This is a genomic window from Clostridium zeae (assembly GCF_017312485.1).
Taxonomy (GTDB): domain Bacteria; phylum Bacillota; class Clostridia; order Clostridiales; family Clostridiaceae; genus Clostridium_AR; species Clostridium_AR zeae.
This window is the reverse complement of record NZ_BMBA01000004.1, coordinates 57,672-288,357: the sequence shown is the minus strand read 5'-3', so window position 1 is coordinate 288,357 and position 230,686 is coordinate 57,672. Positions and strand designations below refer to the sequence as shown.

Below are 230,686 nucleotides of genomic sequence, written 5' to 3'. Positions count from 1 at the left end.
TTGGAAAAGAAAATATCAATATTGCAAATCTTCCTATATTAGCTGATTCTCTTGGTAGTTTTGGAAGTCCTACAAGTGACTCAGAGAGAGCTATGATAACGAATAATGTAAGTGAAATTTTAATGTGCATTTTTTCTTTTTCTGGTAAGAATGATGTTGAAGAATACTTAGAGTATGGTAAACAACTTTTAGAAAAATACGCTAAGGGAAAAGATATTGAAATTAAGATAATTAAATAGTATTTTTAATTAAGGCTGATGGTTTGATACGCCTTGTCTTCAGCATTGAAACCCACGATTTATTAATGTTAATCGTGGGTTTTATTTAACAGTTTTCATCCCGTTAATAATAAAGCTAAGTGTTTTTTCAATAATATATTCTTTATCATCTTTATTAGAATAACAATATTGAGCACAACTATATATTGAGGAGGTAATTAATTTAACTAGTATACTTATGTCTTTACAATCTAGCTCATCTCGACCTGACATACTTGTTAATATTTTTTCAATAAGATTGTCTATCTTATGTTTTAATAAATTATCTACACTTGATGCAATGGAGGTAGCATCAATCTTACAGATTTGATAAAAGTAAATATTGTATTCATAAAGGAACAGAATAAGTTCTTTTATAGTATCTTCATTTAAATCTACAGAGCTTGAAAGTTTTATTGGTAGCATTTCTTCAAAGCATTCCACAATGAGTTCTTCCAATAAAATATACTTATCAATATAGTGAGCGTAAAAGGTTGCTCTATTTATAGTTGCCTTTGTTGTAATATCTTTAATTGTAATGTATTTAAAGTCTTTTTCCTCAAGTAACTTAGCAAATGAGGCTTTAATCAAATTTTTGGTTCTCACTGCTCTTGGGTCTTTTTCATTCATAATTTATCATGAAGCTCCTTTTATAAAACAACAGATTTAATAAAATGTTGGTTATACAACATGACTGAAAATCTATTGGTTGTAGTTGTATGAATAATTCAATAGTATATTAACATACACTCGTATCTTATACAACACATGTTTGTTAGGGGGTAATAAAATGAAAATATTAATGATAGGTAGAGGGGTAATTTCAACACAATATGGCTGGGCTTTAGAGCAAGCAGGGAATGAGGTAACATTTTATGTTCGTCCCGGAAGAATTAAGCAGTATGGTGATGTAGTCAATATGAAAATATTAGATGGTAGGAAGAATAAGAAGGGGGATTTAGTAAATAAAGCTTGGAAGATTAAAATGATAGAAGTACTTTCATCTAATGATGATTTTGATTTAATTATGATTAGTGTAAATCATAATCAACTAAGTAACATAATAAGTTTGTTAGAACCACTTGTAAATAATTCAACTGTTTTAATATTTAATAATATTATTGATGAACCTTTAAATTCAATTGGGTCAATTCCAAAAGAACAAGTTGTTTGGGGTTTTCCTGGAGCTGGTGGAGCTTTTATAAATAAAAACACATTAGATGGTGGGTTTATGAAAAATATCTTTATGGGATCCATTGATAACAATACTAATAAGAATAGATATGATATGGTAACTCGCTTGTTTAAAAATTCAGGCTTCAGTATATCTGAGAAGAAAGATATGCGTAACTGGCTATGGTTTCACTTCATTACTAACACAAGCTTAATGGCTGCAGCCTCAAAAGTAGGTTCACTTAATGCTTTATTCGATTCTACAAGTGCCCTTAAGGACATGCCTTTAATATTAAGGAATCTAATTCCGTTGATGGAGGCTAAAGGCTCTAAGCTTAGTTCAATCACAAAAATTACAATAAATTTACTACCTGCTAGTCTTGTAGCTTTTGCAATGAAGCTAGCACTAGCTAAAGGGCAGCTACCTAGAGAAATAATGAGAAGTGCTAGTGGCAGTGAAAGTCTAAAAGCCGAGAGTAATACAATATTTGTACGAGATGCTCTTGCTGAAGCACGTAGGCTAGGGATATCTCTTCCTAGGCTTGAAGCTTTAGATTCATCTGTTTATAAGCAATTTAAGTGATTCTAAAATACAAATAACTAAATAATTCTTTATAGAGATTTTTTTAGCTACAATATTAAATTTTCAAAGCATATTGTTCATATCTTTTATTTGATCTGTTATGGGCCATTATTGTTGAATTACAATGCGAAAACACTGCAAAACTCAAATATAAATAATGCAGTGTTTTAATTAATTATTTGTTTTTTATTTATAAGAGCATCGCGAAACAGCCCATATATGTATTATCTTAATTTTTCTTTCTCTTTTTAATTGTAGAGAATCCTTGCACTATAATCCAACCAACAGTTGAACCAATAGCTAATGACCATATGGATGAATGTGAATTAATACCAAATTTCCTTGAAATAAAAAATATCAATAAAACAATTCCAAAATATGCAACTGTTTGAATTATAAAATTAACGGTTTTTTCCAATGTTACTTCCTCCATTCTTATATCATATAATATTTTTACTATTACACCATTCTAGAAAATTAGCAACTAATCCGAATAGCAATTCAATTATCCATTCAACCTTATGTTACATATATTCTCTTTGTCAAACTCTATTTCTAAAGCATGGTCCAAGTATATTCTATCACCACAATAACTTGTTGCACCATAGTCATATTCTATAATCCTAACTTAAATTACTTGTAATAATACCATATATAACCAACTTATTCCATGGGATATGCAGCTAATTGAAGGTTTTAATATTATTTTCTACGCTGAAATATTCAATTATCAAAGAAAATTATTTGCATTTTTAGTTTCATCAATTATGTCGTCTTATTTTCACATTCTAACTTAATTATTTACAATTATATAATTAACTCTATGCAAAATTAGGGGATAAAGAAATCAAGATTTGGATCTATTACTTTAATCCTTAAACTCCATTTAAAAAAATTCTAATAATTATCTTAAATATAACTCTTCAAACTCTCATATCTCATACATTTGGACTTGTACGTGTATATATTTTTATACTATTAGCTTATGTATTAAATAAATGTTGATATTTTACGGCTTGTCCTTTTATGTAGCAGTAACAACATTTATTTAATACATAATATAAGGCTTTTTTATAGCAATACCTATTACACATCTTCAACATAATTTCATACAATTTAACAATCAATACTAATTTACACAATATGTTATAATTTAAGGTATAAGTAATTTGTTGTTATAAGGAAAATTGAAATTTGTGGGGGTATAAAATGAATGATATAAAAATTTCAGATATGCTGAATATGCAGAAGGATTTATATGAATTACATAAAGATACCTGGTCGCCATTAGAAGCAAAGTACGGTAGAAATTTTATTCTATGGATGATGGAAGAAATAGGCGAATGTATTTCAATAATAAAGAAAAAAGGTGATTTGGCTATAATAGAGGATGAAAATGTTAGAAAAGCATTCTGTGAAGAGATGAGTGATGTATTAATGTATTTTAATGATACATTACTTAGGTATGGAATTACAGCAGATGAAATCTCTTCTTCATATATAGACAAACATAAAAAAAATATGAAACGTAATTATGTCAAAGAATATAAGAGCAAATATGAGGATAGATAAGTAGTAATTTATAGGAGATGCATAAGGTGAAAATAGGAGTAATAACCGATATACATAGTAATATTGATGCATTGAATGCGGTTTTAGATGAATTTGATTCGCTTGGTATAGAAAGAATTATATGCAGTGGAGATATCATTGGAATTGGACCAAAACCAGAAGAAACTGTAAAAAGGATAATGTTATTTAAAGATAACATAGAGTGCGTAAGAGGAAATCATGATAATTATCTTGTTAATGGAATACCTATTACATTTCCTAATGATGAAATGATGGATTATGGTGAAATGGAACATCATAAATGGGAGCACGGAAAACTCAGTGAGGAATCTATTGAGTTTATAAAGTCATTGCCATATACAAAAACGTTAAAAATTTGCGGAAAGACAATTTATACGGCTCACTATGCTATAGACCAAGATAATAAGTATGTAAAATTTACGTCAAATCCTTCATTGGATGATTTGAAAATGATGTTTAAGAATGTGGAAGCAGACATCATAGTATACGGTCATAAACATGCTCCTTCAATTAATCATGAATCGAATAAATGGTATATAAATAGTGGCTCTTTGGGATGCCCAGCAGATGACATAAATATTGCAAGAGCTGGTATTATTGTTGTTAATGAAGATTGTATTACATATGAAAAATTGAATGTACATTATGATGTTAAAAAGGTTATAGAAAATATTAAATATATAAAATATCCTGATTTTAAAAATATTTTGAAATATTTTTACGGAATATCATAATTACAAATCCCAATTTATAAGTTAGTAAACTGTAAAGAAAAAGGAGAATAACTATGCTTCAATCAATTGTACATATTGCTTTAGTTGTAAAAGATTATGATGAAGCAATTGAATTTTACACACAAAAGCTTAAATTTGAATTATTAGAAGATACATATCAATTAGAGCAAGATAAAAGGTGGGTAGTAGTATCTCCACCTGGTTCAAATGGAACAACAATATTACTTGCAAGAGCATCTAAGTCAGAGCAAGAAGATTTTATAGGAAATCAAACAGGTGGAAGAGTCTTTCTTTTTTTAGGAACTGATGATTTTTGGCGTGATTATAATGAAATGCTTGAAGTAGGAATAGAATTTATTAGAAAACCTAAAGAACAAGATTATGGAACGGTAGCAGTATTTAAAGATTTATACGGTAACTTATGGGATTTAATCGAGTTTAATAAAGAACATCCAATGTCTAAAAGAGTGAAGTAAATTAAGAATTTTAAATTATATGGGGGAACAGAAAATGTTTATAATCAATTTAACTTATATTAAGCCAATTGAGGAGGTTGAAAAGTATTTAAATGAGCATATTGCATTCTTAAATAAATATTATGATAACAAAAATTTTATTTGTTCTGGGCGAAAAAATCCTCGAACTGGTGGAGTTATTTTATGTAATGCGAAAGATATGAAAGAGGTTGAAGGAATCATTAATGAAGATCCTTTTAAGAAAAATACAATTGCAGCTTATGAAATAGTAGAATTTCAACCAACAAAGTATGCCGAAGACTTCAAGATATTTGTTGAATAAATTTCAATTTACAGTGGAGGAAGATATGCAAAAAAGTGTAATTCATATATATGGGGCATCAGGTTCAGGAACGTCTACATTAGGTAGATTTATATCGGAGAAGCTTGGATATATGTTTATGGATACAGATGATTACTTTTGGCTTCCAACAAATCCAAAGTACATAGAAAAAAGAGAAAAGGCTGAGCGGCTTCAAATGATGAAGAAAGATATTTTACGTTCAGATAAAGCTGTTATTTCAGGTTCACTTGTGGATTGGGGAGATGAGTTAATTCCATATTTCACCTTAGCAGTTCGTGTGGTAACAGATAAAAATGTTCGTATTGAGCGTCTAATGGAAAGAGAAAAGAAGAATTTTGGCTCACGTATTGAGATAGGTGGGGACATGTATAAAAATCATGTGAAATTTATTGAATGGGCGGCTGCTTATGATACAGGAGGCACTGATATGAGAAGTAAGGCAGAGCATGATCAGTGGCAAAGGTTGTTAAAGTGCAAACAAATTACTGTAAATGGTGAAGCTGATTTGAAATATAATTTAGAACTTATAAAAAATGCAATTATTTATGATGTGTGATAGCTTTTGTATAAAAAACAATATAGAAATGATCAGTACCTTTCATTCCATCCTTCAGAAGAATTAAAATTATAGATGAAGACACTTTATTTATAATTTAGGAGTTTAATAAACTGCCTATTTAGATTTGGAGGATACATGATGAAAAATATTATAAAAAGACCATATAGAAGACTTGCTGATTTTATAAAGGTGTATCAATTTATGATTGATAATTATTCAGTTGATTGGAAAAATGGTGCTCCTGCAACGTTTTTTGAATATGCACAAATGCTATATTGGACTGACAATTCGCAAAGTCATAGAAATGCCATTTGGGAGGATAACGGTGATATAGTTGGATTTTGCTTTTATGAATCTCAGATTGGTAAGGTATTTTTCAACTTGAAAGAAGGATACGAAAAGCTTATACCACAGATGCTAGAACATGCAGAACAGCGATTAAGCACAGAAGATGGAAGTTTAGAGCTTAGTATCTTTATGAGTCAAAAAAATGTGATAGAAGTTGCTAGAGGTATGGGATATGAAAAAACTAATGAATGGGAATATGGAATTTATGATTTTTCTAAAGGACCATTGAACTTTCAATTGCCAGAAGGTTTTTCCTTCGAAGAACCTGGAAAGTATGATATGAAGAAAATGATAGAGGCATTTTGGAGAGGTTTTGACCATGATACAGAACCAGAAGGTGGTGTAGAACGTGGATATAATTTAATGTCAGCTCCACATGCAACCCCTGAACTAGATGTTATTATTAAAAATGCTAAAGGTGAGTATGTTTGTTGTGCAGGGATGTGGATGGTTCCTGAAAATAATCTTGCATATTTGGAACCATTATCAACAGTTCCAGAATACAGAAAAATGGGACTTGCTTCTGCTGCATTATCAGAGCTATATAGAAGAACTGCTGCTTTAGGAGCAACACATATGACCGGTGGAGGAAATGGCTTTTATTTCGCAATTGGCTATGAACCTATGGTGAAATGGTCATCATGGAAGAAAAGCTAGGAGGTTTTACTTATGAGATTTGAAGAAATAGTAGACAATGATTTTAATGGTTGTATTTCTATAGTTAAAAACGGAAGTGACATATTTCAAAAGAGCTATGGTTATACAGATTTACCAAATAAAATTCCAAATAAAATTAATACAAAATTTGCCACAGCTTCAGCAGGCAAGGCATTTGTTGCAGTTGCCATTTTGCAATTAATAGAAGCTGGAAAGCTAAGCTTTGATGACAATATAGGAAGTTTACTTGGTTTTGATTTAAAGGACATTGATGAAAAAATAACAGTAAAACAGCTGTTATGTCATACTTCTGGAATCCCAGATTATTTTGATGAAAGTATAATGAGTGAATATGATGAGTTGTGGAAGGATTACCCTAATTATAAAATTAGGAAGTCATCTGATCTAATACCACTTTTCATTAACAAACCTATGATGTATCCACCAGAGGAAAGATTTCAATATAATAATACTGGATTTGTTGTACTTGGTATTATAATTGAGAAATTAACAGGCCAGTTATTTGATGAATACTTAAAAGAGAGTATTTTTGATCCCTGTAGTATGTATGATACAGGTTACTATGAATTAGATAGATTACCTGAAAATTGTGCTAATTCCTATATATATGATAAGAAGCGTGAAGAGTATTACACTAATATTTATAGTGTAGATGTGAAGGGAACTGGTGCAGGAGGAGTCTTTACTACAGTTTTAGATATAAATAAGTTTTGGTTAAATTTATTAAACGGCAATCTTATTTCTAAAGATATGTTGGAGCAGATGTTAAGTGTACAAAGTAGCAGTAATTCACAATACTATGGGTATGGCATTTGGCTTGATAAGGTAGAAGAGAGCACATATATCCCATATTTTCAAGGCTGTGACCCTGGAGTAAGTTTTATATCCAGTTATGATACTGCTCGTGATATTTGCATTACTTTAGTAAGTAATTTTGGCTGCAATGTGTGGAAACTAAGAAGGAATATAATTGAGATTCTTAAAGATGAACCACTTTGATCATAAATCTGTTTTCAAAACTCTTACCTGTTTAGGTGAGAGAATTTGGAGATGAAGATAATATTTATAATGTAAGACCAGTATAGCGATTTTATTCCTATACTGTTTTTTTTCTTATTGTAGAAGAAATTATAAAAATTTTAAGCTAGCTAAATTTAGATATTTCAATAGTTTTAGAATTTTTTTGTGGGTAAATAGTAAAAAATAAAACGTGTTCTCATGTGAAATTTCTAATATACGGTCGGAAAGGCAGATGGGCAAAAAATCACCGAAGAAAGTCGTTTCAGAGATTTTTTAATAAGATCAAATCTTCTTATTGAATAGCTATGAATCAAAACATACCAACAATAATTTATATAATCTGTACTTTTAAGATGAAAAAAGTAAGGATATTTATGGGATTTATGGTATCATAATACTTGTGATATCTATAAATAATTATATCAAAAAACATTGATTGAATTAACTAACTAATACCATTTAATTGAAGGAGCTTCACATGTTGAACAAGTTAAAATATAATTATAGTGAATATATTTTCATACTATTTTTCTTAATTCTTTATGTTATATCATCTACTATACCAGCAGACACATCTTCAAATATAAACATTGAAGTAATAGTATACAGTGTTTTATCTACGTTACTTCCATTGATATTCATTATGATATTTTTCAAAACAAATTCTGGCCATTATTCTAATTGCAAAGGTAAAAATAAGCTTATACTTTTTTTCATAAATGTAATACCGTTTCTAATCTTAATTGCGCTTCAAATAATTATTCAAGTTAATAGCGCTTTTACACGCATTACAGTTGTCTTAACATCATTATTGGCCATTGCTAGCTATTTAAGTAAATATAACAGCATAAAGCTACCACTAAAATGTGGTCTTAAAGGATTTATATTTGTTATTATTACATTCATTTTATATAAAATACCATTGATACTACTTTCTAAAACAATCATTACATATCACTATTCTGCTATAGAATTCATATTATCGATTCTAAACACATTTATATTTACAGCATTAAGAGAAGAATTAATTTTTAGGGATTTCTTTCTTTTCGGTCTAATTACTCATGGAGTATCTACTAAGTCAGCTAACATGATCCAAGCTGTAGTTTTTGGACTTATCCATATAGTTTCAAATGAGCAAACTTTTTTCAATTATTACTCTGGGTCAAATCTATTGGTTAAGTCTGTACTTACTTGTTCTTACCAAGTATTAATGGGATATTTATTTGGAAAGATTGTGATTAAATTTAAATCAATCGGATATTCTGTTATATTGCATACGCTTATTGATCTTATTGTATAAAAAGCTTTTTGAAGAATTAATTTATGAAATTATCGTATAATTTTCTACATACGATGTACTTGTATTTTAATGGTATAATTGTATGTGATGAGGCGATAGTCCGTTTTGATTAAAATAATGATAATACCATATTCTTAAGAGGAATATTATAAACTGGAGGTATTTATGGATAATAATTTATTTATAGAATTTTGTAAGGATAAATTTCACTATTTGGTAGATGAGTTTGGATTTAATGATGCAACTTTTGAAGATGATGGTATCAGACTACATATATTATATGAAAAGAAGGGGTATAAATTAGAAATTATTAATCATAGCATTGAGATGCCTGAATATCCAATCGCAGTATATTTTATAACAGTAAAGAAAAGTATCTTTAAAAAGACCAATACTTATGCTTTAGATGATTTACTAATATATAGAAAGTGCAATAGTCAGGTTTATGAATATCTAGATTATAATAATATAAACACTTTTTATGATAAGATACCAGAAGAAAAATTGGACTTTTATAAAGATAAATATTCAAGTGACGAAGAAATTAAACTTATTATAGATAAATATTCTCGTATATTGAAAGAATTTGGCGCTGATATCTTGAAGGAAAATATTGAGGTTTTACCTAATGTGAAGAAATTACGAGAAGAATATGATAGAAAATTTGGCTGTTCTACAATATATAACTAACAGTGGATCCGATAAGTGGTTTTAATTGTGAAATTACAAAAATATACTAGGAAAAGATAGATGCTTTATCTTGGAGGTTAGTTATGAAGAAAATAGATAGAATGAATGTAATTGCTGTTTTTGTACTAGGTATTGTTGCCCTAATTGGGGCGATAGCTCTAATGATCAGCCAGTCAAATAAGACCAAAGAAGATGTTGAAGTGAAGCTAACTGATAGCAAGGTTTTAATAGAAGGGCAGTTTGGTACAATAATTGATACTAAAGATATATCTGAAATAAAACTTCTTGATACCTTACCAAGTATTGGGACAAGAGTTAACGGTGCAGAAAGTGGAGCATACAAATGAGGAGACTTTGAAGTTCAAGAACTTGGCACTTGTAAGTTATTTATAAATTTAGAGAATGGTCCATATATCTATATTGCAGCTAATGGTAAATATATAATAAATTTTAGTGATAAAACAATAACTTTAGACTTTTATGATAAGTTAAAGAAAGCTATTAAGAAATAAGATTAGATAAAAAACTTGTTATATAAAATAGGTACAAAGGATGTTATAGTTTAGAAGTTTCAGTAACCTTAATTAATAGGTATTAGGATTATATAAGATTTTTAGGAGAAAGTTTATGGAATTTAATACATTAATACCAGAATTATCAGTAACAAACATTGAAAGTACAAAGCAATTTTATATATCTACTTTAGGCTTTAAATTGGAATATGAAAGAGCTAACGAAAAATTTATATTTTTATCTTATAATAAAAGTCAGTTTATGTTTGAAGAAATTCATTCAGAGGGATGGAATGTGGATGTTTTAGAATATCCATTAGGAAGAGGCGTAAATTTTTCTATTGCTTGTATGGATGTTGAACAGTTATACGAAGTTGTTAAAAATAGCAATATTAAAATTTATAGAGAATTAAAAGAAACAAGATATTTATGTGATGGAAAACAAAAAAAACAGAAGGAATTCCTTATACAAGATCCTGACGGATATCTGTTGAGATTTACAGATTAATAACAAATAAATTTTAAATGAGAATTTTATTAATTGAGAAGGATGTTTATATATGGACAAAGGAGTAAAGCTAATAATTCTAAGAGGTAATTCTTGAAGTGGCAAAACTACAACAGCCAAGGCGCTGCAAAGAAAATTCAGACAGGGTAATGTCTTTAGTGCAAGTTTTACAAAATGAATAAAAAATAAAAAAAAGCAAATATTATTTAGGAAAAGTATTTATAAAATTTAGCTACTAAAGAGGATATAAAAATGGAGATTAATAAAGGATTAAATGATGATAGAATTCTTGTAGCAGGAGCGATAGGTATTGTTTCTACAGTTGTGGGAGAAATATGTTCGTGGATTTTTGTTTATTTAGGAATTGGAACTTATAGCACATATCAAATAAACAGTCTTATTGTTACTTATAATAAGCCTTCAGTATTAGTAGGTTTGTTTTTAAATCTTATAATGGGTGGTATTATAGGGGCAGCTGTTTATCTTACACTTAAAAAGTGGGGACATGAACATATTATTATGGTCAGTCTTGTATACACTTTAGTTGCATGGATGTGTATTGAAATTATTGCAAATGCTGTAGTCGATAAAAATTTAATTGATACAAGAGTAATAGGTGGTTATTTTAATCAAATAATTAGTGCTGTAATACATGCAGTTGCCAAAGGATTAATGTTGAAGTGGTTTATATTTAATAAAAGTTAATCTCATATTTTACGCATTTTTTATAAAATGAACTGAAGAAGTCCAGTTAGGGCTTCTTTTTATATGGATATAATATCAACACCCTTCTTTAAAAAAGGCTAAAATATAAATTGAAGAAATCAAAATGACTTTCATTAAGATTATGTAATAATATAAACACTATTTTAAAATATAACCTTAGTAAAAATAAATATTATTTATTTTCGAATTGCTTTTTTATTAAAGATTACAGATAACACCAATCCAACAATTGCTGGTATACCATAGGTAACACTTTTAATCATTAAATTAACTGAAAATGGAGTTGAATATTCAGGATGTTGTAAGTAATTTTGATATTCAAGCAATGTGGTTGTTAGCATAGTAATTATCAATAAAATAGAGAAATAAATAAATAGAACTGATGCAGTTTTGTATTTATTTTTCATATAAACGACCTCCTTGAATTAGATAAACTACTTACTTGATTATACCAAAAAATGGCTGTGGATAAATAGGGTTTAAGAACTGGTCCCTAAGTTCTTAAACCCTATTATTATATGCTCTTAAAACTATATGCTATTAAGTACTTTCTTATAATGGAAAATAAGGGATGTACTTACCTAAGTAAAGTAGGTGCTTTACTTGCGGCCTTTATACAAAACTGGTATTGCAGCTGCTATAAGGATCATACCCATAAAAGCAGGTGCAGCATGTCCAAGTGATACATAGAGTTGACCTCCAATGATAGGGCCGATCATTCTTGCTAAAGCCTGAATAGATTGGCTACCTCCTTGAATCCTTCCTTGCTCGCTAGAATCCACCGACTTTGAAAGCATTCCATTGAAGGAAGGTCCAAAGATCGAATCGCCAAAACCAAATATAAACATTCCAACGATAAGGAAAGGATAGAAGGAGAACAAGGCCGATGCTGCAATAAGACTATAGCCTATAATCTCCGAAACCATACCAAGAATTGCTATCTGCTTATCACTTAGCTTTAACAAAAGTTTTGGCATTATGAAACCTTGTGAAATGATATCTTGGAAGCCCATAATTGAAAACATAAGTCCGATAAGTGCAGGCTTCCAACTGAAAGTATCCATAGTAAATTGTGAAAAAACTGCTTGTAAAGATCCGTTTGGTATCCAAAGTAAGAATGCTGACACAAGTAGTACTTTTAAATTTTTCATGGAAAGTATGCTTGCAAGCTGTGTAAATGGATTAAGTCTTACAAAGGTAATCTCTTTCAGTCTATTATTCTTGTCAAGGCTCTCAGACATAAAGAAGAATCCATAAACAACATTTAGTAAAGTAATTAGTGCTCCAAAAAACATTGGTACAGAATAGCCAAACTTGGCAAGTAATCCGCCTAGAGTTGGACCAATGATGGTGCCTGCACCTACAACCGCACTCATCCATCCAAAGTATTTAGTTCTCTGGGATGGAGGTATGATGTCTGCAAAATATGCAAAGATAGTGCTTATACTACCACCTGTTATACCTTCAATTATGCGCCCTAAAAATAATACCCATAGAGCTCCACCTATACCAAAAACTAAGTAACCTATTGCGGAACCTAGTAGGCATACCAAGAGTAATGGACGACGGCCATACTTGTCGCTCAAAGCTCCAAGTGCAGGTGCTGCGAAAAACACGCAGACTGCGTAAACAGAGGTCAGCATAGTAACGACTATAGCTTGTTCACCAGGACTACTTGTATAAGGTTGCACTAAGAATGGCACCACAGGTGCTATTATACTAAAGCCTATTCCGCAAAGAAATACAGATATAAGACCGAATATTAAAGCATGTTTATCTACTGCTTGTTCTGAGTTGTGTTCATTGTGTGTTATAAATTTGGACATTTAAATTCTCTCCTTTGAAATTATGATTTTGATTCCTTGGAAACAAATTTATCGTACCATTATTTTGTTTCCTTGTCAACAAAATAATAACAATAAAAAAATCACTGAAGTAAATTCTTCAATGATTCTTTTGCACATCTGCCTGTGGTTTCATTTTCATTATTCTAATTTATTCTGACTTAGTATCTACACCAAGCTTTTTAATTTCCGAATCCAAATGGTTACTATACTTTTCAACAAATCTAAGCATGCTGTCAAATTGCTCCTCGGTTACCGGCTCAAAAACGGCTTTATCACGTTCTTGAAACTCTTTGTGCAGTTCATCATGGACTTTATAGAGCTCTTGCCCTTGTTCAGTAAGCCTAAAATAGATTTCTTTCTTATTATCTGGTTTCTGATAGCTTTCAATGAGCCCCTTTTGTATTAGTTTTTTAGTTAATTTGCTTATAGCGCCTCTAGTCATATAAAAGGCTTCACCGAGTTTTGTCACATTGGAATCCCCATTTTTTCCAATGTATTCGATGCAGTGTACTTCAGAAGACTTATAATCCTTAAGAATATCTTCCATCTTAAGCTTATTAAGCCAAGCCATCTTGTTAAACACTTCTCTGATACCTGCCATGACCTGTTCTTGTTTGTTCATTATGTGTCCTCCCGCCCGTTGATACATTAACAATATTATATTTAAATTTTGTTTCTATTTCAACAATATTGAAATAATTATTTAAAACAGAATTGACTCTGATCCTCGATATATTCTCAATTATTAGAGATAAAAACCTATAGGTGTGAAATTAAATAAATATTTACGATAATCAACGGTGAACCATACCATAAGTGATGTGGATTTTTTGAAGTTATTAGCATATGTAGAATAAAGAGGAGTAGAAACGTGCTAAAGCGTAATATAATCTAAATACATATTAAAGGTAACATATTGAAATGATATTAATACATCAAATATATCAATATATATACATGCCTTTTATTTATTGGTTTTATGTCCTCTTATAGTTATGGATCATATCTAGCAAGAGATGTATTGCATTATTGCCAATTTCATTCATAAATGATAAATAATCATTTTTATCATTAGGTATCGTAACATTTAATGTAATACTTAATTTATTATTTATAGTAATAGCACCGATTATGAGGCCTCCGTCCTGAGTAGGTATAGATGAAGGTGCGAAGTAGATTTTTTCAATTTTTAAATTACCATAAATATCTGAATATTTTAATGCTCCAATATTGGTAATTAATAACCCGGGGTATTGTTTTAAGCCTTCGTTATATATACGTGCTGCTATATGTTTATTATCTGCAAGCTTCGATAATTTTTGATGATCATTGAAGTAAGATGGATTGTAATTCACATGTCTTGCGAAGGTTAATGCTTCCATAAATCTACAATTAATATCTGATATAGAAGTTAACGCTTGCAAATCTTTATAATTATCAAGTTCAGTTCTGAGACGTTTTTGATAAGAGCGTGCATTATTCCAGAAGCCTATTTTTTTATCGTACTCATATTTAAATTCTACATCACTTACGAAACATCCAAAACTATTTCCAACAGGCTTTTTTAATCTATTACGTATATTTACAGCAACCCCTTGAATTATATTATTATAATTCATTAGGTCTTTTCTAGCAGCTAAAAAAGCTATACTTATGGCTGAGTTAACCGTCACATTATTTTGCCTGCAGACCTCCCTTAATTTTAGTGTATCATCCTCTGCTAATTCAAAAGCTAGGATCTTATAGCTATATTTATCCATATATGCTTTGTGGATCTGCAAAAAATCATCGGTAATGAAATCAATCTTTGTCCTTTTCCATTTTCTATTTAAATAATTCATAATGATTTTCTTGGTAAGGCCGCCAAGTTTATTAGCTTTTCTAAATATAATATTTTCAGGGACTGGCAGACATATATCATGTTCAGCTGCATATTTATATTTTGAATCAGCCATCAAAGTTAATATTTCATGCACCAGGTTAGCTAGTGATAATCCATCACAAATAATGTGCTGACAGAATATTATTAAGTCTGAAATATGTGTAGATTTTAACAATATGAACCTAATGAGAGGACCTTTTTCAAAATCAAATGGGAAATCAAATTCTTTTTGAATAATTTTCTTCCATTGTTCATCAGATATTCTAGAAAATATTTTTAAATCTAATTTAATACACTCATTTGTTTCTAACCATATATCATCATTTTCATCCACCAACACTTGGGATTTAAGTAGAGGATGTAAGTCTAGCAATTTCATAAGAGCTTCTCTTAAATCTATTTCATTAACTTCACCAACTATTCTGGCAGAAATTGATACATTAGCTTCAGGTGCTCTATAAAAAATACTTTCTTCACCTGTTAATTTTCTTTTCATAAACATGTCATCCTTTCTTATAAAAATACAAATACCTGTAAAAAGACCATAATTAAATAAGCATTTGTATAATAACTTGGTTTTTATTATTCAAACAAATCCTTTAGACTACTTTCAAGTATAAATTCAAAAGCTTTAAAATAGTTATCCCCAATAACATCTCTATACTGAAGTGTAGTAAATATTGTCCAAAAAACTGCAGTTATTTCTTCAATACTTACCTTAGGTTTAAGGCCATATTTATTAATAAGTTTAAAGAAATCCGACATATCATTTTTAAAGCTTTTTTCAAAAAAATCTTTTGGTAGTTTTCGGAGGAGTAGTTCAAAATCATTTCTCAAGGAAAGAATCCAATCTACCTTAACAATCTCTTTTGCTACCAATTTTAAACTGTTTATAAAATCATATTTTGTTGGAGCACTTGGCATATTATTGTTCATTATATCAATAAGTCTTTCCAGAACTTTATCTGCTGTATCAATAAATAAAGCTTCTTTAGAATCATAAAACAGATAGAATGCTCCAGTTGATATACCTGACATTTCACACAGTTCTCTTATGCTAGTCTTTTTATAGCCATATCTACTCCAAGATTCTTCACAACTTTTTACAAGCTTTTGTTGTATTTGTAAATATTCATTTTCACTAAATGCTTTTCCCATAGTTATCACCTTTCAAGACGTATGAACATTATTGCGTTTTTGTTCACAGGTAATTTTAACACTATCCTATATAAATGTAAACAGATATTTAGGTCTTTTATATACATAATTGGAAGACAAAAAGCAATGTATATTTAAGCTTATATTTATAAATATAAGTCTAAGTTATACCTGTTGCGGAGAACCGTATCATAAGTAAGTGAGGTTTTTACTAAAATTGTTATAAAACTTTAACACAGTTATATTATTAAATAACATGATTGATAATATTTCTTTTAGATAATTAAAAGTAAACCTTTTCTATAGGTAAAGTTGTTAGAACTATGACAGTGAAAAGGCCGTATATTTTTGCCTCTGTTCATCTGTCAAAGAAGAGTTTTGAAGCTGTGTTGCAAAGCCTCGTTTAGAAACAATGGGTGTTCTTAACTCATGAGAAAAGACATTCATAAAGTTTTTGCGAAACATCTCTATGCCTCTAAGTTCATTTCCATATTATTATTTTCCAATTAATGATATGTATTATAACCTATATTTCAGTGTTGGAACGTACAAAAGAAATTGGATAGAAGTGCCGTTCTACAACTAATTAAAAAGTTAGTTGTAGAACGGCATCTTTTTATTTCAAGATTATGAACAGCAGGGGAGTGGCAAGTATCAGATACATCATGCCTATAGAAAACATTCCTAGTAGTATGCCTGCAAATCCTAGCACTTAAGCACTTCTATTCTTCAATTATCAGGACAAATCCAGCATTACCGTCAACTCTTATTTTCTGACCTGTCTTGATTTTCTTAGTAGCATCAGTAATTCCAACTACCGCTGGTATTCCATATTCTCTAGCAACTACAGTACCGTGAGTGAGTAAACCTCCAACCTCCATAACAAGACCAGCTGCATTTATAAATAATGGTGTCCATCCTGGGTCTGTAAAAGGAGCTACTAGAATTTCACCTTTATTTATAGAAGTCTTTGAGGGGTCAGTGATTACTCTTGCGATACCTTCGATAACTCCTGAGGAAACGGGCATCCCAGGTAGGGCACCTTCAGGAAGGTTATCTCTCTTATAGCCTGCTTTGATTTCTTCACCATCACTAGTTATAAGGCGGGGAGGGGTTAGCTTATTAAAGTGCTCATATTCCTCCTTTCTCAATTTTACAAGTTCCACAAGGCTGTTATTATTTTTTATTGCCTTATAAAGCTCCCAGAAGCCTACATAGAATACATCCTTTTCTTCTAAAAGATGGCCTTTTTCAACTAGCAGACTTGCTTCTTCTAAGAAGGCTTTCTTGTAAATCAGAATAAGCTTCATTATTAAATATTTAGGATGTTCTCTAATTGGCATATAGTTTCTTAATACCCTTACCATACGCCTTACTACTTTACCTTTAACCTTTCTGTGCTTTTCTTCTACTTCTTTAATTAGCTCTGCTGAAGCTTTCTTTGCTCTTTCAATAGTTTCCTTATATTCTTTTCTGTGGATGCCTTCCTCTGAGGTATTAACTATGGACATAATTGCCTTTGCTAGAGGTTCAGGGTTCTCTATCCACCTATCTTTTGCCATGTCTATTTCCCCAGCAGCTCTCATGTCGTAGATATCAATAAAGTTATTAAAGTTCTTTTTAAATTTCTCATTATCCTTTAATTTGTTTATTCTATCAATTAAAGTGTTATAATTCTCATTTGTAAATTCTCTTATTAAATCAGGTGATATTCTAACCATATCAGCCAAGTCCCCAACAAGAAGACCCATTTCTGTGGTTATATTGCCCTCTAGGCCTTTAACTATAATATCAACATGTTTGTGTTCTCCAAGCAGCTTTTCTTCTTGTGCTTCAAGAGCTTTAAAACTTAACATAGCAGGAGCCATTATTGGAAGCAACACCTGAAAGTCATCGGAAAAGTCTGCAGACTTATATATAGCTTCAAGTTTTTCTATGCCTTGCTTTGCATTATTAATAGCCTTAGCAGCTTCTTTTGTTCGCTTGTCTATATAGCTTTTTATAAATTCCACAGTACCCTCAGGTTTTCTGTAGGTAACATTTTTTACCGCTTTGAAAACTATAGGCTTAAAGAATTTTCTTAAGGCTTTCCCTGAGCTCTTGTTCTTTTTAATTTCTGCTTCAAAGTCAGGCCTGCTTATAAGCTCTTTTAAAGCCTGTGACATCAGGGCATCAGCATTTTTCAGAAATGAAGATACAACCTCTCTAGGTTTTTTATATTGAAGAATGTCGCTTAAATCAAGATATATTCGGCCTGCTGCTGACTTTATAACTCTATAATCCTCTGCACTTCTAGCTCCTTTGTCAAAAGGAAAAATCATTCTAAGCATGTCAATGCCAAGTGGTGAAATAGGGTTTGTCATTACTTGGAAGTGGTTAAAGGAAACATATGCATGAAGAGCCTCATCCTTTGGTATAGGCTCAGGCATAGGAAATAATGAGGTAATAGCACGGCTTTGAACTATATACAGCTTGTTATCTTCTAGACACCACTCAATGTCCTGTGGGCAGCCGTAGTGCTTCTCTATTGCCATGCCTAATTCAGCAAGACTTTTTATCTGTAGGTCCTGAAGGACCTGGCTTGTTGCTTTCTCAGCCGTTATCTCAATTTTTTTTGTGCCACCGCCTTCAATGGGCATTATAGCAAGTTTTTTCTCAGCAATTGTTTTGGTTTCTATCTCTGAATTGCTTTTATTATATCTATATATGTCAGGGGATACTAAACCAGAAACAAGAGCTTCTCCCAAACCGTAGCTTGCATCTATGGATATAAGCTTTCTGTGACCTGATATAGGATCCGCTGTAAACATAATTCCTGATACCTCAGGCAGTAACATCTTTTGAATAACTACGGACATATGAACCTTTTCATGTTCAATTTTATTTTGAATTCTATATAATATAGCTCTATCTGTAAACAGGGACGCCCAGCAGTTTCTTACTGAGTCTAATAGGGCTTTTTTTCCCATGATATTAAGGTAGGTGTCTTGCTGACCAGCAAAAGAGGCAAAAGCTAAGTCCTCTGCTGTGGCACTTGATCTAACTGCATAGTAGTTGTCTACTCCTAGCTTATTAAATGACTTTATTATTTCCTGTTCCACTTTTTCAGGTATAGCTGATTGCTGTATTTTCGCCCTTATTTGATCCCCAATTTCATTTATGTTATCAATGTTTGCAGCTTTAATTATTTGGGCTATAAATTCTGGCAGATTGTTAAGATGTAGGAAATCTTTATAGCTTTCTGTGGTCACACAAAATCCAGAAGGTACAGGGAAGCCTGCCAGTGTCATTTCACCTAAGTTTGCACCTTTACCTCCTACAAGAGGCAAATCATTTTTATCTGTTTCATCAAAAAATAAAATATACTTTTTTTCCATAATACTTCCACCTCCATGATATTATAGCTTTGCACCGTCTAAAAATAGCTCTATTAACTGATTCTTTAATGTATCCATTTCAAAGGGTTCTTTTGCTTCTATGTTTGAAATAAAATAGTTAACCGCTAAAAGCATAAAAGTCCTTGCCAGTATTATTGAAGGTATATCTGATCTGAGTTCATTATTTACTTGTGCATCTTTTATTATTTCCAGTACTACATTTTCCAGTCCGCTTCGGTTTGGATTGGAAAAGGGATCACTGTTAAAAAGTGTCTGCATTCTATATCGTAAGTAAATAGCTGTTAACTTCACATCACTTCCCATTAAACCTTTTTTAAAGTCCAACAGGCTATTAAGCTTGAACTTCAAATCTTGATTGCCTGTTAGAGCCTTTTTAATATCCTCGCCGTAACCAGCTGTAATAGATTGAAAGTATCCTACCAGTATGGACTCCTTATCTGGGAAGTAATTATACAAAGTGCCCTTTGATACGTCTGATTGTTCTGCGATTTCTTCCATAGAGGTTTCTTGAAAGCCCTTACTCTTAAAAAGCTCTAAAGCACAACCTATTATGGTGCTCCTAGTTTCCTCTTTTTTGCGCTCCCTTCTGCTCATAAATTCACACTCCTTAATTTTCATTAAATTTATTCTACGTAAAATATTATACTGTGTATAAATTTATACTAAGTCGATTTTTATGAAAAGTCAATACATCTATGGTACTGATACACAGAATAGTATAATAAGTAAATGCGGCTTTTGTTCTCTCATTTATTTCCTCTTTCATTCTTAGCGGGGCAGAATTTTATGTGGGATACCCATGTCATCGTGTGGTAAATCATGCTGGAAGGTTGGCACCAGGGCGGCAGGAACAACGATTTCTGCTATTAGAAGAAGGTGTAACCTTTAAAGATGAGAATCATGTAGATATGAAGGAAAATAAATGGGACTATTAGCATTGAGATTAAAGATGAATGAACAGAATTATTTAAATGAAGATTTGCTTTAAAACTCTAGAGATTCATTGTAATGAATAAAACTACAAGATTTTTTGTAGTAAAAATATTATATTGACAAAAATATATGAATATTATAAAATGAACACAGTTCATTTCATTATTGTAGGAGGAAATATATTGGCTAGAGTAATTGAAAATCCAAAACAACTTATACTAAAAAAAGCTAAAGAAATTCTATATAATGAAGGTTATTCTAAGCTAAGTATGAGGACTTTATCAAAAGCCTGCGATATAGCTTTAGGCACAATATATAATTACTATCCTACAAAAAAAGATTTAGTTATTGAAATGATGACTGACTATTGGCAAGAGTTTTTATATTCAGTTCAGAAAATATCTGATTTAAATTCTGATATTTATGTTAAATTTAATAAGATCTACAGTGAATTAAAAACTTTTATTGAAAGTTTTCGCCAGTATTGGTTGACCCCTGAACTTTATGGCAGTCCTGAATTTGTAGAAGGTGGGTTAAAGCAAGAGTATGTTTTCATCGAAAGACTTGTGATTATAGTTGAGAATATTCTAGTAAAAGAGTGTACTGAGAACAATATCCAAGTTAAGTTAGGGACACATGAAACAGCAAGTTTTATAATTATGAATTTAATAACAATAGTTCAAATGCCGATTTTTACCTATGAATCCTTTGAATTATTTCTTAAAGAACTACTTAAATAAATCATATCTATAAAGATATGATTTATAAAAAGAACTGAAATGAACATTGTTCATTTGCACTTGCTAAAGAAGGATTAAATTCATATCAAAACTGAAAGGTTTTGTGCTATTATATAACAATAAACAAAGATTACGATCATATGGGAGTTTAAATTTTTTTAATTTGAAATGAACACTGTTCATAAGGAGAGGTGAAATATGCTTGTTTATAACTTATAAAATTGCTTAGTTCTTAAAATATAATATTGTAGAAGCATTAAGGGAGGTGGAATGAGGCTTACTGCAGCAGCCGCAAAGTCGAGGATTTTCATTAATAATAAAGAGAAGTGCTCTTAGTATTGTAGATATATAAGTTACGGCATTTCTGTAGATATCAATAATTTTAAAACAAATATAAAATAAATATTTAAATTAGGAGGAACTTATTATGTTAATTTCTGCAATAATAACAATCACATTAGCTCTTGTAATGTATACAATTGGTGTATGGAGTGAAAAAATTCAAGGTGAACTTAAAAAATGGCATTTAGCTGTATTTTATGTAGGCCTAATATTTGATACTACAGGAACAACAATTATGAGCAAGATTGCTTCAGGTGGCTTTAAGCTTAATTTCCATGGCATCACAGGCTTACTTGCAATTATTTTAATGCTTTTTCATGCACTTTGGGCAACTGTAGTGTTAGTTAAGAATGATGAAAAAGCCAAAGCAAGCTTTCACAAATTAAGTATTGTTGTTTGGATTATATGGTTGATACCTTTTGTTTCTGGTGCAATATTTGGAATGACAAGATAATATAAATAAAAGCTAAAGTCTATTAATATAAAATATCCCTAAGAACATATATTTTGTATTAGGTATATTGGAGTAATTAGATAGGGATTTAATTAAGAGTGAAGCACTATTCTTTGTCGAATGGGTGCTTTTTCTCTTTGCTATGAATTTGAAAAAACTTGCTTATAGATGGTATTGTGAAGAGTATCATAAGTAAATATGAAAATAGACTTAGAGCATTGTGTATCAATACTTTAAGCCTATTTTGTTTAGATGATATTGTGATTATGATTTTTCTTTTAATTTATAGTAGATCACTTTCTTCTTGCAATCATTTCGATTTCAATCTGAGCACCTAGAGGTAAAGATGATACTCCAATAGTGGTACGAGCAGGATATGGTGAAGAAAACTGTTTAGAATAGATTTCGAGCATTGCTGTGAGATTGCTCATATCGGTTAAAAATACATTCACTTTTTCAACATCGTCAGTTTTCAAGCCTGCTACTTTCAATACATTAAAAAGATTCTTAAAGCATTGTTCTGTTTGGACTGCAATATCACCTTCTACAAGTTTTCCTGTTTCATAATCTACGGGAGTTTGTCCAGATAAAAATATCAAATCTCCTGATTCAACTGCATGTGAATGTGATCCAACTGCAACAGCTCCTGCTGCAGTAAAAGCTTTTCTTGACATAATAAAAATTCTCCTTTAGAGGCAATAATAAACTCTTTTTCATAGCATTATTATTAAGATATGTTTAAAGTACACATCATTGTATTACTGATTATTTATCAGTTAACAACTGACCTCCAACACCTATATTTTCTTTATCATTTTCCTTTACTAGAACAACAAATGCTTGTTCAGGTACATTCATGATTTTTGCAGCCGATGTTGTAAGATCTTTTACTAACTTACTTTTTTGCTCCTTATTTAGTTTAGTTCCTTCTACTGTTATTACTGGCATAAGCTTGATTCTCCTTTATTCTTTAATCACTATAGTAGCATTAGACAATTTCTATTAATCGCAGAAAATTTATTTAATATAACTTACTGTATTCTCTCTTTTTGTCGGTGCATTACTACGACTAGATTTTTTATATCCTATAGCTGTTGCATAATATGGTTGATGCGTAGCTGGTATTCCAAGTTGCTTTTTATAGTCTTCTCCTTTTTCGCTTCCTAATAAATATGAGATATACCCAACCCAGCAGGAGCCTAATCCTAAAGATTCTGCCGCAATATGCATATTCTGAGTTGCAGCTGCACAATCTACCTCAGGCATAAATCCATTTTTATCTCCTGAAATAATTACCACCGTAGGTGCATTGTAAAAAGCATGGAATTTTTCATTGTTTGCTAATTGTTGAATAAACGCATCATCAACATTTTTACCAACTTCCTTAGCAGCATTACTTAATTGATCAAGTATCTCTTTATTTTGAATCACTGCAAAATGCCAGGTCTGTTGATTATGAGCACTTGGTGCACTAAGTCCTGCATCAATGATAATTTGCAATTCCTCTTCTTTAATTTGCTCTGGTAAAAAAACTCTTGTACTTCTTCTGTTTTTGATACTGTTTATTGTTTCATTCATCCTAAAATCCTCCTTAAATTAAAAGCTATACTAGCATTTTATTTTACTTATATAGCTGTATGAGTTATACTTACATTATATATAATATTATTTAAAACAGAAGTACGCACTTTATTGGTATATACTATCTAAAAAGTTAGTGTAAATTATACTTGTTTAGAAAATGTCTATGCTATTGTTATTACGTTTTAATATAAATTACAAACTAATTGAGGTGATACTATGAATACTAGTCAAGAACAGTCTACTTACATGTGCCCATCAGGGTATACAATGGATGTTATAGGCGGAAAATGGAAACTCCTTATATTGTGGCACCTTCTCAATGATGGAATAAAAAGATATGGTGAAATAAAAAAAGTTCTTCCTGGAATAACACATAAAATGTTAAGTAGTCAATTAAAGGAGTTAGAAAACGATGGAATTGTTCACAGAGAGGAATATCAGCAGATTCCTCCAAAAGTGGAATATTCTTTAACAGAAAAAGGTATTACTCTGACACCTATATTAAAGGCAATAAGTGAATGGGGTAGCGCAAACATGACATAACAGTTTTATTTAGGATGAGATATAACTAATTTTATAGATAATAGACATCAGTAATGCAAGTGCTGGTGTCTTTTTTACTTTGCAGTGACTTTTGTAAGCATTCTAATAAAGTTAATTTTCAGAATTAAATAGATATGCTCGAAATCTATTCATAGTTGTTTATAAAATTGAATGTATGTAATAAAGAATGTTATAATTTTCTGGTAATATATTACTTGAGATTTTAAATATTATGGAAAGGTAGTTTATTATGAAGGTAGAAGTAATTTTAGCAACTAAAGAAAATGCAAAAATTATTAAAAATATATATCCTTTATATTTGCATGATTTATCTGAAATTTATGGAAATGTACCTAACGAATTTGGAATTTATGAAGAGGGGATAGAAACTATCAAAACTTTAGAAGAGCAATATGATATTCAAAATCCATGGTTTGAACACCCAGGCATTCTTTTCCCTTATATTACTATAGTTGATGGTAGACCTGCTGGGTTTTGCCTTGTTTCTACAAAGCAATTTGCACCTAAGAATGTTGATTATTATGTTATGGAGTATTTTTTACTAAGACCCTATCGTGGTAAGAATATTGCTAAAACTGCAGCTAAACAAATCTTTAATAAACATCAAGGTAAATGGGAAGTCTATACTAATCCTACATCAAAAAATTTTAAAGGTCAGAAGTTTTGGCATAAAACTATAAACAATTATACTTCTGGAAACTTTCAAGAGACTTTTGGCACAACTTTTGATGGAGATAAATTAATATTCAGATTCAATAACAGTAGCAAATAATATTTTTGTAAGAGCTTAAACAGGTCTTCGTTATATTAAAAAAAGCAAAATTATATATTAGTGCATTTTAAGATCAGGAGAAAAACCTTATGAAAGATTTATTTACAATTGGAGAAATGTCAAAGTTGTTTAATCTTAATATAAAAACGTTAAGATATTATGATGAAATAGATTTATTTAAACCTATATATATAGATAAGACTAATAACTATAGATATTATTCAACTGAGCAATTTGAGCAGTTAAATACAATAATTTATCTAAAAGCGCTTAGAATGTCTTTGAGTACAATAAGTTTTCATTTAAATGAGCGTAGCATCGATAACATAACTGAATTATTAAGACAACAAAAAGAAATTACAAGAAAGAAGATAAAAGAACTGCAGGATATAGAAAAGAAAATTGAAAATAGATTAAAACAAATTAACTATGCAAGACAATATGATAAATTAGATGTAATTCAGGAAATTGAATTTGACGAGAGAACTATTGTGTTATTAAAACAGAAAATAAAATCAGATATGGATTTAGAGTTATCCATTAGAAACTTAGAGAATAAGACTAAAAAAAATGCTTCTATTTTCAATGGGAAAGTAGGTGTATCGATTTCTAGAGATAATCTAGAAAATAGAAAATTCTATGAGTATGATTCAATTTTTTCATTTGCAGAAAACGAAAAATACAATAAAAAATTAGTGAAAGTGTTACCTAAGGGTGTTTATCTAACTATTCGTTTTAATGGAACTCATAAAGATTCTCCCAAATATTATGATGAGATTTTGAAATATATTAAGGAAAATGGATATACAATTGTCGATGATTCAATAGAGGTAACACTTATAGATTTCGGTTTAACTACTGAAAAATCAGAGTTTATAACTGAAATTCAGATATTAATAAATTGATATTGACACTCCAGTTACTGGACACTTTATAATTTCAAACATAGATAACTGGAGGTGTTAAAGTGATTGGAACAATAGTAAATTGTATTTCCATTATCAGTGGAAGTATTTTAGGAACAGCTTTTAAAAAAGGAATAAAAGATGAATATAAAGAGATAATGCTACAAGCAATGGGGTTATCAGCAACTGTTCTAGGTATTAGTTCAGCTGTAAATAGCATTTCTAAGAGTAATTATCATGTCTTATTTATTATAAGCATCGCCATAGGAGGACTTATTGGACAAAGCCTTGGCCTAACAAGAAAAGTTGATAGCATTGCAGGGAAGTTTTCTAAGAATAATTTAGTAGAAGGATTATCTACAGCGGTATTATTATTTTGTGCAGGGACCTTATCAATTTTAGGACCGCTTGAAAGTGCTTTAAAGGGAGATAATACATTGCTATTTACTAACTCTATACTAGACGGTATTACTTCAATTGTCTTAGCTTCAAATTTTGGAATTGGTATAGCAATTTCATCTTTTATACTATTTATATGGCAAGGTTTAATTTACTTATCGGCTAATATTGTATCAGCATATATGACTACTGACTTACTAAATGAGATATCAATAATTGGTGGCATTTTGATATTAAGCTCAGGATTAAACATATTGAAAATTAAGAAAATAGAAGTTTTAAACTTTTTACCATCTTTGCTTGTTCCAGTTTTATTTTTTGTTATTAAAGCTTTAGTATAAATAAGCTATAAAATGATATTTTGATATTTATATTATCTAGACTAATACATTAAAATTTACCATAAGTGACGTAGAATTTTTAGAATAGGATAGGGTAGATAAACTACCCTTATACTTAATAAACAAAATCTGTGGATGACACATTTTGTTGTTTAGTTAAAATCCCATTAACTTTTTAACATTGGTACAATTTTCTTTAGATGTAAGCATTTCTAAAAGGTTAAAAGCTACATCGAAAGCAGTGGAAGGATTATAGGAAGTAATTATATTTTTATCTACAACAATAGGCTCGTAACCAAGAACATTTGCACCAAATTCGGATAATTGTTTTTGTCTTATACCATCTCCTAAATTGTATGTTGTAGCATTTCTGCCAGACAGTACTCCGCTTTTTCCAATAGGAAGTGCACCAACACAAATAGAAGCTATTATTTTTCCTGCTCTGTCAAATTCTCTAATTAAGTTTAAAAAGTCTTCACTAAAAGCATCTTTATAAAATCCTGCTTCTTCAAATCCTCCTGGTATTGCAAGTGCATCAAATTCATCAATATCCACTTCACTTATGTGCATTTCAGGAATCACTGTGAAGTTAAAGGTGCATTTCAATTTTTTTCTTATTCCAACAGTTACTAAATCTGTAGTACCATCTCCTTCTAATTTATTCCAACCTATAACATCAGTAAATACACTAGCTTCTGCAGCTTCAAAACCATCAGCAAGAAGTAACAATACTTTTTTCATAATCAAACAACTCCTTTGATCATATATATTTGAGATTTGGTTTTCTTAATTATAACTCCATGGGAACCATCAGTAAAATTGAAATAAATGATGTTAATAATCGAAATATATGATAATATTGTTTTAAATATTTGAAGTATAAAGGAATGTGATTAATGGAAATAAGGCATCTACAAACATTTATAACTATAGTTGAACTTGAAGGATTTACAAAAGCAGGAGAGCATTTAGGGTATGCACAGTCTACTATAACATCACACATTCAAATTCTAGAAAATGAACTAGGAGAAGCCTTATTCGATCGGATAGGTAAAAAAATTGTTTTGACTAATGTTGGCAAGAAATTGGTTCCATATGCAAATCAAATATTACATACATATAGAAATATTAAGAGCATAACTTCAGATAAGGATGATGTATCCGGTGACTTAATTATTGGAGCTGGAGAATCTCTATCCATATATCGCTTAGGAAAAATCTTAAAGGAATACAAAAAGAGTTTTCCAAAAGTAAACATCATTTTAAAGAATTCTATTTGTAGTGATTTAAGGAGCAAATTGCACAGTGGAGAGTTAGATATTGTTTTTACCATCGAACCTGAAATTATGGATAGTGATTTAGTTGTTAAAAATTTGAAGGATGAATGTATGGTCATCGTTGGTGCTCCAGAAGCAGATTTAGAATTTTTATCAACAAATTTTGAAAGTAAAGAGGATGGGGAGAATATAATATTTACCGAAAAAGGGTGTAGTTTGAGAATAGCTTTTGAAAATTACTTAAAACAGAAAAAAATAAAATATGTTAATCCTTTAGAATTTTCAAGTATAGAAGCTATAAAAAAATGTATAATGAATGGTCTAGGAATTTCAATTTTGCCTTTATATATAATTAATAAAGAAATAGAGGATGGAAGTCTTAAGGTTCTAGAAGTAACGGAATCATTCGATAAGTTTAGAACTCAACTGGCGTACCATAAAGATAAAAGTATATCATTACCAATGAGTAAATTAATAGAAATTACATTGAAAAACTCTAGCGATTGGAGATGAAAATAGAGTAGATTCATAAATTAAGGTGAATTGAATTTTAATGAAAAAGGACTTGCTTTGATAAAGTAAGTCCTTTTATCAGCTAGTAATAGCCCAAAAGCAATAGTTGCTCCATATACATATCTCATTGCTTTTCTTGTTCCTAAATTATGGACTGTGGATAATATAACAATATTTGTAGGTCAGGTGTAAATGTAACAATAAAGCAGTATATTAAAAAAGATGTAATGTTCATAAAGCATACTCCTTTTAAGTATTTTTATAAATTATACTTCTTAAAATTTTTGGACTATAGTATATTATTGCGGAGTTATATGTTCCATAATATAAAAAAACGTACCTATAACAGATAGGCATGAAACATGTGAGAAATAAATGAACTTATAACTTGAACCATTGAAATAACTTTAACAAAATTATTTTTATAAGTGAAATACAGTTCCATAAGTGATACTATGTTTACATAATATGCTATAATTAAGAAGATAAGTAACTATTTAGTTCACTGTAAATAGTAATTTGTAAAGGAGATATCATATGTTTGGGCACTTAGGATTTTCATATGTAGGACTAATATATTTATTAATGTTATTTATTCCTAATATAATTTGGAGTAAGAATCAGCCGATAGATTATGATAATACCAAAGAAAACAAAATATTATTATTATTTGAACGTATAGGTCAAGCATGTTGTACATGCAGCATATTGATTTTTAGTGATTTTAATATTGCTCCATTTTCAATATGGAGTTTGTGGCTTATAGTATCATTTTTACTGATGTTATTTTATGAGGTTTGTTGGATTAAATATTTTATAAATGAACATACAGAAGAAAACTTTTATCGTAGTTTCTATGGGATTCCAGTGCCTCTTGCAAGTTTGCCTGTTATAGCTTTTATGTTATTAGGCATTTATGGGAAGGTCATTTGGCTGATTGCCTCTGCTATTATACTTGGTATAGGACATATAGGAATACATTTTCAGCATTTAAAGGCAATAAAATAAACACGAGAAATAGTAATTTATATATTACTAAGATACACGTTTTAAAAAGAAAAAATATAGAGGTTTATTTTTTTTGACTTTGATATTAATAATTTGTGGAGGGGTTCTATGGCAAAAGCTAGAGTCATTGTCTTTGACTTATTTGAGACATTGCTTCATGACATTAAATTTGATTTTAATTCGGGTTTGTCTTATCTACATGAAAATATCTTATCAAAGGATACTGATAAAGTTGGATTTCTAGATTATGCAGCTACATATTGGAAAGGACTTTATGATAAAAGAAACGAGGATAATTCAGAAGTAGCATTTGAAGATGAACTTTTAGATTTTAAAAATAAATATGGCTTTAAAGTGGAGTATCCGCTAGAAGAAATTTTATTTAATTGTGCGCTTGAAATAAATACTACTGAATTGTTTAATGACACTATTTCTACTTTAGAGCAACTTAAGTTATTGGAAATTCCAGTTTATTTATTAAGTAATTCCATATTTAAAAAGAATGTAATGAAAAAATTCATTAACAAGTATGATTTAGAAAAATATTTTGTTAATATACATTTTAGTGCGGATTACAAGATAAGGAAACCGCATAAAGATTTATTTAAAATTGTATTTGATGATATTAAAAAGTATGACGCTAGCATCGAAATGGAACAAGTTTATTTTATTGGAGATAACTTTGATGCTGATGTTCTAGGGGCTAAAAATTTTGGCTTTACACCGATTTTTATAAACCGTAAACATGATAATGATAGTAATAATAAAAGTTTTATTGTGATTAAATCGCTAAATGAATTATTAGAAGTAATAAGATAAATTCTAATTTATAGATGCCTACACGGTAGATAAGGAGAGTAAACTTAAAATGAATTTTGAGATAACTGATGAAATTAAAGAGCAAGACAAAGAAGAGATTATTAAGGGCTTACTGGAATATAATTTAGCAAGAATTGAAGACAAAAATCCAAAGGATTTAGGGATTTATCTACAAGATGGAATAGGTAAAAAACTTGCAGGACTTATTGGACACACACATGGCAATTGGTTGTTTGTAAAGTTTTTGTGGGTAAGGGAAGAACTACGAGGACAGAATATTGGTAGCCAAATTTTAATGCAAGCAGAAAAAACAGCAAAAGAACGAGGGTGTAAGTATGTATTTTTAGACACTTTCAGTTTTCAAGCACCTATTTTTTATAAAAAGCATGGATACAAGGAAGTGTTTGCATTAGAAGAATATCCTTTGACAGGAAAACGCTATTATTTTACCAAAACTATTTAAGGATGTACCAGGTAGAACCGAAATCTATTTTTAAAACTCTAACGGCTTTTGGTGATAGAATTTTAAAATATAAGTTTTAATATGAAGTGGTACATCCATATAAGCTTAAAGATGAATCTGTAATTTTCTGATTAATAAAAAGAGCAAAGTAAAATTATTAATATATGCTTAATGTTGCTGGAGGTATACTTGTGGAAAACGAATTTGAAAGACTATTAGGTGGTAATTCAACAAGTGTGTATAAGCAGAATGAAACAGTCTTTAGGGAACAAAAAGCTTGGAGCTCAACAATACACAGCGTATTACGGCATCTAGAAAAAGTCGGATATACTAATGGTCCGCGATTTATAGGGATCGATAATAGTGGAATGGAAGTGTTATCATTTGTTCCTGGAGAATGCAAAGATAATTATCCTTTTACTAATGATAAAAACGAGCAGTTATCAATTATAAAAAAAGTAGCTGTAATGATCCGTAGATTTCATGATGCAACACTATCATTTAAAGGAACAGATGAAGATAAGTGGATGTTTTCTTATAATGGACCTTTAGAAAAAGAAGTTATATGCCACAATGATATTGCACCATATAATATAACCTTTGTTGACGATATTCCATATGGAATGATTGATTTTGATACATGCTGTCCTGCTCCTAGGATATGGGATATCGTATATGCACTTTACAGGTTTGTTCCATTTAGTGAAAAAGTTTACGACGCTGAGAAACAGAAATATAGGAGCTATGATGTTGATATAGACAAGGAGTTTAGAAAGAATAGTATTGGTGCATTTTTTGATGCATATGGAATGAAATGTCCTTATGATTTATTTGAGCAAATGATTGCTAGACTACAGTCACTTGCTGATTTAATTTATAGTGAAGCTAAAAATGGAAATAGTGTTTTTCGCACAATGATGGAAGATGGACATAGGGATTTGTATTTAACAGAAATTGATTTTATTAGAGAACATGCAAAAGAATGGCTGTGATAAAGATAAAACACTTCAAGCCGAAATTTATTTTCAAAACCATCTGGGTTTTGAGAGAAGAATTTTATAATGTAAATTCTAATATGAAGTGGTTCATATTAAGAAAAGTGGTAAATTGTAATTTGAATTGGAGAGAAATATGGAGAATAAACTTATAATGGTAGAAGGTATACCAGGCGCAGGTAAGACTACTACATCAAGAAAAATAAAAGAAAAGCTAATAGCAGAGGGTAAAAAGGTAGTACTTTACGAAGAAGGAATGTCTCACCCAGCAGATATGTCATGGAACGCTTATCTAAGTGAAGAAGAATACAATAATTTCTTATCAAAGTGTTTAGAAATGTGGGAAACTTCAGAAAAGACTATTAGCAAAGAGGAACTTAAGCATAGAATTGAAATACAAACTCGAAGGGAAGAAGAGCATTTTATCTTAGCTTATACAAAGATAGACTTTCCAGAGGGATGTTATTGGGGACTCGTAGGCGAGGTTGCAGCAAAAGAAATATGTGATGGTAGACGTAGCTTAAAGGAATTTACAGAAATTCATCTAAGGCGTTGGGAGAACTTTGCTGAGAAAGCCCTATTAGATGATACTATTTATATATTTGAATGTGCTTTTCTTCAAAATCATATTTTTGAGTTATTAGGTGTATATGAAAAAAGCGATGAAGAAATTTTGACCTATCTTACTAATTTGTTAAGTAAAGTAAAATGCCTAAATCCATGTATTGTCTATATTGATCCTTCTGATGTTGAAAAAGTAATAATGAAAGCAGCAGATGAAAGAAAAGCACCAAATGAATCAAGAAAAGATTGGATTGATGAAATTGCTTATTGGGTTAGTAACACGAATTATGGAAAAAAACATGAACTAGCAGGAAGAGAAGGTGTATTTTCTTTTTGTAAAGAAAGATTAAGAATAGATAAGTTGATGATTAGAAATCTAGGTATTCCAGTAACTTTAATTAATAGAGATTAGAGAAAAAGCAGATTTAGTATTCTTATTTACGAATATTACTTCTGCTTTTTCTTTAAGGATTTAGTGATTATGACTGATTTATCATTAAAGCCGATTTTTATTAACTTTACTATAATACACTTAAATTGGAAGTATAGAGTAAAGTAACTCGAACATAATTTTGGTACTAATATATCATACAAAATGTATTTTAATGGTATAATAGTAAATATATAATTGATTTTAATAATGCTATAGCTTATAGTTGATGAAATAGTGTAAAAGTAAGTAAATCAGTAATTCCATAAATTAAGAAGGATATTAAAGGTGAACAAAGTGGTAAAGCTAATTATTCTGAGGGGCAATTCAGGAAGTGGTAAAACTACAACAGCTAAGGCGCTACAAAAGAAATTTGGACAAGGTACAATGCTAATCTCACAAGATGTGGTTAGAAGAGAAATGCTATTTGTAAAAGATGGACCTGATACAAAAGCAAGTGATTTGTTAAATGAGCTAGTGATATATGGAAAGAAACATTGTGATATTGTAATTTTAGAAGGAATTTTAAATTCAAAGTGGTATGAAGGGCTACTTAAAAGTTTACTTCATGAATTTGATAATCAAATCTTTGCTTACTACTTTGATATACCTTTCGAAGAAACCTTAAATCGGCATAAACAAAAACCAAATGCTCAGGATTTTGGAGAAAAAGATATGAGAAAATGGTGGAATGAAAGAGATTTGTTAGGCATTATTCCAGAGACATTTATAAGTAAAGAATTAAAATTAAATGAAGTAGTAGATATGATTTATGAGGAGGTTACAAGATAAGAAATAATATATTGATATGGTAGAAGATATTTAACGTACGATGATGTATTAAAGTATAAAGAATTTGTAAAAGAATTAGAAATTGTGGATTTTAATTATAGTGGACATATGATTTTAGATGAAGAACTAGGTAAGGCAGCTAAACATATTACACGCATACTTAATAAAATAGATTAATTTGACCGTAGTTTAGCACTACGGTTATTATTTTTACTGTAATGAAAGTTATATAACTTTTATTTTAAATTGGTAAATATAAGAAAAGTATAAACTGAAATTAATAGCACAGATTATCAAGAAAACCATTTACAAATATTGTACAATATTTGTAAATGGTTTTCAGGAGGTATAAGAAAGAAATGAACTATTATCATAGAATACAAAATTCAATTGAATTTATTGAAACGAATCTTGAACAAAATATTGATATTGTAGATATAGCATCAAAAGCTTACTTTTCAGCATTTCATTTTCAAAGGATATTTCAAGCAATTTCAGGCTTTTCAGTTCAGAGTTATATAAGAAAAAGAAGGATGACGGAAGCCGCTATATTGCTTAAAAGAACAGATAAAAATATATTAGAAATAGCAATTGCTTTTCAGTATGGATCTCAGGAAGCTTTTACACGTGCTTTTGAGGGTTGTTTTAATATAACTCCCTATAAGTATCGAAAGTCACAGGAAAGCAGAATAAATCTTATTCATAAAATCAACTTTATGGATTATGAGAAAAAAATACAGGGAGAGTTGGATATGGATAAACCTGAAATTATTGATCTTAGCAGAACTTATATAGTTGGATATGAATACAAAACAAATCTGATTGATGAGCAATATTTTAGTGAGATTCCAGGTTTTTATCATGATTTTGGTAGAAATGAATATTATATGAGAATTTCTGAGAGAATTGCACCAGCATTTTCCTATGGAATAAGTTGTAATTATCAAGATGATGGTCAGTTTTCATTTCTTGTAGGAGAAGCTGTAAAATGTCCAAGCGATGGATTAGAGTGTAATCTTGTTAATCTGGAAATACCTGAAGGAAAATATGCTATATTTAATATTTCTGGTTCGGTAGAAATAGCTCAAAACACCTGGAGATATATCTATAAAACATGGCTACCTAATTCTAATTATGAAAGGAGAGAGGGGCCGGATTTTGAGGTGACGGATGTATGTAATTCGATGTATCCTGACAGGATGAAAATGAAAATATACATACCAGTTAAATGAAACCTTCATAAAGAATAAACATAGAAAAGGAGAAAAGGGTGAAGATGAACATAGATATGATTTTTGGGGATTTTCCTGTTTTAGAATCTGCAAATATAATATTAAAAAAAATTGAAAAAACAGATGTTAAAGAAGTGTTTAAAATCTATAATAATGAGAAGGTATTTGAGTTTTGTGGTATTATTCCAAAGAATAATATTGATACCGTAGAAAAGATGATTGGTCATTTTGAGAGGGATTATAATAAGAGAAGCAGGATTAAGTGGGGAATATTTTCTAAAAATCATAGCAATAAATTGGTTGGAATTATTGAAGCAATGGATTTTAATCAAAAGGTTAATATGGTCACTGTAGGATATTTCCTTGCAGAAAAAAATTGGGGCAAAGGTATCGCATCAGAAGCTCTAAGCTTGTTGATTAAGTTTTTATTTGAAACGGCAAATATTAATCGTATTCAAGCAGAGGTTATGCCTAAAAACATGGCTTCAAAGCATGTACTTATAAAGAATGGCTTCATGAAGGAAGGCTTACTTAGACAAGCTAGTTTATGGTCTGGCAAGGGCGTGGTAGATTTAGAGATATACGGTTACCTAAAGGAAGACTACAACAAATAATATATATATACCAGAAGGTTGAATATTATTAATTTTTTAAAGTTATAAATTGACAATATATTTATATTAAGCTATAATTATTAAAAATTAATAGAGAAAATCGTTCGTATAACCTCAACAATATGGGTTGAGGGTCTCTACCAGGAACCGTAAAATCCTGATTACAAAGAAAATTGTTGACTCATTTTCTTCGTAATCAGGATTTTTTTATATTTTTTAGCCATATTAAAGTCTATTTTGAATTTAAAAATATAAATTTTATTACGAAGTAGTACATCCGTAAAGAGTAAAAAGAAGAACTTATCACCTGTCAAGATTCCTTCACATACGCTTAAAAAAAAGAAGATACGCAAAAAGAATCACAGATAAAAAGTACATAGTAATTTGGTAGTTTAGATAAAATTAATGATTTTAGTAAGGAGTGCATTATATGAAGAATGATATGAATATTTTAAAGAAGAGAATTAAGGTAGCAAGTAAGGAAATAAAAGCTGATTGCGTTGTTAAAAACGGAAAGATAGTGAATGTTTTTACTGGAGATATTACTGAAGGTGATATAGCCATGGTAGATGGATTTATAGCTGGTATTGGTCAGTATGAAGGGGAAGAGATTATAGATGCTGAGGGAAAGTTTATAGTTCCAGGGTTTATTGATGGTCATATGCACATAGAAAGCACAATGCTTACACCTCGTGAATTATCAAAGGTTCTTGTTCAGCATGGGGTTACTACAGTGATGGCAGATCCTCATGAGATTGCAAATGTCGCAGGTACAGAAGGGATTAACTTTATGTTAAACGCATCAGAAGAATTGCCTTTAGATGTATTTATTATGCTTCCTTCTTGTGTTCCAGCAACCTCCTTTGGAAGCAGTGGAGCAATACTAAATGGAGAAGACCTAAACCCATTTTACTCACATCCAAGGGTTTTGGGGCTTGCAGAAGTTATGGACTTCCCATCCATATTAAACTTAAATGAAGGAATGTTAAAGAAAATTACCGATGCACATTCAAATGGGAAAATTATAGATGGCCATGCAGCAGGATTAACAAAAGAAGAACTAAATGTATATGTAGCAGCAGGAATCTATGCAGATCATGAGTGTGTGGATGTTGAGGAAGCAAAGGATCGATTAGGATTAGGTATGTATTTAATGATTAGAGAAGGAACTGCAGCTAAAGAGCTGAAAAAGTTACTTCCAGTGATTACTCCAGTAAATTCAAGAAGATGTATTCTTGTGACAGATGATAAATTACCTGATGATTTGATAGCAGAAGGCAGCGTAGATTATAATGTAAGACTTGCTATAAAAGAAGGAATAGATCCAGTGACAGCCATCCAAATGGTAACTATTAATGCAGCTGAATTTTTTGGACTTCGTAGTTTTGGAGCGGTGGCACCTGGGTATCAGGCGGACTTATTAATACTAGATGACCTGAATAATATTACAATTGATAAGGTTGTAAAAAGAGGGAAATGTGTTGTAGATAGTGGAAAAGTAAATAAGGAAGTCATTAAAGCTGAAGATGTTAGTAAGATCTTAACCTTGAAATTGCCTAAGATAAATATGAAAGAACTAAAAGAAGATGCTTTAGAGATACCTTTATCTTCTGATTTATGCAATGTAATAGAGATAGTTCCTAATAGTTTAATTACACATCATAGAGTTGAAAAAGTGGATATAAATAAAGGAATGTTTAGTACTTCTATTTTTAAGGATCAATTAAAGATTGCCGTTATAGAAAGGCATCACTCAACAGGAAATATTGGCCTTGGAATTGTTAAAGGCTTTGGTATAAAAAAAGGAGCTATTGCAACTACCGTAGCTCATGATTCCCATAACATCGTTGTTGTTGGAACCTCTGATAAAGAAATGTTTTTAGCGGTTAATCGTCTTATAGAGATGGGGGGAGGAATAGTAGTTGCTTCAGGAAAAGAAGTTGTAGCATCCCTGCCACTAGCTATAGGTGGTTTAATGTCTGAAAATAGTTATTTAGAAGTTCAAGAGCAGCTACGCACTTTAAATGAATCACTAAGTGTAATAGAAGCTAACAAAGACTTTAATCCTTTTTTAACTTTATCCTTCTTAACTCTTCCAGTTATACCAGAAATCAAATTAACTGACGCTGGATTATTTGAATTTAAGAGATTTTCTAATATAAAGGTTCAAGCTTAAAAATAATGATTATATAGCGGTATTTATAGTTACAGTTATCCACGGCAAACTTGTCGTGGATTTCTTTTCATTAAGATTTATATTTCAAATTTATCGGTTGATAAGTATGCTTAGAAGGCTTAAATATAAATTCGACTGAAAGTATAAAAAAGAAGAAATATGTGTCTGCCAGAATTTCCTTACTTAGGTTTGGAAAAGTCAGATGCTCAAAATTCACTGAAGAAAATCACTTTATCGGATTTTTTATAGCTATTATAACTCATGAATTACAGACTTTAATCCTGCAGCCATAAAAGGAAGGACTTCTTTCACTAATGAAGAAGTGTCTTTCAAGTCACCTTTGCTATACCAACGTTTAGTGGAGCAATATATACCGCTGCTAATCATAACAGTAAGCAATTCTAATTTATCTTGTTCATTCTTTGAAAAAAGTTTAATGTTATTTAGCATCGTTAGTATGATATCTTGTAATTTAAGTTGGACTTTGATATCAATTAATACACTTGCGGATTTATATAATTTTGTATAGTTAGTCCCTATGTACATATGGAAGTCATACATTATAAGAATTAAATCTCGTAAAGTATCCTCAGTTAACTTTGTGTCAGAATGAATTTTTTCAGATACAAATTTCATTAATGTATCAGTTACAAAGGAACTTAATAAATCGAATTTATCTTCAAAATGAGAATAAAAGGTTGAACGATTTACTGGTGTTCTTTCAGAAATATCCTTAACAGTTATATCTTCAAAGGATTTTTCATTTGTCAATGAAAGAAATGTATCTTGAATTAAATTACGAGTATTAAATGCATGCTTACTATTTTCTGGAGATTTTGACATCACGTTTCTACCTTTCTTATATTAATGAGAATTTATTTTTAATAAAATCCAAATTATAATTATGTCTTTATTAAAGAACCAACAGTATAGCATTTTTGTTGGTTGAATAGCTAATTTTAGTGCATTATAATCATAACATGCATAAATCGGCTGAGCAACACGTGTTTAATAAGCATATGATTATGATAATATTTATAAATGATATGTATAAGGAGAAGTAAGATGAGTGGATTGAAACATAGAATTATTGAAACAAATGATATTAAAATGCATATAGCAGAACAAGGTGAAGGACCACTTGTAGTATTACTACACGGCTTTCCAGAAATGTGGTATTCATGGAGACATCAGATTCCAGTATTAGCTGAAGAAGGTTTTCATGTTGTAGCACCTGACTTGAGAGGCTTTGGAGATACAGAGCAGCCTAAAGATATTGATCAATATACGATTCTTCATTTAGTTGGAGATATAATTGGATTGTTAGATGCATTAAATGAAGAGACAGCAGTTATAGTAGGAAACGATTGGGGAGCAACAATTGCATGGAATGCAGCATTATTAAGACCAGATCGATTCCGAGGAATAGTAGCATTAACAGTACCAATGATGCCTCAACCTCCAATTCCTCCAACTACTGTTTTTCCTCAGAATGACAAGGAATTATTTTACACCTTATATTTCCAAACACCAGGTGTAGCAGAAAAAGAATTTGAGAAAAATTCATATTTTACAGTTCATAATTTGTTCTACTCAGCATCTGGAGATGCAGGTCCACGTAAGTGTAACGATGGAACTCCTAATCCGTTTAGCATGGTATCAAGAGAGAAGGGATTGCTTTCAGCATTACCAATGCCTAAAATAACTTCTTGGCTTAAAGAAAAAGACTTAGAGATATATGCTGAATCATTTGCTAAAACAGGTTTTCGAGGTGGATTAAATTATTATCGTAATTTAGATAGAAATAGAGAATTATTAAGTTGTTTTAATGGGATGAAAGTAACAATTCCAGCTCAATTCATAGTTGGGAGCAGAGATGTTGGTTTAAGTATGCCAGGAATGGATCAAATAATTTTAGATATGCATAAACTAGTTCCAAACCTTCGTAAGAATATCTTTCTTGAAGATTGTGGACATTGGGCTCAACAAGAGAAACCAGAGGATATCAGTGCAGCTATAATTTCATTTATTAAGAGTCTCTGATTAAATAATTGAAAAGTGTGGAAATGAAGAACATAATCCTAGCTCAAAAATAACTATATATTATTTTTGAGCTAGGAAAGTAGTGCGTTTGATTATAAAATAAGAGTATATTTCAGCAATACTAAACAAAGGAGGAAAATATATTTATGATACATTCTTTTTTAATGGTTGGTCAATCAAATATGGCTGGCCGTGGATTCTTAAAAGAGGTTCCTAAAATTTGCAATGAACGTATAAAAATGCTCCGTAATGGAAGATGGCAGATCATGACCGAGCCTATTAATTTTGATAGACCTTATTCAGGAGTCGGGCCTGCAGCTTCTTTTGCTGCTGCATGGTGTAAGAAGAACCAAAACGAAGAAATAGGATTAATACCTTGTGCTGAAGGCTCTACAAGTATAGATGATTGGTCAGAAGAGGGACCGCTATTTAAACACGCCATATTCCAAGCAAAGCTAGCAAAAGAAAGCAGCAAGCTTGATGGGATTCTATGGCATCAAGGTGAAAATGAATGTGCTCCAGGACGCTACAAACTTTATTATGATAAGTTTTTAAAAGTCATTGAAGCTTTTCGAAGGGAACTTGATGAGCCAAATATGCCTATTATTATGGGTGGAATAGGAGAGTATTTAGGAAATGGCTTCTTGGGAAGTTATTTTCCAGAACATCCTGAAGTAACCCAGGTAATAATGGAGTTTGCTAAGGCAAATAAGAATTGTTATTTCGTAACAGCGTCAGGACTAACACCAAATCCAGATGGTATTCATATTAACGCAGCTTCACAGAGGGTATTTGGACTTAGATACTTTGAAGCTTATGATAAACTTAAACATATAATAGAGCCTCTGGAAAATGAAGAAGAGGCTATACATATTGATAGTGAAAGACCTTTAACAAAGATTGAAAAACTTACAATACTAGAGGGTCAATTTGCTGGAGGACACATATCCTTAGAAGCATATCTAGAGGAGGTAGGAAAGATAAATTTATAGGCATAATGATAGTTAGTATGTTTTTAGTTTATGGAGATAAGTGGATCCTTTATATAAATTAATAGTTGAGCCAGGAATACTATAAAATAGCTAAAAAACAAAAAGGAAATGTGAGATAGAAGGCTGTGCCAAGGCATGGTCTTCTTTTATTAATTGGAAAATTATATTATAGGTAACTAGCCATATAATATGGAGAAATTGTATTGTAATGGTATAATATATGAATGGATATAGGTTTAATGATAGAAATAGTTTATCTATAAAAAAATAAATTAGAAAAGAGGGAAAAACTATGGAAAGTAAGCAAAAAGAAATAGCAAAAGCTTTTCTTCAAGGAGTTGTAACTGATAAAGTTCGTGAAGTCTATGATCTATATACACTACCTAAATTTAAACATCATAATGGATTTTTTAGTGGGGATAGGGAATCGCTTTTGCTAGGCATGATCCAAAGTAATAAAATGTTTCCAAATAAGAAGTTAACAATAAAGCTTGCAGTGTCTGAGCCTCCATATGTTACTTTGCTTTCACATGTTCAGATAACAGCGGGTAAAGAGGTAGCAGTGGTACATATGTATCGTTTTGAAGGAGAAAAGATAGCTGAGATGTGGGATATATCTCAAGAGGTGCCTCAGGATTCTCCTAATGAAAATGGTGTGTTTTAACAAGTAGTGTGGAATTTCTTTAGGATCATTAATGGTGAAAAGTATCACAAGTAACTGAGGTTTTTATATTGTTATTCGAAGTGGCTCGCCTCCACCAATTAAACCCACGAATACATAATGACCGTATTGGAGAAATCCAATACGGCTTTTTAATTTCATTTTAACATGAAATATTTTATAAATTATTTGGTATATCTAAAATGATATCTATTTCAATTAAACTGCTATCTTCTTCAGATATTATTAATTCATTATTGTTAATCTCTTTAATTTCTGTCTTTTTTAATTTATATATATTTTTTATGACAACTTCTATAGGCGTATTATAATTAAAATTATTGTTAAGTATATTTGTTGAAATTTTCAATACTTCACCTCCGAATATATAATTAGAATGGTATATTAAATTTATCAAAGAACCAATCATCATCATGTAAACGGCGCTTAAAATATTCCGTACGCTGATCATAAGTATCGCTTGCTGCTATTTTATTCAAAATAGTTTCAAAGTTAGAATAATCATGCAGGGGCTCCATTAATTTACGGATTCTATTTTCATTAAAATGGCTAAAGGCCATACGTAATTTATTATAATGAAATTCAGTTAAATCAACATTATATGGTTGTATTTTTCTGAATTTATGACCAATTTTAACATCAGGATGTACAAAAATTTTATATCCAAAAAGCCAAAGCTTTACTGATAGTTCTATATCTTCAAAGCCCCAACTATGGAAGCCATGATCAAATCCTCCTACTGCGTCAAAGACCTCTTTTCTTATAGCCATACATCCACCTGGAGCTAGTGGAACTTCTTTAATGTTCATCGATTTTTTCAACCAATATGTTTCAAATTTTTCATTCCAGGTTTGACCATAGCCTACAGGGCTATCTGGAGAAAAATGTCCAATACCTGGGCATACTACACTTACCTCTTTATTATTAAAAGCATTCAATAGTGTGTTAAGCCAGTTTGGTTGCATAGTAATGTGGGCATCGCAAAAGACTAATATTTTTGCAAGTGGTGCAAAACTTGCACCTAGATTTCTTGCTGCTGACGCTCCTATGCCCTTTGTTTTAACTAACGTTACATTTGGGTATTTGTTAAAAGGATTTTTTAAAAACTCACAGCAATTATCATTTGAGCCATCGTCAATAATAAATATATTTGATATATTTTTCGCTTCAGTTTTAAATAAAAACTCCAAGGTTTGTTTAATATAAATACCTTCATTTTTACATGGAATAACTATAGCTACTTCATATTTTTTTATATTGTCCATAGTAACCTACTCTTGAAAATTATAATCTTCAGGTTCACGTGTAGTTTTGACAGTTTCTGTTGAAGATTTTTTTATGAAACAATCGAGATATAATACCTTCAATACAAGCTTATCTCCAGGATATACAGGTCCTAAAAGAAATTGGCCGTTTTCATCTGCTATAGCGTGACCAATAGGTTCTAAATCAGGAGTTGTTTCAGGGTCAGCAGTAGCACGCTTTAATTTGAAAAGCTTAACTACAGAGCAAGGGGCAGGTTTTCCATCAGGAAAACGGACTGTTCCAAGTATTACTTTTCTATAGTCACATTGTAAGAAAAAGTCCATGTCTAATTGATCAACACTTGATTTTTCATCACCGTTTGGAACATCAATAACAAAGCGATTTATTTGGTAATCCATACACTACACTTCCTTTATACTTTTTATAATATAATTAACATCTTCGTTTGACATGCCAGGATAAAGTGGGATTGTGATTATATCCTCATATAACTTTTCTGCAATTGGACAAAGTCCTTTTGAATACCCTAGAGACTTATAATAGGGATGATAGTATACTGGAATATAATGAACATTTACTCCAACGTTTAAATCTGAAAGTTTATTAAATATCTCTTCTCTACTTTTTCCTATAGCCGAAAGATTAAATTTTAAAGTATATATATGATAGGAAGATTTCGTATGTGAAGCTTGATAAGGGATAGTAATTTTATTTTTAAAAGTGCTTTCTGAGAAGGCTTTATCATATAGAGCAGCTATTTCACGTCTTCTTTTAATAAAGCTATCCAGCTTATTTAGTTGAGAAATTCCTAAGGCAGCTTGCAAGTCACTTAAACGATAATTGTAGCCTAAGAGCTGCTGCTCATAATACCATTTGCCATGAAATTTATCCATAAGAAGTTCTGGAGAACGCGTAATACCGTGGGTTCTAAATAGAGTGAGCTTTTCATAGAGCTTAGGATCATTTGTACAAATCATTCCTCCTTCAGCTGTTGTAATGTGTTTTACAGGATGAAAGGAAAAGGTAGTCATGTGGGCTATGCTTCCAATCTTATGCCAGGTTCCCTTTAAATCCATTATCTCAGCACCAAGACTGTGGGCTGCATCTTCAATAAAAATTAAATTATGTCTTTGAGCTAAATCTTTAATCTTAAATAGTTCTGCTGGCTGACCTGTAAAATCCACTGCTATAATTGCTTTAGTCTTATTTGTAATCTTTTTTTCTATTTCTAAAGGATCTATATTATAGGTATGCGGATCAATATCAGCGAATACAGGTTTTCCTCCAAGGTAAATGATGCTATTAGAAGTAGCAGCAAAGGTCATAGGTGTAGTAATAACCTCGTCATCAGTACTAATATTAGCGGCATAACAGGCTGCATGCAGAGCAGCAGTTCCAGTTGCTATACAAACAGCATATTTGCATCCTACATAATCTGCTACCTTTTTTTCAAATTCATGAATTTTTGGTCCAGTGGTTAGATAATCACTTTTTAATACTTCTACTACTGCTTGAATATCTTCTTCATCAATATATTGACGTCCATAGGGTATATAGGGATGCTTCATTATCTTCACCTTCTTTAATAAAATTTATAATATTCTGTTAAATATCGGTAAGCTTCACCTGTTTTTATAATAGGTGGAGTAATAGATTTCTTAAGAACAATATTTTCAAAAGCATATATAACATCATTAAATCCAAATTGTGCTCTCATAAAGGCGGTACTAGAGTATCTGGGATTAATTTCAAAAATAAAGGGCTCAGAACCATTCTGTTTCCGTAGTTGAATATTAATGGAGCCAGTTATATTTAGTTTTTCTGCAACTCTTTTACAGAGTTCTTCTATTTCTTTATCAAAGATTACCTTTACTTCATAGCTCATTCCATCTTTTATAGTTCTTTCAAGGGTAATAATATATATTTCATTGCTAAAAGAATCTTTATACACTCCGTTAGTATACTCAGTTCCAGCAATATGCTCTTGAAGCATGAAGCTGTCGTCTAGATTAGTAATATCCTCAAAATCTTTACGGTTTTGAATTATGTGAAGATGTTTTGAGCCACAATCAGAAGCTTTTTTTAATACAAGAGGATATTTAAAATCTTTTAATAGTTCTTCTTCTGGTGTTGATTCATTATATAAGACTGAGTATGGGTAGGGGAAGTTGTTATTTTTTAAAAATTCAATTGTTTTATATTTATTGCGACAAATGTTGATTACCTGCAGTGGAGGAATGGCAATACGACAACGTATTTCATCATCAAGTTCATTAAAATGATCGCAGATATATAAAAGCTCTTGTTCACTACAAACATAAATCAGGTCAATTGAATTATGAATAGAAAACTCATTTATTAATTCTGTAAATGATAAGCTTTCAGCTTTAGGAATAATATGAAAACTATCACAAAATAGAGGGTGTAGCGCATAGTTTCTACAGTCTGTTCCCCAAATTTTTATATTATAGTTTGTATTTCGTAAGGCATTGCAAACTGCTTGACCTAAGTCACCTCCAATAGAGGTAACTAAAATGTTATACTGTGTCATAATAAATCCTTCCTTTATGATGTGTAAAAAAACCTAAAGGTAAGTTACACCCCAAATTAGCTACAAATAATACAACTGAAGCTATATTACTTCTATCAATATAGTATAGTACTTAATAAATTTAATGTGCATAGACTAATGTTATAACTTACTCAAAATTATTTTAAATCATATATTTTATTGTGTTATGTAGAATACAGGAGGAATTGTAATGGAAAAAATTTTAGTAATAGCAGCACATCCAGATGATGAAATTTTAGGATGCGGTGGGACAATCAGAAGGCTTATTAAAGAAGGAAATGAAGTGTATTCATTAATTTTATCTGATGGCACTACTTCAAGGCATGACAAGATGAGTACCGAAGTAATGGAAGAAATTAAGACAAGACTTCAAGATAGTTTATCAGCAAATAAACTTATAGGATATAAAGAAACTTTCTTTTGTCAGCTTATTGATAACAGCTTTGACAAAGAAGGTTTCTTGAATATTGTAAAATTAGTTGAAAAGTATGTTTCTCAAATTAAGCCGTCTATTATATTCACACATCATTATGGAGATTTGAATATTGACCACCGAATAACCTTTAAAGCGGTTCAAACAGCTACAAGACCTATGGCAGAGTGCCCAGTAAAAGAAATATACTGTTTTGAAACCTTGTCTGCTACAGAATGGAATTTTCTAAACGAAGATAAATTTACACCTAATTATTTCGTAAATATTGAAAATACACTAAAGGATAAACTCGAATCAATGAAATGTTATAAATCAGAGTTACGAGAATACCCGCATCCTCGTTCCTTAGAAGGATTGGAGGTGGCTGCTAAAAGATGGGGCACAGTTATTGGGTGCAGTTACGCAGAAGCTTTTGAATTAATAAGGAAGGTAGTTATCTAATAAATTACAGTATAATAATAAGAAAATTGCTGCTTTAAGATATTTTGAAACACGGAAGAATACAAGTATTAATTGATCTCTTCCGTGTTTTTACATATTTAGTATTGCATTTAGGGCTGATCTGTTAACTTTTATCCCTAAGTAGTTGAAAATCAAAACTTATATCAGAACTAGAATGGCTTGCTTGATGAATTTCTACAGCTATTACGTTATCTCCGTTTTTAAGAAAACTTGTATCAATTATAGTGCTTTCAAAAGAAATCTCATCAATCCCATTTAGAGCTTTGACGGCTAAAGTGTTGTATTTAATTATACCATAAGGCATATTAGTTCTATATACCTCCTTACCATTTAGATATACAACAGCTCCATCATCCCTTTGAATTTGAAGCACCAAACTTTTATATATTGATGTATTATCAACAGTAAAATGTTTTCTAAAATAAGTTGTTATATATTTTTTGTAAACATTAGGTCCATAACTCATAACTGTAGCTTCACCGCCATCTCCATAACCTAGTTCAGCAAGTCCAGAAGGCCATGAAGAATCGTCAAAATTAAGCTCTCTCCAGGAAGTTCCTAGGTCAGAACCCTCATCAAAATACATCCATGATGAACCCCTAGGAATTAATACATCTTCTATAGTATTAGAAGCAGGACCTTCAGTAGGCGAGTATATAGAGCAACTATCAATAAGGTTATTTTCTTTATCATATACTTTCAGGGAAACTCCACTATCATTTATGTCTAAAACACAATAATGATATATCGCAAGAGGACCAACGATAGCATTTTTTATATCAGTAATGTATGCATTTAATGAAGAACCTGCACCGCCGGTAGTTATTTGGTAAATGGAATTTTGTATTTGAAGACTATTGGTATCAAAAGATTTATCTATAAGACGGCGGCAGTAATGGTGTTCATGACCTACAAATACCGCTGTTACATTATAATAATCAAGAATAGACCATAAAGCATTACGATCTTCTTGACTCCCATCTAGGCTTTCTCCGTAGTGAGGTCCAACAGGAAAAGCAGGAACATGGAAAAACACAAAATTATATTTTTTATCACTGCCATCTAGTGTGCTTTTTAACCAGGCACGTTGTTTTGCGTCAATGGCATAGCTGCGATTTGAACCTCTTCGATTTGAGTTTAAAACGATAAAGCGAGCACTTTCATAATCAAAGTAGTATACAGTTCGTTTATAGCCTTGTAACTGTTCATTAGGAAGGTGAGAAAAGGCATTACTGAAAGCAGTTTCATTATTTTCATGACTTCCGAGTACTGGATAGAGCATAGTAATAGGATAGTAGTCCTCAATTAATTTCTTCCAATCTTCTAATTGCTCACTTACGTTAGCTCCACCATATACCATATCTCCTGTAAAAATTGTAAATTTCGGCTGCGGTGACAATCCCTTAATACGGTTGAGTAGGGTACGGAGCAATTGTGTATTTACTGCTACAGTAGGTTTACTGCTGTCTGCTAGTATTACAATACGAAAGGACTTCATATATGTCACCTCCAATCAGCATTGAGTTTTAAAAACTCTTCTGTTCGTGTTATACCTTCAATCAGAGATATTTTAGGTTTCCAACCAAGAAGCTTCTGACTATATCGTGCATCGCACAATAACTTCTGTATTTCACTTTGGGGGTGAATATGAGTTATATATTTAATATTTCCTGTTTCATCAGCGATTAGTTTTGCTAATTCCGTAATTGAGATATCAGTACCACCACCAGCGTTTAACACTTTACCATTTGTGTTTTCAGAGTAACCTGCCTCTACTACAAAATCAGCGCAATCAGTAACATATAAAAAGTCTCTTGTTTGGCTGCCATCACCATATATAGATAGTGTTTCATTCATAAGTTTTTTATTAATAAAGATTGAAATTACCCCACCTTCACTATTTTGTTTCTGATATGGTCCAAAGGTGTTAAAGGGTCGAAGAATAGCTACTGGAAGACCATAAGCATAGTAATAGGATAAGGCTAGCTGTTCCCCAGCCAATTTAGCAGCTGCATAAGGAGAAGCTGGACATGTAGGGTGACTTTCAGAAATGCCTTCTTTATTCAAAGCTTTACTGTATACCATGCAAGTACTCATATACACAAACTTTGTCTTATTTAGTTTGCATTGCTCAAGAACATTGAAGGTTCCTATTACATCATTTTCAAAGGTGTTTTTTGGGTCATCAATACTATCTTGAACATTAATTGAAGCTGCAAGGTGATAACATATATTAAATTTATTAGCGAAAAGGCTTTTAAGAAGATGGTTATCCGTAATGCTTCCAGCAATGAAGGTAATATCAGGATAAATAATTTGTAAATCTTTTAAATTATTCATTGAACTATTTGAAAGGTTATCTAGTATCCATATACTATGATTGTCCTCTGCAAGTCGTTTTACTACCCATCTTCCAATAAACCCTGAGCCACCTGTTACAAGTATATTCACAATATCACCCCCTTATATTAATTTATTCTTAATAAGAAAATCTAAAAGTTGTTCTTTTGTAAGATTAATGCTAGTGTTTGAAGATATTTCTCCGTATATTGCTTTGCCTTTTGCCAAATCAAAGATATTTTGTTTATCTGGGAAAATGGTAGGAAGTATAGAGTAATAGTCATCAAACTCAAAAGCCCTCTCGGCTTCATGAGTTGTAATAAGTTCCTCAAAGAGTTTTTCAGAAGCTAGTTTCTTTGTTATCTTTATTTCAATGTTTTTTGGATCTTTTGAATATATAGGAGCTAAATATTCGATTAACACTTCAGCAAGATCAACTATGCGAATACTTGGCATTTTTTTAATTAATATTTCTCCTCCAGTTGCTATTTCACTACTTTTTATTAAAAGGTCAACTGCATCATCAATTGTGCATATAAACCGGGTCATATCTGGATGAGTAACAGTTACGTAGTTTTGTTTTTTTATTTGATTTTTAAATAAATCGAGAACACAGCCTCTAGAACCAAAAACATTTCCGAAACGTACCGTTGTAAAAATTGTTGAATTTTCCGCAATGAAATTTGCTTGAGATATAAGCCTTTCACTGTAGAGTTTTCCAACACCCATTACAGTAGTAGGATTGGCAGCTTTATCACTGCTGGTAAATATGACTTTTTCTACATTATTTAAGGTGGCGCTCTTGATGATATTTTGAGTACCGATAACATTCGTAATAAAAGCCTCATGTGGATTATTTTCGCAAATACCAACAATTTTCATAGCAGCAGTATGAAAAACTATATCTATCCCTCTTAAAGCTGAGTTTATACTGTAATAATCTCTTATATCACCAATTATAAAACTAACCTTTGGATTTTGTTTAAAATAATAAAGTTCTGCTTCTTGTTTTTGTTCATCTCGGCTAAATATATAAATATGATTTATATCATAGTTTAATAGTTTATTTAATAATGCTTTTCCAATGGTACCAGTACCACCAGTAATTAAAATTTTTTTATTACTAAGATTCATTTCACATCCATCCTTCATAAGTTAGTAATATAGTATATGAAGTAAGAACTATTAGTGATAATGTTTTAAATTATCTTGTAAATATACACAATATATAAATGCATCCATATATTATCATTAGAAAGAGTTGTAGAAGGAGGAAGTTGAGATGACGCAATTATCAGATAGAAAGCCTGGACTTGTAAGTATTGTAATTGCTACTTATAATTATGGCCATTTTATAATAGATGCTCTTAATGGAATTGAAAAACAAACATATCCTCACATAGAGCTTATTATTATGGACGATGCTTCAGAGGATAATACAAAGGAACTTGTAAATTCATGGTATAAAAAGTGTAAATATAAATTTTCAAATTTTATTTATTTAAAACTTCCAAGAAATTGTGGAGCAGGTTGGGCTTACAATATTGGATTTCAGATTTCATCTGGAGAATATCTTGTAATACATGATGCAGATGATGTTAGCTATCCAGAAAAAATTAAGAAGCAGGTGGAATTATTAGAAGAACATCCAGATACTGCTATGGTAGGCACAGGATTTAGAACTTTTAAAGATAATATTCTTGAAAGCAAGGCTGGAAGTGGCTGGCTAAGCTTTAATTCAGATCATATAGAGAAAAATTATAAAAAGTATTTAAGACATTGCGTTGCTTATGGTACATTAATGTTTCGTGCTGCCATTCTGGAAGAGATTATAGGATGCTTTAAAGCCATTCCGGTTGGCAATGATATGTTTTTTGTGAATAATATAGTAAATCATGATTTTATCATTGAAAATATAAAAGAGGAATTGCATTATGTAAGAAAACATACAGGATCTATGAGTAGTCAAATACGTCATAAACAAGATATAAATGTGCTCAAGAAGAGAAAAGTTGTTGATGATCTTGTTAGTATAGTACTTCCAATTAAAAACAGTGGATCAACTATTTCCGATACATTAAAGAGTATTGGCGCACAGACCTATCCAAATATTGAAATTATCATAATTGATGATTGTTCCAATGACAACTCAAAAGAAGTAATTAATAATTGGTATAAAAGTTATAGAAATAACTCAAAGAATAAATGTATACAAGGTTTATTATATTTTAAACCTCCAAAAAAGGTCTGTTCTCCTTGGACATATAATATTGGAGCTTATCTATCCAGGGGGGAATATATAGCATTTCATCATGACAAAGGCTTAAGTCATCCAAAAAGAATACAAAAACAAGTAGAGTTTTTAAAGGATAACTTCATGTACAGTGCAGTAGGTACAAATTATGAGCCAGAAGGAACGATGATACGATATGATGATAAGATCGAAGACTCCTATATCACCGAATGTTTTAACTGCGTGAATATAAATACTCTAATGATAAGATACGAACAAATTCATAAAACAGCTGGTTTTAATAACTTAATGCAGGGTGCATGGGATTTTGAATTTATATATAGACTCTTAAATAATGGATATAAGGTACAAAATCTTAAAGATGTTTTGTACTTCCAATAAAGTGGGTGAGCTTATGAAACCATTAATTAGTATAGTAATGCCCGTATATAATTGTGAAGAATTCATGGAAGAAAGTATTAGAAGCATTTGTGAACAGACATATACAAATTGGGAATTAATAATTGTAAATGATGCTTCAGAAGATAGAACAGTAGAAAAAATATCTGAAATAAAAGATGAAAGGATTCATTTAATTAACTTAGAAGAGCACCAAGGAATTGGGTCGGCCTTTGCGAAAGGCTATAAATTTGCAAAAGGAGATTTTATTATAAGACATGATGGGGATGACATAAGTTTACCTACTCGTCTGGAAATTCAACAGAGTTATTTGAATGATAATCCGAAGATTGGGATGGTCTCATGCCTTATATCCTGTTTTACGAGAGATCCGTCCTTACGTAACGATTGTATTTTTATTGAGAGAATTCAAAATTATTATAAAGGTAATGAAGAAATTGAAAAATCAATTATAGCAGGTTTTTTACCGATAATATTTCCAACTTTAATGATTCGCAAAGAACTTATGGATAAAGTGAATTATGATAGTAAAAATTCTCTTTTTGATGATCAAACAGAATTATTATTAGAGTTGATTAAATTAAGTCCTGTAGAAAAGATAAATACTATTCTTTACTCCTATAGAAGACACAAAGATGCTTATCATTTTGTAAATCAAAAGGAATATACTAAATATACATGTAAACTACTTAAGGATCCTTCTATTAGGAATTCTTTTCAATTTAAGGACTTCTATAAGGATTTAAATTTTAATGTACAAAGGAAAATTAAACTGAATGAAAAGAGTAAACTAAGAGTATTAATGCTTATAGATGCATTGAATATTGGAGGAACAGAAACCCACGTTCTTAATATTACTAAAAGATTAATGGATATGGGAGTTTATGTGGTCATAGCAACTTCTGGTGGTCCTATGGAAGTAATAATGAAGTCCTATGGAATAAAAGTTATTAAAATTCCTATTGATGGTGATTATATATCGAACAAAAAAAAATTTGGTATGATAAAAATACTAAAAACTATTATTGATGAGGAAAAAATAAATGTCATCCACTGCCATTTATTTGCAAGCATGCAGCTTGCTAGCGAACTTTATAGGATGTATAAGATACCATATGTAGTTACTATTCATGGATTATTTTATCCTAATAATATTTTTTATTCTACATGTATTCAAGCCTCTAAGGTAATTGCAGTAAGTAAGCCTGTTAGAGAAATGCTGTATAATAAACTTGGAGACAAAATTAGAGATAAAATTGCTATAATTCCAAATGGAATTAGTAGGGATTTGGTTAATAATTCTCATACGGATATAGATATACGAGAAGAACTTAATATACCAAAAAGTGCAGAGATATTATGCTATTGCAGCAGGTTAGATTGGAACAAGACAAATGTAGCCCGTGTATTATTGTTTAGTTTCGCACAGCTATTAGAACACTATTCTAATATACACGTCATTGTTATAGGGGATGGCACTGGAAGAGAAAGCTTAGAAAAAGAAGCACAAGTAATCAATGAAATGGCGGAAAGAGAAGTTGTTCATATGATAGGTGCAAAAGTGAACGTAATACCATATTATCTTCAAAGTAGTATTATTATAGGAACAGGCAGAGTTGCATTAGAAGGTATGATGTGTGGAAAACCTGTAATTGCTATAGGTAATCAAGGATATACTGGAATTGTAACTGAAAGTACAAAAGACGTTCAATGGAATATGTATTTTGGTGATCATGATGCCCTTGAAAAGCCAAATGTTAAAAATTTATTAAAAGATATCAGGCATCTTTTAATTAGAAAGGAAAGGGCTATAACAATTGGTAGATGGGGAAAGAGTTGGTGTGAAAATATGTTTGATATCGATACTTGTGTAAAGGAAATTGCGAAAATTTATATAAATGCTTTAAATAATAAGGGAAGGTTATAAAATATCTAAGAAGTTATATTCTAGGAGGTTTAAAGAATTTAGGTGAAGAAGAAAGATTTAGTAAGTAGAATTTAGTGGATTTTGCCCACTCTGCTTTGCCGCCACCAATGAAACCCACGACAATAAAGAAATTTATTATCGTGGGTTTTTCCATTGTCATAGAGATTTAGAATAATTAAAGGTGAACTGTATCATATATGGAATAAGAATTTGAGTACAATCTAACTTCCCATATAATTTTTGAAATTACCATAAAACAAGTGTATAAAAATTAAAAAATAATTTAATAATAGAATATTCAAACTATTAAGAAAATAGTATAATTAGATAAAAGATATATAAAGGGGAGATGTTTTATGGAAAAATATAAAGACTATGAGATAATTGTTGTAAAGAATGATGAAAAGGATTACCCTTATAAATCAATTTGCAGAATAGGAGATAAAGAAATCAAACATAAAGGACAGAGTCAGACGCAAGCAATTGATTTTGTTAAGCAAAGTATTAGAAAGATGGAATTATTAAATGCGCTTTAGTGGTAATAGGGAAAGATATGATTATACAGGAGTTGAAAAATTTATCTTTTGATAATCAAAGGATATTGACAGGCTATAGGTGACATGATAATATAAAAAGTGTTAAGTAATCGATTACTGAAATTTAATAAGTACATTATTTTAGGATTGTAACTGGTAATGCAGGCAAGACCTAGATATTTCTAAAAGATAATTTTAAGAAATATTTAGGTCTTTTTTTATTAAATTTTTCTTTTCTTATTTAGTGCACATAGGTAAAGAAGATAATTTGAATAAAAAATAAGCAAATAAGAACAACAATAAAAAATAACTTTATAATAATTAGGCGTGAGGTGTAAATAATTATGAAAAAAGTATACAAAATATACTCATCATTATCTATGGTAGTAGTATTAGCACTTTCTATTGGTATGTTTACTGGATGTCAAAAAAGTAAAACTACAAAAGAGACGTCATCAAATGTAAAGCAAACACCTAAACAAGCAGAAAAAGCTCGTACTGTTATTACAACAGATGGTGAAGTAGATGATATGAATTCAGTAATTAGATTTCTTCTGTATTCAAATGAAGTTGATTTGTCTGGTATTGTTTTAACAAGTTCGATGTTTCATTATGCAGGAAATGAACAAACAGGAGATAAGCCATATAGATGGACTGGTACAGAATGGATTAATGAGCTAATTAATGGTTATGAGAAAATTTATCCGAATTTAAGTGTGCATGCTGATGGATATCCAAAACCAGAGTATTTAAAAGGTATAACTAAAGTTGGAAATATTAAAAATGCTGGAGAAATGGATGAAGTTACAGAAGGGTCTGAATTATTAAAGAAACTCTTCTTAGATGATGATAAAAGAAAACTTTATGTTCAAACATGGGGAGGTACAAATACTACTGCACGTGCGTTAAAATCTATTGAAGAACAGTACAGTAAGACGCCTGAATGGGAATCTATTCAAAAGAAAATAAATGATAAACTTGTACTTTATATTATTTTAAATCAAGATGATAGCTATAGTAACTATATTGCAAAAAAATGGCCTAATATACAAATAATTAATGATGCTAGTAATTTTTGGCGTTTTGCATATGCGTGGAAAATGAATCCGGAACAAGTAAATAATCGATTACAAGGCGATTGGTTATATAAAAATATTAAATCAGGCCATGGAGAATTGCTTTCTAAGTATGCCTTAATGGGAGATGGAAATTATATTAAAGGTGAACTTGAGGAAGAGCAAAGAGGTACTGACGCATATCTTCAAAAAAACCCTCAATACAAAAAGTATGACTTTATATCAGAAGGAGATTCACCATCTTTCTTATATTTAATTAATAATGGTTTAAGAAGTTTAGAAAATCCATCATATGGTGGTTGGGGTGGTAGATTTGAAGCTACTAGTGATAAGTTATCAAAAAATACAGCTTTAGATTATGATCCATATACAAAACAATACGAAGCAGAGTATTCTTTGATGCGTTGGTTTGATGATATTCAAAATGATTTTGCTGCAAGAGCCGATTGGGCTGTTGCGAAAACTTATAAGGAAGCAAATCATAATCCGACTTTGACTGTTAAGGAAGGTACTAATTTAAAAGCTTCACCAGGGGAAAAGATTGTCTTACATGCTGAGGGAAAAGATCCAGATGGAGATAAACTTTCTTACAAATGGTGGCATTATGCTGAAGCTGACACTTATGAAGAATCTAAAGTAGCAAAGAATAAAGTAGAAGAAACTAAAGTGCAAGGCTTCTTATTTAGTATTTCACGTAAATTAGCAACAGATGAAGTTGTAGATAACATTACTTTAGGTGGAAGCGATTCTGATACAGTTACATTTACAGTACCTAAAGATGCAAAATCAGGAGATACAATTCATATGATAGCTGAAGTACAAGATAGTGGTAAACATGCTTTAAAATATTATCAACGTGTGATTATAACAGTTAAATAGTTATTTTATTTAGATATTCCAGTCTAAAAATGCTTAGATTGGAATATCTTTTTTATGTCTGAGAAAGTGTGTAGAACTTGCAATTAAAGCAGCAAAAGATAGAAATATAAAGCATATAGTTGTTGCTACTAGCAGTAGGAGGAAGTGGAAAAGGTGCAGATACTTGTATAGTTGTGAGTCCATCTTTTGTAAATAGAATATTAGATACAAAGATACATGAGATAATATGTAAACCTAAGAGTTTTTAACTAAAATATATATAGGAGGGTGGATTTTAAAAATCACGCTTCGCCTCCACCAAAGAATTAAGTAAAGATAGGATATGTTCATTAGCACGTATCCCGTGCGCAAAAATACCGGATGTTTGCTATGTCCGGTATTTTGATTATTGCTTATTATTTATGTTTCATAGATTATAGTGTCTCAAAGCTTCCAGCCTTTTTGCTTTTTCAAACGCTTTCTGTAAAAATTCCTCTGCGGATAGATCTTTGTAATCCCAATTCATGGGTTCTAATGCAGTGCCACCTGAATAATTCGTTTCTGCAATTTTCTTCATGGCATTAGACCAATCAATCTTGCCGTCAAAAGGTAACTGGTGCTGAGCATAACTTCCACCATTATCATGTAGATGTATTGCCATAAGTCGTGAACCGTACATGGATAACAAATCGTAACCTGGATTGTAGTTGTGATGATGACAGCAGTCATAACAGAATCCAATACGCTGGGAAGCCACTTGCTCCAACACATAGATCAAATTTGAAAGGTTACGTACATTCTCTAGTGCAACATTTACGCCAAGCTTTTCAGCTTTCTCAGCGATTCTCTTAATTCTATCAAGCCCTAATAAGTTATATGGATTTTTTTCGTCAGGAAGATGAACCACCATTGTAGGAATCTCAAATTTGGAGCAATCTTCAACACATTTAAAATAGCAATCAGTTAAGGTATCTCCGTCTAAATTGTCAAGCCAGAGGTCGTTTTGGGTTTGGACTGGTGCGTGGATATTTTCAATAAAAAGGCCTGCTTCTCGTGCAATTTGTGGACCGTTACGGTAATCATTTTGGCCAAAGACGTCACGACCAAAGCCATTACTCCACCATAATAAGACACCATCAAACCCGGCTTCTTTTATTAGATGATAACGTTCCTTTATCGGCAATTCATAGCCAAACCAATCGTAAATAGTAATCATAAGCCAATTCCTTTCTTAGTTTAATAACTCAAAATTTAAATAAAAATCAAATCTATAAATGAATTAATAAAAGCTGTTGGATCATCTAATCTTTTTTCAGTCTCTAAGATTTAACTCTTATTTTTTCTATATTCTGAAGGAGTCATTCCTTTAAGCTTCTTAAACACTTTTGTAAAGTAGTTAAGATCATTAAAACCAACCATATAGGCTATGTCGGTAACTGATATGTTTTGATTTTCCATGATATATACTGCTTCGTTTATTCTTTGAGCATTAATATACTCTGTAATATTGTGTTTTGTTTCTTTCTTAAATTGCCTGGACAGCATAGTAGGACTAATATCTAGTGCACTTGAAATAGCTTCCAGGCTAAGATCACCGTCAAGATTAATTCTTATATACTCTATAGCCTTTTGGGTAAGATAATTAAAGTTTTTTAGTGACAGCTTCTTTACAGCTTTGCAATATTCTGAAGGCATCTTCACAATTAGTTCTGATAGCTGATTTGAGGTAGTAGTCTGCTCGATTTGCACTGCATATTTACCTGACATGCTGTGAATATCCATTGGGTGAAGCCCACCTTTTTCTGCAGCCTTTCTAAGAATAGTATTTAATACAAAAGCTAAATTCTTTCCTGTACGCAGTGGGTCATTAGGAACACGATCCTGCAAATCACGTGAGGTAATAGAAGATTTTTCGAATATTTCTTCAATTTTTTCAATATTACCTGTTTCAACAGCGTGAAGAAGCTCATTTTCATTTTTATAAATTTGTTCAATATAATCTATAGATTGTTCAGTGGTCTTTTTTAAAGTATCCTGTGAAATTGGGGTGACAGTTTGAAAACTATATTTTCTATCTCCTATACCAACACTATGGGACTCAATAAATTGAATATTAAGTGCGCTGTAGGAAAGAGATTCAGCGATAATCTTGGCTTTATAAGTACTGATCAGTGGAAGAGAGAGATAGTATTGCTTAATTGTGTTTTTCAGTGAGATTGAAAGCTTATTCTCAAAGATTATATTTTCAATCATTAATATATTAGGTTCTTCAATGAGATAAGGACCTACAATAATATTACCAAGATATTTGTTGTTACTGCATACTTTAACGGAGATAAAGTTGGTCATATAAGAGGTTGAATGTAATAAGGCATCCTCATCAGAATTATAATCATGCAGACTTAATATCTCATTCACATTTTTCCAATAAGGTCTTAGGATTTGGGGTACCTGAGTATGGCCATATTCAAAGAGAACGTTTGACGACGTATCAATAAAAGTAACATCCATATTAGTAAGGTTAAGTGTAAATTTGCAGATTTTTTCAATTGAAGATAGGTATTCAGGCATTTCAATACATCCTTTCGCTTTTGTAAATTATATATATTATAACCTATATCAAAGAGTGTAGAAAATATGTGAAGGTCGAAATTTTACTAAAAAAGGTGATATATTACGAGTGTGCAAAAGTGTTTTAATATATTATTGATTTAAAGAGTCTCTGATATAGATAAGTAACTCTATAATTAAGCTTATATTTTTAAAGTTATGCTATGAATCCAGCAAAGTTTTAAAAGTAGTTTTAGGTATAGAGTTATCTATCTTTATAGGAGGCTATAATATAGACCGGTGTTGGGAGTGAAAGGATAAAATATGAAAGTAGCAAATAAAAATATAGTAGTTACTGGTGGTGGAAACGGTGTAGGAAGAGAGTTAACTCTTAAACTATTATCGAAAGGTGCAAAGGTTATAGCAATTGATGTAAACCAGTTTGCGCTTCAAGAAACCTTTAGAATCTCTGGTAAAAACCCAAATTTATTAATTCGAGTTTTAGACATTACAGATAAAGAGTCTGTATTTAATTTTGCAGAGGAAATTGTTTCCTCATTGGGTCACATTGACGGTGTTATTAATAATGCAGGTATCATACAGCCTTTTATTGATTTAAAAGATTTAAAATTTGAGCAAATTGATAGAATTATGAACGTCAATTTTTTTGGGACCTTGTATATGACAAAGGCATTTCTAAATCATTTATTGACTAGACCTGAAGCTCATATAGTAAATGTTGCAAGTATGGGAGGATTTTTTCCGTTTCCAGGACAGAATTCATACGGCGCTTCAAAGGCGGCGGTAAAGCTAATGACTGAAGGTTTATACTCAGAATTATTAGGGACAAATGTACATGTATCTATTGTATTCCCAGGAGGGATAGCAACAGATATTATGAAAAATTCAGACATTACTGATAAGGCTGCCTCAGATTCAGAGAAAAACTCTAAATTACTATTATCACCAGCAGCAGCAGCTTCAAAAATCATAAGTGGAATGGAAAAGAACAAGTATAGGCTCTTTGTTGGTAAGGATTCTAAAATTATGAACTTTATGTATGGAATCAACGCAGGTTTTGCAACTAGATTAATCAAACGTGTCATGGGTTCAAAGATGAGTATGGAAGCTTAAGATAGATTGCAACAATTGGTATTTGAATATAAAGGTTAACAAGGAGTGTGGACTCTATGAGAAGAGTTATTAATATTAACGATAATTGGAAGTTTATAAAACAGCACAATGAGCAGTTAATGAATAAGGAATACAATGATGAAAACTGGGAACCTGTAAATTTGCCTCATACCTGGAATGCAATAGATGGTGCAAATGGATGTGATTTTTATAAGGGGACATGTTGGTATAGAAAAGAGTTTTCTGTTGACGCATTGTCTGAAGGAAATAAAGTTTTTATAGAGTTTGAAGGTTCTAACAGTATTACTGATGTTTATGTAAATGGTAAGCATTTAGGGCAACACAGAGGTGGATATTCTACCTTCAGATTTGATATAACTGACGCTGTGGAATACGGAGGTAGAAACATATTGGCTGTGAAGGTGGACAACACAGTAGTAGACGATGTATATCCTCAGATGGCGGATTTCACCTTCTATGGAGGAATTTATAGAGATGTAAATATCATAATTACAAATAACGTTCATTTCGATCTTATGGATTATGGTTCAAAAGGGATATATATTGTTCAACAAGACGTAACGAAAGAGAGAGCTTCACTCGTTATAAAGTCAAAGTTAGTAAATTCAAACGATGAAGAGAAGAAAGTAAGACTTTGGGTAGATATTTGTGATTCGGAAGGTAAAATCGTAACTTATGCAGCAAAAGAAGTTATAATACCTGCTGGTGAAACAAAGAAAGTTGACATGCCTGTTATAATAGAAAAGGCAATACTTTGGAATGGAAGAAAAAATCCTTATTTATATGAGGCCAAAGTTTCTATGACAAGTTATAATGACAGAGTTGACGAGGTATCAATTCCTTTTGGAGTGAGATACTTTAAGGTTGATGCTGAAAAAGGCTTCTTTTTAAATGGTGAACATCTTGCCTTAAAAGGGGTTTCAAGACATCAGGATAGAAAAGATATGGGCTGGGCAATAACAGAAGCGGATCAAATAGAAGATATGGAACTGATTAAGGAAATTGGAGCTACTTCAATAAGGCTTGCTCATTATCAACATAGCCAATTTTTCTACGACTTGTGTGATAGAGAAGGTATGGTAGTATGGGCAGAAATACCATTTATATCAACTATGTCAAAGGAAGAGCTAGAGGGTATAAACGCAAAACAGCAGATGATAGAATTGATTAGACAGAACTTCAATCATCCATCAATTATGTTTTGGGGAATACAGAATGAAATACAAATTGGTGGTGAAAGGCCAGAGGTAAGGAAGCTTGTAAAGGAACTTAATGAGCTTACTAAAAAAGAAGATCCAACAAGATTATCTACCATGGCCAATGTTGCCTTTGTTGGTGAAAATGATGAGTTTAACTATATTACTGATATATTAGGATATAATCAATATTTTGGATGGTATAGCGGTAAAGCAGAAGATTTTTCAGAGTGGATTGATAACTACCACAAGATTAATCCTAACGTAGCTTTATGCATATCTGAGTATGGTGCTGAAGGGATTGTGCAGTATCACAGCAGTAATCCTGAAGTAAAGGATTATACAGAAGAATACCATTCTTTACTGCATGAAAAGGTTTGGAGTATTTTTAAAGATAGACCTTTCCTTTGGGCAACCTATGTTTGGAATATGTTTGATTTTGGTGCAAATATAAGAGACGAAGGTGGAGTAAAGGGAAGAAACAATAAAGGTCTTGTAACCTACGACAGAAAGATTAAGAAGGATGCATTCTATATGTACAAGGCTCATTGGAGTGATGAGAAATTTGTTCATATAACAAGTAAAAGGTTTGTAGACAGAGCTGAAGATAAAATAAACCTTAAGGTTTATTCCAACTGTGATTCGTTAACCATTTATATAAACGGAAAAGAACAAGAAACAAAAACTAATTGTGATAAAGTCTTTATTTTTGAAAATGTTGCTCTAAATGATGGTATAAATTCTGTAAAAGTTGTAGGTGATTCTAGTGGTATTGTTTTAGAAGACTCTGCAATTTTTAACAAGGTAAATGAGAATAATAAAAGCTATGAAGCTCCAGTAGGGGACAAGGGAAAATCAGCAGAGAATTGGTTCCAGATGCCAGATCTTAGTGATGTGGAAATAGAAGCAATTGAGATTTCTGACGATGTGTACTCAACTAGCTGCACTTTTGGAGAACTTATTAAAAATGAAGAAGCTAAAGCTGTGCTTAGAAAGTATCTGGGAAAACTTGATGAACATCCTTCTTTTGCTATGACTATGGGAATGACAATCGATAAAATCTCTACCTTGGCAAAGGAAATTTATAATGAAAAAATGATGTATATACTTAATAGAGACTTAAGTAAAATTAAAAAATCCTAGATAGTTGAAAAGAGGCTCTAGAACTATGAAAGCCTCTTTTCTTCGAGATAAATAGTTTAAGGAAACCATCTGTATCTAGCACTTATAAGGGCTAGAATAGAAAAAATAATAGGTAATCCGTATTTTGCTATTCTAGGCAAGAAATTACGAGAAAAAGAAAACGATTTAATGTATTATTTGAACATAACATTTAACAAATAGAGGGGGAAAATATTATGAGTACAACATCAGTTGTAGATAGTGTAAACGTTGACGGAAATGATAAGAAACTTAAGTTTGGTGAGAAGGTGGCCGTTGTTATTCCTGGAACACTCGGTACTTTTCACTCACAGGTTATTCAAATGTTTCTTCTTTTCTTCTATACAGATATGATGGGGATCAGTGCAGCATATGCAGCAGGATTATTTTTGTTTATTCGTATTTTTGACGCCATTGCAGCGCCAGCATTCGGAATTTTTATAGATAAAATGGAAACACCTTGGGGTAAATATAAGCCTTGGTTTATAGGGGTTGCTATATTTGCTGCTGTTTTTGGCTGGCTTACCTTTACGGATTTTGGTTTAAGTGGCAATGCAAAGTTAATATATGCCACCATTACTTATTTTCTTTATAGCACATTTAAAACACTTGAGATTGCTCCACAAATGGCTATAGTACCTGTAGTTACAAAAAGAATTGATGACAGAATGTCAATGAATCAAATCAGCTATTTTTTAATGATGATAGCGGCTATGGTTGCAAGTGTTGCTGTACAGCCTCTATATAAAATATTAGGTGGAGGTAATGGTGCTAAAGGTTTCTCTATAATTATGGGAACAGTTGCAATCATTACTATATTAATCGGATTATTTCAGGCGTTTAAAATAAAAGAAAGATATACTGTACAATCTAAAAAAGATGAAAAGTCATTTTCTCTTAAAGAAATGCTTTCTGCTTTGCTTTCAAATAAAACCGCTCTTATAGTATACGGATATATACTTGGAATAAATTTATCCAATGGTTTTAAGTCAACTCTTTCTATTTATTATTATAAGTACTACTTTCATAACGAAGGTTTAGTAGCTATCATTGGACTTGTTAGTATGGTACCAACTTTGATTGGGGTAGCATTTAGTGGACCTGTTACTAAGCGTATTGGAATTAAAAACAACCTGGTTATGGGGTCTATTATCTCTGTAGTGACCACCTTTGCACTTATAGCAGTTCCACCAACTAAGGTTGGTTTGATAACATTCATAGTACTATATGTAGTTGCAGGATTATTTACTGGAATTTCAACTCCAGCCGCAGGTACAATGATGCCAGCTGCAATGGATTATACTGAATGGAAAACCGGTAAAAATATAAATGGATTTATGGGTTCTCTTCAGGGATTTTTGCAAACCTTTTCTACTGCTATCTCTGGATCAATAGCTGCTATAGCTCTTTCAGTTATTGGATATGTAAGTGGAGCAGCGCAGCAAAGCAGTTCAACAATTACTGGTATAAAGATATTAATGAGTATTGTACCTGCAATCATAATGTTATTAACTTTAGTGGTAATAAAGTTTGATCTTACAGAAGATAAGCAGGCTCAAATTACAAAGGAACTTGCAGAACGTAGAAAAATTGCTGAAGCAAATGTAGAAATCTAGAATGATTTAGTTATTTAAGCCGTAAAAACTTGTGAGTATCGTACATAGTGATAATAGCTGTGTATGATACTCTTTTTCTAACATTTCATGAGAAAGAGATAAAAAATTGATGTTATCTATAGTGAGAAAATTACGATTTAAGGCAAAAGAATACGAGAGCTTAAAAATGTTTTAGTGTACTATTAAAATGAAAGATTAATAACAAAATATACATTCACATCTAAATGATTGGTTTGATTATGAGAAAAATTAAAAATAAATGGAGGCAGTAAAATGTTAGATTTTAGTAGTGTAAATGGGAAAGTAGCAATTGTAACAGGAGCAAGTAAAGGCATTGGTGAAGCAATTGCCAGATGTTATGCAGAACATGGAATGAAAGTAGTTTGTGCAAATAGAGATCCTATCCGTGGAAATGAAGTAGTAGAATCCATAAGAAAAGATGGAGGCGAGGCAGTATTTTTCCGTACTGATTGTAGTAAACCAGAAGATATAAAGGCTCTTGTAGACTTTACTGTAGAGCATTATGGACGATTAGATGGTATTGTAAATGATGCCGGAATAGGAATGGGTGGCAATCCACTGCATGAATATTCTCTAGAAGATTGTGATAAGATATTTAACCTTAATTTAAAAGGTGTATTTGCAGGGGTAAAATACGCTTCAGAGGCAATCTTTAAAAGTAAGGCAGAAGGTGGATTTATTATAAATGTTGCATCTATTGCAGGAATTATGCCACAACGTGGACAGGCTTTATATACAGCAACTAAGTTTGGAGTTGTTGGACTTACTCAATCTGCTGCTCTTGATTATGCACCATACAATGTAACTGTAAATGCAATTTGTCCTGGCTATACTGAAACACCTATTTTCGATGGAGCACCAGAACAGGCAAAGCAGTACTTTATAAACGATTGTCCAAGTGGAAGAATGGGAAAGGCAGAAGAATGTGCATACTTGGCCTTGTTCCTTGCATCTGATATGGCTAGATATGTTAATGGAGCAGTAATTCCAGTAGATGGAGGGTTATCAGCAGGAGCTAAAAATGTAACCATGTGGAAGCATCCAGAAATATTAAATAAGTAGTGCATAAAATTGTTTTTAATAATTAAAAGAGGTGATGGATTGATGAAACAATACTTTTGTAATCCTTTAAATATAGATTATCGTTATCAGTTTAATAAGAGTATGCAGAGTTATGGAGTTATAGAGGTAGCTAGAGAGGCTGCTGACCCATCCATGATTTTCTATAAGGGAAAATATTATATTTTTGCTTCAATGACATTAGGAGTATGGGTGTCGGAAGATATGGTACATTGGGAAAATAGCAAGCTTCCAGATAATTTACCGCTCTATGATTATGCACCAGATGCTAGAGTTATAGGAGATTACGTATATTTCTGTGCTTCTAAAAGAGAGGAAAACTGTAATTTCTACCGCACAAAGGATATTCTGAATGGACCATATGAGGAAATCCCAGGAACTTTTAGCTTCTGGGATCCTAATATGTTTTTAGATGACGATGGAAGAGTTTACTTTTATTGGGGGTGTACAAATACAACACCTCTTTGGGGTGTGGAACTGGACCCAGTTAGCTTAAAACCTATTGGTGATAAAAAAGGTTTGATTTTCGGAGATGTTTATACAAAAGGCTATGAACGTATAGGAGAAGATAATACTATCATGCCGGTATGTGGAGAAGAATTAGAAATCCGTTTTCAAGGATTTTTAAAGTCCAAGGGAATTAATGAAGATACTCTTTCACCTGAACTGCTACCATTATTAAAAGGTTTCTTGAGCAATGCTCCATATATTGAAGGAGCTTGGATGGATAAATATCAAGGAAAGTACTATCTGCAGTATGCCTGCAACGGTGCGCAGTACAATGTCTATGCAGATGGAGTATATGTATCAGATAATCCACTTGGACCTTTTACCTTGGCAAAGAACAATCCTTATTCTTATAAGCCAGGTGGCTTTATACCTGGAGCTGGGCATGGTTCTACTATGAGAGATCGCTATGAGAATTTGTGGCATTCATCTACTATGCGAATAAGTGTGAATCATCAATTTGAACGTAGGGTAGGAATTTGGCCAGCTGGTTTTGACACTGATGGCGAACTGTTCTGTAATCAAAGATATGGTGATTGGCCTTTGAGTATGGAACATGGACAGATGGATCCTTGGAGAAATCCGGAGTGGTATCTGTTAAGCTATAACAAAGCAATGACAGCATCTTCTTATGAAGTAGGAAAAGAGCCAGAAAAGGCTGCAGATGAAAATGTTCAGACTTGGTGGAGAGCTGCTTGTACAAAAAAAGGACAATGGTTGCAGATGGATTTAGGGAAAGAGTATGATGTACGTGCTGTTCAGATTAACTTTGCAGATGATAAGATAGAGATTCCAGTTCCAGGTGAGATTCGTGGAACTACCCAAGCTAGATATATTGAGGAGGCAGATCAAGTAACTCGCTGGATTTTGGAAGGCTCCTTAGATGGAAAAGAGTATTTTGTATTAGAGGATAAGTCACAAGTTCATACAAATTTACCTCATGATTTGGTGGTGAAAGAGGACGGTAGAAAGCTGCGTTTTCTAAAACTTACAATCCTTGAGATTCCTTATGATCAGAAACCTTGTATTTCTGGGCTTAGAGTTTTTGGTATTGGTAGTAGTGATAAGCCTGCAGCACCTGAGTTTAGTGCAGTAAGAGTAAGTGATATTGATATGGATGTGACCATTAAGGATAGTGGTGCAGTAGGATACAATATTTTATGGGGACACGAACCTGAAAAGCTTTATCATAATTATATGACTTTTGGTACAGAAAAACGAGTAGGTGCCCTAGTAAAAGGACAAAAATATTATGTAAGAGTGGATGCCTTTAACGAATCAGGTATCACAGAAGGCTGGACAGTGCAGCTTTTGCCATAGAAAATTATAAAAATAGAATGGAGAGTCGGAAAGTATGACCATAAAGGCGATACAACAATTTCAGCTTCGTACAGTTTTAGGAACGGAGAAAAAAGCTCGTGAGACCCTGCAACTAGTAGAGAAAGCAGGATATAACGGTATAGAACTGAATGGCTTCATGATAAAGAAGATGCCAATGGTTGTCCGTATGCTTACTAGAATGGCAGGAATGCCTATGGGGCGAAGTGGAAATCTTCACTGGAAAAAGTTAATGGCAGAATCAAATTTAAAAGTTGTCAGTGTTCATGAGGACTTAGGAAGTATTTTAAACAGGACGCAGGAAATTATAGATGAAGCAAAAGCTTTTGGTACAGAGTATGTTGTAGTAACAGGAATGCATCATTTCGACTATTCAGATAAAAAAGCAGTTTTAGAACTCATAGATAAATTAAACCGTGCAGGGAAAATGCTTAAAGAAGGTGGAATACATTTTCTCTACCATAATCATAATTGTGAATTCCGTAAGATAGAACCGGGAAAAACTGCTTTTGAATTGATTATGGAAAATACAGATCCACAGTATGTGAACTTTGAGTTTGATTCTTACTGGGCTACCGAAGCAGGAGTAGATGCTCTGGGTTTAATGGAAACTCTTGGAGAGAGAATGAAACTTTATCACATTAATGATAGAGGAACTAGAGTAACTGGAAAGACAGGTTCCATTTTAAAGTCCGACAGTATGGAGCTAGGATATGGGAACATGAATCTTACGGCCATGATTGAAACGGCTAAGAAATGCGGTGTAAAAGCTATTATTCTTGAAAGCCACAAAAATTGGATAGATAAATCACCTGTAAAATCCTTTCAGGTTAGTGCGGATTTTTTAAATAAACATGTGTAGGATGTACAGAGGTGAATAGGACTTATGTGCAAAAAGAGAATACCAGGAGGTAAATATGAAGGAATTAAGAGGACATTTTATTTCATCCACAAAGGGATATAAAGAAGGTGCTGTCAGTGTTTTCAGACAGCTGATACATGGAGAAAATATAAAAAAAGCAACCTTACACATTACTGCACTTGGTATCTATGAGGCTCAGATAAATGGTAAAAAAGTAGGGGATCAGATATTTGCGCCTGGTTTTACCTATTACCACAGAGATTTGCAGTATCAGACGTATGATGTGACAGATTTGTTGGCACAAGGTGAAAATCAACTACGTGTATATTTAGGACAGGGTTGGTATTGTGGTAGGTTTACCTTTGATAATAAGGTACAGATTTATGGCGAACAAGCTGCAGTGTCATGGATACTTCAGATAGAGCTGGAGGATGGAAGTGTATCAATATATACCTCCAATGAAGAGCAAGTTGTTGAGGTAGAGTCTCCATATGAGTACGCAGGGTTTTATGATGGGGAAATTTATTATGGATCTAGAAATCTGAAGAGGATAGAAAAGGCAATTGGAGCTCCTATAAAATATGAAGGGAAAATCCCAGAGGTAATAGAAGAAACAATTCTTACTGTAAAAATTCAAGAAGAGATGCCTGTAAAGAAAGTAACTAAGCAAGGCGATGTGATAATTTTAGATTTTGGACAGAATTTTGCAGGTGTGGTGGAAATTGATCCATCAAAGATACAAGGAGATACTATAAAGTTACGTCATGGAGAAATATTAAATACAGATGGTAGACTGTATACAGAAAACTTAAGAAAAGCAAAAGCAGAGATAATTTATCATAAAGAAGCAGAAACAGAAAAATACCGTCCTAAATTTACTTATATGGGCTTCCGCTACATAGAGGTTTCTGGTACGGAATATGTAGACGGAATGATTACAGCATATGCTCTTTATAGTGATATGAAGCGTACTGGAGAATTTTCATGCACGAATGAAATGGTGCAGCAATTATACGAAAACCAAATTTGGGGACAGAAATCCAACTATATTGAAGTACCAACGGATTGCCCACAACGTGATGAACGTATGGGATATACTGGGGATGGCCATGTATTTGCTCTCACTGGAAGTTATAATTTTGACACCGAAAAATTTTGGAAGAAGTTCCTTAAAGATATACGTTATAGTCAGATGGATAACACTGAAGGTTATATAGGTTCCACAATTCCGGCAAATGGTCCGGGAGGAATTGGATTTCTTAATATGCTTGGTTGGGGAAATGCCGTAACTATACTGCCAGAAATGCTTTATTGGCAATATGGGGAAGAAAAATATCTCATAGACCAATATGAGAGCATGAAGCTTTTTGTAGAGGCAGAGATCAGAAAAATGGGTGATGCCAACTTATGGCTTGGTGCGAGCTTAGGTGACTGGCTCATGCTTGGAAAAGACGTAAAGTGGATGGCAATGCATAACAATCCAGTTTCTAATTCATTTATCGTACATGATTTAAAAGTGCTATCAGACACTGCAAAGCGTCTTGGAAAAATAGAAGATGAAGAAAGATATAGCATCCAGCTAGAAAAAACTCGAAATGCATATATTAAGGCCTTTATATTAGAAAATGGAAAGATGACTGACGATTATCAGGGAGCCTATATAATGGCCTTAAAGTTTGTACTTCAAGAGGGAGACTTGAGAAAAAAAGTTTTATCACAGTTGATAGAACACATTGGTATTAACGGAATGCAGACAGGTTTCTTTGGTACTGAACATATCCTGCCGTTATTAGCAGAAGCAGGAGAGAGTAGACTTGCTTATGACCTATTGCTTCAGGAAGGTTGTCCGGGCTGGATGTATCAAATCAAATGTGGGGCTACTACTACCTGGGAACGATGGGATGCTCTTATGCCAGATGGGAAAGTAAATGAAGAAAAAATGAGTTCTGATAATATGGTGTCCTTTAATCATTATGCCTTTGGAAGTGTAGGAGAATTTTATTATCAATACATTCTTGGTATAAAGCCATTACTTCCAGGATATAAAAAAGTGCTTATATGTCCAAAAGTGGATGAACGTTTAGGAAGTGTTTCTGGATCTTATGAATCTAGAGTGGGATTAATAAAGGTTTCTTGGGAATTTGATTCGCCTTCTTTTGAAAATAAGGAAGCGGAAAGTAAGGAAAGGACTGTGAGATTTACAGTAGAAACACCTGTGGAAGCAGAAATCATATTACCTGATGGATTTGTGCATGAAGTGATAGCAGGTACTTATTACTATGAGTGTACATTGCAAATAGATTAATATGAAAAGCTCGGATATTTTAATATAGAACTGGCTGCTGCACAATTTGAATAGATTGATAATTGCGCAGCAGTCTTATTTTTAAAGCTAAAATTTTTGGATTTTTCTCTTGCATATTAGAAAAAACAGATGCGCAAAAAATTTAGATGGTACAAGAATTACTATTTAGAGCAAAATAATACGAGAAGATGAAAAGGTTTTAGTGTAATATGTTAATATAGATGAATTCAAGGAATATAAAATATCTTAGTGAGTCCATAATTTCAAAAGTAAGCTTATATTAAGAACAAATAATAAATTATCGACAAAACATTTATGGAGGAATTGGTTATGAAAAAGTTTAATAGTAATTTTATGTTTGGGGCGGCTACTGCGGCTCATCAAGTAGAGGGAAATAATACAAATAGTGACTTCTGGGTACTTGAAAATATACCTGGATCACTATACAAGGAAAAATCTCTCGATGCCGTTGATCATTATAATAGATACAGAGAGGATATTAAGATTCTTGCAGATGCAGGCTTAAACGCATACAGATTTTCACTAGAATGGGCAAGAATCGAGCCATCAAAAGGTAATTTTGATAAGAATGAGATTGAACATTATAGAGATATGATAAATTTCTGTCATGAGAATGGAGTAACACCAATTGTAACTCTGCACCATTTTTCATCACCAAAATGGCTGATTACTGAAGGTGGATGGGAAAGTGAAACTACTGTTGAATACTTTGGGAAGTACTGTAAATATGTTATTTCAGAGCTAGGTGAGTTGATACAATATATTTGCACCATTAATGAAGCAAATATGGGAGTACAAATAGCAAGAATTATGAAAGAGTATCAAGCTAAGATGGAAAAGGCAGCTAAGGCCCAATCAGCAAACGCAGATGTTCAGGTCGGCATTAACGTTGATAGTAAAAGCTCAATGGAGAAATACTACAGAGCTGCTGGAGAGGCCTTTGGTATAGATCCAAGAAATTTACACACTTTTCATGATCCTAGAACTGAGCACGGTGATTTGATCATTATGAAGTGCCATGAGAAAGCAAGGGAAATCATAAAGGAAATAAATCCTGATATAAAGGTAGGCTTAACTATGTCACTTTATGACTATCAGGCACTACCTGGTGGAGAAGAGTATGTAGAAGCACTATGGAATGAGGATTTTCTTCATTATCTTCCATATATTGAAAAGGATGATTTCTTTGGAGTTCAAAATTACACTCGTAAGGTTTTTGGACCAAATGGTAAGATTGAACCAGATGAAAATACAAGATTAACAGAAGTGGGCAATGAATTTTATCCTTTATCCTTAGCAGGAGTGCTTAGATTTGTAGCAAAACATTGGAAAAAGTCCATTATTGTAACTGAACATGGAATAGCAACAAGCAATGATAAGGATAGAGTAGAACTAATAGAAGGAGCAATAGCAGGCATGTACGATTGTATTGAAGAAGGCATTGATGTTATAGGATATATGCACTGGTCGTTGCTTGATAACTTTGAATGGCAATTGGGCTATAAACCAAGGTTCGGTCTTATAGCTGTTGATAGAACAACTCAAACTCGATATCCTAAAGAAAGCCTTGCGGTTTTAGGAAATATTAATAAGTCTGGATTTTAAACTTGTTGGCTTCAAATACGAGGGGGAAGTACCAATGAAAAATAATAATATGCTAAACCATACTATTAAGGTCAATAAAGTAATTGTAACAATACTTTGGATTTTTTTAATAGGCTCTGCATATGGCGTTATGAGAGAAACGACAGCTATAGGTGTAATGAGACTTGTGATTAGTGTTATAGGAGTTTTTACATCCTCAATCTTCGTATATAAAAAGGTTTTTCCGAGCGCCACAGGGTTAATTATAATAATAAGTTATATTTTTCCAACATTATTTACTATTTCAAACCAATATATAGCAGGGATGCTATCAATGATAGGGCTTTGTGTATCGGCATTATACTTAAATAAAGCCTATCTACTGATTTGCGGTACCGTTTATAATGTAGTAATAGTAATTACTCAATTAATAAGTAAAAGTTTTGAGGAGTGGATTTTTATTGTTACTTTGGCTTGTATTGGGGTTGTTGCTATAATTCTGTTCTATTTATGCAAATGGGGAAAAGATTTAGTAGAGAATGCTACTGAAAAGGAAAATGAGGCTAAAGAACTTTTAAATTCATTGGACGATGCTGTAAAAGTAGTTCATGATAGTACCGTTTTATTAAATGAAGACATACTTAGTTGTAATGAGAGCGTAGGCATAGTAAAGAAGATAAGTGATTCTATGGCCGTTACGGTGAAGGAAATAACAAATGGCGTTGTGGAGCAATCCGAAAGCATTAATCATATTGGTCAAATAATCAATGAAGCTGATGAAAAGATGTCTGAAATTAATAATCTATCCAATTATCTTGCTGGAACTTCAGCTGAAACCATTAAAATAGTTTTTGAAGGTTCAAATAAAATAAATAATATGGATAAGCATATGGGAATTATAAACCTTGCAGTAGGCGAAGCCGTAAGAACTGTTCAGGAGCTACATAACAGCATGGATGATATAAATAATTTTCTTTCAAGTATTGTTGGCATTTCTGCACAGACCAATTTATTAGCCTTAAACGCAGCCATTGAAGCAGCAAGAGCAGGTGAATCTGGAAAAGGTTTTGCTGTTGTTGCAGGCGAAGTTAAAAAGCTTGCTGAACAAAGTTCAAGCACTGTTAAACAGATAGATAAGATTATCAATGAAATAAAGGGCAAAACCTTATTGGTACTTGAAAAAGTGAATAATGGAAGTATTGCGGTAAAAGAAGGACAAGCGTTAACAAATGATGTAAATGAAGGCTTTGAGAAAATAAAATTATCCTTCAAAAATATTGATGAATATATATCTGATGAATTAAAGATGACAGAGAATATAGGCTCAATACTTAAACAAATAAGACAACAATCAGAAAATATTGCAATGATATCTGAGGAACATTCTGCAGCAACGGAAGAAATGCTTGCTACTACAGAAGAGCAGAATTCAAATATAGAAGACATTTATGGAGTAGTTAAAAAAATTAGTAAATCCAGTACGAGATTGCAAGAGCTGATAGAGAAAGATAGGTAGGAGTATTAAATGAAAAAAGTATGTGTAATAACTGGTGGCGGAAGTGGAATGGGTCTTGCTGTCGCTAAAATATTAGGAAAAGATAATTACATTATTATTGTAGGAAGAACGGTTAAAAAACTTGAAAATGCATTAAAGGAATTAGAAGCTGAGGGAATTGAAGCAGAAGCATTTGCATGTGATATTTCAGACCGCACTTCTGTGGACAAATTGGCAGCACATGCTAAAGAGGTTGGGATTATTTCCTCTGTTATACATGCTGCTGGTATGTCACCTCATATGGGAGAAGCAAAAACAATTATGGAAGCTAATGCCCTAGGTACTATCAACATGAATGAGGCTTTTTATGAAGTAATGGAAGAGGGAGCATGTATCATAGATGTATCATCTATGTCAGCATACCTTACACCAAAATTTATTATGCCGATGAAGGGGTATAAGTATAGTAGAATTGATAAAGAGCTTTTTATGAAAAAAATGATGGCAAGGGTTAACCTTTTTCCGAAAAAACAAAGATCAGGAGTGGCATATAGTATTTCTAAAAACTTTGTAATTTGGTATGCAAAAACTGATGCTGCAAAGTTTGGGCAAAAGGGAGTTCGTGTGCTTTCTATAACCCCAGGATCTTTTAAGACACCAATGGCTGAGCTAGAAAAGGATGATACTGATGGTTTCATAGAACATTGTGCAATAAAGCGCTATGGGGATGTAGAAGAAATCGCCAATTTATTGGCTTTTTGTGCCAGTGATAAGGCCAGCTACTTAACTGGAACTGATATACTATGCGATGGTGGATGTGTAGCATCAGGAGTTAATCCGCTAAAGATGAAGTAATTAATATTTTGACTTAAAGCTCATGAATACTTATATAGAAAGTATTTATTGGTGATAAAATATAATTATATAATCTATATGACATACTTGTAGCTGCACATATTGTTAAAGGTGTGCGAATTATGATGGTAACACGAAGTTTAACTCTCGTTCCTAAAATTAATTTCTTAGGACGGGAGTTTTTGCATTCAAAATAATATTAAATAGGAGAAATAAATACTAAAGTATTGGTTAAGGTTTATATGGTAATATTTATTGGCAAGGAGATTGCAGAATTATATAATAATAAAATAGAAGTGTTGATTAAGTTATAAAGAAGACAAGTTAATAATTCAATAAAAATTCTTTAATTCTAATAGCCCGCTCATATATCATCTCCTTCATAACTAGTTAAATTCAACAATATTCTTAAACACATAGCCAAAAGAAAAAACATTAAGAGGATAGGTGAAATATTATGGATAGAAGAACTAAGCAGGTTATAGTAATGAGAAAAGATTTGCAGATGACAAAAGGAAAAATGATAGCTCAAGGAAGTCATGCATCTTTGGGAATGATACTTCAAATGATGGAAATATCCAATGTAATCAATGAGGAAGAGGATACCTCAAAAACTGGGGCATATTATTTAAACTTAATGGTTGAGGATAATACTGCAATTGATAATTGGTTTAAAGAAGGCTTTAAAAAGGTGTGTTTATATGTTAATTCTGAAGAGGAATTGATTGAGATATATAATAAAGCAGAGGAAAAAGGGCTGCCAGTGTTAATGATAGAAGATGCAGGTGTTACTATGTTTAAAGGGGTACCAACTAAGACATGCCTGGCTATAGGTCCAGCATGGGATAAGGATATAGATGAAGTAACAGGAGACTTGAAATTGCTATAAAGCTGAGAGCATAGAGAAATAGTTTAGAATAAAATTATTGCAAAGATAAATGGAATTTATATTAATAGAAGGATTTGATTAGAGTGAAGAAAGTAAGCGAATATTTAGAAGAAGGACTAGAAATCAAAATAGATGAATATACTGCAGGCATTATTAACGCTGAAGCTTCGTTTGTGGATTTCAATTTGAAGCAAATTGCTTTGCATGAAGGGACTAAATCTACAAGCCTATATTTTATAATCCGTGGTATAGTTAGAGGCTACTATATTGATGAAAACGGAAATGATATAACGAAGTGCTTTAGCTGTGAGAATGAATTCTTTTCTTCTGAAGGCTTACGTACAGGAGGTGCTTCATCCTTTACAATTGAATGTCTGGAGAACTGTGATTGTATAAAGCTTCCATATAAGTTGATAAATAAAATTATGAGAAAAGATGAAAACTTAAATAATTTATTTATCAAATACTATCTTCAGGAAGTAGGCAGGCTAGAGAATAGATCCAAAAACCTAGCTTTGTTGAAGGCAGAAGAGCGGTATATTGATTTTTGTATACAATATCCGCATATACATGAAAGAGTTGAACTAAAATACATTGCATCATACATAGGCATTAGGGCTGCATCCCTGAGTAGAATAAGAAAAGGTTTTAAAAATACTTCTCTCGATTAACATATGTGAATTACGATTAAGTCCCTTTCTATTATAATAAGTAAAAAGAAAGGGAGGTTTATATATGAAATATGCACTAATTACTGGGGGAACAAGCGGAATAGGGTTTGAGCTTGCTAAGAATTTTATAAAAGATGGCTATGATGTTATTATCACATCATCTAGTAGTGATAGATTGGAAAAGGCTAAACAAAGCTTAGAAAAAGAATTTAATGTAACTGTATTGACCTATGTGCAAGATTTGGGGAAAATAGGGGCGGCAAAACAATTGTACCATAGCATAAAAGAGGACAATAGAGATATTGAAATACTTGTAAATAATGCTGGAATAGGGCTTGTTGGTCCTACAGATGAAATTGATTTAGTACAGGATGAGAATATGATTGTATTGAATGTTATTAATCTTGTAGAACTTTGCAAGTTGTATATTGCTGATATGTATAAGAGGGGAAAAGGTAAAATTTTAAATGTAGCTTCTACTGGTGCTTTCCAACCTGGGCCATATACTAGCACTTATTTCGGCAGTAAAGCCTTTGTGCTAAGCTATGGCAGGGCAATCCGTTATGAAGGGAAGAATAAAGGAGTACAAGTTTGTACTCTGTGTCCTGGTGCAACAAAAACAGAGTTCTTTGATCGTGAAGGTGTAAAGGTTCCAAAAGGCGCCATGACCGCTGAAAAGGTTGCTAAATATGCGTATAAAAAGTTTATGGAAAATAAGGAAGTTATAATTCCAGGTATTTTAAATAAAATGTTAAAATTGATTCCAGTGAAACTAAGAATGATAACTATAGCAAAAATAAAAAAGTAAATTGCTGAAAATGGATGAATTGTATTGACAATACAATTATTAGTAGTATAATGTTTTTAAATGCAAGGAAGAGGAAAGTAGCTTTAAGAATACTTATACAGAGAGTTTCTATTGGTGAGAGGAAGCAAAGGATATTAAAGTGAAAATGGCCTCAGAGCGGTGCACCGAGATTTTTTATAATAAAAAATTAAGGCTGCAACGGGTTCACCCGTTATAGTGATAAAGTATAATCATATGATTTATGACGTACTTGATGAGGTACATTTTGTGAAAGATGTGCGAATTAGGATGGTAACGCGAAGTTTAACTCTCGTTCCTAAGATTTATTTCTTAGGACGGGAGTTTTTTTGTTTACAATTAATATAAAATAGGAGGAATAATGAAATGAATATTTTAATTGGAGGTGCATGGCCATATGCAAATGGTTCATTGCATATAGGACATATAGCAGCATTGCTGCCAGGAGATGTAATAGCAAGATATTATAGGGCAAAGGGAGATAAGGTGTTATATGTATCAGGCAGTGATTGTCACGGAACACCTATATCAATTAGAGCGAAAAAAGAAGGGGTATCACCAAAGGATATAGCTGATAAATACCATTCAGAATTTAAAGAGTGTTTTGAAAAATTAAACTTTTCATATGATTATTATGGTAGAACTGATGATGAATTTCATAAGAAGGAAGTACAAGAAGCTATAATTTTACTATACCATAAAGGATTAATTTACGAAAAAGAAGTAGAACAAATATACTGCGAGTATTGTAATCAATTTTTGCCAGATAGATATGTTGAAGGGGTGTGTCCAAAGTGTCATTCAATAGCAAGAGGAGATCAATGTGATAATTGTGGTACTTTACTTGAGCCCTTAGAGCTTTCAGAAAGAAGATGTAAGCTTTGCGATAATGAGCCGATAGTAAAAAATGCAAGTCAGCTATATTTCTCTTTATCTAAATTTCAACCAACTATAAAAGAAAATTTAGATAAAAATCAAAGTAATTGGAGAATTAATGCAGTAAATAATACAGAAAGATACTTAAATGAAGGATTACAGGATAGGGCTATATCAAGAGACTTATCCTTAGGAATAGATATACCTATAAAAGGGTTTAGTGATAAAAAGGTTTATGTATGGATCGATGCAGTGTTAGGATACCTAACGATGAGCAAAAAATGGGCCATTGAAAATAAAAAAAACTATGAAGAGTTTTGGGATGAAAATGCTATTTCATATTATGTACATGGTAAAGATAACATACCTTTTCACTCAATAATTTTACCAGCTTTAATAAAGGGAATCGGATATAATAAGTTGCCTGAAAGGATAATATCTAGTGAGTATTTAACCCTAGAGGGCAAGAAAATATCAACAAGTAATAACTGGGCTATATGGATACCAGATGTAATAGAACGGTATAGCTCCGATGCAATAAGATACTTCTTTTTAATAAATGCACCAGAAAAAAGAGATGCGGATTTTTCTTGGAGAGAATTTGTGAATAGTTACAATGGTGAATTATTAGGGGCATATGGAAATTTGGTTAATAGGACTTTAGTTTTTGCTAAAAAATATTTTAATAATAAGATTCCTATTGGAGAAATAGATATTAATATAAAAGGAGAAATAGACATTTTATATGATATTATAGGAAAATTTATTGAACAAGGTAATTTAAAAATTGCACTTGAGAAAATTTTTGAATTTGTAAGAAGAATGAATAAATACTTTGATGAAAACGCACCATGGATTACTATAAAAGATAATTTGCAGGTTTGTGGTAACACTATATATAATTGTATCTATTCCATAGAAAATTTATCAAACTTACTAGCACCATTTCTACCAGAGTCTTCAGCAAAAATAAAAGCATGGTTAGATGTTAAAAATGATAGATGGGAAATAATTAAGCCGGAGTATGGAGCTTCGATTGAGGAAATCACAATATTATTTGAAAGACTTGATAAGAAGTTAATAGAAGAGGAGAGAAATAGTCTGCTAAATAGTATAATATAGATATATATTATAAAAAGGATATTTAGAGGTTATAATTAATGAAATAACAGCCTCTTAGGATATCTTTATTTTAATAAGAGGCTGCTATATTTTGTGGTTTACAAGTTTTTTCAAGGGTCGGCTAGCATAATTCTTTCAAGTTAACACGATAAAGCGGTATACCATTTAGCTTTCCGTTTACTTCTTTACTGGCCATCAAGGTTATTGCTTTTACTGAAATATTAATTCTCTCAAATTGAATCAAATTATCCAAGTCTGTAGAATCATCTTGAAAGGCTACTCTTCGTCCTAAGGTTATATGGGGCATAAAAAGCTTATCATAAAATGGTAGCTTATATTCTTTTAATAGCGCGGAAAGTTTTTTATGAAGCTCGGAAAGGGCAATGCTTTCTTCTATTCCAGCCCATAAAATGTTTGTCTTTTTTCTTTTAAAAATTCCTAAGTTATTTACTAATAACTCAAAAGATCTTATATTTAAAACTGCTTTATCTATCACTTCTTTTATTTTAAAAATCTGAAGCTCATCAGCTTCTCCTATGAATCGAATTGTCATATGAAAGTTGCTTTTTTCTGTAAAACTACCTTCAATACAGTGATTTCTTATATGTGAAGTTATTTTATCAAAATAACTTTTAATGTTATCCTCAAAATCTATAGCAATATATACTCTCAAGTTTTCATCTTCCTTTCTTTCAAGGAGTACTGCTTCAATTTGAAAATATAAATTATAAAGTGAAGCAACACATCTACATAAGCTATTACAATTATAATTTATATTTGTAAAATAGAGTAGTTGATTTTATAAGCAACGCAATTGGTATATTTGGAGGGCAGTTTCGTTATTAACTATTGAAATTTTGCCTAACTAACCATTATAAATCATTTCTTGCCTTTTACTTATTGCTCTGTAATGTTTATAATATAATAGTCCACTAAAATTAACAGTTTGTGCTAGCTTAAGTGGCAATAATAAATATTACTGAGATTTGTTTAATGTTGCGATTGGTTATTTATTTTTAATCTCTAACAGGCAAGTACAATTTACTTAATTATTATTTAAATGTAATTTTGATTAACATATTTACAGTATCGCTTCTGCGAGTTCTGTACATTGCGTATTAAGAAAGGAATGATTTACGTATATGTCTGCATCACATGTCACAAAAAATGCGTTGGCTCTTTCTCTAAAACAATTGATGAAGCATACTCCAATAAATAGAATAACAGTAAAGCTGGTTACAGATACTTGTGGAGTTACAAGGCATACCTTTTACAATCATTTTCATGATGTTTATGATTTACTCAAGTGGATATTTGAAAACGAAGTTATTGAAGAACTTGATCAATGCTGCAGTTTATCTAACTGGAAGGATGGGCTCTTTCTTGTTCTACAATACACCTTTGATAATAAAACCATATGTATAAACACCACAAAATCTTTAGGACGTGAGCATCTTGAGATGTTCCTGTGTAAGACCTTTACTACAGTATTAGAAGGCGTTATGAAGGACATAACAAAAGATATGGATGTTGATGAGAAAATAAAGAAGGAAACAGCAGTGTTTTTTTCTTATGCTATAACCGGACAATTTCTGGAATGGATAAATACTGGTCTTAAAGAAAAAAAAGAAGACATTGCTGATAGAGTTGAAAGAATGCTGGGAGGTACCATACTGAGGATTATGAAAGTCAATGATAGAAAGGTAACTTCACATATATAACATGAGATATTTCTCTTATAATTTACACACTTTAAAGCATCTGTGAAATTTTTACACAGATGCTTTTTTTGTTATTTGAATAAGGTTTGTATTAAAAGTATTATAAGTATATCAAATGACATTAAATCATTCAGGGGTGCTTAAAAATTATAATTTGGTTATCCCTTAATATAGGAAAGGAAGGATCTCATATGAATAATTATCAAAGAATCAATCCAAATAAACCAAAGAACATAGAGACAAGAAATGCATATTTAATTGGTGGAGGTATAGGCTCATTATCTGCTGCTGCATTTTTAATAAGAGATGGACATATGCCAGGAAAGAACATTCATGTAATTGAACAACTTGAGATTTTCGGCGGCTCCATGGATGGTGCTGGAATGGCAGAAAAAGGCTATACTGCAAGAGGTGGAAGAGAGATTGAAGAGCATTTTGAATGCTTTATGGACCTTTACAGTTTTATCCCATCCTTAAAAGATAAAAATATAAGTGTATTAGATGAATTTCGTCAATTCAATATAGAAGAACCAATCGAATCTCACTGCAGATTAGTGCAAAATCAAGGAGAAAAGGCTGATTTCTCAAACCTTGGGTTATCAAAGAAGAACGCAATGGAACTTGCAAAGCTTCACATGCTAACTGAGGAAGCACTTGGCGCAACTACAATAGGAGAATATTTTGAGGACAGCTTCTTCGAAACAAACTTCTGGTACTTCTGGGCAACAATGTTTGCTTTTGAAAAGTGGCATAGTGTAGTTGAAGTTAAGCGTTATATGGAAAGATTCATGCATTTAATAGGTGGTATGAACAAATTACAAGGTATTCTTCATACAGAATACAATCAATATGATTCCTTAATACTTCCACTTATTACATGGCTTAAGGAAAAGGATGTATGCTTCGAAACTGGCTGCAAAGTTACAGATATAGACTTTGATTTTTCAAATAATGAAAAAGTAGCTACAGCAATCCACTATATTAAAGATGGTAAAGATGAAATCATTAATGTAAAGAGCGATGATATAGTGTTATTTACTAATGGTTCAATGACTGAAAATACTACAAAAGGTGATCTTGATCATCCAGCGATTTTAAATAGATCTGAAGATAAAGGCTGTTTCAGCGTATGGGAAAAATTAGCTAAAAAGTCATCAGACTTCGGCCGTCCAGAAAAATTCTGCAGTGACATTGATAAGACAAAATGGATGTCCTTTACTATAACTTTAAAGGATGATGATATTGTATTCCCATATATTCTAAAGCTTACAGGAGACAAGCCTGGTATGGGTGGACTTGTTACAATAAAAGATTCAAGCTGGTTTATGAGTTGGGTTGTTCCAAAGCATCCACACTTTATAGGTCAACCAGATAATGTAAAGGTACTTTGGGCATATGCATTGAATATGGATGTACCAGGAGACTACATTAAAAAGACGTTCTCAGAGTGTACAGGACGTGAAATGTTTGAAGAACTACTTTATCATATGGGCTTACAAGATAGAATTCCAGAAATTCTATCACATACAGTTAATGTAATCCCTAGCATGATGCCATACATTACTTCACAATTTATGCCTCGTGTTGCAGGGGACAGGCCTAATGTAATTCCAGCAGGAAGCAAGAACTTTGGCTTCTTAGGACAGTTTGCAGAAATCCCTGAAGACTGTGTATTTACAGTAGAGTACTCTGTAAGAAGTGCAGTGATGGCTGTATACGGATTACTAGATCTTGAAAAACAAGTAGATCCTGTATATCCAGCTCAATATGATATTCGTGTATTAATTAATGCTGCAAAGACATGTCTTGGCATTGATAATCTTCCATTAAAAAATATACCATTAGGTGAATTGATAAAGAATACTGAGCTTGGAAAATTATTATAAATCTAAACCAAGTGTATAATGAAGAAGGAGAATCCTCTGATGTGGGGTTCTTCTTTTTTTATTGTATTGATGAATACAACAGGTATCTTAACAACACCGCTGACTGAATTTAGAGCATTTTACAAAATAAATGTTATAAATAGATGTACTAAAAGTAATAAACTACAAAACTTTTTTAAAGATAGATTATATGTAAAAATATGCTATAATTTCTATATAGATGAAGTTTGACTATTTCAAATTTTAAAAGCATTTTAATATCGGAAGGAGAACGAATGAATTTAGAAATAATTGCGGTTTATGAGAATTTGGATGGTTATCTTTTGGAGATGGAAAAAGATAATGCAGATTATAAGGAGCTATGGGATAAATATGCTATAATGCCTTACTGGGAGAAGCTTAGTCAATGGGCACCTTTTGATATGTCTGACAGAAAGCCAAAGCCAATAAAAGATGTAAAAAAATTGAAACAGCAGATAAAACTATTGAGAGAAATAAATATCGATACGATTAAAAATGAGTTTTTACGTGCTTCAGAGGCACTGCCTAATTATGATGATGATACAATAGTAATTGCAATTTACCCTCTTGATGATGAAGAAACTACTATTAAGGAACAACAGAATGGTGTTCAAGGGGTTAGTGTATTCGGTAATATGTTAATACAGGTTAATCCATTTGCCGAAGACTATTCTAAGTGGATTTCATATGTATTTGCCCATGAGTATCACCATTCGGTATGGGGAAATTATTGGCATGTAGTTCATGGAGGGCGTACAGGAAGCTGTATTGAAGCTTTGTTGATAGATGGACAAGCAGATTCCTTTGCTAAAAGTCTTAATCCTACATTGAATCCAAAATGGATTTCTCAAATTTCTAAGGAGCAAGAAAAGGAATTGTGGAATAACCATTATTCAAAGGTATTAAGTGAAACTAATTTTGATTATGGAACTTATATGTTTGGAAATGAGGATTTAGGAATACCTTGGTGCGCTGGCTACTTCTTTGGACATAGAATTATTGATAGCTTTAGAAAAATCCATCCTGATATTACCCCAAAGGATATACTTGAAATGAATTCAGAGGAAATTTTCTCTATGAGTAAGTATAATTCATGATTTATAGCCAGCTTAAAATAAGATTAAATTATCTTATAAACAATAGAGATGACTTTCCTTTGAATGTGACTGTTTTTAATGATACAATAAGGAAAACCACATAAGCGAGGATATATCATGACAAAACATAATATATATAAAATGAGTGTAGCAAGTGTCTATCCACTTTACGTTAATAAGTCTGAGAGAAAAGGACGTACGAAAACAGAAGTCGATGAAATCTTACGTTGGTTGACTGGATATAGCCAGGAAGAGTTAGAAATAGAACTTGAAAAGCAGACAGATTTTGAGACCTTCTTTGCAAACGCTCCTCAAATGAATCCTTTACGTTCTTTGATTAAAGGTGTGGTCTGCGGTGTTCGAGTTGAAGACATCGAAGAACCAACTATGAAGGAAATTCGCTATTTGGATAAGCTGATTGACGAGTTAGCAAAAGGAAAAGCAATGGATAAGATCTTGAGGAAATAATAATTAAAAACGAAAAAACACTGATTTCATATATAAAAGAATCAGTGTTTTTTGTTGAAAATTTATTCTTAATCAATTAATATGAACGGTTTATGTAATTTTGCAATTAAAATAAAGATTTTACTGTAGTGATAACTTAAATATAAAAATGTGAACGCTAGATATGGAGAGAAGAATGAAAATATTATTTTTAGATATTGATGGAGTATTGAATTCAAATTTTTGGAATGATGCTAATGAAAGAGAAATCAGTGAAGGCAAGTTTATTGATACTGAAAAAGTTTTAATGTTATCTAAGCTTATAAATGAAACGGATGCTAAAATTGTCTTACATTCTGGATGGAGATTTTGGTTTGATGACAATATGAATCCACTTAGATATGAATCCATATACTTTACTGAAATATTGAAAGCTCATAATTTATTTATATACGATAAAACACCTGATCTTACAACTGAGGAAATTAGAAAAACTAAAAAATTCAGTTTGGTAAAAGCAAGAGAAATTTTATTGTGGTTAAATAAAAATGATAACATTGAAGAGTACTTGATTGTTGATGATTTAGATTTGAATAATCAGGAAATTGAAGTGCATCAAATAAAGACAGATGCAACTGTAGGATTGACAAATGAAAATGTAGTAGAGGCAATTAAATTGCTTAATGCAAAAACACACTGAAGATGATCATTTCAGCGTGTTTTTGCATTAAAAATCTATATTAATTTAATATCATATTGGCTAAGTAAATTCATTATAGCATCACTAGGATCTGTTTCAGTAATAATTCCATGAAAATCTGATATATTTGCAAAGTTATAGATCCCATCGAGGTTAAAGCGCTCATTTGGAGCAAGTAAAAATAATTCCTTCGAGATTTCCATAATTGCTTTTTTGGTACCAGCATCTTCGGACTCACAAGAACTTACACTTCCGTCACCAAGATCAATTCCACCACAGCCAATAAAGGCCTTATTACAGCGATAGAGTTTAATTTGCTCATTTGAGTGAGAACCTACATTTCCACCGATTATAGGATTATAGTCCCCACCTATAAAGATTGTATGTACGCGGCAATCTGTTCCAAGCATTGATGAGATTTCAACCATGTTTGTAATTAAGGTAATATTTCTATTATAATCCGTAATAAGTTTAGCAAGAAGGTATGATATACTTGAGGCATCCAAAAAAATGGTGTCGCCATCTTTTATTACTCCATAGGCTTTTTCAGCAATCACTTCTTTTAAATCTGTATCCTTTTCTACTCTCTTTGAGAAGCTTTCTCCATTTACGATAGTTCTCTTTATGTTAATTGCACCGCCATAGGTACGCTGCAGCAGATTATTTTTTTCTAAAACCTGAAGATCCTTTCGAATCATGCTTTCGCTTACACCAAACTGAATACTTAAATTCTTAACTAATACTTTGCCTTCGCTTTCTATTAAATCTAAAATCTGTTTATGTCGTTCCTCAATAAACATAGCTTCCTCCAAATTGTTCTCATTTGTTTCTATTTTATCAATTAATTTAAAAAAGTGCAATTGAAATATTGACAAATGGGAATAAACGAAATAAAATGATAATGAATGACAGCTAATGAAAAAGAATATAATTACAATTTGTTTAGGAGGATGAAAGTAGTATGAAAAAGGCGGTATTTTTTGATATTGATGGTACCTTAATTGATTGTTTAAATGGATTAACAGATATTACTCCTAGGGTTAAAAAAGCTATACGTGAATTGCAGGCAAAGGGAAATTATGTTTTCATTGCAACAGGAAGACCGTATGCCTTTCTAAATGAAGTAATACTTAATTTTGGATTTGATGGTTTCGTATTTACTAATGGTTCATATGTTAAGGTTGGAGATAAATGCATTCATAAGGAAGCTATGGAAAAAGAAGTTGTAAAGGAAATGGTTGACAAGTTTGAAGAACTTGGCGTTGAATATATTTTACAAGGGGAAGAATACTCATATATTAAGGATGATCATAAAGCTCTCCATTCTTATTATGATACCTACAGTATATCTAAGAAATATCTATTAGGTGACTTTGAACTTGAAGAGGTTGAGTCATATAAGATTGAAATGTTATGTAAGGATCAAAAAGGGATTGATTATTGTACATCTATAGAGAAGGATAGGTTTTCATGTCTTAACAATTCAGATGGATCTTTTGAACTATATTCTAAAACAAATTCCAAAGCATCAGGAATCTTAAAGGTTCTAGAGTTTTTAGATATACCTGTAGAAAATAGTTATGCCTTTGGTGATGGGCTAAATGATATAGAAATGTTGTCCACAGTTGGCTGCGGAATTGCCATGGGAAATGCTAATGACTTTGTTAAGAGCCATGCTAAAAAAGTTACAGATACGGTGCAAAATGATGGTGTAGCTTTGGAAATTGAAACATTTATTTTGTAAAAAAGAGGCCAGGCTATATTAAGAGTATATTGGTAAATGAGGTGGGGATATTGGTGAATAAATCCGATTATCTAGAGAAATATTTTGATGATAAGTTATTAGTTAATATAGATAAGAAATTTAAGATTGCACAAAAGGCAGTTGAAATGATACCTGAGAAAGGTGTTGTCATCTTAGATTCTGGAACTACTGTGTTGCAAATTGCTAAGCTATTAAATCTTAGAAGTAATCTAGTCATAGTCACTAGTTCCTTTATTGCCGCACAGATTTTAGAAAATACTAAAAACCAACTCATTGTAACCGGTGGTGAATTACGAAGAAAAAGTATGTCCTTCGTTGGTCATTTAGCAGGTAATACCATTGAAAACATACACGCTGATATAGCCTTTATGGGCTGCGATGGGTTTCATTCAAAAGGACCTTGTTCTAGATCTTATAGAGAATTAGAAGTTAAGCAGAAGATAATAGAAAACTCTAAAAAAGTCATCCTAACTGCGGACAGTTCCAAGTTTAGCATTGATGGATTATATAGATTTGCAGACTTCAATCAAATTGATCAGTTGATAACTGATTCTAGTATTAAGGAAGAACAGCTTAAGTTGCTTCCAACAAATATTAAGGTTAGCATTGCATAGCTAATGGTAATACTTTGTAGTAACCAAAAGTATTATAGAACAAAGAAGCTTTTTTATATCGTTATAAAAAAATTAATAGTCTGTAAAGATAAAAATTTGTGAAAACTAATTACTTTAGAAGTGATGGAGCGTACACTATAGAAATTTAGACAGTATATTGATGAACTTTGAATATTTTGCTATCATTAGGCTAAGAATCTAATTCAAAGATAGACTTAAGAGAAGAAGGGTGATTTTAATGGATGTTTTTAAAGAACTGTTTTTAATGCAGCAAGCATATGCAACATTATTTTCACTTACCAATAAGGTACAAATGGTAGGCGATAAATATCTTGAAGGGCTGACCTCAAGGCAGTATATGACTATAGTTGCAATGGCGCATCTAGATGAGGATGAAAGAACTATAAATAATATTGCAAGGAAGTTAGGAACTACAAAGCAAAGCGTAAAACAGCTTATAGATATAATGGAGAAAAAAGGCTATATAAAAACTGTACCTAGCACTAAGGACAAAAGAGCTATCAACGTTATGATTACTGAAGAAGGAACAAAGGTAATTGTAAAGTGCACTGAAAATGGAATTTATTTATTTGCAGACTTGTTTAAGGATTTCTCTTCAAGTGAAATAGAAACACTATGGAATCTATTAAAGAAGTTATATCAATTTGATGGTGAAGAACAGGATGGTTTTGAATCAGAAGGATTTTTAGACCTTGGCGTGGATCCAAGTGAATTTCAGGAGAAAGTATTAAATGAATTTGGAAGACGAAGAAACTTAAAAAAGGAGTTATAACTTTAGTTATAGTTCCTTTTTTGTTGTATAAAAAAATTATGAAAATATTTAGACAGTATATTGACTAAACATTGAGAAAGTATTATTATTACTTTAGACAATATATTGTCTAAAGTATGAAAAGAACATTGTAAAAAATGTAGTAATAATTTTATATTTGAAGAGCCTATGCTAAGAAAACGGCAAAGTTTTGTAAATGATTATAGATTTGAAATGTTGCATATTTAGGTAATAGAATGCAATTTTAAAAATATACAAATAGACAATATAATGTCTAGAAGGAGAGAGTATGGTTAAGGATATCATTACAGTAAAAAATCTTGAAAAAAATTATGGTTCAAAAAAAGCAGTTGCAGGTATCAATTTTTCATTGAAAGATGGAGAAATTTTAGGACTTCTTGGACCAAATGGTGCAGGAAAAAGCACAACTCTTAACATTTTATCTACCATATTGAAGTCTGATAAGGGAGAGATAGATGTTTTAGGGCACAATCTGAAGGAGGATGCAAAAACTATTAAGCAGTCAATAGGAATAGTTCCTCAAGATATAGCTATTTATGAAGAGATAAGTGCTGAAAAGAATATAAGCTTTTTCGCAAGTCTTTATGGATTAAAAGGAAATGAACTCAAGAAACAAGTTAGAGAAGCCTTAGAGTTAGTAGGACTTTATGATAAAAAGTCAGATAAACCAAAGACTTTCTCAGGAGGGATGAAAAGAAGACTAAATATAGCTTGTGCCATTGCTCATAAGCCAAAAATAATAATAATGGATGAACCTACTGTAGGTATTGATCCTCAATCAAGAAATCATATATTGGATTCCATTAAAACACTGAAGGCTAGAGGGGCAGCTGTGATTTATTCCACTCACTATATGGAGGAAGTAGAAGCTATTGCTGACAGAATAATCATAATGAATGAAGGTAAGATAATAGCTGAAGGAACAAATGAAGAACTGAAGCAAAGGGTTAATGATGAGATTTCTTATTCTTTTAATGTTAACAATTCAGAGAAGCTGATCGATGAAGAGCTTTATTTAATAGAAGGAATTAAAAAGGTTAAAATTCTTGAAAATGAAGTATACCTAACCTCATTAAAATCAAAGGATAATCTTAATGAAATAATAGCAGTCTTCCTAAAAAGAAACTGCACAATTAAAAGTATGAATAGCAAAGAAGCATCCTTGGAGAATACCTTTCTGGAGCTTACAGGGAGAAATTTGAGAGATTAGTAAAAGGGGGGGCATGATATGAATTTAATAAAAATAGTAAAATTCGATATTGTTAATATAATTAGAAATCCAACTTTAATAATTGCAAACACTATATTTCCATTGATACTTATTGGAGTTATTGGGTTTATTACAAAGGGAGGGTATGGCTCCTTAGGTATTAATTCTTATGATTATTATGGAGTCACCCTGATGATTTTTACAGCAATTATGCTGGCAATGACAGCAACAAATACCTTTATGGAAGAAAAGGTTAAGAAGGGTAATACCCGTATTATATATGCGCCAGTTTCCAAGGCAGAGATATATCTTTCCAAATTAATTGCCACATATATTGTAGGTATAGTTTGCTACAGTCTTATTATACTTTTTGCTCAATATATCCTGCATATGAACTTTGGAGGGAAAAATGTTTTATACGTGGTTATTCTTATAAATGTACTTTCCTTATTCGGCTGCTGTCTTGGTACAATGTTTTGCAGTATTTTTAAAAAAGAGCAACTTGCAAATTCCATAATGCAGATTCCTATATTAATATTTGTATTTTTGGGAGGAAGTTTCTTCCCTGTAGAAGGTCTTGGTAAGCTAATAACTAAAATATCTGTTATATCACCAATAAAATGGATCACAGAATGTGCTTTTAAAATCATTTATGATAATGACTTTAGTATGTATATATCTACACTTGGCGTAATTTCAGTTTTTTCTATAATCTGCATTATTATAACTCATATAACCTTTAAGCCAGAGGAGTATGTATAATGAATATATTAAATATTTTTAAAAATAATCTAAGAAGAACCTTAGCACAAAAAGCTACTATAGTTATTGCCTTTATTCTTATACCAGTTATGATTGGAGCTGCAGTGCTATTTTCAGAAAAAGCAGTTATAAAAGGGACTGTTGCTTTTGTATCAGCTACAAACCTTAATATTCCTAAGGATAATAGGGTGAATATTGATATTTTAAAAGAAAAGCCACCTATTTCTTCTCTGTTTATGGGAAAGTATGTCGCTATAGTAGAAAAACATAATAGCGATTATATAGTAACCACCTTGAAAAATGAAAAAGATAAAAAAGTCATAGAAGCATACTTTAAAACAGGCAAACTGCCAGATAATATTGAGGATACCTCAAAAAAAGGTGAGGGAACGAACATCTTAGGTTTTATTCTTATGATTCTATTAATGCAAGGGGTAGCACTGATAACACTGTATACTGAGGATAGAGATAAAAAAACTTTAAGAAGAATACTGATGTCTCCGGCAAATGAGAGAATATATCTTTTTACACAAGAGCTCTTCACATTTTCCTGCATTTTTATACCTTCTTATTTAGCCTTAGCAGCTACCAAACTTGTTTTTAAAGTAGATATGGGGTTTAGTTATGGAATGATGTTTATATTAGTTGCCATAATTTCTGCACTATCAACCTCATTAGCACTTTTTATAGCTTCAGTCTTAGGTTCAGAGTACTCTTTAGTCTCCACTGGAATTTATATGCTGACTAGTTTACTGTCAGGCTGCTATATATCTTTTACCGAAGGTAATAAGTTTTTGGATAAACTATGCAGTGCACTGCCTCAGAAAGCATATATGACGATGATACAAGGAATAGAAAAAGGAAAAAGCTTATCTCAATTCAGTAACCAGCTTATTTACTTATTTATTTGGATTGCAGCTGCTTATCTGCTAGGAAGTGCTATAAATAAAAGAAAAATTAAAGAAGGCATATATTAAAGGGACGGGCATACCGCCCTTTTTTGTGTAAATAGTTATATATTTAAATAGTTTAATAGTTATATATTTCCCAAGTTAAAATTTAAAATAGGAAACTAGGGAAAAAGTTTTATAGTTCATATAAAATAGTTTTATAAGTAAGACTTTAAATCTTTACTGCAAAGCTCAAAAAAATGTGAAAATATTAAAATAATAGCAAAACCCACGAAGTTTTAATAAATAGAACTTCGTGGGTTGTTTTATTTTCTTAAATTCTTTTATATGCTGTGTTTTGTTCTATCATTTCTATAAATTTTGAAAGGGAAGTAGTCATTAAGGAATCTTTTCTTCTTACAAAAAAAGTTCTTGTGGTGTTATATTGATCAGGTACAGGAAATGATTTTAGAAGACCTTTTTCCTCATATTCTTTAATAGTAGATTTAGGAACAAAAGATGCACCAAGATCAGCTATCACACCTTCAATAATAGAATTCAAATTATTAAATTCCATATATCGTATATTATAAACACCTTTAGATTTAAGCCAGTTTTCAAGTTGTGTTCTGTTAGGACAACCTGTTGAACTCATTAAGAAGGCCTTAGGATATAAATCCTCTACTTTAGTATATTTAGAATTAGAGATAAGTACTAAATTTTCTTCAAATGCAAGTTCGCTAACGATACTGTCATCAGTAATAGAAGAAGTTTTAATAAAAGCACCATCTAATTGAAAGTGTTTAACTTTATAAATAAGTTCGTCAGATTGACTGGTTATAAGCGATAAATCAACTTTAGGATAAGCTTTATGGTATTGTGACAAGATTTCAGGTAGTCGCATAGCTGATACTGTATGAACTGCGCCAATTGACAAACTACCAGAAGGATCACAAGAATCATTTAATGCTTTATCAGCTTCATCTAGTAAATAAATGATTTTTTCGGCATATGCTAATAATTTTTCACCAGCAGGGGTTAAGATCATGCCGCGCTGCCTATAAAATAATTGTGTTTTTAAGTCATATTCCAATTGCTGAATTCTAGCGGACACATTGGATTGAACATAGCCTAAGGCATGGGCAGCCTTTGTTATACTCCCTGTTTGTGCTACAGCTCTAAAAATTCTTAATTCATTACTTTCCATTTACATACCTCAATATATCACAAAATATGAATCTTAATATCTGATATAATCATTTTACATGATATATAATCTCAAGTAAACTATATTTAGAAAATAAAATTAAATGGCTTCGATGGGATAAACAATATAAAGCTTTATTTGTAATCGAAAATTTATTCCATTTATAGATAAGGAGATTATATGAAGAATTTTAAAACACACAAATGGAGTATTCTACTTGTTGTTACCTTAGTATCATTTATTACAAATTTGGATTCAACTATTGTGATAATAGGCCTGCCAAAGATGATGAAAGGACTAAATATTTCTGTAACAGCAGGGCTATGGATAATTACAGGCTACATTATTGCAAGTACAGTGCTAATATTACCTGCTGGAAAGTGGGCGGATATAGTAGGCGCAAAAAGAATTTTCATGATAGGACTTATAATTTTTGCTGTTGGTACAATACTCTGTGGAATTGCAGGCTCAGGATTAACTTTGAATATATATAGATTAATTCAAGGGGCCGGGGCTGCTTTGGCAATGGCCACTGCAACTCCAACCATAGTAAAGACTTTTCCTAGCAGTCAACTTGGATTAGCTTTAAGCATTAATGCTACTTCTTGGGTAATTGGAGCGATAGTTGGGCCTGTAGTTGGAGGTGCTTTAATTACTCACTTTGAATGGCGTTCAATATTTTTTATTACAGTACCTTTTGTACTAATTTGCATAATAGGTGCCGCTTTGGTGCTGGAGGATGTTAAGCCTAATATTAAACTAAAAAATGACTGGGTTGGGATATTTACCTTTAGCTTAGGTTTAATATTAACAATGATAGTACTTTCTGAGGGACAGTCCTTAGGATGGTTGTCATATAAAACCATTGGGTTAAGTATATTTGCAATTTTATTATGGGGTATATTTATAATTACGGAATTACGTGTGGAAAATCCATTATTCAATTTTAGTTTACTTTCATACAGAGAGTATTCAATTGGACTTGGAATTACATTATGTTACTGTATAGCTTATTTTTCATTACCATTGTTATTAAGCATATATTTGCAAAGTGCGCTACATCTAAATCCAACTTTATCAGGACTATTAATGGTTTCACTATCTGTTCCACAACTTATACTCGGACCTTTTGCAGGAAGATTTGTAGATCATATTGGAGCTTTAAAGACTCTAACCTTTGGAATAATTTTTCTTATTATAGGAATATTCATGCTTGGAAGGCTTGGGGCGGAATTATCTGTTTCAGCTGTGGTATTCCCACTAATACTATTATCCATAGCGAATAGCTTAGCATGGCCATCATTAGCGAAAACTGTATTATCAGCAGTACCTAAGGAGGACAGTGGAGCAGCTTCAGGAATATATTATACAATTCTTAATATAGGTAAGGCTTTAAGCCAAACTTTAGTAATATTAACGATTGAAGTGGTTATACCTGCAGATGTAGTTTCTAAAGCAATAGTAGGAATAGGGAGTTTAAGTAGTATAAATATGAATGGTAATTTAGTTAATTCAATAGATTCTAGCTTCAGATTTTTCACCATTTTCTTTGTAATTGCACTAATTTTAAGCTTCATTCTTTTATATTCAAAAAGGAGAGAGGATGCTAAGGGCCAGGCAGAGGTGGTTTAATTTATAATATAAGTGTTAATTACTTATATATAGTATGTGAACTTTAAAGTAACGCTTTATCTACACAAAAAAGGAGCTGTTTCAGAAATAGCGAATATCTAGGCATAGATCTTGAAGAAAAAGCAGTTGAGCCAACTCCTGTAGCAGAGCTTTACGTATTAGAGTTAATCAATAAAATTGTGTACCATGTGGATACATTCATGTTTGTATTACCTACCGTATGAATACATCGATTTGGGGAGATCGTGATTTTGATTATAGAGCAATAGAGCTTATAGATCTGCAGAATCAATATCGTGATATTGTGAGCGAGTGAGATTGGCATGCGGCTTTTCAGGAATGGGATGGGACTACGGGATTAGACTTACCGCTGGACGATCCTTGGGTAGAAGCAAAAACATTTTACGTACTAGATTTAAGTAGGAAATACGGTGGGATGAAGTAATTAGACGCGAGGGCGAAAGCTCTTGCTTTTTTTTCATATTTTTAATAAATTTACATTTTTTTATAAAATAAGTGTATTACACTGTAAAAAAGAGGTATAATTATACGTACATGTATCTGTTATTAAGCATATCAGTAAAGAGGGGTGAGTAGTTTGGAGTTCTATCTTCCAAGTGAAAAAATTAAACTGATGAGGAAAAAATTTAGAGTAAATCAAGCGGACCTAGAAGGGGAAAACATGACTAGGGCGTTTATTAGCATGATGGAAAGTGGAAAAAGATCTATAAGTAAAGCGAGTTCTAAGAAGCTAGTTGAGAAGTTTATAGATATAGCAAAGAGGATTCACGTAAACCTTGAGCTTGACGATGAGTATTTTTCTAGATTTCCTGAAGAAGACGCCAGGTATTACTGCGAAAATGAAATCAAAAATGGACAAGCTCTTAGCCACAAAGATTTAGAAGAGCTAATAGAGATTGAAAAGTCTTTCCATCTTGATGATCTACTAGCAGAAACATATAGGAAAAATGGCCTTCTCTACTTTAATGAAAAAGAGTACTTCCAGGCTTTTAGCAATCTACACAGCGCATTAGGGAAGTACAAAGAAATAAGATCTTATGTTCCGCAAATTGAGATACTCTGCTATCTAGGTAATTGTAAGTTAAGAAGTAATCAATTCGAAGACTCCATTTTCTTCTATAAACAAGCGGTAGCATACGCTGAGGAGTTTGGTGTACAAAATAATTATTTCATAGCAAGTCAGTCCTTAGCAACAGTATACGGGCAAATGAAAAAATACGATGAATGTTTGGCTGTGCTAGATAATAACATTATAAATCATAAAGTTAAGGCGGATCAGCTAGTCTTAGTTAACGCTAAATTAATGAAAGCTACAGTATTACTTTATACCAATAAAGACCACGAAGCTGGAAAAGCATTCTTTGAGATAATTCCTGAAGTGCGCACTTGCGATCCATCTTTATTAGGACTCATTTATAATAACATAGCGGAGTATTATTATAAGGTCGAGAATTATGAAAAGGCTCTATTATATATATCTGAAGCACAAAAACATAAACTTGCAACAAATAAAGAGTTTTTGTCTAGCACCTTGGCGTTAAAAGGTAAGATATTGCTTGCGCAAGGCATGCGTGAGGAGAGCATACTACTGCACGAGCTGGCTATAGACTTGGCAGATCAATATAGGCGTTTCGATATGCTAGTCGATAACTACAAAAATCTAGTAAAAATACTTGAGGAAAACAAAGAATTCAAACGAATTGAACAGAAGATGGAATATATGATTACAACCTTAGAAGAAAACAATGTTGAAGACGGGATTCAATACGCTCTCTACAAGCTCATGGAGATAGCTACAGTGCAGAATGACAGTGACAAAGCGCTGAAATTATTGCACCGATTAGAACACTTCCTGTAAAATTTTTATAATTTTATTTAGCAATACATGCGGTAAAATGATTACTTTTGTAATATAATAGTAACATAGACATAAAAAGGGGTGAATGGGATTGAAAAAGAGAGTGTCAAAAATAATAATCAGTGTTTTGCTTCTAGCTGTGGTTGCTGTTCCAGTGCTTGGGAATAAGACAAGCATCGGAAATCTAGGCGGTACTTATCAGGTTTGTGATTGGCCTAATCCAATTAATCCTCAATAATTTAATCTAGCACCTAAAGGCGTGAGCGGCTCTGTTTGCTTGCGCTTTTATTTTTTGACATGCATAAAACAAAAATAATATCTGATACTATAGGTTAGGTAAATAAGCGCCACGGTATCTGGCATGTTTTTTTATTGACATGCTTGGAGTACCAGGTCAGAATGGCAATAAATGACACAATATCGTGCCAATACGGCGAGGTTTTGAAAGGAAGTATTGTAATGGTAGAATTTAAACTAGCAGAACTCTTAGAAGAACAAGGAATTACTAACTAGACAGCTTTTGCTAAAGAAGTGAAAATGACTAGATGGTCATTCACTAAGCACGTGAGCCATTCTATTCAGCGTATCGAGTTAGTAGAAACCATCTAAAGTCTTTGCAGAGCCTCCAAATGATCTATTTAAGATTGCTAATGAGGACGGTACTGAATGGAAGCCAAGAGGATTGCGTGCTAAGAGGTCTAAGGGTGAAAAATAACAATTAGAAATCAAAGTGCCATAGATCGTATTAGAAGATTTGTGGCTTTTTTTCCACTGCCATTTCAGAGTAATTTAATACATGATATGAGAGTACAGCAATATCTGCATAATAAATTCGTTCTATTAAAAAGTATATCTCAAATGATGCACCTTGGGAATAAAGACATAATTTTACGAAATATACTAGGAAATATTATATTGCTTAGACCGCTAGGTTTCTTTACATCTTTACTATTTAAGAAATTTAGAAAGTTTGGGTATACATTGCTTATAGGCTTTATATTCTCAGTTGGAATTGAAGGTATGCAATTTTTAATATCAGCTATCTTAGGATTTACTTATAAGATTACTGATGTAGATGATATAATCTTAAATATATATGGAGCTGTAGTAGGTTTTATCATGTTTAAGTTATTCAGTATATTGATTGAATCAGATGGTATTACAGAAAATTAATACAAAGTTATCTATTTTGGCTACTGGTAGCTCGCTAGTAGCCTTTAATATTTAGTGATTCTGTAATTATTATAGACATGGAATGCGTAAGTTCTATAAGTATTGAGTCTATGTTTTTATGTGCTTCTTTAAATAAGGAAAAGCTATCCATAAAAGAATCTGCGGAGATTAGCTTTTATTATAAAATGTAATTATAAAAAAATATTATTTTTTGATAGAATTCGATTTACTATATTCGAAATAGTAAGTGTAAGGGCCCTTCAGAAAGGAGAATTCTACTATGGATGAAGAAATTTGCTCATTAATAAAAAATAGAAATGAAAAAGGTATGGAGCTACTTATTAATGAATACTCACCATTAATAAAAGCTATAGTAAAAAAGCATTTATATAATCTTTCTCAATATCATGAGGAGTGCATCAATGATGTATATCTTGGAATATGGAACAATATAGCTAGCTTTAATAAAGAGATGAATATATTAAAAAATTGGATTGCTGCAATAACTAAGTATAAGGCTATTGATTATAAAAGAAAATACTTAAAAGCACTTGAGTATATGGACATAGCTCAGATGGAATTAGAAAGTGATTTTAACATTGAAAAAGAGGCTTTGAAGGACGAACTAGAGCATGAAGTTGAGGAGATTCTTAAAAGCCTTAGCCCATTGGACAAACAACTTTTTATCAAACTTTTTGTAAAAGAAGAATCCATAAAGGAAATTAGTGAGGAATTTAATATAAAACCATCTGTAGTATACAATAGAATTTCAAGAGGAAAGACCAAACTAAGAAGTTTATTTTCCAGATCATGAGGAGGAATAATCTATGAAGAATGAGTATAGTTTGCTTAATAATGTAGATATAGATTTGTCACAATATATGATAGAAGAAGTGAGTGAACTTGAAAAGAAAAAAATGATGAAAAAATTTATGAACTCTAAAGGTAAAAGAGGATTTTGGAGTAAAAACAAGGTATTGGCAGCTGCAGTAGCTGTATTTTTGGTAGTTAACCTAGGGGTACATGGGGATAAGGTTTTTGCAGCTGCAACGAGCTTTAAACTTAATATCAATACTTGGGTAGGTCTAAATAATAAGTATGAAAAGTATTCGATGGAAGTTGGGAAAACCTTGCAGGGAAAGAACACTAAGCTTACTTTAAATGAGTTTTTTACTGATAGTTCGAGAGTCATTGTTAATTTTAATATTACTAGGGGAGTAAATGAAACATTTGATAATAGGGTTAAGCTAGTACCTGATGTATATATTGATGGGAAAAAAGTAGAAAGAAGTTCAGATTATATTGGAGCTGGGGTAACACAGGTTGAAGGGAAAACGGATGAAAGTAATGCAATTCTTGAGATTGAGGGAAAAGACCTTCAACTAAGAAATAAAGAACATGTAAAGTTAGTATTTGCTGCTTTAGCAAAAGAATGTGGGGTTAGTGATTCTGAGTTCACTTATAGTTTTGATTATGATGGAACCAGTTATAAAAATGCCTCCAAAGTTATCAAAGTAAATAAAGATATAATAATAGGTGAAAGTAAACTTTCCATAAGTGAGGTCACAGTTACTCCTGATAGAGTACTTATTTCAGGTACTTCAAAAGGTTTTAGTGGATGGGCGATAACTAAAGATGTAGATTATTATTATGATATAGTTGAAGAAAACAATAAATCACTTCCGATGAAAGAGCAAATAGGGAAAGGTGCATTTTACTATAGAACTGAAGAGTTTAAGGATGTAAATAAACTAAGAATTATTCCATATACATTTAATAAGATAGCAACTAATACTACTTCTGTTGATAGAGATGGTAGAACAAAATATATTCTTGAAGATAAGATTATTACAGTTGAATTAAAATAGTGAAGAGTATGTTTTTAAACAAAATATGGTACAAATAACTGAAGTTTATAGCCTTAGCCGTTGATATTAATTGGTTAGGGCTATTTTTGTAAGCAAAAATAATATATCTAAATCAGTAAGGTAGATGAAATGTTATATATAATATTAACCAATAAAAGGTATAATAAACAATAGATTAGATAGTATTAATCTATGCTTTTATAGATAGATTAATGAAAATTGCGGAGCAGTAGAAGTACTCTGCATTAACTTGGAGGATATAACATGAGAAATTTTGTAGAAAAAATATGTAATCACTATGCCACAGAACTAAATTTCAGTGGAGTGTGCATGATTAAAATTAAAGGAGAAACAGTATTTGAAAAGGCATATGGTTATGCAAACAGAGCATTTAAAATAAAGAATGAAGTTGATACAAGCTTTGATACAGCATCGGTGACTAAAGTTTTTACAGCAGTAGCAGTCCTGCAGCTTGTTGAACGAGGAAAATTGAGTTTAGATGATAAAATAGTAAATATAATTGATTTGAAGGGGACAAAGATTCCTGACGATGTTACAATAGAACAATTATTAAATCATACATCAGGTATTGCAGATGATGCTGATGAGGAAGCAGGGGAAGACTATGCAGCATTATTTATCCATAGTCCTAATTATGCAATACGTGAATGTAAAGATTTCTTGAAAAATTTTGCCTATAAGGATCCCAATTTTAAAGCAGGTACTAATGTTAGATATTGTAATTGCTCTTTTGTACTCCTTGGTCTTGCAATTGAAAAAATAACAGGAATGAAATATCAAGATTATGTAACTAAAAACATATTTGAAAAGGCAGGTATGACTGGGACAGGATTCTACTCTATGGATGGTATAAATGAGAATACTGCAGAGGGATATACAAATATTACAGATACAGATGGTAGTATTATTGGATATAAAAAGAATATCTATTCATATCCTCCAACAGGGACAGCTGATAGTGGGGCATATACTACTGCAGATGATTTAAATAGGTTTTTAATAGGTATTCAAAATGGTACACTTCTTAATGAACAATACTTTGATATATTAATGCATCCACACTGTAATTTTTATGAGTCAAAAGAAAATAATCAAATACCAGGATTATATAAAAGAAATGGATATGCCTTTGAGTTTTTTATGATAAATGATGAAAAAGAACCATTTTGCATATATAAAGATGGTTGCAATTATGGTGTATCTGCTATGTTTTCTTACTATCCAGAAAAGGATATAAGTCTTGTGCTATTATCTAATCAAGAATGCAATGTTTGGGCGATGAGAAGAGAGATTCAGTTAGAACTGTATAAAAAATATTATAATCAATAGCATACTTAGATATTGAAAAGTTACATGTAACTTTATTGGGGTGATAAATATGTGAGCTCAAGCAAGACCTTAGAAATGCTGTAAACATATTTGAAATTTAATTCGATAATAATACTATAGAGGTGAAAGGTTATGATTGATTATAGGGGAAAACAGTACGTATGCCTATTAGATTTAGGTTTTGAAGTAATTAGAGGTAAGTGGAAGTCTGTAATAATATGCCATCTTGGTGATGGCCCAAAGAGGTTTATGGAATTGCAAAGAATAATTTGTGGAGTAAGCCAAAAGGTGTTAAATGAACAGCTTAGAGAATTAGAGGAAGAAGGAATTATTCATAAAAAGATTTATCCAGAGGTTCCACCAAGAGTTGAATACTGTCTTACAGAAAAAGGCAGAGAATTATATCCAGCATTAAAACTGATTGAAGATTGGTCAATAAAACATTATAGGGAATATGAAAAGGATTCAGAAGAACATAGATAGAGGAATGATAAAAATCATTCCTTTTATTTTTTATTGAAAAACCCTTTGAATTGCACTTTTACAACCTCTAGGTAAGTAATTAACTTTAAAGTGCGTACTTTTTTATATTAAGATTTTGTATCATAATAAGTCCTATAAAAATTTAAAATGCTTTCTTTAAAATGGGCCCATTTAAAGAAGCCGTTTAAAAATATAAAAACTACTTATTATAGGAGGACCAACATTGGAAGAAAAATTATCATTAAACAAAGATTCAAATAAAAACGAATGTATTAATCATGGAAAACTTGCATTATTAGCTTTAGCTATAAGTGCTTTTGGAATAGGAACTACGGAATTTGTTATAGTAGGGCTTTTATCAACAGTAGCAAAAGATTTAAAAATAACAATTACTCTAGCAGGACTTCTTGTATCTGGATATGCTTTAGGGGTAGCCTTTGGGGCTCCTATTATTACCGCAGCAACCAGTAAAATGTCAAGGAAAACCTTACTTATTTCATTAATGGTTGTATTTATAGCTGGAAATACAATTGCTGCACTATCTCCAAGCTTTGGTTTATTACTCATTTCTCGTATCCTTACAGCTTTTTCTCACGGAGTATTTTTTTCTATAGGATCAACAATAGCAGCAGATTTAGTACCGGAGGATAAGCGAGCAAGTGCAATAGCTATTATGTTTACAGGTCTGACTGTTGCAACAATAACAGGAGTACCACTTGGAACTTATATTGGTCAGCTATTTGGTTGGAGAGCTACTTTCCTAGGAGTAGCGATTCTTGGGGTTATAGCTTTAATATGTACTTCTATTCTAGTACCCAATAAATTAAAAGAAGCAGCGCAAGTTTCAATAAGCGATCAAATAAAGCTTATAACTAACAAAAGACTTATTCTTGCATTTTCAATTACTGCACTAGGTTACGGAGGAACTTTTGTAACATTTACATTTCTAAGTCCAATATTAGAGAAATTGACAGGTTATTCACCAAATGGAGTAAGTGTAATATTACTACTATATGGCATAGCTATTGCAATAGGTAACACTATTGGTGGTAAAGCTGCCGATAAAAATCCTTTAAAGGCACTTTTTTGGATGTTTTTAATACAAGCAATAATATTATTTACTCTAACCTTCACTGCTCAGCTAAAGGTTTTGGGAACAATTACTGTTATCATAATGGGGTTGTTTGCTTTTATGAATGTACCTGGTCTTCAGGTGTATGTGGTTCAATTGTCTGAAAGATATGTACCCTCTGGAGTGAATGTAGCTTCAGCCATAAATATTGCAGCTTTTAACTTAGGTATAGCTATTGGTGCATTTGTAGGTGGTATAGTAGTTGATTCATTAGGACTAGCTAATACACCTTGGGTTGGAGCTATAATGGTTTTAGGGGCTGTTTTACTGACAGCTATAAGTCGTTATTTAGATAGTAAAGATAAACTATAAATAAAATTGAAATTAATTCTATCTAAAGATGTAGATATTATGCTAAATCTTACGTAGAGGTAAGTAATCTAACGAAAAAGTGCGTACTTGTCACTTGTAATGTTGAATCATATAATAAGCACATATTAGAAAATAGATTATATGGAGGTATATGAATGATAAATAATTTAAAAAACACTGTAACTTTAAATAATAGTGTAAAAATGCCATGGCTTGGGCTTGGCGTTTTTAGAGTGGAGGATAGCCAAGAATTAGTTGATGCAGTAAAAAGTGCAATAAAAAATGGTTATAGAAGCATAGATGGAGCAGCTATTTATGATAATGAAGTAAGTATGGGAAAAGGTATAGCTGAAGGAATAAAGATTACAGGTATTTCAAGGAAAGATTTATTTATAACATCTAAAGTTTGGAATGCTGATCTGGGATATGAAGCTACAATAAAGGCTTATGAAACAAGTTTAAAGAAACTTGGACTTGATTATTTAGATTTATATCTTATACATTGGCCTGTAGAAGGTAAGTATAAAGATGCTTGGAGAGCTTTGGAGTACTTATATAAACAAGGGCGTGTAAAAGCAATAGGATTAAGTAATTTTCAAGTTCATCATCTTGAAGATTTAATGAAGGATGCAGAGATTAAGCCAATGATAAACCAAATAGAATTTCATCCACGCTTAACACAGGAGAAGGTTAGAGAATTTTGTAAACAAAATGATATTCAAGTTGAAGCATGGTCACCACTGATGGTGGGTAAATTATTTGACAATGAAATATTAAAGGAAATAGCTAATAAGCATAATAAATCTATTGCTCAAATTATATTACGCTGGGATATACAAAATGGAGTGATCACTATTCCTAAGTCCACAAACGAAGGAAGAATAATAGAAAATTCACAGATATTTGATTTTGAATTAACTAATGAAGAAGTAGAAAAGATAAATTCTTTAAATCAAAATTTTAGGGTAGGACCTGATCCGGATAATTTCGATTTTTAATTTACTCTAGAAATCTATATGATTTTGGTTTGATTATAATATGAAACCACTGAGAAATGAATCTATATATTTTATTGAAATACTGAAAGCTCATAATTTATTCATATATGATGAAACATATAAATTCAAATTTATATAACAATTAAAACAAACCTCATTTATAGTAAGTATATTAATCAGAACTATAAATGAGGTTTGTTTTTTATATACGCTGATTTATTTATTTAAAAAGGAAGTTCATTTAGAATTTTGGCTAAATTTATGAAGGTGTTTTGAAGATATTTTTGATAAATAGGATTATCCTGCAATACTACTTGAATATGATCTACATCATTTATTTCGCCCATATAATTCCACAATCCTCTTTGAATTGTGGTGTTTTGGTTGTAGTTAACAACCTGATCTTTAGAGCCTTCATGAGGGGCTATAGCAGATCTAACACTAACAATGCCATCATTTCTCCACCAACTACTATCTACTTTAACTTTTCCTTCGGTATTATTTGTGTATTGCCCCATAAAAATAGAACTTTTTATAAGTAAAGGATTCATGTTTGGATTAGGAATTTGATGCTGAGTTAATAAATCCTTATGTGTATCAACACAAGAAATAGAAAAATAATAAATATCACTTTGCGCTTTAACCCAACTGTTTAATTCTTTTGCACCTTCTTGAGATAAATCCCATATACTTAAATCTTTAGTGTCTTTCCAGATATTACTGCTAAATACTCTATGAATATAACTATCGTAAGATTCATCCGGTAGTTTTTTTAATCCCCATTGGTCCATTCTAAAATCAAAGCATGGATTACTAGAATTAATTACTCCATTTCTGCTTGCGGCAGCAGCAAAGAATTGATGCATGATAGGTTCAAGATTATTTTGTTTTTCATCTTCTTGACTTCCATCGTGAGGAGTGGCAATAGTAGTAATGCTATCAATCCAGTGGTTGCCACCTTTAAATAATGGACTTATGTCAGTAGTATTATATTTTATTTCATCAGGATCGCCATTTTCTAATAATTGAGCAAATACTCTAATTGTTTCTCCGCCCATGCTGTGACCAATTAAATGTATTTTTTTCAACCCTTTTGCGTCTGAAGCTCCTAGTTCAGGATAAACTCCAGGATAAGTTCTTCCATAACGGGAATGCCCGTATTTTTTTGAGTGTTCTTCTCCATAGTCTACTGTACCACCTTTTAGATATGCATATAATTCACAGGCTCTATCCCAGTTACTTGATATAGAGCCAATAGTAGGCGTGAAAATTGTATATCCATTTTTGGTTAGCATTTCCTTTATACTGTTTTGACCACCCCAATAATTTATTCCAAAAAGTTCATCGTTTCCCCAACCAAATAAACCATGAACCATAACTATAGGGTAGTTATTGTTTAATTTTGGTAACGACAAGCTTGTACTAGAAGTTTTATTGGGGTTAGTTGCAGCAAAGGTGTTAACTGAAGGTGTAAGCACCAATACCATGAAGGATAGGACTAAGATTAGAATTTTTTTAATATATTTTTTCATAGAAGCCACCTCTTTTGATATTTTTTGTACTGACTAGTACAATATAGCACCAATCAATCAAAAAGTAAAAAAATGTAAGTAACCAAAAAACATCAATTAAGTTATTGTACTGAATAGTACAAATATAAAGCTCCAAATTTCTTTAAATTAATAAGGTACATCCATATATGTAAAAATAAATAGAAGAGGATTTTTAAGTGTGATAATTGAATTTTATAATAATTTATTTCATAAGTGTTGACCCTAACACCACGTCATAGTGTAATATATAAATAAACCGGTTCAAGATAATATATAATTTGACAATATATTGAATTGTACGGATTATATAATTATAGGCTCAACTTCAACATAATGCTAAGAAGAGCTAAGAATAAAAACTTAATTTATTAATAAAACATGCATCAATCTATAACTGAAAATCAGGTTGCAAAATGGTTGTTATTATTGATAGCGGTAAGATTAAACCTTGAGGTGTACAATGAGAACAGTAAAACAAGTTTCAGATCTGACAGGAATAAGTGTACGTTCACTACATTATTACGATGAAATAGGATTATTAAAACCAAGTGAAATTACAGAAGCTGGGTATAGGCTTTATGATGATGAAGCCCTTAAAGCGTTGCAGCAAATCTTGTTTTTTAAAGAACTTGATATCTCGTTAAAGGATGTTAAAGAGATAATGGGGAGTCCGTACTTTGATAAAATGGAGGCTTTAGAGAATCAAAAAAAGCTGCTTTTAGTGAAGCGTAAAAGACTGGATGACTTAATAGAGCTTATAAATAAAACCTTAAAAGGAGAAAGTGAAATGAGTTTTAAAGAATTTGATATGAGTGAATATTATAAGGTATTGGAAGATTTTAAAACAGAACATGAAGATAAAGTAATAAAAATGTACGGCAGTATAGAAAAATATAATGAGAGAATTGAAAAAATCAAAACTAAGGAAGAGGAAATAGCTAAAATGGCTATCAAGGAACATGGAAGTATTGAAAAGTTTGCTGAAGCTATTAAGAAGAATTTTGATAGTGATATGTTTACACTTTCAGAGCAGGTTGATAAATTTAAAAAGGATTGCTTAGAGGGTAGACATCCTAGGCTAAGGGAGTTATTTGGTAAAATCACTAAGGATTTAAGTAAAGATCCTACCTCTAAGGAGATTCAAGAAATAGCTGGAGAAATAACAACAACTGCTAAAATGGATTATGAAGTATTCAAAACTGCTATAGGAGATGATGTGTGGTACTCTAATGTACAACTCTATTTAGTATATCCAGAGTGGATAGAATCAATAAATGAAAAGTATGGAAGTGGAGCAGCTAAATTTATAGGAGAGGCCTTAAAGTTTTATTTGGAAGATAAGCTTCCGAAATCAGTGATTTTATATAAAAACCTTACAGCCGATTTAAGCAAAGATCCTTCTTCAAAAGAAATTCAACAGATCGTTGAAGAAATAGCAACTGAGACTAAAAAGAGCAGTGATTTTTTAAAAGTTGAAATGGGAGAAAATCATTGGGAATATACTGCAGAGCAATATCTTTCAAGCTCAATATATGAAAAAGTCATGGATAAGAAATATGGAAAAGGTGCAGCTAAGTTTATCGGAAAAGCTCTTAAATTTTATGCTGAAAATATGAAAAAATAAAATGAATTAGCCTGTTCGCTTTAAGCTGAACAGGCTTTATATATAATTTTTAAATATGGAATATATAAGAGATTGAATTAATGATAAGGTAAATACCTAAAATTCTAAGTGGAACTCTTGGAAGTGTGCCGTCCTTTTTAAAGATTATTTTTACAAACTTACCCATAAAAACATTGATTATAATTCCTACTATTAACATGATTATATATATAATTAAATTTGTATTCATTTTTGGATCCTCCCTATGCCCTTTCGGCTCTAATTTTTAAATTTAATAAAAGATAGGATATGGTTAAACCTGAAATTCCAACAAAAGTAAGTATGATTATTGAAGGGAATTCTGTATTAATAGACGTATTATTAAAAATTGCAGCATTAATAGATTTTATTGCCCATGCTTCTGGTGTAAATTTAGAAATAAGCTGCATAGCACTGGAGGTTATTTCATCTATAGAGAAGAAGCAACCACCAAGTATTCCAGTTAGTGCCATTAGTATTGCCCCAAGTATTGTAAAGCTCTGTTGCTTTTTTATGAAAGGAACAAATATCATCACAACCCCAGTTAAAGCTAATAAGTAGGCTCCAAATATAATACTTTCTACAGGAAGATTAGTTATAAGGTTGACCTTGAACAGGTATTTTCCTGCAATTAGAATAGTAACTATGACAATTAATCCAAAGATATAAGTTGCTGCTATTTTTGATATTAGGTATTTAGTGTAATTAGTTGGAGTTCCTAGTATTCGCTCAAAAGTATTGTTGTTTTTTTCTTCTATTAGTGTCCTGAAACCTTGGATTACAACAAACCAAAGGAACATTACTAAAAAGCCTATTAGTCTACTAATGGTTGAAGTATGATTACCGTGATCATCTTTTAGAGTTCTATCTGTAATAGATATATTTACATCATTTTTAACATTTTTAAATAATTCATTTGATACAGAATCATTAGATAGATTTAGAGTTTGTGAGATTATCTTAGAATCTAAAGTTACTTTTTTTAATGTATTTGCTTCACTCAATACGATTTGCTCTAATAAAGCTCCATCTCCGGTTTCATAGTTTTCAAGTGTTTTCATATTTAAGCTTTTACTAGAAGTTAAACTATCTCCAAAGTTCTTATTAATCACAAATCCAAATGAAATGCTGTTATTATCTAATTTTTTCTCTAGTTCACTTTCTGAGAGGTTAACTATGTTTATTTCGTTATGTTTTGATAGCATATTTATCAATTGCTTTGAGTAAACACTTTTATCTGAATCAGCTATATATAAATTTATTTTAGAGTTGCTTTCTGAAAATGAAAACAGATAAGTTAGTAATAAGGGTGCTGCTAAAATTGCAAAAATTGCAATTCTATTATTAAACAGCAGCTTTAATTGATTTTTTATTAACATTAAGATTTGCATTATTAATTCTCCTTCTTTCTCTATATAAAACTAAGGATATTAAAAGAAATATAATTCCAATTCCTATAAGTGCAATAAGATCTAGATAGATATCAGAAATACCTTGCCCTTCGCAAATTTTTAAATAGCAGTTTATAGCTTTTCCATTTGGTATTAACTTTTGAAGTGATTGAAAGTTAGATGGTAAAGAATCAGCACTTATAAAACTTCCACCTAAAAAGCTAAAACCATAAAGGATAACGGAAGCAAAGCTTGAGATAGACATTTGATCTTTTGCTGCAATGCCTGCACAAAAGACTATAGTTCCTATAGTAAAGCCATATGCAACAGTAATAAGTAATATATGAAGTGGATTTCCAAAGGTTACTCTAAATACAAAGTGGCTAATTAACATTACAATTGACATTTGAACCGTAACTGCTAAAACTATGCCTAAAATTTTTCCAAGCGCATACTGAATATCTTGAGTTGGTGTTGATTTTATTCTGAATTGAGTATTTTTTAGTTTATCGTCTACTATATTATGGGCAAGTTCAAAGGCTGTTAGAATTGAAAACATAACTACCATAGCAATTGATTCGTACTGCATTACATCAATCGGTTTAGTATTTTTGTTAGTTGAAATTTTAGTGATATCATCAGAATAACTGTCAGTACTTTGGATTTTACTGATTAAATTCTGTAGTTCCATTGGACTCATTTTACTTGTTGAAGGCAAGTTCTTTTCTACTTCGTTTTCTTCGATTCGAATTGTCTCTATATTTTGGTTGAATCTATCTAATATATTTTTTACAATTCCTTTATCTATTTGCTTGGTGTTATCTGCAAGCAAAATAATATCTGTTTTAGTATTATCCAAATATGCTTTTGTGAAGTTCTTTGGAACATATATGAAGGCTGCTGCCTTTTTGTTTTTAATTAGGTTTTCACCCTCAGAATAGCTTGTTACGGTCTTTAAACTAAATAATTCCTTCAAAGCCTTTGAATCTAGTACATCACTTTTAAGAGTTTCGCCAAGAGATAAAGCTATTGAATTTTGTGATACTGCCTCATCTTCACTGTAATATGCAACTTCAAAGGTTGAAAGCTTGGAGTTTGAATTACCAAACATATAACCTAGTATCAGTATTAAAACACAGGGAAATAATATTAATTTTAAATAAAATACTTTTGTCTTTGAAAGCAGTTTCAAATCTATAAATAGTAAATGTAATAACTTGTTCATAGTAATGCCTCCCTTACTCCCTTAGGGATTTTCCTGTGATTTGAAGGAATATACTTTCTAAATTAACTTCATCATATTTAAAGCTTGTAAGTTTAATTCCTAAATTTCTTAAGCTGTCCATAATGTTCATAACATTGCTTTCTTGAGGTATAACCAACATGCTTATCTGATTATTTTTTATAGTAACTTTTTCAATACCGTCTATATTTTTTATTGTTTCAAGTGCTTTTTCCGTTGCCTCGTTGAAAGTAACAGTTAAGGTATCACAGGCTTTTAGCTTTTCTTTAAGTTCTTCCTTTGTTCCCATAGCTATGAGCTTTCCGTGGTCAACAATAGCAACTCTTTTGCAGAGAAATTCAACCTCTTCCATGTAATGGCTGGTATAAATTACTGTCATTCCTTTTTCTTCATTAAGTTTTTTTACAGTTTCTAGTATGTGATTTCTTGATTGTGGGTCGATTCCAACAGTTGGTTCATCAAGTATTAATAGCTTAGGGTTATTCATAAGTGCAATACCAATGTTAACTCTTCTTTTCATACCACCTGAAAACTCGCTTACTGGTTGATCTTTTTTATCCATTAATTCAATTAGCTCTAGTACTTCGAGAGTTCTTTTTTTTAATTCCTTACGAGAAAGTCCATATAAACTTCCGAAAAATTCTAAATTGTCCTTTGCGCTTAAGGCTTCATATAAAGCTATATCCTGAGGTACTATTCCCATGATTTTTTTAGCTTCAATTGGGTTTTTATTAAGAGATTTATTATCAACTTTTATTTCTCCACTAGTCGGTGATTTAACAGTACTTATCATTGATACTGTTGTGGATTTTCCAGCACCATTTGGTCCAAGTAAGCCAAAAATCTCGCCGGCTTCTACTTTTAAAGTTATATTATCAACAGCAGTGTAATCGTCATATTTCTTTGTTAGATTAATTAGTTCTAGCATCTTAACGCCTCCTCGTAATTTATGACTTAAGTATACTTTCAATGAGGTCCTTTTCATATTCACTAAAGTACTCAATTTTAATAGTACTTTTGACATAGATTTATGTATTACTTTAGTCATATAGAGGAAATTAGGTTAAGATGATATAATTTGTAGAGTAATAATTCTAATTATTCCAATAAATAGATTGTTTTGAACCAAAGAGTTAAAGAAATTTATCTATAATTGGGACTTTTCATAAAAATAAGCTTTAATAAAAGGGTGAAATGTATGATAGATTTTTTAAGTGCAAAAGGTAGATTGTTAGTATTAAGAAGTATAAGATTTGTTGCCTTATTATCAATATTTTATAAGGTTGTTACTCTAAAAGAGGATTTATCTGCAGTATTGCTCTTAAGTGTTTTACTTATAATCGTTGCTTTTAATGATCTTGCAAGAGAAAAAATTCTTAAAGATCATAAAGCTATTTGGTATTCCTTATCTTATATTTTGAGCAATATTATAGCAGCATATTTTTCGTATAAAATCAAAGGTGATGGGACCTTTATGTACAATATTGTGCTTCAAATAGATATACTTATATTTAACGAGAAAATTCCAGTCTTTCTTTTAATCATTAATTTTATAGCTTTTTGTATTCCTTATAAAATTAATGCTGTTCCTTCAAACATCCTTAGTATTAGAGAGATTTTTATGAATTATTTAAATTCATTTATTGTAGTTTTTGTGGTTAGAAGTATGTTTATAGAAAAATTAAAAACAGATAAATTAAATAAGGACCTTATAAGTGCAAATTATAAACTTAAGGAGTATTCGGCAAAAATAGAAGAACTGACAGTTTCAAAGGAAAGAACAAGGATAGCACAAGAACTTCATGACTCTATTGGTCATTCCCTAATAGCATTAGGCATGAATTTGGATTATGCAGAAAATGTAGTAGAGTTGAAACAGGAAAAAGCAAAAGAAGTTATTAGCAAGGCACACACTATATCAAAGGATTGCATTGCTAAGCTTAGAGAAGTAGTAAGTGTCCTTAAAGAGGATACATCTATAATAAGTCTTAGAGAGGCAGTTAATAAGCTTTTTGAAAATTTTCATCATAATGAAAGATATGAATTTAACTTTGAAATGGATGATGTTATAGAGAAAGAATTGCAAGAGATAAAAAGTTGCCTTTACAAGACCATAATGGAAGGCATAACTAATGGAATTAAGCATGGAAATGCTGATGTATTTAATATTAAGCTAATTAAGACTCTAGATAATATTATATTTGAGATTAGAAATAATGGAGTAGGCTGTGGTGATATTAAAAAATCTAATGGACTAAATGGGATAGAAAAGAGAATAACTAACCTAGGTGGGACAGTTGAATTTTACTCTGATAAGATCAATGGATTTGCAATTAATGGGAAGATACCAGTAAGGGGAAAGAATTTATGATAAAGATAATAATAGTGGATGATCAAGAGATTGTAAGAGAAGGACTAAAGATGATACTTAGTTTAAATGAAGAACTTGAAATTATTGGAGAAGCTTCAAATGGACAAGAACTATTAAAATTAGTTGAAACTAAAAGGCCAGAGGTTGTTCTAATGGATATTAGAATGCCTGTAATGAATGGCATCGAAGCTACAAAGCTTATAAAAGAAAAATACCCTGACATAAAAATTATAATTCTTACAACCTTTAATGAGGATGAATACATATTTGAGGGGTTAAAAAATGGGGTAGATAGCTATATTCTTAAGGATTCAGGTTCGAAAGAAATAATCGCTGCAATAAAAAGTGTATTAGAGGGAGAGATGCTATTGAACCCAAAAGTAACTGTAAAAGTTATAAATGCTTTAAATTCTATGCAGATAAATAAAGAACTGCCAAAAGGTGATAAAGAAATTGAAAAACTTATAAGTACACTTACCCCAAGAGAACTGGAAGTTGCAAGACATGTTCTAGCGGGAAAAACCAATAAGGATATTGCAATGGATTTGTATGTAACTGAAGGAACTGTAAAGAATTATGTTTCCAAGGTATTAGAAAAACTTGAATTAAAGAGCAGGTCAGAACTTATTGTGGTACTTACTAATAATAGTTTAGATGATAAATTTTAATACCCAAACTTCATTTAATCATAAACGTAGTATTGAAAATGAGTCTACCAATATCAAAATTGATTAATAGCAGTAATACTATTGAATATTTAAATTACAATTAAAATTAAAATATTGTGATATAATAAAAAAAAGCTATGCCAAATTAATCTGAAAATGTAAGTTATGGTACAGCTATAGTATCAATTTAGAAGTATTTTAAATTTATTGAGAGGGATGATAATATGTTTAAAGAGTTTAAAGAGTTCGCAGTAAAGGGAAATGTAGTGGATTTGGCTGTGGGTGTTGTTATTGGTGGTGCTTTTGGCAAAATAGTTACATCTTTAGTAAATGATATTATTATGCCAATAATAGGTGCTTTAACCGGTGGAATTAACTTTACATATTTAAAATTTGTAATTAAGGGAGCTCAAGGAGATGAAAAAGCACTTACTCTTAATTATGGAAACTTTATTCAAAATATTATTGATTTTTTAATTGTTTCATTTTCTATTTTCTTATTTGTAAAATTAATAAATAAACTTAAGAGAGAAAAGAAAGTTGAAGCCGTTAAAGCTGAAGCTAAACCGTCTGAAGAGGTTTTATTACTTCAAGAAATTAGAGATTTATTAAAGAATAAGGAAGTTTAAATATCAACATATAGAGAAACTTAAGAGAGGTGTTCCTTAATGACAAATATTAATATGAATCCTAAGGTTGATGAATTTTTAAGTAAGGATCAAAAGTGGCAGGAAGAATTTGAAAAATTGAGAATGATTATTCTTGACTGTGAGCTAGACGAGGAATTAAAGTGGGGGAAACCTTGCTACACCTTTGAGGGTAAAAATATAGTTTTGATACATGGATTTAAAGAATACTGTGCGATTTTATTTATCAAAGGAGTCTTGTTAAAGGATCCAGAGGGTATTCTAATCCAACAAACAGAGAATGTGCAGGCAGGGCGCCAGATTAGATTCACAAGTGTTCAAGAAATAGTTGATATGGAAACCATATTGAAATCCTATATTTATGAGGCTATTGAAGTTGAAAAAGCTGGTTTGGAAGTTGAATTTAAAAAGAATGAAGAATGCATAATACCTGAAGAATTGCAAAATAAATTCAATGAAGTTCCAGAGTTGAAGACTGCATTTGAAGCATTGACCCCAGGACGACAAAGAGCATACATTTTTTATTTTTCTGATGCTAAACAACCAAAAACTCGAACTGCAAGGGTTGAAAAATATATGCAGCAAATACTAAGTGGTAAGGGCTTAAATGACTAGTATTACTGAAATTTAATTTTGATTTTTATATTTTTTGGATGTACCATTTCGTAAGAAAATTTTTATTTTCAAATTATCCCCTCAGAAACCAGGGGAGCTTTGAAAATAGATTTCGGATTGAAGTGGTACATCTTTGTATAAATTCGTCCGTGTTTCTTGAGAATATGGGCGAATTTTGTTTATTAATTTCATTTGGAAGTGGAGAGCTTAAACAATAATCACCAAGAAAATATATTCATCGTTATTGAAATGAGATTAAATAAAAGAACAAAAAATACGATAATAGGAATAATATAATATTTTTATTTTTAATAGGAGAATAGAGATGAAAAACGGAAGAATAAAACTGATATCGGGAATACTTGTTTTTATAAGTTTAATTGTAAGTTTTAATGTTATATCTTTTGCTGCAACTACAACAGGCACAGATGAAAATGGTTTTACTTGGCAGTCTGACGATGGAGTTACCTATTCAATAACTGGGTACAATGGTAGTGCTACAAATATTACAATACCAAGCTCCATAGATGGACACACAGTTACAAGTATAGGAAGTAATGCTTTTAAAAACAAATCGTTGACTAGCGTAATAATTCCAAATACGGTTACAAGTATAGGTGGTTTTGCATTTTATTATTGCTCATCACTAGTAAGTGTATCAATACCAAATAGTGTTACAAGCATAGGAGATAGTGCATTTGCATATTGCATATCGCTTCCTAATATAACACTTCCAACTAATCTTAGTAGCATAGGAAATTCTACCTTTCAAGATTGTAAAGCATTTGGAGAAATAACAATTCCAAATAGTGTTACAAGTATTGGAACTTATGCATTTTTGGAGTGTATTTCTCTTACTAGCATAACAATTCCTGATAGTGTAATACATATTGGTGAAGGTGCATTTAAGGACTGTAAGGCTCTTAAAACTGCTGTAATGCCTGATAGTGTAACAAGTGTAGGAAATTATTTGTTTTATAACTGTCAAGCTTTGTCAAGTGTAAGATTGTCAAATAATCTTACCAATACCGGTGACTTTATATTTTACAATTGTTTTGCTCTTGCAGGAGTTACACTTCCAAGTAGTCTAACAAATATTGGGAACAGCGCATTTGAAAATTGTTCAGCTCTTACTAATATAACAATACCAGATGGTGTGACAAGAATTGGATACCGCGCTTTCATTATGTGCAGAGTTCTCGCAAATATAACAATCCCAGATACTGTTAAAATAATAGATTTTAATGCATTTGCTCACTGTTATGCTTTTACAAATATAATAATTCCAGACAGTGTTACAAGTATTGGTGATTATGCATTTTACTATTGTACATCTTTAACAGAAGTAACAATCCCTAGAAGTGTTACTAATATTGGCTTTTTGACATTCAATAATTGTAATTTAGATTTTAAAATTAAAGGGTATGTAGGATCTTATGCACAGATTTATGCACTTAGTAACGCTATAATATTTCAAGAACTTCCCTCAATAAATCATACAGTAACATTTAACAGTGAAGGTGGAAGTGAAGTAGAAAGTGTGATAGCAGATTATAATACTACAATAAAAGAACCGGTGGAATCTATTAGAGCAGGGTATACTTTTGGTGGATGGTATAAAGAAGTAGGATGTATAAATCCATGGAACTTTGCAACAGATAAAGTAATATCAAACACAGTACTTTATGCTAAGTGGGTAGACGTATGTGATATAGATAAGGACGGAACGATAAGTGTGTTAGATGTGGCATTAGTTGCAAAGAACTACGGTATCGAAAATACAGATGTAAATTGGGATTCAAGATTTGATTTTAATAAGGATGGTATAGTTGATATTTTTGATTTAGTATTTATATCTAAAAAGTTATAAGATAATAGCTACAACAATTTGCTATTAATAATAGATTAAAATAATTTTATAAATGTAATGTACAATAAAAATAAGGAGCGGTGTTTGCATAAGAGGTAAGCATCACTCCTTATTTTTTTACTTTAAAGTAAATAATAGCTACTATATACTTTAAAATTTCATTCAGTATAATATGCGGTTTGCCACTACCAAGTTACACTGTGGATATCTCTAAATGTTCCTTTAAAGAATAAATAAAATATTTAGATAATATAATATTTATTAAGTAATAATTTAATTGGGATGGAGTTTATGGAAAACAGCATAGATGTATGTATCAGTTTTGATACTACTGGTTCGATGTATCCATGTTTAACACAGGTTAGAAGAACTATAAAGCAAATAGTTTCTAGATTATTTTCTGATATTCCTAGTTTAAGAATATCTATAATAGCTCACGGAGATTATTGTGATGCTGAAAAACCTTATGTGATAAAAATTAAGGATTTTTCAAGTGATGAAAAAGAATTAATTGAATTTATAACAAAAGTTGAACCAACCTATGGCGGAGATGCACCTGAATGTTATGAGTTAGTGTTGAATAAAGCAAGGACGAGCCTTTCCTGGAAATCAGGAACTTCAAAGGTATTAGTTATAATTGGTGATGATGTACCCCATGGACCTAATTATCCTGCAAATGTAAATAAAATAGATTGGAGAAATGAACTCGGACTACTTTTGGAGAGCGGAATAAATGTTTATGGAATTCATGCTATGCCAGGAGTAAGAAAGCATTCTAAACCTTTTTATGAGGAAATAGCTAATAAAACAGGCGGTTTTTATTTAACCTTAGATCAGTTTGCAAATATACCTGATTTAATAATGGCTATTTGTTATAAACAAGATGGGGAAGACAGCCTTATGTCTTTTGCTGAAGAGCTTAAATCAAAAGGGCGAATGAATTATAATATTAAAAGCTCAATACAAAAACTAAGTCATAAGGAAATAGATGACTATGTAAGTGAAGATGGGCTAAACCCTGTACCTGATGGACGTTTTCAGGTATTAAACGTTGATAACAATCAAAGTATAAAAGAATTTATCTTAGAGCAAGGAATATCCTTTAAGGTAGGCAGAGGGTTCTATGAGCTCACAAAAACTGAAAAGGTAGGCATTAATAAAGAAATATTGTTATATGAAAAAGAAACAGGAAAGATATTTAATGGTGCGCAGGTTAGGGATATGCTAAGACTAAGTCCACAGGAAAATGTAAAAGGAGTACTAGAAACCTTGAAACCAGTACTAATGGATAAGTACAAGGTATTTATTCAATCTACCTCTTATAATAGAAAGCTTATGGCTAATACTAGTTTGCTTTATGAAGTAGAAGATTGGGATAGGTAAAGCTTATTTAACCCATGGCATTTTTGCCATGGGTTTTGAAAATAGATTTTGGATTGAAGTGTTTTATCATTATAGCATAAAACCCTCGATAAAAAATCGAGGGTTTTTACAAAATAGAAACGAGGTTTAGAACATCTACTAAAATTTTTGAGGAAATTGTTTAACTATGCCATCAATAAGTATGTCAGAGAACATGATCATGTGATCTTCACCTTTATCAAATGCAGTAATATCTGCTTTCCAATCCTTATTTAATCTAGCTACAACTTGAGCTGTAACAAATTCTAAATGCTTATGCAGCATATTTTTTAGAGTTTGATTTGAATAGTTGGGGTTAGCGGAACTTAAAAAATCGGCTATTTTGTCTGCATTTTCATACCATAGTTTATTGTATTTGTCTAAATTGGCTTTATTGTTATTCTTTGCTGCAGCAGCAACTTGACCGGCAAGTTCTATATGTTCTCTCAATAGAGCAGAAAGCTTATTTCCAGCATTTTCTCCATAGTAAGGTTTTATTGAATTACCAATATCATCTTGATTTTTTAAAAGTCTTTCTAATACAGGGCCTTTATCTTCAAGTGAAGCTAAGTCACTTACAATAAAGCTTCTGGTCCATAAAACATGATCTATCCAAAGTCTTCTCTCAGCCATTCTTAGATCGCAGGTAGCTTTGCTAAAAGGTATATCTTTAAATACTGTATCTTCTAAAGCGCGAGCGGTAACTGGTTCTAAGATTAAAAATAATGAAAATAATGAAATTAATAGAGTTCTTAAAATTTTTTTCATTTGTAAATACTCCTTTAGCTAGTATATTTTGATTTTAATTTGTTCAAAGGAGCAAATATATATACATATGAAGAAAGCTAAAAGTATAAGGTAAATATATAAAAGAACCTAATTTAGTAATCAAATAAGAACCTTACAGAAACTATGCAAATAAATAGTAGAACTGAGTTAATATATAAGTAGATAATATTGTAAAAAAAAATATTGACATATGCAATTTAATTGTATACAATTAAATTGTCGATTAAACAACCAATCACAAATTGATCAATAGAAGTTTAAAATTATATTCATGAATTTTAATTTTTACAAAATTTAAATATTATAAGTTTATTGGAGGAGACAATAATTATGGAGATTAAAGCAGTTAGATTATATGAAGGTGGATTTATGACACAAGATTTTGCATTTGGAGGAAGTGGAGACAAGATTACACTTGATGCAAGTAAAACATACCCATCAAGCCTTCAAAACTTCGTTATAGATACAGGAAAGGAAGTTATTTTAGTCGATACAGGGGTTCCAGCAGAAACTCCAGATATGCCACCTAGAGAAGGGCAAAAGATTTATCAAGGACATAAGATAGAAGATTACTTAACAGCATTAAATTCTCTAGGATATATGCCTGAGCAAGTGTCAAAAATACTTTTAACTCATAAACATCCAGATCATTCAGGAGAGTTAAGAAGCTTCCCAAATGCTAAAATATATCTTTCTCCAGCAGAAGCAGATGCTTTAAAATTGAATGGTGAAAACATTGTGAGAGCTGAGTTTAAAGACGGAGCATATCACAATTTTGATAGTAGTGAAAAAATTGCAGAAGGGGTATATTTAATACCTGCTCCAGGGCATACTGCTGGAAACAGTATTGTAATAGTTGAAAAAGAAGGATTGTTTTATATGCTTCACGGAGATGTAACTTATACTGATGCTGCATTGGTAGAAAATCAGTTATCCGTAGTATTTGAAGATAAGGAAGCTGCAAAAATTACTCTTGAAAATGTAAGAGAATTCATTAGCAATAATCCTACTGTATATCTTTCTACTCATACTCCTGAAGCTCTTGTAAGCTTAGAAGAAAAGAAGATTATGAAACTATAAAAAGGAGTATATTATGATGCACAATATAATAGCAGTTTTGGTCTTTCTAGTAGCTGCAGAACACATTTTTATATTGATGCTTGAGATGTTTTATATAAAAACATCAGCGGCTAAAAGAGCCTTTGGGCTAGATAGTAAACTTCTTGAAATAAAAGAAGTACGTGTCTTGTTTGCAAATCAAGGATTATATAATGGCTTTTTGGCAGCAGGTCTATTTTGGAGCTTTTTTGTACCAGAAGCAATGGTAACACCATTAAGAGTTTTCTTTTTAGCATGCGTTATTATAGCAGCTTTATATGGCTCTATCACTGCTAATAAAAAGATAATAGTAAAGCAAGGTGGCTTGGCAATACTTGCTATGCTTGCAATACTTGTCAGCTTATAAACAATAATATTGTATTGTACAAAGGTATGTTGAATAAAAGCCATTAATGATGAGAAAACCATACTTTTTCTTCAATATAAAGCCTACAAAGATTTTGATTTAGAATTTTTGTAGGTTTTTGTAATTTGCAATTACTCTGAGAAGAATATAATAAAATCCAAAACAATATGTGAAAGAAAAAAATATAAATGTGTTAATCTTTATATAACTTTGTTAAGAAGAGAAAAAAATTGATGAAATTAAAACTGTCATATGCAAAAGTATACCAAGAAAAATTATAACATGCAGAAAAATATATAGTAAAGATGTACAGCTAAGTAGTAACTTTAGCTGTTTTTTTATATGTTTAAAAAATGTATTTTGATATAAGAAAAAAGCGATAATTTGTAACAAAAGTATACGTTGACTGTTTAATGGGATTAATTTACAATTATTTTGGGGTTAATTTTATAATGACGAGGAAAACAATTTTTATTAAAAAACTTTAGTACACTTCCTCTGTTTTAAAAGTATTTATCTATAAAAGGAGGATAATAGTTTGTCTAAAGATACTTTGCAGAATAATTGGAGTTTATTGAGAAGAGCATTTATATATGTTCATCCGGTTAGGAGAAAGTTTTTTGCTGCTTTTTTTTGTATCCTGGTAGGCATAGCTATAAGTATAGTGCAGCCATTAGTCTGGGCAAAACTTATCGTGACCTTTTACGAGAAGGATTTTTACCTTATTTTAAGATGTGTATTATATTTGATGATAATTTTTTTAGTACAAACTATATCAACATCTTTCCAAACTTATTTATTTTCTTTCCTTACTCAAAATATTGTTTACGATATCAAACGAGATATGTATAAAAAAATACTTGATTTACCGATTAAGGCTTTCGATGAAATGCGAACAGGAGATTTTATATCTAGACTAAATGGAGATGCAAATACTTTAGCAAATATCATAATTAACCAATTGCTTAATACTATAATTGATGTTATTAAGGTTGCGGTTATCGGTATTGTAGTATTTAGAGTAAATGTACTACTTTCATTAGTAGTTTTAGTTTCGTTTCCTATATCATTATCCATATTTGTGATATTTGGCGGAAGATTAAGAGATAAATCGCAAGAACTTGCAAAGTTAAATGATGATTATTACAGTGATATGCATGCATCAATTTTAGGCATTAGGGAAATAAAAAGTCTTGGTATAAAACAAAAAAGATTTGAATCCTTTATGAAATTGAGCAGTAAGCTAAAAGTAAAAACAATTTCTATTACAACTTTTAATACTTTTCTTCAAGCTTTGAGTCAGTGCATAGATAATTTTTCTCAATTCGTAGTTATTTTAGTGGGAGGATACCTTATATTTTCTGGTGCATTGACTGTAGAATATTTTATTGCATTTTCTTCATACTCTCAACAGTTCTCTAGCTCATTGATGAACATTACAAGGTTGAATTCAAATATCCAACAAGCGCTCACTTCTCTTGATAGAATTTTTAGCTTAATGGATAACTTAAATTATGATAAGGAAGAATTAGGTACTGATAAGATAGATACCATTAAAGGTGATATATACTTTAAGAATTTGAGTTTTTCTTATGAGAAGGATAAAGAATTACTAAAGGACGTTAGTTTTCATGTTACACCTAATACAAAGGTTGCTATAGTTGGACGGAGCGGGTCAGGTAAAAGTACTATATTTAACTTGATTTTAAGATTTTATGAATTACAACAAGGTAAGATTTTTATTGATAATATAGATATAAAAAACTTTGATGAGGATTCAATACGTAAACATGTCTCAATAGTTAGACAAGATCCATTTCTTTTTAACATGAGTATTAAAGATAATTTATCAATTGTCAATGAAGCTGCAACTGATGAAGAAATCATAAATAGCTGTAAGTTAGCATATATTCATGAATTTATTTCTAGTTTACCTAATGGTTACGACACAATAGTTGGGGATAACGGAGTGAATTTATCTGGTGGACAAAAGCAAAAAATAGCAATAGCTAGAGCTTTGATTAAAAAATCTAAGATAATACTATTTGATGAAGCGACATCTTCCTTGGATAATGACTCACAATACCATATAAAAGAAGCAATAGATAGGCTTTTAGTAGATCATACAGTAATAACAATTGCCCATAGATTGCTAACTGTGATTGAAGCAGATGAGATTGTAGTACTAGAAGGTGGACAAGTAGTTGGAGCTGGTACCCATCAATATTTATTTAAGAACAATAGTGTATATAAAAATCTGTATGAAACAGAATTTAGTATTTTAAATGAAAAAAAGGTGGTGAGTTAGTGCTTTGGCAAGTTTGATGGAAATTAGAAAGCCTACGGTAATTGCTATTATTGATAGTGGCATAAAACCTTATGTTTCTGAACTTAATAAAAACATTAAAAAGCTTACAGGCTTTAAGATCAATGATGAAGGGTTTATTGTTCAGGATGATGATATAAAGCCAAGGCATGATCATGGCACTGCAATAGCATTAATAATTAAATCCTTATGCGACAATGTTCAATTTATAGATATCAATATATTGAATGAAAAGCTTACAACTGACGGTAGAGTGTTAATAAGTGCTATGATAGAAGCTGTCTCCTTAAAACCTGATATCATACATTTGAGTTTGGGTACAACTAAGTGGAAATACAAGTACTACATTAATAAGATTGTAAACGATGCAATAAAAGATAATATTCTAGTAGTATCTGCTGCAGAAAATATGGGAAGAAAATCTTACCCTGCATATCATAAGAAAGTTGTAGGGGTAAAAGGTGAACAGTTTAATAATATTACTGATTTTAGATATTACAAAGATTTTTACTATGCCCCATATGGCATAGACAATATAGTGGATGCTGACAAAATAACAAGTAAAGATATATGTGGAAACAGTATGGCGGCAGCGTATATAAGTGGGCAAATTGCAAGAATAATACAAACAGAAGAAATAACAAATTATCAAGAAGTAATAAAAAGACTCAAATATAAAGGATTAACAAATTCTAAGATTTAGGAGGAGAAAATGGAATATAGAAAGATAAAAATGGGTGAAATGCCACAGCCCTGGGGAGAAGGTTTAGCTAAGACCATAACTTTTTGTGTAACAGAAAATTGTAATCTTGCTTGTAAATATTGTTACATGACTGGCAAAAACACGAAGAATAAAATGGATTTTGAAGTTGCGAAAAAAGCTGTTGACTATATATTGGAAAACAGAGAATTTTTCGATGATGAGGGGGTAATCTGGGATTTTATTGGTGGAGAGCCATTTTTAGAAATAGACCTAATTGATAAAATCAGTGACTACATTAAATATGAGATGTTTAAACTAGATCATCCATGGTTTAACAATTATAGGTTTAACTTCTCAACTAATGGAGTATTGTATCATACTCCAAAAGTACAACAATATATAAGAAAGAATAAAGGGCATCTATCAATTGGAATCAGTATTGATGGAAACAAGATTAAGCATGATCTTCAGAGAGTAAAAGTTGATGGAACCGGTTCTTATGATGATGTATTGAAAAATATTCCTCTATGGATGCAGCAATTTCCTAGTGCAACTACCAAAGCTACATTTTCTCATGGAGACCTTAAATATATTAAAGACAGCATTATAAGCTTATGGAATTTAGGTTTAAAGATCATACCTGCTAATGTAGTCTTCGAAGATGTATGGCATGAAGGTGATGATGAAATCTTTGAACAGCAGTTAAAAGAACTTGCTGATTACATTATTGAAAATAAGCTTTGGGAAGATCATTCAGTTCGTTTCTTTGGACCTAATATTGGACTTCCACTAGAAAAAAAGGAATTAGAAAAAAATTTCTGTGGTGCAGGAACTATGTTGGCAATAGATTGGAAAGGGAATTTCTTTCCATGCGTGAGATTTTGTGATATAAGCTTATCTCAAAAAAAAGGAAAAGTAATTGGTGATATTTATAATGGAATAAATGAAGATAAATTACGTCCATTTGCTGCACTATCAACCAAAATACAAAGTAAAGAGGAATGTTTAGAGTGTGAGGTTGCCAGTGGATGTGCATGGTGCAATGGATTTAACTACGATATAGCAGATACAGATACTATTTTCCAAAGAGCAACAAATATATGTAAGATGCATAAAGCAAATGTAAGAGCAAATGACTATTTTTGGGACAGACTATCCAAAGAACTAAATCAATTTACTATAAGAGATAGCTATAAACAGGAAAGAGGACTTAAAAATAAAAATTTACTTTTTATAACTTCTGATAATATAACTCCTCATTGTTCTTATAGAAATACTAAAAATACAAATAATGTTATGACTAATGATGTATTGAAAAAAGGTATGGAGTTTTGCAAAAACAATAATATCAAACCTGTATTTCTAGCTAAGGATAAAGTAAGCATTTGCGGTGAATACATTGGAAATTTAACTGTTTCAGATCAATCAATTTCAGATTTACCTGTGGATTCTGTGTCATTACTTGATAACAGTGTTTCAAGTAATGTTACTGATAATTGCATTCTTTTAATTAATGAAGAAAAGATATCGAAAATATATGAATTAGTAAGTGAACTGAAAAAATCAACAAGTAGAGTCAATTTAATTTTAGAAGATATAATGACTTGGCAAGAAGCAGATGTTAAAAACTATGAATTGCAGTTGGATTTATTATTGCCGTTAGTTGCAGATTCCTATAACAATAATGAACATTTATCAATTAATGTTCTTACTGATATTTTTGAAATAGATGATATGCATAATTGTGATGCAGGCGAAAGCACATTTGCACTAGCGCCGAATGGAAGAATCTATATATGTCCTGCATTTTATTTCAATGATCCGGAAGACTTTATCGGTACCTTAGAGGATGGGATTAATATAAAGAACAAGAAGTTTCTTAGCTTAGAGAATGCACCTATTTGTTTAAAGTGTGATGCGTATCAATGTAGAAGATGTAAATTTCAAAATAAAATAATGACAGATGAAATAAATATACCTTCTAAGATTCAGTGCATTATAAGCCATGTAGAAAGAAATAAGTCAAAAGAATTAAAAAAATTAATAGAAATAAAAGAGCTTGGTGGTATCAATAAAGATATCATAGATGTACCTTATTTAGATCCAATAAGTATTTTTAAGAATGAAAATAGGAGGCCTGAATATGTTTAAGGAGAAGGTTGGTTATGTAACCGATGAAGAAAAAAAAGAGATTTTAAGACTTTATGAGAGAAGAATAGCATTAAATGAACTACTACCAGCACTGACAAATATGTCCCTTCCTGAAGAAGAAGTTGAACATGTATATGAAAAAATTATACATGATGTAGTAAAGACTAAAGAGCAATTTGATAATTGGTGGGCAGATACCGCTAAAAAATATCAATGGAAGTCTGTAGAAAATGGCAATTGGACTATTAACTTTGACACAAATGAGATCATACTAAACTTTGCTTAAGCTTTTTTACGGTAATATATTAAGAAGTATTTTATATGTCTAATTTTAATACTGTGCTGAAATTAAAAAATTTAATTCTCGAAAGGAGGTGAGATAAATGAATCATATATTTTTAAATAAGAAGACTAAAAATGTTAAAGATGATGTAAGCGGTTATGGATGTCCATGGTGTGTATTTTCATGTTCTGTAGAATGCGGCGGTAGTTGCACAGGAACATGTACTATTGGATGCGCATATGCTGGTGCATGTAGTGGAATCTGCATTAGTAGCTGCGGAGTACAGATTACAGGATATACAAGCTAAAAGGTTAATTAGTATATTCAAAAGGGAAAACATATGCTATTGATAAAGAGGTCTGTTGAGACTTTTGTAAAAACTTGAAAATTTAATATTATGGCAGTAGATAATTTTTTGCAGAAAATTATCTACTGTTTTATCTTATATAGCATATTATAATAAATACTAAACAATTATTTTAAGTATATCCTGTTATTTTAAATATTAATCTTTGAAGACAAGATAGTCAAATCCAAAGAATAACTTTTAATTTATATATCTAATTTGTTTTTTCATGTTTTAAAAAGGTTTGATAATTTTCATTTTCCTCAATAGGAATAACTATACATTTCTTACCGTCAATTATCTGGGATTTTATTTGAGTTACTTTCTCAGGCTTTACCTGAAGTACAATATCATAGTCCTCAGCAGTGTTTTTATCTGATACTATTTCAGAGTCAGTATTTTGCTCTGAAGTAATTTCAGAATCTACTTCTAAATTAGTATCTGATGCTATTTCTAGATCAGACTTTGAATCTGTTTCTGATAGGGGATCAGTGTCTGTGTCCACAGCTATTTCTTTTTCTGAAACTAACTCAGCCACTTGTTTTGTTTGCTCAAGTCTTTCTTCTAGGATACGTACTTTCTTTTCAAGTCTTTCTTCCTTTTTTCTTTGTTCATTTGCAGCAAGTACTTTTTTATCTATTAAATGTTCTACTGCCGGAGGGGTATCACCGAATTCTTCTGTGTAGGATTTTTCGATTTTCTTAGTGATTTCTTCTGGAATGCCGTTTTCAATCAGAACATCTTGGATATTTTCCATAGTCAAAGTTATAGGCTCAGCATCCTTACCGTTAATGGCATTGTTATCTTCTACCATAGTATTAAGAGCATCTTGAATTTCCATGAAAATACGCTCTGATTTTTTATCATCGCTGCCAATTGCTTTTTGTATGATATTGTTGAAGGTTTCTTTCTGTTCTGTAGCAGTTTGCTTTGAACTACAGCCTAAGGCTTGTTCCACAAATTCTGGATGAGTATCCTTCGCATTTTTTGTATAGTACATAATAGAATGAATATCTGCACTACGGTCCGTAAAAGCCGGGAAAACGAATCCAAGTTCTGGAGCACCAACTATCCAGTCTCTGATACGGGCTCCTATTCGATTTTCATCTTCAAAGTATCCGAGGCCTGGTTCTGCAAGGGACACAGGACATATTGCACACAATATATATTCATACACTTCTTCTGACTCATCTAATTTTCCATTGTCAGTAGTTTTAATGATAACATCATAAGCATCATGGAAAATAAGTATTAAAAAATTACCAGCGTGGTCATAACTGTCAATAATTAAATCATAGAATTCATCAAGCAACATATCATTTTTTAAGGCGCTTCTTTTTAATTCCATTAAGGAAAGCTGTCTACTGCCTATATTATTTCCTTCTTCAATAGGAAAGTTAAGTTCTAGAATGTTATTTCCAACAGTACCAGATAGAGTTTTTTTTGCAATCTCTAAATATTTAAAGAATTCTTCCTCTCTTAGATTCAGAAAAGTTTCTCTAAATTTTAATACTATATTCTTTTCACCATTAACATAGCAGCCACACATTTTGGTAAAGGTACAATCATCTTTTTTTAAACGTCTTTTTAATTCTAATATATCTTTTTTATTCATAATAAATCCTTTCAGTTATTTAAAATGGAAAATATATGGTAAATACTATTTTATCTAATATATAGTATATTGGTCAATGGACAAGTCTGCAAGTAGTTAAATAATTGAAAAATATTTATATGAAGATTAGTATGAACGAAAAAGAATTAATTAATTTTAATATAAAACAAAGTAAAAATATAAAGGCCTACACCGCTTAGTATTGGCAAAATATATGTTGGTATATGATTTATTAATGCTCCTGCTAAAACTAGTGCGATAGGTAGGATTATTTTAGCTATGCTCATACCTATGCTGAGTACTCTGCCCCTGTATTCATCTGGGATAGCCTGCTGTAATATATAAAAAATTGGTATGTCAATAGCTGATATTGCTATACCTGCTAATATCATGACTAAAATGAAATATATTAGAAAAACATTCTCATTATTTATTTGTTGGTGTAGTATAACTGAAAAACCTATTGCTGACATACACGCAGATAATAGCATACTAGTTGATTTTATAATACTTTTGTATGAATATTTTTCTATAATTCTTTTAATCATAATAGCACCAAAAATCATGCCTATAGGGAAAGCCCCCTCTATTATTCCAAAGAATTTAGTATTCAATTTTAATACATTGTTTATTATATAGGGCATTGGAACGGTTATTGAAAGACCAATGAAAAAGTTCAACACAATAAAAATTGCAAACATATTTGAAATATTTTTTTTATCTCTTAGATAGGTAATACCTTCAAGTATATCCGCAAAAAAGTTAATCATCTCTTTTGGCTTACCATTACTAACATACGTTAGCTTAAAATCCATGAATAGCTGAAGAAATGCAGACACTACAAAAGAAAAGCTATTAATTATTATGAAAAATCTTATGTCTAACAATGCAAAGACCATTCCGCCAATGATTGGGCCTAAGATTGAAGAGATAGATTCTATCACTTTATTTATAGCATTTATAGAAATAAGTCTTTTCTCTGATACTAGATTTGGTCTTGCTGCTTCAATACTGATTCCATAAACTGTAGAAAATACATTTAATATAAAGGTGCTAACATAGATAATCGGTAGGTTTAAAGTAAAGCTAATAGATAACAGATAAAGGATTATCAATAAAATACCGTTTAGCATATCAGTGATAATTGCAAGAAGTTTCTTATCAAGCCTGTCTGCAAGTACACCTGCAAAAGGGTTAACAAGAACAGTGGATAAAATACCCATAATTAGAGTGGTTGCAAAGCTTAGTCCTGAACCTGTGAGTTTCAACACAAATAAACTGATGGCAAAGTTATATACCGAGGTTCCAAATAGAGATATAAAACTTGCTACTGAAAATAAAATTACATTTGATGACTCTTTATTTTTAAAAAGTTTCTTTAATGATAATATTGATACAAACATTTTAATATCACTTTCCTTTAAAAATTATTATATTTTTTTAATGCGCTAATTTATTTTAAATAATAGCCCTAGCACCATATCAATATATACATATAATAATTTCTAATGATAAAATAGATAAAAGGTAGGGTTGACCCTACCTTTTCCCAAGAATTAAATATGAAAATACTTTCTCACCATCTCTGAAGTAACTTTCGTATTTTCCACCCTTTTCAATGTAATTTGATATATTTTCTTCTAAGATGTCGTAGTTAAGTTTTGAAAGCTGTTCTCTAACATTATTTAGTATAAAGTTTTTTCTGTATTTATCTTCAATTAAGCTATGAGATGTAAAGTTTTTAAATAAGATGTATGAACCTATGATGTTTGAGCTATTCTTTACATAATTGTCAACTAGTTTTAATAGAAACTCTTCATTATCAAAACTATAATTACTTGTTCCTGACATATCTAGAAGCACATCCACGGATTTATCTTTAATTGGGATTTGTAGAAAGTCTGAACAAATGAATAATATATTTTTCTTACAATTTACAGTCTCCAGTATGTTTTTTAAGAATAAATGCTTGCTTATATCATGATCTACTGCAATGTATATGGAGTCGTCTGGTAGGTTTTCAAAAACGCTTCGTAAAAAGAAACCTATTCCTGATCCTAACTCAAGGATTACATTACCTTGCCAGTTAGTAAAATCTATTTTTTTATTTATCCAATCCATTCCATGATAAATATTTTCAAGATACTCTGTATCAGTAGAATTTATATAATCTATAATATGGTTAAGGTCAAGATCATTATCGTAATTCAGTTTTTCCTTGCCAACCTTCAATATTCCGTCTTCAACCAGATACTCTTCACCACAGCTACAAACTAAATTTCCATCTATTATTTGATTAGATATTATACTTCCTTGATGAAGTACTAGATCCTTTCCACATTTTAAGCATTTTAGAAGATTTAATACTTTAAAATCTATTCCTATCACAGATGTATTTTTGATTTTTACTTTGGAAAGATCAATTAATTTGGTTTTAAGCTGTTGCTTCATTTCATCAAGATCTTTTATTTGACTTTCTAGCTGCTTATATTTATTTATAAAAATCGTTCTAAAACATTCATCTTCCTGATATTGAGTGAGTTTAGCTAATCTTTTAAACATAAAAAGTGACTTGATTTCGCTTAAGGAAAATCCCATTTTTTTAAGATTCAGTACATCTTCTAAATCTTTTTGACATCTAGAATCAAAGTCGTATTGGCCGCCCTGCTTCTCTGGTATTATTAGTGACATATCCATGTAATGTCGTACAGTATCTATAGTTAAGTTATTAGCTTGAACAAATTTGCCGATTTTCATATTATCACCCCAATAAAAAAACATCCTTTAACAATAAATAATTATATCATAAGCAGTTAATTATTATTATGGAGACTTTTCTCATTCAGAACTCGATGTCATATTTAAATTTTAGATTTCTTTTTAGTTATACCTACTGAAATTATAAGAAACATAATGAAAAAATCTATTAAAAGCATAAAAATATTTATTAAAATAGTTTATATACTGGATATTTGATTACATGAAAGTAAATAATAAGCTTTATTAAGTACATTTGTAACAAATATTTTATAAAATAAACTTTTAGAGGTATATTATGCAAAATGTAGTATGGTTTATTGGTCTAGCAATCATTGGCATACTTAGTGCCATATATTCTGTATATAAGAAAAAACATATTTACAAAGTATCAACACTTTTGGTGTTTTATTTATTTGCAGCAAGTATTGCATGGTGTGGTGAATTTCTAGTTCTTGGGTTATTTAATTCCTACGCGTACAAAACTGGTGTGTTTCAAAATATATGGGCTCAAAACCTGTTAGGGCATTTGATCCTCAATACTACACTTTATCCAGCAGCTGCATTAGTTATGGTAGCATTTTCTTTAAAATATGGATGGATTTCCTTTGTTGCAATTTTTTTTACAGCAATAGAGTACTTATTTGTTAAGCTAAGATTATATGAGCAACATTGGTGGAGATACTATATGACGATTATTACAGTGGTGGGTATTTTACTATTTGATAATAAGTGGTTTCCTAAAATAAATAAAGATTGCCACGGATTAAATAGAGCTATAACCTTCTTTTTTGTGGCGATGATAACAGTACATATTCCAGCTCCAATTCTACTACTTATGGGAAAACAATATTATCATATAGGTTTTATAAATAATTTTTTTGGTGACTTATATTTATCAAGCATTATAATTGTATTTTTCTATCACTTAATTGAAGCTTTGCTTTTGGTTTTATTCACTTGTATATTAAAAAAATGGTATTGGAGTGTACTGCCATTTATAATTTCTATTATAGCTCAAAGTATATTTGTAAAAATGGGTATATTAGTTATGGAAAATGGATGGAATTTTGTCTACACGTTAATTCTTTATGAAATATTTATAGCGATATTTATTTTGATTGAAAAATATACTGTAAGACCAGAGAAAAATTAACTAAAAACTGCCATTAGATTTATTTGGTGAAAGAGTTGTATATAATTATCTATAAAGCTTGAAAAGCTTTTATAAAAATTAACATCATGCTACTTCTATAGAAACGATTATTCAATAAGGATAATCGTTTTTTTACTGTAAGGAAGGTATAAAATTTTTATACCTAATAAACCTATATATTTCAATGGCTTCAGTTATTTTTTATTTATAAATAAATTTTATTTATAAAAGTATATGTATGAATTTACTTGGTATCAGTTGAGATAAAGCTACATATTATGGAACTAGGGGGCTGTCTTTCTCTTTATAAAAGTGGGCTTTGCATAAATTCATAGAGAACTATACTTTATTGTCAAGTGAACAAGCAAAATACCATAAGGTAAAGAATGAAAAAGAAGAAGAGATTGGCTATAAGCTTCATAATATACACTGGAAAAAATTAAGGCGCAAAAAATAACTAATGAAAGTCAAATTAGCAATTTTTTATAGGAGTAGATAATTAAATGAATCTAAACAGTCAATCATTATTTTATCCTTCACAGCCTGATAATCCTAGTGATAAGATTAGATATAATCTAATTCAAAATGCACTGAAGAAAAACGGGAGACCTGAAGATTTTAACTCCGTAATAAGGATACTGTCTCCACCGCCACAAATCACAAACTATGCTAGGCCAGGTGAGTTTAAGAATGTTAAAGTTGCTATATTAGGTGGTGGGTTAGCAGGACTTTCTGCGGCTTTCGAACTAAGGAAAATTGGGTTTGATATTACAATTTATGAAGCCTTAGAGGATAGAATTGGCGGAAGAGTGTATACATACTATTTTGGTGGACAGGAGAATTTATATAATGAATTTGGGCCAATGAGGATACCTGTCGCTCATGAAACAGTATGGCATTATTTAAATTTATTCAATCTCCCAACAAGACCATTCATACAATACAATGAGAATAATTTTGCTTATTTTAGAAAAGCAAGAGCTAGAAACGATCGAAACGGCTTTAATGTTATGAAAAATATTTATCCAAAATACGACCTTACAGAAAGTGAACGTAATACAAATTGGCAGAGACTGCAACAACTTGCGTTAGATAGTCACCTTTATAATGCTCCGCCTGAAGTAAGAGCTGAAGCCATACAAGTGAAGCCCTTTTATAACGAAAGAACTCTCATATGGAGTGATAATTCCAATATGAGGATGATGGAGTCTACTGGATTAAGTCAAGAAGCTATAAGCTTAGTTTCAAACTTTTCTCCTGTACTTATTGGAAACTTATATAACAGTTATAGTGACTATATCGAAGAAAGCTACCCGGCAGATATGGAATACTTGTATGAGATACCTGGGGGAATGGTGAAATTTCCAAAGGCATTTATGAAATCACTTACTAATCCAAATCCAACTGATGAGTATCCTGATATAGCACCGATAAATATTGGTAAAGTAGAATATAAATCAGGATGTTGGGTGAAGGGGATAGGTTTAGATGGTTTTAATAAGAAGGTAATTATAAATTATGATGATATAAAGCTTAAGGATAATTTGAAAGGAGAATTTGACTATGTAGTATGTGCTATTCCTTTTTCATCCTTAAGAAATATTAATCTTGACCCTTTGTTTAACGGTCTAAAAATGAGAGCGATTAGAGAAGTGCATTATACTCAGTCTCAGAGGACACTACTTCTATGTAAGGAGAGATTCTGGGAAAAACAAGGTATTGTAGGAGGTGGATCATATACAGATTTACCTATTACATCAATTTGGTATCCTTCTAATCATGCTAAATATATTAATAATCCAAGTGATATAGGGAATCAAATTAATAATCTACCAACCGATGAACCAGGAGTACTTATAGGCTCATATAATTTTGGACAGGATACAACTCGTTTGAGTAATCTACCTGAAGAAAAATTATTTAACGAACTGAAAAGAGAGCTTGAAATGGTACATGGGCTATCTGTTGGCTATCTTGATAATGTAATTGAGGAGTATAAGATATTAGATTGGGATAAAGAACCTTCATTTAGAGGAGCTTTAACCTTTTTTGAATCGGAACAAAAGAGATTGTTTTCATATTCAATGACTCTTCCTGAGTATAACAATAGAATATTCTTTGCTGGAGAGCATATATCTGGAACTCATCGATGGATGCAGGGTGCTTTGCAAACTGGAATGAAGGCTGCCAATGATTTAACCATATCCTGCAAAATGCATGGTTGATGAATGAAATATTTCAATTTTTAAGCAATTAATACTATTTTAGTATCAATTGCTTATATTTTTTGTGCGATTTAAACTGAATAATTACTACAAATTATTATTAAAACCGTCTATTTTATATATGTTGATTTGAAATTTACATAATATTTTGTGTTAAAAATTTAATAATTGAAAAAGTAAATGAATAGTTTTTGCAATTGTCTTAAATTAATTAGTGAATTAATTCCTCCTTAAAAATTCATAAAGATACAACAATTTAGAAACCGTGTTATAATCATCTGGGGGCAAAATTAAAGGAGGCACATCTTATGGATAAAAAGTTATCAAAAGATGCATATGGTGGCGTAGCTGGTAAAGACTATGTTCCTTATGTTTCTACAGGATCAAAGTCTGGTGGAAACGTTGTAGTATTAACAATCGGTATTATATTAGCAGTTTTATTCGCAGCATCAACTGCCTATTCAGGCATGAAATCAGGTCTTACAGTTGCTGCAGGTATACCTGGATCTATAATAGGGTCTGGTTTTATAGCTGCATTTGCAAAGAAAAAAGGTATACTAGGTAAAAACTTAGTACAAGGTATGGCAAGTGGTGGAGAATCAGTTGCTAGTGGTGTAATTTTCGTGTTACCTGCAATTCTTTTAATAGGAGCTAAAGTTAGTTTTCTTGAAGGTTTTGCAGTGGGAGCAGCTGGAGTTTTATTCGGTATTGGAATAGCTTCACTTGTTTACAACTACTTAATTGTTGAAGAACACGGTAAGTTAATGTATCCAGAATCAATGGCTATATCTGAAACACTTGTTGCTTCAGAAGGTGCTGGAGATTCAATGAAATTCATGGGGATTGGTTTTGGAATCGGTGGAATTATAACTGTTATAACTAGTTCATTCTTAAATTTAGTTAATAACGTTGTAAGTTATGTAAATGAAACATTCTACAAGTGGAAGTTTGAAATTGAGGTTAATCCTCTATTATTAGGTATTGGATTCATAGTTGGTATGGAAGTTTCTGTAACAATGTTTGCAGGAGCATTATTATCTAACTTTGGTATCATGCCTTTAATAGGTTATTTTGCTGGTCTTGGAAAAGATGGTGTAAACGTATGGAATAATCCAAGTGTTGCTATAAATGCAATGCAAGTTAAGAATATAGCTGGTAGCTATGTAAAATACATAGGTGCAGGTATGATGCTTTCTGGTGGGTTAATAGGTGCTATAAAACTTATTCCTACTATAGTTTCTTCTATAAAAGAAACTCTTAACGCTAAAGGTTCAAAGGGTGGTAATGGTTCATCTATTGCTAATGTATTATTGCTTGGTGGTATAGTGTTAGGTTTCGTAGGGGGATTCCTAGCATCTGGTGGTAATGTAGCAATGGCACTACTTGGTGCTGTTTTATCATTATTCTTATCATTACTATTTATTATTGTTTCTGGTCGTTTAACTGGTACTATAGGAACTTCAAATCTTCCTGTATCAGGTATGACTATAGCTTCTATAGTTGTGGTAACATCTTTATTCGTTGCTATGGGATGGAAGAATGTTGAAAGCAATAAATCTTTACTTTTATTTGGTACATTTATAGTTACTGCTGTATCAGTAGCTGGTGGTTACTCACAATCACAAAAGGTTACTTATATAATAGGTGGAGACAAAAAGGAAATGGACAAGTACTTTGCTATAGCTGGAGTTCTTGGTGTTGCAGTAGTTGTTGGTACAATATTATTACTTTCAGGACAACTTTCAATGACTGGAGATAATGTTCAATTTGCATTACCACAAGCTAACTTAATGTCAACATTAACAGCTGGTATAATGTCAGGACAATTACCTTGGGTTATGATATTTGTTGGGGTTGTTATGGGATTATTCTTATTCCTTTTAAACCTTCCAATTATGGCGATAGCTATAGGATTCTATTTACCAATATCTACAACTACTATAATTTTAATAGGAGCATTAGTTAGATTATTTGTAGAAAAGACTTCTAAATCTGAAAAAGAAAAAGAAGCTAAGGTTTCTAACGGTATAAGTTTATCTTCAGGACTTGTTGCTGGAGGTTCTATACTAGGACTAGTAGGTATAATATTCCAAGTGTCAGGCCTTCTAAAAGGTACTGAACCAACTGGATTCTCTGCTACTAACGGAATGGCATTTATAATACTTATTATTCTAGTGATAGCAACTTTAATTCCTATAATGAAAAGTAAGGTAAAAGATGTTAAATAATAATGAAGACGTCTTAAATATAATATATAAAATATCTGACAGCATTGAATTTGAAGTAGATAATGAAAGTATTGTAACTATAATGATAAAACAAGATCATAAGGTGCAAAATTTCTTTAGAAAACTTAAATTCAGAATTCCAGAGCATAAAAAGCTTTCTTTAGATGAATATGGAAGTTGGATATTTTTACAGATAGATGGCAAGAAAAATGTGAAAGCTATTGGGGAAAGTCTAGAAGAAAAGTATGGTGACAAAGTTCACCCGCTTTATGAAAGATTATTGTTGTTCTTAAACCATATAGACACTAATTGTCACTATATAGAAAAAGTAAATCTATAATATATTTGGTGATGCTTAATATTAAGTGTCACCAAAGCATAAAAAAGTTCACTGGAGCGACGTTTTTCAGTGAACTTTTTTTGCTGTATAAGGAAAATATAAAATTTTATTATTTATGTGGAAAAATATGTAGTGAACATACATAAACAAAATTGAAGTTTATATAATATAGCATACGGTTTTATTAATAAGATTAATATTTTATGTGTAAATTAATATTAAGGAAGTGTGCGGTTTTGATTAAGAAAAAGTATGCCAATAAACCAGATTGGACAAGAGTCTTAAAAAGAAAATTTACCACCAGATATTTTAAAGATACTGATTTTGAAGGTTATGTTTCAGTAACATCTATAGAAAAAGTACGGGGACCATTAATGAAAAGTATGCTAGGAAGAGAATATTGTTTAGTTGATGATGGATATATATGGCTTGAGATAATGCCTTTCAAAGGTAATTATTGTATGACAACCATGTATGATAGCAATAGAGAAATAGTACAGTGGTATTTCGATATTACTAGAAACAAAGGTCTTACTGATGAGGGAATTCCATTTTTTGAAGATCTATTTTTAGATGTGGTTGTATTACCTGATTCAAATGTTCTTCTACTTGATGAAAATGAACTTAAGGATGCACTTGATAAAGGTGAGATTACACTGAAGGAGTTTGAGATGGCTTATACAGAAGCTAAGGAAATCATGAAAAATATTGCAGTAGATGTAAATAGGTTATCAGATTTTAGTAATAAGTATTTAAGTGAATTTTTTTAGTGGAATAAAAAACTAGCTGCAATTGATATACCTGCAGTTATAAAAAACAGTAAAAAATAAAACTAATTCGCTGAAGAAGTTATCTTCAGCGAATTTTTTATTTTAGAATCTTCTCACTATGTTTAAAAAGTGAGCTGTGAAAAAATGAATTGAAATTTTAATTAAATTAGGATATATTATTAGTTGAATTTTCAACCAATATTTAGCCTTTATGAAAAAATATAATGAAGTAAACTAGGTTGTAGTGCGTTACGATTTGTAGAAGATAAAAATGTTTCAATTCGGTAATAATTTCAAAGGCCATACAAAACCTTATTGTTATTGGCTATTTAAATAAAGAACAAAGGATAGTGGAGAAGTATGAAAAAGTTATTAGGTATGATATTAAGATTGACATTAGGATTTTTCTGCTGTGCAGCAGGAACTGTAATGGCTTTAAACTCAAAGCTGGGATTAAGTCCGTGGGATGTATTCCATCAAGGCTTAACAAACGTAATTAATATAACTATTGGACAGGCTAGTATTTTAGTTGGAATAGTTGTAGTAATAATAGCAAGTATACTAGGAATTAAGGTTGGACTCGGAACTATTGCTAATATGATAGTGATTGGATGCTTCATTGATTTAATAATATATACTAAAATTATTCCTGTTTGCAATAATTTAGTTGCAGGAACATTGATGATGATAGGTAGTTTGTTTTTAAGTGCCATAGGTAGCTATTTATACATAGGATGCGGAATGGGTTGTGGACCAAGGGATGGACTTATGATAGCATTAGTGAAACTTACTGGTAAACCAGTAAGTATTATAAGGTTTTTTATAGAAATGGGAGCTTTAATCATTGGTTGGACTTTAGGAGGTTTTGCTGGAGTTGGAACCTTTATAACTGCCTTTGCCGTAGGATATTGTGTTCAAATAGTTTATAAAATATTTAACTTTGATGTAAAATCACTAAGTCATAGAAATATTAAGCAAGGGGTAATATATATTAACCAGTGTCTATTAGGACAAAGCAGTTAAAGCTTAATTTCAACAGTGTTTTAAAACTTAGACAATTTATAGGATAAAAATAATGCTGTTAGGACTTACATTCAAAAGTAAGTCCTTTATACTTATGGTGGAATAGATTGTATCTAATACAAATCTATAACTTCTAATGCTTTTTGCTTAAGTTCAGCGATTGCTTCAATTGGTTCTATAATTTTAATATCTTTACCATATCCAAAGGCAAACTCTACCCCTTGCCTTATCGCTTCAAAATCTATCTTAAGATAAAGCTCATTGTCTCTATATAAAGTTTCGTTAATTGTTATGAAGGATCTTTCTTTTATCTGATTTAAGATATGTTCATTAACCTTAAAGGTAAAAGTATATTTTGGAATTGAATTTTTAAAATTACTTGTAGAATTTATCCAATAGCTTTTCAGATTAAAATATGGAGGTCTAGTAAAAGTACCACTAATTATTGAGGCTTCCTCAATAGAAGTTACCTTATAGGTTTTAATAATTTCATTGTTTACACCAACTAGATACCAGAACCCTCTTTTGCAAACTAAGCCAAGTGGGCTTAATATAACTTCTTTTGTTTCAATGGTTTTTCTATACAATAGCTTCAAGGATTTCGCGTTCCAGATAGCATTTTGTAATAATGAAAGTATATCTTTATTCATGATGATATTTGGCTTGTTCCAAGTGTACATATCAATGTAAATATAGTTTTGAAAGTTTTCAAATTCTTTTAACTCATCATAGGATGAATTTCCTAAAATTTTAAGTATAGTAGAGTCCTTAAGATCTGCAACACCTAAATCTTCAAAAATTTTATCGCCAGTTGGAATGAATAAAGAGATAAGCTCGTTTTTATTTATTCCTGTGAGAGAAGTTTTATAATCACCTAAAAGTTTTATCCCTCCATTTGTACCTTTCTCAGAAACGATTGGTACACCGATGCCGCTTAGGGCATCAATATCCCTATAAATAGTTCTTACAGAAACCTCTAGTTTTTTCGATAATTCGGAAGCAGTTAAGCTTTTATAAATTTGAAGTAACATTATTATAGAAATTAATCTATCAGCTCTCATTATTTTTCTCCTTCTATATGACATAGGATGTCAACTACTATAATTTATAATAATTATATAGAAAAGAATAATTATTATAAACCATATGAAAACTAAAATAAAATTTTCATTCAATTAGATAAGGGAGGAATTTTAATGAAAAGAAAAATAATTTTGAATCTGGCAATAAGTATAGATGGGTTTATTGCATCTGAAAATGGAGGATATGACTGGATAGTTGGAGATGGAGATGATAGCTTAAACACTAAAAATAAATTGAACTTTAATGAATTTCTAGAAGGTATAGATATAGTTGTGATGGGAAAAAAGTGCTATGACCAAAATATGCATGAGGATTTCAAAAATAAAAAGGTATATATAGCAACCTCACAAAAAAATGTGGATAAGGATAATGTTCATTTTATTAGCGGAGATATATGCAAAATACTTCAAGAGGAACAAGAAAAGGAAGGTAAGGACATATATCTATTTGGTGGTGGAATTCTTGTAGATAGCTTTATTAAGAATGACATTATAGACGAATATATAATTGGTATCATTCCTATAGTACTAGGAAAAGGAAGACCACTATTTCTGGAAAATAACCCCACAATAAAACTTCACCTTGATGAGTATAGCATAGAAAATGGCATTACTATTTTGAAATATTCAAAAAAAAATATTAAATAAGTATTTGTTTATATATTCAGTGGACATTTTTAATACCACAACAAATATCAAAAGAAAATATTGTAGCTATGTTACTATTTTATAGAAGGAGGAATGTTAAATGATAAATAGTGATATGAAAAAAATACTGATTTATGTTGAACAGAAGCTAGATGAAGATTTTTCTTTGAATGACTTGGCAAAGAACTGCAATTTTTCACCTTATTATTGTTCTGTTATTTTTCATAGATTTTTTGGTGAAACCATGAAAAGTTATGTACAAAAGCGCCGACTTGTTTGTGCAGCAAATGAGCTTAAAAATACAAATAAAAGAATTGTAGATATTGCAATAAAATATGGATATTCATCTCAGGAAGCTTTTTCAAGAGCATTTTCTTTGATGTTTGGAGTAGCACCTAAAAGATTTCGTGAAAATCCTAAGCCGCTTGCTGTTTATCAAAAAAATAGTCATCCTCCAATCAAAAATAAGGAGAATATAGTTATGAAAAATGAAGCTATTAAAAATGTACAAAGTCAAATAAGAAGCGATTATCCATTTAGAACCTTACATATTTTAAATGGACTCAGTATGCTTAATTTCTTTGAAAAAAATCACTTGATCAGTGAGAATGAAGTCTATGTTCCGTTTAATGAAGCTATGTGCTGGGGAGAAACCGCAGAAAAAATCTTCTCATTGGAATTTATAGAAAAAAGGGCTCGTTCTTTAAAATCTACCCCAGAAGAATATAAAAAGATTGTTATAGAGCCTTTAAAACCTCTGTTTGACGAAAAGTTTGATATTATTGTTTTATGGTTTGGTGATGATATGTTCTGCCAGATGAATTTAATTACTATACTTGCCTTTTTGGAACAAATTCATTTTGAAGGTGATGTACTTTTCTGCATGGTGGAAGAGCAAACTGATACAATGTTACCTGATGCCTTTGAAATTAATATAGAGAATTATTCAGAGATTTATAAAAACATACTGTATTATAGAAAAAAAAGTGATATAAAATTGCTTCCTGTTACTTATCAGGCTATGAATTTGTATCTTATCTATATAGAAAAAAATAGTGATATTAAAAGATATATCAAAAACAATTCAAATAAGGAAGATCTTATAAAGGATTTATTTACATTATTTCCTCAGTATGGGCTTGGAGATTTACAGTATAAATGGATGATTGAAGAGATAAGGAAGGAAAACTGTATGTGAAAAGTTGATAATTTTTGATTCGTTTGGTATAATTTGTGAAAAATGAATTTGTAGGAGGAATCATAAAATGATAGCTCAACTTTTAGAACGTAGTGAACTTAACCTTACTCTATGCAGAGCCTGTTAGTATGACATGTAGCTATAATTTGTATAGAGGAATAGTGTTAAAATTCAATTAATAAAAAGAATACTGTCCTTTAGTAATCCAAAGTTCATATTCGCAGGCTTTGTCTCTTAAATTTAAAATAAGTTTTAGGAGAAGAGCGTTTATGAAATGTGCAAAAATAGAAACAATTTTACCAGAAAGTTTAGTTAAAGAAATTCAAAAATATATCCAAGGAGAGTATATTTATATTCCAAATCAAATGAAGAAAAGAAAAAAATGGGGAGAAAATTCAGGGAGTCGAGCTGAATTACGAATTAGAAATGAGAAAATACAAAGTAGGTATAACAATGGATGCAAAATTGAACATTTAGCAGAAGAATTTTTCCTTTCCATAGAAAGTATAAAGAAAATTGTATATGTGAGAAATAAGTAAATATAAGCTATCACTCTTGTGAATATGAAGAGTGGTAGCTTTTTTAGTGTCTAGGGGATTATAAAATTTTTTGAAAGCTAAACTTAGCAATATCAAGGCTTTAGAACAGCTATTTTGGGTAAACAGTAAAAAACAAAATTTATGTCGCCTGCCAAATTTTCCTCATATTCATTCGGAAAGGCAGATGAGCAAAAAAAGCTCACTGAAGAAGGTCGCTTCAGCGATTTTTTTATGTAAAGAATGATATTAAAATGTTTTTTATCTTTAGATTTTTAAAGGTGTAAATTAAAATAGATTTTATCAAAACAACATAGAGGTGAAGGATTTTATTATGAAATGGATCAATTAAAGCATTGGTAATAAAGGAGAATAGTAATGAAATGTAAGATAAAAAATATTTCAATAAATTATGAGATAATTGGAGAAGGAAAACCGGTTGTTATGATACATGGCTATTACTCAGATTATAGAGTTATGGCTGGATGTATGGAACCTATATTTAGTGCTAGTGAGGGGTATAAAAGAATATATATTAATCTACCAGGCATGGGAAAATCTGATTGTGCAGAATGGATTAATAGTTCTGATAGTATGTTAGATATTGTAATTGAATTTATCGAAAAAATAATACCTAATGAAAACTTTATAATTGCAGGAAACTCATATGGGGCATTTATATCAAGAGGAGTTATTTATAAAATGGTTGACAGAATTGAAGGTGTTTTATTAATTTGTCCTCTAATAGTACCAGACTATAAAAAACGGAATCTCCCAGAGCATGTTGTCTTAGTAAAAGATGAAATACTATTATCAAAACTCAATCCAGAAGAGGCTGAAGATTTCAAATCTTCCTTTGTAGTTCAAAGTGAAAGAGTTTATGATAGATATAAAAATGAAGTGTTAAGCGGTGTTGAAGTTGCGGACTCTGAGTTTTTACAATGTATTATGAAGAATTGCTATGGATTTTGCTTCAATGTAGATGAGTTAAATAGAAAAGTAGACAAACCTACACTTATATTGTTAGGAAGGCAGGATAACTGCGTTGGTTATAAAGATGCACTAAATATATTAGAAAATTTTCCTAGAGCCACGGTATCAATATTGGATATGGCTGGGCATAACCTCCAAATAGAACAAGAGGAACTATTTAATTTGTTGGTAAAAGAATGGCTTTCAAGAGTAAATGTTGATATTTTTGTTTAGCTGATACTGAGGTAATAAATTATGAATATAAAGAGGTTTTTGAGATTTTTAATAATAATTAAAATGGGGAGAAATATAAAATACTTCTCCCCTCACTTTTATTATACCATATCTAAAAAATTAAATACAGACTGTTTCTTTTTACCCCATTTTGCTAAGATGTTATAGCGATAGTCTTTAAGTTATGATTTTGTTAAGGCTTAGTGCATCTATATTTGAGGCATTGGAGGGGTATTCATGAAAAGAAATGACTTAGAGTGGGAACTTGAAGATCAGTGGTTACAAGCGGTGCTTAAAGAGGCTCAAAAACAGTTCAATGAAAAGGTGGATTTTAAAGAAAAATTCAAAAAAGATGCAATTGAAACTCAAAGACAGTTATGGCAAGACTTAGGATCACTTTCTATAGCAAATGGAATGGAGCAAATTGTAGAGTTTATGGAATTTGTAGACACTATGAAAATCCAAAAGAGAAAACACGAGTTATCTAGAAGGTTCCAAGAAAAATATGAAAGAATAATTGAGTCTCCTTATTTCGGAAGAATCGATTTTCGAGAAAAGGGAGAGGAGAGAGAAGAAAAGTTTTATATTGGAATCTCAAATCTTATTAATGATAACTATGACTTTCTTATTTATGACTGGAGAGCTCCAGTTTCAAGCATGTTTTACGACTATGAGATTGGTGAAGCAATGTTTGAATGCCCTGAAGGTGTAGTAGAAGGAAAGCTTACCCTAAAAAGACAGTACAAAATTAATAACGGAAAAATTGACTTTATGTTTGATAGCAATCTTAAGATTGATGATGAAATACTTCAAGATATATTAAGCAAAAACACTGATAATAAGATGAAGACAATAATAACAACTATTCAAAGAGAGCAGAATAAAGTGATTCGTAATGAACAATATAAAAATTTAATTGTTCAAGGTCCTGCTGGAAGTGGAAAGACTTCGGTTGCTCTCCATAGAATTGCTTACCTTTTATATAAACATAGGGATAAAATAACACCTCAAAATATAGTAATATTTTCACCAAATGAAATTTTTAATGATTATATTTCAAATGTTTTGCCTGAGCTTGGGGAAGACAACATGAACCAAACAACCTTTAAGGAATATATGCATAATGCTTTAGGTGGTGGACTAAAAAAGGAAAACTACTGTGATATGATGGAATATATTTTGGCTTCAAAGAATGAACCTTGTTATGGAGAAAGAATAAATAATATTAAATATAAGGCTTCCATGGAGTTTATAGATATACTAAAGCGATATGTTGTTTATATTGAAAGCCTTGATAGGAATTTTAGCAATATTAGTTTAAAGGGAAAATTAATAATATCGTCTGAGGAAATAAAAAAATTATTTTTTAATGATTATTCTGATCTACCGTTAAAAAGAAGGTTTCAAAAGATAAGAGAGAGAATTCTTTTCCTCATAGAGCCTTATGAAAAACTTTGGATAGAAGAAGTAGCTCATGAACTAAAGGAGACGGGTTCATATATAGACAAAAATGAAATTACTGAGAAAAGTAAAGCTTTTGTAAGAGCAGAAATGAGGGGATTATACAATTCAATCAATAGGATGACAGAATTTAATTTATTGGATATTTATAAAAAGCTTTTTGAGAATTTAGAGGCTTTTGCTAAAAATTCAAATTCTGAATACAATGAGCAAATGATCTACGAGATTAAAAGATATACTTTAGAGAATTTAAGAGGTAGAGTATTAAATTATGAGGATCAATCACCTCTATTATATCTAAAAGGGGCTTTGGGAGATCTTCCTAAGACTTCATCAATTAAATATGTGATTATAGACGAAGCACAGGACTATACTCCTTTGCAGTATGAAATATTAAATCAACTGTTTAGTCATGCAGATATGACCATATTAGGTGATCTAAATCAATCAATAAACCCATTTATGAACGTAGGGGATTACAAAAATATAGCGAAGATATTCCCTGAAGATAATACTTGTATAATAAATTTAAATAAAAGTTATAGATCTACCATGGAAATTACAAGGTTCTCAAGAAGACTATTAAATAAAGAAGTTACTGATGGATGTGTTGAAAGAAGTGGAGAGGAACCTCTAGTACTTGGTTTTTCTGATGAGCAATCAATAAATGAAAGACTTCTAAGTGATATAAAAATATATAAAGAAAAAGGACACAAATCAATTGGGATAATAACGAGAACTAAGAAAGAAGCTCAAGAGGTATTTAACTTTTTAAAAGATAAGGTTACAGTAAAAGCTATAATGAAGGATGATGATGAATATGAAAGTGGTATTTTGGTGATTCCGGCATATCTGGCTAAGGGATTAGAATTTGATGTGGCACTTATATATAATGTAGGAAATGATAAATACCAAAGTGAAGAGGAAAGACTTTTACTTTACACAGCTTGTACAAGAGCGCTTCATGTTTTAAATGTATACTACTCAGGTAAGCTTACACCATTGCTTGATTTTTTGATATAATTAATAAAAATAAATAAACACACTTAAACAACTGAAAAAGGAGTGAATTCATTGAAGCAGGAATTTAAAGCGATTATAACCCAAGTTGAAAATAAAGATGCAGGTTTTGTTGAACCACCATTTGATGTTCAAGAAGTGTTTGGTTCAAAGCGCGTTAAAGTTAAGGCAACCTTTGATGGCGTAGAGTATAGAGGTTCTATTGTAAATATGGGTGGCTGCTATATGCTTGGATTAACAAAAGAAATTAGAAATAAAATTGGCAAAAGCTTTGGTGATGAAATATTTGTTACTGTAGAAAAAGATGAAGAAGAACGTGTAGTTGAGATCCCTGAAGATTTTCTGGCAGCAATTAATGGTAGTGAAGCTGCTGTAGCTACCTTCAAATCTCTTTCATATACAGGAAAGAAGGAATACGTAACTTGGATAACTTCAGCAAAACGCGAAGAAACTAGACTAGATCGTATCAATAAGTCAGTTGCCTTGCTTTCAGAAGGTAAGAAACTGAGAGGCTAATATAATATCAGTGACTGTAAGCTAAAAAAGTTATGTCTTGCAGCCTAAACTATTAATAAATTATAATTAGCATGCTTTAATGAATATATACTAACTTTGAAAAATATCATAGTAGTGAAAACTGTAATTAATCAGAATTAGTGAAGTAATTATTTGAAAAAATATTATTACCTCTTGTAAAATTCGACAAATTACACTATAATCTAATAGGAAATCATTTTCGCAAAATTAAATAGCTTCGATATATCGCCGACATATATGGGTTGGCAGTTTCTACCGGGTGACCGTTAATTACCCGACTATCGAAAAGTTGATGAAGAGTTTGGAATTTTTTAGTGCATAACTCGTAATTAAGTATTTTCGATAGGTTGAAACATTGTTTCAATCTATTTTTTTTACTCTATTTAACCATTAATAAAATTAATCTTTGGATAGTTTTGGAATTATATTAGCTTTAATAATTTTTGCCAATTAGAGTAAAAAAGAAAGATGAATCAGCTATTAGAATTTTCTAAAATACGTTTAGAAAAGATGTAGTTGGTAAAGATAACAATGAAAGTGATATTATCGAATTATTTAAACATTAGATTTTCTTACAAAAAATAATTTTTAGGAGTTAAAGAGATGGAAAAATTTTTCAAGCTTAAACAATATGGTACAAATGTACGTACTGAAATCATAGCTGGTCTTACAACATTCTTTACTATGGCGTACATCATTTTCGTAAATCCGAGTATTTTGCAATTAGCAGGAACTGCGGACAACCCATTTAATCCACAAGGTATATTTGTTGCAACAATTATATCTGCAGTGGTTGGTACACTTGTTATGGGTCTTTTTGCTAACGTGCCTTATGCATTAGCTCCTGGTATGGGATTAAATGCATTTTTCACATTCACAGTATGTGGAACTATGGGCTTTACATGGCAACAAGCTTTAGCAATGGTATTTATCTGTGGTGTTGTAAACATAATTATAACAGTTACAGGACTTCGTAAGATAATTATACGTTCTTTACCATCAGTTTTACAAAAGGCAATAGGCGGTGGTATTGGTCTATTTATAGCATATATAGGTATAAAAGATAGCGGTCTTTTAAAATTCACTGCTGATCCTGGGACATACCTGTTCTTAGGAAAAACTCCTGCTGATGCAACAGTTATAACAAATTCAGCTGCAGTTCCAGCACTTGTTAACTTCTCAAGTCCTTCTGTGCAATTAGCATTACTAGGAATTATTTTAATACTTGTACTTATGATTTTAAGAGTTAAAGCAGCTATCTTAATAGGTATTACTACAGTAACTGCTCTAACTTTCATTGAAATTGCATGTGGAGTTAATCCTGGCGTTTTCGGTTTCCATGCAAAGAACGCACAAGAATTTTTCTCTTCAGCAAATATATCACTTAGCGGTATAGGAACTTCTATAGGGGCAGTTAAATACACAGCTTTCAAAATGGACTTCGCTGGACTTTTTGCTGATGGTGGTAAGTTATTGCTTGCAATCACTGCTATGATAGCATTTATCCTTACAGATATTTTTGATGCACTTGGAACATTTATCGGTACTGGTCGTCGTGCAGGTATATTTGATGCTGAAGACGAAAAGCTTATGCTTGAAGGAAAGGGCGTTAAGTCACGTTTAGATAAAGCTTTATTCGCTGACTTAAGTGCCACTATTGTTGGAGCATTTTTCGGAACATCAAATACTACTACATATGTTGAAAGCTCTGCTGGTATTGCTGCTGGTGGTAGAACAGGTTTATCATCTGTTGTAACTTCAATTATGTTCTTAGTATGCTTGATTTTTGCTCCAGTAATCGGAATTATACCTTCAGTTGCTACAGCTCCTGCGCTTGTAGTTGTTGGTATCCTAATGATGTCTTCTATCGGAGAAATTGACTGGAAAGACTTAAGTGTAGCAGCAGTTGCATTCCTTACAATTGCACTTATGCCATTTGCATATAGCATCACAACTGGTATTGCATTTGGATTTATAAGCTACGTTATAATTGCTATTGTTAAGAAGGAAACAAAGGGAATACATCCAGTTATATATCTATTCACTGGATTGTTTATATTGAACTTCGTGTTATTAGCAGTCAGAAATCTTTAATTATAGTTTAAAAAGTGCCGTAAAACCTAGGTTTTACGGCACTTTTTTTATAGTGTATTTTTAGCAAATTAGGAACAGTTTTATTATATTAGCGATGTTATACTATAATTACCACGTGGGGAGAGGGTCGGTGAGAATTTGAATTATAAAGATGCAATGGCACTATGTATTGAGTTCATTGAGAAAAATATTAAAAATGAATTATCACCAGAAATAATAGCTAATGAGTGTGGTTATTCTACATTTCATTTTTCAAGAGTGTTTAATATTAATAAAGGTATGACCTTAATGGAGTATGTAAAAAGAAGAAGGCTTTCCTTGGCAGCAAAAGATTTGTTTAATGGTAACAAAATAATAGATATAGCTTTAGAATATGGGTTTCAAACTCATAATGGTTTTTCTAAAGCTTTCAAAAAAGAATTTGGGTTTAGTCCTACCCAGTATTTAAAGCGTATGGACAGCTATTTAGGAAAGAAATCGATACTAAAGTTTGGAGGGTATTATATGAATCCAATTATTATTGAAAAATCTGCATTTAAGGTTGCAGGCTACGGGATTAAAACAAATATAACTAATGGTAACTATACAAAAGATGTAGCTTCTTTTTGGATTAATTATGACGGTGAAAATTTAGAAAGCAAAATGTATAAAATTTTAAATCCACCAAAACACGGAGAAGTGGGATTATGTATTCCATCAAGCAAAGATAACGGAGAAGCAACTTATATGCTTGGAGTTATAGTCGATGATTTTAACGACGTTACTGATGATATGATTACAGTAGAGGTTCCAGAAGCAACTTATGCTGTATTTACAACTCCTCCAGCTAATACAGGTACTGAAGCTGAAGATAATGAGTTTGCAAATATGATTAAACAAACATGGAAATATATATTTGAAGAGTGGTTTCAAGAAAGTGGATATGCATTTGATGAAACAAAATTAGACTTTGAATATTATGATGAAAGATGCCATCCAACTATAGGCGCTGTAATGGATATTTATGTACCAGTATTAAAAAAGAGTGTATAAATTTTTATATGAAAAATAGATAAGAAATACAGAAAATAAAAAAGAAGAGTATTGGATTACTCTTCTTTTTTATAAACCTTTAATAAATTCTCAACCCGCTTTATAATCTCTAATCGAATATTCTCAGGTTCTAAGCATTCGCATTTATCGCCTAAACGAAGTATCATACTATACGAAAAATCATCTTCTATAAATGGAAAAGAAGCTATAAATTTATTATTTCCGAAAGGTTCAATATTCTCCATTCCGCAAAATTCTATCATCGTGTCTAGAAGTGATTCATCAATGAGAAGCTTAATTGGAACCTTCTTTTTCTCTATATCAGTTGATACCTCTAGAGTTTTATAATTAAATTCTCTAGAAATAAATGTTTCTTCTAGAAGTTCCAGTGATGAAATACGGGATAGTTTAAAGACACGAAAATCATCTCTTGTAGTGCAATAGCCCTGTAAATACCAGCTTGAATTTTTTAGTACTAATCTATAGGGCTCAATCTTTCTTTGACTCTTTATTCCATTTTGAGCATAATATTTAAAAGATATTAATTTATTTTCAGATAGAGCAATCTTAATTTCCTCAAGATTTATATTAAGATTTCTATTTCCGATCCAAGGAGTGTGATCAACGGTAATTTGTTTTGATTTTAATTCAATATTTTTAATATGATCAGCTGGAACCATACCTTTAACTTTAGCCATAGTATTAAGAACTTCTTCACTGGTCATGGTTGAATGTATGCTTCCAAGTCCAATTAATAGAGAAGTGATATCAGAAATAGTAAAAAGTTTTTTTTCAATCTTATACTCCTCCATAATGCTAATACCACCATTGACACCTGGATAAGCAACAATTGGAATACCGGACAAGCTTATTGTTTCTACATCTCTATATATTGTTCTAGGTGTAACTTCAAACATTTCCGCAAGTTTGGTAGCACTGATTTGTTTTCGTTCAAGCAGCAGCATAATAATGGATATTAGTCTATCAATTTTCAATTGTATCACCTGCATTTTTATTTTTATTATAACATATAACCATGACATATAGCTGTCAAGGTTATGGATATATAATAAAACTATATTGATCAATACACATAAGTAGTTAAATAAATTTACAGAGGAGAATGAAAATGGAATTTTTAAAAGAGTTTGAAAAGGTAATGGAAAATACAGCTACACTAGCGTTGGCAACTTCAGCGGATAATGGTCCAAACGTAAGGATTATAACTTTTTATCATGATGCTCAAAATAACGGTGTTGTTTATTTTCCAACATTTAAGCAATCACAAAAAACAGTAGAAATTTCACAAAATAATAGGGGAGCATTTACAACAATTCCTGATGGAACTGTTGGGATAGTGAGAGTTAAAAATGCTATAATTAAAAAAAGTAATCTAACAGTACATGATATAAAAGATGGAATTGTTAAAAAATATCCAAATTTCGTAGCTACTGTTGAAAATGCAGGTCCAATGATGGAAGTTTACGAAATACATTTTAAAGAAGCCGAAGTTACTATAGGATATGGTAATGTGGGGAAAGTAGTTTTATAATATAATCAAAATTGAAAAATTTTAATTATATGGTTACATATTAAATAAGTTTGCACCATTGATAAGGGGGAGGATAATATCTTCCCTTATTTATTTTTAATAAAAATCTATTGGGTAGTATCCTAAATATTAAATACAATTTGTCACATATTTACCAGCTCGATATGCTATAATTGTATATATTATACAAAAAAATGTTTTGAAAATAAAAAGAGAAAACAAGTAAGTAAATGTGACATTGGTTAGAAACTTAATGGCGCATTTTTATTTGTGAATTAAACTTGTGGTTGCTGTAATAAAAAGCAAAGTACTAATATGAAGAGGCCAAGGAAATATTGGGTAATAATTAAGTAACTAAGGTTTATTATTATTGAAGGGTATTAAGAATGATTTTTAGAAGGAGATGACAATTGAAATATACTTTTATTAAAGCTTATAAAGATAATGATAAAATGCGTAAAAGTCTTAATGAATTAACTGAAAAGACTTTTGGCTTTAATTTTGAAAACTGGTATTCAAATGGTTTTTGGGGAGATAAATTTATCCCACATTCTTTGGTAGATGGTGATAAGGTTATAGCTAATGTGTCTGTTAATTTGATGGATTTCGATCTGGATGGTATAGAGAAACATTATATTCAAATTGGTACAGTTATGACAGATAAGGATTATCGCGGTCAAGGGTTGAGTCGTTATCTTATACAGATGATTATTGATGAATATAAAGAAAATTCAGATGGGATATATTTATTTGGAAATGATAGCGTTATAAATTTTTACCCTAAGTTTGGATTTACAAGTAGTAAACAATATCAATATAGCAAAGATGTTTATTCAATAAATAATATAAAGAAAATACAACAGGTTAACATGTCTGACGAGATTAAATGGAAAGACTTCTTCAACACTGTAAGGAATAGTGTAAATAACGATAGGTTCACTATGGACAATCCAGGATTGATTGCATTTTGGACAAGATGGAGCAGCTCGGTATATTTTTTAGCTGAACAAGAGGCTTATATTATCGCAGATGTAAAAGGAGATAATCTTCTTATTAATCAAATAATAGCAAATCATAAAGTGAATCTAGAAACAGTAATCAGTTCTTTTGGCAGTGGTATTAAAAAGGTGACACTTGGATTTACGCCATATAATATAATTGGATATACCATTAATGAATATCACGAAGATGATTGTACATTATTTATTTTTGGGAAAGATTTAGATATCATTGAAAGCAAAAAACTAATGTTTCCAACGCTATCACATGCTTAAGTTGTGCTGTATCATATGTAAAAATGAAAATGAAATATTAAAGTTAACTATAAAAAATAAAACTTATTCGCCTGCCAAATTTTCCTCATATGCATTCGGAAAGGTAGATGCGCAAAAAAGATTACTGAAGAAGGTAACTTCAGTAATCTTTTTTTATCTATTATTTAAGGATTATTTAAGGATTATTTAATAATTGGTAATTTATAATAGATTCATAGTTATTGATGTACCTGAAACTTCTTGAGTTCACAGAGAAGAATTAGAATGAGGTGTAAGTCAGTACAAATGGTTTGCGGAGGGAATAAAAATGTTTTTTAGAATATTAAAAAAGGATTTCAAACGAAAGCGATCAATGAATATTATTCTTTTATTATTTATCATAATGGCAACAACATTTTTAGCTAGCAGTGTAAATAATCTAATAGCGGTATCAAGGTCAGTTGATTATTTCATGAATAAAGCTAAAACTCCTGATTATATTATTTCTACTTATGATAAGGGAGAAAATGAAGAATTATATAAATGGCTTAATTCTTCTAAGTATATAGAGTCGTATGATATTGATAAAAGCACTATACTTTCTAAAGATAATATTAAGATAAAAACAGGGGACACTCTTAAGGCGTTTGATCCTTATGGACAAATTCTATTTCAAGCACAGCCACACAAGTATGGAAAACTACTTGATGATAGTGGAGATGAAATTAATTTAAAAGCTGGAGAAATTGCTTTTTCATTGGATGATAAGAGAAAAAATAATTTGAAAATTGGGGATAAGGTTATTATTACCCTAGGTGATATAAAAAAAGAATTTTTAGTAAAGACCTTTATAAAAGATGCTATCTTTGGATCAAGCATGGTTGATATGAAGAGGATTCTCATAAGTAATGAGGATTATGAGGCTTTCAAAGGCTATAAAGAAGCTGGTGCTATAGATAACTATTACATTATTTCAAAGGATACAAATGCCCTAGAAAAAGAGTTTAAAAATATAGATTGTAATACGATAATTAGCTTTGATAAAGCGCTACTAAATAATACCTTTATTTTGGATATGATACCTTCTGGAGTTTTAATTATAGTAAGTCTTTGTCTTATTTTAATAGCATTTTTGATTTTAAGGTTTACAATAATTTTTACCTTGCAGGATGATTTAAAAGAGATAGGAGTTATGAAGGCCATAGGTCTTAGAAGCTTCGATATAAAGAAAATTTATCTAATAAAGTATTTTGCAATAACAATAATTGGGGTAGTAATTGGTTTTGCAGTAAGTTTCCCCTTTGGAAATATATTTCTAAATCAATTTAAAGGAAACATTTTAATGGAATCTTCATTGGGAAATATATTTGTTAACATTGGTTGTTCAATATTTATAGTTTTTATAGTTATTTTATTCTGTTACTCATGTACAAGAAGGCTGAACAAGTTTTCAGCAATAGATGCAATCAGAAATGGAAGTAATGGTGAAAGCTTTAAGGGTAAATCAAGACTAAAACTTAAGAATTTCAAAAAAGTCAAAGTTGCTATGTTTATTGCTTTAAACGATATTCTATGTAATCTTAAGAAATTTATAGTTTTGATTTTAACCTTCTGCATAGGAACAGTTTTGATCATTATCCCTTTAAACACAATAAATACTTTTAAAGATGACAATATTGTTAAGCTATTTGGGTGGAATCACAGTGATGTATTTATTCAAACTGATAAAATGGATAAGTATACTATGGGAGCAAGCAAAGAAGAGTATTTAAAAGATATGGAGAGCCTTACAGCATCCTTTAGAGATAACGGGATAGACATGAAACTTTATGGAGGGGTAATTTATAGATTTAAATTTTACGCTGAAGATAAAGATGATGCTATCTCATTAATGGCCTTTCAAACTATAAAAAATGATGAAAATAATGTTAATCTATTAAAAGGTAAGATGCCAGAATTAATAAACGAAGTGGCAGTAACTGAAACTGTGGCTAAAAAACTTAAGGTTTCAATCGGGGATACAATTTATGCTCAAATAGGTAAGGATAAAAAAGAATTAATTGTTACCGGATTTTATGAAAGTATGAATAACATGGGTGAGTCAGTAAAACTAAACCCTAAAATAGATATAGATTTCAAGTATTTAGCTGGAGTAAGTCCTTTTCAAGGAGATTTCATAGGAAAGGAAAAGCCAGAATTATTAATTGAGAAATTGAAAAATAAATATCCAAGCTACATCATCCAAAATTCTCAAGAATATGTTTCAAAATATGTAGGAGGATCTATGGCTCAGCTTGATACAATGAAAAATTTAATAGCATTAATAGTTGTATGTATAAATGCTTTAATTACAATTTTAATGATGAAAACATTCATAACTAAAGAAAAAGGCGAGATAGCAATGCTTAAGAGTATTGGATTTAGAAATAGTTCCATTAGATTTTGGCAGACAGCTAGAATAAGCATAGTGCTAATTGTTGCAATTGCTTTAGGTATTATACTGTCAAACTTTCTCGGGCCTTTAACAATAGGTCAGGTGTTTGCGGTACTTGGTGTTCATAACATTATATTAAAGGTAAATCCGTTAGAAGTGTATGTATTATATCCGATTATGCTTTTGGTGGTTACTACAGTTATTGCTTATTTAAGCGCTGGAGCTGTTAAAAAAGTTGATCTGAAAGAAATAAATAATATGGAATAAGGTAGGGATTGAGATGAGTTTATTAAAGGTTAGAGATTTATGTAAAACTTATATTATAAATAAAATACAGAATAATGTTTTAAGGAATATAAATTTTGAAATTAATGAAGGTGAAATGGTTGCTATTATGGGACCAAGTGGTTCTGGTAAATCAACTCTTCTTTATGTAGTCAGCGGTATGGATAATTTAACTGCAGGAAAGGTGGATTATTTCGGAAAAGAAATAAGTACTTTTAGTGCAAATGAAATTAGTGATTTACGACTGAATGAAATGGGATTTATTTTTCAACAAATGCATATGTTAAAAAATCTCTCTATATATGATAATATTATATTACCAGCATATCAGTCAAAGAATGGAAAAAGCAAAAAAGAAATCAATAACAGAGCAAGAGAGCTCATGAATAAGCTTGGAATAAGTGAGATTGCAGAAAATGATACTAATCAAGTTTCTGGTGGACAGCTTCAAAGAGCTTGTATTTGCAGAAGCTTAATCAACTCACCGAAGATGATTTTTGCAGATGAGCCTACAGGAGCTTTAAATCAGCAAAATTCAAGGGAAGTTATGAGAGAACTCAATAAAATTAATGAAGATGGTACGACCATTATGCTTGTTACCCATGATATGAAGGTTGCAGCTAAGTGTGACAGGATAATGTATATAGAAGATGGTGCAATAAAAGGTGAAATTAAGTTAGAGAAATTTTTTGAAGAAAATAAATTAAAAGATAGAGAAAGAAAGGTCAATGACTGGCTAATGGAGATGGGATGGTAATATGGTAGATTTGCTACTGGTAGAAGATAATTTAGAGCTTGCAGATTTAATCTGTGCTTTCTTAAAAAAAGATGGCTTCAGCATTACTAATGTGGATAGCGGAGAAAAGGCATTGGAGTTTTTACAGAAGGATGTTGCGAAAATAGTGCTTTTAGATATAATGTTGCCTGGCATAGATGGGTTTACAGTTTGCTCAGAAGTTAGAAAAAATCATAATGTCCCAATTATAATAATGAGTGCAAAGGTTGATAAAACTGATAAGATAAATGGTTTTACCCTTGGGGCAGATGATTATATAGAAAAGCCAGTGGATGTTGATATTTTAAGTGCAAAGATTTCAGCGTTAATGAAAAGAAACTATGAACTAAAAATGGAACGGACCATTATAAATTCAGGTGCTATTTCAATAAATAAAAATGCTACTGAGGTTTATCTTGATGGAAAGCTAATAAATATGACTTCTAAGGAGTTTGAATTATTATTACTACTGGTTGAGAATCCAAGGAAAACTTTAAATAAGGAATATCTTTTTAATAAAATATGGGGAGCAGAAAGCTTTAGTGAAAACCAAACTTTAACAGTTCACATAAAGATGCTTAGAGATAAAATAGAACAAGACCCTAAGAAACCAAAAAGGATTGTGACAATTTGGGGAGTAGGATACAAGTATGAAGAAATTTGATAGACTAATAGTTGTTTTTCTTGCAGTATATTTATTAATATCACTGGGGTTACCTGTACTATTTCAAAGTATTAATAGGAAAGAAAGCAGTGAATATAAAGTAGAGATAAACAGAATATATTTAGGCTTGGTAAAAGGTAGCCCCTTTACCGAGCCTGATTTAAGTTCTTGTGAATTTATAAAAAATGTAACCTTCTTACCTCAGTCTTTAAGTACAAGGAATGAAGAGCTTGATAAATTTTATAAAAGCAATAATGGAGTGGAATATGAAATAAAGCCTTGGTATGATGGAGACAAATTGCTAGGTTATTTGAGATTTAATTATATAAATAGCAAAGGTGACAATAGCTTTTTATTAAAAGTAGAACTTATATTATTTATGTTTGCTGTAAGTATAGTGTCAATTCTTTTATATATAAGAAATTCAATTCTCAAGCCATTTAATACTTTAAGTGAAATGCCTTATGAGTTATCAAAGGGAAACTTTAAAGGAGATATGAAAGAAAGTAAAGATAGATATTTTGGTAAGTTTCTTTGGGGGGTTAATCTGCTTAGAGAAAACTTAGATTATCATAAGATAAAAGAGTTTAAGCTCCAAAAAGAAAAGAAACTCTTATTGATTTCAATTTCTCATGATATACAAACTCCTCTAAACACCATAAAGCTTTATGCTAAGGCAATAGTAGAAGAAGTTTACGATACTAATGAAAAGAAGATGCTCGCAGCAAAGCAAATAGAAGAAAAATCTTTAGAAATAGAAAGCTTTGTAAGATATATAATAAAGACATCTAGTGAAGAGATACTTGAGATTGAAGTTGTAGATGGTGAATTTTATTTGAAAGATTTAATAGAGAAGGTAGTATTAACTTATAAAGAAAAGTGTAATTTAAAAATGATAGACTTTACTGTTGGAAACTATAATAATAAATTAGTTAAGGGGGATTTGGATAGAGCCTTTGAAGTGGTAGGCAATATATTAGAAAATGCATTTAAGTATGGTGATGGTAAGGAGATAAAAATATCTTTTTGCGAAGAAGATTACTGTCAACTTATTAATATCTTTAATACAGGAGAGATAATAAGCCAAAACGAATTTAATCATATTTTTGATAGCTTTTATAGGGCTAGTAATTCTGAAGGAAAGCAAGGAAATGGCTTGGGGCTATACATATGCAAGAGTATAATGAAAAAGATGGATGGAGAAGTTTTTGCAGAATGCGAAAAAGAAGGTATGAGTTTTACATTAGTATTTAGATAAAAGCTATACACTGAAAAAAATATTTAGGAGGCAATTATGATTCCAGATAACAAGCAAAACATTGTAAAAAAGGCTTTAAAAACAGCTTTTGGAGTAGATAGTTATGATGATATCAAAGAAATAACTATAGGTCTTTCAAATGCACTAACCTTTCGGATTGTTGTAAAAAATAAACCTTATTTAATGAAGCTTGCACGTACTGATGAATTGAGCACACCAGAAACTTATTACGAGTATATGAAAGCTGGGTCGGATGCAGGTATTGCTCCTCATGTATGGTATTTAAATTCTGAAGATAAAATTTCAATAACAGATTTTATAGAAGCTAAGCCTTTTCCAATAAAAAAGGCAAAAGAAATAATGCCTAAACTTCTTGATAAACTCCATAAGCTGCCTCCATTTCATAAGGAATTTAACTATTTTGATGCAATGGATGGGATTGTGCAAAGATTTTTTGGGGCGAAGTTTCTTCCTGATAATTTGAGTGAAGAAATAATGAAGAATTATGCCTATATTAAAGAGATATATCCTTGTCATTCCGAAGACTTAGTATCATGTCATAACGATTTAAAACCAGAAAATTATATATTTGATGGCGAAAAAGCTTGGTTTGTTGACTGGGAAGCTGCTTTTTTAAATGATCGTTATTTAGATTTGGCTGTAATAGGAAATTTCGTTGTTAATAACGATAAGGATGAGCTTGAGTATCTTGAAAATTATTTTGGTAAAGCTCCAAACGAGTATATTAGGGCACGATTTTTTCTTATGCAACAATTACTTCACATATTTTACATGTCAATTTTCATGCTACACGCATCTAGAACCATACCTATTAATATAGAAGGTGAACATGTAAGCTTTGAAGATTTACATAAACGTATGTGGCAAGGAGAAATTGATTTATCCAACGATGAAAGCAAACTTAAGTATGCCATAGTACACATGAATCAATTTTTATATAATATTAAAACTAAACGTTTTGAAGAAGCTTTGAATGTGATTTCTAAAAGCTAGAATCCATAAGCATAAGTAATATTTTATGAATTAAAAATGAATTGATAAAATAATTGGAAGATAATATAATGAATCTTCACTAAACATTTTAGGAGGAAGACACCTATGAGCATAAAAATGATACACCATATATGTATTCAAACAGAGAATTACGAGGAATCATTAGATTTTTACACAAGAATATTAGGATTTCAAATAGTTAATGAAACTCCAAATTTTCACGGAAGAGCTTTTAACACATGGATAAACCTTGGAGAGTTTATGATAGAACTCCAAACACCTAAAGAAGGTGATAAATTTAATGAGTGGAGCTCTTTAAATGCTGGACCAGTTCATATGGCATTTTTAGTAGATAACGTAGAACAAGAATATGAGAGAATTAAGTCCTTGGGGTATAACAAATTTAAACTAAAAAAAGGTCAAGTGGTTTATAAAGTGCTTGGAGAAAGTTTATTTAAAATAAAGGCTCCAGAGGGAACTGAAATTGAGATGAGAGATACTGATATTGTATAGATGGTTTAGTGCTTCAACCTAGTTTTGACGTTTATATTTAGTGTTGGAGTGGTGGGTTATATAGACTGTAGATTGATGAAGGATAAATGTACAATAATTGTATTTTAATGGTACAATAGTATGAGTAAGTTAAGCTTGAAATAAAGATTTAAAACTTTTGTGATTTATAGTGAGAGAATCAGAGCATAAAAGTTTTGTTATTAGATTGGGTATAATTGGAGGGAAAATGAGTAGATCAAGCGAAATAAATAGTTTTGAGAGCAGATTTGAAGATGAAGTATTTGAAATAGCAGCGGTTACAGGGGCTTCTGGTGTAGGTGCGGGTAAAGCGCCAAAAGAAGAATTATGGGGAGCATCGATTAATTTGATTGCATGGAAGAAGTTAAATTCTAATGAGGATGTAGTGAAAATAGTTACAAGGCTTATGTGGTTAGCAGATGATGATGAACTGAAAAAGTGGCATGATATATTAAAAGGAAATATGCTTGTTCGGTTACAAGTTCGGATGAAAAGAGACTATTCAATGATGCTTATTAAGGTGCTTGATTCAAAATACAAAGATGATGAGCTTCAAGATCTATTGACTGAAGCGATGAAACCAGTATTTTACGAAGATGAGGCACTTGGACAGTTCGAACTTGATAAGAGGTTTAATAGTTTTGAAAAAAATGTATCTTGGGCAGGTGAAGAAGGCAATTTGAGTTTTGATTTTGATGAAGAAGAAAATATGAAGTCTTCAGTGCAGACTGCTCAGGAGCTTTTCAAGAATCAAGACCAGTGGAGCCAAAGAATTAAAAATTATGCGGCTGACGAATTATTAGAACTTGCAAATGACTGGCTCAAGGATGATGACGAAGCTGAAATAGATGAGATTACAAGAGAATTGTTTGCTGAATGTATGGGACTAGATAGCATATGTGTGCATCCTGATGGTGAATTTGAGATATTTTACTTTGATGGAGACATGTTTTGGGGGCATTGTATTATAGTCAGTGGAAATATTAATGGAGAGTTTAGTTCTGCTGAGATTGCAGGGTAGATTTTATATATTAATGGGATTAGGGAGGAGATTTATAGATGAGAAACTTATTCTTAATTACCACAGCAAAACCATCATTCCATGCAATGTCTGTAAGATAACGCAGGGTGATGTTTTTATGGAATAATATAATCACCATGTTCATTCTAATAAGAAGAGAATTAAGTTATATGCAGATATTGCATCCTTAGATTAATATTTTAATTTTAAGGAGCGGATTAGAATGGATTATAAAAATGGTATAGAGGTGCTTCCACAGGAATTAATAGCTGAGATACAAAAATATATTAGTGGTAGCTTGATTTACATTCCACAGGTAGAAAATATGCGTAAAGAATGGGGAGAAGTATCTGGTGTAAAGGAAGAAATAAGACAAAGAAATTGTGAAATTAAAGAGAAGTTCTTAAAAGGACTTAAAATTGATCAATTGGCAGAAGAGTATTGTCTTGCTATTGAAACCATTAAAAAAATTGTATATAAAAAGTGATAGAAAGCTGTTCGGGAAAAGCAAAATTCCTTGAACAGCTTTTATGTATTAAATAATTATATATAAAACATACCTATAAAATCATCTAAACCTCAAGTAAAATTAGGTATATATTAGAAAGTTTATAGGGGGTGGGAAGAATGGCAGATGTGCCAATGAAACCACAAGTGAACAGTGATGAGGTGATAAAACTTCTAGAAGGGCTTTTTGAAGAACAAATTGAGAAGATAGAAGAAGCACCTACAGGCAAGATAAAGAAGGTTTATTTTTTTCAATACAAAGATAAGTGGTCTGTAATTCGTTTTTCACATAATGATATGGAATTTAAAGTTGAAAAATATATTCAGGAAGCTTTGAAAGTTGAAAAATTTCCTTTGCCTAAGTTTCTGCATAGTGGCATATACAATAACCTTTACTATGCAATTTCAGAAAAGGTGGAAGGAAAGCCGATTCATAAATTAAATGAAAAAGAATTAAAATATGCCATGCCAAGTGTTATGGAGTCACTTATCAAACTTCACTCAATAGACACAACACCCTGTGAGGGATATGGATGGTTGGATTATAACATGAGTGGCACTTTTAATACCTTCATTGAATTTTTGCAAAGCTTCTTTTCTAAAGATCAGGAGGGATTTTGGAAAGGGTGGTATGAGCTTTTTGAGAAAAGCTTTCTAGATTATAGTACTTTTAATGCATTATATGAAAAAATGATGGAACTAGCAAAATACTGTGAAGGACGAAAATATTTAACACATTCAGACTTTCATTATAATAACATCATTATTAATAATTCAGAAATTGTAGGAATAATTGACTGGGGAAAAGTAAGTTATTGCGATTACATTTTTGATATTGCAACTATTATCTTAGAATTTCCCAATTATAATCTTTTAGAAAAGTTTCATACTGTCTATAAAAAAAATAACTTTGATACATCTGATTTTATTGAAAGATTTCTATGTGCTGCCATTTGTAGCAGCCTTGATGGAATGAGGTTTTGGGCAAAGTTTGGAAGAATGGATGCATATAAGTCCATTCTAAATAATATTTTAATGATTTTAAATAAATATGATGTTGCAATTAAATGATTTTAAAGGAGGATTAATATGAAGGATATGATATTCACTGTCCATGAAGCCATAGAGTTTTCAAAGCAAGGTAGGATAGAAGAATGGGTGCATTTATTTTTAAATTCTGTAGGAGGTAATGTTCCTTTTTCAGAAGGACTAAAGCTTGAGAAGAGATATTGGACAGGTCCTTTTCTTATAAGTATTGATAAACTAAGAAGATGCTGCGGACCAGAGGCAAATATGGAGTATTTTAATGCGCCAGAAGAATGGGAGGTTGAAATAAATAAATTTAGGCAACTTATACGCGATCACTGGGAGATGCCGCCTTTGATAGCACAGCATGAAGGAAAAGACCTTAAAGTAAACGATGGGAATCATAGACTGGAAGCAATGAAGAGAGAAGGAATTGAGAAATGTTGGGTTATTATTTGGAATACTCATTATCAGGATAATATTAGTGATTTTAAATAACCTAAAGTTTCATATATTTTTTAAGCTATATCTAAGAACAGTGTTGATAATAGAGAATTTTTGAAGAGAACTTTTCTAAAGGATTATTATACCGAAACTTGAGTTAGAAATCCTTTAAGAGTTCTCTTATTTAAATTTAATTAATTAAAGTTCTATTTATTTGATAGTAATTTTTCCAATACTGTATTTAACTCGGAAATTGCTTTTTCATCATTTAAATTTTTTGATATATTAGTTAATTGAGGCTTTATAGTCTTTACATTGTCATTAATATATTCACTAGATTCCATTACAAAAAACATATCTAGATTTAATAGCATCAAAGAGAGTTGCTTATTATCTTTATATGATGACAAAGGAGCAATATTTCTCATTCCTGCAACAGCACTTACACTGTTTTTTATCGCACTTTCATTTGATAAAGGAGTTGCTTTACCATCATAATAATCTAAACCTGCAATAAACTCTTTAAAAGAATTTTCAACAGTAGCAGTGTAAAGGCATTCCTCAGTATTATATTTTCTAATTCTATTAAATTGAAAAATGTTAGTTACAATAGATAGGAAGCAAACCAAAAGTAGTATAATTAGTATTCTTTTTTTCATATAGCCACCACGCTGATATTGTTTTACAACAATCTTTTTATTAAATTATATATTATATAAATGTAGGATTGCAAATATTTTACAGAGGTAATAGGAAAATTGGTTCTCTCCTTATAAAATATCTTAATCTCATATGGTGGCGTATTTCTGCTTTTGAATAAGTTGGAGAAAATGGTCTGCATTAAATTATTTAAAGTAACTATTAGAATATATAAAAGAAAATTTTGTATGCAAAAAAACACAAAGAAAGAAGGAAAAGGTGAATATATATAGAATAATTATAGTATAATCATCTTGTATTATATTTTAAATAAACAACACCAAAATCTCAGCATTATATATTAAATGAATCACAACATTTCTATACCTACATACCCTTTGCTAAATTTTCAATTTAATTAAAAATTACTTCAGATAGAGTTTTTACTGTTTATTATTACGATAAAATATAAAAATTTAAATAAATTCCAAATTACACATCGAATAATGTCTAGACTTCTATACTTCTAATTTTATAATTCTTATTTTCTAATGTTCATAGTAACCATAATAAAAATTTCCTTAGTACAACAAGTTTAACTAAAATATTTATTTCAGAGTTTAAAAATCGTATATATTGGGGGTGAAAAAGTAATCTATAAAAATTCTCTAAAACTAATAAACATGGGCATTTAAGTCCTGAAACTTCATTTAAAACTTACATGAATTCTAGCGAAAGGGTTTAAGTTAGTTGTTTTATTACTGAGTGATTCAGCAACAAATCATTAAAAAGGAGAGGAAAGTTATGATTAAAAACAAGTTTTTTAAAAAATTAGTTTCAGTGATGGCTGTTGCAAGTGTAATGGTTACTGGTCTTACACTAAGCAATTCAAAAAATGTATCTGCTGTGACAAGCAGCAGTATTCCAAGTCATGTATTGGTAGGATACTGGCATAATTTCAATAATGGATCAGGAGATATTAAACTAAAGGATGTTTCATCAAACTTTGATGTGGTCAATCTTTCATTTGGAGAGCCAACCTCTGTAACTTCAGGAGATATAAGATTTACTCCTTATAATGCTACTGACACTGAATTTAAAAGTGACGTTCAATATCTTCAAAGCAAAGGAAAGAAGGTTTTGCTATCTATTGGAGGGCAAAATGGCGAGGTTCAGCTAACTACTAGTGCTTCTGTTACTACTTTTGTTAACTCTGTCAGTACTATTATTGATAAATATGGATTGGATGGATTAGATGTAGACTTTGAAGGACATTCTCTTTACTTAAATCAAGGAGATAAAGATTTTAAGAATCCAACAACTCCTGTTATAGTTAATACAATAAGTGCTTTAAAGCAGTTAAAAACTAAGTATGGAAGCAATTTTGTATTAACAATGGCACCAGAAACCTTTTTTGTTCAATTAGGACATACTTATTATGGTGGATTAAATTCATATGTTGATAGTAGAGCAGGATCATTTTTGCCAGTAATCTATGGACTTAGAGATCAACTAAATTGGCTTCAAGTTCAATATTACAATTCAGGTTCAATTAATGACATAAATGGCAAAGCTCAATCTATGGGAACTGGTGAGTTTTATGCTTCTTTAGCTGATATGCTTTTAACAGGTTTTACTGTAAATAATGATGCTAATTATTTCTTCCCAGCACTAAGACAGGATCAAGTGGTTATAGGGGTTCCAAGCTGCAATAACGCTGGAAATGGATATGTTTCAAATGCAGAAGTACAAAAGGCTTTAGATGGCTTAATCAATGGAGGAACCGTTGGAGGCTATACCGTTAAAAACAAATATCCAAATTTAAGAGGTTTAATGACTTGGTCAATAAACTGGGACAAATATTCAAACTATGATTGGTCAAATTATTTTAGAAACTATTTTAATAAATTAACTCCACCTGTAAATAAACTTACTGCGGCAGTGGTAAGTGCTTCAACAGTTACAAATGGAAACTATACGATATCTGCAGTTGTCCCAGCTTACAATACTGCGACTTCATATAAAATTTACGAAGGAACAACAGTAGTAGCTTCTGGAAGTTTAACAGCTGGACAACCAGATAAGACCGTTAATTATAATGTTACTTCAAAAGCAGCAGGGACATATACCTACAAAGCTGAATTAAGCGATGGCAGTGCAACAGTTACTTCAAATCAAGTATCAGTTACAGTTCCAAAGGCAGGAACTAACACCCTACAAGCAGCAACATTATCTGCTAGTTCTGTAAATAATGGAACTTACACTTTAACTGCTGTAGTGCCAGCGAATAACACTGCAACAGGTTATAAGATATATGAAGGAACAACAGTTGTTTCTACAGGAACTTTAACTCCAGGGGCAGCTCAAGTAAGCATTAATTACAATGTTACTAACAAAGCTAAGGGTAACTATGATTATACTGTGGTTTTAAATGATAGTGCAAGTTCAGTAACTTCAAACAAGATTACAGTTGTTGTACCAGATACTTCAACTAACAATGCATGGGTTCCAAATCATGCATATAGTGTTGGAGATATTGTAACTTACAATGGCGTAACTTATAAATGTATTCAGGCTCACACCTCATTAGTAGGTTGGGAACCAAGCGCTGTACCTGCATTATGGCAAGCACAATAGTAAATAAAATTAATTAGTAGTTTTATATAGAAAAGTAGCTAGAGAGTATCGCTTTAGCTACTTTTTTGGATTAGTGAATACAACAGGTTAGATAAGTATATATTTTATTTCGTATGAACAACAGTAAGTTTTCATCTTCTTGAGTGTCTACGTTATAATTGTTACGGTGAACAGTATTGCAAATAACTAAGACTCTAACGCTGGTCTTTCTTTTTCTTTATGAAAAGTTGAATTAAAAATAATTTAGCAAAAATTCAGAGTACTTATTAAAATATAACAAAAACAAATGCGTCATTAAGTTTTTAACTTATGGCGCATTTGTTTTATACTTTAGTTTTTTTACCGTATAAGTAAAATATAAAATTTTAAGATTAACTAAATATAGATATTTCAATTGGGTTAGAAATCTTTTATGTCTATACAGTAAAAAAATTAACTTATTAGCCTGCCAGATTTTCCTCATATGAATTCAGAAAGGCAGCTGTGAAAGAAATTTCCTGGAAAAGTTAAGAAAAGGCTTATAAGTGATACTATATGTAACATGTAAAACTATTTTGTGTAAAAGTAAGTAAATGGAAGAAAAACAGTAGTAACAGCTCATTAAAGCATTTATAGAAGCGTTAATGGATATATATAAATTTTGAAAAAATTGAGAGACAAGAGTATAACTATACTGACCGGTCAGTAAAATAAAAAGATTTGAGGGTACGCAAATATGGAGAAGTTTTATAAAGATTTAAAAATAAATTTAGTTGATCAGTATACTCGTTGTTCGGCATACAAACTATTATGTGATAGTCAAGGGTTTAATCCTTCTATAGATTTGAACACTGAAAAAGACGTGGAGAAGGTTCCGTTCATAACAACTACAGTGTTCAAAAAGTCAGCTGAAATATTTACTAATTTACTTAAAGTACCAGTAAACACAATTGATAAGTGGACAGTATCAAGTAGCACAAGTGGTGATCCAAGTATGGTAGGCAGAACTATAAGCGATATTATGCAGATAAAGGAATTTAACAAACTTTCAATTGGAACCTTGAGACCTGATACTGAACAGGAATGTGTTTTTTATCCTGACCCTGATACTATGAAGAACTATAAAAGTGAAGTGGTATACGGAAAAAGGACAGAGTCCTATATTGGAAATATTTTAGACATGTTTGATTTCAAAGAAAATACTATCTTTCTTATTAAGCCTGATGGAGATAACTTAGTTGTAGAAGTAGAAGAATTTATAAAGTTTTTAGAGAGCAATAATAAGTTAGATAAACATCTTTCAATAAGAGGTTCAGCACTTTTACTTTATAACACAATAAACTCACTAAAAGAAACAATGCCTCCATTTAATCTTGGAAAGAATGTATTAATTCAAACTGGAGGAGGAGGTTGGGATGGAAAGAAAGGAACTATGAGCAATGGAACAGCAATAAGAAAGCAGGAGTTTGTTGAAACTGTTGCAAACTTTCTTGGAGTACCAGAAGAAAACTTTATTGACTCTTATTCCTTCACAGAAAACACCTTTTTTATTATCGGACATTATTCAAAAGAATATAAAGATTATCTCTTTCATATACCAAAATGGGGAAAGGTTATAATTAGGGATGTTAAAACTTTAGAGCCACTATATAATCCTGGAGATAGAGGTTTTATGCAGATGTTAAATGCATATGGGACTTCTGCCTTTGCTGGAGCATCAATAATGGTAGATGATATTGGAGAAATAGTTTCAATAGATGAATGTCCTGATTGCAAAGAAAAACTTATGACAATAAGGATCGTTGGTAGAGTAAAAGGTGCGGAAGCAAAAGGCTGCGGAGCTACTCTCAATGTTAGGAGTGAAAAATAATGAAAATTGAATATACATGTGGAAATAATGTAGTGTCTAGAAATATTAATGATATTAATCTTGAACTAGTTTCTTCTGATATTGATCAGATTGTTAGTGTAATAGATAAACTTAATACAAATAAAAATAAAGTCCATGATATGTCTGTTAAGGATACAATAGAAATCTTAGATAAATGTGCAAAATTGTGGCTTAATAGAGATTATTCTAAAAAGCATATAGAATTATTAGTGCATATATTAAATCAAAGTGAAGAACTAATAACTTATGAACTTGAGAATTCTATGCATATGCTTTTGAGAGAAAATCTTGAGAAAACAATTCAAGAAGAACTTCAACATCTTGACGTATTAGATGATTGGATTGAGACAAGCTATGGGGAAGTTCATAGACAACCAAGAGGTGTTATATTCCATAATATCTCAGGAAATGCTTTTGTAGTCGTTACTATGAGCATTTCAATGGGGCTTTTATCAAAGAACTGTAATTTGGTTAAGGTGTCCGCTGATGAGCCATATTTTGCTCATGCCTTTTATGATAGCTTGTGCATGATTGATCCAGATATCAAGGAAAGACTTTCAATAGTATATTTTAATAGTGAATGCTCAGATATATATGAAACTATAGTAAAAAAGACAGATTGTGTTATACATTGGGGTGGAGAGTATTCAGGTAGAATAATGGGAGAACTTTGTGCTAAGTATAATAGACATTTAATAATGCATGGGGCTAAAATTAGTTTTGAAGTTATCGATGAAGCAGAAGATATTAATGAGATTTGCGAAGGTGTGGCAAAGGATGTTATTTGTTGGGAGCAAAAAGCCTGTTTATCACCTAGAATTATTTTTGTGAATAATGAAATAGATACTAATTTATTTGCTAAATGTGTTGCAGATCAAATGGAAAGACTCACCATGATGTTACCTAAAGCATATTTAAATCCTTGGAGTTCTATCAAGATGTTGCAAGATAGACAATACTGTATGTTTAAATATGGAGTTAAGGAAAAGCAAAATGTAGAAGTTCATTCGTCTTATAACGCCGATTATACTGTTATCTTAAATAATAGGATGCCTGACAAGCAGGACATAGACAGGTGTTTTAATAGATTCATATTTGTTTGCCCATATAGTGATAAAAATGAGGTGCTTGAATACGTTGAAAATAATCTTAAGCAATATCTGCAGACAATGGGGTATAGTGGATCAAATCAGGAGTTTATTGAAAAAATGTCCATGTTAGGTGTAAGCATTATAACTAGACCAGGGGAAATGCCTATGCATTATCCTGGCACCTCTCACGATGGTATTCACAATTTAAAAGAGATGACATTTATAGTTAGTAAGCAGTTGTAAGAATAAGGCTTTTTATTGATGGCTTTAATTAGTATGACGAAATTAAGTTGTAATCCTATTTAGAAAAATTACTTAAGGTTAATTGTTTACTGATATAGGACATACTGTATTAACAGCTTAATTTAAATAATAATTTAAAACAAAGTCTTTAATATAAATAGTAGTGAGGAGAAAATACTTATGGATTTAAATAAAAAGAAAATAGTACTAACAGGTGCATCCTCAGGTATAGGCAAAGAAATATTAAAGCAGCTTCAACAATATGATGTGAAAATAATTGCAGTTGGAAGAAATATTTCTAAAATACCTGAGGTAGAGGATAAGATAATTCCTTTTGCATGTGATGTATCTAAAAAAGAAGAGGTAGATAAGCTATTTGATTTTGCATTAGAGACATTGGGTGGAATAGATATTTTTATAGCAAATGCTGGTTTTGCATTTTGTGAAAGTATTGAAGAGGCTGATTGGGGCCACATAGAGCAGATATTTAGTACAAATGTTTTTTCTCCTATATATTCGGTTGAGAAAATGAGAGCTCTAAATAAAGCTAAAAAGTATTCAGTTATAATAACTTGCTCAGCAGTAAGCGAAATGCCATTACCGGGATATTCTCTTTACTGTTCTACGAAGTATGCTATCAATGGCTTTGGAAGAGTATATGAGCATGAAGCAAGAGATAATGAGATAATTTCATTAGTTTATCCTATAGCTACAAAAACTAACTTTTTCAAGAATGCAGCTGATAAAGCTCCAATACCATGGCCAATGCAAGAAGCTGATAAGGTTGCAAGTAGTGTAATTAAAGGGATAAAAAATGAAAAGAGATATATTTATCCATCAAAATACTTTGCAATCTCAAGAATTTTTACTAGAGTGTTTCCTTTTATTACTACAATATATGTGAAGATACAGAAAAATAAATTTGATAAGTGGCTACAATATAAGAAAAGTATATTGTAAAAAGTGTTCATATCTCAATATACAAAGGGTAGCTTAATTATCTTACTATAGATGTACCACTTCGATCCGAGATCTATTTTCAAAACTCCCCTGGGTTCTGAGAGGAGAATTTGAAAATATAAATTTTATTACGAAGTGGTACATCCATAATAAGTTTTCGTCAAATGAAAGAAAATTTTTATAAGATGGTAGAGAGTAATTAGAAGTTAGGATAAGTTACGGTGAACCCTGTCATAAATAAATGCGAAAAATAGCCTTAGGAAGTAATATAACTTGCCTAAGGTTATTTTTAATATAACGAAATTTTCAATTTGTACTTTGGAAAGATATAATAATTTTGTAGAATACATATGCAAGAAATTGCAATAACCATGTAAAAATTGACCACTTATAAGCAATAACTAACCACTTACTGTTATGATATTTACAATGTAAAAGCGGGTGAATATAATAAAAAATGTGGGGAGTGAAAATATGAGAATACGGATTGAAGTAGACAATAAAATTGAAGAGGATGAAGTGATTATTAGGTGTAGTGAACTAAGTGAAGAGATTAAAAATATCCAAGTTGTCTTAGATGATATTTTGTCGCAGAATAAAAAGATAACTTTTTATAGAGGTGATACTGAGTATTATCTTTCATTGGAAGAAATTTTATTTTTTGAAACAGAAGAAAGTTCGATTTGTGCACATACCATTGATAATATATACAATGTAAGATATAAGCTTTATGAACTTGAAGAATTGTTACCAGGCTATTTTATGAGAGTTTCAAAATCAACGATTCTAAATACAAATCATATTTACTCCATAACAAAAAGTATATCATCATCAAGTAAAGTTGAATTTCAAAATACACATAAACAGGTATATGTTTCGAGGTATTACTATAAACCATTAAAAATTAAATTATTAGAAAAGAGGAAATAAGGATGAGAAAAGAAAGGGTTTTTTGGGGCTTGGCATTTATATTGGGCGGAGTTTTCTTAGTTATAAGTAAGCTTGGATTGTTTCCTGATATAAATATATTTAGTTTATTATTAACAGTTTTCTTTGTGGTAGTAATTGTAAAAAGTTTATTTCATATGAATTTTCCAGGTGTTTTATTCCCAGTAGCATTTCTTTGCATAATATATGATAAACAACTTGGGATTACAAGTATTACTCCATGGACTGTGCTTATTGCAGCACTATTTGGCAGCATTGGTCTTTCTATGATTTTTCATAATCATAATCATAGCAAATGGATTCATACCATCAAGGGTAGTGATGAAGACTACAAGTTTGACAAAATTGATATAGAAGATGAAAGTCATATTATATTTAGAAATTCATTTAATGCTACTACAAAATATATAAATTCAGATGATTTTGAGCAAGCAGATTTTAATTGTTCTTTTGGAGCTCTGAAGGTGTATTTTGACAATGCAGTTATGCGTAATGATAATGCTATAGTTAGGATTAATGCTTCTTTTTCAGGAGTTGAATTATATGTCCCTAAAACGTGGAATGTAGTTGATAAAACTAATGGATTATTTGGAGCTGTTGATGAAAAAAATAAAAGTGATAAGGTGATAACAAATACTTTAACTTTAGTTGGTGACATTAGTTTTTCAGGAGTTGAAATAATTTATATATAGAGATGTACAAGTTTAGACTGAAAATACATTAGAGACATAAAAGGGCTTACTTTAGCGTAGTAAGTCCTTTTTTAATAAGAAAATATAAAATTTTCAAGGTGGCAAAACCTTGTTATTTCAAGGATTTAACATAGCTTTTTAGGCTGCCTTGGTTACTAGCTCATTTTTTTCTGTCGCTGTAATTTCATGGCAATAAACAAAACAGAACATAAAAATACCAAAAAGTATGTAATTCTTATCATCGTATGACAGTGAAAACTCCAGAATCCATCTCACATACAGTATCACAAAGTACATCTATATCTTGTGAGTTATGACTAGCAAGTATGATTGTTTTACCATCTGCTTTTAAGTCCAAGATTAGGGAGCGCATATCTGCAACACCTTGCTTATCTAAGCCATTGAAGGGTTCATCTAAGATTAATAAACGTGGATTTTCCATAATGGCTTGAGCTATTCCAAGTCTTTGGCGCATACCGAGAGAATATTTACTAACTGGTTTTTTCATATTAGGATTCAATCCAACCAACTCTAATATATCTGTTATGGTTTCGTCAGTTATTTTTTTTCTCAGTGATGCCAATATTTTTAGATTTTTTATTCCAGACAGTGTTGGCAAGAAACCTGGAGTTTCTATGATTAGCCCTAAATCCTCAGGAAAGTCAACCTCCTTTCCAACCTGTTTGCCGTGAACTAACACTTTCCCTTTATTTGGTAGCAGAAAACCGCATATGCATTTCATAAGAACTGTTTTACCACTACCATTATTTCCTACGATACCATGAATCTTCCCTTCTTCAAAATCATGGCATATATCATGAAGAATATGCTCCTCTCCAAAGTCCTTATATACGTTTTCAATATGAATTACTATGTTCATTTATTTATTCCTCCGTTCCAGTGAAATTAAAATTATATTTTTTGATAGCCAATAAGGTTAAGATATAGCAGACTACAATCAAAACAAAAAATATTGTAAAGCTTTGCCACAACCGTGGAAGCAGATCATATCCAAAATTATGCATGTGATAGGTCGCTTGGTTTAGTGGTGATAGCCAACCAACAGCGACGTTGGCCTTATACATTAGTTCATCAGGCAGGTTAAATAATGCTTTAATAAGCTGCGGGTTTAATAGAAAACCGTACAAGCTGAAAATGAATACGCCAGCAACACCGTAAAATTGTCCTTTAAGAATATTTAGCAATAACATTATAAATACCATAAGGAGCGAGTATAGAAGCATCAATAGAAATATAGTTATCATACATTTGTATGGAGTAGTCATCTCTAAGGTATTTACGAAAGCAGGGATGGCTATCGCTTTTCCAGCATCAGAATATCCGAGAATAGCAGCTGTTTCACTCCAGATATTTTTAATAAAGGAGTTATTCATACAAAGCACTATAGTGGCTAAAAGAATAAAAATTATATAACTGCTTGTTGCAAGTATTACATATAGAACTTGCCCGTTTAGCCAAGTTTTTCTATTAATGCGCATAAGGTAGAAGGGAACTCCTGGATCGAGAAAGGGCATATCTGCAAAAAGCAGCAGTAGGAGCAGTGATGAAAGTAAAATTGAATTACTGTCACCGAAGGTCCAAATAAAAGCTTCAACTAGCTGAGTAGTAGTTCCATATGTATGAGCAAACATTACAACTTTATTTGAAAGTAAAAAGCAGAGGATAAAGGATAGAGCAAAAGTAATAATAATACGAGGATTCTTATGCCATCCACGGAAATTATAAGTAGCAACCATCCAAAGCTCTCTTAATTTAATCATGCTTTAATCTCCTCCTTGCGATGATAATAAATATAAAACTAACTACTAAAATTAATGCACTCAAAAAAAGAATAAGTCCTAAACTACCGAATAACCAAGGATGAGATGGATTTAACCATTCTTTTGGGTATAGAAAATAAAGCTTATCAAAATATCTCTCATAAATTATTATAAGAAGATAGTAGATAATGAAGGATGATGAATAAGCTAGATATCGATTAAGGGCAGCGCTTGCCAAGGTAAAACCGATTAATGCCCATAAGGCACCTGAAAAAAAGAATATTCCTACTTTCTGAATGAAAATAATCAAAAGAGCTTCTGAAATATTGCCTATTTTAATTACTGGTTCCATAGGTAAGAATACAGCGATAGAAACAGTATAGGACAAAAGCATTCCGATGGATAACGTAAGTCCACCAGAAAGAAAGCATGCAATAAGCTTACTAAAAACATATGGGTTCATCCCACTGCGAGGGAGATATTGCTTTATAAAACCACTTTTAATATCATCAACAAATGCAGTAGTGAAGGAAAATGAACAAAGTATTGGTACAGCTAGTGTAACAGAATCTGAATTTAGGGCTGTCAAAATTATTTGTAAGTGATAGCCATCAGGTATACTACCACCATTAGACAATATTGTAACCGTATCTTTAACAGAAGAAAGAGCTATTACTAGTAATAATCCTAAGACGCCAACAAGGAAACCCTTTGAAAATACAGCACGGCGTATGTCTGAGCGAATTATATAAATCATTTATAAACCTCCTTTTCAAATCACATGTATTTATGTTATTTATCTGGTGATGCATTTTTGTATAGAAGTTGTATCAAAGTTGTATTTTTTCACGATTTATTTATATAGGTGCTTTTGTGAGTTTAAGGCTTGTGGTTGCAATCACTGAAAATGATCTGGAATTATTTAATATACAACTATGTTACATTTATGAGGTATTATTAATACAAAGGAGTTTATCTATAGAATAAATTGCATATTTAACGTTTTTGTAATCATAACTACTATATATAGAATCTTAGATCAAATTAAATGGCTATACTTAGTAATTTGAAAGAGATATTTTTAATTGTGCAATTTTCCTAGATATTAAATATAACAGGGGGAAAACTAATGAGAGTGTTGATTGCTGAAGATGATATAGCAATAAATGATTTAATAAGAATGAATTTAAGTTCTTTAGGATTTTCTTGTAGCTGTGTATATGATGGATTAGTTGCAGCTAACCTTTTAGAACAGGAAAATTTTGAACTTATACTTTTAGACATAATGTTACCTAATATAAATGGTTATGAGCTTTTAGAATATATAAAGCCCTTAGATATTCCAGTAATTTTTGTTACGGCTAAAGGTTCTGTAAATGATAAAGTGAAAGGGTTAAAGCTAGGGGCAGATGATTATATAGTAAAACCTTTTGCAATCAGTGAATTAACGGCAAGAATTGAGGCTGTAATGCGCAGATACAATATGGGACAAAAGTTGCTTTCTGTAGAGGATTTAGAAATTAATACTGAATCTAGGTTGGTGTTGAAAAATAGAAAACAAGTTGATTTAACCCTTAAAGAATACGAATTGCTAGTCATGCTTGTACAAAATAAGAATATAGCTCTTTTTAGAGAAACTTTATTTGAACGAATCTGGGGAACGAGCTTTATGGGTGAGACAAGAACTTTAGATCTTCATATTCAAAGGCTACGTAAAAAGCTTGGCTGGGAGGAAAAAATTAAAACAGTATATAAGGTTGGGTACAGATTGGAGGTATAATTAATGAGATTTTCACTTAAAATTTTTATCTGTACCTTGCTAGTGGTAGCAATTTCCTTTGCAGCAGGAGGTTATTTGCTTGTTTCCTCTAGTTTTCTTGCTGCAAAAGATCGAGAAATCAATAGGTCGCTTGATGAGTATACTTCATTACAATATATGCTGGAATCAGAACTTATTAATGAAGAATTAAATGGAAAAGAAATTACTAAAGAAGTCTTGAAAATGGCTGTTGAAAAAGTTTCTGGAAGCATTAAGCAAAGTAAACAAAGCGATAGAGATATTACTGTTTACGACAGTTCAGGTCAGCAAGTATATCCTGAAGAGGGGAGTAAAATACCTGAAAAGGACAGTACTGATAAAGATAAAAATTTAGTTTATCATATAGAGAAAAAGGATAATATATATAATTTGTATATAACTGGAATGTTTACATATAACTCAATTAGCGTCTATTTTAGATATTCCAGAGATATCAGTGAGGTATTTGTTCAAAAAAATGAGCAGATACGATTATTTATGGTATATGACAGTATAATTATAATGGTTAGTGCTATGGTGGTCTTTGGGTTATCCTGGTTACTAACTCGTCCAGTAAGAAAATTAACTCTAATTAGTAGCAGAATTGCATCAGGAGAATATAAGCAAAGAGTTGATATTAAGTCTTCAGATGAAATAGGTGAATTGGCGCAAAGCTTCAACAGAATGGCTGATTCTATAGAAGATAAAATTAATGAACTTGAAGTGGCAGCTAATGTAAAGGATGAGTTTATAGCTAATTTTACCCATGAGCTGAAGACACCAATGACGTCTATTATAGGATATGCTGATATGCTGAGGTCTAGATTAATGGATCCAGACACTACATTTAAAGCAGCTAATTATATCTACAATGAAGCAAATCGACTTGAAGCTCTATCACTTAAGATGCTTGACTTAGTTGTTATGGAACAGAATAAATTTTCTTTTACTCCAATTAATGCAGATGAACTCTTAGAATATGTGAAGCGAGTTGTTACTCCGTCTTTTAGTGAGGAGAATGTGAATCTAAAGCTTTCTATACAAAAAGGAGTAGTTTTTGTAGAACCTGATCTTATAAAAACTCTTTTAGTCAATATAGTTGATAATGCCAGAAAAGCCTCCTATGAAGACGGTGTTGTGGAATTATTGGGAATCAGTGCTGAGGAGGGATATATAATCACTGTAACAGATAAAGGAGAAGGTATACCCAAAAGTGAACTAGGCAAAATTACAGAAGCTTTTTATATGGTAGATAAATCTCGAGCTAGAGCAAAGAATGGCACAGGATTAGGGCTAGCTATAGCAAGCAGGATTGCAGCACTGCATGATTCTGAGCTACAGATTAATAGCGAAGTAGGGATTGGTACTAAGGTAAGTATAACTTTACCTTACTCATATAGCAAAGGAGGAGATAGAGATGAACAAAAAGGTAAAGTATAGCTTAATTACTTTATTGACAGGTCTTACAGTGGCTTTTACTGTGTTGTTCCCAGATAAACTGCTTAAAAAAGAAGAAAAAAGCTTACTTGGAAATTCTCACATAGTTGATAACAGTAAGCAAATGTCAAGTAATAATTTGTATACAGCTTCTGGGAGTACAAATCAACCTAATTCAACAAATGCAGCGCAAAATCGAACCACGGAATTTGATAGAGAAGTGGCTGAAAAAGTCAACACTTTAAAAAAATACTCAGCAAATAATAGCTTAGCAAGAGAAATATCTAGCGATAGTATGTCTATGAGAGAGGCCGTAGCACTTTGTATTAATAAGATATCAATGATTTTATCTAAAAATCCTACTTTGAATTTAAATGAATTTCCGGATGCTTATAGTGTAAATGGAGAATTAAGGACTATAGAAGGTAAAAACTTAAATAACGGTAAAGTTGAATTTCAATATTGGAATATTAATTTTAATGGAAAGACTGATAAGAATTCAACCAGACAAGGTATTGAAATGCTTTTAGATGCTAAAACAGGTGTGATTTTATCAATGAGTATTATTTTTGAAAATAAAGTAGATAACGTTGATTTAGAAAGAATACTTCAAAGTATCGGAGATGTTATGAATTTCAAAGGAGGAGTGCTTTCTTTTAATTCTCAGAAAGGTTCACAAACTGCGATTTGGGGAGGTAAGGATTCGCCAATAATTATTAAATTGATTTTTGGACAGGAAAAGGATTTGACTTTCCTAAAAATGAATTTGGATGTTAAAAGTGAAGTTACATCAGCGGCACCAATTGAAATAAGTAAATAATCTGTTTATTTATAATAATTGAATTTACAACTATGATACAAAATATGTACTTAAAGTATGCAAGAACCCTTTACACTTTGTGTGAAGGGTTTATTTTGTTTATTAATTATTATACAAGGAGGGTTTAAATGAAAGAAAAATTTGATAAGCGACGAACGAATGCAAATTTAATATTTAGAGCTAAAATGTCAATGAGATATTTATATATTCTAGGCATTTTGATGGTTAGTACAGGATTATTAATATCCTGCAAGAGTGCACCTAAGACACCTCCAGTTATAGGAAAAGAGCAGGGGTTGAATAAAAAAATATTAAATGATGGAGAAGGTACAAATACTAATGGAAAATTAGGTGAAACTGTAAAAGATACGATAGTTGCTGGAAAAATAACAGTCAATATTGACGCTAAATTGGAGTTGCCTAGTATATCGAGCATACCAACAGCAAAAGTTATTCCTCAAGGATTTGGACAGGATACAGTGGACAAAGTTTTGAAAATACTGATGAAGGGAAAGCAATTGTATGAACCTACTGGTGAGAAAACTAAAAAAGATATACAGAAAATGATGATTCTTTCGCAGGCGCTGAATAGACAAGGAATGTTAAATAATAAAGATAATCAAGTTGGTGTAAAAAGAGGTACTGAAGAACAGTGGAAAGAAGTTATTAATAGCGCTCCAGAAACAGTAACAAAGCAACCAGCAAAAAGTAAGCTAGAAGATGTAAATGAAAGTGACTTAACTGGGAATAATGGACAAGTTTATAAAGGCTTTCATGGTAAATCCTTATATGTGGTTTCAAATCTTGGAGCTGATTATGATGCAGATCTTTTTATTAATTCTTCAGCTTCCTTAAAAGATAGTATGATAAGATTCAACAATCACGATATAACTAGTGTATACACATATTCTAAATATACAGGGGCAGCTAGAGGAATGAATACTTCATTTGAGGCTGCAAAAGCACTAGCAAGTAAAACCTTGGAGGAACTAGGGGTATCTGATATGAAGCTCTCAGCAATTCAATTAGCTACTTCAATACCTCTTACAGAAAAAGATGATCCTAATAAAACCAATCAAGCTTATGCTTTGTATTTTACTAGAAATGTATACGGGATACAGACTACGATGGACTTTACTAATGAGAAACCTAAAGATGGAGAATATGAAGAAGCATATCCTTATGAACAAATATTTATGCTTATAGACGATTCAGGAATCCTTCAGTTTAATTGGAGATCTCCTATGAAGCTTTCAACTACTTTAGCAACTAATACAAAAATACTTCCTTTTGATCAAATACTGGATATTTTTAAGAAGCAGTTCTTTATTCATTATGCAAATAATGACAAAGCTTCAGAGAGTAATAGTTATAACATAGATCGAATAACTTTGGGATTAATGAGAGTTCAAGTAAAGGATAAAAAAGATGAATATATGATGATACCTGTGTGGGACTTCTTTGGCAATCCTTCGAAGAAAGACACTAACTTAGAACAAGATGCAATCTTACAACGGTGGGTGGATAGCAATGATCATAGCTTTAAAAGTTTTTTAACCATAAATGCAATTGATGGCTCAATAATAGATAGAAGGTTGGGATATTAATAAGCCTTTGCTAGCAAGGTATTGAAATTAGATGGTTGGTAATTGGAGGCTTTAATGAACATATTCATATAGATCCTCCTTTATAACCACTTCAATCCGAAAACTATTTCAAAATCTCCTCTTGGTTCAGAAAGGAGATTTTGAAAATATAAATTTTATTATGAAGAGGTACATCCATATATAGTCTTAAACATGGAAAAAGGTTAAAGTTTCAAAGCTATTTAGTAATTTGATAAAAAAATAGAGGTGTTTAACATGAGGAAGAAGAAAAGTAAAAAACGAAGAAGAATTATTAGAGTAATGAGAAGTATAGTATATCTTAGTATAATAATAACCGTAGGTTTACTTATTGCATATAAAAACATGCCAAAAGATGTTCCTAAGATAGAAAAGGTACAAGTAGGATCCAAGGTAAAAATGGACAATATAAATTCAAAGAAGCAACTAAGTGATGACTCAAATAAAAATACAAGCAATGAAATTAACAAAGTAGAATCTAGTAATAAAATAAATATAGGTAATGACGGTTTTGATGCCGGAAAAGTTCAAGATTTACTAGTGAAAAATACTAAAATACAGGATGGAAAAAAGATAGCATTTTTAACCTTTGATGATGGACCTTCAACAACTGTAACTCCTAAGATTCTTAAGATTTTAAAAGATAATAATGTAAAAGCCACCTTTTTTATTGTAGGTAAACAGTTAGAAGAAAGCTCTAAAGCAAAAAATATACTTTTAGATACCTATAATCAAGGACATGCTATAGCAAACCATACATATTCTCATAATTATTCCAAGCTTTATCCTCACGGCACTGCAGACATAACCACCTATATGGAAGAAGTAGAAAAGACTAATAATCTTTTAAAGAGTGTAATAGGAGAAAACTTTAGTACAAGAGTAATTCGATTTCCTGGTGGACATGCTTCCTGGAAAGGAACAGAAGGCTTAGATAAAATACTTGAGGAGAAAAGTTATAAATTTATAGATTGGAATGCATTAATAGGCGATGCTGAAGGAGGCAATAAAACAAAAGAGCAGCTTTTAGCGCGATATCATCAAACTTTTACGGTACAAGATAAAGTTGTGTTATTAATGCATGATACATATGGTAAGGAAAGTACTGCAGATGCGCTTCAAGACATAATTACAGATTTGAAGAATAAAGGGTATGAGTTTAAAACTTTAAAATGATTAGATTTCTATAATAAGATTAAGTTGATTATAATAAAATATACAAGAATAAAGTAATACTTAATATAAAGGGCTTACCCTATTGCGGTAAGCCCTTTGATACATCTTTAAAAAGAGTTTAATTAAAATATTGTTGGAAGAAGTATAGCCACAAGCTCTTACAAAATCTTCGAAGTTGCCCCATCCATTAAAATCCACGGTTTCCTCTTAGTATAATTACTTTAGTTTATAATATTCTTTGTAGATGATAAGTGCCACTTTTCCTAAGAAAATCATAGTAAAGATTATATTAGTAAGCTTATAAAAAATAATAAATAAATTGGAAAAGCACTTTTTGCATATTAAATGGAAATGTTCCATAGACAATTCTAATTTTTCTAAAATACATTACTTGGAAGCCAAGGTTTCAAGATATCATAAGGAATTTTTATACCTGTTATGCTTTCTCCAAGCTTAACATTAGGTTTCAGTGCTCCATGATAGTCACTTCCACCCGAGGAATATATATTGTTTTTTTCACAATAGTTAAGCAGAGCTTTTGTTTTTTCCATTGAATGAAGTGAATGATAGCACTCTATACCATCAAGAACATTTAACGACACTATCGAATTTAGAAAGGCCTCATGATCTTCTACAAAATACCCGTAAAGATGAGCGAGAAAAGATTTTCCACCAGCCTTTTTTATGAGAGCTGCAGCTTCTGGGACAGTGACGTAATCTTTCATTTGGTCTAGAAAAAATGGACTATCCGGATTGTTTACACAAGTTCTGTAAAATGAATTTAGACTTTCCCATACAGCTTTATCAACATGTTTTTCATTTTCAGCATATTTCTTTAGATCTGCGTGCATTATTTGAGTTGCAAAATATTTCCCTTTAATTGATAAATTATCTGTATATTTAAGGTTAAGATTTCGGCATACCTCCATCAATTTTTTTAGGTAAGTATTTTCCCTTTCGTAAAATTTATCGTCTGAGACAATTCCAATAGAATTTATTACATCTAAATCTATGCCATAGCCTAATATTTCTATTGGTTTCCCATTATGTACAGCGGAAAATTCACAGCCAGGGATAAGCACACCCTTATAGTAGTTATGTATATTAATATCTTTAAGTTTTTTATAAGCTCCTATTGAATCATGATCAGTAATAGATATGTATTTTAATCCTAATTGCTCGGCCTTGATAAGAATTTCTTTAGCTTCATCAGAGCCATCGGAAGTTGTAGTGTGTATATGTAGATCTATCATAGTTGTATCGCTCCTTATTTCCATTTAGATACTATATATTCTATCTAATTTTATATGCTTGAAGCAACAACTAAAGATTTTTTATTTCTAACTAAAAAAGTATAAGATTGTGTTTGGAACTCTCTGTAAAGAAAAATGTGAAAAAAGTATACGTAAATACTTTACAATAAGAAATACTATAAATGATATATAGTATTTTTAATAAAAAGAAGGATTGAAGAAATGATAGATAAATTGAGGGCATTTGTTGAAGAGTTAGCAAACACTGAAATTACACCCAATGTATATAATCAATATTCATATGATTTTAAAGAAAGCTCTATAAGGAGAGATAACCTATTAATATATTTGCAACAGATGAACAAAATAAAACCTGAAATAATACTTGTAGGAGAAGCAGTAGGGTACAGAGGTAGCCGTCTTACAGGAGTTCCTTTTACTAGTGAACATTTACTTATGAATAATATAAAGGGACTTGATTTATTTGGAAAGGAAAAAGGATATAGGTTAGTATCAGAAAAGGATAAATTACTTAAAGAAGCAACGGCAACAATAATATGGAGTACTCTTGCAAAAAATGATCTAACTATGTTAGCGTGGAATGCTTTTCCTTTCCATCCTTATAAAGAAGGTAATGAGGAAAGTAATAGAACTCCCATAAAAAAAGAATTGCAAATAGGTGAGAAGCCTCTTATCAAAATTATTGAAATGTTTAATATAGATAAAGTAGTTGCTATGGGTAACAAGGCAGAAGAAAGTCTCAATAAACTTGGGATTAGCTGTATCAAAGTAAGGCACCCTGCACAGGGAGGGAAAAATGAGTTTGAAGAAGGGGTAAAAGCGATAAAAGGAGTTGTTAAAGAGCACTATATGATATAACAAGGTTAAAATCCTATTCCATTAGTGAAGTTTTAAAAAGTAACACTAAGGACATAGGATTTTTATGTAAGCAAAAGGAGTTTTGAACTTAGTATCCAACTATTTATGAATATTATCTTGAAAGAGATAATATAAAATCATCTATCATCAAATCAAAGCTATCGTCTAGATTTGCATCGCCATGGAAGTATCCAAGAAAGACCATGGAAACAAAACCGTGCAAAATACTTCTTAGTTCTCTGCTTTTATGTACAACCTGTGTTTCGTCATTTGTATAAGCATGTAAAACTTGGCGAATGATGTTGTTTGTTTCTTTAGCCAAACTGTATGCCTCTTCATTAGCTATACTAGGAATAGTAATAAAAAGTTCATAAGCAGTTCTGTTCTCAAAAGCAAAATCCTTATATACAAAAGCAAACTCTCTAATAGCCACCTCAGAGCTTTTTCCAATTAATTTATTCATTAATTTAGAATTTAATTCACCAAAAAGGTATACTGTCATTTTGGATTTAAGATCATCCATATTATCAAAATGGTTATATAAAGATTGATATTTAATATCTAGCTTTTCGGCTATTTTTTGAAAAGTAACTTGGTTAAGACCTATTTCATCAGCCAATGAGAAAGCGACCTGAATTATTTTTTCTTTGGTTAAATTTCGTTTTTGCATTTGATATCACTCCTTATACATTCTAAAGATAGTTTATCATTATAAAATGTAGTTGTAAACTATAAAGAGAAGTTTATAAACTTTAAAGTGTAGTTTACAAACTTTAGTTTGTAGTTTATAATAATTGTATTGAAGTTAATACATAATGAGATGCATGTTATTACTTACATTTTTAAAATATAGGTTTTATTATGAAGTGGCATGTAGAAGAAAGTAATTAACTCATTAAAGGTTATTCTACTGCCAGAATTTCTTCACATACGTTCAGAAAAGGCAGATCGTTAAAAAAGCCCGCTGCAAGAGGTCACTTCAGCGACTTTTTTATAATTACAAAATTCTTCAAAGTGAGGTGTGCTTATGAAACTGTGGAAAAAGAATTTAATAGTTTGTTGGTTTGGTATGTTTGTAACAGGTATAGGAATGAGTCAAATAGCACCAGTGATGCCTATGTATATAAAGCATCTTGGAATTGCGGATGGTTCTTCAATTGCAAAGCTTTCAGGAATTGCATTTGGTATAACCTTTATAATTTCAGCTATTTTTTCACCTATTTGGGGGAATGCTGCAGACAAGTATGGAAGAAAGCCTATGCTTTTAAGGGCTAGTCTTGGAATGGCTGTGATAATATCTTTAATGGGATTTGCTCCAAATGTATATGTACTTATTGGGCTAAGATTGTTACAGGGAGCAATAACAGGGTATAGTACAGCTTGCACTACACTTATAGCTACTCAGACAGATAAGGAAAATGCGGGGTATGCTTTAGGAACGCTTTCCACTGCTAGTATAGCAGGATCACTTATCGGGCCAACCATAGGAGGTTTAATAGGGGATACCTTTGGATTACAGCCAGTTTTTTTTATAACAGGAGCTTTGATACTAATTGCATTTATAGCCACACTTTTATTTGTAAAAGAAGATTTTGTACGTAGTGATAAAAAGACACTAAGTGCAAAAGAAATATGGGATAGTGTGCCTGAGAAAAGTCTAACTTTTACTTTATCTGTGACTCTTTTTATTATAACTTTAGCATTATATACTATTGAACCAATTATAACAGTGTATGTTGCTCAATTAAGCAGTGATACTAGTCATGTTGCTTTAGTGGCAGGCTTAGCTTTTTCAGCCTCTGGATTAGCAAATGTAATTGCTGCTCCAAGATTAGGAAAGCTATCCGATAAGATAGGGGCTCATAAAGTTATATTATGGGCACTTTTAGTAGCAGGACTTATTTATGTGCCGCAAGCCTTTGTAAAAAATCCTTGGCAGCTAATGGGGTTACGTTTTTTATTAGGACTTACCTTTGGGGGATTAAATCCATCTGTGAATACATTAGTTAAAAAGATTACGCCTAATTCTATTACAGGTAGAATTTTTGGATTTACTATATCTGCTGGATATTTGGGCGTTTTTGGAGGATCAGTCTTAGGTGGACAAATAGCTGGAAAGTTTGGTATAAGTTATGTGTTTTTTATAACTAGTGGATTATTGCTACTTAATGCTATGTGGGTATATTTTAAAGTGTACAGAAAACTTAATATGAACTAATATAACCAGATATATTATATAAAGATGAAACACTTCAATCCGAAATCTATTTTTAAAACTCCTCTGGGTTCTGAGAGCAGAATTTGAAAATATAAATTTAATTATGAAGTGGTTCATCTATATAAATATGTACCCCTATGATTAGAAACTTTTATGATAAAAGCCAAGGTTAATACCTTGATTTTAAGTGAAATAAATATTAAAAGATTGGAGAATTATAATGAAAATTAAATGGTTTGGGCATTCATGCTTTATGATAACTTCTGAAAAAGGCACTAAAATATTAATGGATCCTTATGTAAACATGTTAGGATATAAGCTACCAGAGCTTGAAGCTGACATTGTGACTACTAGTCATGATCACAGGGATCATAATAATATAGATGCAGTTAAAGGGAATTTTGCACACATAAATGGATTAGGCGTTTTTTCAGAATGTGGAATAGATATAAAAGGTGTTGACACATTTCATGATAAGTTTTCAGGAACTAAAAAGGGAAGAAATACTATATACAATTTTAAAGTGGACGATATAAATGTTTGTCATTGTGGTGATCTCGGACATATACTTGATACAAAACAGGTAGAGGAAATAGGAAATGTAGATGTACTTCTTATTCCTGTAGGAGGAGGGTATACAATTGACTCTATAGGTGCTGTAGAAGTAGTAAAGCAGTTGAAACCTACAGTTATTATACCTATGCACTATAGAACCAAGGCGCTAGGACCAATGGGATTAGCTTTTGCCAAAGTGGATAAGTTTATAGATGATTCAGGACTTAAGTCACAAAACTATGCAGAACTGGAATTGAATAATGAAAATATTGAAAATTACATGGGGATCGCTGTCCTTGAATATAAATAGAAAGTATAATTAACAATCTAATAAGGTAATATGCTTATGTTGCTTTTACAAAAAGCTTGGATTATAATGAGAAAAACACTAGTTTCTTGATTTAATATAAACAGGAATTTGTAAAGTATAAAAGGAGAGCAATTATGATTGAATACAAATTTGATACACAGTTATTAATTGAGGGAGAAAATCTTTCAGAAGATGAAATAAATGAATATATAACACAAAACATTGAAGGCGATTGCTTACTTGCAGTTGGAGATGATGAACTTATAAAAATACATTTCCACACAAATACTCCATGGAAGGTTCTTGAGTATTGCGCTTCTTTAGGTGATATTCATGATGTTGTTATTGAAAATATGGAACGACAAGCAAATGGGTTAAAAGGGTAAAAAATATGAAATTTTAGTATGTAAGACAAATCTAATTCTTGATAATAGCTCAAGAAAGAGAAATGATATAAATTATTAAAATAAGCTATAACATGAATAATATAGATTTAGTGAAATAATGCATATTGTAAAAAAGGAAAATCCTCTATAATGGATTTTCCTTTTTTTGCTTTCCAGAAGCACTTAGCTTGAAAACAATGGCTTCAATTAATTCTGAAGAAATGAATTATTGGAAGTTTTCTATTGTTTAGCAAAAACTAAAATTTTTCGGGTGATTATCTTGTTTTTTTACATTAAATTTAAGGGAAGAGATATGTATTATTAAAAGTATAATTGTTATTAAAATAAATGTAACTAAAGTAACTTTAGTAAAAGAATCATTAATGTTTATAGCGTTTAGAAAACATGAATATAAGAATTTGTAGATACATATACAAATTTTATTAAAAACACGCCGCTAGACATTTACTAAAGTGAAAGATTAGTCTAGGAAACATTTTCAACACTTATGCAATTTGAAATAAAAAATAATAGTGAGGTGGAAAAATGAAAAATATAAACAGTAAAAAAATCAATTTTAGTAGTCTTAGAGTGAGATTGTTAATCATTCTACTATTAGTGAGTATTATTCCAGTTATGTTATTGGGCTTTATATCGTATAATAAGACATTTAAGATACTATCAGACAAATTTCAGATTACAACTGAGCAGAATCTTCAGCAAGTAAATCATGGGATAGATAATTACTTCATAGGTAAAAAAAATGTTCTTAATATGTTAGCTAATAATTATTATATTCAGCAGCTTTCATCAAACCAAGAGTTTGAACAGGCTGCGATTAATTTATTAAAGAATGGCAAGGAAGGGGATTCGGATATAAAATTATTTTATTTTGCAACTCCTTCAAAGATGATGTATTTATATCCAGAAACTAAGCTTCCAGATGGTTATGATCCAACTAGTAGACCTTGGTACCAAAAGGCTATTCAGAATAAGGATACAGCGGTATTTTCAGATCCTTATCAAGATAGTGCCACAGGTCAATTTATTATTTCTGTATCAAAGGCAGTTGAACTAAACGGACAAGTAGTGGGCGTTGTTTCAGCAGATATTAGTTTACAAACAATAGCCGAGCAACTTTCTTCGATTAAGATCGGCAAAAATGGGTATGTATCTATAACTGACGGCAATGGTATAATGATTGCTAATCCAGATAAATCATTAATTGGAACTGACAGTATAACTAAATTAGAGGTCTGGAATAAAGTTAAGTCAGAAAAACAAGGGTTTACTCAATATTCTTATAAAGAGCAAAATAAATATGCAAGCTTTTGTACTAATATATCAACAAATTGGAAACTAATATCTTCACTTGATGAATCTGAGTTACTAAATGATGCAAACATCATTAAAAATCTTACATTAATAGTTATAATAGCAATAGCATTAGTGGCGGTAGGTATTTCATTATTTGTAAGCAAATCAATACTGAGACACTTGATAAAGCTTAAAACATTATTTAAGAAAGTATCCGAAGGAGATTTATCAGCTAAGGCAGAAGTACTGACTAAAGATGAGTTTGGAGATTTAGGAAGTTGTTTTAATAATATGGTTGAAAGTGTATGTGAGCTTATAAAAAATATAAAAGAATCTGCTTATATAATAGCCAATACTTCAGAAACTATAAATAATATGTCTAATGATACTGCAAATGCTGTAAATGATGTTTCTGTAGCAATGGATCAAATTGCACAAGGTACTACTTCTCAGGCTCAAGATATTTCAGAGGGAACAGAAAAAATAAATGAAATAGCAGTTCAGATTGAAAATATTAGTCAACTAACTGATGACATGGATGCAATATCTGTAGAAACTAATCTACTGAGTGAAAATGGATTAAAGGTTATGGAGCTTCTTACTAGTAAAACTAAAGAAGCTAATAATTCTACTCATGAAGCCTCAAAGGTTATAAATGACATGAAAAATTCTACCGATAAAATAAGTGTAATTACAGATACTATAAATTCAGTTGCAGAACAAACTAATTTACTAGCATTAAATGCAGCTATAGAGGCAGCTAGAGCGGGTGATACAGGAAGGGGATTCTCTGTAGTAGCAGATGAAATAAGAAAACTGGCTGAACAATCTACTATGGCTACTGGAGAGATACAAAAATTAATAGAAGATATTAAAGATAAATCTAAGGATGCCGTTAAATCTATGAATTCAGCTAAAAAAGTAGTAGATGAACAAAGCGGTGCAGTTAATGACACTAAGGAAATATTTGAACAAATCTTAGATTCAATCAAAAATTTAATGAAGGAAATTAAAGATATTCAGATATCTATTAGAGAAACTACTAATAATAAAGATGAGATTGTTGGAAAAATGTATAATATTTCAGCATTTGCTGAGGAAAATTCAGCTAGTACTGAAGAAGTTTCAGCCTCCGCAGAGGAAGTCACTGCAGTTATGACTGAATTTAATAATTCAGCAAATAGGTTAAAAGAATTGGCTATAAAGCTTGAATCAGAGATCAATAAATTTAAGATATAATAAATAATTTTTTCTTATCCCATTTTAACTCATTTAGGATAAATTTTAATTTATTTTAAATGAATAGTGTGCAAGTTTATATAGCAAAATAGTAGGGAGTGTATATAGATTCAAATTTTCTAAATCTATATATGCTCTCTTCTTCATTTTTAACAAGAATAATCTTAAATTAGCAATACTAATGGGAATAATAAGAGGTGAGTTTTATGAAGAAAAGTATAAAACTTATACCAAGATTTTCGAAAGAACAACATTACAAAATCAATATCTCAATTATTTGTGGAATAATATGCTACTTAAGTTTTTTTTATATGTTTGGAGTTTCTTATAATAACACTAAATTCAATATTCAATGGAATTTTATTTTTCCTTTTTTGGTATCAATTTCTTGGGGAGGCTTATATGGATTAATTAGTGCTACCTTAGGAAGTGTTGGCTTTTATACTTTAATAATAAAATATGACAGTAATATAATTTATTATGTTAGTTTTTTTCAAACCTTTATGTGCATACTATTTCAAAGCATTGGCACTAGAGAAAGAGTAAAAAATAATAAGTTTTATTATAATATTTATTTTATTCAGTTTATGTTCATACTACTATGTAGTATTTTTTATTTAAGTATCTATCATAATATCAGTTCTGCAAAAAGCTATGATATATATATTATGATAATTAAAAGTATTATAAGTGAATTAACTATAATTTCTTTATGCGAAGCATTATTGCTGTTGCCAATTATAAGAAAGTTATTTTTACTTGAAGTAAAAAGTTACTCTAAAAATAATTACCATACAATCGGCTTAGCAATTGCTACGACTGTAGCATGCTTTGTTTTAGGAAATTATATTTATTACTCTAAAGTTTATATAAATTATACTTTAAGTGGGTTATTAAATATACAGCCAGGGTTAGAGGTTTTTCTATATCTATTTTTAATATTTAATTTAGTATCATCAACTACAATAGTAAAGTCGTTCGAGCAGAGTATTAAAAAGAATGAATTAATTGATAGAGCATATATAAAATATTACAATATATTCAATAATTTTTATGACATATACTTTGAAACTGATTTAGAAGGACAAATAAAAGTTGTGTCACCATCTGTAAAAGATATTCTTGGTTATAATATAGAAGAATTTATAAATAAAAATATAAAACAAATATATTTAGAACCTAGTAGAAGAGAAGCTTTTATTGAGGAGATAATTAAAAACAAAAAAGTAACAAATTTTGAAATTTTATCACCACATAAAGATGGAAGGGTTGTAAATATAGCTATTAATGCGAAAATCAGTATGGACGAGGATGGAAAACCGATTATTATAGGAGTTTCTAGAGATATTACTGAGGTAGTTGAAGCAAGGAAACTCCAAAGAGAAAATGAAAAAAAATACAAAGAACTTTTTAACAAAATGTTAAGTGGCTATTTTATCACTGAGCCTGTTTTTGATGAAGAGAAAAACTTAATAGACTTTACCTTCGTGGAGATAAATCCAAGTTTTGAAAAACACACAGTTATAAAATTGAAAGATGCTTTAGGTAAAAGGTGGATTGAAGTCTTTGGTCATAAAAATAAAAATCTTGGCATTTATAATAAAGTCTTAAGAACAGGCGAGTCAGAAGAATATGAAGTTTTTAATCCTCATACAAGGGAATATTATTTTGTTTATGCTTTTAAGATTGATGATAATCATGTAGGAGTGATTTTTAGAAATATAACAAAAGATAAAAATGCAATGGAAGAAATAAAAAGACTTAATGAAAGCTTAGAGCACCGTGTAGAAGTAAGAACAAATGAGCTTAAAAATGCAATGGAGGAGCTTGAGGCCTTTAATTATACAGTATCCCATGATTTAAAATCACCATTGAGAGCAATTGACGGCTATATTAGTATAATTGAAGAAGAGTATGGGGAAAATCTTGAAAATAGTCTTTATGAAATGTTAAGGTCAACCAGAAAAATATGTGATGATATGATAATACTAATTAATAAGCTACTTCATTATTCAACTACTTCAAAATTAGAAATATTTAAAGAACAAGTTTATATGAAGGATTTATTTATAGAAGTATTTAATGAATTAAAATCATTTAATTTAGAAATGAAGGATGCCCTTGAAATTGATACAGCGTTACCAATGGTTATGGCAGATAGAATATTGTTAAGGCAAGTTATATATAATATTTTATCTAATGCAATTAAATTTACACGAAATAAAACTAATGCACTTATTAACATTGGCTGCAGTGAAAGTAAAAATGAATATATTTTTTATGTTAAAGACAATGGAGTTGGATTTGATATGAAGTATGCAAATAAACTGTTTGGAATATTTCAAAGAATGCATTCACAAGAAGAATTCGAAGGCACAGGTATTGGCCTCGCTACGGTGAAAAAAATAATATCAAAGCATGGGGGTAGAACTTGGATAGAGGGAAAAGTTAATAGTGGCACAATAATTTACTTTACTTTGCCAGTTAAATAAGGAACGTAACTGTTTACATATCCAGAGGAGGACAAAATGTATAGTGTGATGATAGTTGATGATATGAAAATTATCAGAATGCAGATAAAAAGATTAAAAATATGGGGCGAGAAATCTGGATTTTCGATAATGAATGAGGCAGGAGATGGAGTAGAGGCAATTAAATCACTTGAAGCTAACGCTATTGATTTGGTTATTACGGACATAAAAATGCCTAAGATGGATGGAATTGAATTGTTAGAGGAGATAATTAAGAGAAATTTATGCTCTTGCGTTGTTTTATTGAGTGATTATACTGAATTTGATTATGCAAGAAAAGCTTTTACTATTGGAGCTTTCGATTATTTAGGAAAGCCTGTAGACGAGGCTGAATTCTTAAAGGTATTAGGCAAGGTCAACAACTATTTAGCAAAAAGAAAACAACAAGAAGAAAACTTAAAAAAACTTGAAGAAATAGCATCAGAAAAAATTAAGTTTTACTATTCAACTCACCAAATAGATGAAATTTCCGAATTAATTAATTCTGGAGATATGAAGGCTATTGAGTATGTTGAAAAGCTATTCCAAGGAATAGCAAATGAATTAGATTACAATTTAGCAAAACTGTCGGTTGTTCTGGAAAAGTTATTAGTGCAAATTGTAGACAAAGTCACTTTAGAGAATCATTGGCTTAAAAAAGTAAGAGATGTGAATCAATTTAAAAATATTCAACTTTTAAAATATGATGAGTTAAGTTTAATGGAACATATATTTATACAAAATTTTAGGCAGCTTATAGATGTTATTATTCAATTTACGCATAGTAATCAAAGTAACAATAATATAAAACTAGTATGCAAATATGTACTTGAAAATATAGATAATGAAATTAGTATAAAGTTAATTTCAGAAAAACTCTTTATTACGCGAACGTATTTAAGTGAGATTTTTAGTAAAAATTTAGGGATTTCAATCAAAAAATATTTAAATATGGTAAGAATGGAAAGAGCAAAAAATTTAATTAAAATGAACAATTTAAAAAGCTATGAGGTTGCAAATAAGCTAGGATTTAAAGATATTGAGTATTTTAGCAAGGTTTTTAAACAATATACAAGCATGACACCTACAGAATATAAGAATAATACCACGTTATAGCATTAGCATAGCGCCATTGTTATAGTTTAAGATAGAAACCGAAATTTTTCATAGATAAACTGTAGAAAAGTTCATTAACGAAATAAAAAAAATTATGTATATTATGTATACATAATTTTTTTTTATAGACTTAACGAGGAATTTCATATAGCAGAGCAAAAATTTTATATTTAATAAATTTTTATATAATTCAATGTGTTTATAGAATCATAATGGGGGAGTTAAGATGAAATTATCAAATAAGGTGTTTATGATAGTATGCTTGGGATTTATTTCTTTAATTGCTATACTATATATTTTTTCTAAAAATAATTTACTTGAGCAGTATAACGACATAGAAATCCTTAGGGTCGAAGATAATGTGAAAAAAGTAGTGAAATATATAAATAGAGATATAGAAAACATCAATTCAGTAGTATTAGATTACTCTTTATGGGATGATACCTATAACTTTATGAATGATCACAATGAAGAGTATATTGACTCTAATTTTAGAGACTTGACTATTTTTAATAGACTCAAAATTAGTTTTTTGATGTTTATAGATAAGAACGGCAAGATAATTTATAGTGAAAATGTAAATGAAGAAGACTCTTTTAATAATCTTCAAAAGGATGAGGCTGAGGAGCTAGCAGCACAAGTTAGTGTTTTGTCAAAGTTAAAGGATAAAAAGGAAGTTAAAGGAATAATTCAATTAAAAAATAAGACCTTAATTGTATCAGCTAATAATATAAGAAAAAGTGACGGTACTGGAGACTCAAGGGGAATCTATGTAAATGTAAGGTTTTTAGATAAAATCGAGTTGGATGAATTAAACACCAATCTAGGATTCAAGGTAGAATCACTACCATATAGTTATAGTGAAATATCTAGTTCAGATAGAAATGTAGACGACGTATATGTAAAAATACAAAATAGAGATGTTATTTCAGGTTATGGTGTCATAAAGGATTTGTTTGGCAAATCTGTTATACTACTAAAATTAGATAGTGACAGAGTTGGATTGAAGGAAGCTTTAAAAAATGTAAATTATTTTATTACAGTTCTTATTTTAACAGTATTTATTTTTTATGGAGCAGTTATACTTTTGATAAATCTTTTGGTGGTAAGGAGAATTATTGATATTAATAATACCATTAATAAGGTAGAAACTGAAGAGGATTTATCTGTAAACTTAAGCGTAGCTGGCTTTGATGAAATTGCAGAGCTATCTGTTAATTTTAATAAAATGTTCAAAAGGCTTAAAAAATCTAGAGATGAAATTATTGAAAGTGAAAGAAAATATCATTTATTATTTTCTAATATGGCAGAAAGCTTTGCATATAACAAAATAGTTACTGATAAAGATGGGAGGCCAATAGATTTTACAATACTTGAAGTGAATGATGTTTTCTTAAAGGTTGCTAATATAGAGCACGAAGCTATTATAAATAAGCAAATCACAGAGTTAATACCTAGTTTAAAAACTAAAAACAAGGAGGTAATTGATACCTTTGCTAGAATAGCTTTAAGTGGGACAAGTGAAAGGCTTGAGGAGGTTTTTATAGATGAATTTAATTCCTGGTATTCCATTATAGCATATGGCACTGAAAGCGGATATTTTGCATTTATATTAAGTGATATTACAGAGAAAAAGAAGGCTCAAGAGAAAATACTTAGGCTTGCATATAAGGATGATTTAACAGGTTTTCCTAACAGAAAAGGTATAATCGAAAGTATAAAAAGAGCAATGAAAGAAAAACAAAGAATATTTGCAATTTTGTTCATAGATTTAGATGATTTCAAAAGCATAAATGATAGTTTAGGACATATTGCAGGTGATTTTGTGTTGATGCAAGTTTCATCACGACTAAATACATTAAAAAATGAGAATATTACAATTGGAAGACTAGGAGGAGACGAATTTATAATACTGCAAGAAAATATTGAAACTATAGCTGAGGCTGAAAGCTTAGCAGAAAGTATAAAACATATATTTAGGCAAGGCTTTATGTATCGAGGAAATGAACTTCATGTTCAAGCAAGTATAGGAATAAGTATGTACCCTAATGATGGAACAAAAGTGGCAGCCCTTATGAAAAGTTCAGATATAGCAATGTATGCGGCTAAAAAGAATGGAGGACATGGATACAAAATTTACTCAAATAATATGAATGGTACTGCTCTAGAGGAACTAATGCTAGAAAATTATTTAAGAAAGGCTTTAGAACTTGAGCAATTCATTTTATATCTTCAACCAATAGGTGATATTCAAACTATGAAAATAACTAATGTAGAAGCACTAATTAGATGGAATCATCAAGGAAAGATTTTACCTCCAAGTACATTTCTATTACTTGCGAAAAAAATAGGAAAGATGGTGAGTATAGACAATTGGGTTTTAAGAAAGGGATGTAAGTATTGCAAAAAGTTGCATGAAGATGGGCTTGAAAATGTAAGTATTTCTATAAATACATCCTTTAAGCAATTAAGCCAGGACAATTTTGTTGAGAAAGTAATATTTGCATTAGAAGATGCTAAACTTGATCCATCTTATCTTAGCCTTGAAATAACTGAAGATGAAGCTATGGAAGATGTTGAATTTACTATCGATATACTTAAAAGGCTTAAAGAACTTGGAATAAGGATTTCACTTGATGATTTTGGAACAGGATACTCCTCACTCAGCTATGTAAATAAACTTCCAATAGATACTTTAAAAATAGATAAATCCCTTATAGAATTTGTTGATAAAGATCAAAGAAATGCTGAAATAATTAAGTCAATAATTATAATGTCTCACAGTTTAAATATTAAAGTAGTAGCAGAAGGAATAGAAACAGAAGAACAACTTAATATGCTGAGAGATTTAAATTGTGATTATGTGCAGGGATATTATTTAGGCAGACCTATGGATTATGAAAATTTTATAGAGAATAACAAATAATATCCGGTATTATTTTTTGAAGTATTATTCTTTATATACAAAATATAGTAGTGAGATTATAATTGTATTAAGTTAGTTATGATTTAATATAACGTGTAAGGGGATAAAAATATGAGATGCTTAGTATGTAAAACAAATGAATTAGAAGAGCAGTATTTAGAAAATGGTTTAAGGGTTTATACTTGTAAGGATTGTGAAGGAAAATGGATGCGCTTTGGAGACTATTTTACCTGGCACAATAGCAATAAAAATCAGAGTGAAACTGCAATAGAAGATAAATACATACCAGTTAAAGATTCCACAAATCCTAAGTTTTGTCCTGACTGTGAAACTATACTTACTCCATATAAAGTATCAAGCAAACTTGATTTTATGCTAGAGCATTGTGGTTCCTGTAATGGAATCTGGTTTGATAAGAACGAATGGGAGTCAATTAAGAGCATTGATTTACATCATAAAATTCAAAACTTTTTTACTGAAGCATGGCAAAAAAAGATTAGAGAAGATGAAAGAAGAGAATTCTTAGAAAAACATTATACAAATAAGTTTGGTGTTGAGGATTATGAAAAATTAAAACAGACAAAAAAATGGCTTGATGAAAATGAAAATAAATCTATGTTATTAGCTTATCTTATGAATGAAAATCCTTATAAGCTATAAGAATGAGATAGAGGCTTTTAAAAAGCCTCTATTTTGTTCAAATTATCTTATCATAGAATTTTCACTTAATATATTAATGATTTTTCTAGATAATTTGTATGAATCACCTGCTCCAAAGACTATTATTAAATCCCCGCTTTTTGCTTCGTTAAGGATTGTACTGCATATTTCATCAGAAGTTTCTATATAGGCAGCTTTATTTATATCTATTTTCTCACATAGCATATTTAAATCAACTGGTTTAATGTTCTTATTTGCTTCTCGTCCCAAAAAAGGTTTGGTAATAATGACCCTATCTGCTTTCTTTAATGCTTCAGCGAATTCGTTAAAAAATAGCTTTGCTCTAGAAAGTTGATGAGGTTCGAAAATAGCAAAAACCTTTTTACCAGGATAACTTAGGTTAATTGAGTCTAAAGTAGTTGCAACTGCTGTAGGATGGTGAGCAAAATCATCGAAAATCTTAATATCATCTATATCTGCTATTAATTCTAGTCTTCTTCCTATACCCTTGAAATTTTCAAAGGAATTTTTTATTGAACCAACATCTACACCTAACTCTAAGGCAGTAGTTAATACTCCTAAGGCATTCATAACATTGTGCTTACCTATCAATCCAAGCTGGAAGGTGTTTTCAGTATCTCCATTTTTAAGCTTAAATGATGAATAAGCAGGTGTATTTGAAATTAACTCTGCTTTATACTCCATGGCAAAAGGGAAATCAAGCTTATTATCTATATAGTAGCCAATAACTTTTACTCCATTTTCCTTTAACCACTCTTTTAATTCACATAATATTTCCCTAATAGCTAAACTGTCCTCATTAATAATTAAGATTTTCGGGCCAGTAAGTTTTTTTATAAAGCTTTTAAAAGAATTTTTGACGTCGGTTATATCCCTAAAAAATTCAGGATGATCCATTTCTATATTATTTATTACAGCTATCGAAGGGCTGTAATTTAAAAAGTTATTATTGAATTCATCTGCCTCGCATACAAAGTATTTTGAATTTCCTAATCTATAGCCTCCACCCCAGCGTTTAAAAGTTGTTCCAGCTTCAACAATTGGATCGAGTCCACCATTTTCCAAAACAAGCCCCATTAAAACTGTAGTGGTAGATTTGCCATGAGTACCTGCAATAGAAATCGCGAACTTTTCTTTTTGTATATATTTACCTGAAAACTGCTGCCAGGTCATTAAAATACCTCTTTTTTCTGCTTCTAGTATTTCTGGATTGTTAGGTGAAATATCTAAAATTGCAGGGGAGATAGCTAAAATATCAATATTTTCTATATGACTTAAATCATGACCTTTCAAAATTTCTATATTATTTTCTATAAGAGCATCTTTATAATATCCTGACACATTTAGGTCACAGCCTGAAACATCAAAACCATTATTTTTTGCGATAATTGCAATAGGTGCAGCTCCGCTTCCGCATATACCCATAAAATGAACTTTTATTTTATTTTCCAATATAATCACTCCTATCTGAAACAAAGTAGTTTCATATTAAATTACACTACAAATTAATTATATCACTACCTTATTATTATTTCCCTAAATAATGTAAGTTAAGACAAGCAATCGAGAATTTAATATTAGAAAACTATAGATCTATATAAAAATATTTAATTTATATAAAGAATTTATTGACGATTTTGTTTGTTTTTAGTCACAAAAATAAGGTGCAAATTTGATTAATAATCAAAATTTGATGAAATTTGTTGTTGTGGAAAGGTGTATATGGTAAAATTTGTGAGTGATGATGAAAGAAATTCAAAGTACTGAAAAATTTAATTCTTAATTATAAAAATGTATAGGCTGTATCATGGAGGAAGAGAATGTTAAAAAAGTATATAGACAATATTAGATGGTTCATTTTTATGTTTAAAAATATTTCCTTAAGCATTCCAAAAACTGTGTACTTTAATTTTAATTATTTCAAATTTCGAGATGCAATAAAATTTCCAGTTCACATACATTATAAAGTTAAGTTATGTGATACCGAAGGTAGCATAGTTCTAATGTCAAAACCTAAATTTCGTTCAGTAGCAATAGGTTTTCCATATATAAGTGCATTGCCTCAGGATATCTCTCGTTGGAATGTAACTGGTAAGGTTTTTTTTGGAGAAAATATATACATAGGAGCAGGCTCAGTTGTGGATGTAAGTGGTGAAGGAGAGCTTCATATAGGAAGTAATTTTTGCTGTGGTGGAGGTTCAACCATTATATGTTGTAAGAAAATAAAATTTGGCGATGGGTGTATAGTATCATGGGAAAATTTATTCTTAGATACTGATTATCATAAGATTTATAGTTTAGAAACTGATGAAATCATAAATGAACCTAAAGAAATAAGCTTTGGAAATAAAGTTTGGATAGGTTGTAGATGCACTTTTATTAAAGGTGCTAAGGTTGGAAATTCTTGTATAGTTGGAGCAAACTCTTTTATAAATAACGAAATAAAAGGTGATAATATAATGGTTGGCGGGAATCCAGTAAGAATTTTAAAAGAAAGAGTTAGATGGGAACCTTAGATATATAAAGCGAGAAAAGCATTACGTATAAAATACTGAGCAACTACAAGGTAATCCGACTCTAGTCTCGATACTACATGAAAAACGTTAAAATTATACAAATTTTGACGTTTTTTGTTTTTATTTGGTATTTTACAATTAATTGTAACAATTATATTATGATAATGTAAGTTTGACTTAATTTATCACAAGCTTATATACGTATATATTGAATTAGATGTAAAATTGTTTTGCCTTAGCGCTAAGGGTGAACAACTTTTACTTTATTTTTAACCAATGACCCTTGTATTAGAAATTTATATAAAAATGGATTTGAGAATAATAGAAAATTGGTGAGGTATTATTATGTATAACTTATTTAATGACAATGAAAGATTATTAATTTTTTCACCACATGCTGACGATGAGACCTTGGGATGTGGTGGCTTAATAAGTAAGATGAAAAGCGAAAATGTACACATAGCAGAGTTTACTATGGGCAGTGATGTAAGAAAAAGAGAATTTGAAAAATTAATGGAGTTTTGCCATATAGAAAACTTTGACATACTTTATGATGATAAATATCACCTAAAACTTGATCTTATTTCTATGTTTGAGCTTGTTAATAAAGTTGAGAGTATCATTGAAAGAGTAAAACCACAGGTTGTTGCAATACCTTTTCCTTCCTTCAATCAAGATCATGCTATAGTTTATAACTGTTGTATGACGGCACTTCGCAGTAGAAAAAAGAAATTTTTCATGCCTCAAACTGTGATAGTTTATGAGTATCCCCAGGTAAATTGGATTACAAACGTACAAATGTTTGAGCCGAATCTATATGTTGATATATCAAAACATCTTTATAAAAAAGTTGAAATGCTTGGAATGTATGAATCTCAAATGGGAGACGAGGAGTATGCAGTAAGTAAGAACGGAGTGATAAGTATGGCAAGATATCGTGGTAAGGAAGTATCTGTTGAAGCTGCTGAAGCTTATGAGATAAAAAGATTGCTTATAGATTAGCTATTTGAAAAATGAAATTTTAGGAGGGTATTATGAAAATACTTATTACAGGTGGTGCGGGTTTTATTGGGTCACATTTAGTAGATAAATTGCTATATGAGCAACATGAGGTGTATGTTATTGATAATTTATCTACTGGTTCTTTAGAAAATATTAGACATAACTTAGAAAATACTAATTTCCATTTCGTGCATGAGGATATTAATAGCTATGACGTATTATATGACTTATGTTCAAAGTGCAATCTTATCTTTCACTTGGCTTCCTCGGTAGGGGTTAAATATATTATGGACAATCCGGTTAAAAGCTTGAATTCAAATATCTTAAGTTCCATTTCTATTATTAAAATTGCAGCAGATCTAAAAAAGAGAATAGTGGTATTCTCTACTTCTGAAATCTATGGGAAAAATAAATCCCCAGAATTACGAGAAAATGATGACCGAATAATAGGAAATTCCTTCAGGTGGAGTTATTCCATTGGTAAAGCAGTTGCAGAATATTATTGTTACGCTTATGGTAAGGAAATTGGCCTAGACTATGTTGTTATCAGGTGTTTTAATATTGTTGGCCCAAGGCAAGTTGGAAATTATGGAATGGTATTGCCTAGATTAGTAGGACAAGCTCTTCAAAATGAACCTATGACTGTATATGATGATGGAACTCAGGTACGTACCTTTACACATGTGAATGACTTAGTCAATATATTGAGTTTGATTGTAGAAAATAGTGAAATAAACAAAGAAATTTTTAATGTTGGTTCAAATAATAGTATTTCGATAATTGATTTAGCAAAGAAAATTAAAGCTATAACAAGCAGTTTATCTGAAATTACGTTCATTCCTACAAGAGAGATTTTTGGAAGTGATTTTGAGGATCCTAAAGTTAGAATTCCAAGCAATGATAAACTTTTAAGTATTATTGGCGAATATAATTTTTTAAATATTGATGAAATCATAAATAATGTAGTGGAGTATTTTATAAAAACATATAACTTTGAACCTAAATCTATCTTTGAACCTTCAATGAAATGCAGGTAGAAGGATCAATGATGGAATGTGCATTTTTATTGACATTAAAGTAAATTATCACGAAAATGAAGCTGAAAATATGGGCTCTTATATTGGAGTTTATAAAATGGATAGGAGAATATATGATGAAGATAGAAGCAGTTACTGTATGTATTAATTATTCACATGTGTTAAAGTATTGTCTTAATAATAAGAAATATATTGATAATTGGATTATAGTTACAGAAAAAAATGACATTGATACTATAAATCTATGTGAAGAGAATTCAATCAAGTATATTTTTTCTGAGAGAATCTATGAAAATGGTGCTGAGTTTGCAAAAGGTAAAGCTATAAATGAAGGGATTAATGCATTAAATAAAGAAGATTGGATATTACTGATGGATTGTGACATAATTTTACCATCAAATGTTAGACAGGTTATAGGCAAAATTTCAAAAACAGAAAAAAATTTAAATTCACTTTTTTCTCCTATTGCTAGAAGAGGATTGGGGCTTGGTAAAGAAGAGAGTAAGTATATAGACTATCGTTGCACTAAAAATATACAAAACCTTAATAGGATTCATGAAGAGTTCATTGCGGCTAGAAAAGGCAATGAAAATTCCCCTGATATAGAGAAAATACACATGAGTGCATTAAGACACTTTGTTGATACTGGGTTATTTGAATCAGAGCTTGATACTATTGAAGAGCAATGGGAAAATTACAAGACAGGAAGTTGGAATAACCTACCTTATATATTTGAAGGAGGTGAACCTCATTTTACTGGGTATTATCAAATGTTCCATTCTTCAAATTTTGAAAAATACCCTGAAGACTCTAATAATTCCTGGTGGGATGATACTGATTTTAGAGAAAGATATCCTTTAGAAAATAGAATTTTATTAGATTTTGAATGTATACATGTTGGCTATAATTCAGGGGCTCAAGAATCCTTGTCTCAACTGGACAAGCTATTTTACAGTAAATAAATCCCTCGAAGTAGTTTTTATTATGAATAATATGATTTGCAAAAGAGATTTGAAGTTTACAATAATGGCATATAACAGTATACTTAAATATGTAACGCTTCTATAGGAAATCTATTTTTAAAACTATCTCAGATAATGGTGAGAAAATTTAAAAATATGGCTATGTTCAACTCAGTGTTTTAAAAGCGCCAAAAGTATAAATTCATATATGGAGTGATTCATCTAAAAGTCTAAATTGAATAATAAAATATAGGTTTAATCGAATTGATTAATTAAAAGGGAATCAGGTAAGAATCCTGAACTATCCCGTAGCTGTATTAGAGGAGTTTAAATACATATATGTCACTTGGAAACAGGGAAGGCGTATTTAAATGATGATTCTTGAGTCAGAAGACCTGCCTATATTTTTGCACCAATTATAGATGTACCACTTCGAACCGAAAACTATTTTCAAAACTCCTCTGGGTTCTAAGAGGAGAATTTGAAAATATACATTTTATTCGAAGTGGAACATCATTAACTCTACGAGTGATAGAGAGGGGCGGTATAATGAAAATTTGCTTACTTATTTTATATGATTAAGTATGTTTTGTTGCTGTGTCCTTTTAACATTTTAGTTAAGAGGACTTTTTTACTGTTTAGAAAGTATAAAATTCTTAAATTAGCTAAATTCGCAAATTTAAATTTTAAAAAAATTTTTTATAGCTATCAAGAATTAAGTGAATAGAGACAAACATAAAAATCTATAAAATAGGAGTATTTATATGAAAAGGAAATATCAAATTGCATTAGGAATTTTTATTGCGTTATTATGTATACCTAGAACTGTATATGCAATGCATATAATGGAGGGATTTTTACCAGCAAAGTGGTGTATTGCTTGGGGAGTTTTAGCAATTCCATTTGTAGTGGTTGGTTTTTTTACAATAAGAGAAAAATTAAATGAGAATCCTAGAACTAAAATGCTAATAGCTATGGTAGGAGCTTTTGCGTTTGTATTGTCAGCGTTAAAAATACCTTCAGTTACAGGAAGTTGCTCTCATCCTACAGGTGTGGGTCTTGGAGCGATACTTTTTGGACCAACAGTGATGAGTGCTTTAGGCGTGATTGTATTAATATTTCAAGCATTGCTTTTAGCTCATGGAGGCATTACAACCTTAGGTGCTAATACCTTTTCTATGGCTATAGCAGGACCTTTTGTTTCATATTTTTTGTACAAGTTATTAAAGAAACTTAAAGTATCACAAAGCATATCTGTATTTTTGTCTGCGATGCTTGGAGATTTAATGACCTATGTTATAACGGCAATGCAGCTTTCATTAGCTTTTCCAGATCAAAATGGTGGGGTTTTAGCTTCTGCAGCTAAGTTCTTAGGAATTTTTGCTGTTACTCAAATTCCTCTTGCTATAAGTGAAGGGATATTGACTGTGATTATTTTTAATTTGTTAAAGAACTACAATAAGCAGGAATTAATAGATCTTAAAGTAATACCAGAGGAGGAGTAATAGCAGTGAAGTTAAAAAATAGAAGTCTTTTAATAAAAAATTTGATATTGGCTTTATTAGTTGTAATAATAGCTGTGGCTCCACTTGTATTTATTAAAAACGGTGAATTTTCAGGTTCTGATGATCAAGCGGAAAAAGCTATAACAGATATAAATAAGAATTATAAACCTTGGTTTTCACCTATATGGCAACCACCTAGTGGAGAAATAGAAAGCTTGCTTTTCGCCTTACAAGCTTCAATTGGGACAGGTGTTGTATGTTATTATTTTGGATACCAAAAGGGAAAGTCTAGAAAGGCAGAAAATTAAATATGTTTTCTATTGATAAATTAGCGTATATATCTGAGCTAAGAAGAGTGAATTCCACGGAGAAATTTATTTTTGCTATATTTACGATGTTTATGTGCATTGCTTTAAATAGCACTTATGTTTCAGTGATAGTACTACTTCTAATGTCAGGAATAACTGTTTTTAAAGGAAAAATCCCCTTTGGAACTTATGTAAAATTAATGTCATTACCATTATCATTTTTGATAGTTGGAATAATAACTATAGCGATAAATATAGTTCATAGTTCTGATAATTTAATATTTGGAATCAATATACTAAACATTAAGTTAGGGTGTACTACAGAGAGTTTTCAAGCAGCTACAAGACTATTCTTTAAGTCCCTGGCTTCAGTTTCGTGCTTATACTTTCTAACATTAAGTACGCCAGTGTTTGAGGTTTTATCTGTATTAAAAAAATTAAGAGTACCAAAATTGTTTATTGAGTTAATGGGACTTATATATAGATTTATTTTTGTATTGTTAGACACGGTAAATATGATATATACATCTCAAAATTCAAGGCTTGGATATTCAACTCTTAAACTTAGTTACAATTCATTAGCTAAATTAATCGCCTCCTTATTTATAAGCTCATACAAGCGTTCACAGGACATTTATACAGCTATGGAATCAAGATGTTATGACGGTGATATAAACTTGCTTGAAGAAAACTATAAAAGTTCCTCTAAAGATATCATATTAATTGTTATTACTGAGATAAGCCTTTTAATCATAGCTTGTAGTGAATATCTTATTAGGAGAAAGTCATAAAGCTAAACCACTTTAAACTTAAGAATGTTTTTAAATTATAGGAGGGACTATATAGTGAATGAATACATACTTGAAACTGAAAATTTAAGCTTTAAATATCCAGATGGGACTAAAGCTTTGAATAATATAAACTTGAAAATAGAGAAAGGAAAGAAAATATCCTTTCTAGGTGTCAATGGTTCAGGTAAGTCCACCTTGTTTTTGAATTTTAATGGTGTATTAAAGCCTACAGAAGGAAAGTTAATATACAACAGAAAAGAGCTTAAATATAACAGGAATTCCTTAATGGAACTAAGAAAAAATGTAGGAATTGTTTTTCAAGATCCTGAAAATCAACTGTTCTCAGCTAATGTCTATCAAGAAGTTTCTTTTGGAGCTATGAACTTAAAACTTGATGCAGTAGAAGTGAAGAATAGGGTTGATAAAGCTCTAAAAAATGTTGGGATGTATGATTATAAGGATAAGGCTGTTCATTTTTTAAGTTATGGACAGAAAAAAAGAGTATCTATTGCAGATATACTTGTGATGGAACCAGAAATAATAGTTTTTGATGAACCTACTTCAAGTCTTGACCCTAAGCATTCAAAACAGATTGTGAAAATATTTAATGAATTAAATGAAAGAGGAATAACAGTTATTTTATCTACTCATGATGTGGAACTTGCATATTCTTGGGCAGACTATATTTTTGTGATGAAGGATGGAGAAATAGTCAAGGAAGGACATCCTACTGAGATCTTCTCAGATGATAGATTAATTGATGAATGTTATTTGGAAAAACCAATGATTTTTGAAATCTATCAAAATTTATGCAAAACAGGACAGGTGAAGTCTACTGAAGTCATACCTAGAAATAAGCAGGAACTTTATAAATTAATAAATTCTATTGGACAAGGATAACAATTTTTAGCGACAACACTTCTGTATAGTATGGTGAGTTCTAAAATTGGGCATAGAGTTACAGACTATGTAGTAGGAAGAAATGATGCCTTTATATATGGTATGAAAACTGTATATATAGCTGCAGGAATAATTAGTGTTATAGGAGCAATCTTAACCTTTTTAAGATTGACTATAAAAATAAGAAAAAATGGTTTAGTTAATTTACAAAATTAGCTCCTACTAAAGTAGGAGCTAATTTTAATTTTATCTAGTTTAGATATATTAAAAAATTATAGCTAAATTACTTCTTAAACTTTCATTTTGTCTTCATTGCTTGAAGTAATTTTCCTAAAAAACCGGTTTCATTATTAGTGCTCATTTCGATTTCATATTGAGTATAGTAGGCATCCTGCATCACTCTTTTGAAATCTTTTACTTCTTTTATTAAACTTTCATTACCATCCAAAGAGGACGTTGAGAATTTATCAAAGTTGCTTTGCAAATGGAGTTTTAGTTCGTTATTTTTAAGGTGAATCTTTTCAGAAATAACCTCTGAAATATTTGTCAGAAGCTTGTCATGTAACCCACTGTTAATTTCATTAAAATTATCGAATTTTGAGTCAAGATATTCCTCAAGCTCCGTTTGTAGAGTTTGTTTAAATTCATTAAGACTTTTACTTTGAGCCTCAATGATTGATGAAGTAATATTTTGAAGAATTAGTGAGTTTGCATTTTGTATATCTTTAATGAATTCAGTCTTAAAATTATCAAGTTGAATTTGTTGTTCTTTTTTAATTGATTTAATAAGATCTTCCACTGATAAGAGATTACTTTCTGAGTATTCAACCTCAGTATCATCTAATGGTAATTTATTATAGTAATCTTCGATTTCTTTAAGAGTCATACCTCTATTCTTAAGTTTTATGAGTAGCTCTAATTTGTCAACATCATTATTTGTATAGCGTAGTTCTTTATGAACTATTTCTATTTTAAGAAGATCATCAAATATATTTGTATAATATTTAATGTTACCAATATCCTCTTTTAATAAATCAGCAACTTGATCAATAGAATAGTATAATATTTCGCCTCTCTTTTTGTTTTGAATTCTATAATCAACTTTTTGAGAATCTATATATTTATCTTTATTATCCATAATCAATCCCCCCTTATTCTTTTCGAGCAAATCATAGGTGAGCTTAAGTGGAAAATATAATTATTTTAAAAAAAAATTTATATATATAATGTTGGGATGATTTTATCCGATAATATATGTATAGAACATATCAAGGGAGAGTTATTATGGAAAAAGGAAAAATGTTATTAGTGTCATTAGGACAAGGTGCCGGAAATATAGTTGATGGATTATTGAGCAGAAATTCTAGATATAATGGATTGTTTTTAAATAGTAGCTTGTTTGATGTTAAGCCATTAAAAAACGCTGATATGTCAAAGAATGTATATTTATATCCAGGAACTGATGGCTCAGGAAGAGATAGAAATAAGTCTAAAGAAATGATAAAGGATAATATTAATCCAATAGGAACATTGCTAAGCAAATATCCTTTAACAGAAGTAGTTGTAGTGTTTACAACAATGGCTGGAGGAACTGGTTCTGGTGCAATCAAGACCTTTATACAAATAGCGAAAAAAGTTTTACCAAATGCGAAAGTAAATGTAGTTGCAATATTACCGAGCTTAAAAGAAGATGAATTAGCATTTAAAAATACTATAGAATGTTGGAACGATATTAATAGTATAATGGATTTGATAAATGACGTTAAGTTTGTGGATAATAATAAGAGAAATACATATAAAGAAATAAATAATGAAGTTATTGAAAGCTTAGATTTATCATACAACATAATAGGAATTCATGCTGATGGAAGCATAGATAACAAAGATTCCTTTAGAATAAATACCGCAGAGGGATCAGGTTTAGTATTAAAACTATATGATGGTTTGAAGGATGCCAAAACAGCTGTTGATTTAGCTATACAAAACAGCGTATTTGTTCAACCAGATACCTATGACTGTGATTACCTAGGAATAAACCTGAAAATTGATGGATACGATCCATATGAAGTATCTAAGTTATTTGAAGTTTATAGAAGCACTTATATAACATACAATAACAAGAACAATATAGTAGTGCTTGGCGGCTGTGAAACTCCAACAGAATCAATAAAATTAATAAAGATGGCTTTAGAAGACAAGAATAAAAGAAAACTTTCAAGAAATAGAAAAAGAAGTGTTATCATTGATTTAAATACTGATACTAATGAAGATAAAGCAGATTTAGATGAACTTAATGATTTATTCGAAGATAATTATGGTTTTTAAACACGATTATAGGCCTTAAAAAGCGTGCTGAAATTAAGTGGTTAATCATCCGATGCTTTAATTAACCTATGCCTTGCATAACCACTTAATTTCAACAATAGTCTTAAAATATAATATCTATTTTTACTGAAAAAATTAAGAAGAATCCTCAGACTTTGGGGGTACTTCTTATTTTTATGGATTTTTTTTAACAGCATGCTTTAACTGCTTCATTTTTATTTATTCGTAATTAAGATTCAACTATAGATAATCTAGCTCCAATTGTAATCAAAATTTACATTAATAGTTAATATATTTATTAAATAGAACTGGGATATCTATAATATAGTTTGAGTTGAGTAAATTTAATAAGAAGTTATTCATCAATAAAATAATTTCTATAGTGTTTTTTGGAAAAGTAAAATATAATATATCGTATTAAATAGCTCATTTATAGAAACTTTATAAAAGCCTAAGGAAGGTATTTACGATGAAAATAAAAATAATTATAGCAGATGATAATTCCTTTATAAGAGAGGGAATGAAAATAATTTTAAGCACCTTTGAAGAATTTGAAATATTACAAACCTTAAATGATGGCAGAGAAGCTGTAGAGTATTGTATTAACAATGATGTAGATATAGCTATTTTAGATGTTAGAATGCCAGATATGAATGGGGTGGAAGCTACAAAGCTTATAGCTGAAAAGACAAAAACAAAGCCCTTAATATTAACAACCTTTGATGATGATGAATATATAGTTGATGCCATTAAGAATGGAGCAAAAGGATATTTGCTGAAAAATAATGATCCAGAGAAGATTAAAGATGCCTTAATAAGTGTATATAATGGAAATACCGTAATGCAAGAAGTAGTATTAGATAAGATAAAAGAGCATTTGAAGGAAAACAAGCGTGAAAAAGAATGCAAAATAGATAGAAGCTTGTTTACAGAAAGAGAATTAGATGTTATGAGCTTAATAGCTAAAGGTTATTCAAACAAAGAAATTTCAAAAACTCTTTTTATTTCAGAAGGAACAGTTGCTAATTACATTACTTCAATTTTAGGAAAGACTTCACTTGAACATAGAACCCAGATAGCTATATATTTTATAAAAGGCGATTTAGAATAAAGAGGAAGAATTATGGAAAACTCGATAATTATAAGCAAGTTAATAATTATTCTTTACACAATAATAGAATATATCAATTCTGGTATGGAAAACAAAGGGATAGTAGTTTTATGGCTCTTAATATACTGTGCGTTGAATAGTAGTATTTACATTCAAAAAAAACATAGAAATAAGAAGATATTTAATACACTTTCTATAGTATTAATTATTACAGGACTTTTTTTTGTTTATCCTATAACCATTCTTTTTTTACCTATTAACATATATGAAATAAGTGATTATTACTTAGAAAAAAAGATTTTAGAGCTAGTACTTGCGATGGTTCCAATACCTTTACTAGATAGAACTATAGCAGCGAATTATTTAATTATATTAGGACTTAGTTATGTTATTTTTATTATGGCAAAAAAATATTCTAATAGGTGTGCCTATTTAGAGAGCCAAGCAGATAAGCTGAGAATGGATATGCACAAATTAACAAAAAGCTTTAATGAAAACAAAGAATTTTTAAGGCAATCAGAATATACCTTTAAGTTAGAAGAGAGAAATAGACTGTCACAAGAAATTCATGATAAGATAGGGCATTCGATGACTGGAGCATTAATTCAGATGGAAGCAGCAAAATCTCTATTAGACATAGACAAAGAAAAGGCAAAAGAATTACTTACAAATTCAATAAATATTTCTAAAGAAGGTATAGAGGAAATAAGAATAACTTTGAAAAATATAAAACCTCCTAAAGAGCAGATGGGAATCAATAGGCTTAAGTTCGTAATAGATGAATTTATAGAAAAAAGCAGAATTAAAACAGCTTTTATTTATAAAGGTGATATTGATAAAATATCTTATATGCAATGGAAGATAATATTTGAAAATATATCAGAGGCCCTTACAAACTCAATGAAATATTCTGAGGCAACAAATATATTAGTAAATATTGAGGTTCTAAATAAATTTATTAAAGCGGAAGTTAAAGATAATGGTAAAGGAACTAAGCTTATAAAAAAAGGATTAGGGATTGTAGGTATGGAGGAGCGGACAGCCGCAGTAGATGGTAAAATAATTGTAGACGGAACTAATGGGTTTACAGTAACGACTCTATTACCTATAAAATAATGTGTAAAAATTCATGTATTGAATATGAATATTTTCATATGAAAAGGTGAACTTATTGACTAAATAGGTTTATCTTTTTTTTATATAATAAAAACATCAGTTGAAAAAAGTATATTTTGAGGTGATTTAATGAATGCATTAGAGATAAAAAATCTTACAAAGAAATATGGAGATTTTATTGCAGTAGATAATATGTCATTAACAGTAGAAGAAGGAGAGATATTTGGTTTTTTGGGCTCAAACGGAGCTGGTAAAAGCACAACAATAAATATGATTTCAGGACTTTTAAAAAGTAATGAAGGAAGTATCAACATACTTGGAAAGGATATAAAAAGAAATAGCAGATTTGCAAAGATGAATCTTGGGATAGTTCCTCAAGATATTGCTATATATGAAGATTTAACGGCATATGAAAATGTTAAGTTCTTTGCTGGGTTGTATGGTTTAAGGGGAGAGGCCCTTAAGAAAAGTTCAGAAGAAGCCTTAAAATTTGTTGGGCTAATGGATAAAAAGAAAGATTATCCTAAAAACTTTTCTGGTGGTATGAAGAGAAGACTAAATATAGCTTGCGCAATTGCTCATAAACCAAAACTTATAATAATGGATGAACCAACAGTTGGAATTGATCCACAGTCAAGAAACTATATACTTGAATCTGTTAAAGAACTAAATAGAATGGGGTGTACCATAATTTATACAAGCCACTATATGGAGGAAGTAGAAGAGATTTGTTCAAGAATAGCAATAATAGATCATGGAAAAATAATTGCAGATGGAACAAAAGAAGAGCTAAAGCTTATAGTTACAGATACAAGTGAACATTTGATTAAAGTAAGGTCAGTAGAAAGATTAGATGAAAATGAAATAAAAAAGATAAATGGAGTAAAAGCAGTAAAAATTGAAGAAGATTTAGTGACGATAAATTCTGAGGTAACAGTAAATAATTTAAATAAGATAATTCAATATTTTATAAATAGTGATATAGAGATAAAAAATATTGAAGCTAAGACAGCTAATTTAGAGACAGTGTTTTTAACATTAACAGGAAGAACCTTAAGAGACTAATTTAGGAGGAAGAAAGATTGAATATAGTAAGTATTGCTCTAAAGGAGCTTAAATCTACAATTAGAGACACAAGAACTCTTGTGTTTATGATGGCGTTTCCATTAGTACTTATTTTAGTGCTGGGTACAGCTCTTTCAGGTGTTTTTGGAAGTGATAAGTCAATTTCATTAGTTAAAATAAGTGTTATTTATAAAGATAATAGCAATAAGGAATTCTCTAAATATTTTGATGAATTTATAAAGCAAAGTGGTAAGGAAGGAATGAAGTTTGAGAAAGCAGACAATGAAGCTGAAGCAGTAACTGAAGTGGAAAAACGCAAATATCAAGCTTATATTGAAATAAATAATGAGGGTGTTAAATTATATGAAAATGATAGAGACTCTATTGAAGGAAGTATAATTGAAGGGATGTTAAAAGGCTTTATTGATAAGTATAAATTAGTTTCAGAGGTGGTTAAGGTTAAGCCAGAAGCCGTTGCTACAGTTATAAATGCTTCTAATATGAATAATTACATAAAAGAAACTTCATTAAATTCTAAAAAGGTTTCTAGTTCTATTGATTATTATGCTGTATCTATGACAACTATGATAGCTTTATATGGAGCTATATCTGCATGTTTTTTAATTAGAGGAGAAAGACTAAACAAGACAGCAAGTAGATTGATTTCAGCGCCATTAAAGAAAAGTGAAATATTAATAGGAAAAATTTTGGGAGGAATAGGAGCAAATTTTTTATGTGTTCTGTTGGTTGTAGTTGTAAGTAAGTTTGCATTTAAGGCTAACTGGGGAGACAACCTAGGGTTGATACTTTTGGTTCTTCTAACTGAAGTTATACTAGCTGTAAGTCTAGGACTAGGTGTTAGTTATTTAGCAAAAAAGCCAGAGACTCCTAGGACGGTTGTAATGCTCATAATTCAAGTAGCTTCTTTTGTTGGAGGTGCATATTTTCCAATTGATGATATAGATAACTATGGAGGAATATTGAAGCTTTTAGTAAAGCTTTCTCCTTTAAGCTGGAGTAACGAAGCGATTAATAAGGTTATTTATTCTGGAAATAATGCAGCTATTATACCAGCGGTAGTATTTAATATGACAGTTGCTTGCTTGTTTTTAATAATTGCAAGTGTGATATCAGGAAGAAGGGAGGCTCTTTAATATGAAGGATATATTGTGGTTAGTGAAAAATGGCTTAATGGTTACCTTTAGAAAAAAATCAAATATAATTTTATATATATTTGCACCTATGATAGGAATAATTATTTCTTTGGTTATATTCGGAGGAAATGGACAAAGTGGCTTAAGGGTAGGGATAGTAAACAATGATAACAATTATATAGCAAAAGATCTTATAGAATATATGCAAAAGCTCGGAAGCTTTAAGTTTAGTAATATAGATGAAGCCGAAATTAATGATAAAGTAGCCTCAGGGAAGTTAGACTGTGTTTTAATCATAAGAGACGGATTTTCCAAAGGCGTTTTAAATGGAAAGCCTGAAAAAATAGAAATAACCTCTATAAAAGGCGAGCAAGGAACTGCATATGTAAAGTCATATCTATATAACTATATAAACAATATTGTAGAAATAAGCAAAGTTTCAAAAGGAAATGATGAGATATTTAAAAATCTATATAATAATTATATAAACAATAAATTTAACTTGATAGTAAGCTCAGTAAAAGATAAATCTAAAAATAAAGACATGACATCTCAATCCATAGGATATTTGATAATGATAGTACTTATGTCTGCAGGAAATTTATCAGAGATAATACTTAAGGAAAAGCAAAATAAGACCTATTTTAGGATATCTACAGCTCCAATAAGTGCTAAAAAGTATATCGCTGCAAATGTGATATTGAATTTTATCATTATATCTATAGAAATGATTATAACTTTATTAGCTTTAACCAAAGTTTTTAAGATAGATATGGGAATACCATTTATGGAGGTATTGGCGTTACTTTTATTGTTTGGCTTTGTAGCAATTGGATTTTCTTTGCTAACTGTAGCTTTTGCAAAGAGTTTTGGGGGAGTTGGAGCGCTTCAAAATTTAATAGTTACTCCAACATGCTTACTTTCAGGATGCTTTATTCCAATAGAAGCTATGCCGAAATATCTTCAAAGAATTTCGGACTTCATGCCTCAAAAGTGGGTGTTAAGTGGACTTACAAGCCTACAAACAGGAAAGAAATTTACTTCTATCTACATGAATATATTAATAATAATTGCCTTTGCAGTAGTATTTTTCTTAATAGCAATTTATAGATTTTATAGTGATGAGGATATTAGAAATGTGGTTTGATAAAGATGTATCAGTTTGAACCGAAATCTATTTTTAAAACTCTCATGATTTCTGGGGAGAGAACTTAAAAATATGAATTTTATTGCTAAGTGGTGTATCCATAAAAGAGAGATAGATTCTATCTCTCTTTTTGTTATATTTTAATAAAAATAAAGCGCAAGCTGATTTAAGATATAAACAGTTTTAACTTGATAGACATATACTACGATTATAGAAAGTTTTAGTATTAAAGTTATTTGTATAGATGTACCACTTCAATCCGAAATCTACTTTTAAAGCTCTCACGGCTTCTGGTGAGAGAATTTAAAAATAATAAATTTTATTATGAAGTGGTACATCCATAATAAGAGGGCAACATGAAAGAGGAATTTATAAGGGCGCTTAAAAATAATGATTTAAATGTAATGAAAACAATACCTAAAAGTGATTTGCATAACCACAGTGCAAGAGGCGGTAATATAAAATACATCGAAGATTGGATTGGGAAAAGTATAGCGAGGCCTTCTGATAAGTTCAAGAATCTTCATGAAATGCAGCTGTGGAACAATAAAAATATAAATCCTTTGTTTAGGGGACTTTTAGGTTATGAAAAACGTATAGAAGCTGCTTTTGCACAGGCACAAAATGATGGAATTAAGGTTCTAAATATGAGTATAGATGCAGATGTTATTTTTCATTATGGATATCAGGTTGAAAAGTTAATAGATCAATTAGAAAGGTTACACCATAGTTTTGCTCCCAATGTTATTTTTATACCAGAGATTGGTTTTAAGACATCTACTCATATCGATATTATGTGTCTACTTTTAGAGTTAGCTTTATCAAAAAAATATTTTAAATCAATTGATGTTTATGGAAATGAACCCACTATACCAACTTTAAAAAAAGTTTACAGGCGAGCTAAAGAGAAAGGTTTGATTTTGAAAGCTCATGTCGGTGAGTTTGGAACTGCTGATTTAGTTAAAAAGGCTGTGGAAGAATTGGAACTTGATCAGGTTCAGCATGGAATTGCAGCTGCAAGCTCTAAAAGTGTAATGAAATGGCTAAATGATAACAAAATACAACTTAATGTATGTCCAACAAGCAATGTTTTACTTAGTAGAGTTGAGAAATATAATGTTCATCCCATTAGAAAACTATATGACAATGGTGTTAAAGTTACTATAAACACTGATGATATGCTAATTTTTAATAAAAGCGTGTCTGAAGAGTTTTTAAATCTTTATGATGCTGGAGTTTTTAATGCTGTGGAGCTAAATGAAATAAGATTAAATGGGTTGGCTGATTATCTTCATGTATAAGCAATAAAACAAGTCTTGTAAAAATATTATAGTGATCTAATTGAAAATTTGAATTATGGTTGTGACTAAATCAGGTTACAAATTAAATTTTAATAATATATTGAGGGAGGCTTATATGTATTTATATCATGGGTCGAATGTGGAGATAAGAAAAATTAATTATAAAGAATGCAGAAAAACAGCTGATTTTGGTAGAGGGTTTTACACTACAAATATAAAAGAACAAGCTATAATATGGGCTAAACGCAAGGCAATAGAGCAAATGGGAGCTAAATATAATCCAGATATAAAGGCTGTGGTTACTATTTTTGATTTTGATACTTCTGTATTTAAAGATCCTAAGGTTAAATGTAAGAATTTTCACGGTCCATCGATTCCTTGGATATTGTTTACTAAAAACAATCTACAACGTAATTATAATCTTAAAGGTAACCACAATCTTAATTTACAATATGATTTAGTTAGTGGATATGTAGGGTCGCCGGAATTATTTAGAGAATTGTCAAACTATGAGAATGGTTTGATAGATAGAAGTACCTTTACAGCTTCTTTAAAGGCTACAGAAAAAACTAATCAATATTCTTTCCATTCATCTCTAAGTGCAAAATATCTAAAATCACCGGTATATGAATATTTTGAAGTAACTAAAGGAGAATTTGATAATTTCCATAATGCGAGAAATTGTGTTGAATTATCATTTTTTGTCTATGATGAAAAAAATCAATTAAGTGAGAGGAAAATACTAATTAATTTGGCTAATATACTACAACCTATTAATTGATATTATTTAAAGATATAATGCAAGCTTTGATAAAAACTTTTTTTAAAGTGTATACATGCACATCTACAGAATTATAACATAATATGATTCTGTAAAATTATAAAAAGAAGGAATAACATGAACAACAATTATTGGAGTTACCCAAATCCTTATTATAATAATATGGCCATGTATAATCCATACAATATGTACTATGGTTATTACACCTATCCTAATACCTATCTCTATAACACACCAATGTATCATCATCAACACTACAATCAATATCAAAATCAATACCATAACCCATATCACAATCAGCAAAATAGAGATTTTGAGTCATATTATGTTCCTTTCAATGATGAAGAGGTATACGGATTTAGAGCTGATACACCACAACCAACAGCTATTGGCGGTGGAAGTAAAGTTACTCTAAAAGATTATGGGCCACAACCTTATACCGTTAATATTAATGAAGCTACAAAACAGAATAATACTTTTCGTACTGCTTTGTGGACAGGAAGACACCTTCAAGTTACCTTAATGAGTATTGGTATTGGAGATAGTATCGGACTTGAAATTCATCCTAATGTTGATCAGTTTTTAAGAATTGAACAAGGACAAGGGATTGTTAGGATGGGAAAGACTAAAGAGAAAATGGATTTTCAAGCAAATGTTGCAGATGAATTTGCAATCATGGTTCCAGCCGGCACATGGCATAATGTAATTAATACAGGAAATGTACCTCTTAAATTATATTCAATTTATGCACCTCCTCAACATCCACACGGTACTGTTCACGTGACAAAGGCCAATGCAGAAGCTGCTGAAGCAAAGAAACGTTAATTAGTAACTATAATTTTTAATGTTTGCATCATTTACTTGAAGGAAATATATTGATATGTTATTATGATTCTATAAAGCTAAATATGTACTTAGAGATATACTACCTTCATTAGAACTAAAGTTTTTAAGCATATGTTATTACTATATATACTTCGAAAATAATTTTCCTATTGAAGTAGTACATCCTTAACACAGGGGTGTTGGATTAGGCCAACTGAGATTAAGAACCGCAATTCTTTGACCCTAAAACCTGAACTGGGTAATGCCAGCGTAGGAAGTTGTTTATTTGAAATGTTAATTTAAGCACAAATCCTATGGATTTGTGCTTTTTTATTGTAAAGGAAAATATAAAATTTTTATTGCCGTTAAACATAGATATTTCAATTGGGCTAGAAGTTTTTTATGATTATACAGTAAAAAAATTAAACTTATTCGAATGACAAATCCTAGTTAAATAATTGTGAGATTTAATAATATTAACCTGGAGGTAGATTAACAAATGGAAATAAATAAAAAGGTTTCAGAAGCATTAAACAGTGTAAGGGAGAAAACTCCTTTAGTACATCATATAACAAACTATGTAACTGTAAATGATTGTGCTAATATAACTTTAGCAATAGGTGGATCACCAGTAATGGCTGACGATATCAACGAAGTACGTGACATGGTATCACTAGCTTCAGCTTTCGTTATAAATATTGGAACTTTAAATAGCAGAACTGTAGAGGCAATGGTTGAAGGCGGTAAAAAAGCTAACGAGTTAAATATTCCTGTTGTTTTAGATCCAGTTGGTGCTGGTGCAACAGCTTATAGAACAGAAGTTGCAAAGAGAATATTAGATGAAGTAAAGTTATCCGTTGTAAGAGGAAACCTTTCAGAAATAAAGACTTTATACGGAATAGAAACTCAAACTAAAGGAGTAGACTCAGGAGAAACTATAGACGAAAATGCTGATAAGTTTACAATAGCAAAAGAAGTGGCAAAAAACTTTGCAAAGAAGTTAAATACAGTAGTTGCTATAACAGGAGCAGTGGATATCATAACAGATGGAGATACACTATATACAGCTCATAATGGACATAAGATTATGGCTAAAATTACAGGTACAGGTTGTATGTGTACTTCACTAATTGGTTCATACCTAGGAGCAGCAGACAGTGCACTTATAGCAGCACTTGCAGGAATTACTTCTATGAGTATTGCAGGAGAAGTTGCGTACGAAAATCTAGATAAGAATAATGAAGGTACAGGCACATTAAAATCAAGAATAATAGATGGCATATACAATCTAAATGAAAATGTAATAGTTGAAAGAGGAAGAATAAATGAAGAGTAACATAGATTACAAGCTTTATCTTGTAACAGATAGAGGAATACTAAGTGGAAGAGATATAACTACAGCTGTAGAAGATGCAATAAAAGGTGGAGCCACTTTAGTTCAGCTTAGAGAAAAAGATATAAGTACTTTTGATTTTTATAAAGTTGCATTAAAAGTTAAGGCTGTTACTAGTAGTTACAATATTCCTCTTATAATAAATGATAGAATAGATATTGCACTGGCAGTTGATGCTGAAGGGATTCATGTAGGCCAAAGTGATATGCCTTGTGAAATAGTGAGAAAAATAGTTGGACAGGATAAGATTGTCGGTGTGTCTACCTCAACTGTTGAAGAAGCTAAAAAGGCAGAAAAAGATGGAGCTGATTACATAGGCGTTGGAGCTATATTTCCAACAATTTCAAAGGATGATGCAAAGTCAGTATCGATAGAATTACTTAAGGCAATAAAAGAAAGTGTATCCATTCCAGTAGTAGCTATTGGAGGTATTTCATCAAAAAATGTAGCCCTTTTAAAACCTGCGAACATCGAAGGAGTGGCAGTAATTTCCGACATTTTAGGTAAGGATGATATAACATTAGCTGCGAAAGAATTAAAAGAATTGATTTAACCTTGACTTGTATTTAAAAATATTTAAGAAGTGATGAGTGGCGGTTTAAGGAGAAGTGTACATAACTTTAATTAAATGGATTTATTTTCCAGGAAATAGTTAGTGCTACTTAAATTGATTAGAAGGATAATGAGGAAATATAAATTTTATTTCTTTATTATCCTTTTTTTAAGTAAAATAGTTGTATACATATTTGAACATAGAACGTCTTAGTAATAGATACCTAAATTAGAGACATAAGGTTCATTTGTAAAAAACTGAGTTTTATAAGATTATTGTTTCTATTTGGGTATATGTATTACTTAATGAAGCGCTTCATAACAAAGGAATTAAGATTATTACAATAGTTAGGCATAGTGATAAACTTAAACTTTACCAAAAATATTTACTTTATAGAGGGAGGACAGAATGAGCTATGGATTAATTAATGAGATGTTTGAGCAAAAAATGAAGCTCATTCATAAGTATTTGATAAAGCTTGGTTGCAGCCAAGATAATGCAGAAGATATAGTACAAGATACCTTCTATAAAGCACTAAAGTACATTGATGGAATACAAGCTGATAAGATGTCTTCATGGCTTTTTAAGGTTGCAATTAATAAATATTATGATTTGTGTAGGAAGAACAATAGGCATATTCATATGAGCATAGATGAAGATATCTTTAAGGAAAGCTTATCAGACAGCAAACTTGTTGAGGATTTTATTTTAGATTTAGAACAGAAGGAAGAGATTCTTAAAGTTTTAAATTCTATTAGTGATATTCATAAGAATCTATTGGTGTTTAAGTATGAAATGGGTTTATCTTATAAAGAAATCTCAGAGCTTTTGGATATAAATGAGAATACTGTTAAGACTTATTTGTCTAGAGCAAGAGAACAGTTCAAGAAGGTTTGGAGGGATAGATATGAAAAGTGATGATGAAAAATTAAAAGAGTTGTTTGGAGAAAAAGAAAAGCCTGTTTTTAGTAAAGTTATAAAAAAGGCTAAACTCTTTTCTGTATTAAGAACAATTATATTAAGTCTAATGATAGTAATTATATTAAGTTTTGTAGTACTGATATCTAACGCAAAAATTTTAAATAATATGGGAGGACAGAAGCAGATGGATTTAAGTACTTGGTATAATATAAGTATGCCAAATGCTTATATAGGGAATATTCAGTTTGATGATAGGATTTTTACAGGGGAAATAGATTTTGTAAGATATAGATTCTTAGGTAACAAACCTATAACAGATGGAAGTTATAAGGAGGGATATGGATTTCCTTTATTTAATGGAGTATACGGTGATTTAGGATTTACCTTGTTTGGTGGTAGTAATATAAATGAAATAACAAGTTATAACAAAGCTGGAAAGCGCATTATGAAATTTTATCATCCTTCTGTAAAATATGATAATTATATAAATAATTTAGATGTTATCGATAAGATTGGTGCGAATAAGCTAGCAGAGATGTCGTTATCTTTTGATAAAGCATATACCATAGACGAAGTAAGAGAAATGCTTCCTAAGGAAATTACTTTAAATTGGTATTGGGTAGATACTTATAATGAAAAGGATTTAAGTATGGCAGGTATGTCTGATAAAAATGAAAAGAGCAATAAAGATAGCGTAGTTTTTGAAGAAAACTATGTGTATGGAATAAAAGCTTTAGACTTACTAGGAAATAAGATTGATAATCCAGAAGAAATGTTCATTGGTGCAATTACTATGGGAAGTAAAGATAAAATGGTCGCGTCAATATATAAAAATATATTTAACAAATTGAGTCAAGGTAAAGGTGAGGTTAAAAAAGATGATCTAAAGATAATAGGTGTAGTTGTAAGTGGAGACACAGATTCCTTAAATAAGTTAAAAAATCAAAATTATATCAAAGCGGCTACATTAGGGGCTGTTGCAGATAAATATTAAAGGGGGGATATCGGTGAAAACATATTTTAAACTTGAACTGAAAAAAGCAATATTTTCGTGGAGAATTATGCTTTCGATACTAATAGTTCTAGCATCTTTAGCTATACCATTTTTGGAAGAGCTAAGGTTTCCTTATCCAGGTTTAGATGGAGTAGATTATTATATAAGAATATCACACTTTTCATATATAGGTTATATAGGACCTGTAGTAACAGCGTTAATTTATTCAACCTCAATAATCAGAGATAAAGATAGAGGTTTTATAAATAAGCTTATGGAAATTGTAGATCTAAAAACTTATTACAAGGTCAAACTAGCAGTTAATAGTTTAGTAACCTTTATGGTATATGCAATATGTCACGGAATAATGATAGTATGGCTTATTATAATGCATGGAGTAAAGGCACCATCAGCAGAAAGATTAAATAGTGGCGCATTTACAAGTCTTTATGACCATTCGAAGATACTATATATTGTTGTAATACTGCTAATAGTATCATTATCATCAGTAGCGTTCTCTACTCTCATCTTTGGGATTGCAACTGCTACTGAAAGTAAATTAGCAGCATATATAGTGCCTGTCTTTTATGTAATACTTACAGGTGTGTTTTTTTCAGCGTTATCATTAAATACTGTAATCAATTTTAATATAATATATCTCTTTAATTTGGTAATTGATAACCATACAGGATATAGTGTGATAATTTATGATCTAGTATTAGCTATAATAGGAGTAGCATTGTTATATAAATTTGGTTATAAGAAGACATTAAAGTTATATAATTAAGGTCAGATTGTTTCATAAATTGAATTAAATAACTAAAATATAATAAAAATAGTCTGTTGAAAGATATCAATCCTTAAAACAGACTATTTTGACGTTTTTTATTAATCATTTATAAACTCAGACACAATCTTAGCCATATCTTCATCGCTTTGCTTCATTCCTTCTTTGGTCCATGCTATTAACACATTAAATAGTCCGCCTGCCATGTACTCAATCCAAAACCTTTGTTTTTCTTCAGAATATTCTTTGTTGCAATCAACAGATTTTGATAATGCATGAAGGAACTCAATACACTTTTCTAGAAGCATGTTAATCAAATCGGATCGTATAAGATTAGAGATTAATTTTTCATGTTCTCTGAAATAAGAAAAATACAGACGCATATTTTCATAAAGATCTTCCTTTCCTCTATTTAGTATTTCATTAGAATAATTCATCAGAAGTTCGTCTATATACGTAGTAATTATATCCTCTTTAAAATTATAATTTCTATAAAAAGCCATCCTTGATACACCAGCTTTTGTGGTTATCTCGGTGATTGAAATATCTTTAAACTCTTTTTGCTCCATTAAAACCATAAGTGCAGTAAAAATACTTTCTTTCGTAAGTTGATTTTGAGCATCATTATATTTGTTTGCCATAAACATTATCCTCTCTTTTGTAACGTCTAGCTGTGATTCTATTGAAATGATATTTTACATACATTATACTGTATCTACTGAGATGTTACAAATGAAACATCTAAATAGAGGGGGATATTATGAAGATATTATATTTTACAGCAACAGGAAACAGTTTATATATAGCAAAGAGTTTTGGCGGGGAGTACTACTCAATACCTAAACTTATGAAAGAAAGTAACTTTAGCTTTGAAGATGAAAAAATAGGAATTGTATTTCCTAGTTATAATAACGGAGTTCCGAAGCTTGTTGAAGAATTTTTGAATAAAGCAAAGCTTAAAAGTAAATATATATTTGGTATAGTAACCTATGGAATGTATGCTGGAGCAACTACAAGACATCTTTTAGAAATAGGAGAGAGAAATGATATTAAGTTTTCTTATGTTAATGAAATAGTTATGGTAGATAATTTTCTTCCAGGTTTTGATATGGATAAACAGTTAGAGAAATTACCTAAGAAGAAAATAGAAGAAAATCTAATTTCAATAGTGAAAGATATTAAAGCAAGTAAAATTTATATAAAGAAGCATTCTTTCATTTCTAGCGGTTTTAGAGTATTAGGTGAAAAATTCTTTTCTCATGATAATTTTCAAGAAAACTTTATTGTAGAAAATAATTGTAATGGCTGCAAAACCTGCGAGAAGGTATGTCCTGTAAATAACATAAAGGTAGATAAAAAGCCAACCTTTATGAGCAACTGTCAGAGTTGTTTAGCTTGTACTCAGAATTGTCCTCAAAATGCGATAAGGCTTAAAAATGAGAAGAGCAGAACTAGATTTAAAAATGAAAATATAACTTTGAAGGAAATAATAGAGGCTAATAATTAGTTTATAGTATTTGTTATTATAATATCTCTAAAACAACGCATTAATTTCAATAATAATATTAAACATGGTCAAATAGTAAATGCTTAGAATTGATTGGTTCTAAGCATTTATCTATTGCCGTGAAGTTAAAAAAATCAATTAACCTTAATGCTAGATTGTTATAATTGATCTGTCTTAAGCATTTCGTGGCATTTGTTGCATGGAAAATCATTTTCTAGGCATACTTCAATGTTGCAGGAAGAGGTTTTCTTTATATATCCAACACCCCATTCCATAATTTGAGACATTACTGGGATGAAACTTACTCCAATTTCGGTTAAAGAATATTCAACCTTTGGAGGTACCTCTCTATATACTTCTCTATTTACAAGTCCATCATGCTCTAGTTCTCTTAACTGTTGAGTGAGAACTCCACGTGAAATAGACGGCATTAGTCTTTGAAGTTCATTGAATCGACGAGTTTTATTATGAAGAATCCACAAAATTGATAATTTCCATTTTCCCATTAATACATTTTGAGTAACATTTACAGGACAAAGATGCGAAGAATTATCCATAAAAATCCTATCCTTTCACAATAGTCACATTAACATGACTATGTAATATTAAAGTGCCTACTTGTATGATGCTTAATAGCACCTTATTATTATACTTATAATAAATAATCAAATCAACGAGGTAATAAAAATGGAAGAATTATTGAAGCTTTTAAAAGAAAATCCCAACGGAGTTCTCGCTACAGTAGATAACGGAAAGCCTAGAGTTAGACCTTTCGGTTTTATAATGGAGGAAGAAGGAAAGTTTTATTTTTGCACAAATAATTTGAAAGAAGTTTATAAACAATTAATGAAAGTACCGTATATTGAATATTCTGTTACAACAAAGGATATGGTAACCCTTAGAATAAGTGGAGAGATAAGTTTCTGTGATGACTTAATAATCAAAGATAAAGTTCTTAATGTACACGAACCTGTAAAACTTGGTTATAAATCTGCAGATAATCCTATATTCAAGGTGTTTTATATGGAGCATGGAACTGCAACAATATCAGATTTCTCAGGGAAATTACCTAAGAAGATAGAATTTTAATAAATAGGTAAGCAAAAAGGATTAAATGTATTTATTATAAAAAATTATTATTTATATTATAAATAGTGAACTTTCCAATAACCTTTTACGTCTATTAAATAGAGTATAAAGAGGGAAGGGAAACGTTTATGAAAATAAGAAATGTAAAATTGCTTTTATTAATGGGAGTACTTCTACTAACGATTATAATATTATTTAATTTAGTAACTTATAATAGTAGTAATATGATAACCAGCAAGTCACCGGATAAGTTTCTGAGTATTAAAGATGTAAAAGTGGCAAAGATATTAGAAAGACATTTAGGGCCAAGTCAATTTAGTTATTTTTATTTTGATTTAACTAAAGATGACCAAAAAGAAACGGTCACAAACCTTCTTAAATGGTTAAATGAAAGCAGTAACAGTATGAAGAAGACTGGTAAAAGAGAGATTGGTGGGTATGGAGGTTATACACCAACAGTTTTAATTTTAGAATTTATAAACGGAATCACTTACTATATTTGTACCGATTCATCTAACCTAATAGTAAATGGTTATTATAAAGACAGCTCACTTTTAATAGAGAAATGTCCTCGAATAGTACAGTTCATTGATACTGACTGGGAGCGTATAAAGTTAAACATGATAAAGAATATAGGATAAATATATAAAAACAGTTATTTAATTTTTATTAATCTGCACTTATAAAGTATACATTAAAAAATCCCGTACGTATAACTTTTTAACTTTGGTTAAAAGCTTATGTACGGGATAAATTTTATTTGATTTTATTAGAATTCAAATATTTTTTCAAATCACTCTTTACCATTAGGAAATAGCTAGGTATTGCATAAAGCAATATACCTATTATGAAAATCTGTGGTACATAACTGCTGAATAATACCTCTAATCCATCGCCGAAGTAGTAGGCGCCAAGTCCAACTAAAAATAGATTTAGTATATAAAATACTACATTTATATTTAGCTTAGAGAAACCTTTAGCTACTACATAAACGATTAAGGCTGCGCACAGTAAACCCAAAAGAGCCGATCCAACAACTAGTAAAGGAGAATCTGCAGAACTAGTTAGAATAAACAATACTGATTCTAAAAATTCTCTGAAAAATGTTATTGCCGCAACGATGAAAACACCTTTCTTACTTAAAGAAATAAACCGTTGATCTGGAGTAGTAGTTAATGATTTGTTTTTTCTTAAAAGAACTACACTGTATAATACTAATACTGCTAATATTATACCTAGTATACCGTCAAATAATTCTCCAGCAGGGCCTTCTAATAAGGCAGCTTGTGAGAATATTATTGATCCCAGTATGGTTGCTAAAATAGCTCCAATAGCTCCCCCTTGATATACACTTTTACTCATTTCATACATCTTGTTTTTGTTAAAGTAAATTGCCAACGGGATTATAACCAAGAAGATTTCAATCCCTTCTCTTAAGCATATTAAAAATGGTGCAAGCATGGCTTTCCACCTCCTACTTGCTAAGTTTAGTTTATATATATAATGTAATATATGCTGAAAGAGAATAAATTGTTTCAACATTTATATACAAAAATTAACATGTAAATTTGTAAAATTTTTATCATTTTGCAATGGATTTAACTTACAAAGAACTAATTCTGCACGTTAAAATTGTGAGAAATTTGAGGGGGACTATTCTTATATTTTAGAATAAAATTTATTGAAGGTATGATATAATTTCATATATTGTTATTTAATAGAAATATATCTATATTAGCATCGGGATGCTCCAGTTCGGATTGATTCTACATTAAGGCGATGAGTTTAAAATAGTGAATGTAGCCTTTATAAAGATGAAACACTTCAATCTGAAATATATTATCAAAACTCCTCAGGTTTCTGAGAGGAGAATTTGAAAATATAAATTTAATTATGAATTGGCTCATATATAGAAAGTCAGATATGTAAAATTTCGTAGATAAAAATAATGAGATTGGGGAAGCAAAAATTATGATAATTACATGGATATGTACATTCATAGGGTTAATTATATCAATTATTGCAATTATTAATATAAGAAAAATATATAAGCAGCTAAGTATAATGAGAGATGATGAATTGCTTCCAGAAAATCTTAGAATTAAAAGCGTGAGGAGTTTAATACTTGGGAGTATTGGAATTTCCTTAACTTCAATTTCTGAACTTATAAGAATGTTTTTAAGATAAAGGTGTTTGAAGGTAAAGGGTAGAACTTTCAAAGTCTAAATTGTTTCTATGGGATCGTGGTGTTACTCGTTAACTTCATTAAAGTACCATCTTGTAGTTACTCTTGAAATCCAAAACACCATAATGATGCTGATATATGTCCAATATATTTGCCATCCAGTGTACTTTAAAATTAATGTGTATTTTTCCACCAGATACTCTACTACTGAAAATGCTAAAGTTATTCCTAAATAGTACAACACTTTTATAACTCTTGTGGAGTGTTCTGGAAAATGTACATTAAAATGAATACACATTATTGGCATCACAAGGTACTCAAAAAAGAAACTTGTACGATTTGCACTACTTAACTCTCTGTAAGGGTATTCGATTAATCCTAATTCTACGACGGTAAGTCCTAAGACCCATGTCAATAACTGTACAGATATGAAGATGAATTGGGCATGAAAGAATCTGGTCTTTGGGACAAATAATAAAGATATAATCGAAATCATTGGTACAGAAAATAATATTATGGATTCAAGTCTCATCCTTCTCTACTCCTTTCTGAGATGTATTTTTAAAGAACCAATCAAGATATTTTCTCAGTATAAAATATGTAATAAGAATTAATAGCCAGGTGTAATACCAATGCCAACTTTTGTATTTAATCAGATTTGTATATTTATTTTCGCAAAGCTCAATTAATGTAGGTATCATTGAAATAAATAAGGTATATAAACATCTATAAATTACATTTAAGTTTATTGGAAAGTGTGTATAATAAATGGCGAAAATTATTGGATTCATTATATATCCATTTAAGAATGAACTACTTACAGCCTTAGGAAAAAGTCTCACTGGATATGCAATTCTATTAAGTTGAGTAAACAAAAGTCCCATTGGCCAGGTAAAGGTTTGAGCTAATAAAGTGGCAAAAAATGCCTTCTTAATATCTTTTTTGCGTATAAATATTAAAACAGACAGTATTGAGCCTCCAATAATAAGAAAAAACATTATATTGTCTATTCTCATAAGTAAACACATCCTTTTATAGCTATAAAGATATGTTGCATATTAATTATAAAAATATACGATATTCACACAATTATAGAAATTGCAGTCTATTAATTTATAAACAATTAAAGAAATTTTGTGAAATGATGTTTTGTTATATGATGGAAAATAAATGTGCTATTTTTGTAATTAATTGTAAGGTGTATGCTATAATCTTGATATCTATCTATTTTGAAAAAATTTAAGTTTTTGTGGGAACAAGTCGCAAGTATATTGAGGAATTAAAGAATAGATAATTAGTTTATTTTATATCGAAAGATTACGACATACTTATGTCATATTTGATATGTTATTCTAGTTTTATAACCAAGTTTTAGGAGGGATTTTATGAATTATATTATTAAACCGTTAAGTTTTGAATTAGCTGATACTTTTATTAATTATCTAGGGGCACTTGATTTTAATTATGCTCCACACTGGGCAACTTGTTTTTGTACTTATTATTATAATAATTGTCCTTCAGAGCAATGGATGAAGAGAACCGGAGAAGAAAATCGTATATATGCTTTAGAGAAAATAAAAGATGGCACTATGAAGGGATATTTGGCTTTTGATAATGACAAGTGCATTGGATGGTGTAATGCTAACGATGTGCATAAGTTCATAAGAATAGAAAAAGATTTAGAACATATTGTAGAAGATAATAAGGTTGGATCTATTATATGCTTTGTGATTCACCCTGAATACAGAGGACAAGGTATTGCAAGACTTTTATTGAAAAGGGCAGTTGATGATTTTAAAGAACAAGGATTTGATGCAGTGATAACTGTTCCAGTTGAAAGTAAGGAAACGCCTGAAAAACAATATAGAGGCACATTAAATATGTATAAAGAGCTTGGGTTTGAGGAAGTGGAAAAAGACGGAAGTACCAGTGTGATGTGGCTTAAATTGTAACATAGATAGTAAAAAAATTATAGAAGAAATGGAGGTAATAGCAAATGACCTATGTTTATTTAATGAAAAATGAGAAACCTCTTAATAGTGATATAATAACTAAACATGTTGAATATTTAAAAAAGTTAAAAAGTGAAGAGAGACTATTATTATGCGGACCATTCACTGATTATCCTGGTGGCATGGTTGTATTCTCAGCGGAAGGTATTGAAGAGGCTATAAGTATTGCAAAAACAGATCCTTTAATTTCATCAGGATGCAAATCCTTTGAAATTAGGACTATTGAGCTTGCAAATGAAGAAAATAATTATCTGATTTGATATAAAAAGGTTCATACTAATAATGAACCTTTTTACTTTTCTATAACAATAAATTAAGTGCTTTAACAGTGCTAGTATTTAGTGATATAATCATGATTGATAAATAAAAAATAGTAGTTATTAACATAAACATCTAGGAGGAAATATGGCAGATAGTAAAGACTTGAGTAATAGTTCAAATACATCATCAAAGTCTTTAGGAGAACAAACATCCGAAAGAATTGTTGAATTAATTATAAATAATGATTGGCAGATTGGAGATAAACTACCCAATGAGTATGAGCTTGCTGATATGCTCAGTGTAGGTAGAAGTACCATTAGAGAAGCTATAAAAGCTTTAGTTTCAAGGAATGTATTAGAGATTCGAAGAGGTGCTGGAACCTTTATTTCACAAAAGAGTGGTGTAGCTGATGATCCGCTTGGCTTAACTTTTGTAAAAGATAAATTTAAGTTATCTTTAGACTTATTGGAAGTAAGGTTTATGATAGAACCTTCTATTGCATCCATTGCAGCAGTAAAAGCTACAGATGAAGAGATAGAACGAATGTCTCTTTTGTGTGATGAAATAGAAGAGCTTATAATGAAAAATGAACCGTACTTAGATTTAGATGTAGAGTTCCATACTGCAATAGCTAAAAGTAGTAAGAATCAAGTAATAGGAAATCTTATTCCTATTATAAATAAATCGATTATGATGTCCATTGATGTAACTAATCAAAAGATACGAAATGAGACTATTGAGACTCATAGAGAGGTTTTAAATGCAATTAAAGCTCATGATTCTAACGATGCACATGATGCTATGCTATTACATTTAGTATATAATCGCAGAAACATTAGAAATATCATTGAAAAACAGAAAAATGAATAATTAAAATGCTAGAAAAGACATATGATTTTTAATAAGATCATATGTCTTTTTATATTGAATTTTAGAAAGACATCAGATGAATATAAAATATTAAAATTAAAAAACCTGTATATTTAAGATTTATAATACGATATTGACAAAATTTTTAGATATGGTAGTATGAATACATCAGATGTATTTATACGGTTTCAAAAAAAGATTAAGGAGAGACGTAGTATGATTAGTCAAGATATTAGAAAAATTGCTCCAGAAATGGATCCCCTTCGTAGAGGAATGGGCTGGACAACAGAAGACTTAGAAAAACCTCAAATTATAATAGAAAGTACCTTTGGTGATAGTCATCCTGGTAGCGCTCATCTTTTTGATTTTGTTAGTAAAGCTGCACAAGGTGTGTCTGAGCTTGGTGGTAAGCCAGCTAGATACTTCGCAACAGATATATGCGATGGTATGGCTCAAGGTCATGATGGTATAAATTATTCCTTAGCCTCTAGAGATACGCTTACAGCACTTATAGAAATTCATGCAAATGCAACTCCATTTGATGGTGGGGTTTTTATATCAAGTTGTGATAAAGCAGTTCCTGCACACCTTATGTCAATCGGAAGAATAAATATTCCTTCTATTATTGTTACTGGTGGTGTAATGGAAGCAGGCCCAGATTTATTAACTTTAGAACAAATAGGTGCTTACAGTGCAATGTGTAAGCGTGGTGAAATAACCGAAGAAAAACTAACTTACTACAAGGAACATGCATGTCCATCCTGTGGAGCTTGCTCGTTCATGGGAACAGCAGCCACAATGCAAGTTATGGCAGAAGCTTTAGGATTAATGCTTCCAGGAAGTTCATTAATGCCAGCAACCTGTGAGGATTTAAAGGAAGTTGCTTTAAAAGCAGGGAGACAAGCTGTTGAATTAGCAAAGTTAAACCTTAAACCAAAAGATATTGTGACAATCAAGTCCTTTGAAAACGCAATACTAGTACATGCAGCTATATCAGGTTCAACAAATTCACTGTTACATCTACCTGCCATAGCTCATGAATTTGGAATTTATATTGATGAAGAAACCTTTGATAGTATTCATAAAAATGCACACTATCTATTAAATATACGTCCAGCTGGAAAGTGGCCAGCACAATACTTCTACTATGCTGGTGGTGTACCTGCAATAATGGAAGAATTAAAGCATTTGCTTCACTTAGATGTAATGACTGTAACAGGTAAAACCTTAGGTGAAAACTTAGAAGAACTAAAGACTAATGGTTATTATGAAAAATGCAATGCTTATCTTGAAAAGGTTGGAGTTAAAAAGGAAGATGTTATAAGACCATTTAATAATCCATTTAGCACAAATGGTTCAGTATCAATATTAAAAGGAAACATTGCACCTGAAGGAGCGGTAGTTAAACATTCTGCTGTTCCAAAGATAATGCATGAGGCTGTATTAAAGGCAAAACCTTTTGATAGTGAAGAAGAGGCTATAGATGCAATTTTAAAGAAAGTAATTCGTCAAGGAGATGCGGTTTTCATAAGATATGAAGGCCCAAAAGGAAGCGGAATGCCAGAGATGTTCTATACAACAGAAGCTATTTCATCAGACGAAGAGTTATCTTCAAGTGTAGCTTTAATAACTGATGGTAGATTCTCAGGCGCATCTAAAGGCCCTGCTATAGGACATGTTTCTCCAGAAGCAGCAGTTGGAGGGCCGATTGCCTTAGTTGAAGAGGATGATTTAATAGAAATAAGTATTCCTAAGAGACTTTTGCAAATTGTTGGTATTAAAGGCGTAAGATGCAGTGAAGCTGAAGTTGAAAAAATACTTGAAGAACGTAGAAAGAACTGGATACCTAGAAAATCAAAATATGAATCAGGAATATTAAAAGTATTTTCAGATAATGCAGTTTCACCAATGAAGGGTGGATACATGAAGTAAAGATAATATATATTAAGATGGAGTTGAAGATATGATTAAGATTAAAGTATTAAAAGCATTAGAGAAGTGTGGAGTTGTTGCAGTAGTTCGTGGTAATACGAAAGAAGTTGGAGTAAGTATATCAGAAGCTTGTATTAAAGGAAACGTTAAAGCTATAGAAGTAACCTATACCAATAAATTTGCTAATGATATCATAAAAGAACTATCTGATAAATATGAAAATGATGATGAAGTGGTTGTAGGTGCTGGAACAGTTTTAGATCCAGAAACAGCAAGACTTGCAATTTTATCAGGAGCAAAATACATCGTTTCTCCATCCTTTAATGAAGAAACAGCAAGACTTTGCAATAGATATAAGGTTCCATATATACCAGGAGTTATGACAATAAATGAAATAGTTAAAGCTCATGAAATTGGCGTGGATGTAGTAAAAGTATTCCCGGGTAATGCTTTTGGACCATCATATATTGGAGCAATAAAAGGACCACTGCCATACGCTAATATAATGGTAACAGGTGGAGTAAATTTAGAAAACATAGATGTATGGAAGAAATCCGGTGTTGATTTAGTTGGTATAGGTGGAGAATTAAATAAGCTTGGTGAAGATGGTAAGTTTGATGAAATAACTGAGCTTTGCAGTAGATATGTAGATAAGTTCAATGAGGTGAGAGGTTAGTTATATGAGAGTAGCTGGTTTTGGAGAGATAATGCTGAGATTATCTACAAACAAAGGTATGATGATTACAAATTCTAATTCCTTCAATGTGCATTATGGTGGAGGAGAAGCAAATGTACTTATTTCATTATCTAAACTTGGAGTAGCTTCAAGGTATATATCTAAAGTTTCAGATGATTCTATAGGGGATGCAATCATAAATTATCTAAATAGTCATAGAGTTGAAACCAGTTTTGTTTCTAAGGGAAAAGATAGGACCGGTATATATTTTTTAGAAGTAGGAAGTGGAAACAGAAACTCAAAGGTTATATATGATCGCAGTAATTCAGCTTTTAGTAATATAAAGTTTGGGGAATTAGATATTAAAGCAGCCTTAAAAGATGTGGATGTATTTCATTTTTCAGGCATAACCTTAGCTCTTTCAGAGGAAATAAGAAAGTTAACCTTGGAAATATTAAAACACTGCAAGGAAAATAATATATTAGTAAGCTATGATTCTAATTATAGAGCTAAGCTTTGGAGTTTAGAGGAAGCAAGTAAAGCAACCTTTGAGGTATTACCTTATATTAATATATTGTCTGCTGGAATATTAGATGCAGAAAATATTTTGAACATGAACTGCGAATACAAAGATAAGTATGAGAAATTAAAGTATTACTATGATGAAATCACTGAGAGATATCCAAATATAAAACATTTCTTCTCTTCAGTTAGGGAAATGAAGTCGGTGTCAGTCAATACACTACAATGTAACTACTATACTAATAAAGTGCTATACTCATCAAATGTTCATACAATTGATGATATAGTAGATAGAGTTGGTGGTGGAGATGCATTAACTGCAGGTATGCTTTACTGCATATTAAATGATAAAGCACCTGAGTATGCTGCTGAATTTGCTACTTGTGCTTCAGTTTTGAAACATAGCATACATGGTGATGCTAATCTGGTCTCAAGGATAGATATAGAAGGTTTAATGGACAAGGGAATAAGTAGAATAGATCGTTAGTTTATTTATGAGCTTAAGTATGAATTTTTTAATAAACCATCATAATTTTTTGTAATTATGATGGTTTGTTTTTATTTACTGTTTATTTTAAATAAAGGCGATGTTAAAGCACCGTGCTGAAATTAAGTGGTTATACATCCGATGTTTTATGACCACTTAATTTCAACAATACTCTTAAACATAGCCTAAATAAAAGAATCTATCATATTAAAATAATGGTGATAAATAATAACAAATGATAATAAATAAAAACAAGTCTTTATATGGCACTATATATAAAGAAAACGATTAAAACTTAACATTAAGGAAGAATTTTTTATAAAAGTATTATTGACTATCGTATTGTAATAATATAAAATGAAATTAAACAATAACAAATAATAATAAATAATAACGATATTACAACTGTTTTAAACAGTTTGCATAGCTATGTTTTTACCAAAAATCAGTGAGAGGGGGATTTACTATTATGATAAAAACAACCGTGTGTGAAATTGAGCATTATGCAGTTCATGATGGCCCAGGAATTAGAACTGTTGTGTTTTTAAAAGGATGCCCATTGAAATGCTTATGGTGCAGCAATCCTGAAACTCAAAGAAAAGAAAATGAACTTTATTATAATAATTCAACTTGTGCTTTGTGTAAAAAATGTATACAAGTATGCGAATATGATGCTTTAAGTTCTGAGGATCAAGGAATAGTAATAGATAGGAATAAATGTATAGCTTGCGGGAAATGCACAGATGCGTGCCCTACAAATTCTCTTAAACTAGTGGGAAAGAACATGGAAGTAGAGGATGTGTTTAAGGAAGTATCAAAGGATGTTTTATTTTATAGACAATCTGGTGGTGGAGTAACAGTGTCTGGTGGAGAAGTTCTCATGAATGTTGATTTTGCAATTAATCTGTTTAAACTTTGCAAAGACGAATGCATACACACTGCAATAGAAACTACCGGTTATGGGAGCTTTGAAAAGCTTAAGGAATTGAGTGACTACACAGATCTTATTCTTTTTGATATAAAACATGCAAATGATGTAATTCATAAAGACCTTACAGGAGTTGGAAATGCTTTGATACAGGAAAACTTAAGCAAATTATCGAAGCTTGGTAAAGAAATTATTATAAGAATACCTTTAATTCCAGGGCTCAATGACGATGAGGAGAATATTAAAAATACTATTGAGATAGCTAACGCTAATGGCATTAGGGAGATTCATATTCTTCCGTATCACACCTTAGGCTTAGACAAATACAGAAGACTTAAAAAAGATTATAAATTAATAGCTATAAAAAAGCATGAACCTGAGTATTTAGAAAGTTTAAAGAAGCTTGTAGAAAATTCATCAATAAAATGTATTATAGGGGGATAATGATTATGAAAAATTTTGTACTTCAAAGTGAAAGAATTAAGAAGCTTAGAGAGTCAGTACTTTCTCAAACACCAAGTGTATGTATAGAAAGAGCTAGATATATAACTGAAGCATATAAGGAAAATGAGGCACAGCCTGTTTATATAAAGAGAGCTATAGCAGTAGAAAAGATTTTAGAAAATATGAGCATTTATATTAAAGCTGGTGAACTAGTAGTAGGAAATCAAGCTTGTGAAGAGAGAACTGCTCCAGTATTTCCAGAGTATGCAGTGGATTGGATAGAAAAAGAGCTTTTAGAAAAAGGGAATTTCAATAAAAGAGATGGGGACAACTTTTACCTTCCAGAAAAGCATAAAGACGAACTTTTAGAAATAACAAAGTATTGGAAGGGCAAGACCTTAAAAGATAAATGTATGGCAGTAGTACCTGAAGAGGTTAAGACAGGCTTTGAGGTTAAGGTTATACATGGAGAAGGAAACATGACTTCAGGTGATGGACATATTGTTCCAGATTTTGAAAAAGCTATTAAGCTTGGCCTTAATGGAATTATAAAAGAAGCTGAAGAAAGATTAAAGAGAATAGATATAAGTGAAAATGATGCCCTAAAGGAAAAAGCATTTCTTGAATCTATAATTATAACAAATAAAAGTGTAATTGCCTTTGGTAAAAGATATGCTAAGCTTGCAAAAGAGTTAAGTATATCTGAGGAAGATGAAAGCAGAAAAGCAGAGCTTTTAAAAATTGCTGAAGTATGCGAAAGGGTTCCAGCAGAACCTCCAACAAGTTTTTATGAAGCTGTTCAAATGGTATGGTTTATTCACTTGGTTATTCAAATTGAGAGTAACGGCCACTCTGCATCCTTAGGAAGATCAGATCAATATCTGTATACTTTTTATAAAAAAGATATAGCAGATGGAACTATTACAAGAGATTTTGCTAAAGAATTATTACAATGTTTATGGATAAAGCTTTATTCAATATTAAAGATAAGATCCACTTCACACTCAGGTTATGGTGCTGGTTATCCAACCTATCAAAACGTTACTATAGGTGGTTCAAATGCTGATTATTCAGATGCAGTAAATGATTTAAGTTTCTTAATTCTTGAAAGTGTTGGAGAAGCAAAACTTACTCAGCCAAACCTTTCAGCGAGAGTTCACACTAATACTTCTGAAAAATTCATAAGACAATGTGCGGAAGTAGTTGCTACTGGTTTTGGAATGCCTGCTCTTCATAACGATGAGATAATAATTCCTGCACTTCTTGCAAAAGGTGTAGAGTATAAAGATGCATTTAACTACACAATGGTTGGATGTGTTGAAGTAGCTGTTCCGGGAAAATGGGGGTATAGATGTACTGGAATGACCTTCTTAAATTTAA

220 protein-coding genes, 2 pseudogenes, 4 riboswitches and 1 other annotated feature (2 of these 227 only partly in view) are annotated in these 230,686 nt (G+C 30.9%); of the genes and pseudogenes, 170 read left to right on the top strand and 52 right to left on the bottom strand.

Annotated elements, in window-relative coordinates:
- Positions 1–239 carry the end of a B3/B4 domain-containing protein gene (locus J3477_RS18535; RefSeq protein WP_206871430.1) on the top strand. 424 nt of this gene lie to the left of the window's left edge, so only the last 239 of its 663 coding nucleotides appear in the window; its start codon lies beyond the left edge, outside the window; its stop codon occupies positions 237–239.
- Positions 240–320: 81 nt separating this feature from the next.
- On the opposite strand, the gene J3477_RS18530 is transcribed toward J3477_RS18535, so the two are convergent.
- A complete protein-coding gene (locus J3477_RS18530; RefSeq protein ID WP_206871429.1) occupies positions 321–887 on the bottom strand; it encodes a TetR/AcrR family transcriptional regulator in 567 nt (188 codons plus the stop codon).
- A gap of 160 nt (positions 888–1,047) precedes the next feature.
- Here J3477_RS18530 and J3477_RS18525 point away from each other — a divergent pair, with 160 nt between their 5' ends.
- Positions 1,048–2,013: a ketopantoate reductase family protein gene (locus J3477_RS18525; protein WP_206871428.1), complete on the top strand. Its 966-nt coding sequence runs from the start codon at positions 1,048–1,050 to the stop codon at positions 2,011–2,013.
- Between the two features lie 229 nt (positions 2,014–2,242).
- On the opposite strand, the gene J3477_RS18520 is transcribed toward J3477_RS18525, so the two are convergent.
- Positions 2,243–2,431 carry a hypothetical protein gene (locus J3477_RS18520; RefSeq protein ID WP_206871427.1) on the bottom strand — a complete coding sequence of 63 codons (189 nt, stop codon included), beginning with the start codon at positions 2,429–2,431 and terminating at the stop codon, positions 2,243–2,245.
- A gap of 791 nt (positions 2,432–3,222) precedes the next feature.
- Here J3477_RS18520 and J3477_RS18515 point away from each other — a divergent pair.
- The 12 genes from J3477_RS18515 to J3477_RS18460 all read left to right on the top strand — a co-directional run bounded on the left by J3477_RS18515 (position 3,223) and on the right by J3477_RS18460 (position 11,482).
- On the top strand, positions 3,223–3,585 hold the full coding sequence (locus J3477_RS18515; RefSeq protein ID WP_206871426.1) for a DUF550 domain-containing protein: 363 nt from the start codon (positions 3,223–3,225) through the stop codon (positions 3,583–3,585).
- A gap of 26 nt (positions 3,586–3,611) precedes the next feature.
- The gene (locus J3477_RS18510; RefSeq protein ID WP_206871425.1) at positions 3,612–4,340 is read left to right on the top strand and encodes a metallophosphoesterase family protein; all 729 of its coding nucleotides are present in this window, start codon (positions 3,612–3,614) and stop codon (positions 4,338–4,340) included.
- 53 nt (positions 4,341–4,393) lie between these two features.
- Entirely contained in the window at positions 4,394–4,816 is a 423-nt protein-coding gene (locus J3477_RS18505; protein WP_206871424.1) for a VOC family protein, read from the top strand.
- Between the two features lie 34 nt (positions 4,817–4,850).
- Positions 4,851–5,138 carry a YciI family protein gene (locus tag J3477_RS18500; RefSeq protein WP_206871423.1) on the top strand — a complete coding sequence of 96 codons (288 nt, stop codon included), beginning with the start codon at positions 4,851–4,853 and terminating at the stop codon, positions 5,136–5,138.
- Positions 5,139–5,163: 25 nt separating this feature from the next.
- Positions 5,164–5,715 carry an AAA family ATPase gene (locus tag J3477_RS18495; RefSeq protein WP_206871422.1) on the top strand — a complete coding sequence of 184 codons (552 nt, stop codon included), beginning with the start codon at positions 5,164–5,166 and terminating at the stop codon, positions 5,713–5,715.
- Between the two features lie 141 nt (positions 5,716–5,856).
- Positions 5,857–6,723: a GNAT family N-acetyltransferase gene (locus tag J3477_RS18490; RefSeq protein WP_206871421.1), complete on the top strand. Its 867-nt coding sequence runs from the start codon at positions 5,857–5,859 to the stop codon at positions 6,721–6,723.
- Between the two features lie 12 nt (positions 6,724–6,735).
- Positions 6,736–7,743, top strand: coding sequence for a serine hydrolase domain-containing protein (locus J3477_RS18485; RefSeq protein ID WP_206871420.1), 1,008 nt, complete (start codon positions 6,736–6,738; stop codon positions 7,741–7,743).
- A 499-nt stretch (positions 7,744–8,242) separates the two neighbouring features.
- Positions 8,243–9,067: a CPBP family intramembrane glutamic endopeptidase gene (locus tag J3477_RS18480; protein ID WP_206871419.1), complete on the top strand. Its 825-nt coding sequence runs from the start codon at positions 8,243–8,245 to the stop codon at positions 9,065–9,067.
- Positions 9,068–9,232: 165 nt separating this feature from the next.
- Positions 9,233–9,757: a hypothetical protein gene (locus J3477_RS18475; protein ID WP_206871418.1), complete on the top strand. Its 525-nt coding sequence runs from the start codon at positions 9,233–9,235 to the stop codon at positions 9,755–9,757.
- Between the two features lie 83 nt (positions 9,758–9,840).
- On the top strand, positions 9,841–10,104 hold the full coding sequence (locus J3477_RS18470) for a hypothetical protein (protein ID WP_206871417.1): 264 nt from the start codon (positions 9,841–9,843) through the stop codon (positions 10,102–10,104).
- 280 nt (positions 10,105–10,384) lie between these two features.
- On the top strand, positions 10,385–10,777 hold the full coding sequence (locus J3477_RS18465; protein ID WP_206871416.1) for a bleomycin resistance protein: 393 nt from the start codon (positions 10,385–10,387) through the stop codon (positions 10,775–10,777).
- Positions 10,778–11,029: 252 nt separating this feature from the next.
- Positions 11,030–11,482, top strand: a complete 453-nt coding sequence (locus J3477_RS18460; protein ID WP_206871415.1) for a hypothetical protein — start codon at positions 11,030–11,032, stop codon at positions 11,480–11,482.
- A 197-nt stretch (positions 11,483–11,679) separates the two neighbouring features.
- Here the strand turns inward: J3477_RS18460 and J3477_RS18455 are convergent, their stop codons facing one another.
- From J3477_RS18455 to J3477_RS18425, 8 genes are all read right to left on the bottom strand, one after another.
- The gene (locus tag J3477_RS18455) at positions 11,680–11,910 is read right to left on the bottom strand and encodes a hypothetical protein (protein ID WP_206871414.1); all 231 of its coding nucleotides are present in this window, start codon (positions 11,908–11,910) and stop codon (positions 11,680–11,682) included.
- A 192-nt stretch (positions 11,911–12,102) separates the two neighbouring features.
- Positions 12,103–13,329, bottom strand: a complete 1,227-nt coding sequence (locus J3477_RS18450; protein ID WP_206871413.1) for an MFS transporter — start codon at positions 13,327–13,329, stop codon at positions 12,103–12,105.
- 169 nt (positions 13,330–13,498) lie between these two features.
- The gene (locus J3477_RS18445) at positions 13,499–13,972 is read right to left on the bottom strand and encodes a MarR family winged helix-turn-helix transcriptional regulator (protein ID WP_206871412.1); all 474 of its coding nucleotides are present in this window, start codon (positions 13,970–13,972) and stop codon (positions 13,499–13,501) included.
- A gap of 355 nt (positions 13,973–14,327) precedes the next feature.
- Complete coding sequence (locus J3477_RS18440; protein ID WP_206871411.1) at positions 14,328–15,728, bottom strand: condensation domain-containing protein; 1,401 nt, start codon at positions 15,726–15,728, stop codon at positions 14,328–14,330.
- A gap of 86 nt (positions 15,729–15,814) precedes the next feature.
- Positions 15,815–16,390, bottom strand: a complete 576-nt coding sequence (locus J3477_RS18435) for a TetR/AcrR family transcriptional regulator (protein WP_206871410.1) — start codon at positions 16,388–16,390, stop codon at positions 15,815–15,817.
- A 321-nt stretch (positions 16,391–16,711) separates the two neighbouring features.
- Complete coding sequence (locus J3477_RS26425) at positions 16,712–16,837, bottom strand: hypothetical protein (RefSeq protein WP_371876609.1); 126 nt, start codon at positions 16,835–16,837, stop codon at positions 16,712–16,714.
- A 275-nt stretch (positions 16,838–17,112) separates the two neighbouring features.
- A complete protein-coding gene (locus J3477_RS18430; RefSeq protein ID WP_206871409.1) occupies positions 17,113–19,767 on the bottom strand; it encodes a phosphoenolpyruvate synthase in 2,655 nt (884 codons plus the stop codon).
- 21 nt (positions 19,768–19,788) lie between these two features.
- Positions 19,789–20,382: a TetR/AcrR family transcriptional regulator gene (locus J3477_RS18425; RefSeq protein ID WP_206871408.1), complete on the bottom strand. Its 594-nt coding sequence runs from the start codon at positions 20,380–20,382 to the stop codon at positions 19,789–19,791.
- Positions 20,383–20,552: 170 nt separating this feature from the next.
- Here J3477_RS18425 and J3477_RS18420 point away from each other — a divergent pair.
- The 3 genes and pseudogenes from J3477_RS18420 to J3477_RS18410 all read left to right on the top strand — a co-directional run.
- Positions 20,553–20,723, top strand: a pseudogene (locus tag J3477_RS18420) (MGMT family protein); the annotation flags it as partial.
- Between the two features lie 180 nt (positions 20,724–20,903).
- Positions 20,904–21,461: a TetR/AcrR family transcriptional regulator gene (locus tag J3477_RS18415; RefSeq protein ID WP_206871407.1), complete on the top strand. Its 558-nt coding sequence runs from the start codon at positions 20,904–20,906 to the stop codon at positions 21,459–21,461.
- A gap of 427 nt (positions 21,462–21,888) precedes the next feature.
- Entirely contained in the window at positions 21,889–22,257 is a 369-nt protein-coding gene (locus J3477_RS18410) for an HsmA family protein (protein ID WP_206871406.1), read from the top strand.
- 293 nt (positions 22,258–22,550) lie between these two features.
- On the opposite strand, the gene J3477_RS18405 is transcribed toward J3477_RS18410, so the two are convergent.
- From J3477_RS18405 to J3477_RS18395, 3 genes are all read right to left on the bottom strand, one after another.
- Positions 22,551–22,931, bottom strand: a complete 381-nt coding sequence (locus J3477_RS18405; RefSeq protein WP_206871405.1) for a RidA family protein — start codon at positions 22,929–22,931, stop codon at positions 22,551–22,553.
- A gap of 91 nt (positions 22,932–23,022) precedes the next feature.
- Positions 23,023–23,205, bottom strand: a complete 183-nt coding sequence (gene dmpI, locus J3477_RS18400; protein WP_206871404.1) for a 4-oxalocrotonate tautomerase DmpI — start codon at positions 23,203–23,205, stop codon at positions 23,023–23,025.
- A gap of 69 nt (positions 23,206–23,274) precedes the next feature.
- A complete protein-coding gene (locus J3477_RS18395) occupies positions 23,275–23,835 on the bottom strand; it encodes a nitroreductase family protein (RefSeq protein WP_206871403.1) in 561 nt (186 codons plus the stop codon).
- A 222-nt stretch (positions 23,836–24,057) separates the two neighbouring features.
- Here J3477_RS18395 and J3477_RS18390 point away from each other — a divergent pair, with 222 nt between their 5' ends.
- The 4 genes from J3477_RS18390 (at position 24,058) to J3477_RS18375 (ending at position 26,822) form a co-directional block, all read left to right on the top strand.
- Positions 24,058–24,384: a winged helix-turn-helix transcriptional regulator gene (locus J3477_RS18390; RefSeq protein ID WP_206871402.1), complete on the top strand. Its 327-nt coding sequence runs from the start codon at positions 24,058–24,060 to the stop codon at positions 24,382–24,384.
- Positions 24,385–24,634: 250 nt separating this feature from the next.
- On the top strand, positions 24,635–25,177 hold the full coding sequence (locus tag J3477_RS18385) for a GNAT family N-acetyltransferase (protein ID WP_206871401.1): 543 nt from the start codon (positions 24,635–24,637) through the stop codon (positions 25,175–25,177).
- 89 nt (positions 25,178–25,266) lie between these two features.
- Positions 25,267–26,082, top strand: coding sequence for a MerR family transcriptional regulator (locus tag J3477_RS18380; RefSeq protein ID WP_206871400.1), 816 nt, complete (start codon positions 25,267–25,269; stop codon positions 26,080–26,082).
- Between the two features lie 62 nt (positions 26,083–26,144).
- The gene (locus J3477_RS18375) at positions 26,145–26,822 is read left to right on the top strand and encodes a DUF554 domain-containing protein (RefSeq protein ID WP_206871399.1); all 678 of its coding nucleotides are present in this window, start codon (positions 26,145–26,147) and stop codon (positions 26,820–26,822) included.
- 156 nt (positions 26,823–26,978) lie between these two features.
- On the opposite strand, the gene J3477_RS18370 is transcribed toward J3477_RS18375, so the two are convergent.
- Complete coding sequence (locus J3477_RS18370; RefSeq protein WP_206871398.1) at positions 26,979–27,563, bottom strand: DJ-1/PfpI family protein; 585 nt, start codon at positions 27,561–27,563, stop codon at positions 26,979–26,981.
- Between the two features lie 155 nt (positions 27,564–27,718).
- Here J3477_RS18370 and J3477_RS18365 point away from each other — a divergent pair, with 155 nt between their 5' ends.
- The 10 genes from J3477_RS18365 (at position 27,719) to ade (ending at position 37,705) form a co-directional block, all read left to right on the top strand.
- Complete coding sequence (locus J3477_RS18365) at positions 27,719–28,612, top strand: LysR family transcriptional regulator (protein WP_206871397.1); 894 nt, start codon at positions 27,719–27,721, stop codon at positions 28,610–28,612.
- A 537-nt stretch (positions 28,613–29,149) separates the two neighbouring features.
- Positions 29,150–29,620 carry a hypothetical protein gene (locus tag J3477_RS18360; RefSeq protein ID WP_206871396.1) on the top strand — a complete coding sequence of 157 codons (471 nt, stop codon included), beginning with the start codon at positions 29,150–29,152 and terminating at the stop codon, positions 29,618–29,620.
- Between the two features lie 108 nt (positions 29,621–29,728).
- Positions 29,729–30,439, top strand: a complete 711-nt coding sequence (locus J3477_RS18355) for an HAD family hydrolase (protein WP_206871395.1) — start codon at positions 29,729–29,731, stop codon at positions 30,437–30,439.
- 49 nt (positions 30,440–30,488) lie between these two features.
- Entirely contained in the window at positions 30,489–30,902 is a 414-nt protein-coding gene (locus tag J3477_RS18350) for a GNAT family N-acetyltransferase (RefSeq protein ID WP_206871394.1), read from the top strand.
- 191 nt (positions 30,903–31,093) lie between these two features.
- On the top strand, positions 31,094–31,894 hold the full coding sequence (locus tag J3477_RS18345) for a phosphotransferase (RefSeq protein WP_228731305.1): 801 nt from the start codon (positions 31,094–31,096) through the stop codon (positions 31,892–31,894).
- 139 nt (positions 31,895–32,033) lie between these two features.
- Positions 32,034–32,873 carry a P-loop NTPase family protein gene (locus J3477_RS18340; protein WP_206871392.1) on the top strand — a complete coding sequence of 280 codons (840 nt, stop codon included), beginning with the start codon at positions 32,034–32,036 and terminating at the stop codon, positions 32,871–32,873.
- A 315-nt stretch (positions 32,874–33,188) separates the two neighbouring features.
- Entirely contained in the window at positions 33,189–33,683 is a 495-nt protein-coding gene (locus tag J3477_RS18335) for a kinase (protein WP_206871391.1), read from the top strand.
- Positions 33,684–34,042: 359 nt separating this feature from the next.
- A complete protein-coding gene (locus J3477_RS18330) occupies positions 34,043–34,915 on the top strand; it encodes an AraC family transcriptional regulator (RefSeq protein ID WP_206871390.1) in 873 nt (290 codons plus the stop codon).
- A 44-nt stretch (positions 34,916–34,959) separates the two neighbouring features.
- Positions 34,960–35,529, top strand: coding sequence for a GNAT family N-acetyltransferase (locus J3477_RS18325; protein ID WP_228731318.1), 570 nt, complete (start codon positions 34,960–34,962; stop codon positions 35,527–35,529).
- 84 nt (positions 35,530–35,613) lie between these two features.
- Positions 35,614–35,713: riboswitch (purine riboswitch) on the top strand.
- A gap of 246 nt (positions 35,714–35,959) precedes the next feature.
- A complete protein-coding gene (ade, locus tag J3477_RS18320) occupies positions 35,960–37,705 on the top strand; it encodes an adenine deaminase (RefSeq protein WP_206871389.1) in 1,746 nt (581 codons plus the stop codon).
- Between the two features lie 252 nt (positions 37,706–37,957).
- On the opposite strand, the gene J3477_RS18315 is transcribed toward ade, so the two are convergent.
- On the bottom strand, positions 37,958–38,548 hold the full coding sequence (locus J3477_RS18315) for a TetR/AcrR family transcriptional regulator (protein ID WP_206871388.1): 591 nt from the start codon (positions 38,546–38,548) through the stop codon (positions 37,958–37,960).
- Positions 38,549–38,770: 222 nt separating this feature from the next.
- Between J3477_RS18315 and J3477_RS18310 the strand changes: the two genes are divergently transcribed.
- From J3477_RS18310 to J3477_RS18300, 3 genes are all read left to right on the top strand, one after another.
- A complete protein-coding gene (locus J3477_RS18310) occupies positions 38,771–39,748 on the top strand; it encodes an alpha/beta fold hydrolase (RefSeq protein ID WP_206871387.1) in 978 nt (325 codons plus the stop codon).
- A 146-nt stretch (positions 39,749–39,894) separates the two neighbouring features.
- Entirely contained in the window at positions 39,895–40,740 is an 846-nt protein-coding gene (locus J3477_RS18305) for a sialate O-acetylesterase (RefSeq protein WP_206871386.1), read from the top strand.
- Between the two features lie 292 nt (positions 40,741–41,032).
- Positions 41,033–41,404 carry a nuclear transport factor 2 family protein gene (locus J3477_RS18300; protein ID WP_206871385.1) on the top strand — a complete coding sequence of 124 codons (372 nt, stop codon included), beginning with the start codon at positions 41,033–41,035 and terminating at the stop codon, positions 41,402–41,404.
- 175 nt (positions 41,405–41,579) lie between these two features.
- On the opposite strand, the gene J3477_RS18295 is transcribed toward J3477_RS18300, so the two are convergent.
- From J3477_RS18295 to J3477_RS18275, 5 genes are read right to left on the bottom strand one after another with little or no spacing between them, the layout of a single operon-like run.
- Positions 41,580–41,771 (bottom strand): hypothetical protein, encoded by a 192-nt coding sequence (locus tag J3477_RS18295; protein WP_206871555.1) that lies wholly within the window; start codon positions 41,769–41,771, stop codon positions 41,580–41,582.
- Between the two features lie 22 nt (positions 41,772–41,793).
- The gene (locus J3477_RS18290; protein WP_206871384.1) at positions 41,794–42,687 is read right to left on the bottom strand and encodes a glycosyltransferase family 2 protein; all 894 of its coding nucleotides are present in this window, start codon (positions 42,685–42,687) and stop codon (positions 41,794–41,796) included.
- Positions 42,688–42,693: 6 nt separating this feature from the next.
- Entirely contained in the window at positions 42,694–43,086 is a 393-nt protein-coding gene (locus J3477_RS18285) for a hypothetical protein (protein WP_206871383.1), read from the bottom strand.
- 3 nt (positions 43,087–43,089) lie between these two features.
- Complete coding sequence (gene pseC, locus J3477_RS18280; RefSeq protein ID WP_206871382.1) at positions 43,090–44,256, bottom strand: UDP-4-amino-4,6-dideoxy-N-acetyl-beta-L-altrosamine transaminase; 1,167 nt, start codon at positions 44,254–44,256, stop codon at positions 43,090–43,092.
- Positions 44,257–44,270: 14 nt separating this feature from the next.
- The gene (locus J3477_RS18275; protein WP_206871381.1) at positions 44,271–45,239 is read right to left on the bottom strand and encodes an ATP-grasp domain-containing protein; all 969 of its coding nucleotides are present in this window, start codon (positions 45,237–45,239) and stop codon (positions 44,271–44,273) included.
- 211 nt (positions 45,240–45,450) lie between these two features.
- Here J3477_RS18275 and J3477_RS18270 point away from each other — a divergent pair, with 211 nt between their 5' ends.
- On the top strand, positions 45,451–46,134 hold the full coding sequence (locus tag J3477_RS18270) for a PIG-L deacetylase family protein (RefSeq protein ID WP_206871380.1): 684 nt from the start codon (positions 45,451–45,453) through the stop codon (positions 46,132–46,134).
- A gap of 124 nt (positions 46,135–46,258) precedes the next feature.
- On the opposite strand, the gene J3477_RS18265 is transcribed toward J3477_RS18270, so the two are convergent.
- Genes J3477_RS18265 through J3477_RS18255 form a run of 3 tightly spaced genes read right to left on the bottom strand, consistent with a single transcriptional unit; the run spans position 46,259 to position 49,629 of the window.
- The gene (locus tag J3477_RS18265; protein WP_206871379.1) at positions 46,259–47,653 is read right to left on the bottom strand and encodes a metallophosphoesterase family protein; all 1,395 of its coding nucleotides are present in this window, start codon (positions 47,651–47,653) and stop codon (positions 46,259–46,261) included.
- 5 nt (positions 47,654–47,658) lie between these two features.
- Positions 47,659–48,606, bottom strand: coding sequence for a dTDP-glucose 4,6-dehydratase (locus J3477_RS18260; RefSeq protein WP_206871378.1), 948 nt, complete (start codon positions 48,604–48,606; stop codon positions 47,659–47,661).
- A gap of 12 nt (positions 48,607–48,618) precedes the next feature.
- Positions 48,619–49,629: an SDR family NAD(P)-dependent oxidoreductase gene (locus tag J3477_RS18255; protein WP_206871377.1), complete on the bottom strand. Its 1,011-nt coding sequence runs from the start codon at positions 49,627–49,629 to the stop codon at positions 48,619–48,621.
- 148 nt (positions 49,630–49,777) lie between these two features.
- Between J3477_RS18255 and J3477_RS18250 the strand changes: the two genes are divergently transcribed.
- From J3477_RS18250 to J3477_RS18235, 4 genes are all read left to right on the top strand, one after another.
- Positions 49,778–51,130, top strand: coding sequence for a glycosyltransferase family 2 protein (locus J3477_RS18250; protein WP_206871376.1), 1,353 nt, complete (start codon positions 49,778–49,780; stop codon positions 51,128–51,130).
- A 13-nt stretch (positions 51,131–51,143) separates the two neighbouring features.
- Positions 51,144–53,075, top strand: a complete 1,932-nt coding sequence (locus tag J3477_RS18245; protein ID WP_206871375.1) for a glycosyltransferase — start codon at positions 51,144–51,146, stop codon at positions 53,073–53,075.
- A 356-nt stretch (positions 53,076–53,431) separates the two neighbouring features.
- Entirely contained in the window at positions 53,432–53,611 is a 180-nt protein-coding gene (locus J3477_RS18240) for a hypothetical protein (RefSeq protein WP_206871374.1), read from the top strand.
- A gap of 344 nt (positions 53,612–53,955) precedes the next feature.
- Positions 53,956–55,566 carry a DUF1593 domain-containing protein gene (locus J3477_RS18235; protein ID WP_206871373.1) on the top strand — a complete coding sequence of 537 codons (1,611 nt, stop codon included), beginning with the start codon at positions 53,956–53,958 and terminating at the stop codon, positions 55,564–55,566.
- 406 nt (positions 55,567–55,972) lie between these two features.
- Here the strand turns inward: J3477_RS18235 and J3477_RS18230 are convergent, their stop codons facing one another.
- On the bottom strand, positions 55,973–56,761 hold the full coding sequence (locus J3477_RS18230) for a sugar phosphate isomerase/epimerase family protein (RefSeq protein WP_206871372.1): 789 nt from the start codon (positions 56,759–56,761) through the stop codon (positions 55,973–55,975).
- A gap of 110 nt (positions 56,762–56,871) precedes the next feature.
- Positions 56,872–58,116 carry a helix-turn-helix domain-containing protein gene (locus J3477_RS18225; protein WP_206871371.1) on the bottom strand — a complete coding sequence of 415 codons (1,245 nt, stop codon included), beginning with the start codon at positions 58,114–58,116 and terminating at the stop codon, positions 56,872–56,874.
- Positions 58,117–58,419: 303 nt separating this feature from the next.
- Between J3477_RS18225 and J3477_RS18220 the strand changes: the two genes are divergently transcribed.
- The 14 genes from J3477_RS18220 to metG all read left to right on the top strand — a co-directional run bounded on the left by J3477_RS18220 (position 58,420) and on the right by metG (position 77,675).
- Positions 58,420–59,229 carry an SDR family NAD(P)-dependent oxidoreductase gene (locus J3477_RS18220; RefSeq protein WP_206871370.1) on the top strand — a complete coding sequence of 270 codons (810 nt, stop codon included), beginning with the start codon at positions 58,420–58,422 and terminating at the stop codon, positions 59,227–59,229.
- Between the two features lie 56 nt (positions 59,230–59,285).
- On the top strand, positions 59,286–61,589 hold the full coding sequence (locus J3477_RS18215; protein WP_206871369.1) for a glycoside hydrolase family 2 protein: 2,304 nt from the start codon (positions 59,286–59,288) through the stop codon (positions 61,587–61,589).
- 215 nt (positions 61,590–61,804) lie between these two features.
- A complete protein-coding gene (locus J3477_RS18210) occupies positions 61,805–63,223 on the top strand; it encodes an MFS transporter (protein WP_206871368.1) in 1,419 nt (472 codons plus the stop codon).
- A gap of 273 nt (positions 63,224–63,496) precedes the next feature.
- Positions 63,497–64,306 (top strand): SDR family NAD(P)-dependent oxidoreductase, encoded by an 810-nt coding sequence (locus J3477_RS18205; RefSeq protein ID WP_206871367.1) that lies wholly within the window; start codon positions 63,497–63,499, stop codon positions 64,304–64,306.
- A gap of 42 nt (positions 64,307–64,348) precedes the next feature.
- A complete protein-coding gene (locus J3477_RS18200) occupies positions 64,349–66,151 on the top strand; it encodes a family 43 glycosylhydrolase (protein ID WP_206871366.1) in 1,803 nt (600 codons plus the stop codon).
- A 34-nt stretch (positions 66,152–66,185) separates the two neighbouring features.
- Complete coding sequence (locus J3477_RS18195) at positions 66,186–67,031, top strand: sugar phosphate isomerase/epimerase family protein (RefSeq protein ID WP_206871365.1); 846 nt, start codon at positions 66,186–66,188, stop codon at positions 67,029–67,031.
- Positions 67,032–67,086: 55 nt separating this feature from the next.
- Positions 67,087–69,336 (top strand): alpha-L-rhamnosidase, encoded by a 2,250-nt coding sequence (locus tag J3477_RS18190; protein WP_206871364.1) that lies wholly within the window; start codon positions 67,087–67,089, stop codon positions 69,334–69,336.
- 330 nt (positions 69,337–69,666) lie between these two features.
- Entirely contained in the window at positions 69,667–70,962 is a 1,296-nt protein-coding gene (locus tag J3477_RS18185) for a glycoside hydrolase family 1 protein (protein WP_206871363.1), read from the top strand.
- Between the two features lie 34 nt (positions 70,963–70,996).
- Entirely contained in the window at positions 70,997–72,457 is a 1,461-nt protein-coding gene (locus tag J3477_RS18180; RefSeq protein ID WP_206871362.1) for a methyl-accepting chemotaxis protein, read from the top strand.
- 9 nt (positions 72,458–72,466) lie between these two features.
- On the top strand, positions 72,467–73,291 hold the full coding sequence (locus J3477_RS18175; RefSeq protein WP_206871361.1) for an SDR family NAD(P)-dependent oxidoreductase: 825 nt from the start codon (positions 72,467–72,469) through the stop codon (positions 73,289–73,291).
- A gap of 457 nt (positions 73,292–73,748) precedes the next feature.
- Positions 73,749–74,180: an aminoacyl-tRNA hydrolase gene (pth2, locus tag J3477_RS18170; RefSeq protein ID WP_206871360.1), complete on the top strand. Its 432-nt coding sequence runs from the start codon at positions 73,749–73,751 to the stop codon at positions 74,178–74,180.
- 83 nt (positions 74,181–74,263) lie between these two features.
- Entirely contained in the window at positions 74,264–74,851 is a 588-nt protein-coding gene (locus tag J3477_RS18165) for a Crp/Fnr family transcriptional regulator (protein WP_206871359.1), read from the top strand.
- Between the two features lie 64 nt (positions 74,852–74,915).
- A complete protein-coding gene (locus J3477_RS18160; RefSeq protein WP_206871358.1) occupies positions 74,916–75,659 on the top strand; it encodes an SDR family NAD(P)-dependent oxidoreductase in 744 nt (247 codons plus the stop codon).
- 56 nt (positions 75,660–75,715) lie between these two features.
- Positions 75,716–75,980: a binding site (T-box leader), on the top strand.
- 63 nt (positions 75,981–76,043) lie between these two features.
- The gene (metG, locus tag J3477_RS18155) at positions 76,044–77,675 is read left to right on the top strand and encodes a methionine--tRNA ligase (RefSeq protein ID WP_206871357.1); all 1,632 of its coding nucleotides are present in this window, start codon (positions 76,044–76,046) and stop codon (positions 77,673–77,675) included.
- A gap of 121 nt (positions 77,676–77,796) precedes the next feature.
- On the opposite strand, the gene thpR is transcribed toward metG, so the two are convergent.
- Positions 77,797–78,348 carry an RNA 2',3'-cyclic phosphodiesterase gene (gene thpR, locus J3477_RS18150; RefSeq protein ID WP_206871356.1) on the bottom strand — a complete coding sequence of 184 codons (552 nt, stop codon included), beginning with the start codon at positions 78,346–78,348 and terminating at the stop codon, positions 77,797–77,799.
- Between the two features lie 469 nt (positions 78,349–78,817).
- Here thpR and J3477_RS18145 point away from each other — a divergent pair, with 469 nt between their 5' ends.
- The 6 genes from J3477_RS18145 to J3477_RS18120 all read left to right on the top strand — a co-directional run bounded on the left by J3477_RS18145 (position 78,818) and on the right by J3477_RS18120 (position 83,547).
- Positions 78,818–79,396 carry a TetR-like C-terminal domain-containing protein gene (locus J3477_RS18145; RefSeq protein ID WP_206871355.1) on the top strand — a complete coding sequence of 193 codons (579 nt, stop codon included), beginning with the start codon at positions 78,818–78,820 and terminating at the stop codon, positions 79,394–79,396.
- Between the two features lie 191 nt (positions 79,397–79,587).
- Positions 79,588–81,282 (top strand): oleate hydratase, encoded by a 1,695-nt coding sequence (locus J3477_RS18140; RefSeq protein ID WP_206871354.1) that lies wholly within the window; start codon positions 79,588–79,590, stop codon positions 81,280–81,282.
- 39 nt (positions 81,283–81,321) lie between these two features.
- On the top strand, positions 81,322–81,513 hold the full coding sequence (locus tag J3477_RS18135; protein ID WP_206871353.1) for a hypothetical protein: 192 nt from the start codon (positions 81,322–81,324) through the stop codon (positions 81,511–81,513).
- Positions 81,514–81,557: 44 nt separating this feature from the next.
- Positions 81,558–82,400 carry a DUF2268 domain-containing putative Zn-dependent protease gene (locus J3477_RS18130; RefSeq protein WP_206871352.1) on the top strand — a complete coding sequence of 281 codons (843 nt, stop codon included), beginning with the start codon at positions 81,558–81,560 and terminating at the stop codon, positions 82,398–82,400.
- Positions 82,401–82,517: 117 nt separating this feature from the next.
- Entirely contained in the window at positions 82,518–82,868 is a 351-nt protein-coding gene (locus J3477_RS18125; RefSeq protein ID WP_206871351.1) for a DUF2200 domain-containing protein, read from the top strand.
- A 175-nt stretch (positions 82,869–83,043) separates the two neighbouring features.
- A complete protein-coding gene (locus tag J3477_RS18120; RefSeq protein ID WP_206871350.1) occupies positions 83,044–83,547 on the top strand; it encodes an HAD domain-containing protein in 504 nt (167 codons plus the stop codon).
- A 35-nt stretch (positions 83,548–83,582) separates the two neighbouring features.
- Here the strand turns inward: J3477_RS18120 and J3477_RS18115 are convergent, their stop codons facing one another.
- Positions 83,583–84,347, bottom strand: a complete 765-nt coding sequence (locus J3477_RS18115) for a DeoR/GlpR family DNA-binding transcription regulator (protein WP_206871349.1) — start codon at positions 84,345–84,347, stop codon at positions 83,583–83,585.
- Positions 84,348–84,508: 161 nt separating this feature from the next.
- Between J3477_RS18115 and J3477_RS18110 the strand changes: the two genes are divergently transcribed.
- The 6 genes from J3477_RS18110 to J3477_RS18085 all read left to right on the top strand — a co-directional run bounded on the left by J3477_RS18110 (position 84,509) and on the right by J3477_RS18085 (position 89,689).
- Positions 84,509–85,291: an HAD family hydrolase gene (locus J3477_RS18110; protein WP_206871348.1), complete on the top strand. Its 783-nt coding sequence runs from the start codon at positions 84,509–84,511 to the stop codon at positions 85,289–85,291.
- Between the two features lie 53 nt (positions 85,292–85,344).
- Positions 85,345–85,926 (top strand): DeoR/GlpR family DNA-binding transcription regulator, encoded by a 582-nt coding sequence (locus J3477_RS18105; RefSeq protein ID WP_206871347.1) that lies wholly within the window; start codon positions 85,345–85,347, stop codon positions 85,924–85,926.
- Positions 85,927–86,164: 238 nt separating this feature from the next.
- Positions 86,165–86,719: a MarR family winged helix-turn-helix transcriptional regulator gene (locus tag J3477_RS18100; protein WP_206871346.1), complete on the top strand. Its 555-nt coding sequence runs from the start codon at positions 86,165–86,167 to the stop codon at positions 86,717–86,719.
- A 289-nt stretch (positions 86,720–87,008) separates the two neighbouring features.
- The gene (locus J3477_RS18095; RefSeq protein WP_206871345.1) at positions 87,009–87,950 is read left to right on the top strand and encodes an ABC transporter ATP-binding protein; all 942 of its coding nucleotides are present in this window, start codon (positions 87,009–87,011) and stop codon (positions 87,948–87,950) included.
- A gap of 18 nt (positions 87,951–87,968) precedes the next feature.
- Positions 87,969–88,712 (top strand): ABC transporter permease, encoded by a 744-nt coding sequence (locus J3477_RS18090; protein WP_206871344.1) that lies wholly within the window; start codon positions 87,969–87,971, stop codon positions 88,710–88,712.
- The gene (locus J3477_RS18085) at positions 88,712–89,689 is read left to right on the top strand and encodes an ABC transporter permease (RefSeq protein WP_206871343.1); all 978 of its coding nucleotides are present in this window, start codon (positions 88,712–88,714) and stop codon (positions 89,687–89,689) included. The genes J3477_RS18090 and J3477_RS18085 overlap by 1 nt, the downstream gene beginning before the upstream one ends.
- A 247-nt stretch (positions 89,690–89,936) precedes the next feature.
- Here the strand turns inward: J3477_RS18085 and J3477_RS18080 are convergent, their stop codons facing one another.
- Complete coding sequence (locus J3477_RS18080; RefSeq protein WP_206871342.1) at positions 89,937–90,809, bottom strand: LysR family transcriptional regulator; 873 nt, start codon at positions 90,807–90,809, stop codon at positions 89,937–89,939.
- Positions 90,810–90,989: 180 nt separating this feature from the next.
- On the opposite strand from J3477_RS18080, the gene J3477_RS18075 reads away from it, so the two are divergent.
- The 10 genes from J3477_RS18075 (at position 90,990) to J3477_RS18030 (ending at position 101,636) form a co-directional block, all read left to right on the top strand.
- The gene (locus J3477_RS18075; RefSeq protein ID WP_206871341.1) at positions 90,990–92,441 is read left to right on the top strand and encodes an MFS transporter; all 1,452 of its coding nucleotides are present in this window, start codon (positions 90,990–90,992) and stop codon (positions 92,439–92,441) included.
- Positions 92,442–93,123: 682 nt separating this feature from the next.
- The gene (locus tag J3477_RS18070) at positions 93,124–94,320 is read left to right on the top strand and encodes a tetratricopeptide repeat protein (RefSeq protein ID WP_206871340.1); all 1,197 of its coding nucleotides are present in this window, start codon (positions 93,124–93,126) and stop codon (positions 94,318–94,320) included.
- 91 nt (positions 94,321–94,411) lie between these two features.
- Positions 94,412–94,558, top strand: a complete 147-nt coding sequence (locus J3477_RS18065; RefSeq protein ID WP_206871339.1) for a hypothetical protein — start codon at positions 94,412–94,414, stop codon at positions 94,556–94,558.
- A gap of 518 nt (positions 94,559–95,076) precedes the next feature.
- On the top strand, positions 95,077–95,493 hold the full coding sequence (locus J3477_RS18060; protein WP_206871338.1) for a VanZ family protein: 417 nt from the start codon (positions 95,077–95,079) through the stop codon (positions 95,491–95,493).
- A gap of 280 nt (positions 95,494–95,773) precedes the next feature.
- Entirely contained in the window at positions 95,774–96,307 is a 534-nt protein-coding gene (locus J3477_RS18055) for a sigma-70 family RNA polymerase sigma factor (protein ID WP_206871337.1), read from the top strand.
- Positions 96,308–96,320: 13 nt separating this feature from the next.
- Positions 96,321–97,361 (top strand): DUF4179 domain-containing protein, encoded by a 1,041-nt coding sequence (locus tag J3477_RS18050; protein WP_206871336.1) that lies wholly within the window; start codon positions 96,321–96,323, stop codon positions 97,359–97,361.
- A gap of 264 nt (positions 97,362–97,625) precedes the next feature.
- Positions 97,626–98,711 carry a serine hydrolase domain-containing protein gene (locus tag J3477_RS18045; RefSeq protein WP_206871335.1) on the top strand — a complete coding sequence of 362 codons (1,086 nt, stop codon included), beginning with the start codon at positions 97,626–97,628 and terminating at the stop codon, positions 98,709–98,711.
- Between the two features lie 132 nt (positions 98,712–98,843).
- Complete coding sequence (locus J3477_RS18040) at positions 98,844–99,194, top strand: winged helix-turn-helix transcriptional regulator (RefSeq protein ID WP_206871334.1); 351 nt, start codon at positions 98,844–98,846, stop codon at positions 99,192–99,194.
- 223 nt (positions 99,195–99,417) lie between these two features.
- On the top strand, positions 99,418–100,638 hold the full coding sequence (locus tag J3477_RS18035) for an MFS transporter (RefSeq protein ID WP_443092729.1): 1,221 nt from the start codon (positions 99,418–99,420) through the stop codon (positions 100,636–100,638).
- Positions 100,639–100,793: 155 nt separating this feature from the next.
- Complete coding sequence (locus J3477_RS18030) at positions 100,794–101,636, top strand: aldo/keto reductase (RefSeq protein WP_206871333.1); 843 nt, start codon at positions 100,794–100,796, stop codon at positions 101,634–101,636.
- 224 nt (positions 101,637–101,860) lie between these two features.
- On the opposite strand, the gene J3477_RS18025 is transcribed toward J3477_RS18030, so the two are convergent.
- Positions 101,861–103,168 carry an esterase/lipase family protein gene (locus tag J3477_RS18025; protein ID WP_206871332.1) on the bottom strand — a complete coding sequence of 436 codons (1,308 nt, stop codon included), beginning with the start codon at positions 103,166–103,168 and terminating at the stop codon, positions 101,861–101,863.
- Positions 103,169–103,649: 481 nt separating this feature from the next.
- Here J3477_RS18025 and J3477_RS18020 point away from each other — a divergent pair, with 481 nt between their 5' ends.
- Positions 103,650–104,813 (top strand): MerR family transcriptional regulator, encoded by a 1,164-nt coding sequence (locus tag J3477_RS18020; protein ID WP_206871331.1) that lies wholly within the window; start codon positions 103,650–103,652, stop codon positions 104,811–104,813.
- A 49-nt stretch (positions 104,814–104,862) separates the two neighbouring features.
- Here the strand turns inward: J3477_RS18020 and J3477_RS18015 are convergent, their stop codons facing one another.
- Genes J3477_RS18015 through J3477_RS18000 form a run of 4 tightly spaced genes read right to left on the bottom strand, consistent with a single transcriptional unit; the run spans position 104,863 to position 108,393 of the window.
- Positions 104,863–105,042: a hypothetical protein gene (locus J3477_RS18015; protein ID WP_206871330.1), complete on the bottom strand. Its 180-nt coding sequence runs from the start codon at positions 105,040–105,042 to the stop codon at positions 104,863–104,865.
- 13 nt (positions 105,043–105,055) lie between these two features.
- Positions 105,056–106,222, bottom strand: coding sequence for an ABC transporter permease (locus tag J3477_RS18010; RefSeq protein WP_206871329.1), 1,167 nt, complete (start codon positions 106,220–106,222; stop codon positions 105,056–105,058).
- Positions 106,176–107,447, bottom strand: coding sequence for an ABC transporter permease (locus J3477_RS18005; protein WP_206871328.1), 1,272 nt, complete (start codon positions 107,445–107,447; stop codon positions 106,176–106,178). The genes J3477_RS18010 and J3477_RS18005 overlap by 47 nt, the downstream gene beginning before the upstream one ends.
- A 13-nt stretch (positions 107,448–107,460) precedes the next feature.
- Positions 107,461–108,393 (bottom strand): ABC transporter ATP-binding protein, encoded by a 933-nt coding sequence (locus J3477_RS18000; protein ID WP_206871327.1) that lies wholly within the window; start codon positions 108,391–108,393, stop codon positions 107,461–107,463.
- A gap of 270 nt (positions 108,394–108,663) precedes the next feature.
- Here J3477_RS18000 and J3477_RS17995 point away from each other — a divergent pair, with 270 nt between their 5' ends.
- The 6 genes from J3477_RS17995 to J3477_RS17970 all read left to right on the top strand — a co-directional run bounded on the left by J3477_RS17995 (position 108,664) and on the right by J3477_RS17970 (position 115,019).
- Entirely contained in the window at positions 108,664–109,836 is a 1,173-nt protein-coding gene (locus J3477_RS17995) for a sensor histidine kinase (RefSeq protein ID WP_206871326.1), read from the top strand.
- Positions 109,833–110,504, top strand: coding sequence for a response regulator transcription factor (locus tag J3477_RS17990; protein WP_206871325.1), 672 nt, complete (start codon positions 109,833–109,835; stop codon positions 110,502–110,504). The genes J3477_RS17995 and J3477_RS17990 overlap by 4 nt, the downstream gene beginning before the upstream one ends.
- A gap of 224 nt (positions 110,505–110,728) precedes the next feature.
- A complete protein-coding gene (mscL, locus tag J3477_RS17985) occupies positions 110,729–111,133 on the top strand; it encodes a large-conductance mechanosensitive channel protein MscL (RefSeq protein ID WP_206871324.1) in 405 nt (134 codons plus the stop codon).
- Between the two features lie 39 nt (positions 111,134–111,172).
- A complete protein-coding gene (locus J3477_RS17980; protein ID WP_206871323.1) occupies positions 111,173–111,766 on the top strand; it encodes a YdeI/OmpD-associated family protein in 594 nt (197 codons plus the stop codon).
- 325 nt (positions 111,767–112,091) lie between these two features.
- Positions 112,092–113,636 carry a leucine-rich repeat protein gene (locus J3477_RS17975; protein ID WP_206871322.1) on the top strand — a complete coding sequence of 515 codons (1,545 nt, stop codon included), beginning with the start codon at positions 112,092–112,094 and terminating at the stop codon, positions 113,634–113,636.
- A gap of 291 nt (positions 113,637–113,927) precedes the next feature.
- A complete protein-coding gene (locus J3477_RS17970) occupies positions 113,928–115,019 on the top strand; it encodes a vWA domain-containing protein (RefSeq protein ID WP_206871321.1) in 1,092 nt (363 codons plus the stop codon).
- A gap of 138 nt (positions 115,020–115,157) precedes the next feature.
- On the opposite strand, the gene J3477_RS17965 is transcribed toward J3477_RS17970, so the two are convergent.
- Positions 115,158–115,805 (bottom strand): glycosyltransferase, encoded by a 648-nt coding sequence (locus tag J3477_RS17965; RefSeq protein ID WP_206871320.1) that lies wholly within the window; start codon positions 115,803–115,805, stop codon positions 115,158–115,160.
- A gap of 351 nt (positions 115,806–116,156) precedes the next feature.
- Here J3477_RS17965 and J3477_RS17960 point away from each other — a divergent pair, with 351 nt between their 5' ends.
- The 7 genes from J3477_RS17960 (at position 116,157) to J3477_RS17930 (ending at position 123,061) form a co-directional block, all read left to right on the top strand.
- Positions 116,157–116,906 (top strand): MBL fold metallo-hydrolase, encoded by a 750-nt coding sequence (locus J3477_RS17960; RefSeq protein WP_206871319.1) that lies wholly within the window; start codon positions 116,157–116,159, stop codon positions 116,904–116,906.
- Between the two features lie 13 nt (positions 116,907–116,919).
- Positions 116,920–117,291 carry a DUF1304 domain-containing protein gene (locus tag J3477_RS17955; RefSeq protein ID WP_228731304.1) on the top strand — a complete coding sequence of 124 codons (372 nt, stop codon included), beginning with the start codon at positions 116,920–116,922 and terminating at the stop codon, positions 117,289–117,291.
- Between the two features lie 538 nt (positions 117,292–117,829).
- On the top strand, positions 117,830–119,599 hold the full coding sequence (locus J3477_RS17950) for an ABC transporter ATP-binding protein (RefSeq protein ID WP_206871318.1): 1,770 nt from the start codon (positions 117,830–117,832) through the stop codon (positions 119,597–119,599).
- A 4-nt stretch (positions 119,600–119,603) separates the two neighbouring features.
- Positions 119,604–120,320, top strand: a complete 717-nt coding sequence (locus tag J3477_RS17945) for a S8 family serine peptidase (protein ID WP_206871317.1) — start codon at positions 119,604–119,606, stop codon at positions 120,318–120,320.
- A gap of 9 nt (positions 120,321–120,329) precedes the next feature.
- On the top strand, positions 120,330–122,471 hold the full coding sequence (locus J3477_RS17940) for a radical SAM peptide maturase, CXXX-repeat target family (protein ID WP_206871316.1): 2,142 nt from the start codon (positions 120,330–120,332) through the stop codon (positions 122,469–122,471).
- On the top strand, positions 122,464–122,757 hold the full coding sequence (locus J3477_RS17935) for a CXXX repeat peptide modification system protein (protein ID WP_206871315.1): 294 nt from the start codon (positions 122,464–122,466) through the stop codon (positions 122,755–122,757). Before J3477_RS17940 ends, J3477_RS17935 begins: the two co-directional genes overlap by 8 nt.
- A 97-nt stretch (positions 122,758–122,854) precedes the next feature.
- Positions 122,855–123,061, top strand: coding sequence for an AC3_0185 family rSAM-modified Cys-rich RiPP (locus tag J3477_RS17930; RefSeq protein ID WP_206871314.1), 207 nt, complete (start codon positions 122,855–122,857; stop codon positions 123,059–123,061).
- 253 nt (positions 123,062–123,314) lie between these two features.
- On the opposite strand, the gene J3477_RS17925 is transcribed toward J3477_RS17930, so the two are convergent.
- The 3 genes from J3477_RS17925 to J3477_RS17915 form a co-directional block, all read right to left on the bottom strand.
- Complete coding sequence (locus J3477_RS17925; protein WP_206871313.1) at positions 123,315–124,715, bottom strand: DUF4317 domain-containing protein; 1,401 nt, start codon at positions 124,713–124,715, stop codon at positions 123,315–123,317.
- Between the two features lie 146 nt (positions 124,716–124,861).
- The gene (locus J3477_RS17920; protein WP_206871312.1) at positions 124,862–126,118 is read right to left on the bottom strand and encodes an MFS transporter; all 1,257 of its coding nucleotides are present in this window, start codon (positions 126,116–126,118) and stop codon (positions 124,862–124,864) included.
- 136 nt (positions 126,119–126,254) lie between these two features.
- The gene (locus tag J3477_RS17915; protein ID WP_206871311.1) at positions 126,255–127,472 is read right to left on the bottom strand and encodes a MerR family DNA-binding protein; all 1,218 of its coding nucleotides are present in this window, start codon (positions 127,470–127,472) and stop codon (positions 126,255–126,257) included.
- A gap of 298 nt (positions 127,473–127,770) precedes the next feature.
- On the opposite strand from J3477_RS17915, the gene J3477_RS17910 reads away from it, so the two are divergent.
- The 6 genes from J3477_RS17910 (at position 127,771) to J3477_RS17885 (ending at position 135,214) form a co-directional block, all read left to right on the top strand.
- Positions 127,771–128,628, top strand: coding sequence for a hypothetical protein (locus tag J3477_RS17910; protein WP_206871310.1), 858 nt, complete (start codon positions 127,771–127,773; stop codon positions 128,626–128,628).
- 503 nt (positions 128,629–129,131) lie between these two features.
- A complete protein-coding gene (locus J3477_RS17905; RefSeq protein ID WP_206871309.1) occupies positions 129,132–130,853 on the top strand; it encodes a flavin monoamine oxidase family protein in 1,722 nt (573 codons plus the stop codon).
- 308 nt (positions 130,854–131,161) lie between these two features.
- Complete coding sequence (locus J3477_RS17900) at positions 131,162–133,081, top strand: OPT family oligopeptide transporter (RefSeq protein ID WP_206871308.1); 1,920 nt, start codon at positions 131,162–131,164, stop codon at positions 133,079–133,081.
- On the top strand, positions 133,071–133,421 hold the full coding sequence (locus J3477_RS17895; protein ID WP_206871307.1) for a PqqD family protein: 351 nt from the start codon (positions 133,071–133,073) through the stop codon (positions 133,419–133,421). Before J3477_RS17900 ends, J3477_RS17895 begins: the two co-directional genes overlap by 11 nt.
- 236 nt (positions 133,422–133,657) lie before the next feature.
- On the top strand, positions 133,658–134,191 hold the full coding sequence (locus tag J3477_RS17890) for a ribonuclease FAU-1 family protein (RefSeq protein ID WP_206871306.1): 534 nt from the start codon (positions 133,658–133,660) through the stop codon (positions 134,189–134,191).
- A 360-nt stretch (positions 134,192–134,551) separates the two neighbouring features.
- Complete coding sequence (locus J3477_RS17885; protein ID WP_206871305.1) at positions 134,552–135,214, top strand: YczE/YyaS/YitT family protein; 663 nt, start codon at positions 134,552–134,554, stop codon at positions 135,212–135,214.
- Between the two features lie 113 nt (positions 135,215–135,327).
- Here the strand turns inward: J3477_RS17885 and J3477_RS17880 are convergent, their stop codons facing one another.
- On the bottom strand, positions 135,328–136,275 hold the full coding sequence (locus J3477_RS17880) for a helix-turn-helix transcriptional regulator (protein ID WP_206871304.1): 948 nt from the start codon (positions 136,273–136,275) through the stop codon (positions 135,328–135,330).
- 135 nt (positions 136,276–136,410) lie between these two features.
- Between J3477_RS17880 and J3477_RS17875 the strand changes: the two genes are divergently transcribed.
- The 8 genes from J3477_RS17875 (at position 136,411) to J3477_RS17840 (ending at position 146,028) form a co-directional block, all read left to right on the top strand.
- Positions 136,411–136,944, top strand: a complete 534-nt coding sequence (locus tag J3477_RS17875; protein WP_206871303.1) for a dihydrofolate reductase family protein — start codon at positions 136,411–136,413, stop codon at positions 136,942–136,944.
- Between the two features lie 100 nt (positions 136,945–137,044).
- Positions 137,045–138,142, top strand: a complete 1,098-nt coding sequence (locus J3477_RS17870) for a helix-turn-helix transcriptional regulator (protein WP_206871302.1) — start codon at positions 137,045–137,047, stop codon at positions 138,140–138,142.
- A gap of 269 nt (positions 138,143–138,411) precedes the next feature.
- Positions 138,412–138,681 (top strand): CD3324 family protein, encoded by a 270-nt coding sequence (locus J3477_RS17865; protein WP_206871301.1) that lies wholly within the window; start codon positions 138,412–138,414, stop codon positions 138,679–138,681.
- Positions 138,682–139,056: 375 nt separating this feature from the next.
- Entirely contained in the window at positions 139,057–139,884 is an 828-nt protein-coding gene (locus J3477_RS17860; RefSeq protein WP_206871300.1) for an alpha/beta fold hydrolase, read from the top strand.
- 237 nt (positions 139,885–140,121) lie between these two features.
- The gene (gene helD / locus J3477_RS17855; protein WP_206871299.1) at positions 140,122–142,368 is read left to right on the top strand and encodes an RNA polymerase recycling motor HelD; all 2,247 of its coding nucleotides are present in this window, start codon (positions 140,122–140,124) and stop codon (positions 142,366–142,368) included.
- Between the two features lie 51 nt (positions 142,369–142,419).
- The gene (locus J3477_RS17850; RefSeq protein ID WP_206871298.1) at positions 142,420–142,881 is read left to right on the top strand and encodes a YdeI/OmpD-associated family protein; all 462 of its coding nucleotides are present in this window, start codon (positions 142,420–142,422) and stop codon (positions 142,879–142,881) included.
- Between the two features lie 219 nt (positions 142,882–143,100).
- A riboswitch (purine riboswitch) is annotated at positions 143,101–143,203 on the top strand.
- A 302-nt stretch (positions 143,204–143,505) separates the two neighbouring features.
- Entirely contained in the window at positions 143,506–144,996 is a 1,491-nt protein-coding gene (locus J3477_RS17845) for an NCS2 family permease (protein WP_206871297.1), read from the top strand.
- A gap of 138 nt (positions 144,997–145,134) precedes the next feature.
- Positions 145,135–146,028 carry an AraC family transcriptional regulator gene (locus tag J3477_RS17840; RefSeq protein ID WP_206871296.1) on the top strand — a complete coding sequence of 298 codons (894 nt, stop codon included), beginning with the start codon at positions 145,135–145,137 and terminating at the stop codon, positions 146,026–146,028.
- Between the two features lie 56 nt (positions 146,029–146,084).
- Here the strand turns inward: J3477_RS17840 and J3477_RS17835 are convergent, their stop codons facing one another.
- Entirely contained in the window at positions 146,085–147,023 is a 939-nt protein-coding gene (locus tag J3477_RS17835) for a helix-turn-helix transcriptional regulator (protein WP_206871295.1), read from the bottom strand.
- 134 nt (positions 147,024–147,157) lie between these two features.
- Here J3477_RS17835 and J3477_RS17830 point away from each other — a divergent pair, with 134 nt between their 5' ends.
- The 12 genes from J3477_RS17830 (at position 147,158) to J3477_RS17775 (ending at position 158,846) form a co-directional block, all read left to right on the top strand.
- Positions 147,158–147,580 (top strand): pyridoxamine 5'-phosphate oxidase family protein, encoded by a 423-nt coding sequence (locus J3477_RS17830; protein ID WP_206871294.1) that lies wholly within the window; start codon positions 147,158–147,160, stop codon positions 147,578–147,580.
- 410 nt (positions 147,581–147,990) lie between these two features.
- On the top strand, positions 147,991–148,854 hold the full coding sequence (locus J3477_RS17825) for a GNAT family N-acetyltransferase (RefSeq protein WP_206871293.1): 864 nt from the start codon (positions 147,991–147,993) through the stop codon (positions 148,852–148,854).
- Between the two features lie 307 nt (positions 148,855–149,161).
- Complete coding sequence (locus tag J3477_RS17820; RefSeq protein ID WP_206871292.1) at positions 149,162–151,534, top strand: ABC transporter permease; 2,373 nt, start codon at positions 149,162–149,164, stop codon at positions 151,532–151,534.
- A gap of 13 nt (positions 151,535–151,547) precedes the next feature.
- Positions 151,548–152,309, top strand: a complete 762-nt coding sequence (locus J3477_RS17815; RefSeq protein WP_206871291.1) for an ABC transporter ATP-binding protein — start codon at positions 151,548–151,550, stop codon at positions 152,307–152,309.
- A 1-nt stretch (position 152,310) separates the two neighbouring features.
- A complete protein-coding gene (locus J3477_RS17810; protein ID WP_206871290.1) occupies positions 152,311–152,991 on the top strand; it encodes a response regulator transcription factor in 681 nt (226 codons plus the stop codon).
- Positions 152,978–154,249, top strand: coding sequence for a HAMP domain-containing sensor histidine kinase (locus J3477_RS17805; protein WP_206871289.1), 1,272 nt, complete (start codon positions 152,978–152,980; stop codon positions 154,247–154,249). Before J3477_RS17810 ends, J3477_RS17805 begins: the two co-directional genes overlap by 14 nt.
- A gap of 36 nt (positions 154,250–154,285) precedes the next feature.
- Positions 154,286–155,263 (top strand): phosphotransferase, encoded by a 978-nt coding sequence (locus tag J3477_RS17800; RefSeq protein WP_206871288.1) that lies wholly within the window; start codon positions 154,286–154,288, stop codon positions 155,261–155,263.
- A gap of 105 nt (positions 155,264–155,368) precedes the next feature.
- The gene (locus J3477_RS17795; protein ID WP_206871287.1) at positions 155,369–155,776 is read left to right on the top strand and encodes a VOC family protein; all 408 of its coding nucleotides are present in this window, start codon (positions 155,369–155,371) and stop codon (positions 155,774–155,776) included.
- A gap of 226 nt (positions 155,777–156,002) precedes the next feature.
- Positions 156,003–156,815, top strand: a complete 813-nt coding sequence (locus J3477_RS17790; protein ID WP_206871286.1) for a DUF2262 domain-containing protein — start codon at positions 156,003–156,005, stop codon at positions 156,813–156,815.
- A 223-nt stretch (positions 156,816–157,038) separates the two neighbouring features.
- On the top strand, positions 157,039–157,302 hold the full coding sequence (locus tag J3477_RS17785) for a CD3324 family protein (RefSeq protein ID WP_206871285.1): 264 nt from the start codon (positions 157,039–157,041) through the stop codon (positions 157,300–157,302).
- Positions 157,303–157,442: 140 nt separating this feature from the next.
- Positions 157,443–158,393: a phosphotransferase gene (locus J3477_RS17780; protein WP_206871284.1), complete on the top strand. Its 951-nt coding sequence runs from the start codon at positions 157,443–157,445 to the stop codon at positions 158,391–158,393.
- An 18-nt stretch (positions 158,394–158,411) separates the two neighbouring features.
- The gene (locus J3477_RS17775; protein WP_206871283.1) at positions 158,412–158,846 is read left to right on the top strand and encodes a ParB N-terminal domain-containing protein; all 435 of its coding nucleotides are present in this window, start codon (positions 158,412–158,414) and stop codon (positions 158,844–158,846) included.
- A 152-nt stretch (positions 158,847–158,998) separates the two neighbouring features.
- Here the strand turns inward: J3477_RS17775 and J3477_RS17770 are convergent, their stop codons facing one another.
- Positions 158,999–159,451 carry a hypothetical protein gene (locus tag J3477_RS17770; RefSeq protein WP_206871554.1) on the bottom strand — a complete coding sequence of 151 codons (453 nt, stop codon included), beginning with the start codon at positions 159,449–159,451 and terminating at the stop codon, positions 158,999–159,001.
- 784 nt (positions 159,452–160,235) lie between these two features.
- Here J3477_RS17770 and J3477_RS17765 point away from each other — a divergent pair.
- The 6 genes from J3477_RS17765 to J3477_RS17740 all read left to right on the top strand — a co-directional run bounded on the left by J3477_RS17765 (position 160,236) and on the right by J3477_RS17740 (position 167,872).
- Entirely contained in the window at positions 160,236–162,068 is a 1,833-nt protein-coding gene (locus J3477_RS17765) for a carbohydrate-binding protein (protein WP_206871282.1), read from the top strand.
- A 715-nt stretch (positions 162,069–162,783) separates the two neighbouring features.
- The gene (locus J3477_RS17760) at positions 162,784–163,917 is read left to right on the top strand and encodes a LuxE/PaaK family acyltransferase (RefSeq protein ID WP_206871281.1); all 1,134 of its coding nucleotides are present in this window, start codon (positions 162,784–162,786) and stop codon (positions 163,915–163,917) included.
- Positions 163,917–165,272, top strand: a complete 1,356-nt coding sequence (locus tag J3477_RS17755) for an aldehyde dehydrogenase family protein (RefSeq protein ID WP_206871280.1) — start codon at positions 163,917–163,919, stop codon at positions 165,270–165,272. The genes J3477_RS17760 and J3477_RS17755 overlap by 1 nt, the downstream gene beginning before the upstream one ends.
- A gap of 180 nt (positions 165,273–165,452) precedes the next feature.
- Complete coding sequence (locus tag J3477_RS17750) at positions 165,453–166,232, top strand: SDR family NAD(P)-dependent oxidoreductase (RefSeq protein ID WP_206871279.1); 780 nt, start codon at positions 165,453–165,455, stop codon at positions 166,230–166,232.
- 474 nt (positions 166,233–166,706) lie between these two features.
- On the top strand, positions 166,707–167,162 hold the full coding sequence (locus tag J3477_RS17745) for a LytTR family DNA-binding domain-containing protein (RefSeq protein WP_206871278.1): 456 nt from the start codon (positions 166,707–166,709) through the stop codon (positions 167,160–167,162).
- 2 nt (positions 167,163–167,164) lie between these two features.
- Complete coding sequence (locus J3477_RS17740) at positions 167,165–167,872, top strand: LiaF transmembrane domain-containing protein (protein ID WP_206871277.1); 708 nt, start codon at positions 167,165–167,167, stop codon at positions 167,870–167,872.
- Between the two features lie 238 nt (positions 167,873–168,110).
- Here J3477_RS17740 and J3477_RS17735 read toward each other — a convergent pair whose 3' ends face one another.
- The 3 genes from J3477_RS17735 to J3477_RS17725 are packed head-to-tail and all read right to left on the bottom strand — an operon-like array spanning position 168,111 to position 170,410.
- Positions 168,111–168,752 carry an ABC transporter ATP-binding protein gene (locus tag J3477_RS17735; protein ID WP_206871276.1) on the bottom strand — a complete coding sequence of 214 codons (642 nt, stop codon included), beginning with the start codon at positions 168,750–168,752 and terminating at the stop codon, positions 168,111–168,113.
- Between the two features lie 4 nt (positions 168,753–168,756).
- Entirely contained in the window at positions 168,757–169,653 is an 897-nt protein-coding gene (locus J3477_RS17730; RefSeq protein WP_206871275.1) for a hypothetical protein, read from the bottom strand.
- Positions 169,646–170,410, bottom strand: a complete 765-nt coding sequence (locus tag J3477_RS17725) for a hypothetical protein (protein WP_206871274.1) — start codon at positions 170,408–170,410, stop codon at positions 169,646–169,648. The genes J3477_RS17730 and J3477_RS17725 overlap by 8 nt, the downstream gene beginning before the upstream one ends.
- Positions 170,411–170,782: 372 nt before the next feature.
- On the opposite strand from J3477_RS17725, the gene J3477_RS17720 reads away from it, so the two are divergent.
- The 5 genes from J3477_RS17720 (at position 170,783) to J3477_RS17700 (ending at position 176,509) form a co-directional block, all read left to right on the top strand.
- Entirely contained in the window at positions 170,783–171,433 is a 651-nt protein-coding gene (locus J3477_RS17720; protein ID WP_206871273.1) for a response regulator transcription factor, read from the top strand.
- Between the two features lie 3 nt (positions 171,434–171,436).
- Positions 171,437–172,891, top strand: a complete 1,455-nt coding sequence (locus tag J3477_RS17715; RefSeq protein WP_206871272.1) for a sensor histidine kinase — start codon at positions 171,437–171,439, stop codon at positions 172,889–172,891.
- Positions 172,869–173,708: a hypothetical protein gene (locus J3477_RS17710; RefSeq protein ID WP_206871271.1), complete on the top strand. Its 840-nt coding sequence runs from the start codon at positions 172,869–172,871 to the stop codon at positions 173,706–173,708. Before J3477_RS17715 ends, J3477_RS17710 begins: the two co-directional genes overlap by 23 nt.
- A gap of 128 nt (positions 173,709–173,836) precedes the next feature.
- A complete protein-coding gene (locus J3477_RS17705; protein ID WP_206871270.1) occupies positions 173,837–175,315 on the top strand; it encodes a DUF6034 family protein in 1,479 nt (492 codons plus the stop codon).
- Between the two features lie 255 nt (positions 175,316–175,570).
- A complete protein-coding gene (locus J3477_RS17700; protein WP_206871269.1) occupies positions 175,571–176,509 on the top strand; it encodes a polysaccharide deacetylase family protein in 939 nt (312 codons plus the stop codon).
- Between the two features lie 377 nt (positions 176,510–176,886).
- On the opposite strand, the gene J3477_RS17695 is transcribed toward J3477_RS17700, so the two are convergent.
- Positions 176,887–177,762, bottom strand: coding sequence for a PHP domain-containing protein (locus tag J3477_RS17695; protein WP_206871268.1), 876 nt, complete (start codon positions 177,760–177,762; stop codon positions 176,887–176,889).
- Between the two features lie 222 nt (positions 177,763–177,984).
- Here J3477_RS17695 and J3477_RS17690 point away from each other — a divergent pair, with 222 nt between their 5' ends.
- Positions 177,985–178,641, top strand: coding sequence for a uracil-DNA glycosylase (locus tag J3477_RS17690; RefSeq protein ID WP_206871267.1), 657 nt, complete (start codon positions 177,985–177,987; stop codon positions 178,639–178,641).
- A gap of 112 nt (positions 178,642–178,753) precedes the next feature.
- Here J3477_RS17690 and J3477_RS17685 read toward each other — a convergent pair whose 3' ends face one another.
- On the bottom strand, positions 178,754–179,311 hold the full coding sequence (locus J3477_RS17685) for a TetR/AcrR family transcriptional regulator (RefSeq protein WP_206871266.1): 558 nt from the start codon (positions 179,309–179,311) through the stop codon (positions 178,754–178,756).
- A gap of 357 nt (positions 179,312–179,668) precedes the next feature.
- On the opposite strand from J3477_RS17685, the gene J3477_RS17680 reads away from it, so the two are divergent.
- The 8 genes from J3477_RS17680 (at position 179,669) to J3477_RS17645 (ending at position 191,878) form a co-directional block, all read left to right on the top strand.
- Positions 179,669–180,859 (top strand): multidrug efflux MFS transporter, encoded by a 1,191-nt coding sequence (locus J3477_RS17680; RefSeq protein ID WP_206871265.1) that lies wholly within the window; start codon positions 179,669–179,671, stop codon positions 180,857–180,859.
- Between the two features lie 220 nt (positions 180,860–181,079).
- Positions 181,080–181,724, top strand: a complete 645-nt coding sequence (locus J3477_RS17675; protein ID WP_206871264.1) for an MBL fold metallo-hydrolase — start codon at positions 181,080–181,082, stop codon at positions 181,722–181,724.
- Between the two features lie 134 nt (positions 181,725–181,858).
- A complete protein-coding gene (locus J3477_RS17670) occupies positions 181,859–182,110 on the top strand; it encodes a fatty acid kinase subunit FakA-related protein (RefSeq protein ID WP_183277069.1) in 252 nt (83 codons plus the stop codon).
- 546 nt (positions 182,111–182,656) lie between these two features.
- A complete protein-coding gene (locus tag J3477_RS17665) occupies positions 182,657–184,666 on the top strand; it encodes a methyl-accepting chemotaxis protein (RefSeq protein WP_206871263.1) in 2,010 nt (669 codons plus the stop codon).
- Positions 184,667–184,872: 206 nt separating this feature from the next.
- Positions 184,873–187,158: a sensor histidine kinase gene (locus J3477_RS17660; protein WP_206871262.1), complete on the top strand. Its 2,286-nt coding sequence runs from the start codon at positions 184,873–184,875 to the stop codon at positions 187,156–187,158.
- 36 nt (positions 187,159–187,194) lie between these two features.
- On the top strand, positions 187,195–188,292 hold the full coding sequence (locus J3477_RS17655; RefSeq protein ID WP_206871261.1) for a response regulator transcription factor: 1,098 nt from the start codon (positions 187,195–187,197) through the stop codon (positions 188,290–188,292).
- 226 nt (positions 188,293–188,518) lie between these two features.
- Positions 188,519–191,218 carry an EAL domain-containing protein gene (locus J3477_RS17650; RefSeq protein WP_206871260.1) on the top strand — a complete coding sequence of 900 codons (2,700 nt, stop codon included), beginning with the start codon at positions 188,519–188,521 and terminating at the stop codon, positions 191,216–191,218.
- Positions 191,219–191,329: 111 nt separating this feature from the next.
- On the top strand, positions 191,330–191,878 hold the full coding sequence (locus tag J3477_RS17645; RefSeq protein ID WP_206871259.1) for a TFIIB-type zinc ribbon-containing protein: 549 nt from the start codon (positions 191,330–191,332) through the stop codon (positions 191,876–191,878).
- Between the two features lie 42 nt (positions 191,879–191,920).
- On the opposite strand, the gene murC is transcribed toward J3477_RS17645, so the two are convergent.
- Positions 191,921–193,360, bottom strand: coding sequence for a UDP-N-acetylmuramate--L-alanine ligase (gene murC / locus J3477_RS17640; protein ID WP_228731317.1), 1,440 nt, complete (start codon positions 193,358–193,360; stop codon positions 191,921–191,923).
- Between the two features lie 359 nt (positions 193,361–193,719).
- Here murC and J3477_RS17635 point away from each other — a divergent pair, with 359 nt between their 5' ends.
- From J3477_RS17635 to J3477_RS17595, 9 genes and pseudogenes are all read left to right on the top strand, one after another.
- On the top strand, positions 193,720–194,415 hold the full coding sequence (locus J3477_RS17635) for an acyltransferase (protein WP_206871257.1): 696 nt from the start codon (positions 193,720–193,722) through the stop codon (positions 194,413–194,415).
- Between the two features lie 345 nt (positions 194,416–194,760).
- On the top strand, positions 194,761–195,417 hold the full coding sequence (locus J3477_RS17630) for a PIG-L deacetylase family protein (RefSeq protein WP_206871256.1): 657 nt from the start codon (positions 194,761–194,763) through the stop codon (positions 195,415–195,417).
- Between the two features lie 32 nt (positions 195,418–195,449).
- Positions 195,450–196,454, top strand: a complete 1,005-nt coding sequence (locus J3477_RS17625) for an NAD-dependent epimerase/dehydratase family protein (protein WP_206871255.1) — start codon at positions 195,450–195,452, stop codon at positions 196,452–196,454.
- 113 nt (positions 196,455–196,567) lie between these two features.
- The gene (locus tag J3477_RS17620; protein ID WP_206871254.1) at positions 196,568–197,416 is read left to right on the top strand and encodes a glycosyltransferase family A protein; all 849 of its coding nucleotides are present in this window, start codon (positions 196,568–196,570) and stop codon (positions 197,414–197,416) included.
- A 234-nt stretch (positions 197,417–197,650) separates the two neighbouring features.
- Positions 197,651–197,833: riboswitch (cobalamin riboswitch) on the top strand.
- 347 nt (positions 197,834–198,180) lie between these two features.
- On the top strand, positions 198,181–198,921 hold the full coding sequence (locus tag J3477_RS17615; RefSeq protein WP_206871253.1) for an energy-coupling factor ABC transporter permease: 741 nt from the start codon (positions 198,181–198,183) through the stop codon (positions 198,919–198,921).
- Positions 198,921–199,229: an energy-coupling factor ABC transporter substrate-binding protein gene (locus J3477_RS17610; RefSeq protein WP_206871546.1), complete on the top strand. Its 309-nt coding sequence runs from the start codon at positions 198,921–198,923 to the stop codon at positions 199,227–199,229. Before J3477_RS17615 ends, J3477_RS17610 begins: the two co-directional genes overlap by 1 nt.
- Before the next feature lie 2 nt (positions 199,230–199,231).
- A complete protein-coding gene (gene cbiQ / locus J3477_RS17605; RefSeq protein WP_206871252.1) occupies positions 199,232–200,020 on the top strand; it encodes a cobalt ECF transporter T component CbiQ in 789 nt (262 codons plus the stop codon).
- Positions 200,021–200,074: 54 nt separating this feature from the next.
- Complete coding sequence (locus tag J3477_RS17600; RefSeq protein ID WP_206871251.1) at positions 200,075–200,920, top strand: energy-coupling factor ABC transporter ATP-binding protein; 846 nt, start codon at positions 200,075–200,077, stop codon at positions 200,918–200,920.
- Positions 200,921–200,926: 6 nt separating this feature from the next.
- A pseudogene (locus tag J3477_RS17595) lies at positions 200,927–201,136 on the top strand (MFS transporter); the annotation flags it as partial.
- A gap of 82 nt (positions 201,137–201,218) precedes the next feature.
- On the opposite strand, the gene J3477_RS17590 reads toward J3477_RS17595, so the two are convergent.
- Positions 201,219–202,058, bottom strand: coding sequence for a helix-turn-helix domain-containing protein (locus J3477_RS17590; RefSeq protein ID WP_206871250.1), 840 nt, complete (start codon positions 202,056–202,058; stop codon positions 201,219–201,221).
- A gap of 146 nt (positions 202,059–202,204) precedes the next feature.
- Here J3477_RS17590 and J3477_RS17585 point away from each other — a divergent pair, with 146 nt between their 5' ends.
- The 14 genes from J3477_RS17585 (at position 202,205) to J3477_RS17520 (ending at position 216,393) form a co-directional block, all read left to right on the top strand.
- Positions 202,205–203,245: an FtsZ/tubulin family protein gene (locus J3477_RS17585; RefSeq protein ID WP_206871249.1), complete on the top strand. Its 1,041-nt coding sequence runs from the start codon at positions 202,205–202,207 to the stop codon at positions 203,243–203,245.
- A gap of 469 nt (positions 203,246–203,714) precedes the next feature.
- Positions 203,715–204,356 carry a response regulator transcription factor gene (locus J3477_RS17580; RefSeq protein ID WP_206871248.1) on the top strand — a complete coding sequence of 214 codons (642 nt, stop codon included), beginning with the start codon at positions 203,715–203,717 and terminating at the stop codon, positions 204,354–204,356.
- 12 nt (positions 204,357–204,368) lie between these two features.
- Positions 204,369–205,472 carry a sensor histidine kinase gene (locus J3477_RS17575; RefSeq protein ID WP_206871247.1) on the top strand — a complete coding sequence of 368 codons (1,104 nt, stop codon included), beginning with the start codon at positions 204,369–204,371 and terminating at the stop codon, positions 205,470–205,472.
- 129 nt (positions 205,473–205,601) lie between these two features.
- Positions 205,602–206,537 carry an ABC transporter ATP-binding protein gene (locus tag J3477_RS17570; RefSeq protein ID WP_206871246.1) on the top strand — a complete coding sequence of 312 codons (936 nt, stop codon included), beginning with the start codon at positions 205,602–205,604 and terminating at the stop codon, positions 206,535–206,537.
- Positions 206,538–206,554: 17 nt separating this feature from the next.
- Positions 206,555–207,691 (top strand): ABC transporter permease, encoded by a 1,137-nt coding sequence (locus J3477_RS17565; RefSeq protein ID WP_206871245.1) that lies wholly within the window; start codon positions 206,555–206,557, stop codon positions 207,689–207,691.
- Position 207,692: 1 nt separating this feature from the next.
- On the top strand, positions 207,693–208,838 hold the full coding sequence (locus J3477_RS17560; protein ID WP_206871244.1) for an ABC transporter permease: 1,146 nt from the start codon (positions 207,693–207,695) through the stop codon (positions 208,836–208,838).
- Between the two features lie 356 nt (positions 208,839–209,194).
- Positions 209,195–210,139 carry an amidohydrolase family protein gene (locus tag J3477_RS17555; RefSeq protein WP_206871243.1) on the top strand — a complete coding sequence of 315 codons (945 nt, stop codon included), beginning with the start codon at positions 209,195–209,197 and terminating at the stop codon, positions 210,137–210,139.
- Positions 210,140–210,254: 115 nt separating this feature from the next.
- Entirely contained in the window at positions 210,255–210,920 is a 666-nt protein-coding gene (locus J3477_RS17550) for a DUF3990 domain-containing protein (RefSeq protein WP_206871242.1), read from the top strand.
- Positions 210,921–211,037: 117 nt separating this feature from the next.
- Complete coding sequence (locus J3477_RS17545; RefSeq protein ID WP_206871241.1) at positions 211,038–211,745, top strand: cupin domain-containing protein; 708 nt, start codon at positions 211,038–211,040, stop codon at positions 211,743–211,745.
- 183 nt (positions 211,746–211,928) lie between these two features.
- A riboswitch (TPP riboswitch) is annotated at positions 211,929–212,040 on the top strand.
- 204 nt (positions 212,041–212,244) lie between these two features.
- Positions 212,245–213,081, top strand: a complete 837-nt coding sequence (gene thiM / locus J3477_RS17540; protein ID WP_206871240.1) for a hydroxyethylthiazole kinase — start codon at positions 212,245–212,247, stop codon at positions 213,079–213,081.
- Positions 213,071–213,691 carry a thiamine phosphate synthase gene (gene thiE, locus J3477_RS17535; RefSeq protein WP_206871239.1) on the top strand — a complete coding sequence of 207 codons (621 nt, stop codon included), beginning with the start codon at positions 213,071–213,073 and terminating at the stop codon, positions 213,689–213,691. Before thiM ends, thiE begins: the two co-directional genes overlap by 11 nt.
- Before the next feature lie 408 nt (positions 213,692–214,099).
- Positions 214,100–214,609, top strand: coding sequence for an RNA polymerase sigma factor (locus J3477_RS17530; RefSeq protein ID WP_206871238.1), 510 nt, complete (start codon positions 214,100–214,102; stop codon positions 214,607–214,609).
- On the top strand, positions 214,599–215,606 hold the full coding sequence (locus J3477_RS17525) for an anti sigma factor C-terminal domain-containing protein (protein ID WP_228731303.1): 1,008 nt from the start codon (positions 214,599–214,601) through the stop codon (positions 215,604–215,606). The genes J3477_RS17530 and J3477_RS17525 overlap by 11 nt, the downstream gene beginning before the upstream one ends.
- Positions 215,607–215,619: 13 nt before the next feature.
- Entirely contained in the window at positions 215,620–216,393 is a 774-nt protein-coding gene (locus J3477_RS17520) for a hypothetical protein (protein WP_206871237.1), read from the top strand.
- A gap of 101 nt (positions 216,394–216,494) precedes the next feature.
- On the opposite strand, the gene J3477_RS17515 is transcribed toward J3477_RS17520, so the two are convergent.
- Positions 216,495–217,034 carry a TetR/AcrR family transcriptional regulator gene (locus tag J3477_RS17515; RefSeq protein ID WP_206871236.1) on the bottom strand — a complete coding sequence of 180 codons (540 nt, stop codon included), beginning with the start codon at positions 217,032–217,034 and terminating at the stop codon, positions 216,495–216,497.
- Between the two features lie 119 nt (positions 217,035–217,153).
- Between J3477_RS17515 and J3477_RS17510 the strand changes: the two genes are divergently transcribed.
- Complete coding sequence (locus J3477_RS17510) at positions 217,154–217,900, top strand: EFR1 family ferrodoxin (protein ID WP_206871235.1); 747 nt, start codon at positions 217,154–217,156, stop codon at positions 217,898–217,900.
- Positions 217,901–218,058: 158 nt separating this feature from the next.
- On the opposite strand, the gene J3477_RS17505 is transcribed toward J3477_RS17510, so the two are convergent.
- Positions 218,059–218,457 (bottom strand): winged helix-turn-helix transcriptional regulator, encoded by a 399-nt coding sequence (locus J3477_RS17505; protein ID WP_206871234.1) that lies wholly within the window; start codon positions 218,455–218,457, stop codon positions 218,059–218,061.
- A gap of 130 nt (positions 218,458–218,587) precedes the next feature.
- Between J3477_RS17505 and J3477_RS17500 the strand changes: the two genes are divergently transcribed.
- Together J3477_RS17500 and J3477_RS17495 are read left to right on the top strand one after the other, a co-directional pair.
- A complete protein-coding gene (locus tag J3477_RS17500) occupies positions 218,588–218,989 on the top strand; it encodes a pyridoxamine 5'-phosphate oxidase family protein (RefSeq protein ID WP_206871233.1) in 402 nt (133 codons plus the stop codon).
- 128 nt (positions 218,990–219,117) lie between these two features.
- Entirely contained in the window at positions 219,118–219,630 is a 513-nt protein-coding gene (locus tag J3477_RS17495) for a hypothetical protein (RefSeq protein WP_206871232.1), read from the top strand.
- A 115-nt stretch (positions 219,631–219,745) separates the two neighbouring features.
- Here the strand turns inward: J3477_RS17495 and J3477_RS17490 are convergent, their stop codons facing one another.
- Entirely contained in the window at positions 219,746–220,531 is a 786-nt protein-coding gene (locus tag J3477_RS17490; RefSeq protein WP_206871231.1) for an FTR1 family protein, read from the bottom strand.
- 429 nt (positions 220,532–220,960) lie between these two features.
- Between J3477_RS17490 and J3477_RS17485 the strand changes: the two genes are divergently transcribed.
- On the top strand, positions 220,961–221,176 hold the full coding sequence (locus J3477_RS17485) for a hypothetical protein (protein WP_206871230.1): 216 nt from the start codon (positions 220,961–220,963) through the stop codon (positions 221,174–221,176).
- A 62-nt stretch (positions 221,177–221,238) separates the two neighbouring features.
- On the opposite strand, the gene J3477_RS17480 is transcribed toward J3477_RS17485, so the two are convergent.
- Both J3477_RS17480 and J3477_RS17475 read right to left on the bottom strand, forming a co-directional pair.
- The gene (locus tag J3477_RS17480; RefSeq protein WP_206871229.1) at positions 221,239–221,706 is read right to left on the bottom strand and encodes a CBO0543 family protein; all 468 of its coding nucleotides are present in this window, start codon (positions 221,704–221,706) and stop codon (positions 221,239–221,241) included.
- Positions 221,696–222,190: a CBO0543 family protein gene (locus tag J3477_RS17475; RefSeq protein ID WP_206871228.1), complete on the bottom strand. Its 495-nt coding sequence runs from the start codon at positions 222,188–222,190 to the stop codon at positions 221,696–221,698. The genes J3477_RS17480 and J3477_RS17475 overlap by 11 nt, the downstream gene beginning before the upstream one ends.
- Before the next feature lie 369 nt (positions 222,191–222,559).
- Between J3477_RS17475 and J3477_RS17470 the strand changes: the two genes are divergently transcribed.
- The 8 genes from J3477_RS17470 to J3477_RS17435 all read left to right on the top strand — a co-directional run.
- On the top strand, positions 222,560–223,126 hold the full coding sequence (locus J3477_RS17470; protein ID WP_206871227.1) for a GNAT family N-acetyltransferase: 567 nt from the start codon (positions 222,560–222,562) through the stop codon (positions 223,124–223,126).
- A 44-nt stretch (positions 223,127–223,170) separates the two neighbouring features.
- Complete coding sequence (locus tag J3477_RS17465) at positions 223,171–223,446, top strand: YciI family protein (RefSeq protein WP_206871226.1); 276 nt, start codon at positions 223,171–223,173, stop codon at positions 223,444–223,446.
- Positions 223,447–223,591: 145 nt separating this feature from the next.
- Positions 223,592–224,317, top strand: coding sequence for a FadR/GntR family transcriptional regulator (locus J3477_RS17460; protein ID WP_206871225.1), 726 nt, complete (start codon positions 223,592–223,594; stop codon positions 224,315–224,317).
- Positions 224,318–224,533: 216 nt separating this feature from the next.
- Complete coding sequence (gene ilvD / locus J3477_RS17455; protein WP_206871224.1) at positions 224,534–226,249, top strand: dihydroxy-acid dehydratase; 1,716 nt, start codon at positions 224,534–224,536, stop codon at positions 226,247–226,249.
- Positions 226,250–226,280: 31 nt separating this feature from the next.
- Complete coding sequence (locus tag J3477_RS17450; protein WP_206871223.1) at positions 226,281–226,925, top strand: bifunctional 4-hydroxy-2-oxoglutarate aldolase/2-dehydro-3-deoxy-phosphogluconate aldolase; 645 nt, start codon at positions 226,281–226,283, stop codon at positions 226,923–226,925.
- 4 nt (positions 226,926–226,929) lie between these two features.
- A complete protein-coding gene (locus J3477_RS17445; RefSeq protein WP_206871222.1) occupies positions 226,930–227,934 on the top strand; it encodes a sugar kinase in 1,005 nt (334 codons plus the stop codon).
- A gap of 469 nt (positions 227,935–228,403) precedes the next feature.
- Positions 228,404–229,306: a glycyl-radical enzyme activating protein gene (locus J3477_RS17440; protein ID WP_206871221.1), complete on the top strand. Its 903-nt coding sequence runs from the start codon at positions 228,404–228,406 to the stop codon at positions 229,304–229,306.
- Between the two features lie 5 nt (positions 229,307–229,311).
- Positions 229,312–230,686: the 5' portion of a glycyl radical protein gene (locus J3477_RS17435; RefSeq protein WP_206871220.1), read on the top strand. It continues 1,031 nt past the right edge of the window; 1,375 of the gene's 2,406 nt are visible here — the first part of the coding sequence; it begins with the start codon at positions 229,312–229,314; the stop codon falls past the right edge of the window.

What these genes read in the sequence shown, in the direction of transcription:
- J3477_RS17725 (WP_206871274.1), bottom strand. Translation starts at nt 170,410, where the DNA reads ATGATTTATATAATTCGCTCAGACATACGCCGTGCTGTATTTTCAAAG.
- J3477_RS17765 (WP_206871282.1), top strand. Translation starts at nt 160,236, where the DNA reads ATGATTAAAAACAAGTTTTTTAAAAAATTAGTTTCAGTGATGGCTGTT.
- J3477_RS18455 (WP_206871414.1), bottom strand. Translation starts at nt 11,910, where the DNA reads ATGAAAAATAAATACAAAACTGCATCAGTTCTATTTATTTATTTCTCT.
- J3477_RS17820 (WP_206871292.1), top strand. Translation starts at nt 149,162, where the DNA reads ATGTTTTTTAGAATATTAAAAAAGGATTTCAAACGAAAGCGATCAATG.
- J3477_RS18020 (WP_206871331.1), top strand. Translation starts at nt 103,650, where the DNA reads ATGAGAACAGTAAAACAAGTTTCAGATCTGACAGGAATAAGTGTACGT.
- J3477_RS18050 (WP_206871336.1), top strand. Translation starts at nt 96,321, where the DNA reads ATGAAGAATGAGTATAGTTTGCTTAATAATGTAGATATAGATTTGTCA.
- J3477_RS18315 (WP_206871388.1), bottom strand. Translation starts at nt 38,548, where the DNA reads ATGTCAAAATCTCCAGAAAATAGTAAGCATGCATTTAATACTCGTAAT.
- J3477_RS17445 (WP_206871222.1), top strand. Translation starts at nt 226,930, where the DNA reads ATGAGAGTAGCTGGTTTTGGAGAGATAATGCTGAGATTATCTACAAAC.
- J3477_RS17530 (WP_206871238.1), top strand. Translation starts at nt 214,100, where the DNA reads ATGAGCTATGGATTAATTAATGAGATGTTTGAGCAAAAAATGAAGCTC.
- J3477_RS17665 (WP_206871263.1), top strand. Translation starts at nt 182,657, where the DNA reads ATGAAAAATATAAACAGTAAAAAAATCAATTTTAGTAGTCTTAGAGTG.
- J3477_RS18380 (WP_206871400.1), top strand. Translation starts at nt 25,267, where the DNA reads ATGAAAGATTTATTTACAATTGGAGAAATGTCAAAGTTGTTTAATCTT.
- J3477_RS18425 (WP_206871408.1), bottom strand. Translation starts at nt 20,382, where the DNA reads ATGAGCAGAAGGGAGCGCAAAAAAGAGGAAACTAGGAGCACCATAATA.
- J3477_RS18005 (WP_206871328.1), bottom strand. Translation starts at nt 107,447, where the DNA reads ATGAACAAGTTATTACATTTACTATTTATAGATTTGAAACTGCTTTCA.
- J3477_RS17450 (WP_206871223.1), top strand. Translation starts at nt 226,281, where the DNA reads ATGATTAAGATTAAAGTATTAAAAGCATTAGAGAAGTGTGGAGTTGTT.
- J3477_RS17770 (WP_206871554.1), bottom strand. Translation starts at nt 159,451, where the DNA reads ATGAAAAAAAGAATACTAATTATACTACTTTTGGTTTGCTTCCTATCT.
- J3477_RS18185 (WP_206871363.1), top strand. Translation starts at nt 69,667, where the DNA reads ATGAAAAAGTTTAATAGTAATTTTATGTTTGGGGCGGCTACTGCGGCT.
- J3477_RS17790 (WP_206871286.1), top strand. Translation starts at nt 156,003, where the DNA reads ATGAGTAGATCAAGCGAAATAAATAGTTTTGAGAGCAGATTTGAAGAT.
- J3477_RS18355 (WP_206871395.1), top strand. Translation starts at nt 29,729, where the DNA reads ATGGCAAAAGCTAGAGTCATTGTCTTTGACTTATTTGAGACATTGCTT.
- J3477_RS17700 (WP_206871269.1), top strand. Translation starts at nt 175,571, where the DNA reads ATGAGGAAGAAGAAAAGTAAAAAACGAAGAAGAATTATTAGAGTAATG.
- thiM (WP_206871240.1), top strand. Translation starts at nt 212,245, where the DNA reads ATGGAAATAAATAAAAAGGTTTCAGAAGCATTAAACAGTGTAAGGGAG.
- J3477_RS17740 (WP_206871277.1), top strand. Translation starts at nt 167,165, where the DNA reads ATGAGAAAAGAAAGGGTTTTTTGGGGCTTGGCATTTATATTGGGCGGA.
- J3477_RS17510 (WP_206871235.1), top strand. Translation starts at nt 217,154, where the DNA reads ATGAAGATATTATATTTTACAGCAACAGGAAACAGTTTATATATAGCA.
- J3477_RS17670 (WP_183277069.1), top strand. Translation starts at nt 181,859, where the DNA reads ATGATTGAATACAAATTTGATACACAGTTATTAATTGAGGGAGAAAAT.
- J3477_RS18075 (WP_206871341.1), top strand. Translation starts at nt 90,990, where the DNA reads ATGAAGAATTTTAAAACACACAAATGGAGTATTCTACTTGTTGTTACC.
- J3477_RS17555 (WP_206871243.1), top strand. Translation starts at nt 209,195, where the DNA reads ATGAAAGAGGAATTTATAAGGGCGCTTAAAAATAATGATTTAAATGTA.
- J3477_RS17635 (WP_206871257.1), top strand. Translation starts at nt 193,720, where the DNA reads ATGTTAAAAAAGTATATAGACAATATTAGATGGTTCATTTTTATGTTT.
- J3477_RS18030 (WP_206871333.1), top strand. Translation starts at nt 100,794, where the DNA reads ATGATAAATAATTTAAAAAACACTGTAACTTTAAATAATAGTGTAAAA.
- J3477_RS18045 (WP_206871335.1), top strand. Translation starts at nt 97,626, where the DNA reads ATGAGAAATTTTGTAGAAAAAATATGTAATCACTATGCCACAGAACTA.
- J3477_RS18480 (WP_206871419.1), top strand. Translation starts at nt 8,243, where the DNA reads ATGTTGAACAAGTTAAAATATAATTATAGTGAATATATTTTCATACTA.
- J3477_RS18210 (WP_206871368.1), top strand. Translation starts at nt 61,805, where the DNA reads ATGAGTACAACATCAGTTGTAGATAGTGTAAACGTTGACGGAAATGAT.
- J3477_RS17970 (WP_206871321.1), top strand. Translation starts at nt 113,928, where the DNA reads ATGGAAAACAGCATAGATGTATGTATCAGTTTTGATACTACTGGTTCG.
- J3477_RS18135 (WP_206871353.1), top strand. Translation starts at nt 81,322, where the DNA reads ATGTGGGGTTCTTCTTTTTTTATTGTATTGATGAATACAACAGGTATC.
- J3477_RS17785 (WP_206871285.1), top strand. Translation starts at nt 157,039, where the DNA reads ATGGATTATAAAAATGGTATAGAGGTGCTTCCACAGGAATTAATAGCT.
- J3477_RS17715 (WP_206871272.1), top strand. Translation starts at nt 171,437, where the DNA reads ATGAGATTTTCACTTAAAATTTTTATCTGTACCTTGCTAGTGGTAGCA.
- J3477_RS17720 (WP_206871273.1), top strand. Translation starts at nt 170,783, where the DNA reads ATGAGAGTGTTGATTGCTGAAGATGATATAGCAATAAATGATTTAATA.
- J3477_RS18525 (WP_206871428.1), top strand. Translation starts at nt 1,048, where the DNA reads ATGAAAATATTAATGATAGGTAGAGGGGTAATTTCAACACAATATGGC.
- J3477_RS18435 (WP_206871410.1), bottom strand. Translation starts at nt 16,390, where the DNA reads ATGGGAAAAGCATTTAGTGAAAATGAATATTTACAAATACAACAAAAG.
- J3477_RS17980 (WP_206871323.1), top strand. Translation starts at nt 111,173, where the DNA reads ATGACAAATATTAATATGAATCCTAAGGTTGATGAATTTTTAAGTAAG.
- J3477_RS17475 (WP_206871228.1), bottom strand. Translation starts at nt 222,190, where the DNA reads ATGAGAATAGACAATATAATGTTTTTTCTTATTATTGGAGGCTCAATA.
- J3477_RS18195 (WP_206871365.1), top strand. Translation starts at nt 66,186, where the DNA reads ATGACCATAAAGGCGATACAACAATTTCAGCTTCGTACAGTTTTAGGA.
- J3477_RS17730 (WP_206871275.1), bottom strand. Translation starts at nt 169,653, where the DNA reads ATGATTAAATTAAGAGAGCTTTGGATGGTTGCTACTTATAATTTCCGT.
- J3477_RS17690 (WP_206871267.1), top strand. Translation starts at nt 177,985, where the DNA reads ATGATAGATAAATTGAGGGCATTTGTTGAAGAGTTAGCAAACACTGAA.
- J3477_RS18220 (WP_206871370.1), top strand. Translation starts at nt 58,420, where the DNA reads ATGAAAGTAGCAAATAAAAATATAGTAGTTACTGGTGGTGGAAACGGT.
- J3477_RS17940 (WP_206871316.1), top strand. Translation starts at nt 120,330, where the DNA reads ATGGAATATAGAAAGATAAAAATGGGTGAAATGCCACAGCCCTGGGGA.
- J3477_RS17550 (WP_206871242.1), top strand. Translation starts at nt 210,255, where the DNA reads ATGTATTTATATCATGGGTCGAATGTGGAGATAAGAAAAATTAATTAT.
- J3477_RS18485 (WP_206871420.1), top strand. Translation starts at nt 6,736, where the DNA reads ATGAGATTTGAAGAAATAGTAGACAATGATTTTAATGGTTGTATTTCT.
- J3477_RS17650 (WP_206871260.1), top strand. Translation starts at nt 188,519, where the DNA reads ATGAAATTATCAAATAAGGTGTTTATGATAGTATGCTTGGGATTTATT.
- pseC (WP_206871382.1), bottom strand. Translation starts at nt 44,256, where the DNA reads ATGAAGCATCCCTATATACCCTATGGACGTCAATATATTGATGAAGAA.
- J3477_RS18085 (WP_206871343.1), top strand. Translation starts at nt 88,712, where the DNA reads ATGAATATATTAAATATTTTTAAAAATAATCTAAGAAGAACCTTAGCA.
- J3477_RS18040 (WP_206871334.1), top strand. Translation starts at nt 98,844, where the DNA reads ATGATTGATTATAGGGGAAAACAGTACGTATGCCTATTAGATTTAGGT.
- J3477_RS18190 (WP_206871364.1), top strand. Translation starts at nt 67,087, where the DNA reads ATGAAGGAATTAAGAGGACATTTTATTTCATCCACAAAGGGATATAAA.
- J3477_RS18010 (WP_206871329.1), bottom strand. Translation starts at nt 106,222, where the DNA reads ATGCAAATCTTAATGTTAATAAAAAATCAATTAAAGCTGCTGTTTAAT.
- J3477_RS17975 (WP_206871322.1), top strand. Translation starts at nt 112,092, where the DNA reads ATGAAAAACGGAAGAATAAAACTGATATCGGGAATACTTGTTTTTATA.
- J3477_RS18330 (WP_206871390.1), top strand. Translation starts at nt 34,043, where the DNA reads ATGAACTATTATCATAGAATACAAAATTCAATTGAATTTATTGAAACG.
- J3477_RS18180 (WP_206871362.1), top strand. Translation starts at nt 70,997, where the DNA reads ATGAAAAATAATAATATGCTAAACCATACTATTAAGGTCAATAAAGTA.
- J3477_RS18390 (WP_206871402.1), top strand. Translation starts at nt 24,058, where the DNA reads ATGAATACTAGTCAAGAACAGTCTACTTACATGTGCCCATCAGGGTAT.
- J3477_RS18110 (WP_206871348.1), top strand. Translation starts at nt 84,509, where the DNA reads ATGAAAAAGGCGGTATTTTTTGATATTGATGGTACCTTAATTGATTGT.
- J3477_RS17915 (WP_206871311.1), bottom strand. Translation starts at nt 127,472, where the DNA reads ATGAAAATCGGCAAATTTGTTCAAGCTAATAACTTAACTATAGATACT.
- pth2 (WP_206871360.1), top strand. Translation starts at nt 73,749, where the DNA reads ATGGATAGAAGAACTAAGCAGGTTATAGTAATGAGAAAAGATTTGCAG.
- J3477_RS18430 (WP_206871409.1), bottom strand. Translation starts at nt 19,767, where the DNA reads ATGGAAAAAAAGTATATTTTATTTTTTGATGAAACAGATAAAAATGAT.
- J3477_RS18530 (WP_206871429.1), bottom strand. Translation starts at nt 887, where the DNA reads ATGAATGAAAAAGACCCAAGAGCAGTGAGAACCAAAAATTTGATTAAA.
- J3477_RS17480 (WP_206871229.1), bottom strand. Translation starts at nt 221,706, where the DNA reads ATGAGACTTGAATCCATAATATTATTTTCTGTACCAATGATTTCGATT.
- J3477_RS18090 (WP_206871344.1), top strand. Translation starts at nt 87,969, where the DNA reads ATGAATTTAATAAAAATAGTAAAATTCGATATTGTTAATATAATTAGA.
- J3477_RS17745 (WP_206871278.1), top strand. Translation starts at nt 166,707, where the DNA reads ATGAGAATACGGATTGAAGTAGACAATAAAATTGAAGAGGATGAAGTG.
- dmpI (WP_206871404.1), bottom strand. Translation starts at nt 23,205, where the DNA reads ATGCCAGTAATAACAGTAGAAGGAACTAAACTAAATAAGGAGCAAAAA.
- J3477_RS17930 (WP_206871314.1), top strand. Translation starts at nt 122,855, where the DNA reads ATGAATCATATATTTTTAAATAAGAAGACTAAAAATGTTAAAGATGAT.
- J3477_RS17655 (WP_206871261.1), top strand. Translation starts at nt 187,195, where the DNA reads ATGTATAGTGTGATGATAGTTGATGATATGAAAATTATCAGAATGCAG.
- J3477_RS17960 (WP_206871319.1), top strand. Translation starts at nt 116,157, where the DNA reads ATGGAGATTAAAGCAGTTAGATTATATGAAGGTGGATTTATGACACAA.
- J3477_RS17710 (WP_206871271.1), top strand. Translation starts at nt 172,869, where the DNA reads ATGAACAAAAAGGTAAAGTATAGCTTAATTACTTTATTGACAGGTCTT.
- J3477_RS18490 (WP_206871421.1), top strand. Translation starts at nt 5,857, where the DNA reads ATGAAAAATATTATAAAAAGACCATATAGAAGACTTGCTGATTTTATA.
- J3477_RS17810 (WP_206871290.1), top strand. Translation starts at nt 152,311, where the DNA reads ATGGTAGATTTGCTACTGGTAGAAGATAATTTAGAGCTTGCAGATTTA.
- J3477_RS18385 (WP_206871401.1), top strand. Translation starts at nt 24,635, where the DNA reads ATGAAGGTAGAAGTAATTTTAGCAACTAAAGAAAATGCAAAAATTATT.
- J3477_RS17695 (WP_206871268.1), bottom strand. Translation starts at nt 177,762, where the DNA reads ATGATAGATCTACATATACACACTACAACTTCCGATGGCTCTGATGAA.
- J3477_RS18145 (WP_206871355.1), top strand. Translation starts at nt 78,818, where the DNA reads ATGTCTGCATCACATGTCACAAAAAATGCGTTGGCTCTTTCTCTAAAA.
- J3477_RS18365 (WP_206871397.1), top strand. Translation starts at nt 27,719, where the DNA reads ATGGAAATAAGGCATCTACAAACATTTATAACTATAGTTGAACTTGAA.
- J3477_RS17630 (WP_206871256.1), top strand. Translation starts at nt 194,761, where the DNA reads ATGTATAACTTATTTAATGACAATGAAAGATTATTAATTTTTTCACCA.
- J3477_RS17485 (WP_206871230.1), top strand. Translation starts at nt 220,961, where the DNA reads ATGATAATTACATGGATATGTACATTCATAGGGTTAATTATATCAATT.
- J3477_RS18495 (WP_206871422.1), top strand. Translation starts at nt 5,164, where the DNA reads ATGCAAAAAAGTGTAATTCATATATATGGGGCATCAGGTTCAGGAACG.
- J3477_RS18300 (WP_206871385.1), top strand. Translation starts at nt 41,033, where the DNA reads ATGGAAAGTAAGCAAAAAGAAATAGCAAAAGCTTTTCTTCAAGGAGTT.
- J3477_RS26425 (WP_371876609.1), bottom strand. Translation starts at nt 16,837, where the DNA reads ATGAATGTCTTTTCTCATGAGTTAAGAACACCCATTGTTTCTAAACGA.
- J3477_RS18270 (WP_206871380.1), top strand. Translation starts at nt 45,451, where the DNA reads ATGGAAAAAATTTTAGTAATAGCAGCACATCCAGATGATGAAATTTTA.
- J3477_RS17910 (WP_206871310.1), top strand. Translation starts at nt 127,771, where the DNA reads ATGCAAAATGTAGTATGGTTTATTGGTCTAGCAATCATTGGCATACTT.
- thiE (WP_206871239.1), top strand. Translation starts at nt 213,071, where the DNA reads ATGAAGAGTAACATAGATTACAAGCTTTATCTTGTAACAGATAGAGGA.
- J3477_RS18460 (WP_206871415.1), top strand. Translation starts at nt 11,030, where the DNA reads ATGGAGATTAATAAAGGATTAAATGATGATAGAATTCTTGTAGCAGGA.
- J3477_RS17990 (WP_206871325.1), top strand. Translation starts at nt 109,833, where the DNA reads ATGATAAAGATAATAATAGTGGATGATCAAGAGATTGTAAGAGAAGGA.
- J3477_RS18240 (WP_206871374.1), top strand. Translation starts at nt 53,432, where the DNA reads ATGGAAAAATATAAAGACTATGAGATAATTGTTGTAAAGAATGATGAA.
- J3477_RS17775 (WP_206871283.1), top strand. Translation starts at nt 158,412, where the DNA reads ATGAAGGATATGATATTCACTGTCCATGAAGCCATAGAGTTTTCAAAG.
- J3477_RS18410 (WP_206871406.1), top strand. Translation starts at nt 21,889, where the DNA reads ATGTTAATTTCTGCAATAATAACAATCACATTAGCTCTTGTAATGTAT.
- J3477_RS17875 (WP_206871303.1), top strand. Translation starts at nt 136,411, where the DNA reads ATGAAAAGAAAAATAATTTTGAATCTGGCAATAAGTATAGATGGGTTT.
- J3477_RS17470 (WP_206871227.1), top strand. Translation starts at nt 222,560, where the DNA reads ATGAATTATATTATTAAACCGTTAAGTTTTGAATTAGCTGATACTTTT.
- J3477_RS18500 (WP_206871423.1), top strand. Translation starts at nt 4,851, where the DNA reads ATGTTTATAATCAATTTAACTTATATTAAGCCAATTGAGGAGGTTGAA.
- J3477_RS18505 (WP_206871424.1), top strand. Translation starts at nt 4,394, where the DNA reads ATGCTTCAATCAATTGTACATATTGCTTTAGTTGTAAAAGATTATGAT.
- J3477_RS18100 (WP_206871346.1), top strand. Translation starts at nt 86,165, where the DNA reads ATGGATGTTTTTAAAGAACTGTTTTTAATGCAGCAAGCATATGCAACA.
- ilvD (WP_206871224.1), top strand. Translation starts at nt 224,534, where the DNA reads ATGATTAGTCAAGATATTAGAAAAATTGCTCCAGAAATGGATCCCCTT.
- J3477_RS18125 (WP_206871351.1), top strand. Translation starts at nt 82,518, where the DNA reads ATGACAAAACATAATATATATAAAATGAGTGTAGCAAGTGTCTATCCA.
- J3477_RS17500 (WP_206871233.1), top strand. Translation starts at nt 218,588, where the DNA reads ATGGAAGAATTATTGAAGCTTTTAAAAGAAAATCCCAACGGAGTTCTC.
- J3477_RS18325 (WP_228731318.1), top strand. Translation starts at nt 34,960, where the DNA reads ATGAACATAGATATGATTTTTGGGGATTTTCCTGTTTTAGAATCTGCA.
- J3477_RS17895 (WP_206871307.1), top strand. Translation starts at nt 133,071, where the DNA reads ATGTTAAATAATAATGAAGACGTCTTAAATATAATATATAAAATATCT.
- J3477_RS17830 (WP_206871294.1), top strand. Translation starts at nt 147,158, where the DNA reads ATGGAATTTTTAAAAGAGTTTGAAAAGGTAATGGAAAATACAGCTACA.
- J3477_RS18350 (WP_206871394.1), top strand. Translation starts at nt 30,489, where the DNA reads ATGAATTTTGAGATAACTGATGAAATTAAAGAGCAAGACAAAGAAGAG.
- J3477_RS18370 (WP_206871398.1), bottom strand. Translation starts at nt 27,563, where the DNA reads ATGAAAAAAGTATTGTTACTTCTTGCTGATGGTTTTGAAGCTGCAGAA.
- J3477_RS18080 (WP_206871342.1), bottom strand. Translation starts at nt 90,809, where the DNA reads ATGGAAAGTAATGAATTAAGAATTTTTAGAGCTGTAGCACAAACAGGG.
- J3477_RS18465 (WP_206871416.1), top strand. Translation starts at nt 10,385, where the DNA reads ATGGAATTTAATACATTAATACCAGAATTATCAGTAACAAACATTGAA.
- J3477_RS18205 (WP_206871367.1), top strand. Translation starts at nt 63,497, where the DNA reads ATGTTAGATTTTAGTAGTGTAAATGGGAAAGTAGCAATTGTAACAGGA.
- J3477_RS17865 (WP_206871301.1), top strand. Translation starts at nt 138,412, where the DNA reads ATGAAATGTGCAAAAATAGAAACAATTTTACCAGAAAGTTTAGTTAAA.
- J3477_RS18290 (WP_206871384.1), bottom strand. Translation starts at nt 42,687, where the DNA reads ATGGACAATATAAAAAAATATGAAGTAGCTATAGTTATTCCATGTAAA.
- J3477_RS18250 (WP_206871376.1), top strand. Translation starts at nt 49,778, where the DNA reads ATGACGCAATTATCAGATAGAAAGCCTGGACTTGTAAGTATTGTAATT.
- J3477_RS18285 (WP_206871383.1), bottom strand. Translation starts at nt 43,086, where the DNA reads ATGGATTACCAAATAAATCGCTTTGTTATTGATGTTCCAAACGGTGAT.
- J3477_RS17995 (WP_206871326.1), top strand. Translation starts at nt 108,664, where the DNA reads ATGATAGATTTTTTAAGTGCAAAAGGTAGATTGTTAGTATTAAGAAGT.
- J3477_RS17920 (WP_206871312.1), bottom strand. Translation starts at nt 126,118, where the DNA reads ATGTTTGTATCAATATTATCATTAAAGAAACTTTTTAAAAATAAAGAG.
- J3477_RS17575 (WP_206871247.1), top strand. Translation starts at nt 204,369, where the DNA reads ATGGAAAACTCGATAATTATAAGCAAGTTAATAATTATTCTTTACACA.
- J3477_RS18235 (WP_206871373.1), top strand. Translation starts at nt 53,956, where the DNA reads ATGAAAAAAGTATACAAAATATACTCATCATTATCTATGGTAGTAGTA.
- J3477_RS18120 (WP_206871350.1), top strand. Translation starts at nt 83,044, where the DNA reads ATGAAAATATTATTTTTAGATATTGATGGAGTATTGAATTCAAATTTT.
- J3477_RS18245 (WP_206871375.1), top strand. Translation starts at nt 51,144, where the DNA reads ATGAAACCATTAATTAGTATAGTAATGCCCGTATATAATTGTGAAGAA.
- J3477_RS18275 (WP_206871381.1), bottom strand. Translation starts at nt 45,239, where the DNA reads ATGACACAGTATAACATTTTAGTTACCTCTATTGGAGGTGACTTAGGT.
- J3477_RS17680 (WP_206871265.1), top strand. Translation starts at nt 179,669, where the DNA reads ATGAAACTGTGGAAAAAGAATTTAATAGTTTGTTGGTTTGGTATGTTT.
- J3477_RS17905 (WP_206871309.1), top strand. Translation starts at nt 129,132, where the DNA reads ATGAATCTAAACAGTCAATCATTATTTTATCCTTCACAGCCTGATAAT.
- J3477_RS18340 (WP_206871392.1), top strand. Translation starts at nt 32,034, where the DNA reads ATGGAGAATAAACTTATAATGGTAGAAGGTATACCAGGCGCAGGTAAG.
- J3477_RS18475 (WP_206871418.1), top strand. Translation starts at nt 9,233, where the DNA reads ATGGATAATAATTTATTTATAGAATTTTGTAAGGATAAATTTCACTAT.
- metG (WP_206871357.1), top strand. Translation starts at nt 76,044, where the DNA reads ATGAATATTTTAATTGGAGGTGCATGGCCATATGCAAATGGTTCATTG.
- J3477_RS18130 (WP_206871352.1), top strand. Translation starts at nt 81,558, where the DNA reads ATGAATTTAGAAATAATTGCGGTTTATGAGAATTTGGATGGTTATCTT.
- J3477_RS18225 (WP_206871371.1), bottom strand. Translation starts at nt 58,116, where the DNA reads ATGCCTGAATACCTATCTTCAATTGAAAAAATCTGCAAATTTACACTT.
- J3477_RS18470 (WP_206871417.1), top strand. Translation starts at nt 9,841, where the DNA reads ATGAAGAAAATAGATAGAATGAATGTAATTGCTGTTTTTGTACTAGGT.
- J3477_RS18025 (WP_206871332.1), bottom strand. Translation starts at nt 103,168, where the DNA reads ATGAAAAAATATATTAAAAAAATTCTAATCTTAGTCCTATCCTTCATG.
- ade (WP_206871389.1), top strand. Translation starts at nt 35,960, where the DNA reads ATGAAGAATGATATGAATATTTTAAAGAAGAGAATTAAGGTAGCAAGT.
- J3477_RS17815 (WP_206871291.1), top strand. Translation starts at nt 151,548, where the DNA reads ATGAGTTTATTAAAGGTTAGAGATTTATGTAAAACTTATATTATAAAT.
- J3477_RS18160 (WP_206871358.1), top strand. Translation starts at nt 74,916, where the DNA reads ATGAAATATGCACTAATTACTGGGGGAACAAGCGGAATAGGGTTTGAG.
- J3477_RS18360 (WP_206871396.1), top strand. Translation starts at nt 29,150, where the DNA reads ATGTTTGGGCACTTAGGATTTTCATATGTAGGACTAATATATTTATTA.
- J3477_RS17580 (WP_206871248.1), top strand. Translation starts at nt 203,715, where the DNA reads ATGAAAATAAAAATAATTATAGCAGATGATAATTCCTTTATAAGAGAG.
- J3477_RS17675 (WP_206871264.1), top strand. Translation starts at nt 181,080, where the DNA reads ATGAAAATTAAATGGTTTGGGCATTCATGCTTTATGATAACTTCTGAA.
- J3477_RS18450 (WP_206871413.1), bottom strand. Translation starts at nt 13,329, where the DNA reads ATGTCCAAATTTATAACACACAATGAACACAACTCAGAACAAGCAGTA.
- mscL (WP_206871324.1), top strand. Translation starts at nt 110,729, where the DNA reads ATGTTTAAAGAGTTTAAAGAGTTCGCAGTAAAGGGAAATGTAGTGGAT.
- J3477_RS17955 (WP_228731304.1), top strand. Translation starts at nt 116,920, where the DNA reads ATGATGCACAATATAATAGCAGTTTTGGTCTTTCTAGTAGCTGCAGAA.
- J3477_RS17590 (WP_206871250.1), bottom strand. Translation starts at nt 202,058, where the DNA reads ATGGATAATAAAGATAAATATATAGATTCTCAAAAAGTTGATTATAGA.
- J3477_RS18000 (WP_206871327.1), bottom strand. Translation starts at nt 108,393, where the DNA reads ATGCTAGAACTAATTAATCTAACAAAGAAATATGACGATTACACTGCT.
- J3477_RS17620 (WP_206871254.1), top strand. Translation starts at nt 196,568, where the DNA reads ATGATGAAGATAGAAGCAGTTACTGTATGTATTAATTATTCACATGTG.
- J3477_RS17585 (WP_206871249.1), top strand. Translation starts at nt 202,205, where the DNA reads ATGGAAAAAGGAAAAATGTTATTAGTGTCATTAGGACAAGGTGCCGGA.
- J3477_RS18515 (WP_206871426.1), top strand. Translation starts at nt 3,223, where the DNA reads ATGAATGATATAAAAATTTCAGATATGCTGAATATGCAGAAGGATTTA.
- J3477_RS17490 (WP_206871231.1), bottom strand. Translation starts at nt 220,531, where the DNA reads ATGTTGAAACAATTTATTCTCTTTCAGCATATATTACATTATATATAT.
- J3477_RS18440 (WP_206871411.1), bottom strand. Translation starts at nt 15,728, where the DNA reads ATGAAAAGAAAATTAACAGGTGAAGAAAGTATTTTTTATAGAGCACCT.
- J3477_RS17805 (WP_206871289.1), top strand. Translation starts at nt 152,978, where the DNA reads ATGAAGAAATTTGATAGACTAATAGTTGTTTTTCTTGCAGTATATTTA.
- J3477_RS17645 (WP_206871259.1), top strand. Translation starts at nt 191,330, where the DNA reads ATGAGATGCTTAGTATGTAAAACAAATGAATTAGAAGAGCAGTATTTA.
- J3477_RS18175 (WP_206871361.1), top strand. Translation starts at nt 72,467, where the DNA reads ATGAAAAAAGTATGTGTAATAACTGGTGGCGGAAGTGGAATGGGTCTT.
- J3477_RS17760 (WP_206871281.1), top strand. Translation starts at nt 162,784, where the DNA reads ATGGAGAAGTTTTATAAAGATTTAAAAATAAATTTAGTTGATCAGTAT.
- J3477_RS17545 (WP_206871241.1), top strand. Translation starts at nt 211,038, where the DNA reads ATGAACAACAATTATTGGAGTTACCCAAATCCTTATTATAATAATATG.
- J3477_RS18445 (WP_206871412.1), bottom strand. Translation starts at nt 13,972, where the DNA reads ATGAACAAACAAGAACAGGTCATGGCAGGTATCAGAGAAGTGTTTAAC.
- J3477_RS17495 (WP_206871232.1), top strand. Translation starts at nt 219,118, where the DNA reads ATGAAAATAAGAAATGTAAAATTGCTTTTATTAATGGGAGTACTTCTA.
- J3477_RS17570 (WP_206871246.1), top strand. Translation starts at nt 205,602, where the DNA reads ATGAATGCATTAGAGATAAAAAATCTTACAAAGAAATATGGAGATTTT.
- J3477_RS17885 (WP_206871305.1), top strand. Translation starts at nt 134,552, where the DNA reads ATGAAAAAGTTATTAGGTATGATATTAAGATTGACATTAGGATTTTTC.
- J3477_RS18310 (WP_206871387.1), top strand. Translation starts at nt 38,771, where the DNA reads ATGAGTGGATTGAAACATAGAATTATTGAAACAAATGATATTAAAATG.
- J3477_RS17750 (WP_206871279.1), top strand. Translation starts at nt 165,453, where the DNA reads ATGGATTTAAATAAAAAGAAAATAGTACTAACAGGTGCATCCTCAGGT.
- J3477_RS17440 (WP_206871221.1), top strand. Translation starts at nt 228,404, where the DNA reads ATGATAAAAACAACCGTGTGTGAAATTGAGCATTATGCAGTTCATGAT.
- J3477_RS18230 (WP_206871372.1), bottom strand. Translation starts at nt 56,761, where the DNA reads ATGATTACTATTTACGATTGGTTTGGCTATGAATTGCCGATAAAGGAA.
- J3477_RS17935 (WP_206871315.1), top strand. Translation starts at nt 122,464, where the DNA reads ATGTTTAAGGAGAAGGTTGGTTATGTAACCGATGAAGAAAAAAAAGAG.
- J3477_RS17860 (WP_206871300.1), top strand. Translation starts at nt 139,057, where the DNA reads ATGAAATGTAAGATAAAAAATATTTCAATAAATTATGAGATAATTGGA.
- J3477_RS17965 (WP_206871320.1), bottom strand. Translation starts at nt 115,805, where the DNA reads ATGAAAAAAATTTTAAGAACTCTATTAATTTCATTATTTTCATTATTT.
- J3477_RS17845 (WP_206871297.1), top strand. Translation starts at nt 143,506, where the DNA reads ATGGAAAAATTTTTCAAGCTTAAACAATATGGTACAAATGTACGTACT.
- J3477_RS17515 (WP_206871236.1), bottom strand. Translation starts at nt 217,034, where the DNA reads ATGGCAAACAAATATAATGATGCTCAAAATCAACTTACGAAAGAAAGT.
- J3477_RS17625 (WP_206871255.1), top strand. Translation starts at nt 195,450, where the DNA reads ATGAAAATACTTATTACAGGTGGTGCGGGTTTTATTGGGTCACATTTA.
- J3477_RS17925 (WP_206871313.1), bottom strand. Translation starts at nt 124,715, where the DNA reads ATGAATAAAAAAGATATATTAGAATTAAAAAGACGTTTAAAAAAAGAT.
- J3477_RS17880 (WP_206871304.1), bottom strand. Translation starts at nt 136,275, where the DNA reads ATGAGAGCTGATAGATTAATTTCTATAATAATGTTACTTCAAATTTAT.
- J3477_RS17900 (WP_206871308.1), top strand. Translation starts at nt 131,162, where the DNA reads ATGGATAAAAAGTTATCAAAAGATGCATATGGTGGCGTAGCTGGTAAA.
- J3477_RS18215 (WP_206871369.1), top strand. Translation starts at nt 59,286, where the DNA reads ATGAGAAGAGTTATTAATATTAACGATAATTGGAAGTTTATAAAACAG.
- J3477_RS18070 (WP_206871340.1), top strand. Translation starts at nt 93,124, where the DNA reads ATGACTAGGGCGTTTATTAGCATGATGGAAAGTGGAAAAAGATCTATA.
- J3477_RS17780 (WP_206871284.1), top strand. Translation starts at nt 157,443, where the DNA reads ATGGCAGATGTGCCAATGAAACCACAAGTGAACAGTGATGAGGTGATA.
- J3477_RS17800 (WP_206871288.1), top strand. Translation starts at nt 154,286, where the DNA reads ATGATTCCAGATAACAAGCAAAACATTGTAAAAAAGGCTTTAAAAACA.
- J3477_RS17460 (WP_206871225.1), top strand. Translation starts at nt 223,592, where the DNA reads ATGGCAGATAGTAAAGACTTGAGTAATAGTTCAAATACATCATCAAAG.
- J3477_RS18305 (WP_206871386.1), top strand. Translation starts at nt 39,895, where the DNA reads ATGATACATTCTTTTTTAATGGTTGGTCAATCAAATATGGCTGGCCGT.
- J3477_RS17465 (WP_206871226.1), top strand. Translation starts at nt 223,171, where the DNA reads ATGACCTATGTTTATTTAATGAAAAATGAGAAACCTCTTAATAGTGAT.
- J3477_RS17505 (WP_206871234.1), bottom strand. Translation starts at nt 218,457, where the DNA reads ATGGATAATTCTTCGCATCTTTGTCCTGTAAATGTTACTCAAAATGTA.
- cbiQ (WP_206871252.1), top strand. Translation starts at nt 199,232, where the DNA reads ATGTTTTCTATTGATAAATTAGCGTATATATCTGAGCTAAGAAGAGTG.
- J3477_RS18055 (WP_206871337.1), top strand. Translation starts at nt 95,774, where the DNA reads ATGGATGAAGAAATTTGCTCATTAATAAAAAATAGAAATGAAAAAGGT.
- J3477_RS17685 (WP_206871266.1), bottom strand. Translation starts at nt 179,311, where the DNA reads ATGCAAAAACGAAATTTAACCAAAGAAAAAATAATTCAGGTCGCTTTC.
- J3477_RS17735 (WP_206871276.1), bottom strand. Translation starts at nt 168,752, where the DNA reads ATGAACATAGTAATTCATATTGAAAACGTATATAAGGACTTTGGAGAG.
- helD (WP_206871299.1), top strand. Translation starts at nt 140,122, where the DNA reads ATGAAAAGAAATGACTTAGAGTGGGAACTTGAAGATCAGTGGTTACAA.
- J3477_RS18140 (WP_206871354.1), top strand. Translation starts at nt 79,588, where the DNA reads ATGAATAATTATCAAAGAATCAATCCAAATAAACCAAAGAACATAGAG.
- J3477_RS17525 (WP_228731303.1), top strand. Translation starts at nt 214,599, where the DNA reads ATGAAAAGTGATGATGAAAAATTAAAAGAGTTGTTTGGAGAAAAAGAA.
- J3477_RS18095 (WP_206871345.1), top strand. Translation starts at nt 87,009, where the DNA reads ATGGTTAAGGATATCATTACAGTAAAAAATCTTGAAAAAAATTATGGT.
- J3477_RS17615 (WP_206871253.1), top strand. Translation starts at nt 198,181, where the DNA reads ATGAAAAGGAAATATCAAATTGCATTAGGAATTTTTATTGCGTTATTA.
- J3477_RS17870 (WP_206871302.1), top strand. Translation starts at nt 137,045, where the DNA reads ATGATAAATAGTGATATGAAAAAAATACTGATTTATGTTGAACAGAAG.
- J3477_RS18255 (WP_206871377.1), bottom strand. Translation starts at nt 49,629, where the DNA reads ATGAATCTTAGTAATAAAAAAATTTTAATTACTGGTGGTACTGGTACC.
- J3477_RS18015 (WP_206871330.1), bottom strand. Translation starts at nt 105,042, where the DNA reads ATGAATACAAATTTAATTATATATATAATCATGTTAATAGTAGGAATT.
- J3477_RS18115 (WP_206871349.1), bottom strand. Translation starts at nt 84,347, where the DNA reads ATGTTTATTGAGGAACGACATAAACAGATTTTAGATTTAATAGAAAGC.
- J3477_RS18265 (WP_206871379.1), bottom strand. Translation starts at nt 47,653, where the DNA reads ATGAAGTCCTTTCGTATTGTAATACTAGCAGACAGCAGTAAACCTACT.
- J3477_RS17795 (WP_206871287.1), top strand. Translation starts at nt 155,369, where the DNA reads ATGAGCATAAAAATGATACACCATATATGTATTCAAACAGAGAATTAC.
- J3477_RS17705 (WP_206871270.1), top strand. Translation starts at nt 173,837, where the DNA reads ATGAAAGAAAAATTTGATAAGCGACGAACGAATGCAAATTTAATATTT.
- J3477_RS18200 (WP_206871366.1), top strand. Translation starts at nt 64,349, where the DNA reads ATGAAACAATACTTTTGTAATCCTTTAAATATAGATTATCGTTATCAG.
- J3477_RS18395 (WP_206871403.1), bottom strand. Translation starts at nt 23,835, where the DNA reads ATGAATGAAACAATAAACAGTATCAAAAACAGAAGAAGTACAAGAGTT.
- J3477_RS17560 (WP_206871244.1), top strand. Translation starts at nt 207,693, where the DNA reads ATGAAGGATATATTGTGGTTAGTGAAAAATGGCTTAATGGTTACCTTT.
- J3477_RS18405 (WP_206871405.1), bottom strand. Translation starts at nt 22,931, where the DNA reads ATGTCAAGAAAAGCTTTTACTGCAGCAGGAGCTGTTGCAGTTGGATCA.
- J3477_RS17755 (WP_206871280.1), top strand. Translation starts at nt 163,917, where the DNA reads ATGAAAATTGAATATACATGTGGAAATAATGTAGTGTCTAGAAATATT.
- J3477_RS17660 (WP_206871262.1), top strand. Translation starts at nt 184,873, where the DNA reads ATGAAGAAAAGTATAAAACTTATACCAAGATTTTCGAAAGAACAACAT.